The following is a 217,368-nucleotide window of genomic DNA, read 5'->3' as shown; positions in this document are numbered from 1 at the left end:
GTCAAAAAACAGACGGTAAAACCGTCAAAACTTCCCGCCGAAACTCGCGTCCCGACCAATCAGCATCCGCCAATCAAGGAAACCTTAAAACGAAGGACATCGTCGCCAGCAGCGCCGCCGCCCTCGTTCAGTGATCGGGCTTATAGACCCCACTCACCGAACACGTCAACAGGCATTCGCAAAAAATCGACAAGATCGAACAACACATTGAAAATACAAACGAATTGGAAGCGAGAGTTATCAACAGCCCGCTCCGCATCACCAGACCAGCAAAACCAAAACCAGAATCATTGGCCAATCGGTCAAAAAGCGTTGCCAAGAGCCAGGGAACCGCGGAAGGGATCTGGCCGGCAGCCGATTATGGCCGCAGCGCCAGACCACCTGGCACCACCGCCAACACTCGCTCGCGGCTGAAACACCCCCGGTTCTCCCGCACGATCTGCGTCAGAAACTCGCGCACCGCCCTCACCCGCGGCACGGCAATCAAGTCGCGGTGGCAGATCATCCAATAGGTCCGCTTCAACTCGATCTCGTCGGGCAGCACGATCTCAATGTCCTTTTCGTCGCGCGCCATAAAATGCGGCAGCACACAGAGGCCAAGCCCTTGGCGTACGGCCTTCAGCTGCGTGAGGATGCTGGAACTCTGAAAATGCGCCCTGAGGCCCGGCTGGATCTCGCCGAGATAATCGAGCCCGGGCGCGAAGATCATGTCTTCGATGTAACCCACGAAACGATGGGCAGCGAGATCGTTGCGGCTCCTGATCGGCGGATGACTGGCGAGATAGCTGCGGGAACCATAGACATGCAGCGTATAGGGTGTCAGCACCTCTGAATGGTAAGGGCCGGCCTTTGGCGCCGTCAGCGCCACCGACAGATCCGCCTCCTTGCGCGACAGCGACATGATCTGCTGGATCGCCACCAGCTCCAGCGAAATGTTGGGGTAGGTCGCGGCGAAGCTCGAAAGCCTGTCCGACAGGAAGAAGTTACCGAAACCTTCGAGTGTGCTCAGCTTGACGACGCCGCGCTGCGCCGTCAGGCCGTCGCTGATATCGAGCTGCAGCTGCTCGGTCTCGCGCTCGATGCGCTCGGCGGTCTCGACGAACCGCTGGCCGATCGCCGTCAGCACGTAGCCGCGCGGATTGCGCTCGAACAGCTTGACCTTGAGCGCAAATTCCAGCCGGTCGATCCGACGGGAAACCGTCGCGTGGCTGGTGCGCAACCGCCTTGCCGCGGTCGACAATTGCCCGGTGCGGGCGACCGCCAGAAAGAACTGCAGGTCGTCCCAGGTGAAGTTCGGATTCATCTCGCTGCCCCCATCTGTTCGAAAATGAACAGACCCTGTTTGCAATTTACGGGCAGCAGCGCTTGCGTCCAAGCGAATTTTTCCGGATTGTATCGTCGGAGCCGACATCTGAGGAGCATGTCTGGCCAAATTTGAACAGAACGGGACCGATGGTCCGGCAACGCCATGCGCTTGCCGGAGCCGAGCGGGATTTCGCATGGTTTGTGCCGGACTGATGACCCTTGGAGGAGGACACGATGACGAAGAAACTGCTTACCGCATTTGCCATGATGCTTGCCAGCAGCACCGCGGCGCTCGCCGATGCATCCGACGGCAAGGTCAAGATCGGCATCTTGAACGACCAGTCCGGCGTCTATGCCGATTTCGGCGGCAAATCCTCCTACGAGGCAGCGCTGATGGCGGTCGAGGATTTCGGCGGCAAGGTTCTGGGTGTGCCGGTGGAAGTGATTACCGCCGACCACCAGAACAAGGCCGACATCGCCTCCAACATCGCCCGGCAATGGTACGACACCGAGCAGGTCGACAGCATCATGGAGCTGACGAGTTCTTCGGTCGGCCTCGCCGTCCAGGCACTGTCGAAGGAAAAGAAGAAGATCACCATCAATACCGGCGCTGCCACCACAGAGCTTACCGGCAAGCAATGCTCGCCCTATGGTTTCCACTGGGCCTATGACACCCATGCGCTTGCGGTCGGCACCGGTGGCGCGCTGGTCAAGCAGGGCGGCGACAGCTGGTTCTTCCTGACCGCCGACTACGCCTTCGGTTACTCGCTCGAGGAAAACACCGGCAACTACGTCAAGGAAAACGGCGGCACCGTCGTCGGCTCGGTTCGCCATCCGCTGGCGACCACCGACTTCTCATCCTTCCTGTTGCAGGCGCAGTCTTCCGGCGCCAAGGTCATCGGCCTCGCCAATGCCGGCCTCGATACCTCCAACGCCATCAAGCAGGCCGCCGAATTCGGCATCGTCCAGGGCGGCCAGCGCCTGGCGGCCTTGCTCTTCACGCTCGCGGAAGTCCATGGCCTCGGCCTTGAAGCGGCACAGGGGTTGACGCTGACCGAAGGCTTCTACTGGAACCGCAACGAGGAAACGGCAAAATTCGGCAAGCGCTTCATGGAGCGCACCGGCAAGATGCCGAACATGGTCCATGCCGGCACCTATTCCGCCGTGCTTTCCTATCTGAAGGCGATCGAAAAGGCCGGCAGCGATGACGGCGATGCCGTTTCGAAGGAACTGCGTGCGCTGCCCGTCAACGACGTCTTTGCCGAAAACGGCAAGGTCGCCGAGAACGGCCGCATGATCCACGACATGTATCTCTTGGAAGTGAAAAAGCCGGACGAAAGCAAGGAGCCCTGGGACTATTTCAAAGTGCTCGCCACCATCCCCGGTTCCGACGCCTTCATCGATCCGGCCAAGAGCGGCTGCGACCTCGTGAAGTCGTGAGCGGTCGGATCGCGATGACCGCTGTCTTGCCAGAACAGAATGGAGCGCCGCGGGTGGTTTTGTCCGCCCGCGGTCTCCGTCGCGATTTCGGCGGTTTCACCGCCGTCAACAACGTCAACCTCGACGTCCACGATGCACGGGTCCACGCACTGATCGGTCCGAACGGCGCCGGCAAGACGACCGTCTTCAACCTTCTGACCAAGTTCCTGCAGCCGACCGACGGCACGATCACGCTGCTCGGCGAAGACATCACCCGCATGGCGCCGGACAAGGTGGCGCGCATGGGGCTGGTGCGCTCGTTCCAGATCTCGGCGGTGTTTCCGCATATGAGCGTGCTCGAAAATGTGCGGGTGGCGCTGCAGCGGCCGAACGGACTTGCCACCCAGTTCTGGAAGCCGATGTCGGCGCTCGACGGGCTGACGGCAAAGGCCGATCATCTCATCCGCTCCGTTGGTCTCGATAAGGAAAGAAACGCGGTTGCCGCCGATCTTTCCTATGGCCGCAAGCGGGTGCTGGAGATCGCCACCACGCTGGCGCTCGACCCGAAGGTTCTCTTGCTCGACGAGCCGATGGCCGGCATGGGCCACGAGGATGTCGGCATGGTGGCCGAGATCATCCGCGAGGTGGCGCGCGAACGCGCCGTGCTGATGGTCGAGCACAATCTTTCCGTCGTCTCGACCCTTTGCCACCACGTCACCGTGCTGCAGCGGGGAGAAATCCTCGCCGAGGGCGACTATGCAGAAGTGTCGGCCGACCCGCGGGTGCGCACCGCCTACATGGGCACCGAGGAGGCTTGAGATGAAACCGCTGCTGAAAGTCTCCGGCCTCAACGCCTGGTACGGCGAAAGCCACATCCTGCACGGCGTCGACATGACGGTCGGCGAAGGCGAGATGGTCACCCTGCTCGGGCGCAACGGCGTCGGCAAGACCACCACCCTGCGCTCGATCATGGGAATCGTGCGCAATCGCAAGGGCGCGATCGATTTTTCTGGCGAGGACCTGATCAAGGTTCCGCTGCACCGGGTCGCCCATCGCGGCCTCGGCTTCATCCCCGAGGAGCGCGGCATCTTCTCGACGCTCTCGGTCTATGAAAACCTGCTGCTGCCGCCGGCCGTGGCCAAGGGCGGCATGACGGTCGACGAAATCTTCGAGCTTTTTCCCAATCTGCACGAGCGCCGCAACAGCCCGGGCACCAAGCTTTCCGGCGGCGAACAGCAGATGCTGGCGATTGCCCGGATCTTGAGAACCGGCGTGCGCATGATGCTGCTCGACGAACCGACCGAGGGACTCGCCCCGGTCATCGTCCAGCGCATCGGCGACGTGCTCAAGACATTGAAGGAGCGCGGCATGACCGTTCTTCTGGTCGAACAGAACTTCCGCTTCGCCAGCAAGGTTGCCGACCGTTTCTACCTGATGGATCATGGCCGCATGGTCGGCGAGTTTCCGGTCTCGGAGCTCTCCGATCGCATGGGCATGCTGCATGACGTGCTGGGGGTCTGAGCCATGACCATGATCTTTGGAATTCCACTGCAAGCCTTCCTCGGCCAACTGCTGATCGGCCTGATCAACGGCTCGTTCTATGCACTCCTGAGCCTCGGCCTTGCGATCATCTTCGGCCTCTTGCGCGTCATCAACTTCGCTCACGGCGCGCAATACATGCTCGGCGCCTTCTTCGCCTGGATGCTGCTTTCCTATTTCGGCATCGGCTACTGGCCGGCGCTGATCGTGGCACCGCTTGCCGTCGGGCTTGTCGGCGCCGTCATCGAGCGCACGATGCTGAGAAGGCTCTACACGCTCGATCCGCTTTATGGCCTGCTCTTCACCTTCGGCCTGGCGCTGACGATCGAAGGCACCTTTCGCTATCTCTATGGCGCTTCGGGCCAGCCCTATGCCACGCCGGCAGCCCTTGCCGGCGGCACCAATCTCGGCTTCATGTTCCTGCCCGTCTATCGCGGCTGGGTGATCGCCTTCTCGCTCGTCGTCTGCATCGGCACCTGGCTGGTGATCGAAAAGACCAAGCTCGGCTCCTATCTGCGGGCGGCGACAGAAAACCCTATTCTCGTCCAGTCCTTCGGCATCAACGTGCCGTTCCTGTTGACGCTCACCTACGCGCTGGGGGCTGCACTTGCCGCCCTTGCCGGGGTGCTTGCGGCGCCGATCTACCAGGTCTCGCCGTTGATGGGATCGAACATCATTATCGTCGTCTTCGCCGTGGTGGTGGTCGGCGGTATGGGCTCGATCATGGGAGCAATCATCACCGGCTATCTGCTTGGCGTTGCCGAGGGGTTGACCAAGGTGTTCTACCCCGAAGCCTCCAACATCGTGATCTTCGTGATCATGGCCATCGTTCTCCTGATACGGCCGGCAGGCCTCTTCGGCCGGGATGTTTGATATGACACTGACACTCGATATCGATAAGCCCAGGGAAAAGAAGCCGGTCGTCGCACAAACGATCTTCCTGGCGGCGGGTCTTGCGCTGCTGGTGCTCGCCCCTCTGTTCTTCTATCCCGTATTCCTGATGAAGCTGCTGTGCTTCGCGCTCTTTGCCTGCGCCTTCAACCTGCTGCTCGGTTACACCGGCCTCTTGTCCTTCGGACACGCGGCCTTCTTCGGCGGCGCCGCCTATTTCACCGCCCATGCGGTGAAGGAATGGGGGCTGCCGCCGGAACTCGGCATTCTCGTCGGTGTCGCAGGAGCCGCGTTTCTTGGCGCGATCATCGGTTTCCTCGCTATCCGCAGGCAGGGCATCTACTTCGCCATGATCACGCTGGCGCTGGCGCAGATGTTCTATTTCTTCTGCCTGCAGGCCGAGTTTACCAAGGGCGAGGACGGCATCCAGTCCGTGCCGCGCGGCCATCTCTTCGGCTTCATCGATCTCAGCCAGTCGGCGAACATGTATTACTTCGTGCTCGGAGTCTTCATCATCGGCGTGGCGATCATCTGGCGGATCATTCACTCGCCCTTCGGCATGATCCTGAAATCGATCAGGGAGAACGAGACGCGCGCCGTGTCGCTCGGCTACTCCGTGCGCAACTACAAGCTTGCGGCCTTCGTCATGTCGGCGGCACTCACCGGCCTTGCCGGCGGCGTGAAGGCGCTGGTCTTCCAGTTCGCGACGCTGACCGACGTCAGCTGGCAGATGTCCGGTGAGGTCATCCTCATGACGCTGCTCGGCGGTATCGGCACGCTGATCGGACCGCTGTTCGGCGCCGGCCTGGTCGTGACCTTGCAGAACTATCTCGCGACCTCCGAATTCCCGGTCACCATCATTACCGGCCTGGTCTTCATGGTCTGCGTGCTGCTCTTCCGGCGCGGTATCGTCGGCGAGTTCTATAATTCGAGGCTCGGCCGCAAGCTCGGCTTTGAACATCGACACTGAGCATTTCCAGGAAAAGTGCGAAGCGGTTTTCCGTCAGGAAATGCGTAAAAACAGAGAGCTAGAGCGTTTCCGCGACGCCGTTTAACCGGAAACGCTCTCTAGACAGGTCGGAGACATTGGCTCACGGCCGGACCGGGCATCGACAAGAGAGTGATGAGCCCATGGACACGTTCGACTATATCGTCGTCGGAGCGGGTAGCGCCGGTTGCGTTCTGGCCAACCGCCTTTCCGAAAACCCGGATCGCCGCGTCCTGCTGCTCGAGGCCGGCGGCAGCGACAACTATCACTGGATCCACATTCCGGTCGGCTATCTCTATTGCATCAACAACCCCCGCACCGACTGGTGTTTCACCACAGCTGCAGAGGAAGGGTTGAACGGTCGTGCTCTCGGCTACCCGCGTGGCAAGGCGCTCGGCGGCTGCTCGTCGATCAACGGCATGATCTACATGCGTGGCCAGGCGCGCGACTACGATCACTGGCGCCAGCTCCGGTGCACCGGTTGGGGCTGGGATGACGTCCTTCCGCACTTCCGCAAATCGGAAGACCACTATCGCGGCGCCGACGAAATGCATGGCGCCGGCGGCGAGTGGCGGGTAGAGAAGGCGCGCGTTCGCTGGGCCGTGCTTGACGCTTTCCAGAAGGCAGCGACCGAGGCCGGCATCCCGGAAACGCCCGATTTCAACCGCGGCAATAATGAAGGCTCCGGCTATTTCGACGTCAACCAGCGTTCCGGCATCCGCTGGAACACGGCAAAGGCGTTTCTGCGGCCCGCACGCGGCCGGAGCAATCTCACCATTCTGACCAAGGCGCATGTCCGGCGGCTGGTGATCGAGGAAGGTCGCATCGCCGGCGTCGAATTCCAGCACGATGGTTTGGTCAAGCGTGTTCGTTGTCGCCGCGAAACCGTTCTTTCGGCGGGCGCCATCGGCTCGCCGCAGATCTTGGAGCTTTCCGGTGTTGGCCGGGGCAATGTCCTGAGGGATAATGGGATCGAGGTCCGGCACGAGTTGGCCGGCGTCGGCGAAAACCTGCAGGATCATCTGCAACTGCGCCTCGCCTACAAGGTGACCGGGGTGCCGACCCTGAACGAGAAGGCAAGCACGTTTCTCGGCAAGGCGGCGATCGGCCTCGAATATCTCGCCAGGCGCTCAGGCCCGATGGCCATGGCACCGAGCCAGCTCGGCATCTTCACCCGTTCCGGCCCCGAGAAGGAAACGCCGGACCTGCAATATCACGTCCAGCCGGTGACGCTCGAAAAGTTCGGCGAGCCGGTTCATCCCTTTCCGGCGATTACCGCCAGCGTCTGCAATCTTCGCCCCGAAAGCCGGGGGTCGGTGCATCTCAAAGGGCCCGATTTCGCCGCAGCACCCGACATTCGCCCGCGCTATCTGACGGCAGAGGCCGACCGCGATGTCGCGGTCCGTTCCATTCGCCTGACGCGTCGCATCGTCAGCCAGCCATCCTTCGCCCGTTTCAACCCGACCGAGTTCAAGCCGGGACCTTCCTATGAGAGCGACGAGGATCTGCGGCGTGCTGCCGGCGATATCGGCACGACGATCTTCCACCCGGTCGGCACCTGCCGGATGGGCGCGGATCCGGAAAGCGTCGTCGACCCGGAATTGCGGCTGCGTGGCCTGCAAGGCCTGCGGATTGCCGATGCCTCGATCATGCCGACAATCACCTCGGGCAACACCAATTCGCCGACGATCATGATCGCCGAAAAAGCGGCGACGATGATCCTGGAAGCCAACCGCTGAGGGCTTTTCCGGGCCGATTTCACCGTCGGGATTACGGTAAACCAGGCCAAAAGCGACTCGAAAACCTTAAATTCCGGGACCGGAACCTCTATATGAGCCCGTGAAGGCCTCATGGGCCCAAGCACAATACAAGGGGTTTGAATGGCAATGCAGCGTTTTGGACGAGCTCTGGCGATGATGGCGATCGGTCTCACTGTCGCGCTCACGGTTGTGGATGTCGCCGAGGCCCGGCGCTCGGGCGGCGGCTTCGGCAGCCGTGGCACGCGCACCTTTTCGCAGCCGCCAGCCACCCGCACCGCGCCGACAAACGCGGCACCGATCGACCGCACGATGACGCCGCGCCAGGACGCCGGCCCAACGACGACCAATCCCGGGGCAGCTCAGACGCGCCCCGCCGGCGCCAACACGCCCAACGCACGGCCCGGCTTCTTCAGCGGCTTCGGTGGTTCGCTCCTCGGTGGCCTCATGGTCGGCGGCCTGATCGGCATGCTGACGGGCGGCGGCTTCGGCGGTGCTGCCGGCTTCCTCGGCCTGATCGTGCAGATGCTGTTGATCGGTGGCGTGATCATGCTCGCTATGCGCTTCTTCGGCCGCAACCGCCAGCCGGCCTATGCCGGTCCGTCCGAGCGTTCGTCGGCCCACTCGCCTTCGACTGGCGTACCGTCGTTCAAGATCCCGAGCATCGGCGGTGGCCAGGCAGGCGGCCAATCGAATGCACGCCCGACCGTCGTACCGACACCAGCCCCCGTCACCGACGGCCCGGCCGATGAAATCGGTGTCGGCCAGTCCGATCTCGAACAGTTCGAGAAGATGCTGAAGGACGTTCAAGCAGCCTATGCGGCAGAGGACTACGGCACCCTGCGTCGTTTGACGACGCCGGAAGCCATGTCCTACCTGGCCGAAGAACTCAGCGACAACGCCACCAGCGGCGTCAAGAACGACGTCACCGAAGTCCATCTCGTCCAGGGCGATGTCGCCGAGGCCTGGTCGGAAAACGGCACCGACTTCGCGACCGTCGCCATGCGCTACGAGAGCATCGACGTCATGCGCGACCGTACGACCGGCAAGGTGATCAGCGGCGATCCGGACAACCTGACCGAAGCCGTCGAGCTTTGGACCTTCGTACGCAAGCCCGAAGGCGAATGGCAGGTGTCGGCGATCCAGGGCGTCGGGCACGCCTGATAGCGCCAACAATCCAAAACCTTTGAGACCCGGCCGGCCCATCCGACCGGGTCTTTTTTTGCGCTTGCGACACCGCCCGACTCTAGCGCGCGACGGGGTGAAGCGCAGGCCCACCTGGTTCGTGCAAGGACGCAGACGAGTGATAACTCCGCATCAGCCCGCAACCGGCTCCTCATCGCCGAGAAGGCGCTCGATCAGCGTCCGCAACCAGCGATGCCCCAGATCGCCGTCGCGACGACGATGCCAGATCTGCTCGAAGTCGAACAGCGGAATGGCAAAGGGCGGCTCGAAGACGACCAGCCCGTGACCGTCCCCCTGTGGAAGGATGCGGCGCGCCACGGTCAGGACAAGATCCGTGCCGCGCACCAAGCCCGGTGCGACGCTCCAATGCGGAACCGCAAGACAGATGCGGCGCGTCTTGCCGGTCGCCGCGAGCGCAAGATCGATCTCGTTGCCGGCGTCGCCACGCAATGACACCAGCACATGCGGTCGGGCGAGATAGTCACCAAGATCGATGGCCAGCGATCCGCCAAGCTGTGACGCGTCGGCAAGGCAGGCAAAGCTTTCCCGAAAGAGCAACGATGATCGGATGCCTCCGCCGTGCGTCGGGAACACGCCCAGCGCCAGATCGATCTCGCCGTCCACCACCTGCGACGCCATGACCTCGCGGCTCGCCTGGCTGACGATCAGATCGATATATGGTGCCTCGGCCCGCAGGGTCGCCATCAGCTTCGGCAGCAGAACGGCAGCCCCGTAATCCGACATTGCCAATCGGAACACATGCCGCTCCGTTGCGGGATCAAAACCTGCGGGCGCAAGCAACGACCGCACGCGACCCATGGCCTCCACGAGCCGTGGCGCGAGCTCAAGCGCCCGTATGGTCGGCTCCAGCCGCCCGCCGTGGCGCACCAGCAGGGGATCATCGAAGAGTTCGCGCAAGCGCGCCAGCGCATGGCTGACCGCAGGCTGGCTCTTGTTCAGACGGACTGCCGCACGCGAGACATGGCGCTCAGTCAGCAACGCATCGAGCACGACCAGCAGGTTCAGATCGATTCCAGTCAGATTATTCATTCAACGAATATAGATCGTGCGAACTGCGAATTTCCATTCTTCATTTGGATGATGAACCATCGGGCGGTCAAACAGATCGGAATATTGTCATGCCAAATGCCGGATCACTCCTCCTCATCCTCGCCGCTGTCTTCGCCGGAGCCGTCGTGCCGTTCCAGCCCGGCGCCAACGCCATGCTTGGCCGGTTAATCGGTCATCCCCTCTGGGCGACGGTCGTTTCGCTCGGCGCCAGCCTCGCCCTCATCATTCCCATCATGATCGCCGTTCGCGTACCGATGCCAACGCTCGGTGAGACACTGAAGGGTCCCTGGTGGATCTGGATCGGCGGCCGTCATCTACATCACTGCCGCACTGCTGCTCGCCCCAAAACTCGGCGCCGCCAGTTTCATTGTCGCGGTGATCGCCGGACAGATGGCGGTCTCTGTCGTCATCGATCATTTCGGCCTGATGGGCTTTCCGGAAAAGCCGGTCAGCCTCGCCCGCCTCGTCGGCGTTGCGCTGATCATCGGCGGTATGGTCATCACGCAAATTGCAAGCACCATGCCCGCGCTGGCAAGCCAGGCCCGGTGAGCATGCACGCCTCCAACCACAATTCTTGTCGCTGACCCCGCAAGCATGTTAACACACGGTCATGTCGACCGAACCACACCTGATGGCGTGACGAGCCCCGCAAGGCGGGGCTTGCAGCAGCGAGCCCAAAGTCGCCCGTGTCTCACGGGCTGGTCTTCGTTGATTCGATTGATCTCCTTCTCCTAGATCGACGGCACGGCCCAACGACAGGTCGCCACGATGATCGGGAGCGCGAGGCAATCGACTGCCATTCGGGCTCGTTATGACATCGCCATCCCCCTGGAAATCGGCCGACTTCCGGCGCGTCGGGTTCGCTCTCGCCTTTTATTCCTTCTGCTCGTGGATGCTGGTCGCAGCACTGCCACTTCTCGTCGCCCAACGGTTCGGCACCGGCACAGACCTTGTCGGCAGCCTTGCGCTGCGGCTCGCACCGCGCATCCTGTTTGCCCCGGCTGCCGCCAGCCTGATCCGCCGCGCGGGCTCTCGGCTGCCCGTTGGTGCGGGGCTGATCGTCACTGCATTGTGCCTCTTCGCCCTTGCCGGCGTCGAACACGCAGGCACGCTTCAGATGGTGGTTCTGACAATCGGCTTTGCAGACACGATTGTCGTTCCAGGCCTGCTGGCGTTGCGCGCCGCCGCCGTGCCTTCCGGCCGCAATATGGAAGCCAACACGACGTTTCAGACGATCGATCGTCTCGCCAAAATCTTTGGCCCGCCGACGGCAGGTCTCATGCTGACGGTTATATCCCCTGCCCTCACCTTCCTTGCGCTTGCAGCCGGCCACCTCGTGGCCGCGTTCGCCCTTTGCCGGGGCGTTGCAACACCGGAGCAGATGCGGGTCAAACGGGAGCCAGCCGCTCGATCCGGTCTTTTCCGAGAGGCCGCGGCGACCATGCGCGAGAACCCGGTTCTTTGGGTACTCGTCCTGCCTGCTCTCGGCTACATGATTTCTCTCGGCGCGCTGCAGCCCTTCCTGTTCTGGCTCAATCACGACCAGTTCGGGCTTGGCGCCGCCACGTGGACCGTGCTGCTTGCAGCGCAAGGGACGGGTGCCGTCATCGGCGCGCTGGTCTCAAACCGCCTGGCGCGAACGCTGATCGATACACACTCGCTGCTGATGGCCTATCTCGTCGCAAGCCTTCTCGAAGGCGTGACGACGCTTGCGCTGGTCTTCGCCCCGACCCATGCGTTGGCGACGGTGGTGCTGATCATCGGCGGCATACCGGAGATGGTGGCTTTTGCCGCCTATTTCACGCTGCTCCAGCAGCGGCTGAACCTTGAGCGCCAGGCCGTCTTCTATGCGCTGAGCCTGCCGTTGATGGATCTGTTCATGGTGGCGGGCGTCCTCGCCGGCACCTTGCACAGCGGCGGCTGGATGACGCTTCGGCAGTTCTGGTTCGTCGCCAGTGCCGGCGCTATCCTTCCCGTTCTTCCGTTTCTTGCCTTCAGACCTTGCCGAAGATCGTAAGGGCCTGAACCGAAAGCGACATGGCCCAGAAAAAGTATGGCCGGCGGCTGGCGCGATCGCCACCGTGCGGGTCATACTCTCCCGGGCTGAAATGAGGGCACGGGCATGCGAGACAAACTATTCATTGACGGAAAATGGGAGAAACCCCGCCGCGGCGGTATGCTCGACGTGATCGATCCGGCAACGGAGGAGGTCATCCACCGCGTGCCGGCCGCCACCTACGACGATATCGACCGCGCCGTCAAAGCTGCCCGCATCGCCTTCGACAGCGGCCCATGGCCGAAGCTTACCGGCACGGAGCGGGCCGTCTATCTCCGCGCGATTGCCGAGAAGATCGAGGAAAGACGCCATGCGCTGGCGCATCTCGAAGTCACCGATAACGGCAAGCCGCTGCCGGAAGCACTGTGGGATATCGACGATGCCGCCGGGTGCTTCCGCTACTATGCCGGGCTTGCCGAGGAACTCGACGCCAACCCGGAGGAAACGATCGCCGTCGGCGACACCAGGTTCAGAGCCCGTGCCATCCGCGAACCCCTCGGCATCGTCGGCGCGATCACGCCCTGGAACTATCCGTTGCTGATGGTTTCCTGGAAGGTGGCGCCGGCGCTTGCCGCCGGCTGCACCATGGTGCTGAAACCGTCCGAGCTGACGCCGCTGACGGCTCTGGAACTGGGCGCAATCGCCGAGGAGGTCGAGCTTCCGCCCGGCGTGCTCAACATCGTCACCGGCACCGGCCAGGATGCCGGCCAGCCGCTGACCGAGCACCCGCTGGTCGACAAACTCGCCTTTACCGGCTCGGTACCGACAGGGCGAAAGGTGATGATGGCCGGCGCCCAGGACATCAAGAACATCAGCCTCGAGCTTGGCGGCAAATCGCCCTTCGTGGTCTTTGCCGACAGCGATATCGAAAAGGCCGTCGAATGGATCATGTTCGGCATCTTTTGGAACCAGGGGCAGGTCTGCTCGGCAACCTCGCGCGTGCTCATCGAGGAACCGATCTACGATACCGTCGTCAAAAGGCTCTGCGAAGAGGCGGGCAAGATCACCATCGGCAACGGCCTCGACGAGGGCACATTGCTCGGGCCAATCGTTTCCAAGGGACAATATGACAAGATCCTGACCGCGATCGACCGCGCCCGCCAGGACGGCGCCACCATCGCGGCGGGCGGCGGCAGGCCCGCCGGTTTCAACAGCGGTTACTTCATCGAGCCGACCGTTTTGACCGACATGAGCGAAGACAGCTATGTCTGGCGCGAGGAGATCTTCGGGCCTGTCGTCTGCGTCAAGCCGTTCGCGGACGAGGCCGATGCGGTGCGCATGGCCAACGACAGCCGCTTCGGCCTTGCCGCGGCGGTCATGTCCGAGGACAAGGAGCGCTGCGAACGCGTCGCCCGGGCGCTACGCGCTGGCATCATCTGGATCAACTGCTCGCAACCGACCTTCCCCGAGGCGCCCTGGGGCGGCTACAAGCAATCGGGTATCGGTCGCGAACTCGGTCGCTGGGGCCTTTCCAACTATCTGGAGACCAAGCAGATCACCAGCTTCGATACCGACGAGCCGTGGGGCTGGTACATCAAGGCGTAGAGCGCCCCGCAGCACGGCGTCGGCCGCCAAGGACAGCGTCAAATTCCCTTCATGCGGCTATGGAATAAGCCAGATGACGGCAGCATCATGCCGCGGGGCTGCCGCATTGCGCGATTTGCGCGCTGGAGGGATGCGATGAACAGATCAACTGGCGACTTCGAAGGACAGGATTGGCTCGAGGCGGAACTCGCCGATACGCTCGATGAAGACTATGAACTCGAGCTTTCCGAGCCGGCGCTTTCGGAAGAGATCCGCAAGATCTACCGCAAGAGCCACCCGCCGTCGCTGCCACGCATCGACTATTTCCGCGCTCTGATCGCGCTGCAGTCCGAGCTGATCAAGCTGCAGGACTGGGTCGTGCACCACAAGGAAAAGGTCGTGGTGATCTTCGAGGGGCGCGATTCCGCCGGCAAGGGCGGCGTGATCAAGCGCATCACCCAGCGGCTCAATCCGCGTGTCGTCAGGGTCGCGGCCTTGCCCGCCCCATCGGACCGCGAAAAGACCCAGTGGTATTTCCAGCGCTACGTGCCGCATCTACCGGCCGGCGGCGAGATCGTGCTGTTCGACCGCTCCTGGTACAATCGCTCCGGCGTCGAGCGCGTCATGGGCTTTGCCAGCGAAGACCAGGTCGAGCAGTTCTTCAACGACGTGCCGGAGTTCGAGCGCATGCTGGTGCGCTCCGGCATCCGGCTGGTCAAATACTGGTTCTCGATCACCGACGAGGAGCAGCAGATGCGCTTCCTGGTGCGCATCCACGACCCGCTGAAGCAGTGGAAGCTGTCACCGATGGATCTGCAATCGCGCGTGCGCTGGGAGGCCTATACCAAGGCCAAGGAAGAGACCTTCGCCAGAACGAACATCCCCGAGGCGCCGTGGCACATCGTCGAAGGCAACGACAAGAAGCGGGCGCGGCTGAACTGTATGGACCACCTGCTGCAGCAGATCCCCTATGAGGATGTGCCGCACGAGGAGATCACCCTGCCGGAGCGGGTGTTCAACCCGGACTACGAACGCAAGGTGCTGCCGCCTGAACTCTACGTGCCGTCAAAATACTAAGGCGACGTCAACGCGAAATGGCGCAGGCCTGGCTTTCCGGGCCTGCGCACTTGCAAACACCCCGTGGAAATCGGACAGTCCGTGAAACGACAGTTTCATGGAATTGGCAATGAGTCCCAAAGAGCGATCCTTCCTCACTCGCGTTCGTCAGGTCCTGCCGGAACTCCATCCGGCAGAGCGACGCCTTGGAGACTTTCTCTGCGACTTTCCCGGCGAGGTCGCCAGCTATTCCGCCCAGGAGCTGGCGGCACTGGCGCATGTGTCGAAGGCCACCGTATCGCGTTTCATCCAGCGGCTCGGCTATGAAAACTACGAAGAGGCGCGCCGCCATGCGCGCGCCGACAAGCAGACGGGATCACGGCTCTTCCTGGCAACAAGCGCCGATACGGCCGGCGAGCAATCCGTTACCGCCCATGTGGCCCAAGGGGTCGCCAATATCGAGGCGACCTTCCTTGCGATATCGGAAACACAGATCAACGCTGCGTCGGCAGCGCTGTTGAAGGCACGCAAGGTCTGGGTCATCGGCTTTCGTGCCAGCCACTCCTTCGCCACCTATCTGCAATGGCAGCTGACGCAGGTGATCGAGAACATCTCGGCCATTCCCGGAGGCGGCCAGACGCTGGGCGAACATCTCGTCAGCTTCACGCCCGACGACGTCGTCATCGTCTTCGGCCTGCGCCGCCGCATCGCCCTGATGGATGCGCTCATCAACCAGGTGGAAAAATCCGGTGCCCGCCTGCTTTATATCACCGACGAGGGCGTGCCCTTCCTCAGCCAGGCCGAGTGGCATTTCCGCTGCCAGACGCTGGCACCCGGGCCGCTCTTCAACCACGTCTCGGTCATGGCGCTCTGCCATCTGCTGACGACGCGTTGCATCGAAACGGCAGGCATCAGCGGCCGCAACCGTCTGCGCGGCATCGAAGCGTTAAACGACGCGCTCGAAGAGCTGTGATCGTTGTTTGGGCATCTGCCTGAAACAGCAGTGCATTATTCGATCACAAGAAACCACAGTTTCAAGTCGTAGATACCGACCAACGGCGCTCCATATCTTTGATTGAAAAGGAGAAACTGTAGTTTCTAACCTTTTGGCATGAAACCTGCATTCCTCAATGGCGTTGTTTCGAAGGTGAATTGTGCTGTCCGGCAAGAGCGCCCGTCAGGCGCGAAACGTCCGGCTCATCCGTTTCGGAGCAAGATTCTTGTATGAAACTGTGATTTCTTGATATAGCATCATGAAACTAAGTTTTCACGCCAGTTAAGCCATAAAGGGGAACAAACCATGGCAGCGGAAAATATGGTGCCGTCCGGCAAGTCTTCGCCGGTCATTCGACAATTGGAATCAGCCTTCACCAAGATCGGCGTCACCGGCGCCCACAAACAGATCATCGCCCTGGTTCTGATCGGCTGCCTGTTCGACAGTTTCGAGCAGAACACCATCGGCGTCGCCGGCCCGATCCTCAAGGAACATTGGGGCCTGACCGGCACGGATATCGGCTTCCTCAACACCATCACCTTCGGCAGCGCCGCTCTCGGCCGGTTGCTGTCGGGCATTCTCGGCGATCGCTACGGCCGCCGCGTGATGCTGACGATCAACCTTCTGCTCTTCACCATCGGCTCGGCCGCCTGCGCACTCGCGCCGAATTTCGCAGCGCTGTGCTTTGCCCGCGCCATTGTCGGCTTCGGCGTCGGCGGCGAAATCTCGACCGCGGTGACGATGCTGTCGGAATTCTGCTCGCCGAAATTCCGCGGGACGGCGGCCGGCCTCGTCAATGTTGGCGCCGGCGGCTTCGGCAACTTCCTTGCCCCCGCCTTCGGCCTGTTGATCTTCACGCTCTTTCCCGGTGAAAACAGCTGGCGCTGGCTTTTCGCCTCGCTGGCATTGCCCGCGCTGCTCGTGGTCTTCTATCGCCGGTTTGTGCCGGAGACACCGCGCTTCCTTGCTTCGCAGGGAAAGATCGACGAGGCCAACAAGGTGCTGTCGATTCTGGCCTCCGGATCACTGCGGCCCCGCAATCTGAAGGTTCAGGAATACCTGACCAAGGATCATCTCCAGGACGAAGCACCTGCCAAGAGCGACTGGAAGGAGCTTTTCCGGGCACCGTTCATCGGCAGAACCATTCCCGTCGCAATCGCCATCCTGATGAGCTACGGCGCCCAGCTATCGGTGCTCACATTGATGCCGATCATCTTCGTGTCGATGGGCTACACCCTGCAGGGCAGCCTGCTCTACAGCATGATCATCCAGAGCGGCAGCGTGCTCGGCGCCATCGCCGCCTCGATGTTCGGCTATTATTTCCCGCGCAAGAAAGTGCTGACGTTCGGTGCGGTCTTCGCGTGCCTGGCGGCCATTTCGATCGCCTATCTCGGAACCAACATCTACCTCGTCCTGATGTTTGGAGCGATCTTCCAGTTCTTCGTGCTTTTGCTCAACACCTCGATCTGGATCTACGCGCCGGAGCTCTTCCCGACACGCATTCGCGCCTTCGGCGTAGCACTTATCCTGGCGACAGGGTCGGCCGCGGGCTCCTTCGTGCCAACGATCTCCGGCATGCTGTTCGACACCTATGGCATGGTCGGGGTGTTCGGGCTGGCAGCCGGCATGTACGCAGTCTTCGCATTCTGCATCCAGCTCGGTCCCGAGACCTATGGCATGTCGATGGAAGATCTGGACCAGCCGGCGGACGCCGACCTCGCCAAGGCTGAGCCCAAACAGGTCAATGTCGGCATGGAAGTCAGAACGTGACCGCACATATCCTGTTGATCAACCCGAACAGCTCGCAGGCAACAAGCAGCATGATGCTCGCCATCGCTGAGCGGGCTGTAACCGGACGCACGGCCGTGGCAGTCGCCACGGCCGTGCGGAACCCGCAGATGATCGTCACGCCGCAGCAGCTGACCGCTGCGGCCGGCGAGGTCATCGAGATCGGCGCGGCCCATGGCGCCGGTTGCCTCGGCATCATCGTCAGTGCCTTCGGCGATCCCGGCCTTGCTACCCTCAGGGACCGTGTCGACATCCCCGTCGTCGGCATCTGCGAGGCATCGATGATCGAAGCCGCGCTGAGCGGCCGCAAGTTCGGCGTCGCAACCACGACGCCGGACCTGATCGAGGCCATCGACGACCGCGCCCGCGACCTCGGCCTTGCCGGCCAATATACCGGCATCCGCTGTACGCCCGGCGATCCGCTCGCGCTTGCCGGCGACGAAAAGCTGCTGCGGGAAGCACTCGACGAGGCGGTGCGGCAATGCATCGAGCTTGATGGCGCCGAGGCCGTCATCATCGGCGGCGGCCCGCTCGGCCAGGCGGCCGAACAGTTGCAGCCGCATTTCACCACGCCGATCATCGCCCCCATCCCTTGTGCGGTGGAGCGCGTGCTCGATCTGATGCGGGTCAACGCCTGACCCGCATCAGATCGATATATCGACCGTCAGAACTGGAAAACCGCTTCGCGCTTTTCCTGGTAGTGCTCTAAGCAAACGCCTCGCCCCCCGATCCTTGCCGGGCGATTGACCTTGTTGACGGCAAGGACTCTGTGATATTTTCGAACATTCTTACATGCAAAACCGAAGCTGGGGCGGAGGTGGCGCTATGAACTATGTTTGTGCTTCGGTCGCCGGGCTAGCGTTTTTCACCTCGGCGGCTTTTGCGGGTCCCTTGCATGACGCGGCAAGAGACGGCGACGTCAAGCGCGTCACGCTGTTGCTGGATCAGGGTACCGACATCACCGAGCCGGATACGGCCGGCGAGCCGGCATTGCTGGTCGCGTCCCTTGCCGGACGGCCGGATGTCGTCGCCCTGCTGCTCGATCGCGGCTGCGACATCGAGATCCGCAACAAGGGCGGGCTGACCGCCCTGCACGCCGCGGCCTATGGCGGCAATCTCGACACCGTCAAGCTGCTGCTCGCCAAGGGCGCCGACGTCAACGACACCAAGAACTTCTACAAGATGTCGCCGCTTCATGCCGCAGCCGAGGAGGGTCACGCCGATGTCGTGGCTGTGCTGCTTACCCAAAAGGCCGAGGTCGAGGCGAAGGAACGCAACGGCTACACGCCACTGACACAGGCCGGCTGGCGCTCGCACTGGGACGCCGCCGAGCTTCTGCTGAAAGCGGGCGCCACCTGCCAGAAGGCCGACCTCGTCGGCGACTGGCTTTATACCGAATGCACGAAGCGGAAGTGACGCCAGAGCGTGCGCCAGCCGCATCCGGAATCGGAGAAGAGGAATGTTTTACAATCGATACGCATGCGCCGTCGGCCTCGCTGCGACGGCGTTTCTGGCACTGTCCGGGCCGATAATGGCGGAAGACCTCGTCAACACCGGCTACTTCGGCGATGTCGCCATCAAGGGCTACGACCCGGTCGCCTATTTCACCGAGAGCAAGGCGCTCGAAGGCTCGCCGCAATTTTCCTACCGCTGGCTCGGAGCGAACTGGCAGTTTGCCAGCGCCGAGAACCGTGAGCTTTTCATCCGCGAACCCACCCGCTACGCCCCGCAATATGGCGGCTACTGCGCCGACGGTGTGTCGTTTGGCACGGTGACCACCAATATCGATCCGAAGGCCTGGCGCATCATCGAGGGCAAGCTGTTCCTGAGCTACGATCCGGGTGCGGCAGAAGGCTTCGAGAAGAACCCGAACAAGCTGGTCGATTCGAAGAAGCACTGGTCTGAAGTGGAGAACACGCTCATTTCGGAAAAGCTCGGCACGACCTGGCAGGCGGCGCGCTGACCGGATAGCGATCACTGCTCGATCGAGAAGAATTTTAGCGCCTGCGGCGTCACGTGGATGAAGTCTGCGCCGCGCTCGCCCTTGGCCGTGTTGCGATAGACATAGCCGCAGACCATGCGGTCGAGGAAATATCCGTCGAATTTCTCGCAGAGCTGGTTGCCCTTCACCTCGGCGCGCCCGGTGATGTTTGTGTTGGCGCTGCGATAGGCGGTGTTGCCGGCCTTATCGAAGAATTGCACGAAGCTCGTGCCATTCTTGTGCTGCCCGGCCCAGGTCTTGTCTTGGGTCAGCGTGCCAAGTTCCGCCGGCCCGAGCCTGTCCGCCGCCGCCCCGACGAAGCCGAAGGGCCACTCCGGAATGCCGGCAGTGCGCAGTCCGTAGAGGTGGCGATTGAGGTCCTCTTCGCGCCAGTAATCATAGAGGTAGCTGTAATAGGTGAGGTTGGTGTCGGGAAAGAGCTGAAGCAGCTTTGCGCCCTCTGCCACCGCGCGCGCCCGATCGCCGCGCTGGGCATAGGCCGAGGCCAGATACTCCCGTGCAGCCTCCGCATTCGGTAGGGCCTCGCCGGCTGCTTCGATCAGCGGGATCGCCCGGTCGGTGTCGCGTGCGGTGTAGTAGACGATGCCCGCCAGCAGCCGGAAACTCGGAGACGGTGACGGATCGAGCCTCAATGCCCGTTCCAGATCGGCGATTGCCTGTTCGTGTTCGCCGGTTTGCGCCAGGATCAGCGCCAGGTTGGCAAAGGCCTCTGGATCGCTCGGCTGCGCCGTGACCGCCCTGGCGGCAGATTCCCGCGCCTCCGTTTCGCGACCGTCGACGAGCTGCAGCAATGCCAGCACTGTGTGCGCGCGCGCATTGTTGGCGTCGAGCTTCAGGGCCTGGCCGGCAGCGTCATAAGCGATCTTGCGGGCAACGGCCGCCGACCAGAGATAATTGTAGTCATTGCGCCAGACGTCGACGGCGACCCGCGCGATCCCCGCATGGGCATCGGCGAAACGCGGATCGAGATCGATCGCCTTCTGATAGAAGGCCAGCGTCTGGCGATAGGTATCGACATCGCTATAGATGAGCCCCTGCTGCTCGGCCCGCATGTAGTAGTCGTAGGCTTCGAGATTGTCGGTCGGGATGCGCGCCAGCTGGTCGCGTTCGCCTTCGCTGAGTTTGACCTCCAGCGCCGCGATGATCTTGCCGATGACGTCGTCCTGGACCGCGAAGAGATCGGCATATTGCCGGTCATAGCGCTCCGCCCAGAGCGATAGACCGCTCATCGCATCGATCAGCTTGACGTTGATGCGCAGCCGCTGGTCGGCCCGTTGCAACGTGCCCTCCAGAATGTAGTGAACGCCAAGCTCCGCTGCCACGTCCTGGATCTTCGAAGCGTTGTCCTTCATCGCGAACACCGAATGGCGAGCGATTACGAACAGGCCGGACACCTTCGAAAGCTCGGTGATCAGGTCGTCGGTCAACCCTTCGGCCAGATGGTCATGATCCCGGTCGCCGCTGACATTGATGAACGGCAGGACTGCGACGGATGGCTGGTCCGGCAGGGGATAGGCAAAGCGCTCGGTCGGCGTCTCCGGCAGGATGAGCGTCCACGGCTGCCACCAGGCGGCGACAAATGCGAGGAGCAACATGAGGGCGCCGGCAATGAGCATGCTCCTTCGCGCAAAATGCTGCTGCGTATCCTTGACGATGGTCTTGCCAGCGTCATCAGGGTCGAGAAGCACGTGATAGACGCGGATCGGTTCGGCCATCCCCCGGACCGTCTGCTCGCCGAGCGAGGCGTAGCCGACACTAAGCTTCAATCGAACCTGGTCGTAGGCCGTACCCGATATCGCGATGCCACCGGGCTCGGCCAGCCCCTGCACCCGATCGGCGGTGTTGACGCCATCGCCGTGAATGTCGTCGCCTTCAACGATGATGTCGCCGAGATTGATGCCGATGCGGAAATCGAGCCGCCGGTCAGTTGTGACCTTGTCGGCCTGTTCGGCCTTGCGCTGTTGGATCTCCACCGCGCAGCGGAGTGCATCGACGACGCTGCGGAATTCCACCAGCAGCCCGTCACCCATGGTCTTGACCAGCCGGCCGTGATGTTCGGCAAACTGCGGCTCCAGAATGTCATGCAGGTCGCTCTGGAAATTGGCGCGCGTTCCCTCCTCGTCGAGCCGGCTCAGGCGACTGTATCCGGCGACGTCGGCGATCAGGACGGCTGCGAGGCGGCGCTCCATCGACGGTCTCTTCACGTGCGATGTATTCCAGCGACGATGTTACCGCAGGTCGTCAGGCGCCGCCATCGCGTCGGCAGCGAACGGCACCAGCACCGTAGTAACTGTTACGTACTTGCGGTTTTCCGCCCATCGCGCACCATCGAAGCATTGCTGGCCCCGCACGGCTTTGCGCATGCCGTCGGATTGTCCTTCGGTTATCTGCTTTGCGCGCTCATCCGGAGGATTTTGCCATGATTAAACGACGGACCATTCTGATGTACGGCGCGCTTGCTACCGCGCTTCCCCATGTGACAGCCTTGCCGTCCTTCGCCGCAGATGCGGCCCTCACGCCTGATGACGCGCGGGCGATCGCCAAGGAGGCAACGATCTACGGATTTCCGCTGGTCGACAATTACCGCGTGCAACATTCCTATTTCGTCGACGCCGGCGGGCCGGAGTTCAAGGCGCCGTGGAACACGCTGTTCAACAATGCCCGGGTCTATACGCCGGACGACAAGGCGATCCAGACGCCGAATTCAGACACGCCCTACTCCTATGTCGGCGCGGATCTCAGGGCCGAACCGTTGGTGTTCACCGTGCCGGCAATCGAGAAGGAACGGTACTACTCGCTTCAGTTCATCGAACAGTACACCTTCAACTTCGCCTATGTCGGCAGCCGCGCGACAGGCAACGATGCCGGCAGCTACCTGCTTGCCGGGCCGAACTGGAAGGGCGAAACCCCTCCCGGCATCAAGGACGTCATCCGCTCGGAAACGGAGTTTGCCTTCGTGCTCTACCGCACGCAGCTCTTCAATCCTGGCGATATCGAGAACGTCAAGAAGATCCAGGCCGGCTACAAGGTCGAGCCCTTGTCGGCATTTCTCGGAAAGCCGGCGCCTGCGCCCGCCCCCGCCGTCGACTTCTTCACGCCGCTCAGTGCGGAGGAGGAAAAGACGTCGCCCGAGGTCTTCAGCGAACTCAACTTCATTCTGCAGTTCTGCCCGACCGATCCTTCGGAAAAGGAGCTGATGGCACGCTTTTCCGAGCTCAACATCGGTGCTGGCAAGACATTCGACTTCACGGCCTTCCCGCCGGATATCCAGAAGGCGATCACCGACGGCATGGCCGACGGCTGGGCGGCCTTTAAGGAACACAAGGAAACCATGATCGATACCGGCAAGCTCTCGAGCGCCGACTGCTTCGGAACCCGAGCCTTCCTGAAGAACGACTACATGCAGCGCATGTCCGGTGCTGTGCTCGGCATCTACGGCAACTCCAAGGAAGAGGCGATCTATCCTGCCTATTTCATCGACGATCAGAAGCAACCGCTCTCCGGCGCGAGCAAATATGCGTTGCGCTTCGAACACGGCCAACTGCCCCCCGTCAATGCCTTCTGGTCGCTGACGCTCTACGAACTGCCGGCAAGCCTGCTCTACGCCAATCCGCTCAACCGTTATCTCATCAATTCGCCGATGCTCCCGAGCCTGAAGCAGGATGCCGACGGCGGCCTGACGCTTCATGTCCAGAACGAGAGCCCAGGCGCAGATCGGGAGAGCAATTGGCTACCGGCTCCCAAGGGCCCGTTCTTCGTGGTGATGCGCCTCTACTGGCCAAAACCCGATGCCCTCGACGGCAAATGGAAAGCCCCGCCACTGAAATCTGCGACATGAGCAGAGAGGATGACCAGCATGAATACATTTCGAACCACTGTTGCTCTCGCGGCGACCCTTGCCTTGATCGGCATCCTGCCGGCCACCGCCGCAGATCCTGTAATCGTCGGAGTCGACAATTTCATCCGCGCCGAGAGCGACATGTATGCCGCGGCCATGGTCAAGGACGGGGCGCTGGGCAAGTTCCTGCACCGCCGCGAGCCCGCCTCGATCGACAACCAGACGGTCATACGCCTCAACCGCGACACGCTCTATTCCTCGGCGGTGTTCGACCTTGATGCCGGTCCTGTCACCATCACGCTGCCCGATGCAGGAAAGCGCTTCATGTCGATGCAGGTGATCAACGAGGATCACTACGTGCCCGAGGTCGTCTACGATGCCGGAGAGCACACGCTGACGAAGGAGGGTGTCGGCACGCGCTATGTCGTCGTGGCAATTCGCACGCTCGTCGACCCGGCCGACGCCAAGGATATCGAAGCGGTCCATGCCTTGCAGGACGCGATCAAGGCCAGTCAGGCGAAGAGCGGCAGCTTCGAGGTCCCCGCCTGGGATCCGGCGAGCCAGAAGACGGTGCGCGAGGCATTGCTCGTGCTCGGCGCGACGATGCCCGACTTCAAGAAAGCCTTCGGGACCAAGGAGCAAGTCGATCCCGTTCGCCATCTGATCGGCACGGCGTCGGGCTGGGGCGGGAATCCGGATAAGGATGCGGTTTATCTCAACATCACGCCGACCAAAAATGACGGCGCGACTGTGTACAAGCTCGATGTGAAAGACGTGCCCGTCGACGCATTCTGGTCGGTGAGCGTCTACAATGCTGCCGGGTATTTCGAGAAGAACAAGTATGATGCCTACACGGTCAACGATATCACCGCGAAGAAGGGCGATGATGGCACGGTGGCGATCCAGTTCGGCGGTTGCGACGGCAAGATCGCCAACTGCCTGCCGACAACCAAGGGCTGGAACTACGCGGTGCGTCTCTATCGGCCGCGGCAGGAAATACTGGATGGAAAGTGGCAGTTTCCTGAGCCGAGCGCGGTCAACTAGCCCGGCGTTGGAACCAACTGCACAAACATTGCCTAGCCGCGCGTCGAGTGGGATGCGCGGCGGGCGGACGATCTATCAAGGAGGTTATGTCGGGCTTGGTTGGCAGAACATTGCCGGGCAATGGCTGCGCCCGGCCGATGAGCGCAATCAGGCGCTCGTGCGCTTGCGTGCCGGCTGGCGCTTGGGCGCCGGGGCCACGGGTTCGGCGTCAGCCTCCTGCAACAACCGCTGAGCCTTGAGCTTTTCGGTCTTCTTCTCGCGCGCCAGCTTTTCCGCCGCAACGATACCGCGGGCCGTATGGTCGGTCGCCGCAGCCTTGTCGGCTGCCGACAAACGCTCAGGCTTGAAAAGATCTTTCTTCGTCGACGTCATGCGTACCTCCTCGCTCGGGCGTGGACCGATGCCGAAATCGGCATCGGTACCTCAGATTTAGCGGGTGCGGACAGCCTTCTTCGGTGCCGGCAGCAGGCCTTCGCGCTGAAGCTTCTTGCGCGCGAGCTTGCGCTGGCGACGAACGGCTTCGGCCTTTTCGCGAACGCGCTTTTCCGACGGCTTTTCATAGGCGCTGCGCGCCTTGAATTCGCGGAACAGTCCCTCGCGCTGCATTTTCTTCTTCAGAATGCGGAGTGCCTGGTCGACGTTGTTGTCTCTGACGAGTACCTGCAAGATGTATCCTTCCCTTTGGTTGGGGCCGCACATCGGCGGACCGAGATTGCTGTAGCTATCTTCCGATCCGGATGCGCGACGGTTTCAGCCAGGGTTCACCCTTGGCAATGATGCGCGACGGTCCCTCTTCGATGGGAGAGGCCGCCTCAGTGGTCTCGACGTCGCTTGCAACGATGCGACGTTCGAAGTTCTCGCCGTCGAAACGGACGCGATATTGGGTCTCGCCGTGGTCGGCGGGCAGAACACCGATGATCCGGCACGTCCTGACGGCGGGTGCCAGCTTGGTGAAATCGGCCCTTACGGTCACCGTGTCGCCAACGGCACAAATTCTGCGGGTCATGATAGTTTCCTTCCCCGGAATGTGCAGGGTCCGGACGCAAAAAGGCCGGGCTTCACCCGACCTCTTCCCGTCAATCAAACGTCCCCAGCCAGTACATCCGTGGTCGGGGGAGGCAGATGACGATTCATTCCGCCCGGAGATTGTCGGCAGAGTTCTTGCCGGTCTTGCGGTCGCGGACGATGTCGTAGGTGACCTTCTGGCCTTCCGCCAGCGAGCCCATGCCTGCACGCTCTACAGCGGAAACATGAACAAACACGTCGGTCGTACCGTCATCCGGCTGGATGAAGCCAAAACCCTTGGTGCCATTGAACCACTTTACAGTGCCTGAATTCATAACGATCTCCTTTCAATCGTTGATTTCGCTCGACGGGTATTCGCCGAGCCGTGTCGATGTTGAGAGGAAATCTGACAACGCTTTTCAGCGCTTTGACAAAGGTCGCAAGCAATATTCGATTGCACCCATATAATTCTTTTTTCGGGATTTTCAATGTTTCATTTGGAATACGGCCCGAAATGCAGCGGCACTGCCGAAAAACAACGTTGAATCACGTTCGTTTCGATTGGAATCCTTTCGGAATTTCCATCCCATTATTTTTGGGCGCCTCAAGAAATATATTGGCGCTACCGACCATAAACGACGAATACAGAGCAATAGCCCAGTTCAGGAAAGCATAGAGGCTTCAAGAAATCGGCAAGTGCCGGCATCGCCAAGCGCTCGGCGCAGTTTCATCTTGGATTGAGGCAAGTGGGAAAGACGGTTTCGCCGCATGGCCGGCCTTGCAGACCGCCTCGCTTCAAGCGCGAGACTGACGGGCATGATTGCCCGCCAGCACTATTGTTGGATTCCCGAGATTACTCGGCTGCCTCTGCTTCGGGCATCGGCACGTAGTTGAGGATCGGGGACAGCCAGCGTTCGACCTCGCGCACCGGCATACGCTTGCGCCCCGCATAATCCTCCACCTGATCCCGCTCGACCTTGGCGACACCGAAATAATAGGCCTCGGGATGGCCGACATAGAGACCGGAGACGGACGAACCGGGCCACATCGCAAAGCTCTCGGTCAAGGTCACGCCGATCGCCTTTTCGGCGTCGAGCAACCGGAACAGCGTTTCCTTTTCCGTATGGTCGGGCTGAGCCGGATAGCCAGGTGCCGGGCGAATACCGGCATAGGGCTCACCGACCAGGTCCTGCGGCGAGAATGTCTCGTCCGCAGCATAACCCCAGAGTTCCTTGCGCACGTATTCATGCATGCGCTCGGCAAAGGCTTCGGCGAACCGGTCGGCCAGTGCTTTGACCATGATCGACGAATAGTCGTCGTTGGCGCGCTCGAAGCGCTCGGCGATCGCCACTTCCTCGATACCGGCCGTGACGACGAAGCCGCCGAGATAATCTCTGCTGCCGCTGTCGACAGGTGCGACGAAATCCGACAGCGCCACGTTCGGTCGCCCGTCGCGCTTGCTCAGCTGCTGACGCAGCGTGAAGAAGGTGCCGAGCGTCTCGCCGCGCGTTTCCTCGGTAAACAGCCGGATGTCGTCGCCGACGGTTCCGGCCGGCCAGAAGCCGACGACCGCCTTCGGGGCAAACCATTTCTCGGCGATGATCTTGGCAAGCATGGCCTGCGCATCCTCGAACAGCTGACGTGCGGCCTGCCCTTGCTTCTCGTCATCGAGGATTTTGGGATAGACGCCCTTCAGTTCCCAGGTCTGGAAGAACGGCGTCCAGTCGATGTAGCGCGCCAGCTCGTCCAGCTCCCACCCCTGAAACACCCGCGTACCGAGAAACGAGGGAGCCTTGGCCTGATAGCCGCTCCAGTCGATCTTGTGAGCATTGGCGCGCGCCTGCGATAGCGGCAGGCGGCGCTTTTCCGCCTCGTTGCGAGCATGGGCGTCGGCAACCTTGCGATATTCAGCGCGGATCGTCTCGACGTAAGAGCCCTTGGCTTCCGACGACAACAGGCTGGAGACGACCCCGACCGCACGGCTCGCATCGGTGACGTAGACCGTCTGGCCGCGGTCGTAGCGCGGATTGATCTTGACCGCCGTATGCACCCGGCTCGTCGTCGCGCCGCCGATCAACAGCGGGATATCAAAACCTTCGCGCTCGAGCTCCGAGGCAACATGCACCATCTCGTCGAGCGATGGCGTGATCAGGCCGGAAAGGCCGATGATGTCGACCTTCTGCGCCTTGGCCACCTCGAGGATCTTGGCGGATGGCACCATGACGCCGAGATCGATGATCTCGTAATTGTTGCAGGCAAGCACGACGCCGACGATGTTCTTGCCGATGTCGTGCACGTCGCCCTTGACCGTCGCCATCAGGATCTTGCCGGCGCTCTGGCGCTCGCCTTCGCCACCGGCGGCCAGCCGCTCGGCTTCCATGTGCGGAAGCAGAACGGCAACCGCCTGCTTCATCACGCGCGCCGATTTCACCACCTGCGGCAGGAACATCTTGCCCGAGCCGAAAAGATCGCCGACGACATTCATGCCGGCCATCAACGGACCTTCGATGACATGCAGCGGCCGGGCGCTCGAAAGCCGCGCCTCGTCGGTATCGGCCTCGATATATTCGGTGATGCCGTTGACCAGCGCGTGCTCGAGTCGCTTTTCGACCGGCCATTCACGCCAGGAAAGATCTTTCTCCTTGGCCTGGGCGCCGCCCTGTCCGCGATAGCGCTCGGCAATCTCCAGCATGCGTTCGGTCGAATCGGCGCGGCGGTTCAGGACCACGTCTTCGCAGGCCTCGCGCAGCTCGGCATCGATGCCGTCATAGACGGCAAGCTGGCCGGCATTGACGATGCCCATGTCCATGCCCGCCTGGATGGCATGGTAGAGGAACACGGCGTGCATCGCCTCGCGCACCGGTTCGTTGCCGCGGAAGGAGAACGACAGGTTGGAGACCCCGCCGGAGATGTGCACATGCGGCAGCGTCGCAATGATTTCGCGCGTTGCTTCGATGAAGTCGACGCCGTAGTTGTTGTGTTCCTCGATGCCGGTCGCGACGGCAAAGATGTTCGGGTCGAAGATGATGTCTTCGGGCGGGAAGCCGGCTTCTTCGGTCAGCAGTTTGTAGGCGCGGGTGCAGATCTCGACCTTGCGCGCCTTGGTATCTGCCTGCCCAACCTCGTCGAAGGCCATGATGACGACGGCAGCGCCATAGGCGCGGCAAAGCCTGGCGTGATGCAGAAACGCCTCTTCGCCTTCCTTCATCGAGATCGAGTTGACCAGCGGCTTGCCCTGGACACATTTCAATCCGGCCTCGATCACCTCCCACTTCGACGAATCGATCATGACGGGCACGCGGGCGATATCAGGTTCGGAAGCGATAAGGTTGAGGAACTCGACCATCGCCTGCTTCGAATCGATCAGGCCCTCGTCCATGTTGATGTCGATGATCTGCGCGCCGTTGGCGACCTGATCGCGGGCGACATCGAGCGCTGCGGAATAGTCGCCGGCGGTGATCAGCTTGCGGAACTTGGCCGAGCCGGTGACGTTGGTGCGCTCGCCGACATTGACGAAGGGAATGTCTGAGGTGAGCGTGAAGGGCTCGAGGCCCGAGAGCCGCATCAGCGGCGCGACATCGGGGATCAGGCGTGGCGGGTGTTTGGCAACCGCCTTGGCGATCGCGCTGATATGGGCGGGCGTCGAGCCGCAGCAGCCGCCGACGATGTTGAGGAGACCGTCGCGGGCAAAGGCTTCGACCTGGGCTGCCATCTGGTCCGGGGTCTCGTCATATCGCCCGAATTCGTTTGGCAGGCCGGCGTTCGGATAGGCGCAGACGAAGGTGTCGGCGACACTCGAAAGTTCGTCGATGTGCGCGCGCATGGCATTGGCGCCGAGCGCACAGTTGAGCCCGATGGTGAAAGGCTCGGCATGGCGCACGGAATGCCAGAACGCCGTCGGCGTCTGGCCCGACAGCGTACGGCCGGAAAGATCGGTGATCGTGCCGGAGATCATCACCGGCAGTTCGATACCCTTCTCTGCGAACACTTCCTTGGTGGCGAAGATCGCCGCCTTGGCGTTGAGCGTATCGAAGATCGTCTCGATCAGGATGATATCGGCGCCGCCGTCGATCAGGCCGCGGATCTGTTCGGCATAGGCGATCCTGAGATCGTCGAAGGTCACCGCCCGGTAGCCCGGATTGTTGACGTCAGGCGAAATCGACGCGGTCCTATTCGTCGGGCCGAGCGCTCCGGCGACGAACCGGCGACGGCCGTCATGCGCTTCGGCGCGCCTTGCCGCCCGGCGCGCCAGGCGGGCGCCGTCACGATTGAGGTCGTAGACCATGTCTTCCATGCCGTAGTCGGCCTGGGCAATGCGGGTCGAGGAGAACGTGTTCGTTTCCAGGATGTCGGCGCCGGCGATGGCGTAGGAATAGTGGATGTCCTCGATCGCCTTCGGCTGCGTCAGGGTCAACAGGTCGTTGTTGCCCTGCTGATGGCAGGCACAACCGCCGAAGCGATCGCCACGGAAGTGATCCTCGACGAAACCCAGCTGCTGGATTTCCGTGCCCATTGCACCATCCATGATCAGGATGCGCTCGCTGGCCGCCTGCTTCAGCGCCCGCATGACTTCGGAGCCATCCGGCTTGGAGGAAAGGTCGCCGAAAAGGGCGTCGATGGCGGACATGGGAAATCTCCCGTTCTGAAAACGACAAGCAATAGTCAAGTCAATCACATAAAGACATCTTTATGTCAACATATGAACGGATTTAATTTGCCGCAATGACGTTGGCTTGGTAGCCTTGGCGCATGCGGTTTCAGTCTGCGCACAGGAGCGACAGAAAGGCGATTCCGCCTTTTGGGTGAACGCCACGGCAAAGAAAATGGCCCGCCGCGACCGCAGCGAGCCATGCGAATGCCATCAGAAGACAAACTCAGAGCGTTTCTGGCTTAAATTGAGCCGCGGAAACGCTCTGTCGCTTCGTTTTTCCGCATTTCCTGACGGAAAACCGCTTCGCACTTTTCCTGGAAATGCTCTAAAGACGGCCGAGGCAATCCTGCGTTTCATAGATGGCGCAGAGAATATGGTAGAAACTGCTCGCCGGCACCGGTTCGTCGACGAAACTGCCATCTGGTTTCTGCTTGTCGCGCCACAGCCCGGCCACCGGTGTCTCCAGGAACAGGTTGAGTGCCGAAGCCGCCCGCGCCGCCGAGGCGAGATAGCGCTCACGCTCCGCGCCTTCTGTGAGGGCTGCAAAACGAACCGAAGCCTTCAGCCATTCCGTCTGCGGCCAAAGCCGTGCGATCGGGTCGGCGACCGAGAAATCGTCGAAGAGCGTCATGACCGCGACATTGCGGGTCGGGCAGATGCCGTGCGCCTCGCCGATCGCAAACAGCCGCCGCGCCTTGACGATCGCCTCGGCATTGCCGCGCCGCTCGGCCCAGCGCAGCAACAGCCACGCCCATTCGAACAGATGGCCGGGCTCGACGATACGCCCCTTGTCACCCGGGAACGGCGCCCAGTCGTGGTCGAAGAACTCCCGCAACGCGCCGGTACCGCCGTCGATGAAATGATCCATCGCCAGATGCGCGATCTCGTCTGCAAGGTTGAACCAGGCGACGCGATCAAAGCCGACGACCTCCTCGCTCGCCAGGCACGCTTCGAACAGATGCATGTGCGGATTGGAGCAGAGCGGCAGCCGCGACGGATCGTCCTCTTCAAAGCCGATGAGCGGGTGCTTGCAGTGGGCCTCGATGCGTTGGCGCAAACCGTTGCTGCGCTCGATCATTTCCGGCCTGCGCTCGGGGAAGACCTCGGCCAGATAGGCAAAGGCCAGCAACGCGAAAGCCTGATTGTAGAGGTCGAAGGCGGCATCGATGAGGTTGCCGTCGGCATCCGCAAGCGCGCCGTAAAAGCCCGTCGGCTGCAGATAGACCCGATCGAAATAGGCAAGCCCGCCCTCGGCGGCACTCTTCCAGTCGCCCGCCCAGCCGCGCCTGCCGGCCTCGGCGAAACAGTAGACCTGACGCGGCTGCACCCGCGCCCGGCGATTGGCCCGCGTTGGCTCGCCGGCCATGTCGATGGTTTCGGCGAAACCGCCGCCCGTGGCATCGACGCCCTTTTCGCGCCAGAGCGGCAGGGCCCTTTCGGCCAGCCACGCCGACAAGATAGCGGATTGCGAGAAAATATCCTGCGGCAACGGTTCAGCCCTCGAGCTTCAGTTCATCATGGTTCTTGCCGAGCAGCTCGGCCAGCGCCTCGACCACCATGTTGTGGTCCTCGCGCTGCGGCAGGCCGGACACGGTCACCGCACCGATGCAGCCCGTGCCCTTGACGACGATCGGGAAACTGCCGCCATGGGCCGCATATTCGGCATCCGGAAGCCCGAGCTTCGCCTGCAGATTGGTCTGCTGCTTCAACAGCCCGAGGCCGGTCGAGTAGCTGCTCTTGAAAAGGCGAAAAACGGTGTTGCGCTTGCGGCGCACCCAGTTCGGATTGTCAGGCGTCGCGCCCTCAAGCGCGGTATAAAACACCTGCATCGAAAACAGCGTGACATCGATGACGACGCCGAGCTTGCGTTCGGCGGCCATGCGGCGCAACGTCGTGCCCAGTTGCCATGCCATTTCCAGGTCGAAACTGTCGAATTGCAGCTCGCGCTCCTGTTGGCCGATGCGCTTGAGATCATTGTCGATATTCATGAAGCCTCCGCTCAATCCTTCCAGAGCCAAGCCGCGCCGCGCACGCCGGAACTGTCCCCGTGCATCGCCTTGCGAACAGGCGTTTCGAAACTGTCGCCAAAGAGGTAGTTGACCACCCGCGGCGGCACATCCTCATAGATCTCGTCGACATTCGACATGCCCCCGCCGAGCACGAAGACATCCGGGTCGACGATGTTGGTCAAAAGCGCAAGGCTGCGCGCCAGCCGGTCGACGAAACGATTGTAGACGCCTGTTGACGCCGGATCGCCGGCCCGCTTCGCCTCGATGATATCGCGACCACGCTTTTCGACGCCGGTGGTCAGGCGATAGTCGAGCTCGACCCCGGTGCCGCAGGCGTACATGTCGAGGCAGCCGTGTTTGCCGCACCAGCATTTGTGGCCGGGATACTCGTCCTTGGTCATCCATGGCAGCGGATAGTGGCCGATTTCGGCGGCGACGCCCTGGTAGCCGGCATGCACCTTCTTGCCGATCGCCAGCCCGCCGCCATGGCCGGTGCCGACAATCACGCCGAACACTGTCTGCGCGTCCTTGCCGGCACCGTCGACTGCCTCCGACACCGCCAGGCAATTGGCGTCGTTGGCGAGCCGCACCTTGCGGCCGAGCGCCTGTTCGAGGTCGCGCCCGAGCGGCTTGCCGTTGATCAGCACAGCGTTGGAGTTGCGCACGATACCGGTGCGCGGATTGGGACTGCCGGGAATGCCGATGCCGATCGATCCTTGTTCGCCCGCCGTCTTTTCGGCGGCGGCAACAAGGCCGTGAACGGCCAGAATGCAGTCGTCATAGCCGCTGGTCGGGGTCGCGACGCGGTGGCGGGCGCGCGTTTCACCATCGCGATCAAGCGCGATGACTTCCATTTTCGTGCCGCCCCAATCAATTCCGATGAACATGTCTGGATCAGGTCTCTGGGTGAAGGTCGCATGAAGGAGCGCCAGCCTCCTCAAGCCGGCGCTGATCACTGCTTAGCATCCGAAAGACGGGAAACACCAGCCCCCGATTTCGGCACGCCTCGGTAGAGGAGGAAACCGGATTGGACAGGCGCCTTCCGCAATCCCCTGCATTCCCGGCACCGCACGCCATGCCCTATTTCGCGAAGGCACCGCGCAAAAACACTTGGCGAAGAGGCCTTGCTTTTGTATGGGTGCTATCCGAGTGGTCCCGTAGCTCAGCAGGATAGAGCACCAGATTCCTAATCTGGGGGTCGCGCGTTCGAATCGCGCCGGGATCACCATCCTTCTCGTCAGCAGGACAAATCACAGGCGCGACGCTCCGCCGAGCCGGCTCTTGCGATGCCGATGCACCCGATGCCGATGTAAGCGATCATGGTTCAGCTGCTTGTGACCTACATGGAAATGCGCACTCGGCCGACTGGCGAGCCTTTGCTGCCGCCTGTCGAGGGCACGGCGTTTGCGCCTGAGCGCTTGGCAGCAGAGGAATTCCTCTCGCTCTACCGCGCAGTCGCCGAACCTTTGCGCTGGGATCAGCGACTGCGCATGCCTGCCGATGAGCTCGATGCCTTTTTGCGCAGCCCGTCGACCGCGCTCTATATCCTGCGGGTGGAAGGCAGTGCCGTCGGGCTCTGCGAATTCGAGCGCGCTGACACTTCCGATGTCGAACTCACCCATTTCGGCCTGATCCCGCAAGCGCAGGGAAGAAGGCTGGGGCCGTTTCTTCTCGATGGCTCACTGCGTGCCATCTGGGATCGGGCACCGGATCGCGTCTGGCTGCACACGGATACCTGGGATCACGCCAAGGCACAGGACACCTATCGCCGCGCCGGCTTCGGCATTTTCATGCAGAGGCTCGAAGAGTTCAGCGTCTAGCCAACCGATTGCCGCGCATTCACGAAGCCGTGAGTTTCTGCCCGTTCTCCGGCACAAAACATGCCCTCATCCATTTCCCCAATGAAAGGAAATGGTGAAGCCAATGAAAAAGCTGGCAATTGTTGCGCTTTCGCTGGCAACGGCCTTCTCCAGCGCAGCCCCGGTACAGGCATTCCCGTCGGTAACACCCATGAAGGCAGGCATCTCCGACGTCGAGACCGTGCAGTACTATCACCGCCGCTGGTATCGCGGATACGATGGCTACCGATGGCGGGGCGATCGGCGCTATTACCGTCACCGCCACTGGGATGACGACGACGACGATGACAATGTAGGCGCGATCATCGGCGGCCTTGCCGCCGGCGCCATCATCGGCGGGCTGATGGCCCAGCCGAGACGGTACTATGGCGGCAACGCCCATACGAGCTGGTGCTACAGTCGATACAGCTCCTACCGGGCATGGGACAATACCTTCCAGCCCTATTATGGCGCCCGCCGCGCCTGCTACTCGCCTTATCGGTAAACCTGCGATGAAGGCCCTGCCGCCCGTCTGGGCGGCGGGTGAAAGCATAACCTGATGTAAGGCAAGCACTTTCCTGAGCGCAGGACAGCCGATTTCGTCGTGTTCAAGCGTCGAGCAGCGCGCTCCGCTTGATCAATGCGTGCCCGCCCAAAGCGAAAAGTGCTCCCTCATCGATCCCTCCCCTGACTGATCAGCGTCGCCGGCCCCGCTGCCATGATGACCGTCGGTTTTGGCTGCGGCTTGACATTTCCGTAAGGCTGACCTTATCATTCCAATATAAAGTATCTTAGTACATAACTATGATATAACTATAAGAGAGGAACATAAGATGAAATCAGCAAGGATTGCACTGCTTCTGGGAACGGCACTCATCGCCTCCTCGTCCTTCGCCTTCGCGCAGGAAAAGGGCGGCGTCATCAACGTCGCCACGGTCGGCGAGCCGCCGACGCTCGACCCTATGGCTTCGACGGCCGACCTGGTCGGCATCGTCTCGCAGCATATGTTCGAGACGCTCTACACCTTCGACAAGGATTGGAAGCCGACGCCGCTTCTGGCTGTGGCCATGCCGGAAATCAGCGCCGACGGCAAAACCTACACGATCAAGCTGCGCTCCGGCGTCAAGTTCCATGACGGCACCGACATGGATGCGACCGACGTCGTCGCCTCGCTCGAGCGCTGGACGAAGACCGCCTCGCGCGGCAAGCAGACGGCAACGACGATCGCCGGCATCGAGGCCGTCGACCCGACCACGGTCAAGATCTCGCTCAACACCCCCTATGCGCCGCTGGTCTCGCTGCTCGCCTTCAACAATTCCGCGGCAATCGTACTGCCTTCGGAAAAGCAGGCTGAGCCGATGGTCGATTTCGTCGGCACCGGCCCCTACAAGCTCAAGGAGCGCAAGGCCGACCAGTACATCCAGCTTGAGCGTTACGACGGCTATGTCTCGCCCGAGGGCGAAAGCAACGGTTATGGCGGCGCGCGTCACCAGTATGCCGACGAGATCCGCTTCGTGCCGGTTCCCGACCCGAACACCCGTGTCGAGGCCGCCGTCTCCGGTCAGTACGACTACGTCGATTCGCTGCCGGTCGAATCCTTCGAACGGGTGAAAGGCTCGAGCGCTTCCGAACCTGTGATGCTGCAGCCTTTCGGCTGGCCTGTCTTTGTCCTCAACTCAGGCAACGGCATGACCAAGAATCTGGAACTGCGCAAGGCGATCCGCGCCGCACTCAGCATGGAAGACATGATGGCGGCCGCCTTCGGCAGCACCGACTTCTACGCGCTCGATGCCGCCCTCTACCCGGCGCAGTATGTCTGGCGCACCGAAGCCGGCACGGAAGGCGGCTACAATGTCGCCGATCCGGAAAAGGCAGGCGAACTCTTGAAGGCTACCGGCTACAAGGGTGAGCCGCTGCGCATCCTGACCAGCCGCCAGTACGAGTTCCACTACAAAATGGCACAGGTCGCCGCCGAGTATCTGAAGCTCGCGGGCTTCACCGTCGATCTGCAGGTGGTCGACTGGGCAACGCTCACCCAGCGCCGCGCCGACCCGACACTCTGGGATATCTATATCACCCACAGCCCGTTCCTGCCGGAACCGGCGCTGATCGGCATGATGTCGACCAAGGCGCCCGGAAACTGGGATACGCCGGCCCGCGCCAAGGCCGTCGATGCCTTCAACGCCGAATCGGATGCTGGCAAGCGCGTCACACTCTGGGCCGACGTCCAGAAGGTGATCTACGAGGAAGTGCCGTTCATCAAGATCGGCGACTTCAACGCCCTGTCGGCAAAGACCAAGACGCTTGACGGCGTCTCCCCCGCGCCGTGGCCCTACTTCTGGAACGCTTCGATCAAGAAGTAAGCTTTCATCCACTTGAAGCCTTCGGCGGGCGGTCTTTCCCTTCACGGATTGCTGCCCGCCGGATAGCCCGGCGCTGCCTTGCCAGTGCCCGTGCGGAAGAAGTTCGAGGCACCCATGATACGCTATATTCTCCAGCGCCTGTTCGGCATGATCGTAGTCATGGCGCTCGTCGTCACCATTGTCTTCGTCATCGTCCGCGTGACACCCGGCGATCCCGCCGCCGTCATGCTCGGACCGGAAGCGACGCAGCAAGACATCGCCGAATTGCGCACCAAGCTTGGTCTCGACCAGTCGCTCGGCCTGCAATATGTCTACTATATCGGGCAGCTGCTGCAGGGCGATCTCGGCCAGTCGATCTTCCTCAACCAGCCGGTCACTTCGGCGCTTGCCGAGCGTGCCGAGCCGACCTTCTTCCTGACCCTGTTCTCGATTCTGATCGCCAGCGGCATTGCGCTGCCGATCGGCATCTACGCCGCCTACCGCCGCGGCTCCTTCGTCGACCAGGCGGCCACCACGCTGGCGATGCTTGCCGCCAGCATTCCGAGCTTCTGGCTCGGCCTGATCCTCATCCAGTTCCTCGCGGTCCGCCTCGGCTGGTTCCCGGTTTCGGGTTACGGCGGGCCGGGTTCATCCTTCGCAGAGCGCATGTACCATCTGACCTTGCCGGCCATTGCGCTCGGGGTCGTCTCCTCGGCGCTGATCCTGCGCTTTACCCGCGCCTCGATGCTCGATGTGCTCGGCGACGACTTCATCCGCACCGCCCGCGCCAAGGGTCTCGGCGAACGCAAGGTGGTAATGAAACACGCGCTGAAGAATGCCCTCATCCCGATCCTGACCATCATCGGTCTCACCGCCGCGGTTCTGATCTCCGGCGCCGTCGTCACAGAAACCGTCTTCGGCCTTCCGGGCGTCGGCAATCTCGTCGTCTCCGCCGTGCTCAGGCGCGACTACCCTGTGATCCAGGGCGCGCTGCTCGTCATCGCCGCTCTTTACGTGCTGATCAATTTCGCGATCGACATGCTCTATCTCCTCGTTGATCCAAGGGTTCGCTACTGATGACCGCCACCGTATCAACCCCTGTCGCAAGCGAGCGTGCCAAGTTCCTGCGCCGCCTGCTCAAGCGCAAGACCGTTGCCTTCGGTCTCTTCGTTCTCGTCGTCTTCGTGCTCCTGGCCGTCTTCGCGCCGCTGATCGCGCCCTATGCGCCCGGCAAGCTGTCGATCGTCAACCGCCTGTCGCCGCCGAGCCTGCAATGGTTCTTCGGCACTGACGAATTCGGGCGCGACGTGTTTTCGCGCACGCTCTATGCCGGCCGGCTTTCGCTGCTCGTCGGCGCCGCCGTCGTCACGCTCGCAACGATCGTCGGTGTCGTCATGGGCCTCGTCGCCGGCTTCTTTCCGAAGCTCGACGCGCCGATCGCCCGCCTGATCGACGCGATGATGGCCTTTCCCGATATCCTGCTGGCGATCGCGCTCGTCGCCGCCCTCGGCCCGTCGCTGACGACGGTGATCGTCGCGCTCAGCGTCGTCTACGCGCCGCGGCTGGCGCGGGTGGTGCGCGCCTCGACGCTGGTGATCCGCGAGCTGCCCTATGTCGAGGCGGCTCGCGCGCTCGGCATCTCGACGCCGCACATCATGACGCGGCATGTGCTGCGCAACCTGCTCTCGCCGATCCTGGTGCAGGGCACGTTCCTGTTTGCCCATGCCATGCTGGCCGAAGCCGGGCTTTCCTTCCTCGGCGTCGGCGTCAGTCCTGAGATCCCGACCTGGGGCACGATGATCGCCTCGGGCCGGCAATATATCGGACAGGCCGATTGGGTGACGCTGTTTCCCGGCATCGCCATCGTGCTTTCGGTTCTGTCCCTGCAGATGGTTGGCGATGGTTTGCGCGACATGCTCGACCCCCGCCTCAGAAAGGACCTGTGATCCATGCCCACCGCAACCCGTAGCACCAGCCCCGTGCTGATCAGCAACGTGAAGCCCGTCGCCTTCGGCATGGCGGCACCGAGCGAAACCGTCGACATCCTGATCGGTGGCGACGGCACCATTGCCCGCATCGGCAGCCAGTTGTCGGCGCCTGAAGGCACCCAGCGCATCGACGGCAAGGGTGCCTGGATTTCGCCCGGCTGGATCGATCTGCACGCCCATGTCTGGCATGGCGGCACCGACATTTCGGTCCGGCCGCAACTCTGCGGCATGGAGCGCGGCGTCACCACCATCGTCGACGCCGGTTCGGCCGGCGAAGCCAACTTCCATGGTTTTCGCGAATACATCATCGAGCCGGCGCGCGAGCGCATCAAGGCCTTCCTCAATCTCGGCTCGATCGGCCTCGTCGCCTGCAACCGCGTCAGCGAGCTCAGCGACATCCGCTCGATTGACATCGACCGCATCATCGCCTGCTACCAGGAAAACCGCGAGCATATCGTCGGCCTGAAAGTGCGCGCCAGCCACGTGATCACCGGCTCCTGGGGCGTAACCCCGGTCAAGCTCGGCAAGAAGATCGCCAAGATCCTCAAGATCCCGATGATGGTGCATGTTGGCGAACCGCCGGCGCTCTATGACGAAGTGCTTGAAATCCTCGGCCCCGGCGACATCGTCACCCATTGCTTCAACGGCAAGGCCGGCAGTAGCATCATCGAGGACGAAGACCTGTTCGAGCTTGCCGAGCGCTGCGCCGGCGAAGGCATCCGGCTCGACATCGGCCATGGCGGCGCGTCGTTTTCGTTCCGCGTCGCGGAAGTCGCCATTGCCCGCGGCCTGCTGCCCTTCTCGATCTCCACCGATGTGCACCTGCGCAGCATGAACCAGTCAGTCTGGGACCTCGGCACCACCATGTCGAAGCTCTTGAGCGTCGGCATGCAGTTCGAAAAGGTCGTCGAGGCCGTGACGCAGGCTCCGGCCTCGGTCATTCGCCTGCCGATGGACGGGCTTCTGACCGTCGGCGCGCGCGCCGAGTTCACCCTCTTCGATCTCGTCGATTCCGAACTGCGCGTCTTCGATTCACTTGGAGCCGAAGCGCATCTCAACCGCCTCTTCGAGCCGCGATATGCGCTCATGGGCACGGACGTCGTGGCGGCAAACAGATACCAGCCGCAGCATGTCGAATGCCCCGACCACAGCCACGGCTTCAGCTACCGTTGAACCATCACAGAACACAGAAACTGGCAGGATATCGCGTGAACAGTTTGGACCATAAGACCAAGGGCCGTGTGCCGGCTTCGCCCTACCAGAGGCTTGCAGCCCTCGGCATCGACCTGCCCCCGGCACCGCCGCCGATCGCCAACTTCGTCACCCATGTTCAGGAGGGCAACATTCTCTACCTCTCCGGACAGGGCCCGCGCGAGGTCGACGGCCACCTGCATGCCGGCAAGGTCGGCGCCGACGTCGACGTTGAAAGCGCCTATGAGCACGCGCGGCTGACGGGCATCAATCTGCTGGCGGTGATGCATGATGCGCTCGGCGATCTCGGCCGCGTCAAGCGCATCGTCAAGCTCCTCGGCATGGTCAACGCCGTACCGGACTTCGCCGATCATCCGCAGGTGATCAATGGTTGCTCCGACCTGCTGATCGACGTCTTCGGCGAAGCGGGGCAGCATGCCCGCTCGGCCGTCGGTTTCGGATCGCTTCCCGGCAACATCACCGTCGAGATCGAAGCGATCGTCTCGCTTCACGAGTGACGGTTTAAGGGAGGTCGGATCAATGGCTGCGCCAGCCCATCATCTTCTCGATCCGCTCGGCGGAAACCCTGACGTGATCGGCGTAGAAGTTGCGATCGTCGACGATCTTCTGTTCGGGCAGAACGATGGAGATGGTCGCGACGCAACTGCCCTTGTCGTCGAGGATCGGGGCGGCGACGCAGGCGACCGCATAGTCGGATTCACCGGCCTGGATCGAAAGCTTGGCGGCAAGCGCCGTCTCGGCCTGGCTCGACAGTGCGGCCGGATCTACATCGGCCCGGCCCGTCGGCGATGTGCGGGCGCAACGGCGGAACAGCTCCAACCTCTCGTCGGAGGGCAGATGGCCGACCAGCAATCGTCCGGAGGCCGTCCAGTTAAGCGGCACCCGGGTGCCGACCCTGGATGTCACCTGGAAATGGCCGGGGCCGTCCGCCATGGCGAGCACCTGCATGTAGTCGCCGTCGCGACCGCAGAGCTGGATGGTTTCGGCAACCTCGCGACCGAGATCATGCATCTCCCGCGTCGCCACGCCGAGGAAATCGAGCGAGCGCGCATAGGCGAGACCGTAATGGTAGAGCCTGTCACCGAGCCAGACCTGGCCGTCGGCATCGCGGCTGAGCAGGTTCTTTTCCACCATGTCGTCGACGATGACATAGGCCGTCGACAGCGGCGCGCCGACCGCTTTGGCAATCGCGTAGACGCCGCTCGGAGAACCGGTCTCGTAGAGGAAGTCGAGCACCTGCAATGCCCGATCCATGCCGCTTACGCGCGAACGGCGGGTCTTGCCGGTCGGCTCCATGTCGTCGCCGGCTTCGGCGGCAATCGTCGTCTTGTCCAAGGGTCTACTCCCATGCAATTCGAAATTCGCATCAGATGGGCGGTCAGCAACGGCTTTCCGTCTCACCCGCGACAACGGCCGGTTCGGCGATCCGAAACGGCCCGTTCATATCTCATTACTATGGTAGATATTCCGCGAAAACGGAATAGCTTAACCTGTTCCGACTGCCAGAAAATCATATGGAGACCACCATGCCTGACCGCGACATCCGCGAAGCTCTCGGACTTCGGCCCGTTATCAACGTATCCGGCACGATGACCAGCCTCGGCGCATCGATCGTGGTTCCGGAAGCGATCGCCGCGATGACAGGCATACTGCCGCAATTCGTCGAGATCAACGACCTGCAGCGCAAGATCAGCCCGGTGATTGCCCGGCTGACGGGCGCCGAGGCCGGCTTCATCACCGCCTCCTGCTCCGCCGGCATCAGCCTTGCAGTCGCCGGCACCATGACCGGCAACGACCTCGCCGCGATCGAGCGCCTGCCCGATGCCACGGGCTTGAAGAACGAAGTCATCATCCAGATGGGCCATGTCGTCAGCTATGGTGCGCCGGTCGACCAGGCGATCCGCATTGCCGGCGGCAAGCCGGTGCTCGTCGGCCAGGCGACGTCGGCCTATCGCTATCACATCGAAGGCGCCATCAACGAGCGCACGGCGGCTGCCATCTATGTCGTCTCCCACCATGTGGTTCAGTACGGCCTTATCGGGCTCAAGGAATTCGCCGAGGCCTGCCATGCCAAGGGCGTGCCGGTCATCGTCGATGCCGCATCCGAATATGATCTGAAGATCTTCCTCGAACAGGGCGCGGACATCGTCCTCTATTCCGGTCACAAATTCCTGGGCGGCCCGACCTCCGGCATCGTCGCCGGCGAAAAGACGCTGGTGCGCAACGCCTTCCTGCAGAACCTCGGCATCGGCCGCGGCATGAAGGTCGGCAAGGAAAGCATGCTCGGCGTGATGGCAGCCCTCATCGCCTGGGAAACGCGCGACCACCAGGGGATCCGCGACCGCGAGGCCGGCTATCTCCATCTCTGGCGCGACACGCTCGACGGCCGCCCGGGCGTCAAGCACGTGATCGAAGCTGACCCGACCGGCAATCCGCTCGACCGCCTGCGCGTCACCATCGATCCGCAGGAAGCCCACATCACCGCCTGGGATCTCGCCGATGCGCTGGCGCGCGGTCAGCCGCCGATCATCGTGCGCGACCACGATGTCGAGCACAATTACTTCTATCTCGACCCCTGCAACCTGCACCCCGGCCAGGAAACCATCGTGGCAGACCGCCTTTCCGAGGAGCTGACAAAGGCGCGCAGCTCCAACGAGATCATCGCCACGCCGCTTCATGAGCGCAATGCCCGCCGCTTCGCCGGCCTGTTGCGCTGGCCCGACTGAGACCGATCCGCCCACCCCGTGCAGAACGACAAGGAATGTGAGACATGACCCGCACCGACGCTGCCACCGATCCGTCGAAAGCTGTGCTTTCGGTCGAGAACCTGACAACCTCGTTTCTGGTCGACGGCGCCTGGAAGCCTGTGGTGCGGGACATCTCGTTCTCGGTCATGCCGGGAGAGACGGTGGCGATCGTCGGTGAATCCGGCTCGGGCAAGAGCGTGACGTCCCTTTCGATCATGCGCCTGCTGCAGAAGGACATGAGCCGAACCGAAGGGCGAGTCATGCTCGGCGGCTGCAACATCCTCGATCTGCCGGAAAGCGACATGCGTCGCGTGCGCGGCAACGAAGTGGCGATGATCTTCCAGGAGCCGATGACCAGCCTGAACCCGCTGTTCACCATCGGCGACCAGATTTCCGAAGCGCTGCTCTGCCATCGACCGATGAGCAAGGCGGAAGCGAAGGCCGAGACCATTCGCCTGCTCGACAAGGTCAGGATCCCGTCGGCCGCTTCCCGTTTCGACGAATACCCGCACCGCTTCTCCGGCGGCATGCGCCAGCGCGTCATGATCGCCATGGCGCTTGCCAGCCGTCCGAAGCTCCTGATCGCCGACGAGCCGACGACCGCCCTCGACGTGACGATCCAGGGACAGATCCTCGACCTCATCAAGGTGCTGCAGGAGGAGGAAGGAACGTCCGTCCTGTTCATCACCCACGACATGGGCGTGGTTGCGGAGATCGCCGACCGCACCGTGGTGATGTTCCGCGGCGAAGCGGTGGAAACCGGCCGGACGGACGACATCTTCCTGCGCGCCAAACATCCCTATACCCGCGCACTTCTCTCGGCCGTACCGATGCTCGGCTCGATGAAGGGCAAGCCGCAGCCGCTGCGTTTTCCTGTTATCGACAGCGTCACTGGCCTGCCGGATACGCCGGCCGAGGGAACGAGCACGGTCGCTCAGACCCGCCCGATCCTTGAGGTGAAAAACCTCGTCAAGCGCTTCGACATTCATGCCGGGCTGCTCGGCAAGCTGCAGGGCCGCGTGCACGCCATCGAAAACGTCTCCTTCAGCCTGCAGCCGGGCGAAACGCTGTCGCTCGTCGGCGAATCCGGCTGCGGCAAGTCGACCACCGGTCGCGCCATCATGCGGCTGATCGAACCGCAGAGCGGGTCGGTCGTTCTCAACGGCCAGGACGTGCTGGCCATGGATCGCAAACGCTTGCGCGAAATGCGCCGGACCATGCAGATGATCTTCCAGGATCCCTTCGCCAGCCTCAATCCTCGCATGACCGTGGGGGCTGCGATCGCCGAACCCTATCTCGAGCACAAGCTCGGCACCGCGAGCCAGGCCCGCGACAAGGTCGCCGACCTGCTGGAGCGCGTCGGCCTGCAGGCCGACATGGCCGCGCGCTACCCGCATGAATTCTCCGGCGGACAGCGCCAGCGTGTCTGCATTGCGCGGGCGCTGGCGCTCGATCCGAAGGTCATCGTTGCCGACGAATCGGTCTCGGCCCTCGACGTCTCGATCAAGGCGCAGGTCATCAACCTTCTGCTCGACCTGCAGGCGAGCCTCGGCCTTGCCTATCTCTTCATCTCGCACGACATGGCCGTCGTCGAACGCGTCAGCCACCGTGTCGCGGTAATGTATCTCGGCGAGATCGTCGAGATCGGCCCGCGCACCGATATCTTCGAAAACCCGCAGCACCCCTACACCCGCAAGCTGATGGCAGCCGTGCCGATCGCCGATCCGACCCGGCGGCACACCAGGCGCAATGTCGCCAGCGACGAGATCAAGAGCCCGATGCGCGCGCCCGACTATGTCGTGGGCGAGCGGCAGTACCGCCAGATTTCGGCGGAGCACTTCGTGCAAGTGTAGAAAGCGGGCGCTTAAAACCGCGCCGTCACTTGTCTGGCGTGCAGACGCGCAGGCGATGGCCATCGGGATCGAGCGCGACAAAGGTGCGGCCGAAGACGGCGGTCATCAGGTCCTGCTCGATCGGGATCCCAGCCTTGCGCCATTCCGCGTAAAGCCGCTCGACCTCGGCGTCGTCCTTGACCATGAAGGCGATCTCCATCCGGTGGCCCGAACCGGAGGAGACGAAGTTCGCGGCCTTGGTGGACCAGAGGCTGAAGTTCAGGCCGTTATCGAGGGCATAGGCGACGTAGGCCGGAAAGGCCGCAACCGGCCCACGGCCAAGCAGCCGTGTGTAGAAGGCGGCGCTCTGTTCAGGATCTTCCACGTAAAGCAGGATGAGGTTCGGGGTCAGCATCGTCGATCATCTCCGTTGTTCGATGGTCGCAAGCTAACGCGTGCCACTGTCAGCTTTTGTCAGCATCGAAATCATGCCCGGCGCAAAAAAGCCGCCGCTCCGAGGATGGAGCCGGCGGCCTTGTCGGACCATGCTAACCACTGAGGTCGGCGTCTGCGTCAGAAGACGGCCAGATATTTCAACAGCGAGATGATACCGATAACGAGCACGATAGCCTGCACGATCTGTTTCGCCCGGCCGTCCAGCGGCAGGCGCTGAACCAGATAAAGCACGAGCACGATGACGAGGAACGTGATCAGAATGCTGATAAGAAGCCCCATAGACAAACTCCCTTTTCAAGGCGACGCGAAGTCGTCTGAGTTGTAACTATGAGGCGAGCCGAAAAGTTCCAATACTGGCAAATACTTATTTAGATAAGGCTGGGTTCCGGCCTCCGTCCCTGCCGACTGGCAGCAGTTCCGCGCACACGAAATCAGAGCTCGCGGCGATCATGCCGCGCACGACTGGCTCATCAGCGTTGATTGCATGGAAGATCGGGAGAAGGGTGTCAGCCGGCCGCCTTGCAGGCGATCCCGGCATCATTCTCGCCCTTCGTCGCATCGTAGAGCGTTGCCTCGTCACCTTTCGTCCACCAGATATACTGGCCGCCGGCATACTTGGCACCCGATGCGGAAATCACGTTAGAGGCGACGGTGAAGTTGCCGTCGAGGGTGAAGGTCACCAATGAGGCCGGGCCGGCATTGATGTATTCGGCTTCGACCGTCTTGCCGCCGCAGTCATAGCGCGCCGACTGGCGATCGACGGTCTCTGCCCCCGGAACCGAAATCGTGACATCGACACTGCCCGATCCGCCCGCTGCCATCGACGCCAGCGTCAGCGCCGGCGCGCCGGCCGACTTGCCGAGGATCAGTTTCGACCCTTCGACATCCCAGGAAAGCTCGGTGCGCAGTGCCGCCAGGAATTTCTGTTCCTGATCCATCACCGCCGGCACGCACATCTTGCGGGTCGAGGCCGCCGGGCCGAAGGTGATCTTCGCACCGGAAAGGCTGAAAGTACCGGTAAAGTGGTTGCAGCCGGCCATGCCGCCATAGGTTCCATCGTCGCGGATCTCCAGCGTCGACTGAAGATTGTCGATCACCCCGCGGCCGGCGATATCTTCGGCAAGCCAGATGCCGACAAGCTGTTGCGGCACGTTTTCGGCAGCGACCGTCTGCATTGAGGCCATTTCGATCAGCACGCAGGCGCAGGAAAGGGCGGTGGCGACTTTCAGCATCGGGAACTCCTTCGCGCTTCGACTCGTCGTCCGATTCTTAGCCCGATCACACGCCGGATTGAAGACCGCGCCCTTGTTGCACGTCGATTTCGCCTGTAGAGCCTAGCGCATACAATGAAGATCGGCATCGGTTTTCGGCAAAACCAAAACGCGGCTTCCCTCTGTCGGAGCGAGCGTTAGGCGCTCGGCCGGGCGCTTGCGCCCCCGCCCCGCTGTAAGGCTGGAAGAACGAACAAGAACATGGGAATTGGCATGGCATCCCGCGAAAACGCGAAGCGCCGACTGACGATCCTGGGCTCGACCGGCTCCATCGGCACCAATACGCTCGATGTCGTCGAGCGGCTGGGCGGTCGCGACAGTTTCGAGATCGTCGCTCTGACCGGAAACGGCAACATTCCGCTGCTGGCGCAGCAGGCGATTGTCCACGGCGCAGAGCTTGCCGTTACCGCCGACGACAGCCATTACGCCAGCCTGAAGACAGCGCTCTCCGGCACCGGCATTGAGGTTGCGTCAGGCAGGAGCGGCCTGATCGAGGCGGCGGAGCGCGACGCCGGCTGGGTGATGGCGGCAATCGTCGGCAATGCCGGACTTGCCCCGACGCTGGCCGCCGCAAGCCGCGGCGCCGACATCGCGCTTGCCAACAAGGAATGCCTGGTTTCCGCCGGCAGCCTGTTCATCGAAGCGGTCAGGAAGGGCGGCGGCCGCCTCTTGCCGGTCGATAGCGAACACAACGCCATCTTCCAGGTGCTGGAAGAGCACCAGCGCCATGCCGTCGAGCGCATCATCCTCACAGCCTCCGGCGGCCCCTTCCGCACCAAGACACTCGAAGAGATGCGCCACGTGACGGCCGACGTCGCCCGCGCCCATCCGAACTGGTCGATGGGTCTGAAGATCTCGATCGACAGCGCCTCGATGTTCAACAAGGCGCTGGAGATGATCGAAGCCAAGCACCTGTTCGGCCTCAGGCCGGAGCAGATCGAGGTGATCGTGCATCCGCAGTCGGTCATCCACTCGATGGTCGGCTACACCGATGGCTCGGTGCTGGCGCAGCTCGGCTGCCCCGACATGCGCACCGCCATCGGCTATGCGCTCTCCTATCCCAGCCGCTGCGACCTGCCGATCGAACGGCTCGACTTCGCCAAGCTGTCGCGCCTCGATTTCGAAGCGCCCGATGAAATCAGGTTTCCGGCAATCCGCCTGGCGCGCCGCGCCATGGAACAGGGCGGCGTGCAGGGGGCCGTGCTGAACGGCGCCAAGGAGACGGCGCTGGAAGCCTTCATCGCCGGTCGGGCCGGGTTCCTGGACATGGCCGAAATTGTCGAGCAGGTAATGGACAAGCTCTCGGACCTGCCTGCGGCCGTCACCATGGACGATGTCTTTGCCGCCGACGAAAAAGCCCGACAACTGGCTGCCGGGCTGATCCGATAGTTTGCTGATCGGGCGTTCCCGCCCCTCATCCGGCTGCCGCCACTTTCTCCCCGCACGCGGAGAGAAGGTTAGGGGCAGATTTCTCGAAAGATAAGTGAAGCCTTACGCGACGGCCCGTGCCAGCGCGCAGCGCGACCACAGCGAATGCAGCGCGCCGACCAGATGGTCGATATCGGCATCCGAATGCAGCGGCGTCGGAGTGATGCGCAGGCGCTCGGTCTTCGTCGGCACCGTCGGGTAGTTGATCGGCTGCACATAGACGCCAAAATGGTCGAGCAGCAGGTCGGAGATCCACTTGCACTTGGCGGCGTCGCCGACCATGACCGGCACGATATGGCTCGGGTTCGGCATATGCGGAATGCCGCGCTGGTCGAGCAGCGAGCGCAGCCGGCGCACGCGCTCCTGATGGGCGAAGCGTTCGATCTGGCTTTCCTTCAGATGACGGATGGAGGCAAGCGCACCGGCCGCAAGCGTCGGTGGCAGCGCCGTCGTGAAGATGAAGCCCGAAGCAAAGGAGCGGATGAAATCGCAAAGCGCCGTCGAGCCGGTGATGTAGCCGCCCATGACGCCGAAGGCCTTGCCGAGCGTGCCTTCGATGACGGTGAGGCGATGCATCAGGCCTTCGCGCTCGGCGATACCGCCGCCACGCGGGCCGTATATGCCGACGGCGTGCACTTCGTCGAGATAGGTCATCGCGCCGTATTTGTCGGCGAGATCGCAGAGCTCCTTGATCGGGGCAATGTCGCCATCCATCGAATAGACGGATTCAAAGGCAATGATCTTCGGCGCGCGCGGATCGGCTGCGGCAAGCTTGGCTTCGAGGTCGGCCACCGAGTTGTGCTTGAAGATGACGCGTTCGCACTTGGAATGACGAATCCCCTCGATCATCGAAGCGTGGTTCCCGGCGTCTGAGAAGACGATGACACCGGGAATCTTCGAACAGAGCGTTCCAAGGGCGGCCCAGTTGGACACGTAACCCGAGGTGAACAGAAGCGCCGATTCCTTGCCATGCAGATCTGCGAGCTCGCGCTCGAGCAGCACATGGTAGTGGTTGGTTCCGGAAATGTTGCGGGTGCCGCCGGCACCGGCGCCGCATTCGTCGATGGCGCGTTTCATCGCCTCGGTGACGATGGTGTGCTGGCCCATGCCGAGATAGTCGTTGGAACACCAGACGGTGACTTCCTGAATGCCTTCAGCCGTGTGGCGCGCGGCCTTCGGAAAGTTGCCGCGATGGCGAGCGATATCGGCGAAAACCCGGTAGCGACCTTCCTGATGCAGCCCGTCCAGCTCGGTTTTAAAGAAATTCTCGAAATCCATCATCTTCTCCAGTGCCCTGCCGCTTTTTTTGATTCAAAGCGACCGGGGGTCAACCCCGCAATGCGACGCGGCCGCCGCCTGCGGCAAAAGGCCTCTAGTTTTGAACCGTTCCAAAGAAAGCCTTAGCGCATGTAAATCCCTCCAAGCTTGATCGAAGTCAAGCTTGGACGAAAAAAGGGCGGCCGAAACCGCCCTTTTTGACGCATCAAGACAGGCCCGCATTGCTCATGCTGCAGCCACCGCGCGTTTTGCCATCACCTTGACCAGATTGGCGCGATAGGCGGCATCCGCGTGGATGTCGGAAAGCAGGTCGGAAGCGTCGACCGGCACATTGGCAAGCGCATCCGGCGACCACTGCGACGAAAGCGCCGCCTCCATGTCCTTGTGCCGGAAGACGCCACTCGATCCGGCCCCCGTCACCGCGACGCGAACATCGCCATTGTCCCGGCGCACGACGAAGACGCCGGTCATGGCGTAGCGCGAGGCCGGGTTGGCGAACTTCTGGTAGGCTGCCTTTGCCGGAGCCTCGAAGGCGATCGCGGTCACCAGTTCGCCGTCTTCGAGCGCGGTCTCGAAAAGACCGGTGAAGAAATCGCCGGCGGCAATTTCCCGCCTATCGGTGACAATGGTCGCATCGAGCGCCAGCATCGCCGAAGGGTAGTCGGCAGCCGGATCGTTGTTGGCGATGGAGCCGCCGATCGTGCCCATGTGGCGCACATGCGGGTCGCCGATATGGCTGGCAAGCCCTGAGATCGCCGGGCACACGGCCGCCAGCTCGGCGGAGGACGCCACGTCGAAATGGGTGGCCGCAGCACCGATCCTCACGGTTCGCCCCGTCACCTTGATGCCCTTCATTTCCGCGACATGCCTGAGATCGATGAGGTCGGTCGGTGCGGCAAGCCGCTGCTTCATCGTCGGGATCAGCGTCATCCCGCCGGAGAGATATTTGCCCTCGCCTGCGGCCTGCTTGAGTTTGACGGCATCCTGGATAGAGGACGCCCGGTGATAATGGGTCTCGTACATGACACGTCCTCCCGCTCAGTTTGCGGCATGGGCGGCAGCCCACACCTTTTGCGGCGTCGCCGGCATCGTCAGCCGGTTGTTGCCGATGGCGTCGGTGATGGCGTTGATCAGCGCCGGCGGCGAGCCGATGGCGCCGGCCTCGCCGCAGCCCTTGATCCCGAGCGGATTGTTCGGGCAGGGCGTGTTCGAGGTCGAGACCGTGAATGACGGCAGGTCGTCGGCCCGCGGCATGGCATAATCCATGTAGCTTGCCGTCAAGAGCTGGCCGTTTGCCGGATCGTAGTGAACGCCCTCGAGCAGCGCCTGGCCGATGCCCTGCGCCAGGCCGCCATGCACCTGCCCCTCGACGATCATCGGGTTGATGATGTTGCCGAAATCGTCGGCGGCGACGAACTGGATGATCTTGGTCTGCCCCGTATCGGGATCGACCTCCACTTCGCAGATGTAGCAGCCGGCGGGGAAGGTGAAGTTGGCCGGATCGTAGAACGCGCCCTCTTTCAGCCCCGGCTCCATGCCCGGCGGCAGGTTGTGGGCGGTATAGGCGGCAAGCGCCATCTGGAACCACGGTACCGTCTTGTCGGTGCCGGCGACCTTGAGTTCGCCGTTCTCGATGACGATGTCGCTTTCATCCGCCTCCATCAGGTGGGCGGCGATCTTCTTCGCCTTGGCTTCAACCTTGTCGAGCGCCTTGACGACGGCCGACATGCCGACCGCCCCCGAGCGCGAGCCGTAGGTGCCCATGCCCATCTGCACCTTGTCGGTGTCGCCGTGGACGATGTTGACGCTGTCGATCGGCACGCCGAAGCGATCGGCGACCAGTTGGGCGAAGGTGGTTTCATGCCCCTGCCCGTGGCTGTGCGACCCGGTCAGAACCTCGATGGTGCCGACGGCATTGACTCGGACCTCGGCCGATTCCCAGAGACCGACGCCGGCACCGAGCGAGCCGACCGCCGCCGACGGCGCGATGCCGCAGGCCTCGATATAGCAGCTCATGCCAATGCCGCGCTTCATCCCGCGTTTAGCGGCTTCCGCCTTGCGGGCAGCAAACCCGTTCCAGTCGGAGGCCTGCATCGCGGCATTGAGCGAGGTTTCGTAATCGCCGGCATCGTAATTCATGATGACGGGCGTCTGGTGCGGGAAGGTGCGGATGAAGTTGATCCGCCGGAGTTCCGCCGGCGAAACTCCAAGCTCTCGCGCCGCCGTCTCCATGGTGCGCTCCAGGAGATAGGTCGCTTCCGGGCGGCCAGCGCCGCGATAGGCATCGACCGGGGCAGTGTTGGTGTAGACGGTGCGCACATTGGCGTGGATCGCCGGTATGTCGTACTGGCCCGACAGGAGCGTCGCATAGAGATAGGTCGGCACCGACGAGGAGAACAACGACATGTAGGCGCCGAGATTGGCAACCGTATCGACCTTCAGCCCGATGATCCGGTTGTTGGCATCGAACGCCATCTTCACCTTCGAGTGGTGGTCGCGGCCATGCGCATCGGTCAGGAAGGCTTCCGTGCGGTCGGAGGTCCATTTCACCGGCACGCCGGTACACTTGGAGGCCCAGAGACAGACGACCTCTTCCGGATAGATAAAGATCTTCGAGCCGAAGCCGCCGCCGACATCCGGCGCGATGACACGCAGCTTGTTTTCGGGCGCGACATTATAGAACGCGCTCATCACCAGCCGCGCCACATGCGGGTTCTGGCTGGTGGTGTAGCAGGTGTAGTGATCGTCGCCGCCATCATAGATCCCGAGCGTGGCGCGCGGCTCCATCGCGTTCGGCGACAGGCGGTTGTTGTGGATAGTGATCTCGGTCACATGCGCAGCCGAGGCGATCGCCTTGTCGGTGGCGGCGGCATCGCCGATCTGCCAGTCGAAGATCAAGTTGTTGGGTGCTTCCGGGTGAAGCTGCGGCTGCCCCTGCTCCAGCGCCTTGGTCGCATCGGTGACGACGGGCAGTTCCTGGTAATCGACGACGACGGCTTCGGCGGCATCCTTCGCTTCCGCAATGCTGTCGGCAACGACGATGGCGACGGCGTCACCGACGTAACGCACCGTCTCGTGCGCGAGCGGCCGCCAGGCGCCCATCTTCATCGGCGATCCGTCCTTGGAATGGATCATCCAGCCGCAGATGAGATTGCCGATACCGTCGGCGAGCAGTTGCTCGCCGTCGAGCACGCCGATCACGCCGGGCATGGCCTTGGCCGCCGCCGCGTCGATCGACTTGATCTTCGCATGCGCATAGGGACTGCGCACGAAGATCGCATATTTCATGCCCGGCACCGACATGTCGTCCGTATAGCGCCCCTTGCCGGTCAGGAACCGTTTGTCTTCCTTGCGCGCCACCCGCGCGCCAATACCTTCAACGCCCATTGCCGATCTCCTCCCGAGATATCCAGCGAAAGTCCTGCGGTGAAATGTGATCGCGGCGAAACGTCATCGCCGCGGGCCGGACTTCATTCGGCAGCGACGCGGGCGCCGCCCATCTCGGCTGCCGCCGCAAGGATCGCCTTGACGATGTTGTGGTAGCCGGTGCAACGACAGATATTGCCGTCGAGTTCGGCGCGCACGGTCGCCTCATCGAGCTGCCCGCCATGCCGGCGGATCATGTCGACCGCTGTCATCACCATGCCGGGTGTGCAGAAACCGCATTGCAGGCCATGATTGGCCTTGAAGGCGGCCTGCACCGGGTGCAGCTCGCCATTGGCGGCCAGTCCTTCGATGGTGGTGACCTGTGAGCCCGCCGCCTGCGCAGCGAGGGTGGAACAGCTCTTGACCGACATTCCGTCCATATGAACGACGCACGCGCCGCATTGCGACGTGTCGCAGCCGACATGGGTGCCGGACAGCCCAAGGTTCTCACGAATGAAATGCACCAGCAACGTCCGGTCATCACATTGACCGCTCACCTGACGGCCGTTGACCGTCATTGTAATTTTCGCCATTTCGCTCCTCCGGGTGGGTCAATGCCAACACGAGCGCGAACGGTAAGCCGGGTGATGATCTGTTCACGCGACCAGGTACGCGCCAACTGCTATCGATGCCCTTCGCCTCGATATCCCTCCTCCGGGTTCCCGCGGCTTGTTTGTATCATTGTCTTTTTTTGGAATGTCGCAACCGCCCAAGGGTCAGGCGCGATAAAAATTTTGCGTGATGGTTGTGTTAGCTGAAATCGGGCCTTCATGTCCCGTTCAGGAACGATATCATTATGTTGGCGGCGAAGAGAATCCGCCAGACCTCCTGTAGACTTTCACAGCGGCCGGTTTATTTTCTGAATTTGCAAGTTCAAGTGGAGAAAGACATCTCGTCTTTGCGCCAATCACTCAGGGACGGACGAGGCGACAGGCTGAAATCCGTAGAGATCGGAGAGAACAATAATGAAGAAAGCCATCGCACTTGTGCTGGTTGCGTTGTCGGTTGCGAGCTGCACCCAGACTGAAAAGGGTGCCGGCATCGGCGCCGTCTCGGGCGCGATCATCGGCGGCGCGATCACCGGTGACGTTCGTGGCGCAGCTGTGGGCGCTGCGATCGGCGGCGTTTCGGGCGCGGTCATCGGCCATGTCACCGAACAGCCGGGCCAGTGCTACTACCGCGACCGCTACGGCCGCCGCTACATCGACTCCTGCCCGCGCTAAGCCGCAAGGACGGTCGACAACATCGACACGACGTCCACCTGTCAAATGACGGACCGGACGAAACATCGCCCCTCATGGCCACCTGCCGTGAGGGGTTTTCGTTTTCCTGACTGTCTCGGCAATCTGCCGATCAGCCATCAGATCCCGGCAGCCGTATCGAGCGCGCAGGAATCGGGTGGCCCGCGACAACACAATCCTGTCAGCTGCCTCGAAATAGCTTGATCGAGGCCCACTCCATGCTGAAACCGCCTGCAACTACCTTGCCGCCAGCTTTCAAACACATCGCCTGGTCCAACCTGTTTGCGCAATTCTCCGAGCAAATCGCCTTGGCCGCAGCACCGCTTGCGGCAGTCCTTCTGCTTTCGGCTGGCCCCGCGGAATCGGGCTGGCTGCAGATGGCCCAGACGCTGCCGTTTCTGCTGCTCTCCATTCCGGCCGGCCTGCTCGTCGACCGCGCCTCGCGGCGAATGCTAATGGTCTTCTCGGAAATGCTGCGTGCCCTCTCCCTGGTCGCCACTCTGCTTTTGATTGCGAGCGGTATGCTCACCCTGCCGCTTCTGGCGATCATGGGTTTTGTCGGCGCAATCGGAACGGTCTGCTACAGTGTCGCCGCCCCGGCATTGATCCCGGCCATCGTTCCGCGCACGCAGCTCGCCGACGCCAATCGCTGGCTGGAGCTTGCCCGCAGCCTCGCCTATTCCGGTGGTCCGGCAATCGGCGGAGCAATCATCGCCTGGACCGGTGCCTCGCTCGCCTATGTTGCGGCCACCACGCTCTCCCTTCTCGCCGTCGTGCTGCTCGCCGGCCTTCGCGAACAGGAGCAAGCGGCCGGGCCGCAACGCAATCTGCTTGATGACCTGATCGAAGGCGCACGCTTCCTTGCCGGCCATGCACTCCTGCGGCCGATACTTGTCACCGCGGTCGTGTTCAACACATCCTGGTTCGTGCTGCAGGCGGTCTATGTCGCCTATGCTGTCCGCACACTCGGACTGACGGCAACGGGCGTCGGTGTCACGCTCGGCATCTATGGAGCCGGAATGATGATCGGAGCCTATGCCGCCCCGACACTTGCGCGCCGTATCCCCTTCGGCGTCATGATCGCGCTCGGTCCGCTCGGTGGTCTGCTCGCCGCCGTCGTCATGCTGCTGACGGTCTGGTTCCCCCTCGGCGCGCTTGCGGGAGTGAGCTTCTTTCTCTTCGGTGCGGGGCCGATTCTCTGGTCGATCGCCACCCTCACGCTCAGGCAGGCCATCACCCCAAACGCGATGCTGGGGCGGGTTTCAGCCTTCATTACCACGGCGACATTCGGCGCAAGGCCGATCGGCGCGGCGCTCGGCGCTCTCGTCGCCACCCACTTCGGCGTCAAGGCTTGCCTCGTGGTCGCGGCGACCGGGTTCCTCATCCAGTTCCTGGTGATCATCGCCTCCCAGGTTCCCCGTTTGCAGGGCCTGCCCGAACCGGCTTGACCCCATTCAACCGCATCAGCGCGACCATCTGACACCCCGCAAACGGCAATCCCGAGCACGGAGCCACCGCCGACGTTGTGGCGGCGGCGCCCGGTTTTTGTGCTGCGTTGACAACATTCCGGCTCTTTTTCAGGGAAATCGACCCGGAATCTGGGCCTCAGGGGTGGATGCGGCCGGCCGTCATCGTTAACAGATGGAAAACCTTAGGCATGCAATAGTGACCCCGCCGCATGAAGGCAGTTTGTATTGGGTCGCCTTAAGACGGGATGCGGAAGCGAATGTCCCCACCACGGTCGAGTATTGCGTACTGGAAGGCAGCGACTGCGCTCGCCGTTGCCGCCTCGTGCGCGCTCGGCCCGATGTCCGTCACCAAGGCCTATGCGTTCAAGATCTTCGGCATGAAGTTTTTCGAGGGTGACGAGGACGCGGCCCAGGTCATCGACCCCGTCAACTACACCCTCACCTTCGACGCCGGTACCGACGACAAGGAATTGAAAGAGGCGCTTGAGAACAGCTCGCAGCTGGTCCAGGGCCAGGAAAAACCGGTTTCAGGCAACCTTGGCCTTGCGATCCGCGCCCGCGACGACCGCGACCGCCTGCTGGCGGCACTCTATGAGAAGGCCCGATACGGCGGCACCGTCGCAATCCAGATCAATGGTCAGGACATCGACAGCCTGCCACCCGATCCATCTTTCCCTGACGGCAAGGCCATACCCGTCACCGTCAGGGTGACGCCGGGCCCGGTGTTTTCGCTAGGCTCGGTCAAGTTCGAAGGCGACGCCGCCGGCCTCAATCCCGCCGACTACGATCTCGCGCTCGGAACCCGGGCGGATTCGACGCGGATCATCAAGGCCGGCGAAAAGGTCGTCAACGATCTGCGCGAGCAGGGACGGCCGCTTGCCAAGCTGACCGAGCGCAGCGTCGTTGCCGATCATGCAGATTCGACCGTCGACGTGGTGATATCAGCCGAAAGCGGGCCGGTGGCGCCCGTTGGCGAAGTCAGCGTTTCCGGAACCAAGACCGTCGATCCGGGGTTTGTTCGCGATTATTCGCGGCTCAACGAGGGCCGCCCCTATTCGCCCGAGGACATCCGCAAGGCGTCCGAGCGGCTGCGTCAACTCGGCGTGTTCTCGAGCGTGACCATCAAGGAAGCCAACACGCTTTCGCCCGACGGCTCGATCCCGATGAAGATCGAGGTGTCCGAGGGCAAGCACAAGTATTTCGGCTTCGGCGCCCAGGTCTCGACCACGGACGGTCTCGGGCTTTCCGGCTACTGGGGACACCGCAATCTGTTCGGCCGTGCGGAATCGCTGCGTGTCGAGGGCTCGATCGACCGTATCGGCGAGACCCAGGAACTCGATAAGCTCGACTATTCCGCGGGCATCCTCTTTGCCAAGCCCGGCGCCTTCGGTCCGGCCTCGACCTTCACCGCAAGCCTCAAGGCCAACATCCAGGATCCCGATGCCTATCGCGCCAAGATCCTGACCGGTGCGGCCGGCGCCACATTCGAACTGTCGCCGACCGACACCTTTTCCGGTGGCGGCGAGCTGAGCTGGGCGAATATCGACGACGCCTTCGGCTCCAATTCCTACCTGACAGCTGCCATTCCGCTCGAATATGTGCGCGACACCCGCGATGACAAGCTGAACGCGACCGAGGGCTACCGGGCGTTGGTCAACGCCAAACCAAGCTACGAGATCAAGGGCCAGACCTTCTTCTCGTCCTTCGAAGCAGCGGCATCGGGTTACCAAGCGCTCGGCGACGAGAAGCGTTTCGTTCTTGCCGGCAGGATCGGTGCGGGCGTTCTGGTCGGCGGCGACGGCCTTGCCGACATACCGGCAAACCGCCGCTTCTATCTTGGCGGAGGCGGCTCGGTGCGCGGTTATTCCTACCAGGAGATCAGCCCGCGCAACAGCAACAACGACGAGACCGGCGGACGCTCCTATGTCAACACTTCGGTCGAGGCGCGCATCGCCATCACCGACACGATCGGCATCGTGCCCTTCATCGACGCCGGCACCGTGTCTGCCAGCACCACGCCCGATTTCTCCGACATTCGCGCCGGCGCCGGCATCGGCCTTCGCTATCAGACGCCGTTCGGACCGATCCGTCTCGATGTGGCGATGCCGCTCAACAAATATCCCGGCGGCACCAGCTACGGCATCTATGCCGGTATCGGCCAATCCTTCTGATCCGCGCCGGTTCCAGCCGATTTCTGCGCCGCAGCCGGCAAATTTCGCACGAGCGCCCGGAGTTTCTGCCTGCAAAGATTCCGCAGCGACACAAGTTGCGTTATGGGTAGATCATGAATCACGTCGTCCGCTTCCTTCGCGCGACGCTGCGCTATTGCCTTTATGTGCTTGGCGCGCTTGCGGTCGCAGCTCTTCTCCTCGTCGCCTTCGTCGGCTTCACGACTCCCGGCGCCCGCCTTGTCGCCTGGGCGATCGAGAAATATGCGGCGACCCCGGACCAGATCGTGCGGATTGCCGACCCGAGCCCGCTTCTGACCGGCCAGTTCACCGCCGGCAGCGTGACGCTGTTCGATGGCGAGGGCATCTATGCGGAGGTTCGCGATCTCTCGCTCAACTGGTCGCCCGCGGCCCTCTTGTCCTTCCGCTTCGACGCCGCGGCGATTTCGGCAGGCTCCATCCGCGTCGAGCGCCTGCCGGTGCCTTCGACCGAAACCAAGGAAGTGCGCTCGACCTTCGCGCTTCCGGTCGACGTCAAGATCGATGCGATCGACCTCAAGGAAATCGTCATCGGCAAGGCAATCGCCGGCGAGGACCAGTTCCTGACGGCGAGCGGCAAGGTAAACGCCACCAACGAGAGCATCGCGCTCGCCATAACGGCGGCCCAGCGCGACCGGCCCGAGGCCCGTGCCGTTGCCGACATCGTCTTCAATCCGGCCGGCAACGAACTGAAACTTGAAGCGACCGTCAATGAGCCCGCCAACGGCGTTCTGGCGAAGCTCCTGCGCCTGCCGAACGAACCCGCCGTCAACATCAAGGTAACCGGCGAAGGACCGCTTTCGGACTGGGCCGGCGCCGGGACGGCTGCGCTTGACGGCACCGAGATCCTCAAGCTAGACGGCCGTCACGTCCAGTCTACCGATGGCATGCATCGGCTGACGCTTTCCGGCGGCGGCGGCTTCGGCTCGCTGATGCCGCCGGCCTTGCGCCCGATGTTCGAGGGCCAGACCAGCATCGATCTTGCTGCTGCCTTCGACGGCAAGGGCATGGTGCGCGTCGACAAGGGGCACGTGGCGACCGGCGCGCTTGCCTTCGCCGCCTTCGGCACCTTCGACAGCAAGGGCGAGAACAATCTGCAGGCAAGGCTCGCCGGTACCAATGGCGCCATCGATTTCCGCTGGCCACTGGAAAAGGGCGAGGCCCGCGTCCTGATCAATACCGTTAATCTGTCGCTGATCGGCGATGCCCAATCGGCAATCCTTGACGCGGCCGCCGACGTCGCCTCTGTCGCACTGCCGGACGTGGCCCTCGGCGCCATCAAGCTGTCGGCTGCGAGCGATGGCTTCAACCTGGCGACACAGTCGGGTCCGATCAAGACGACGGTCGAGGTCGGCCAGGTCGGCTTCGACAATGCCGATCTCGTCCGGCTGGTCCAGGCGCCGATGAAGATCGTCGGCGACATCACTGTTGCCAAGGACAGCATCACCTTTGCGCCGGTGACGCTGGAAAGCCCCGGCGTTGGCGGCACCGTCGAAGGCGCCTTCTCGCGCGAAACCAATACGGTTGCCGCGACCTTCAAGCTCTTCACGGTCCCAGGCGCCCTGCCGCCCGCTGCCGCTGCAAAATTCGACGGCACGATTGCGCTTGCCGGGAGCATCAAGACCGGCGCCAACGGCAGCGTCACCGTCGAAAACATCGATCTCAAATCCGGGACGATCGAGGCTGCCGGCTCCGTGGCGCTCGCTGAAGGCAATCTGACGGCGGATCTTAAAGGTGTCCTGCCGGATCTCGGCAAGCTGCTCGCCGACGCCAAGGGCAAGGCCGACTTCACCGCCGCTGTGACCGGACCGCTCGCCGAACTCGGCATCAAGGCGGAACTGTCCTCGAGCGGCGCGACGCTCGCCGGTCGCACGCTCAGCGACCTGACCATCAAGGCCGACGCCACCGCAAACCAGAGCAGCCCGCAGGCCAAGCTGACGGCAACCGGTGCGCTCGACGGTCAACCGATCGACGTGCGTGCCGACGTCGTCTCGAAGGACGGTCGCACATCGATCCCGGTGCTCGAAGCCACGATCGGCGAGAACACGCTCAACGGCGCCATCAACTTCACCCCCGACTTCAAACCCGACGGCACTGTCGATTTCAATCTTCCGGACCTTGGGCTGCTTGCCGCCATGGCCGGCCAGAAGGCGTCCGGAGATCTCTCTGGATCGGCGGCGATCCGGACGGCCAACGGCATCACCTCCATCGTGCTCAAGGCCGGCGGCAGCGGCATCAAGCGCGATGACCTGACGATCGCCAAGCCGACGGCCGACATCACCATTGCCGACCTTTCGGCACTGGCGATCAAGGGCAGCGTCCGGGCAGAGACAATTGCCCAGGGGGCCAACCGGGTTTCCGGATTGAGCCTCGACTTCACCCAGCAGGCCGGCAAGACAGGCTTTGCCATCGACGGCAAGTATGACGGCGGGCCTTTGACGGCGAGGGGCGACCTGACGAGTTCGAACGGGCGCACGGAAATCCGTCTTTCCTCCTTCGGCGCGACGCCGAAACAGATTGCACTAAAGCTCGCGGCGCCGACCGTGATCGCGATCGAGAAGGGCACCGTGCGCCTGAATGCGCTCACGATCCAGGCATCGAAAGGCACGATCGCGGTCAGCGGCACCGCCGGCCAAAAGCTCGATATTACCGCAAAGCTGAACGCCCTGCCGGCAGCCCTGGTCAATGCCTTCGCACCGGGCCTCGGCGCGGAAGGGGCAATCGGCGGCACCGTCGATGTCGGCGGAACGGCGGCAGCGCCGGTCGTCGCCTATAACCTCAAATGGTCCGGCGCCTCGCTGGCAGCCGCGCGCACCGCCGGCGTCGGTGCCTTCGACATCTCGGCCAATGGCAAGTTTGCCAACAACCGCGTGACGCTCGACACCACGCTCTCCGGCGCCGGCGGCCTCGCATTCAAGGGCGGCGGCAATGTCGATATCGGCGGCAACATGCCGATCGCCATGAAGTTCAACGGCAATGTGCCCTTCGCGCTCGTTGCCAACCTGATGGCCCAGCAGGGCTTCACGCTCACGGGCCAGGCCTCCGTCGACCTTTCGATTTCCGGCTCGGCCAAGGCACCGCAGATTGCCGGCACGATCACCACCTCAGGCGGACGCCTTGTCGACGTCCGGCGCAACCTCGCGCTCAACAACCTGACGGCCAACGTGGCGCTCGACGGCAAGCAGGCGACGATCTCCAAGCTTTCCGCCAACCTCGCGACCGGCGGCTCGGTCGAGGTCACCGGCACGGTCGGCACCGTACCCAGCTCCGGCTTTCCGGCCAACCTGATCATCAGGCTCAACAACGCCACCTATGTCGACGGCACGCTGTTCACTGCGCAGCTTGCCGGCGAGATGACCTTGACAGGTCCGCTGGTCGCCACCCCGACACTCGGCGGCAAGGTGACGATCCGCAAGGCAGCAATTACCATTCCCGAGAAACTGCCGACCTCGCTCTCGGCTATCGACATCAAGCACAAGAATGCGCCGGCCAAGGTCAAGCGGATGGCCAGGGACATCCGCAAGGACGAGAAGCCGGCAGGCGCCAATGCCAGCGGCGTCATCGCCTTCAACCTTGGCGTCACGGCCAATCAGGTCTTCGTGCGCGGCCGCGGCATCGATGCCGAACTCGGCGGCGACCTGACGATCCGCGGCACGGCCGTGCAGCCGACCATTTCGGGCGGTTTCGAGATGCGCCGCGGCCGTTTGGAAATCCTCGGCAAACGCCTGACCTTTACCGATGGCACCATCGGCTTCGGTGGCGACCTGATCCCGACACTCAATCTCAAGGCGACATCGACCGCCGGCGCGACGACCATCACCGTCAGCGTCACAGGCCTTGCCAACAATCCGCAGATCACCTTCTCGTCGTCGCCAGCCCTGCCCCAGGACGAAATTTTGGCGCAGCTGATCTTCAACCGCTCGCTGTCCAACCTCTCGGCCTTCCAGATTGCTCAGCTTGCCTCTGCCGTCAGCCAGCTGGCGGGCGGTGGCTCGACCTCGCTGCTCGACGGTCTGCGCAACAAGCTCGGCGTCGACGATCTCGACGTCACCACCGACGAGAACGGCGGCGCCTCGGTGCGCGCCGGCAAGTATCTTAACGACCGCACCTATATCGAGCTGCAGCAAGGCTCGGATTCAGGCTCCAGCAAGGCCGTGATCAATCTCGATGTCGGCAAGGGCGTCAAGCTGAAGGGTGCGGCCGGCGGTGACGGCTCCGCATCGGGCGGCATCTTCTTCGAAAAGGAATATTGAGGCGGCGCGTCATCAATACCGTTTTGACTGACGGCGTGCCTACCTTCGCCACAAAGAATACGCCCGCGGGTCGCTAACGATCCGCGGGCGTATTCTTTGTCGTCTTCCGTCTTCGGACGGCCGGGACGGATCAGTCGTCCGTCACAGCCCCGGGCGAAAATAGATGCCACTGAGCTTGCCGCCGGGGGCAAGCATCAGCCCGCATTCCAGCGTTCCCTTTTCGAAGCGCACGTCATAGACATCCCAACCTTCTTGCAGCACGCCCTTGAACGCCACGCTCTGCAGTGACCCCAGGCGGTCGAGTTCGGCTTTGGCGAGGGGCGCCTGCTCGCGCGCCACCGCTGCGAGCGGCGGCGTCATGCCTTCGTAGTCGGGCTCGCCGCGCTGGTGCTCGGCGATGACGCGGCGAAGCAATGCCTCACTGTCGGGAAACGGGATCTTATCCTTCACGCGCTTCTCCAGGTCGTCGGCAACGGCACGCGCCTTCGTCTCGTCGATGCGTTTCGCCGCCTGTTCGTAGCCGCCCTGATGCAGCACTACGCCTTCCACCTCACCTTGCTCGTTGCGGGTGAAAGAGAGTTGCGCCTGGACGATGCGATAGAAGAACAGGTCATCCGCTTCGGGATAGATTTCGAGCGCATTCTGCCCGGTCAACTGCGCCATCAGTCCGCCCTCGCGGCGGGTGACGCTGAGCACATCGCCGGCCTCGAACTGGAAGTCGCCCACAACAGAGCCGTGTTTTTCGGGATCGAAACGAACCTCGGTTCGAGGCCGTGCCTGCTCATAACGTCGCCACGCGACGGTATCCGGCGATAGGTCGGTCATCCTGGTCTCCTTGGCAAGAGTGATGAGTTCGCTGATAGAGACGGCCCGACCGCTCGATATTTTCTGCAGCGCCGCGCCGATCAGCGACAGGCTGTGCTCGACCCGATCACGCAGATCGACGAGCGCGGATTGCTGGATCGTCAGTGTCTGGCCGAGATCCGGCGCGGCGCCCGCCAGCAACACGGTGATCCGGGTCAGGCTCAGGCCGAGACGCTTCAATGCGAGGATCTCGGTCAGCCGGGCGATTTCCGCAGCGCCATAGAGCCGCCAGTTCTTTTCCGTCCGGCGCGGTGCGATCAGCCCACGATCCTCGTAGACACGCAGCGCCCGCACGGTCAGGCCGAGACGATCGGCACATTCGGCGGCGGACAAAAGGGGATCATGGTTTCGCTTGTCGCTCATGGGAGCCTCCTGGAACTATCTTCTAAGGTATGACCTTAGGTTCGGCTCAAGCGATATTTGGTGTGGGTAGAATCAAGATTTCGCGGAGGATGCTCGCGCTTGGGTCGGGTCGCCATGGATTTTGCACAATTCCGTCCCTACCTGCCCTCTCGCGCAAATTGCATGTTTCCCTAAATCGTATCCGATTTAAGGCTAAAAACATGCAACGGTTCATAGTGCCACAGCGACCTTTGTACGTCGAAAAAGACGCGCGGCGCTGTAGGCCGCAATTTCGGAACAACCCGTATTTTCAGGTGGTTTTTTGTCTCTCCAGCTTCTCGATATCGATCTTCCGCCCACCCTGGCACCGCTGCTCGCAGGTTATGACTGCCGAAAGGATAGCCTCGGCCAGTCAGACTCCAGCGTCTTCCTGTTCGACGCAAAAGACCGCCCGCCCCTCGTTCTCAAGGTCGAAGAGGCCGGTCCCTTTGACGAGCTTGTCGATGAGGCCGAGCGGCTCGAATGGCTGGGCAAGCAGGGAATGCCCTGTCCGCGCGTCGTCGCCCGCGACGTGTACGCGCAAAAGAACTGGCTGCTGATGGAGGCGGTCGAAGGCATCGACCTCGCCTCAAGCACCCTTGCCGCCTCGGAGCAGGTTGTTCTGCTCGCCGAAGCGCTACGCCGCATGCATGCGCTCGATGTCGATGCCTGCCCGTTCGATCACCGGATTGGTGCGCGTGTCGCGATCGCCAGGCTGCGTGCAGAAGCGGACCTGGTCGATGAGACCGACTTCGACGACGAGCGCCTCGGCAAGACCGCCGACGAACTCTTCGTCGAGCTTCAGGCGCGCATCCCTCAGGAGGGAGAGCCGGTCGTCACCCATGGCGACGCCTGCCTTCCAAACATCATCGTCAGGGATGGCCGCTTCGCCGGTTTCATCGATTGCAGCCGTCTGGGCGTCGCCGACCCCTATCAGGATCTGGCGCTGACCTGCCGCAGCATTGCCTACAATCTCGGGGAGGAATGGGTTCAGCCGTTTCTCGATCTCTACGGCATCCGTCGTGCCGATCCCGAAAAACTCGGCTTCTATTGCCTTCTCGACGAGTTCTTCTGACCTCGGGGAAAGCAAGCGCAGGATGGCCCGCGCCGCCTTATGCGGCGTCGCGGGCCTCGATATTGAGATCGACGATATCGGCATCGCCGAGGTCGATGTCTTCCAGGGCGTTGAACAACGCCCAGATATGGCCGAACGGGTCGATGAAGGCACCGACGCGGTCTCCGGTCGACAGCGTCTCCGCCGGGTTTCTGAGGGCGGCACCCGCCCCGATCGCCCGGCCGATGACCCGGTCGACATCCTTCACATGCAGTTCGAGAATGACCGCCGTCGTGCCGAGCGCATGCGGCGATCTCGGCCCGCCTAGTTTCGGCTCCGCGTCCCGCCGCGGATTGGCACCGGCGATCCGGAAGACGGATTCGCCGATCCTGAGATCGGCGCTGGTTAAAATCCCGCTCGGCCATTCATGCCGTTGCACCAGTTCGGCACCCAGCACATCACGATAAAAGGCAATGGCGCGATCCTCGTCGCCATGCCGGACAAATAGCTTCACACAGATCTGCCGATCGGCCAGCCTGCCGCCATTGATGACCATGACATCCTCCAATCTCGGGTGAGGCGCACATCATATACAAAAACGAGAACAAATCAAGAACGACTGGCGCAAAAACGCAACTTTCGACCCTCGCCCTCCACGCGGAAAGAAGGCACTAAAATGCGCCCGTCAGCTTGCTGGTCTTCAACAGGATGTTCGTCTCCGTCACGGTAATGCCGTCGATCAGCCGGATCCGCCTCAGCGTCTCGTCGAACGACACCAGGTCCCTGTCCTCAAGCTCGGCGATGAAGTCCCAGCGGCCGTTGGTGCTGTGCAGCGCCCTCACCTGTGGCAGACCGCGCAACTGCCCGGCGACCCGGTCGGCCATCTTGCCGTGGACCTCGATCATCACCACGGCCCGCACGCCGGAGGCCGGGATTTCCTGTCCCGTGCGAATGGTAAAGGCGGCGATCGTCCCGTTGGCGACCAGCCGGTCGATGCGTGCTGCAACGGTTGCGCGCGATACGCCGGTCCGCGCCGAAAGGGTCGAAACAGGCAGACGGGCATTTTGGCGCAGGGCACTGATCAGCGCCTGATCAAGGTCGTCCATATCTCTCACTTTGCAAAATCGGACTTAGCAATCTGTCGATCTTACCTTTCCAATCGACAGTTTTCCATCTTTTTGCTGTCACGCGTTTTGAGGATAATCCGCGCCATCCACGGGAATCATGACAGAAGGAACAGGGCGGATATGACGACCATCACGCTGATCGGCGCACCCATCGAGGAAGGTTCTGGACGACGCGGCGCGGCCATGGGCCCCACGGCACTTCGTATCGCCGGTATCGACACCGTTCTGCGCGAACTCGGCCACACGGTTTACGATGAAGGCGACGTCAAGCCGCTGCCGGCACGCGACCTCGCCAACCACCCCGGCGCCAACAACCTGCAGATCGTCGCCGCCTTCGCCCGCGCGCTGCACGATTCGGTCCATGACACCGTTCGCAAGGGCCATTTCCCGATCATTCTGGGCGGCGACCACGCGCTTTCGATGGGCAGCGTTTCCGGCATGGCGCGTTACGCCGCCGAAGTCGGCCGACCGCTGTTCGTGCTCTGGCTCGACGCCCATGCCGACTTCAACTCCCCGGCAACCTCGCCGTCGGGCAACATGCATGGCATGCCGGTCGCCTTCTACTGCGGCAAGGCCGAGTTTGCCCCGATCCTGCCTGCGGACCGGCCTATGGTCGATCCGACCAAGGTCTTCCAGGTCGGCATCCGCTCGGTCGACGACCGCGAACGCGAAGAGATCGCCGAACATGGCGTGCGTGTCTACGACATGCGTGCGGTCGACGAGCTCGGCATGGCGCACATCATGCGTCATATCCTCGATGAAGTGCGCTCGGCCAACGGCCTCCTGCATGTCAGCCTCGACGTCGACTTCATGGATCCCGAGCTGGCACCGGGCGTCGGCACCACCGTTCCGGGCGGCGCCACCTTCCGCGAAGCCCACCTGATCATGGAAATGCTCTGGGAGAGCGATCTCGTGTCCTCGCTCGACGTCGTAGAACTTAATCCGTTCCTCGACGATCGCGGCAAGAGCGCGCGTGTCCTGGTCGAGCTGACCGCGAGCCTTTTCGGCCGCCGTGTCCTTGACCGCCCGACCCGCAGCGCCTGAAATAGAAACAACGGAGGACGACGGATGAACACCACGGCAGACCTGATCGAAACCGAATACCGGCTCGGCGCACACAACTATAAACCGCTCGACGTTGTGCTTTCACGCGGCGAAGGCGTCTATGTCTGGGACATGGAAGGCAACCGCTACCTCGACTGCCTGTCGGCCTATTCCGCCGTCAACCAGGGCCACTGCCACCCGAAGATCTTCCAGGCGATGATGGAGCAGGCGCAGAAGCTGACGCTCACCTCCCGCGCCTTCCGCAACGACCAGCTGGCGCATTTCTATGAAGAGATCGCAGCACTCACCGGTTCGCACAAGGTGCTGCCGATGAACTCGGGCGCAGAAGCCGTCGAGACCGCCGTCAAGGCGGTGCGCAAGTGGGGCTACGAGGTCAAGGGTGTCGCGGAAAACAAAGCGGAGATCATCGTCTGCTCCAACAATTTCCATGGCCGCACGATGGGCATCGTCGGCTTCTCGACCGATCCGGACGCCCGCACCGGCTTCGGCCCGTTTGCGCCGGGCTTCAAGGTCGTCCCCTTCGGCGACATCGACGCCTTCCGCGCCGCGATCAACGAGAACACCGTCGCCTTCCTGGTCGAACCGATCCAGGGCGAAGCAGGTGTTCTGGTTCCCACCTCCGGCTATTTCCCGGCAGTGCGCGAGCTTTGCACCAAACACGGCATCACGCTGATCCTGGACGAGATTCAGACCGGCCTCGGCCGCACCGGCAAGCTGCTGGCTGAAGAACACGAGGGCATCGAAGCCGATGTGACGCTGATCGGCAAGGCGCTTTCGGGTGGTTTCTACCCGGTCTCGGCCGTGCTTTCGAACTCGGAAGTGCTCGGCGTGCTTAAGCCCGGCCAGCACGGCTCGACCTTCGGCGGCAATCCGCTTGCCTGTGCCATCGCCCGCGCGGCGCTGAGGGCCCTGACCGAGGAAGGCATGATCGAGAACTCGGCGCGCATGGGCGACCGCTTCCAGAAGGGCCTGACCGACATCCGTTCGAACATCATCAAGGAAGTTCGCGGCCGCGGACTGATGCTGGCGGTCGAGCTGGTGCCGGAAGCCGGTGGCGCCCGCAAATATTGCGAAGCGCTGAAGCAGCTCGGGATCCTTGCCAAGGACACCCATGGCGACACGATCCGCATCGCGCCGCCGCTGGTGATCACCGCCGAACAGGTCGATTGGGCGGTGGAACAGTTCGCCAAGGTTCTCGCTTCCGCTTGATCCCCTGACATTCTTTGTGTTCCATTGCGCCCCGGCTTCGACCGGGGCGCAATGTCTTACTACCAACCTGCGCCGATACTGGCCTATTGCGCCGGAGCGATTTTGGTTTCCGGCAAGGAGAAAACCGGAACCGGACCCAGCGTCCGGTGAGGATCGACGCAGGCTGGAGGCCAATATCGGCACAGGTTGGTATTAGCACTTGCAAAAGCAAGTCTTAACGAATCCCGGCCTATAGTCCCTTCCCAAAGCGCAAAGCGGTTCCTCCGCGCATGATGCAGCTGCGCCCCGCCGGATGTCGTCGGCGGACTTTTGAAAACTCTCCCCATCGGCTCAATGGCCGCGCCAGCCGCGACCGCACCGCACGGAGATGTAACGAGTTTGGCGGTGTCGCGCGCCTTAAGGCGTCGACCGGAAAGCTGGAAGGACCTTCGATGACAAGCACACTCAGGACGGCTGGTTTCGACGGCGAGACGCTGGAAATCATCGCGTTCCGCCTCCACGATCAGGAATTCTGCGTCAAGACCACCACGATCCGCGAGATCCGCGGCTGGGCCCCCTCGACCCCCATTCCGCATTCGCCACCCGAGGTCATCGGCGTGATGAACCTGCGCGGCACCGTGATCCCGATCATCGACCTTGCCCACAAGCTCGGCATGAAATCGACCACGGCCAATGAGCGCAGCGCCATCGTCGTCGCCGAAGTGCACAACATGGTGATCGGTCTCGTCGTCGACCGTGTCTCCGACATCCTCACGGTCCAGGGCAACCAGGTGCAACCGGTTCCCGAAGTCACCGCATCCTTCGACAAGAGCTTTGCCGAAGGCATCATCGCCAACGAGAACGGCATGATCTGCTTCCTCAACCTCGCTCGCATGTTCAAGGAACGCGAAGTCGAGGAAATGGCCGCCTAAACAACAGATTCTGCGTCGCATCAAGGCCCGCTTTGCCCTGGGCAAGGCGGCCTTTTTGCGTTCGGGCGGCGTGGCCCCGTGGCGCCACCCATGATTCGTAAACGATGAGTTGCTAATTCAACCTAGAAACAGCATACGAGTTTTCACAACTAAAATTTGATGTTTGCTATTTTAACAGCTGCTTAATAAGCCTGCCACTAATCTAGATTGTATAAGCAAGACGTCATGGGCATGAACGCCCACGAGTTCGAACTCCCCCCTCGAAGCACGAAAACGCTGACCCCGTTTGGGCCGGCGACGACGGACCAGACAATTTTCGGCAAGCCGGCATTTGTCCTTGTCCCCGGAGTCTGCGCCGCTCTTGGCCCCGCACGCCCTGTCGACAGCACAAGCAACAATGATCCGGCTTTCCGGTTTGAAACAACAAGAACCAAACCAGAGGGTAATCATGTTCTCTTTCGGGCAGAGTCTGGATTCACGCCAGATCGTCGCCGCGCTTTCAAAGTCGCAGGCCATGATCCAGTTCGATCTCACGGGAAAAATTTTGACGGCCAACGAAAACTTCTGCCAGGCACTTGGCTACAACCTGCAGGAGATCGTCGGCCAGCACCACCGCATGTTCTGCGCGCCGGATTATGTCCAGACCCAGGAATATCGCGACTTCTGGGCGCGGCTCGGACGCGGCGAGTTTGACGCCAATGCCTACAAGCGCGTTGCCAAGGGCGGCCGCGAAATCTGGATCCAGGCGACCTACAATCCGGTGTTTCACAACGGCAAGCCCTACAAGGTCGTAAAATTCGCAAGCGACATCACAGCGGCCAAGATCAAGGCCAACGAGGATGGCGGCAAACTCGATGCCATATCGAGATCGCAGGCGGTGATCGAATTCACCCCCGGGGGCGAAATCCTCATGGCCAACGAGAACTTCTGCAACGCACTCGGTTACAGCCTTCAGGAAATTCAGGGCAGGCATCACAGCATGTTCTGCGAACCCAGCTATGTGCGCGGCACTGAGTATGCCGAATTCTGGAAGAAGCTGGCCGCCGGCGAGTTCATCTCCAACGAGTTTGTCCGTTACGGCAAGGCCGGCAAGGAGATCTGGATCCAGGCGGCCTATAATCCGATCCGCGATCCGAGCGGCAAGGTCTACAAGGTCGTCAAGTTCGCGACCGACGTCAGCGAGCGCATGGGCGCAATCAAGGCGCTCGGCCTCGGCCTGCAGGCGCTTGCCGAGGGCGACCTCACTCACAGCCTGCCGACACCCTTCGTTCCCAGCATGGAAACGGTGCGTACCGATTTCAATGGCGCGATCGATCGGCTTTGTCGGGCGATGCAGACTGTTGGCGACAATGCGAACGCCATCGCTTCCGGCGCCCGCGAGATCCGCTCGGCCGCCGACGATCTTTCCAAACGCACGGAGCAGCAGGCGGCCTCTGTGGAGGAAACCGCAGCCGCCCTCGACGAGATCACCACGACAGTCGTCGATTCCAGCCGTCGCGCCGAAGAAGCGGGCGGACTGGTCGCCAAGACCAAGGCGGGCGCCGAACGCTCCGGCAACGTCGTCAAGAACGCGATCGGAGCGATGGATCAGATCGAGCAATCGTCACGCGAGATCTCCAACATCATCGGCGTCATCGACGACATCGCCTTCCAGACCAACCTCCTGGCGCTCAATGCCGGCGTCGAGGCGGCACGTGCCGGTGAAGCCGGCAAGGGCTTTGCTGTCGTCGCCCAGGAAGTGCGCGAACTCGCCCAGCGCTCGGCCCAGGCCGCCAAGGAGATCAAGGCGCTGATCACCGCCTCCAGCGACCACGTCAAGAACGGCGTATCGCTTGTCGGACAGACGGGGGCGGCGCTCGAGGAAATTCTGGTCCAGGTCCAGGAGATCAATCTCAACGTTTCGGCCATTGTCGAGGCCGCACGCGAGCAGTCGACGGGGTTGAAGGAGATCAACCAGGCGGTCAATTCGATGGATCAGGCAACCCAGCAGAATGCAGCGATGGTCGAGGAAAGCACGGCCGCAAGCCACAACATGTCGCGGGAAGCCGAAGCCCTCCACGCCCTGCTACGCCAGTTCCGCATCGGCCAGGACACGGCGCCGTTCGAGATGCAGCGTCACGCCGAGGAACGACAGCAGGCAACACGACTGAACGCCACCGCCCGCGCCATGCGCGGCGGACAAAGACAAGCGCTCGCCGGCGCACCATTGAACGACGGATGGCAGAATTTCTGAGCGCAATCCCTGCACCCCGCGCTCAGGAATGAGGGAAGGTGGCGACCGGTCGCCGCCTTCCCTAAAAACTCTATGGGATCGCGCCATCGCCGCATGGCGAGTACCGATCGACAGCCGCTCTCCAGTGTTCGACATCGTCAGGCGGTTCCGCAAACAAGCTGACAATCAAGATCCTCAGGCCGCTTCCGGGCGCTTGATCTTCGACGCCGCTTCAAGCACCAACGGGCTCAGACCCTCGCCGCCGCCATCGATATGCCGGAACAGCTGTCGCCGCATGCGCGGCTCCCAGAACTTGTTGATATGCGTCGCAACGCCCTCAGCGGCTTCGTCCTGCGGCTGGCTCTTGAAGAAGGTGGCGATCTGGTTCGCCATGTAGATCAGCTTGGCATTGGTGTCATGCGACATCGGCGACGGCTCCGGACTTGATGCGTTCGGCATGGGTGAAGATTTCGAATTCGTCGCCGCGCACCAGCGCGATCAACGTCATGCCCGCCGCTTGCGCCGTGCGGATCGCCAGCGCCGTCGGCGCCGAGATCGCGATGATGACTGGGCTGCCGACGACAGCGGTCTTCTGCACCATCTCGACAGAAACGCGGCTGGTAACGATGACGGCGCCGTCGCAGCCGCGGAAGCCGGCACGCGCTGCCGCGCCGACGAGCTTGTCCAGCGCATTGTGACGGCCGACGTCCTCGCGCACCGCGATCAATCCCTTGCCCGGCACATAGAATGCGGCGCCGTGCACGGCGCGCGTTTCGAAATGCAGCGGCTGCTGACCGTTGAGCAGCGCGACCGCCTTGACCACGTCTTCCTGCGACAGACGAAGCGTCGATGCCGAAACGTCGGGCGTCGGCCGCACCGCCTGCTCGATCGATTCGATGCCGCAGAGACCGCAGCCGACAGGGCCGGCCATATGGCGGCGGCGCAGGCGCAGCATGTCGTTCTGCTTGTCCTTGAGCGTGATCTGCAGGTCGATGCCGAGGTTGCCGGCAACCTCGTCGGCCATCGCCTCGACCGCTTCGATCTGGCCGGGCTCGGTGATGATACCCTCGGTCAGGCTGAAGCCGACGGCGAAGTCCTCGAGGTTCCCGGGGGTGGCCATCATCACCGCATGGGTCGAACCGCCAAAGGTGAAGGCCACCGGCGTCTCCTCCGGGACCACACGGGACCCGTCCCGCAAGGCCCCATTGCGACGGGCGGCTTCCGGCACGGTCTTCGACATCTGGAATTTCGGCATTGATGGCCCGGACATGGAGGCTACTCCGCAGCCTCCAGCTTGCCGGCGATCCGGCGTGACTGCCGCGCCTGCTCGTCATAATCCTGCTGCCAGTCCGACGGCCCGTTGGACGGCATCACCTGAACCGCCGTCACCTTGTATTCCGGGCAATTGGTCGCCCAGTCGGAGAAGTCGGTGGTGATGACGTTTGCCTGCGTCGTCGGGTGGTGGAAGGTGGTGTAGACGACACCGGGTGCCACCCGATCGGTGATCTGCGAGCGCAAGGTCGTCTCGCCGGCGCGGCTGGCAAGCCTGATCCAGTCGCCATCGTGGATGCCCCGTTGCTCGGCGTCGTGCGGGTGGATTTCCAGCCGGTCCTCCGCATGCCAGACGACATTGTCGGTGCGCCGCGTCTGGGCGCCGACATTATACTGGCTGAGAATGCGGCCGGTGGTCAGAAGCAGCGGGAAGCGCGGACCGGTGCGCTCGTCCGTCGCGACATATTCGGTGCGGATGAATTTGCCCTTGCCGCGTACGAAGCCGTCGACATGCATGATCGGCGAGCCCTCCGGGTGTTTCTCATTGCAGGGCCACTGCACGGAACCCATCTTGTCCAGATAGTCGTAGGAGACGAGCGCAAAGCTCGGCGTCGTCGCGGCGATCTCGTCCATGATTTCGGAGGGGTGGCGATAGCTCCAGTTGAGACCCATGGCCTGCGCCAGCTTCTGCGTCACTTCCCAGTCGGCATAGCCGTTCTTCGGCGTCATCACCTTGCGCACGCGGTTGATGCGGCGCTCGGCATTGGTGAAGGTGCCGTCCTTCTCGAGGAAGGTCGAGCCCGGCAGGAACACATGAGCGTAGTTGGCCGTCTCGTTGAGGAAGAGGTCGTGCACGACGACGCACTCCATCGCCGCAAGGCCGGCGGCCACATGCTTGGTATCCGGGTCGGACTGCAGGATGTCCTCGCCCTGGATGTAGATGCCCTTGAAGGTGCCGTCGACCGCGGCGTCGAGCATGTTCGGGATGCGCAGACCCGGCTCGTTGGAAATCTCGACACCCCAGAGCTTCTCGAAGGTCTCGCGCGTTGCATCGTCGGAGACGTGGCGGTAACCCGGCAGCTCGTGCGGGAACGAGCCCATGTCGCAGGAGCCCTGTACATTGTTCTGGCCGCGCAGCGGGTTAACGCCGACGCCCGGCCGGCCGATATTGCCGGTGACCATCGCGAGGTTGGCGATCGCCATGACGGTGGTCGAGCCCTGGCTGTGTTCGGTGACGCCGAGGCCGTAATAGATCGCGCCGTTGCCGCCGGTGGCATAGAGCCGTGCCGCCCCACGCACCAGTTCGGCAGGGACGCCGGTATAGGCCTCGGTCGCTTCCGGGCTGTGATAGGGCTCAGCGACGAAGGCTGCCCAGTCCTCATATTCCGACCAGTCGCAGCGTTCGCGGATGAAGGCCTCGTTGGCGAGGCCCTCCGTAACGATGACATGCGCCAGCGACGTCAGAATGGCAACGTTGGTGCCGGGCTGCAGAGGCAGGTGATAGGATGCTTCGATATGCGGCGAGCGCACGATATCGGTGCGGCGCGGATCGATGACGATCAGCTTTGCGCCCTCACGCAAACGCTTCTTCAGCCGCGAAGCAAAGACTGGATGGCCGTCCGTCGGGTTGGCGCCGATGATCACCGCAACGTCGGTGAACTCGACCGAATCGAAGTTCTGCGTGCCGGCCGAGGTGCCGAAGGCCTGGCCGAGGCCGTAGCCGGTCGGCGAGTGGCAGACGCGGGCGCAGGTGTCGACATTGTTGTTGCCGAAACCGGCGCGCACCAGCTTCTGCACCAGATAGGTCTCTTCGTTGGTGCAGCGCGACGAGGTGATGCCGCCGACCGAATCGCGGCCATACTGATACTGGATGCGCCGGAACTCCGCGGCCACATGCGCATAGGCCTGCTCCCAGGTCACTTCGCGCCAGGGATCGGAGATCTTTTCGCGGATCATCGGGTTGAGGATGCGATCCCCATGGTTCGAGTAGCCATAGGCAAACCGGCCCTTGACGCAGGAATGGCCGCGGTTCGCCTGGCCGTCCTTCCACGGCACCATGCGCACCAGTTCCTCGCCGCGCATCTCCGCCTTGAACGAGCAGCCGACGCCGCAATAGGCGCAGGTGGTGACGACGGAATGCTCCGGCTGGCCGATCTCAATCACCGACTTTTCCGTCAGCGTCGCCGTCGGGCAGGCCTGGACGCAGGCGCCGCAGGAGACGCATTCCGACGACATGAAGTCTTCGGCCATGCCTGCGGAAACGCGGCTGTCGAAACCACGGCCGCCGATCGTCAGCGCGAACGTGCCCTGCACTTCCTCGCAGGCGCGCACGCAGCGCGAGCAGACGATGCATTTCGCCGGATCAAAGGTGAAGTAGGGGTTGGATTCGTCCTTCGGCTGCCATTTGGCGTTGATGCCGCCGTTGTTGCGCGCCTTGACGTGATTGTCACCCTCATAGCCGTAGCGAACATCGCGAAGGCCGACTGCGCCGGCCATGTCCTGCAGCTCGCAGTCGCCATTGGCGGCACAGGTCAGACAGTCGAGCGGATGGTCGGAAATATAGAGTTCCATCACCCCGCGGCGAACGTCCTTCAGCCGCGGCGTCTGGGTCGACACTTCGAGCCCCGGCGCCACTGGCGTGGTGCAGGAGGCGGGCATGCCGGCCCGGCCCTTGATCTCGACGAGACAGAGCCGGCACGACCCGAAGGCGTCCATCATGTCGGAGGCGCAGAGCTTCGGCACCTCGATGCCGGCATCCATCGCCGCCCGCATGATCGACGTGCCCTCGGGCACCGTCACCTCACGGCCGTCGATAGTCAGCGTCACCATGGTTTCGGAGCGGGAGGCCGGCGTTCCATAGTCGATTTCATGAATGAGAGACATGGTCTTCCTCCTCACTCCGCCGCTTCGACAAGCGGAGCCGGTTTAAAATCATCCGGAAAATGCGTCATGGCGCTGACGACGGGATAGGGCGTGAACCCGCCGAGCGCGCAGAGCGAGCCGAACTTCATGGTGTTGCAGAGATCGGAGAGCAATTCGCGGTTCTTCTCCGGCTCGATGCCGGCGGCGATCTTGTCGGCCACCTCGACGCCGCGGGTCGAGCCGATGCGACAGGGCGTGCACTTCCCGCAGCTCTCGATGGCGCAGAATTCCATGGCGAAACGCGCCTGTTTCAGCATGTCGGCGGTATCGTCGAAGACGACGATGCCGGCATGGCCGATCAAACCGTCCCTTGCGGCAAAGGCTTCATAGTCGAACGGCGTGTCGAACAGCGCGCGCGGGAAATAGGCGCCGAGCGGGCCGCCCACCTGCACCGCCTTGACCCGACGGCCGCTCGCCGTGCCGCCGCCGATATGATCGATGATCTCGCCGAGCGCCAGGCCGAAGGCGGTTTCGAATAGGCCGGGATGCTTGACGTTGCCAGCGATCTGGATCGGGATCGTGCCGCGCGAACGGCCCATGCCGAAGTCGCGGTAGAAGACAGCACCCTTGTCCATGATGACAGGAACGGAGGCGAGCGAGATGACGTTGTTGATGACGGTCGGACAGTCGAACAGGCCCTTGTGTGCCGGCAACGGCGGCTTGGCGCGCACGATGCCGCGCTTGCCCTCGAGGCTGTTCAGGAGCGCCGTTTCCTCGCCGCAGACATAGGCGCCGGCGCCGGTGCGCACCTCCATGTCGAACGCCCGGCCGGAGCCGAGCACCGATGGCCCGAGCACGCCAGCGGCACGCGCGATCTCGATCGCCTTAGCCATCGTCGCGATCGCATGCGGATATTCGGACCTCGTGTAGATGAAGCCCTTGGTCGCACCGGTCGCGAGCCCTGATATCGCCATGCCTTCGATCAGCACGAAGGGATCGCCCTCCATGATCATCCGGTCGGCAAAGGTGCCGCTGTCGCCCTCGTCGGCGTTGCAGACGATGTATTTGCGTGCGCCAGCGGCTTCGAGCACGGTCTTCCACTTGATCCCGGTCGGAAAGCCGGCGCCGCCGCGACCGCGAAGACCACTGTCGGTCACCTGGGCAACGATTGCCATCGGCTCCATGGCGATGGCGTTCTCAAGTCCGCGAAGACCGCCATGCGAGCGGTAATCGTCGAGCGACAGCGGATCGATGACGCCACAGCGCGCAAACGTCAGCCGTGTCTGCTGCTTCAGGAACGGAATATCCTCGGTCTTCCCGAGACAGAGCGCGTGATCGCCGCCGGCAACAAGCCCGGCATCAAGCAGAGAGACAACATCACGGGCCTTCACCGGCCCATAGGCGACGCGCCCCTCCGAGGTTTCCACCTCGACCAGCGGCTCCAGCCAGTGCAGTCCGCGCGAACCGTTGCGCACAATGGCAACGTCGAGGCCGCGCGCGGCGACCGCGTCCTCCATCGCCTTTGCAACCTTGTCGGCGCCCAGCGCCAATGCTGCGGCATCACGGGGAATGTAGATCTTTGTTGTCATCGGCGCGCCTCCGCGACGAGAGCTTCGAGATCGTCGGCATCGACCCGGGCATGCACCTCTCCGTCGAGCATCGCGGAGGGTGCGCAGGAACAGAGCCCGAGACAGTAGACCGGCTCGAGCGTCACCGCGCCGTCGGGTGTCGTCTCGTGGAAGTCGATGCCGAGCAGGTGCTTGGCGCGTTCCGCAAGCGCATCGCCGCCCATCGACTGGCAGGCTTCGGCGCGACAGAGCTTCAACACATGACGACCGGCCGGGTGCTCGCGAAAATCGTGATAGAAGGAAAAGACGCCGTAGACTTCGGCGCGCGACAGGTTGAGCTCCCGCGCGATGACAGGCAGACAGTCCTGCGGCACATATCCGAACTCGTGCTGGATCTCATGCAGGATCGGCAGCAGCGGCCCTTCGAGCCCCTTCAGTTCCTCGACGATCGCAAGCGTGCGTCCGGGCACATCGCCACGCGGCTGGTGAATATTCACTCAGGAGCCCTCCCGGCTCGCGGCTGCAGCGCCCCTTGTACGGACCTCGCCCAGCTCGAATTGGCATCTTCTGGGAAGGCCGTTTCCTCCACGCCCTTGCCCAAGAGTGAAAAGCTTCGCCCTTCTGGCCGGAAGGGTCAATAAGGCTGTTTCGTTGATTGATAGAAAAAATCTATTGAACCTGATTTCGTTCGCCGAGAATGCGCGCTTCGTGCAAAAGCGCCGATACCAGCGGCGTGAATGGTTCACGATGGGTCGCAACCAGGCCAACGGTGTGGCGGGCATCCGGTTCGACGATCGGAATCATCTTGATATCATCGTGAAAGCCGAATGATTTCGCGACGTTAAACGGCATGATGCTCGCCCAGCGACCGGTGCGCACATGGGAGAAAAGCACGATCATCGAGTTTGATTCGAGCGTCGGCTCAGCGACGACGCCGGCCTCGGAAAGATGCTGGTTGACGATGCGGCGGTTCTGCATATCGGCGGTCAATAGACAAAGCCGAACGTTGCTAACCTCCTTCCACGTCACGGTTTCGCGATCGGAAAGCGGCGTTCCGGTGGCCGTCACGAGGTGATATCGCTCGATCTGCAGCGGAACGCTGGTCACGCGCCCGAGCGGCTCGTTCTCCAGATAGGTCAGTCCGGCATCGATCTCGAGGTTTTCGAGCAGCGCCAGGATCTGCAACGAGGTGGTCGACAGCACCGAGAACGTCACATCCGGATGCTTCTCCTGAAACGGCGCGGTGATCATCGGCACCATGGCAAGCGTCGTCGGGATCGCCGCCAGCCTGATATGCCCGGAGAGCCCCTTGCGCGCCGCGCGCATTTCCTCGCGCATCGTGCGGGCATCGCCGACGATGCGCCGCGCCCATTCCAGCACCCGCTGCCCCTCCGGGGTCAGCCCCTGAAAACGCGAACCGCGGCTGACGAGCATGACGCCGAGCTGTTCTTCCAGCTGGCGGATTGCCGCCGACAACGTCGGTTGCGTCACGCCGCATTCAAGCGCCGCCCGGCCGAAGTGCCTTTCGCGAGCGAGCACCAGGAACATTTCCAGCTTGTCGATCATCACACGTGTCTCAAGCGATCAACTGGCCGCCGTTGACCTCCAGCACTTGGCCCGTGATGTAGCCGGCAAGCGCATGGGAGGCGAGGAAGAGATAGGCCGGCGCGCAGTCTTCGGCGGTTCCGAGCCTGCCGATCGGGATTGTCTTGCGCGTTGCCTCCAGTTTCTCCGGCGACGAGTAACGCTCGTGAAACTCTGTCGTGATGGTGCCGGGCGAAACGCAATTGACCCTTATGCCTTCCGGGGCCAGTTCGCGCGCCAGCGCCTTGGAATAGGTGGAGACGAACGCCTTGGTTGCCGAATAGATCGAGGAGCCGGCGCTGCCGCCGGTCAGCGCCGAAATCGACACGGTGTTGACGATCGCCGGATGCGTGCCTTTGCGAAGAAGCGGCAACATGGCGCGTGTCATCTCGACCACCGAGGTCTGGTTGAGCTGAACGACGGTGCGATACTGTTCGTCCGTCAGTTCCGCCGCCGGAAAGCGGCCAACCATCGTGCCGGCATTGTTGACAAGGATATCGACGCTGTCGAATCGGCTGCGGATCGCCTCCGCCAAAGCCTCGACGCCGCCATCCGCCAGGAAGTCGGCTGCAGCCACATGCGCCCGGCCCTCGGTCGCTGCCGTCTCCAGAAAATCCGGCAGTTCCCCGACCGATCGCCCGGCATGCACGAAGACACGCGCGCCGCAATCGAGGAACTGGCGCGCCACCTCAAGGCCGATGCCGCGTCCGCCACCGGTCACCACCACATTCATGCCCTTGAACAAGGCCGGATGAAACATGTCTTTTCCCTCTTCCCGTCATTGCCAAAGTCGCCTATCGCCGAGGCGATTGCAACGCGCGCAATCGACATAGCCGACGACGAAAGCAGATTCGCGACAAACGCCGATTTCTGAAATTGCACAGCTTTCGTTTTTGCATATTATGAAAAAAAACGAAAACGGGAGGTTTCGGAATGTATCTGACGGGGCGGCAGGCGGAAATCCTGGAACTGGCGAAGAACGAAGGACGCGTGCTCGTCGAGGAGCTGGCGCAGCGCTTTTCGGTGACGCCGCAAACCATCCGCAAGGACCTGAACGACCTCTGCGACGCCAAGATCCTGAACCGGATTCACGGCGGCGCGATCTTCCCGAGCGGCAAGGAAAACGTCAAATACGATGCCCGCCGCCAGATCGCCGCACCGGAGAAGCAGGCGATCGGCAGGGCGGCCGCCGCCCTCATCCCCGACAACGCCTCGCTGTTCATCAACATCGGCACGACGACGGAAGCGGTCGGCGAAGCACTTCTCGACCACAAGGAATTGATGGTCATCACCAACAATATCAACGTCGCCAACCACTTGCGCGTCTTTCCCTCGATCGAGGTGGTTATCACCGGCGGCGTCGTTCGCGGCTCCGACGGCGGTATCGTCGGCGAGGCTGCGGTCGATTTCATCAAGCAGTTCAAGGTCGACTTCGCCGTCATCGGCGCCTCGGCCATCGACCATGACGGCGCGCTGCTCGATTTCGATTTTCGCGAAGTGAAAGTCGCCCAGGCGATCATCGCCAATGCCCGCCATGTCATCCTCGTTTCCGACTCGACAAAATTCGAAAGAACGGCCCCGGTCCGCATCGGCCATATCTCCCAGGTTCAGACCTTCATCACCGATCGCTGTCTCATTGATAACGTGCGGAAAATCTGCGCAGAGCAGGACGTTCGCCTGATCGAAACCGAGGCTTGAAGATCGTTTTTTAGACTGTCCTGAGATTCGAACAACATTCGTTTGACATTCGATATCTTTTCGCTTTAACTGATTTCGCTTTCGCGACTGCATCAATTTGTGCATTGCGAAACGTGGGAGGGGAAAAGCAGTGGCAGAGCAGGCAATCTTCGACGTCTTCATTATCGGCGGCGGCATCAACGGATGCGGCATTGCGCGTGATGCGGTCGGTCGGGGATACTTCGTCGCGCTCGCTGAAATGAACGACTTTGCCTCCGGCACGTCGTCCGGCTCGACCAAGCTCATCCACGGCGGCCTGCGCTATCTCGAACATTATGAGTTCCGCCTGGTGCGCGAGGCGCTGATGGAGCGCGAAGTGCTCTGGGCAATGGCACCGCACGTCATCTGGCCGATGCGCTTCGTCCTTCCCTATCATAAGGGCGGCCCGCGCCCGGCCTGGCTCATCCGCCTCGGCCTGTTTCTTTACGACCATATTGGCGGCCGCAAGCTGCTGCCGGCAACGGCCACGCTCGACATGACGCGCGATCCGGCCGGAAAGCCGCTGAAGCGGCTCTTTACCAAGGCTTTCGAATATTCCGACGGTTGGGTCAACGATGCCCGACTGGTCGTGCTCAATGCCCGCGATGCCGCCGACCGCGGCGCCCGGATCATGGCGCGCACCCGGGTGATCTCGGCAAAGCGCGACAACGGCAACTGGGTGGTCGACACGGAAAATGCCGCGACCGGCGAACGTCGGCAGATCCGAGCGCGCATGCTGGTCAATGCCGCAGGCCCTTGGGTCGATGCGGTACTATCAGGCGCGCTCGGCAAGAACGACGTTCACAATGTGCGCCTGGTCCAGGGCAGCCACATCGTCGTCCGCAAGAAGTTCAACGACCCCCGCGCCTATTTCTTCCAGAATCCGGATGGCCGGATCATGTTCGCCATCCCCTATGAGGACGATTTCACGCTGATCGGCACCACCGATCGCGACTATACCGGCAACCCGGCCGACGTCCGCATCAGCGACGCCGAGGTCGACTACCTCTGCAAGGCCGCGAGCGAGTATTTCCTCGAGCCGATAGAAAAGGACGACATCGTCTGGACCTATTCCGCCGTTCGCCCGCTGTTCGACGACGGCGCCAGCAAGGCGCAGGAAGCAACCCGCGACTACGTTCTTCGCGTCGAAGGCGACAGGGCCGCGGCCCCGCTCCTCAACGTTTTCGGCGGCAAGCTGACGACCTATCGCCGCCTGAGCGAATCCGCGCTCGAGAAGATCGGCGATGCCATCGGCGTCAAGGGTGCCAAGTGGACCGCCGGCTCAAGCCTGCCGGGCGGGGACTTCCCGGCCAAGGGCTACGCCGACGAAGTCGCAAAACTTCACAAGAAGTATCCCTTCCTTGCCGCCGGCCATGTGCGTCGGCTGGTACGCCTCTACGGCACGCGCGCGTCCGCGCTCATTGGAGCGGCAGCGAATGAAGCAGCCCTTGGCCATCATTTCGGCGCCGACCTCTATGAGGCGGAAGTGAAGTGGCTGATCGAGCAGGAATGGGCCCGGCACGCCGAGGACGTGCTGTGGCGGCGCACCAAACTGGGATTGAAGCTGACGTCCGGCGAGGCGACGGCGCTGGAGGAATACATGCGGGGCGCGGCGCACGCCGCCGCCTGAGGGCCCCGCATTCAAGACTGCCGATGGCTGGGTGGAACACCGGAGAATTCAATGCTTGAAATGAAGAAGATATCCAAGGTCGTGGGTGGGGAGACGCATATCCTCCCGACCGATCTTGTGCTGGAAAGGGGGTCGCTCAATGTGCTGCTCGGCCCGACCCTTTCCGGCAAGACGTCGCTGATGCGGCTGATGGCCGGCCTCGACAAGCCTGCCTCCGGCTCGCTGATCTTCGACGGCACCGACGTCACCGGCCTGCCGGTGCAGAAGCGCTCCGTAGCGATGGTCTACCAGCAGTTCATCAACTACCCGTCGATGACCGTCTATGACAACATCGCCTCGCCGATGCGCATCAAGGGTTCGGACGCAGCCACGATCGACCGCGAAGTGCGCAAGGCCGCCGAACTGCTCAAGCTCACGCCCTATCTCGACCGGACGCCGCTCAGCCTTTCCGGCGGCCAGCAGCAGCGGACGGCGCTGGCGCGCGCCATCGTCAAGAATGCCGATCTCGTGCTGCTCGACGAACCGCTCGCCAACCTCGACTACAAGCTGCGCGAAGAACTGCGCGAGGAACTGCCGAAGCTCTTCGCAGCCTCCGGCGCGATCTTCGTCTATGCGACCACCGAACCTTCCGAAGCTCTGCTTCTCGGCGGCAACACCGCTACGCTTAGCCAGGGCCGGATCACCCAGTTCGGCAAGACCATCAACGTCTTCCGTCGCCCGGTGGACCTGGTGACGGCACGCACCTTCGCCGATCCGCCGCTGAACACGATCGAGCTCATCAAATCAGGCTCGATCTTCACCTTTGACGGCAAACACGTGCTGTCGGTTCCCGCCCATCTGTCGGCGTTGCCGGACGGCCCCTGCACGGTCGCCTTCCAGCCGCACCATCTGTCGTTCGACCGTCCCTTCGACGGCGCGACGCCGCTGACGGTAAAGACGGCAATCTCGGAAATCGCAGGTTCCGAAAGCTTCATCCACGTCGGATTTTCCGGCGCGCGCTGGGTCATGCTGGCGCCGGGCATTCACGACATCGAACCGGACGCAACCCTCGAGGTTTTCGTCGATATCCGCCACCTGATGGTCTTCGGGCCGGATGGGCGCGCGATCGGCGGAACCGCCTGAGGAGGCGCTGGGAGGAAACGAAAATGGCACGCATCGATCTCGAACATATCCGCCACGCCTATGGCGCCAAGCCGAAGTCGGAAAACGACTACGCGCTCAAGGAAGTGCACCACAAATGGAACGATGGCGGCGCCTACGCGCTGCTCGGTCCGTCCGGTTGCGGCAAGACCACGCTGCTCAACATCATCTCGGGCCTGATCAATCCGTCCGAGGGACGCATCCTCTTCGACGGCAAGGACGTGACGCACCTGTCCACGCAGGACCGCAACATCGCCCAGGTGTTCCAGTTCCCGGTCATCTACGACACGATGACCGTCTACGACAATCTCGCCTTTCCCCTGCGCAACCGGCATGTGCCGGAGACCGAGGTCGATCGCCGCGTCAAGGAGATCATCGAGATGATCGGCCTTGGCGGCTGGGCGGGCAAAAAGGCGCAAGGGCTGACGGCCGACCAGAAGCAGAAGATCTCGCTTGGCCGCGGCCTGGTGCGCTCCGACGTCAGCGCCATCCTGTTCGACGAGCCGCTGACCGTCATCGACCCGGAAATGAAATGGGTGCTGCGCTCGCAGATCAAGCGCCTGCACAAGCAGTTCGGCTTCACCATGGTCTATGTCACCCACGACCAGACCGAGGCGCTCACCTTCGCCGACAAGGTCGTCGTCATGTATGACGGCCAGATCGTGCAGATCGGCACGCCGGCCGAGCTTTTCGAGCGGCCGCGCCATACCTTCGTCGGCTACTTCATCGGTTCGCCGGGCATGAACGTGCTGCCGGCCAGGATCGACGGCAGCACCGCGACGATCGGCAGCGAGACCATCGCTCTCAACTTCCGGCCCGAGATCAAGGCCGGCGCCAAGACCGAACTCGGCATTCGCCCGGAATTCGTGTCGATCGGTCGCGAGGGCATGCCGGTTGCGATCACCAAGGTCGAGGATATCGGCCGCCACAAGATCGTGCGCGCCCGCTTCGCCGACCAGCCGATCTCGATCATCCTCGACGAGGACGGCGCCATTCCGGCCGAGCCGCGCATCGCCTTCGACCAGAAGGCCATCAACATCTACGCCGATTCCTGGCGCGTCGGCGGGGAGGCCTGATCATGGAAAAGACCTGGAACAACAAAGCCTGGTTCATGGTTCTGCCGGTGCTGGTGCTCGTCGCCTTCTCGGCGGTGATCCCGCTGATGACCGTGGTCAACTACTCGGTTCAGGACACCTTCGGCAACAACGAGTTCTTCTGGGCCGGCACCGACTGGTATGTCGACGTGCTGACCTCAGACCGGTTCTGGGACGCGCTCACCCGCAACCTGATCTTCTCGGCGATCATCCTCGCCATCGAAATTCCGCTCGGCATCATCATTGCGCTCAACATGCCCAAGAAGGGCCTCGGCGTTCCGGTCTGCCTCGTCCTGATGGCACTGCCGCTTTTGATCCCGTGGAACGTCGTCGGCACCATCTGGCAGGTCTTCGGCCGCGTCGACATCGGCCTGCTCGGCCACACGCTGGAAGCGTTGGGCATCAACTACAACTATGTACAAAACCCCATGGACGCCTGGGTGACGCTGATCGTCATGGACGTCTGGCACTGGACGAGCCTCGTCGTACTTCTGTGCTATGCCGGTCTCGTCTCGATCCCCGACGCCTACTACCAGGCCGCCAAGATCGACGGCGCATCGCGCTGGTCCGTCTTCCGCTACATCCAGTTGCCGAAGATGAAGCGCGTGCTCCTGATCGCCTTCCTGCTGCGTTTCATGGACTCATTCATGATCTATACCGAGCCCTTCGTCGTCACCGGCGGCGGCCCCGGCAACTCGACCACCTTCCTGTCGATCGACCTCGTCAAGATGGCCATCGGCCAGTTCGACCTCGGTCCGGCGGCAGCCCTGTCGATCATCTACTTCCTCATCGTCCTGCTGCTCTCGTGGATCTTCTACACCGTGATGACCACAAGCGACGCGCAGAGCTGAGCCGGAAGGGAGGAAAAACCATGACCGCTACAACACAACCCCTGTCGCAACGCCTCTCCTGGCTGATCCCGACGGTCTATATCCTGTTTCTGCTGCTGCCGATCTACTGGCTCGTCAACATGAGCTTCAAGGAGACGAGCGAGATCCTCAGCACGTTTTCGCTGTGGCCGCAGAACCCGACCCTGCGGAACTATACGGTGATCTTCACCGATCCGTCCTGGTACAAGGGCTATATCAACTCGATCATCTATGTCGTCATGAACACGGTGATCTCGGTGGCAGCCGCCCTGCCTGCAGCCTACGCCTTCTCTCGTTATCGCTTCCTTGGCGACAAGCACCTGTTCTTCTGGCTCTTGACCAACCGCATGGCGCCGCCGGCCGTTTTCGCCCTGCCGTTCTTCCAGCTCTATTCGGCCTTCGGCCTGATCGATACGCACATTGCCGTGGCGCTTGCCCACTGCCTGTTCAACGTGCCGCTGGCGGTCTGGATCCTGGAAGGCTTCATGTCGGGCGTGCCGAAGGAGATCGACGAAACCGCCTATATCGACGGCTATTCGTTCCCGCGCTTCTTCGTGAAGATCTTCACGCCGCTGATTGCCTCCGGCATCGGTGTCGCGGCCTTCTTCTGCTTCATGTTCTCCTGGGTCGAGCTGCTGCTGGCCCGCACGCTGACGACAACCGCGGCAAAGCCGATCGCCGCCATCATGACCCGGACCGTGTCCGCCTCCGGCCTCGACTGGGGCGTTCTGGCCGCGGCCGGCGTGCTGACCATCATCCCCGGCGCGCTCGTCATCTATTTCGTGCGCAACTACATCGCCAAGGGCTTTGCCCTGGGCCGCGTCTAAAGGAGCTTCGTGATGAATTTCTCATGGATGGCATGGACGCTGCCGACGGCGTTGTTCTTCATCACCATCGCGCTGCTGCTCATCGGCATGGGCGTGTGGGAATATGTCTCGCCGGGCGGCAACCCGCGCGTCGGCATCCTGCGCTTCGAAACGACCCGAGGTGACCGGCTCTTCGTCTCGCTGCTCGGCAGCGCCTTCATTCACCTCGCATGGCTCGGCTTCGGCGGCGGACAGGACCTCTGGTGGGCGCTGGCGCTCTCCGTCGTCTATGCCGTCGGCGTCTTTCGCCACGTCTGAGGCGATCGAAATGGCAGGTCCGGGAGGGCCTTCCGACACTGCAATGAACGCAATCGCAAAACCCAAAGGGAGGAAATTATGCGACGGCACCTTTTCACGACGACAGCGGCAGTGCTGCTGGCTCTTACCGGCACGGCATTCGCCGGCATGGACGAGGCAAAACAGTTCCTCGACAAGGAAGTCGGCGATCTCTCCACGCTCGACCGCGCCGGCCAGGAAGCGGAAATGCAATGGTTCATCGATGCCGCCAAGCCGTTTGCCGGCATGGACATCAAGGTCGTTTCCGAAACGCTGACCACGCATGAATACGAATCCAAGGTGCTGGCTTCCGCCTTCACCGCGATCACCGGCATCAAGATCACCCACGACCTGATCGGTGAAGGCGACGTCGTCGAAAAGCTGCAGACGCAGATGCAGTCCGGCGAGAACATCTACGACGCCTATGTCAACGACAGCGACCTGATCGGCACCCATTGGCGCTACCAGCAGGTGCGCAACCTCACCGACTGGATGGCCAACGAAGGCAAGGACGTCACCAATCCCGGCCTCGACATCGCCGACTTCATCGGCACGTCGTTCACCACCGCTCCGGACAAGAAGCTCTACCAGCTTCCCGACCAGCAGTTCGCCAACCTCTACTGGTTCCGCTACGACTGGTTCAACGACGAGAAGAACAAGGCGGACTTCAAGGCGAAGTACGGCTACGACCTCGGCGTTCCCGTCAACTGGTCTGCCTATGAGGACATCGCCGAATTCTTCACCGGCCGTGAGATCGACGGCAAGAAAGTCTATGGCCACATGGACTACGGCAAGAAGGACCCGTCGCTCGGCTGGCGCTTCACCGACGCGTGGCTGTCGATGGCCGGCAACGGCGACAAGGGCATCCCGAACGGCCTGCCGGTCGACGAATGGGGCATCAAAGTCAACGAGAAATCCCAGCCGGTCGGCTCGTGCGTCGCCCGTGGCGGCGACACCAACGGCCCGGCCGCGGTCTACTCGATCGCCAAATACCTCGATTGGCTGAAGGCCTATGCGCCGCCGGAAGCCCAGGGCATGACCTTCTCCGAATCGGGCCCGGTCCCCGCCCAGGGTGCCGTCGCTCAGCAGATCTTCTGGTACACGGCGTTCACCGCCGATGCCGTCAAGAAGGGCCTGCCTGTTGTCAACGAGGATGGCACGCCGAAGTGGCGCATGGCCCCCTCGCCGCATGGCGTCTACTGGAAGGACGGCATGAAGCTCGGCTACCAGGACGTGGGTTCCTGGACGCTGATGAAGTCGACCCCGGAAGACCGCGCCAAGGCCGCATGGCTCTATGCGCAGTTCGTGACGTCGAAGACTGTGGACGTGAAGAAGAGCCATGTCGGCCTGACGCTCACCCGCGAATCCTCGATCCAGCACGAGAGCTTCACCAAACGTGCGCCGGAACTCGGCGGTCTGATCGAGTTCTATCGTTCGCCGGCCCGCGTGCAGTGGTCGCCGACGGGCACCAACGTTCCTGATTATCCGAAGCTGGCTCAGCTCTGGTGGCAGGCCATCGGTGACGCCTCCTCTGGCGCCAAGACACCGCAGGAAGCGATGGACTCGCTGTGCGCCGAGCAGGAGAAGGTGCTTCAGCGCCTCGAACGCGCCGGTATCCAGGGCGAGATCGGTCCGAAGCTCGCCGAGGAACACGACCTCGAATACTGGAACGCTGAAGCCGTCAAGGCCGGCAACCTCGCTCCGCAGCTGAAGATCGAGAACGAAAAAGAAAAGCCGATGACCGTCAATTACGACGAACTGGTCAAAAGCTGGCAGCAGTAACAAGCCCAAGACGACGGCCGCCCGTGCAAACGGGCGGCCGAAGATCAGGAGATGCGGCACCGGGGTCGGCAACGGCCCCGGTTTTTTCATGCCTGTCAGCCGGAGCGGGACGGAAATCCATGCCGGCTAGCCCATGCCACGGCCGGGGCCTGCAGCAGGATCGCCAGCAGGACCGCTGGAAAGATCGCTGCGCCGACACTGTCGAGCAGCACGCCGCCGGCCAAGCCGCCGCCGGCCATCGCCGCGTTCCAGGCCGTGACGATCATCGACTGCGCCGCATCCGCTTCCGTCCCGGCCGCCTTTGCGGAGGCGGTCTGAAACAGCGTCGCTGCACCGCCGAAGGCGAGACCCCAGGCGACAACGCCGATATAGATCGCGGCCGACTGCTCGCCCCAGACGGCAAGCAGCAGTGACGCTGCCGCAAAGAGCATCATGCTCGCCAGCACCAGCAAACGCAGATGCCTATCGACAAGGGCGCCGATGATCGGAATGACAACGAGCGAGGCGATGCCAAAGACAAGAAGTACCGTGTCAGCCCGCGCATCAAGCCCTGACGGTTCCAGGAACGGCACGATGTAGGTGTAGAGGATGTTATGGGCGAAAACGACGGCAAACATCACGAACAGAATGGGTCGGATCCCGGGCAGCCGGAACACCGACGAAAGCGCCAGGCGTCGTTCGGCGCGCTGCCCCGGAGAGTTGGGAAGCGACCATAAAACCCAGCCGACGAGCAGGGCCGCCATGATGCTCAGGAGGCCGAAGGTCAGGCGCCAGCCGGCCATAGCGCCAAGCAGGGTGCCGGCGGGAATGCCTATCGAAAGCGCCACCGGAGCACCGAGCATGGCAACGGTGATCGCCCGCCCCTGCTGCTGCGGCGGTACCATGCGGCTGGCGTAGCCGGCGGCCAGTGCCCACAACAGCCCGGCAAAGACGCCGGCAAGGAAACGCGCCGCCATCGTCACGACATAGTCGGTCGAGAGCGCTGTGACCGTGTTGACGACGGCAAATCCCGAGATCGCCGTGATCAGCAGCGGCCGCCGACGCCAGGTCTTCGTCAGCGCCACGAGCGGGATGGCCGCGACCAGCGAGCCGATCGCATAGATCGTCACCATCTGCCCGGCCAGGGACTGAGAGACGTCGAGATCGGCGCTGATCTGCAGCAACAGGCCGGCCGGCGACGCCTCCGTGAGGATGGTGATGAAGCCGGCGGTCGCAAGCGCAAGCAGCGCCGCAAGCGGCAGCCCGGCCCCGGCGACAACGACGGGCGTGGATGCTGCTTCCTGCGGAGCCGGAAGCGCGCAGTCGGTGGATTGCATGGATAGTGTCTTTCAGGATGATCGCCAGTGACGTCTCTCTTGACGGCAATAGCGGAATGGAAGCGCGTGCCAGGTGTTCGCCGCCGGCCGAAGCGGGCGGCGATCTCGTTTGTGCCTAAGCTGCGGTTACGGCGCGCTTGGGCAGCACGATGTCATCGACGCGATAGGTGTGAAACTCGCAGGTTGAGACCGAATTCAGCGCCCTGAACTTTTCCAGGAAGACCGCGTCGGTGAAGAACTCCTCGACGTTTCCTTCGCCGGCTATCGCTTCGATATTGACCACCGTCTGGCCGTCGGTGCTCTTGGAGAGGTTGCTCCAGAGAAAGCCCTCCTTGCGCTCGGCCACATAGTTCACGACGTCCTGGATCAGCCGGAACGCTTCCTCCTGCTTGCCCGGGTGGGCGTGGATGACATTGACGATGAAGACGGTCGGTTCCGGATCCCTATGGAAACCCGCCACAAGTGCCTGCTGCATGTTTTCTCCTTCTGTCGCCGACGATGTTTTCGCACGTCACGAACGCGCGTTTGTCGGACGGGCGGACTATGACGAGCTTCCAATCAGAGAAAAATACGCTACAGCTCCGAAGATATCGGACAAAAATATCCACAATTCCCGAAACGGATGAGGACGGCGGATGGACAGCCTTGGTGCACTCAATGCTTTCGTGCAGGCGGCGGACTTCCGCAGCTTTACGGAGGCCGCAACCCAGCTCGGCGTTTCACCCTCCGCCGTCGGCAAGGCGATTGCCCGGCTGGAGGAGCGGTTGAGCGTTCGCCTCTTTCATCGCAGCACCCGCAGCGTCACGTTGACCCCGGAAGGCACGCTGTTTCTCGAACGCTGCCGGCGGATTTTTTGCGAAATCGAAGCGGCCGAGGCCGAACTGGTTCAGAGCCAGGAGGCTCCGCGCGGCAAGCTGCGCGTCAGCCTGCCCATGGCCGGCATGCTGCTGATGCCGACGCTGACGGCCTTCATGCGCGCCTATCCGGAGGTCGAGATCGATCTCGATTTCTCCGACCGCATGGTCGACGTTATCGAGGAGGGGTTCGACGCGGTCGTGCGCAGCGGGGAAATCGGCGACTCCAGGCTGATGACGCGTCAGCTTGGCACGTTTCACCCCTATCTCGTCGCATCACCCGACTACTTCGAAAGACATGGGAAGCCGGAGGCGCCTGCGGATCTCGAACAACACCACTGCCTGCACCATCGCTTTCCCTCGACGGGCAAGCTCGAGCCCTGGCCGCTGGTGCAGGACGGCGCCGAAGCCAACGTCGATGTGCCGGTAACGGCCGTCTCCAATGCCCTGGAGCCGCTGATCCATATGGCCGAGGAAGGGCTCGGTATCGCCTGCCTTCCCAACTTCACGATCAGACGGCAGATGCGCGAGGGAACACTCGTATCGGTTCTCGATAACCAGCTGCGCCGCTACGGCACCTACCGGATCCTGTGGCCGTCCAGCCGGCATCTCGCGCCGAAACTGCGCGTCTTCGTCGACTTCATGGCTGCCAATCTCTTCCCGACCAGTGGTGCGTCATCGGGCTCGGCTTGACCGATAGCGGCCGCACTACGATTTCGCCATCACGCGGCGCGCGGTTTTGCCCGGCCGATCCTTGTCGAAAATCGCTCTGATTGCCTGTTTCGTGCCATCGTCCATCAGCACGATCATGTCGAGGTAGAGCTGCTTGTCGACGATGACGAAGCGGACATCGAACGGCTTGCCACCATAGTGGCCGCTGACGTTCTCGCTCCATCGGCCGATGCCGGCCGCAGTCGTGGAGCCCGTCTTCAGGTCCGCATGGGCAAAGGCAAACCAGCCGTTGTTGGAAGACACCTTCAGGATAGGCCCGTGCTGCTTGATCGCCAGCCAGCAGGTTCCGCAGGTGCCGGCGTTCGACACCATCTGTCGCCACTGCCCCGGAAAATCTTCGGTTTCGGCGTTGGCGGCAAACGGCCACAGAACAATGGCGACGGCAATCAATGCGCCGACCAAACGGCGAAACGTGCCAGCAGGCGACGAAAATCTCATATGCTGCAATCCCATGGACACCGGCGGAGGCGAGCCTTCGCCTCGACGCCAGTGCACACTGCCTGCGCTGCATTGCGGCAACGTTGCATCCGTTGGCGTCTTTTTCCGCGGTGCCTTCGGTGCAGCATTCCCTTTGCCCACTCCCCCCGGATTCCCGAAAGTGTTTACTCCACGGTTGCACTTGCGGCACTCTGTCTCGGCACCAAAGATACCCTTTACCCTGTTGGAGGATGGGGCCCCCTGTTGGAGGACGGGGGAAGCGGACTGGTCGACGTGATGGGAGGAGTAACCATGAGCGACGCATCCAGCATACACCCGGTGGACGAGAGCCAATCGGCAAGCTCGCGACCCTCGGGATTCAGCATGTCCTTGTCATGTACGGTGGCGCCGTCGCGGTTCCGCTGATTGTTGGCCGGGCCCTGCAGCTCAGCCCTCAGGACGTCGCTTTCCTGATTTCCGCCGATCTTTTCGTCTGTGGCCTCGTCACCATCATCCAGTCTCTCGGCATTACCCGGAGCGTCGGCATCCGTCTTCCCGTGATGATGGGCGTGACCTTCGCTTCCGTCGGCCCGATGGTGTCGATGGCAACGATGACGCCCGGACAGGAGGGCGCCCGACTGATCTTCGGCGCCATTATCGGCGCCGGGTTGGTCGCGCTGCTGCTCGCCCCGATCATGGGGCGGCTGTTGCGTTTCTTCCCGCCGATCGTCACCGGCACCATCATTCTGGTGATCGGCGTGACCTTGATGCGCGTCGGCGTCAACTGGATCTTCGGCAATCCCTTCGGACCGACGGCACCGAAGCTGGTCGATCCGACCCACGCCGAATGGCTGGCCGAGCTGAAGAAGCTCGCCACGACAGGCGGCCCGGCCGTTCCCGACGGCGTCGTGCTTGGCGCAACGGTGCCGAACCCTGCTTATGCCGAACTGAGCCATGTGGTACTTGCCGCCTTCGTGCTCATCTCCATCCTCGTGGTCGCGCGCTACGGCCGCGGGCTGATCAGCAACATTGCGGTTCTGACCGGCATCGTCATCGGCTGCGTCTTTGCAGCGAGCCTTGGCATGATGCATTTCGACCGGGTTGCGGATGCCGGCTGGTTCGCGGTCGTCACGCCGTTGCGTTTCGGCATGCCGATTTTCGATCCGGTGCTGATCGCCACCATGTCGCTGGTGATGATCGTCGTCATGATCGAATCGACAGGCATGTTCCTGGCGCTGGGCGAAATAACCAACAAGGAAGTCTCGCAGCAGCAGCTGACGGCCGGCCTTCGCGTCGACGGCATCGGCACGATGATCGGCGGCCTGTTCAATACCTTCCCCTACACCAGCTTCTCGCAGAATGTCGGTCTCGTCGGCGTCACCGGCGTGAAGAGCCGTTATGTCTGCGTCATGGGCGGCGTGATCATGATCGTGCTCGGCCTGATCCCGAAGATGGGCGCGCTGGTCGAGGCGGTTCCAACCTTCGTGCTCGGCGGCGCCGGCCTGGTGATGTTCGGCATGGTGGCAGCCACCGGCGTGCGCATCCTGTCGACCGTCGACTTCAAGTCATCGCGCAACAACCTGTTCGTCGTTGCCGTCTCGGTCGGTTTCGGCCTGATCCCGCTGATCGCGCCGAACTTCCTGATGTGGATGCCGCATGCGATCCACCCGATCATCGAATCGGGCATCGTGCTCGCCTCGATCTCGGCAGTGGTGCTCAACGCCTTCTTCAACGGATTGAGCGTCGAACGCTCTGCCCGGCAGGCCGTTCCAAAAAGCCCCGACACTTCGATCGCCAACGAAGCATCGACAGGTGTCGGCACGGTAGAAAGAGGACAACGAAAACGCCCCGAAGGATTCGACGACGATGGCCAAGACCAACCTCACCCTCGAGCTTCTGCTGCTCGCTCTTCTCGCAACGCTTTGGGGCGCATCCTATACCTTCATCAAGATCGGCGTCGAAACCATTCCCCCGGTGACGCTGATTGCCGCCCGCACGCTGATCGCCGGCACCATCCTGCTCGCCGTCCTCCGCTTTCGCGGCATCAAGCTGCCGCGCGACGCAGCCACATGGAAGCGCTTCCTGTTCCAGGCCTGCCTCAACAGCGTCTTCCCGTTTACCCTGATCGCCTGGGCAGAGCAGACGATCGACGCCGGCGTCGCCTCGATCCTCAACGCCGCCACCCCCATCTTCGCCTTCCTGCTGACGGCGCTGATCACCCGCCACGAGCCGGCATCGACAAGAAAGCTGATCGGCGTCGTGGCCGGCATGGCCGGCATCAGCCTGATCATCGGCGTTGAAGCCTTCGGCGGCCTGGGTGACCAGCTGCTGGCCCAGCTTGCCGTGGTCTTCGCAACCGTCTGCTACGCCGGCGCCGCCATCTTCGGAAAGAGCTTCAGGGGCCTCGACCCGATGGTTCCGGCCGCAGGCTCGCTCCTTGCAGGTGCCGTGCTTCTCATCCCCGCAAGCCTTGTCATCGACCAGCCATGGACGCTTGCCCCTTCCGCTCAGTCGGTGATCGCGCTCGTCTGCTTGGCGGTGTTCTCGACGGCGCTGGCCTTCGCCATCTATTTCCGGCTGATCCAGACGCTCGGTTCGGTCGGCGCTACCGCGCAAGCCTACCTGCGCGTTCCCGTCGGGGTCACCATCGGCGTTCTCTTTCTCGGAGAAAGATTGTCGGACACGATCTGGATCGGCCTTGCCTGCGTCGTCATCGGCGTCGCAGCCATGACCATCCCGGCGCGCCGGGCCGGGCCGGCCCTTGCCGATCGCGGCTAGTCTCAAGGCCAAAACGGAAAAGGCGCAGCGATTGCCCCGCTGCGCCTTTCGTCAGTCACGGCGCTATGTCGATCAGTCCTTGCGCTTGCGGCAATAGAGCTCGAGCCGGTGACGAACCAGGTCGTAACCGAGTTCGGCGGCGATCTCCGCCTGCAGCTGCTCGATCTTGTCGGAGCGAAACTCGATCACAGCGCCGGTGTCGATGTCGATCAGGTGGTCATGGTGCGGAGCGTCGGCCGTCTCGAAACGGGCGGTGGCACTTTCAAAGGCGTGGCGATGGACGACGCCCTGGTGCTCCAGCGCCGACAGTGTCCTGTAGACCGTCGACAGCGAAACGGTGGCATCGATTTCCTTGGCGCGGCGGTGCAATTCGCTCGCATCCGGGTGGTCTTCGGCGGTCGCGAGAATCTTCAGGATTGCCGCACGCTGCCGCGTCACGCGCACACCACCATCTCTCAGGACGCCTTCCAGCTCTTCGATGCGATTTTTGTTCTGTTTCATGGTCGTACACTAGCCAAGGCCGATAAGTTTGAAAATAGCTAGTTGCGAATGCTTCTCATGTGCATTGACTTATGCAAATCATTCGCCTAGTCCTGTGAACGACAACATCGGGGAGTATGGAATGATCGATCACATGAGACGCGCGATCCTGGTTGCCGCCACGGCATTGGCAGGTTTCGCGCTCGTTCCGGGTGCCGCTTGCGCGCAGGAAAAGTTCAAGGCCGTCACCACCTTCACGGTGATCGCCGACATGGCCAAGAACGTCGCCGGCGACGCGGCAATCGTCGAATCGATCACCAAGCCCGGCGCCGAGATCCACAACTATCAGCCGACGCCGCGCGACATCCTGAAGGCGCACGATGCAAAGCTGATCCTCTGGAACGGCCTCAATCTCGAACTCTGGTTCGAAAAGTTCTTCCAGAACTTCGACGAGGTGCCCGGCGTCGTGGTTTCTCAAGGGATCGAGCCAATGGGCATCGCGGAAGGCCCCTATAGCGGCAAGCCGAACCCACATGCCTGGATGTCGCCTTCGGCGGCGCTGATCTATGTCGACAACATCCGCGACGCTTTCGTCAAATACGATCCCGGCAACGCCGAGACCTACAAGGCCAATGCCGAAGCCTACAAGCAGAAGATCGAGGCGGCGATCGCCCCTATCCGCGCCGAGATCGGCAAGATCCCGGAAGACAAGCGCTGGCTGGTGTCGAGCGAGGGCGCCTTCAGCTACCTCACCCGCGACTTCGGCATGAAGGAACTCTATCTCTGGCCGATCAATGCCGATCAGCAGGGCACGCCGCAGCAGGTTCGCAAAGTCATCGACGCGGTGCGCGCCAACAATATACCGGTCGTCTTCTCCGAAAGCACGATTTCGCCCGACCCGGCACAGCAGGTGGCGCGGGAAACCGGCGCAAAATACGGCGGCGTGCTCTATGTTGATTCCCTGAGCGAAGCGGACGGTCCGGTACCGACCTATATCGACCTCTTGCGCGTCACGTCCGAAACCATCGCGAAAGGCCTTTCGCAATGAACCTTCAGGTAAAACCTCGCTCCGGCCCGGAAGCCGCCTCCGGGGATGCAGGCGGTGGCATCCGCGTCTCCGGCGCGACCGTGACCTATCGCAACGGCCACCGCGCGCTTCTCGATGCCTCCTTCGAGATCCCGACCGGCACGATCACAGCACTGGTCGGCGTCAACGGCAGCGGCAAGTCGACCCTCTTCAAGGCGATCATGGGCTTTGCCCGGCTGGCGCGCGGAGAAATCTCCATTCTCGGCCTTTCGGTCCAGGAGGCGCTGAAGAAGAACCTTGTCGCCTATGTTCCGCAAGCCGAAGAGGTCGACTGGAATTTTCCGGTTCTGGTCGAGGACGTGGTGATGATGGGCCGCTACGGCCATATGAACATGCTGCGCATCCCGAAGAAGGCCGACCATGAGGCGGTGGGGGCCGCGCTTGCCCGTGTCGGCATGAGCGACTTCCGCAAGCGCCAGATCGGTGAGCTCTCCGGCGGCCAGAAGAAGCGCGTGTTCCTGGCGCGCGCCCTTGCCCAGGACGGCCGCGTGATCCTGCTCGACGAGCCCTTCACCGGGGTCGACGTCAAGACCGAAGATGCCATCATCCGCCTGTTGATCGGCCTGCGCGACGAGGGCCGCGTCATGCTGGTCTCGACCCACAACCTCGGCAGCGTGCCGGAATTCTGCGACCGGACCGTTCTCCTGAAGAACACGGTGCTGGCCTATGGCCCGACGGAAACCACCTTCACCCGCGAAAACCTCGAACTCGCCTTCGGCGGCGTCCTCAGGCATTTCGTGCTCGGTGGCGACAGCCTGCATGACGACGCGGATCCGCGGCAACTGTCCGTCATCACCGACGACGAGCGTCCGCTGGTGATGTATGGCGCCAAGGGGCAGATGGTGTCGCAACCGGCCAAGCCTGAGAGCGACCCGGAGGCAGCAGGCAAATGATCGCCACGCTCTTCGAGCCCTTCACCTACAACTACATGGTCAACGCCATGTGGGTCAGCGCGCTGGTTGGCGCCGTCTGCGCCTTCCTGTCGTCCTATCTGATGCTGAAAGGCTGGTCGCTGATCGGCGACGCGCTCTCGCACTCGATCGTTCCGGGCGTTGCCGGCGCCTATATGCTCGGCCTGCCCTTCTCGCTCGGCGCCTTCTTCTCCGGCGGGCTTGCGGCCGGCGCGATGCTGTTTCTCAACCAGCGCACCCGGTTGAAGGAAGACACCATCATCGGGCTGATCTTCACCTCGTTCTTCGGCCTCGGCCTGTTCATGGTGTCGCTGTCGCCAACCTCAGTAAACATCCAGACGATCGTTCTCGGCAACATCCTCGCCATCACGCCTGCCGACACGTTGCAGCTTGCGCTGATCGGCGTCATCTCGCTGATCATCCTGACGGCCAAGTGGAAGGATCTGATGGTCACCTTCTTCGATGAGAGCCACGCACGCTCGATCGGTATCCCGACGACCTTCCTGAAGGTGCTGTTCTTCACGCTGCTGTCCGCCTGTACGGTCGCCGCGCTGCAGACGGTCGGCGCCTTTCTCGTCATCGCCATGGTGGTGACACCGGGCGCCACCGCCTATCTGCTCACCGACCGCTTTCCGCGGCTGATCGTCATCAGCGTCGCGATCGGCGCGCTCACCAGCTTCTTCGGCGCCTATTTCAGCTACTTCCTCGATGGCGCTACCGGCGGCATCATCATTGTGCTGCAGACGCTGATCTTCCTCTTTGCCTTCGTCTTCGCGCCCAAGCACGGATTGCTGGCTGCCCGCAGGCGCAGCGCCGAAGCCCTGGAGGTCACGCAATGATCTCGCTCGACCTTTTGCTTGCCGTCTTCGAATTCGAGTTCATGCGCAATGCGCTGCTGATCTCGGTCCTGGTGGCGATCCCGACGGCCCTGCTCTCCTGCTTCCTCGTGCTCAAGGGCTGGTCGCTGATGGGCGACGCCATCTCGCATGCGGTCTTTCCCGGCGTCGTCATCTCCTACATCGTCGGCCTGCCGCTCGCCGTCGGCGCCTTTGCCGCCGGCATGTCCTGCGCGCTTTTGACCGGCTACCTCAAGGAAAACAGCCGCATCAAGCAGGACACTGTCATGGGCGTGGTGTTCTCCGGCATGTTCGGCTTCGGCCTGGTGCTCTACACCAAGATCCAGAGCGACGTGCATCTCGACCATATCCTCTTCGGCGACATGCTCGGCATCGGCTGGCCCGACATCATCGAAACCGGTCTGATCGCCCTGGTGGCAACCGGGATCCTGGCGGTAAAATGGCGCGACTTTCTGCTGCACGCCTTCGACCCCGCACAGGCCAAGGCCGTCGGCCTGCGCGTCAACTGGCTGCATTACGGGCTCTTGGCGATCCTGTCGCTCACGATCGTCGGCGCGCTGAAGGCCGTCGGCCTGATCCTTGCCATCGCCATGCTGATCGCGCCCGGCGCCATCGCGTTTCTGATCACCCGCACCATGGGCAGCATGCTCATCGTTGCGGTGCTGGTGGCAACCGTCGCCTCGTTCTCAGGCGTCTATCTCTCGTTCTTCATCGACAGCGCCCCGGCACCGACCATCGTGTTGTTGATGACCGTGATCTTCCTCGCAGCTTTCCTCTGGTCGTCCTGGCGGACGGCCCGCATCGAGGCCCAGCGAACGACGGTCGAATGAGGGCGGGGCTCCCCTCCCCCCGGGAAGGGAGCCTCTCCACTGCAACCTCAATGGCTCGGATGCAGCGCGTCGTTGAGATACATGCAGGTCAGCATGGTGAAGATATAGGCCTGGATGACCGACATCAGCAGTTCCAGACCCGTCAGCGCCACGGTCATCATCAGCGGCATGACCGCGCCGAGCGTACCGAGCGCGCCGAAGCCACTGAGGCTGACGACGAAGCCGGCGAACACCTTGAGCGTGATGTGACCGGCGAGCATGACGGCGAAAAGACGAACCGAATGGCTGACCGGGCGCGACAGGAAACGACCTCGATCGGGATGATGATCGGCGCCAGCACCAAAGGCACGCCCGACGGCATGAACAGCCTGAGAAAGCCGAAACCGTGTTTAATCAAGCCGTAGAGCGTCACGGTCAGGAACACGAGCAGCGCCAGCGCAAAGGTCACCGCAATGTGGCTCGTCACGGTGAAGGCATAGGGAAACATGCCGATTAGGTTGGCGACCAGGATGAACATGAACAGCGAGAACACCAGCGGGAAGAAACGCATGCCGTGCTCTCCGGCATTCTCGCGCAACGTCTTCGATACGAACTCGTAGAGGATCTCGGCCGCCGACTGGGCAAGGTTCGGCACCAGGCCGCGCCTGCGCGTCGAAAGGATCAGGAAAAGGCTGGCGATCGCCACGGTCACGGCCATGTAGACGGCCGAATTGGTAAAGCTGATGTCGTGTCCGCCGACCTCGGCGATGTGGAAGAGCGACTTGATCTCGAATTGTTCGATGGGTCCGGCCATCATGAACCTCGTGCGTTGGCAACGGAGCAACCACGGCGCGGCGGCCGCGGGCGCATCAATGTGTGTGGGAAGCGGGTGAAAGCCGATCGCGAGACGGGGCGCGATGGCGCCCGAAGCAAACGTTCAGCTCTGTCAGGAAGGAAAAGCTCACGCGGGCGTGCCGCAGGCCAGGATGCTGCATGATGCGATCGACTCCATTATCTCAAGCGGTCGAGATAGTGGGGCCGTCCCCAGGCGAAGCATCGACGCGGGTCGTCCCGCGTGCGCCTGACCTAGAGACAATTTTTGATGAGGTCAAGCCGAGACGATACCTGCCGATAGGCCTGCGGCATCGGGGCCGGCATCAATCTGCCCGCCGAGGCTCAGCCAAATTGCCGATGGTCGGCAAGCACCTGCTCGATCACCGCCAAGCTCTTTTCCGCTTCGGCGGAGTTGGTACCGGGAAGACCAGCATAGACGATCAGCGCCTTCCACAGGGTCCAGCCGCGACCGCGCGCCCAGGTGCCGGCGTCGAGCGCCACGCCGGCGCGAAACGCCTCCCGGCTTTGCCCGTGGAACAGCGTCCAGGCAATGGCAAGGTCGCAGGCGGGATCACCGATACCCGAGGTGCCGAAATCGATGACTGCGCTCAGGCGACCGTCTTCGACCAGCAGATTGCCCCAACTGATATCGCCGTGGAACCAGACCGGCGCGCTCTGCCAGCTTGCCGCCAATGCGGCCTCCCAGACATCGCGCGCCGCTTCCGTGTCGATGCGTCCCTCGAGCGCGACGAGCGCGCGGCGGGTTTCCTCGTCATAATGGGCAGGTGGCCCGCCGCGAAGGAAATTGTGCGGGCCAGGCAACGGCCCGCCGCGCGCATCGACCTGCCGCAAGGCGACAAGAAAGCGCGCCAGATCCTGCGCAAAGACCTTGAGGTCGCCGATCCGATCATCCGTCGCCGTCTCACCCGGCCGCCAGCGATAGACCGACCACGGCCATGGATAGCCCTCGCCTGGCACGCCCCTTGCCAAGGGCACCGGGATAGGCAGCGGCAGGTGCGGCGCCAGCTTCGGCAGCCAGAACTGCTCCTTTTCCACCTGCAGCGCATAGGACTCAGCACTCGGCAGACGCACGGCCATGTCTCGCCCGAGATGGAAGGTCCTGTTGTCCCACCCGCCGGGCAGCACCGGCCTGATGTCGAGTGCGGCCCACTGCGGAAACTGTGCAGCGATCAGGCGCCGGACGAGCAGCGCGTCGATGGTGGGAGTGATCGTCGATTGATCGGACATAACGGGACAAATGCCTCACGCCAGAAACTCGGACGCCTGTTTTAGCCGATCGTCGCCTGTTCGCAACTTTTCCGCTCGGGGATGGCGAACGGACAACCCGATCCAGCCGAAACGCGTCGCCTTCAACCTGCCTTCGTCGAGCACCACACCGGGCCGGACGCGTCACCGTCCCGATGGTCGCATGGATATTGTCTGCCAGGCGGATTCCGGGAATGATGGAAGTGGAAAAGGACAGGCCGTCTTCCGGTCGCCGTGGGATGATCGCTTTACCCCGCATCACAATCTGATATTTTCAACTCCACCGAATTTTCGGCCTTTTTGATAACCTGAGATCATGGAACACCGGCTGCTCGACCGCATATCGCTGGAGGCTTTTCGCGTTTTCGACGCGGCCAGCCGGCATATGAATTTTTCTGGCGCCGGTCGCGAGATCAACATCACTCATGCCGCCGTCAGCTGCCGCGGCAAGGACCTGGAATTGACGCTGCTGGGCGAGCGGCTGTTTCAGCACGTACGGGCGATCATCCCCGCTGGCACCTGTCGCCGCTGATGGCAGAGGAGCTCTCGTCGGTCACATCATCAGACTATCTCGCTTCGCGCGCCCTCGACGCGGAAAGGCTGGCCTCTCTCGGCCTGCCCCGCAACCGGCCATCGAGGGACGAGGCGCTGCGCCTGCACGCCGCACTCGGAAGATCGACATGAGCGGCGGACGCGGAAAGGCGACGACACCGCCAAAACAGCCGAGCCGCACCGGCATCGCCTTCTTTCTCGTTGCCTTTGCATTGATCGCAACAGTGATCCTGGCGACCGCTCTGCTCGCCAACGGACAGAGGAACCTGAGACAGTTGCTGAAGGCACTCGATCTTCCGACGACGTTTCTCGATCCGGAGAAGCCGGTGGCGCAGGCCCCGGAGGTCCACGTCAAGCGACAGCCGCCGCGCATCGCCCTGCCGGTCTGGACGTTTCAGGATCTGCAGACGCCGGAACAGCAGTTCCTGCGGGTGCTCCGCAGCGATCCCCGCGCTCTCTGCGATGAGCTGCGCGAGGCCGGATTCCGCGAACTCGAATGGAAATCGAGCGCCGGCGAGCGTGGCCAGTGGGAATGCTCCTCACTCGTATCCTTTCCGCGCCCTGGGGTCGACAAGATCTCGTCGATCTTCATTTTCATCAAGGGCAACGGCGAAGAAGAGATCACCTCGTTTCGCGTCAAGCTCAACATCGAGCGCCCGGAGGACGCGCAGGTGGTGACAACAAGCGCCGCGCGCGCCGCGTCGGTCTTCCTCGACCATGTCCGCTGGGCCGATGGCGGCAGCATTGCGCTGCAGATCCAGGCGTTGAAGGAATTTGACGTAAAGCGCTTCGGCAGCCGCGTGCAGTTCAAGCGCGAAACGGACGAGACCACGGCACGCTACAATTTCCTCGCCAACCAACCGGCCCGCGCCCGCCCGAAGAGCATTGCCGAACTCCATTTCGACCGTGAAAAATGGCTCGCCTATGGCAACGCCGATGCGCGTAGCTTCGTTCTCGGCCCGACGGCGTGGAATGGCCCGGCGAAGATACCCGAAGGCGGCGACGCCGTAGCAGACCCGGCATCACCAGAGGGTGCCGGCACTGCGAAGGCAAACACTGACGCAAGACCCTGACTTGAAGCGCGTCGCGGTCTCTACAGCGGCGCGCGTCTTATTGGACGCTGCGCTTTAAGCTCGTGTTTCGCGCATGTCGTTATCGCAAAGCCGCTACGCACTTTTGCGCGACATGCTTGAGGTCAGCGATCGATCCGGGTCGAAAGGATGATCGACGACAGCGTGCGGTCGACACCGTCGATTTCACCGATACGATCGATCAGCAGGTCGAGTTCGCTGATCGATGCTGCCGCAACGACGGCGATAAGGTCGAAGCTACCGCTGACGGAATGAAGGGTGCGGATCTCGCGGATGGCAGCAAGTTCCGGGGTGACGCGGCTGAGTGCCCTTGGCGCGATGGTGATCAGCACATGCGCCTTGACCAGACCCTTCTCATAGCTCTCCGACAAGCGGACGCCATAACCGGCGATCACGCCCTCGCGCTCCAGCCGCTCGATCCGGGCCTGCACGGTCGTCCGCGACAGGCCGAGCCTGCGGGCAATCGTTGCTGTCGGCATGCGGGCGTTTTCGCTGAGCACGGCGAGGAGCTCGCGATCCTTGTCGGTAATCTGCATTTCGTCGGTCCATATAGGCATTCTGCCGAATATCTATAGGCGATTTAGTCATATTACAGCTTCAAATCAACAGCTCTCGGTCGGACAATAGGGTCTGAAACGCATTTCATACCCTGGGGGAAAGTCATGAAGGACATCGTCGTCATCGGAGCAGGCAAGATCGGCTCCACCATTGCTCGCATGCTCGCGCACACCGGCGATTACAGCGTCTGCGTTGCCGACCGTAGCGCCGAGCAGCTGGGCCAGATCGAGAAGCATGCCGCCATCACGACGGCAGCCGTCGATATCGGCGACAAGAAGGCGCTCGTTGCCCTTCTCTCCGGCAAGTTCGCCGTTCTCAGCGCCGCCCCGTTCCACCTGACGGTTGCCATTGCGGAAGCCGCTGCCGAAGCCGGCATCCACTACCTCGACCTGACCGAAGACGTCGAATCCACCCGCCAGGTCAAGGCGATCGCCGCCAAGGCCAGCACCGCCTTCATTCCGCAGTGCGGCCTCGCACCGGGCTTCATCTCCATCGTCGCCAATGACCTTGCCAGCCGCTTCGAGACGCTCGAAAGCGTGCGCATGCGCGTCGGCGCGCTGCCGCAGTACCCGTCGAATGCGCTCAACTACAACCTGACCTGGAGCACCGACGGCGTCATCAACGAGTATATCGAGCCCTGCGAAGCGATCGTCGAAGGCAGCCTGATCGAAGTTCCCGCCATGGAAGAGCGCGAAGAATTCTCGCTCGACGGCGTGACCTACGAAGCCTTCAACACCTCGGGCGGCCTCGGCACGCTCTGCGAATCGCTGAAGGGCAAGGTCCGCACCCTGAACTACAAGACGATCCGCTATCCCGGCCATGCCGCCATCATGAAGGCGCTGCTGAACGACCTTGGTCTGCGTCATCGCCGCGAAGTCCTCAAGGACATCTTCGAAAACGCGCTGCCGACCACCACCCAGGACGTCGTCGTGATCTTCGTGACGGTTTCGGGCTTCCGCGAAGGTCGCCTGATCCAGGAAACCTACGCCAACAAGGTCTATAGCGGCGTCGTCGCCGGCCGCATGCAGAGCGGCATCCAGATCACCACCGCCGGCAGCATCTGCGCCGTGCTCGATCTGCTCGCCAACGGCAAGATCGCATCCAACGGCTTCGTTCGCCAGGAAGACATCGCTCTCGATACCTTCCTCGCAAACCGCTTCGGTCACTACTACGCCCAGAAGGGCGAGACAGAACGCGTCGCCGGCTGAGGCCACTCGGCTCGTCTGCGCTGACTATAATGCCCGGGTCCTGCCCGGGCATTTTTTATGTGTCGAACTGAACGTCGCCGCTTCGATTACCGCGGTTTCGACCCGAAACGTGTTGGATGGCCGTATTATGTCCGGCCGAACTCATCCTCGATGCGGATGATGTCGTCCTCGCCGAGATAGGACCCGGTCTGAACCTCGATCAGCTCCAGCGGGATCTTGCCTGGATTGTGCAGTCGGTGGACGGTCCCCTGCGGGATATAGACGGACTCGTTTTCATGCAGCAGACGGGTTTCGCCGGCCATGGTGATCTCCGCCGTGCCACGCACGACAATCCAGTGCTCGGCCCGATGATGATGCTTCTGCAGCGAGATCTTCTTGCCGGGGCTGACCTTCAGTCGCTTGACCTCGTAGCGCTCGCCGCTGGAGACCGAAGAGACCGCGCCCCAGGGCCTGTAGGACGTCGGGTGCTCCTGTGTAAGCCCTAAGGTTGCCTGCGACCGTGCGAGCACCTTGACGATGTTTCCAACGCTCTGGCTGTCTTCCAGGCGCCCGACATAGACGGCGTCTTCGCTGGCGATCACGGCGATATCGTCAAGCCCCTGCACAGCAAGGTGGATGTCGCGGGAGAGCACTAATGAGTTGCGCGTGTTCGCTACCGTCGCCTTGTCGGTAACGACATTGCCGTCACCGTCCTTGCGACCGATCTTCCACACGGCATCCCAGCTGCCCAGATCCGACCAGGCGAATGAGGATGGAACGACGGCAGCGCGAACGGTCTTTTCGAAGACCGCGTAGTCGACGGAAATATCCGGCGCCTTGGAGAAGGCCTTCGCTTCCAGCCGGCTGAAATCGAGATCCTTGCTGGCGCCCTCGACGGCCGCCTTTGTCGAGGCATAGACGTCAGGCGCATAGAGCTGCATCTCGTCGAGGAACACCTTAACCGGCAGCATGAACATGCCGGAGTTCCAGAGATAGCGCTCGGTCGCCAGCATCGCCTCTGCCTTGGCGCGATCCGGCTTCTCGACGAAACGGGCAACCCTGTTGGCGCCGGCCGGCAACGCTTCCCCAAGTTCGATATAGCCGTAGCCGGTCGCGGGCTCCGTCGGAGTGATGCCGAACGTCACCAGTTCACCGGCCTCGGCTGCCAGCTGCGCCCGCAGCATGCAATCGATGTAGACCGCTCCGGCATCGATCTCGTGATCGGAGGCGAGCACCTGCATGATCGCCGCCTCCCCGAACTTGGCGAGCACGACGAAGGCGGCCGCCGCCAGTGCCGGCGCCGTGTTGCGTGCCACCGGCTCGAGCAGAATATCGCTGAGCGGCGCATCGACGGCGCGCGCCTGTTCGGCGACGATGAAGCGGAAATCGCTGTTGGTGACGATGATCGCCGGCTCATATAGCCTGCTATCGCTCACCCGTTCCAGCGTCTGCTGGAACAGCGATCGATCGGACAGGATCTGCAGAAACTGTTTCGGCGCGCCCGAGCGCGACAGCGGCCACAGGCGCGTACCTTTTCCACCCGCCATGATCACGGGAACGATCTTAGACGTCATGCCAAGCCTCTGCGCGCATCGAACGAGAGTCCATCCATACAGGACCGATGCTAAAGAATGCCTGAAGCCGGCCGTGCAAACAAACCGCACCAAAGGTGAGGCATGCCCCTCACTTCGGATAGGACGCCAGCTTGCCCATCGTCTTACGCCGTACCAATTCGCATCGGCACAACGATGAGGCGGCTCTGTCGCGGCCATCGCGGGCAACAAAAAACCCCGCTCGAAGGCGGGGCTTTTTCATTGGTTTATCCCGTCGGGATGTCCCTTTCAGGCCGGGATCACGATTTCCCCGAGCTTCGTCAGTTCGGCGATGAACTGCTCGGCGCGCGTCTTCTTCTCGTCGCCGGCACCGTCCAGCTCGGCACGGACCGCCTCGATGCGCTTTTCAAGCGCGGTGCGGTCGAGTTCGTCGACGTGCACGGCGGATTCGGCAAGCAGAGTGCAGCCGGTCGGCAGGATATCGGCAAAGCCGCCGAAGACGGCGAACCGCTCGGTCTTGCCGTCAGCCGTTTTCACGGTAACGACGCCGGGCTTCACCGTCGTCATTGTCGGGGCATGATTGGCCATCACGGTCATCTCGCCCTCGGTCGCCGGAATGACGACTTCCGTCACCTTCTCGGAGAGGAGCAGGCGCTCGGGGGAAACAAGCTCAAAATTGAAACTGTCGGCCATGACCATTCACTTCTCGTGGGCGCGCCACCTGAGGTGGCAGGCTGTGCATGTCTTCCCTGCTCCGCAATATGGCGGAACGCAGGATGAAAGCCTCGGCGCATCGCTGCGCCGAGGCTCACGATGCTATCAAGCGGCTTCTGCAGCCAGCTTCTTGGCCTTTTCGACCGCTTCTTCGATCGAGCCGACCATGTAGAACGCGGCTTCCGGAAGATGGTCGTAGTCGCCGTTGACGAGGCCCTTGAAGCCCTTGATCGTGTCTTCGAGAGCGACGAGCTTGCCCGGAGAACCGGTGAAGACTTCGGCCACGAAGAACGGCTGCGACAGGAAGCGTTCGATCTTACGAGCGCGGGCGACGGCCAGCTTGTCCTCTTCCGACAGTTCGTCCATGCCCAGGATGGCGATGATGTCCTGGAGAGACTTGTAACGCTGCAGGGTCGTCTGGACCTTACGCGAAATCTCGTAGTGCTCTTCGCCGACGATCATCGGGTCCAGCATGCGCGACGTGGAGTCGAGCGGGTCAACGGCCGGGTAGATGCCCTTTTCAGCGATCGAGCGCGACAGAACCGTCGTTGCGTCCAGGTGGGCGAACGAGGTTGCCGGCGCCGGGTCGGTCAAGTCGTCGGCCGGAACGTAAATGGCCTGAACCGAGGTGATCGAACCCTTGGTCGTCGTGGTGATGCGTTCCTGCATCTGACCCATGTCGGTCGCCAGCGTCGGCTGGTAACCCACGGCCGATGGAATACGGCCGAGCAGAGCCGAAACTTCGGAGCCTGCCTGGGTGAAGCGGAAGATGTTGTCGACGAAGAACAGAACGTCCTGGCCCTTGTCGCGGAAGTCTTCAGCGATCGTCAGACCGGTCAGAGCGACGCGAGCGCGGGCGCCCGGCGGTTCGTTCATCTGGCCGTAAACGAGGGCTGCCTTCGAGCCTTCGCCGCCGCCGAGCTTGTTAACGCCGGACTCGATCATTTCGTGGTAGAGGTCGTTGCCTTCGCGGGTACGTTCACCCACGCCAGCAAATACCGAGTAACCACCGTGCGCCTTGGCGACGTTGTTGATCAGTTCCATGATGAGAACGGTCTTGCCGACGCCTGCGCCACCGAAGAGGCCGATCTTGCCGCCCTTTGCGTAAGGAGCGAGAAGGTCGACGACCTTGATGCCGGTGACGAGGATCTGCGCTTCCGTCGACTGCTCGACGTAGGACGGCGCGTCCTGGTGGATGGCGCGCTTGCCCGACGTGATCAGCGGACCAGCTTCGTCGACCGGCTCGCCGATGACGTTCATGATGCGGCCGAGCGTTTCATCGCCAACCGGAACCGTGATCGGTGCCCCGGTGTCGGTGACCGGCTGACCGCGGACGAGACCTTCGGTCGAGTCCATGGCGATCGTGCGGACGGCGTTTTCGCCGAGGTGCTGCGCGACTTCGAGAACGAGGCGGTTACCGTGGTTCTCGGTTTCCAGTGCGTTCAGGATCTGCGGAAGCTGGCCTTCGTCGAACACAACGTCGACGACGGCGCCGATGACCTGCGTTACGCGACCGACAGCGCCGGCTGCCGCAACTGCGGTCTTGGCGGAAGCTGCCTTCCTCGGTGCAGCCGGCTTCTTCGCCGCTGCGGTTTCTTTCGGGGTAGCTGCCTTAGCCATAATCCTTACCCTCTTCTCGTAACCTTAGAGCGCTTCCGCGCCCGAGATGATTTCAATGAGTTCCTTGGTGATCTGAGCCTGGCGCTGACGGTTGTAGTTCAGCGTCAGCTTATTGATCATGTCACCAGCATTGCGCGTCGCATTGTCCATCGCGCTCATCTTTGCGCCCATTTCGCCGGCGACGTTCTCGAGCAGGGCCCGGAAGATCTGCACCGAAATGTTGCGCGGAATGAGGTCGCTCAGGATCGCGCCCGCGTCCGGCTCATATTCGTAGACGGCCGAAGCATCCGATGCTTCCACTGCGACCGGGCCGGCCGAAGCGGGGATCAGTTGCTGTGCCGTCGGAATCTGGGCGATAACGGACTTGAACTCAGAATAGAACAGCGTGCAGACATCGAACTCGCCCTTTTCAAAGAGCGCGATGACCTTGTGGCCGATCTGGTCGGCATTCTGGAAGCCGATCTTCTTGACCTCACGCAGGTCGATACGATCGATGATCAGCGACGCGTATTCGCGACGCAGAATATCGAAGCCCTTCTTGCCGACGCAGATGATCTTCACCGTCTTGCCGGCGGCAAGCAGCTTGCGAAGGTGGTCGCGAGCGTGGCGGGCGATCTGCGAGTTGAAGCCGCCGCAAAGACCGCGTTCCGCCGTGCAGACGACCAGAAGATGCGTATCGTCCTTGCCGGTGCCGGTCATCAGCTGCGGCGCATCGTCGTCCGCGCCAACCGCCTGGGCGATGTTGGCGAGAACGGCAGCCATGCGCTGCGAGTAAGGCCGGGCGGCCTCGGCCGCCTCCTGCGCACGCCGAAGCTTCGCCGCGGCGACCATTTTCATCGCCTTGGTGATCTTCTGCGTCGCCTTGACGGAGGCGATCCGGTTCTTCAGATCCTTAAGTGAAGGCATCCGTTATCCGTCCTAAATGAAATCCGCTCAGGCGAAAGACTTGGCGAAGCTGTCGATTGCAGCCTTCAGCTTGCCCTTGACGTCGTCGGAGATCGCCTTGTCCTTGCGGATGGTTTCCAGGATGTCCTTACCTTCCGAACGCATGTACGAAAGCAGGCCCTGCTCGAACTTGCCGACCTGATTGACCGGCAGCTTGTCGAGGTAACCGTTGACGCCTGCGAAGATGACAGCAACCTGCTCTTCCGTCTTCAGCGGCGAGAACTGCGGCTGCTTCAGGAGTTCGGTCAGGCGTGCACCGCGGTTCAACAGACGCTGCGTAGCAGCATCGAGGTCCGAACCGAACTGCGCAAAGGCCGCCATTTCGCGGTACTGAGCGAGTTCGCCCTTGATCGAGCCGGCAACCTGCTTCATCGCCTTGATCTGCGCGGCGGAACCGACGCGCGAAACCGACAGACCGACGTTAACGGCCGGACGGATGCCCTGGTAGAACAGGTCGGTTTCAAGGAAGATCTGGCCGTCGGTGATCGAGATCACGTTGGTCGGAATGAACGCGGAAACGTCGTTGCCCTGCGTTTCAATGACCGGCAGAGCCGTCAGCGAACCGCCACCATTGTCGTCCGAGAGCTTTGCAGCGCGCTCGAGCAGGCGGGAGTGCAGGTAGAAAACGTCGCCCGGGTAAGCTTCGCGGCCCGGCGGGCGGCGCAGCAGGAGCGACATCTGACGGTAGGAAACGGCCTGCTTCGACAGGTCGTCGTAGCCGATCAGGGCATGCTTGCCGTTGTCGCGGAAGTATTCGCCCATCGCGCAACCTGCAAACGGTGCGAGGTACTGCATCGGAGCCGGGTCGGATGCGGTCGCAGCAACGATGATCGAGTACTGAAGAGCGCCACGCTCTTCCAGAACCTTCACGAACTGGGCAACCGTCGAACGCTTCTGGCCGATTGCGACGTAGACGCAATACAGCTTGTCGCCTTCCGGACCATTGTCGTGAATGGCCTTCTGGTTGAGGATCGTGTCGAGGATGATCGCGGTCTTGCCGGTCTGGCGGTCGCCGATGACGAGCTCGCGCTGGCCACGGCCAACCGGGATGAGGGCGTCAATGGCCTTGAGGCCGGTCGACATCGGCTCATGCACCGACTTGCGCGGAATGATACCAGGAGCCTTGACGTCAACGCGCGAGCGCTGCTTGGCGTTGATCGGGCCCTTGCCGTCGATCGGGTTGCCGAGCGCGTCGACGACGCGGCCGAGCAGTTCCGGACCAACCGGAACGTCCACGATGGCGCCGGTCCGCTTAACGGTGTCGCCTTCCTTGATGTCACGGTCCGAACCGAAAATAACGACGCCGACGTTGTCGGCTTCGAGGTTCAGCGCCATGCCGCGAATTCCACCCGGGAATTCGACCATCTCGCCTGCCTGAACATTGTCGAGGCCGTAGACGCGGGCGATACCGTCACCGACGGAAAGCACCTGGCCGACTTCGGAGACTTCTGCTTCCTGGCCGAAATTTTTGATCTGATCTTTAAGAATTGCGGAAATTTCCGCGGCGCGGATATCCATCAGCCGACCTCTTTCAGTGCAAGCTTAAGGGTAGAGAGTTTGGTGCGAAGGGAGGTGTCAATCTGGCGGGACCCGACCTTGACGATCAGACCTCCAAGAATAGACGGGTCGACGGTGACGTTAACAGTCACGTCTTTGCCGGTGACGCTCTTGAGCGTCGCCTTCAATTCAGTTTCCTGCGCTGCAGTGAGCGCATGGGCCGACATTACGTCGGCGGAGATTTCACCCCGGTGGCGCGCGGCGATCAGGCGAAACGCCTTGATCATGCCCGGCAGCGTGAAGAGGCGGCGATTGCGTGCAACAACCTTGAGGAAGTTACCGACGAGACCAGAAATACCGGCCTTGGCGGAGATCGCCGAAATGGCCTTGAACTGGTCGTCGGCAGAAAAGACGGGGCTTACGATCAGCCGCTTCAGGTCATCGCTGCCGTCGATCAGGGCCTGGACGCGGGTAAGATCCGCACCGACCGCCTCGACGGAACCCGCTTCGAGAGCGAGGTCAAAAAGCGAGGACGCATACCTTTCTGCAACACCGGAAATAAGCTGGGATGTGTCTGCCACGGGCACAAGCTTCTCTCAATTTCATCCAAGAACGGTGGTGGCGGCGAGCCGTCAACTTAACGTTTTGAATTTGCTGCAATAATTTGCAGGATATCGAGGCCTGGCGACCCACTTCCCCCGCAATTCGCGGTTCGTCTAGCATAGGATGTTTGGACTCGCAACACGCGAACGGCAGGAATGCGGCATAAGTCGACCCGGATTGGCCGAATTTTGCCGTAAATTGGTTTCTGAGGATGTGAATCGCGAAAACGCGAGGGCGGCGGTCAGATCATTCCGAAGACATAAGCGAGCGGAAGTATGGCAAGTGCGGCCTGCACCAGGAGCGCCACCCAGTTGTAGAGCGTGCCGCCGTTGTCGCTCATCATGGAGAGAATGCGGCCGAAGGCGGCGAGCGCAAAAGCGGCGCCGACAGCGAGGTAGACCATCGGCTGCGCCAGCAGGATGGCGGCAAGGCCAAGGCCGGCATGCATGCCGCCCATGGTCGAGCGCGCCTCGGCCAGACCGCCGCGACGGCCTTCGGCAATGCCGATGCCGGCGGCGCGAAAGGTAAGCCGCGGCGCAAACAGCATGACGACACCGATCAGCGCCGCCACCGCCGCCGCACAGAAGGCGAGGAACTCGCCGGTTTCCGTCGGAATATAGAACTCCATGCCCCGTTCCCGCAGATGAGCGCCGATCTTGATCACGTCGCCACGGGACCAGTCCCCGTGAGCGAAGCGTCCCAGACCTCTAGCGCATGTTGCAGCCATTGTGAATCGCCCACGGGCCATTCACGGCCGCGATCACAGGAAACTCTGGGGATCGATGTCGAGCTGAACGCTGATCGAGCCGCGCTCCTTCGGGCCGGCGGCAATCATTGCCTTGACGAAGGCCTGCATGTCGCTGTTGCGGCGCCCGTGCACCAAAAGCCGGAACCGATGGCGGCCGCGGATCAGCGCCAGCGGCGCCTCGGCCGGACCGAGGATCGAAATGCCATCGGTGCGCGGCGCTGCACTTCGAAGTCCGCGGGCGTGGGTCTCGGCATCCTGGCGCGTATCGGCCGATACGATCAGCGACGCCAGCCGGCCGAACGGCGGCAGCAGCGCCTTTTCGCGCTCGGCGATCTCGCGGTCGTAAAAGGCATCCGCATCGCCCGAGACGATCGCCTGCATCACCGGGTGCTGCGGCTGGTAGGTCTGCAGCAGGCCGAGGCTCTTCAAACCCGTTCGGCCGGCGCGCCCGGTCACCTGCGACAAGAGCTGGAACGTGCGCTCCGCCGCTCGCGGATCGCCATTGGCAAGCCCGAGATCGGCATCGATGATGCCGACCAGCGTCATCAGCGGAAAATTGTGGCCCTTAGCGACAAGCTGCGTGCCGATGACGATATCCGCTTCGCCACGCGCAATCGCCTCCAGTTCCAGCCGTAGGCGCTTCACGCCCATCAGATCGGAGGAGAGCACGATCGTGCGCGCCTCTGGAAAATGGCGCTCGACCTCTTCGGCGATGCGCTCCACACCCGGACCGCAGGCAACCAAGTGATCGAAGGTGCCGCATTCCGGGCAGGCCTCGGGTGTCTTTTCCGCATAGCCGCAATGGTGGCACTGGATCTGGCCGCGGAAGCGATGCTCGACCAGCCAGCTCGAACAATCAGGGCACTGGAAGCGATGGCCGCAGACGCGGCAAAGGGTCAGCGGCGCATAACCGCGCCGATTGAGAAACAGCAGCGCCTGCTCGCCACGCTCGACGGCCTTGCCGATCTGGTTGATGAGAACCGGCGACAGGAACCCGCCGCGCGCTGGCGGATGCTGGCGCATGTCGACGACGCCGAGCCGCGGCAGCGCCGCATCGCCGAAGCGGGTCGGCAGATGGATCGGTTTATAGCGACCAACCTCGCCATTGACCCGGCTTTCGACCGATGGCGTTGCCGAAACAAGCACCACCGGAAAACCGGTGATGCGCCCGCGCACCACGGCCATGTCGCGGGCATTGTAGAACACCCGGTCCTCCTGCTTGTAGGCGGGGTCGTGTTCTTCATCGACGATGATCAGGCCCAGTTCCTCGAACGGCAGGAACAGCGCCGAGCGGGCACCCGCGACCACGCGCACCGTGCCGGTCGTCACCTGCCGCCAGACTTTTTCGCGCGTCCGCGGCGCGAGATCCGAGTGCCACTCGGCCGGCTTGCTGCCGAAGCGATCCTGGAAGCGTTCGAGGAAGCTTGCGGTCAGGGCGATTTCGGGCAGCAGGATCAGCACCTGCTTGCCGGCCCTGAGCGTCGCGGCAATCGCTTCGAAATAAACTTCGGTCTTGCCCGAGCCGGTGATGCCGTCGATCAGCGACACCGAAAACCCGCCCTGCTCGACAGCGGCCAAAAGGTCGGCAGCCGCATCCTTCTGCGGTCCTTCGAGCCGGTGGGCGGCGAATTCCGGGTCGGGAGCCGCTACTACAGGCGGCGGCGCCATGAAGACGGTCTCGAAGACGCCCTGCTGGGCAAGGCCGTCGATGACGCTCGATGACGCACCGGCCGCATGGGCAAGGCCCGAACGGGTCCAGGCAAAGCCGTCGCCGGCCGCTGCGATGACACGCTCGCGGGCCGTCGTCATGCGCTCCGGGCGCATGTCGGTCAGCCGCAGCGCCTCTACCATCGGTTCCGGATCGAAGGCCGCCGGCGCGCGCAGCGCCATGCGCGCCACCAGACCTGGCGGCGTCACGGTATAGGTCGCCACCCAGTCGAGAAAGCTGCGCATGTCGGGCGTCAACGGTGGGCAGTCGAAGACCTTTTCGATCGACTTCAGCTTCTTCGGATCGACGCTGCCATCATCATCGCCATCCCAGACGACGCCCACGACCAGACGGGGGCCGAGCGGCACCTGGACGATCGAGCCTGGCTCGACCGCCATGCCATCAGGCACCGCGTAGGAATAGGCCTTCGAGGCCGGCATCGGCACCAGAACTGGCACGACGCGACGGCCGGAAACAGGCCCGAATAAATCGGTTGAATCGCGAGTCATTTTGCCGTGACCTTGCCACGTGTTTCGGTTAAAGAAAACTGCGCTGCGAACCGCAGCCTTGCCGGCGCAGGGTTTCTCACGGTTCCACCAGAGTTTCAACGCGCGCGTTCTCTGCCAAAGGAATTCCTCCCGGTAGATATGCGCCCGAACGGCAATCGTGCCCCAAGGGAGTGACCCCATGAAATTTTTCGTTGATACCGCCGACGTCAAGGAAATCCGTGAGCTGAACGATCTCGGCCTCCTTGATGGCGTGACCACCAACCCTTCGCTGATCCTCAAGTCGGGCCGTGACATCACCGAAGTCACCAAGGAAATCTGCGGCATCGTCGAGGGCCCGGTTTCGGCCGAAGTGACCGCCACCGAATACGCCGAGATGATGAAGGAAGCGGCCGTTCTTTCGAAGATCGCCGACAACATCTGCATCAAGCTGCCGCTGACGCTTGACGGCCTCAAGGCCTGCAAGGCCCTGACGTCTGACGGTCATCAGACCAACGTGACGCTGTGCTTCTCGGCCAACCAGGCGCTGCTTGCCGCCAAGGCCGGCGCGACCTTCGTTTCGCCCTTCGTCGGCCGCCTCGACGACATCGCGTTCGACGGCATGGACCTGATCCGCGAAATCCGCCACATCTTCGACAACTACGGCTACGAGACCGAAATTCTCGCCGCCTCGATCCGCACCGTGAACCACGTCAAGGAAGCTGCCCTCATCGGCGCCGATGTCGTCACCGCACCGCCGGCAACACTGAAGGCACTGGTCAAGCACCCGCTGACCGACAAGGGTCTCGAAACCTTCCTCGCCGATTGGGCGAAGACCGGCCAGAAGATCGCCTGATCTTTTCGCGATAAAGATTCGAAGGCTCCGCAGCGATGCGGGGCCTTTTTTATGCGTCATCGTCGTCCATCAGGCCGGTGAGCCGCATGCCGTCGATCCAGGTGGCGCTGTCCTTGCGGATCACCCGGCGGGCGCGAACGCCGCAACGCTCGCGGATGGCATCGGCCAGACGCTCCGAATGGGTGACGATCCAGATCTGGCTGTCGCGCGAAGCACTGGCGATCATGTCGGCGAGCGCCGGCAGCATATCCGGATGCAGGCTGGTTTCCGGCTCGTTGAGCGCGATGAAGGGCGGACGGCGATAGGAAAGCAACGCTGCCGCAAGCGCCAGAAACCGCATCTGCCCGTCAGACAGCTCACGCGTCGAAAACGGCCGCTGCGGGAAATCGGGAAAGACCAGCGAGAATTCAGCAAACTGACCCGGATGCGGCACGTCCAGATAGGCGCCGCCGAAGGCATCGGCGATGGCGCGGTCGAGATCGACGGTGTCCTCGCGGGTATGGCGCAGTGTCGCAAAGACCGCCGCCATGTTGGTACCGTCCTCGTCCAGCATCGGCGCGGTGACCGCAAGGCACGGCAGGCGCAGGGGTGAATCGCGATCGGTGCGGAAGCCGTGGAAGAACCGCCACTGATCGACGGCCCGGCGGAAGGTGCCGATCTCGGGATAGTGCCCGGCATCGCCCAACAGCGCGATGGCCGTCTCCGATTGCAGCGCCTGCTCGGGATAGTCCTCCATCCGCCCGCGGTCGCCGCGCACGAAGATGCCGGGACCGGCGCGCTTCATCATCGTCACCGGACGTCGTCCGGTCTCGACGCTCAGCTCTTCTTCCTTGACCTGCGGTTCATAGGCAAATCCTGCCGCCGCCTTTGGCGGACGCAAGCCGGCTTCGATCCTGTAGCGGAAGGTGATGGCCCGCTCCTCGTCCATCAACTCCGTCTCGAGCCGGATGCGCGCCGGTTTGTCGGCCCGTCGCCGACCGCTCCAAAGTGCGGACGACATGCCGCCCTCCTTGGCGATCTCATGGGCAAGGTTGCCGCGCACAGCCGCCTGCACCAGTTGCAGCGCGCGATAGAGATTGGATTTGCCGACGCCGTTCTCGCCGATAAACAAATTGACACCGGTCAGATCCATGCGGATCGACTTCAGGGAACGGTAATTTTCGGCGAACATCGAACGAAGCAGCATAGCTCTGCTTTAGCGCATTCCCGCCATCACATGAAGGGATCAGCAGGCAACGGAAGCGCGCACCATCGGCCGAAACACCGCATCGGCGTCGCGCGCCAGTTCGGACACCGTGTGACGTTCCAGTGCCTTCGTCACGTCGACAGCGTCCCCGTCCAGCGCCTCTGGCGCAATGAGGTTGCCGATGCGGAAATCGAAGAGGTCACCCTTCTTGTTGAGCAACTCGTGGAACACCGTCATGTCGCGCAGTTCGGTCGACCACTTGGCAAACCAGTAGAACAGGCCGGAGTTGCGCGCGCTCATATGAACCGGCAGGATCGGCAGGCCGTATTTGCGCGCAAAGCCGACCGCCGACGTCTTCCACGGCCGCTCGTTGAGACGGCCATCGGCCCAGTAGGCGATGCGGCCGGAGGGAAACAGCACCGTCGCCTTGCCCTCGCCGATCGCTCGGTTGGTCACCTGCAGCGTTTCACGGGCCTTGAGCTTGCTCTTGTGCTCTTCGCGCCATTCGACCGGAATGACCATCTCAACGAAACGCGGGTTGACGCGGATCGCGTCGCGGTTGGCGAAGAACATCATGTCCGGCCGCCGCGTCTTCAGGAGATCGAAGACGGCGATGCCGTCGGCAATCCCGGTCGGATGATTGCTGACCAGCAGGAACCCGCCCTTGGCAGGAATGCGCTCGGCCCTATCGACACGCACGTCGAGTGAGAGAAGCGAACTCAGATGCTCGAAGGCATGGAAGCCCGGCACGTTGGCCACGGCGTCGGCGAATTCCAGCGCCTTTCGGTAGTTCAGAAGCGTGTAGAGAAAGGGCCGGATAACGGGCCACATCGGGCTCCTGACGATCCTCTGGCCGCGTTCGGCAATGAGTGTATCGACGATGTGGCCGGGCTGCCCTTGCGAGACCAGGGCGATCACTTCAGCAAAATGCGCGAATCCGTTCACCGAATCCCGTCCCGCCATGGTTTCATCCGATTCTTTGCGGCTGAACATCGCAACTCAATATGATCGAAGGATGACAAAATCCAAGGCTACGTTAGCAAAAACATAAGAGGCTTCAGGGCATTGTCGATGACCGACCACCTTGGAAAGCGACAATGAACGAGCTGCTCGTCATCGGCCATCCAGACCTGCTTGCAGAGCGCCAGAGATGGCTGCAAGGGCTCTTGCAGGAGCGCCGCCTGTCCGACAATACCGTCGACGCCTATGAGCGCGACACGCGACAATTCCTCACATTCCTCACCGGCCATCTCGCCGGCCCGCCCCGTCTTTCAGACATCAGCACATTGCGGCCGGCCGACCTTCGCGGCTTTCTCGCCCAGCGTCGCAAGGGCGGTGCGGGCGCGCGCACGCTCGGCCGGGGCCTAGCCGGCCTGCGCTCCTTTCTGCGCTATCTCGAACGCATCGGACTTGCCAATGCCGCCGGTGCCGCGGCCGTCCGTTCGCCGAAGCAGCCGAAATCGCTGCCTAAGCCGCTGACGGACCGCGAGGCACTCAATGTCGTCACGACGGACGCGCAGCTTGCCGAAGAGCCGTGGGTGGCCGCGCGCAACGCCGCCGTGCTGACGCTGCTCTACGGCTGCGGCTTGCGCATTTCCGAGGCGCTCGATCTGACGCCGGGCGATTTCGCCGGCACGCCATCCTCGCTGCGCGTCACCGGCAAGGGCGGCAAGACCCGCATCGTGCCGCTCATGGCTGTGGCGCGCGACGCGGTCGCGACCTATCTCAAGCTCTGCCCCTACCATGCCGGCGCCGGCGAGCCGATGTTCCGCGGCACGCGCGGGGCGAAACTTCAGCCGGCCATCATCCAGCGCGAGATGCAGAAGCTGCGCGGCGCCCTCGGCCTGCCCGACACGGCCACGCCGCATGCGCTGCGCCACTCCTTCGCCACGCATCTGCTGGCCGGCGGCGGCGATCTCAGAACCATCCAGGAACTGCTGGGCCACGCCAGCCTGTCAACGACACAGGTCTATACCGGCGTCGACTCGACGCGGCTGCTGGAGATCTACGACCGGGCTCATCCGCGCGCCTGAATTTGGGCGGAGGGGCAGGTTAACCATACCTATTAAGGAAGCCGTGACCAACGAAGCGTAGGGTCCGCTAGACTCGGCAGAACATTAGGAAGTGATCATGTATTCGATCGCCAAGCCCGCCCGTAACCTCGCGGCCAGGGCCGCCGATATGGCCCTCTGGCTGATCGCGCTTATCCATCTGCTGCTCGCGGCCAGCCTCATTGCGATGGTCGCCTCGATCTCGCAGGCGCACGCCGCGACCGAAGCCATCTGCGGCGGTACGAACATCATCACCGGTCTCGAAAAAACCGACCCCGCAAAACTCGCCAGGCTGAAAGCCGAAGCCGACGCCATCCCGAACGGCAAGGGCATATTCTGGAAGATCGAGAAGGATGGCATCGCCCCCTCCTGGCTGCTCGGCACCATGCATGTCACCGATCCGCGCGTACTGGCGATGCCAACGGGTGCCGCCGATGCCTTCGCCACGGCATCGACCGTCATCATCGAATCGGACGAGATCATCGACGAGAAAAAGTCGGCCGCCGCCATCCTGATGCGGCCCGACCTCACCATGTTTGCCGATAACAAGACCATCAACGATTTTCTCAACCCTGAAGACCGCGAGCGGCTCGAACGCGGCCTCAAGGAGCGCGGCATACCGCTGACGCTGGTTGCCAAGATGAAGCCCTGGATGATTGCGAGCTTCGTCGCGCTGCCCGCCTGCGAGATGACCCGCAAGGCCGCCGGCGCATCCTTCCTCGACAAGAAGCTTGCCGAAGACGCCGTCAGCCACGGCAAGACGCTGAAGGGGCTTGAAACCCTCATCGAGCAGTTGGCCGCAATGGATTCGCTGCCGACCGAACTGCACCTGCGCGCCCTCATCGAGACGCTCGCCCTTGGCAAGACGATCGACGACGTGCTCGCCACCACCACCGACCTCTACCTCTCCGGCGACACCGGCATGATCATGCCGATGATGAAGGCCGTTTCTGAAGATGTGGCAAGCGAAGACGCCAGCTACGCCGACTTCGAACAGCGCATCATTATCGATCGCAACAAGACGATGGCGACGCGCGCCGAACCGATCCTCGGCAACGGCAACGCCTTCATGGCGGTCGGTGCCCTGCATCTTGCCGGCGACGAGGGCCTGGTCGAACTGCTTAAGCGCCAGGGCTTCTCCGTCACCCGCGCCAACTGACGGACCGGCCGGCAGGGATGCCGGCCACGGGCGCGTTCCGTCTTCAAGCTCCTGAATGTTTCCTTAAATCCTATTCGATTTAAGGAAACATGCAGAAATTCAAAGTGCTACAGCGACCTTTGCGCGTCTAATAAGACGCGCGGCGCTGTGGTGTTGACACAAGAGCCGGTCCCCAAGTCTGCCGCCGCGGCATGATCGGTCTCTATCCTCGACAGGCGCGGCGGTGTTGCCGCTCAGCCAGGCGGGCTCGCTGCGCCTGCCAGCAGCGTCGGCACGATGACCTTGTGAAACGGCATGACGGCCGCCAGGTAGACGCGCCCGAGCGTGTTGTGACGCCGGATCAGTGTCGTCATGCCGATGATCTGGTTGACGGCCGATCCCGCCCTGACGTCAACGACGATGCGAAAATCGAGATGGGCATCGTTGAAGCCGAGCACGACCTCATCGTCGCTTCGAGACAGAACCGGAAACGGGCCGATAAGGCCAAACTTGCCCGGTGAAGGCGCCTCCGACTTGAGGCCGACCACCGATACCACCCGGTTGCGAAGCTTAAGCAGGGTGCGGACCCAGGCGGGCGAATTGCCGAGCGAGCGCTCGGCCACCTCGATCGCCGTCAGCCCCTTTCCGTTCAGGGCAAGCTCGAAACGATCAGCCCAATCGGCATCCGGCAGATGCGGGCTCGGCAAAAGAACGGTGGCGGGTCTAGGTTTCATGATCCCTCGTGGCGGCAGCCAGAGCAATTCCAGGAAACGTGTGAAACGGTTTTCCCGGGAATTGCGCAATTGCCAAGAGCGACGGCTTTCCGTCGCAAGCGCATGGGGTCGATGATCGCGCCTAATGTCGGCGCAAGACAGGGGGCCGCTTGTCGCAGCCCCCTGCCAAATCGTCACATATGGATCGGCTTGAAGAAGGTCGACAGCGCCGCTTCCTTGACCGCTTCCGACATGGTCGGATGCGCATGGCAGGTGCGGCCGAGATCTTCCGACGAGCCACCGAATTCCATCAGAACGGCAATCTCGTGGATCATCTCGCCGGCGCCGAAGCCGACGATGTGGCCGCCGAGAACCCGGTCGGTTTCCTTGTCGGCGAGGATCTTGACGAAACCATCGGTCGCCTGCATCGCCCGCGCACGGCCATTTGCCGTGAACGGGAACTTGCCGACCTTGTAGGCGACGCCCGCTGCCTTCAGTTCTTCCTCGGTCTTGCCCACGGAAGCGACTTCCGGCTGGGTGTAGACGACGCTGGGGATGACGTCGTAGTTCACGTGGCCGGCCTGACCTGCGAGGATCTCGGCAACCGCAACGCCTTCGTCTTCGGCCTTGTGCGCCAGCATCGGGCCGCGCACGACGTCGCCGATGGCGTAGACGCCGACAACGCTCGTCTGGAAATGGTTGTCGATCTCGACGCGGCCGTGCTTGTCCATGACGACACCGGCTTTGGCAAGGCCAAGACCGTCGGTGTAGGGCTTGCGGCCGGTGGCAATCAGAACGACATCGGCATCGAGCGTCACGGCGTCACCGCCCTTGACAGGCTCGTACGTCACCTTGGCGCCCTTGCCGTCCTTGACGACGCCGGTCACCTTGGCACCGAGCTTGAACTCCATGCCCTGCTTCGCGAGCATGCGCTGGAACTGCTTGGAGACTTCGCCGTCCATGCCGCCGAGGATCGCGTCGAGATATTCGACCACGGTCACCTTGGAGCCGAGACGGGCCCAGACCGAGCCGAGCTCGAGGCCGATGACACCGCCGCCGACGACGATCATGTTCGCCGGCACCTTTTCGAGCGCGATGCCGCCGGTCGACGAGATGATCACCTTCTCGTCGATCTCGACCGACACGCCCGGGATGCCAGCAACGTCGGAGCCGGTGGCGATGACGATGTTCTTCGTCTCCAGGACCTGCTCTTCGCCCTTGTCGTTGGTCACCGAGACCTTACCCTGGCCGAGCACCTTGCCGGTGCCCTGGATGCCGTCGATCTTGTTCTTCTTGAACAGGAAGGAAACGCCCTCGACGTTGGACTTAACCGTCGCGTCCTTGTGCGCCATCATCTTTTCGAGGTTGAGCTTCGGCGCGCCGACTTCGACGCCGAGCGTATCCAGGCCGTGGCCGGCCTGGTGGAACATTTCCGAAGCGTGCAGCAGGGCCTTCGACGGAATGCAGCCGATGTTGAGGCAGGTGCCGCCATAGGTGGCGCGCTTTTCAACGACGCCAACCTTCAGGCCGAGCTGTGCCGCCTTGATAGCGCAGACATAGCCGCCCGGGCCGCTGCCGATAACGATGAGATCATAAGCCATTGGATTATCCTTCCTTCAGGGACGGTTACCGTCCGCCGCTGACATTGAGAATGGCTCCCGTCACGTAAGTCGCCTTATCGGACAGGAGGTAAAGAACCGCATCCGCCACTTCCTCGGCCGTGCCGGGTCGCTGGACGGGGATGGTTGACGCGAGATCGCGTGCCCGGTCCGGCAGGCCGCCGGACGCGTGGATTTCGGTGTCGATGATGCCGGGGCGAACCGCGTTGACGCGCACGTTCTCGGTGGCGACTTCGCGCGCAAGACCGATCGTGAACGTGTCGATCGCGCCCTTCGAGGCGGCATAGTCGACATATTGCGCCGGGGAGCCGAGTTCGGCCGCAACCGACGAGATATTGACGATCACGCCGCCCTTGCCGCCGTGACGCGTCGACATGCGGCGAACGGCTTCTGCGGCGCACAGGATCGAACCGGTCACGTTGATGCGGAACATCCGCTCGAGCCGCTCAACCGACATTTCGTCGATGCGCTGGGTCGGGCCGACGATTCCGGCATTGTTGACCAGCCCGTCGAGCCGGCCGAAAGCCTTGTCGACGGCGGCGAACATCGATTTGATGTCCGCATCGGACCCGACGTCGCCCCTGACCGCGACCGCCGAGCCGCCGCCCTTCCGGATCGTGGCCACGACCGCATCTGCCGCCTCGGCGTTCGATGCGTAGTTCACGACGACGGACCAGCCGGCTCTGGCGGCGCCGAGGCAGACAGCTGCCCCGATGCCACGGCTGCCGCCGGTGACGAGAACAACGGGCGCAGCACTCATGCGGCGCACCCCTTGAGAGTGAAGGCGTCCCAGCTGTCTGTTTCGGCCTTGCCCTTGCCCCAGGCGCTCGACGCGCGAAGGGCGGGGCCGAAATCCGGCAGCAGGATCTGGTGTGCAGCCGGCGCGGTTTCGGCCGGAATCGCGTCGATCGCACCCGTCTTGCCGACGGAATAGACAGGCCCCTGCCAGACGGTGCATTTGCGAAGCTCTTCGCCGGTGACGTCACCGGTGGGGCACTTGTGCATGACGATGCCGGTCGCGCGTTCCGGCTCGCCGGAAGGCATGACGACACCGTCGAGCAACAGGCCCGGTTTCAGAACCGCGATCTTGAAAAGATTGCTCGTCACCGCACTTTCCGATCCCACCGGCTCGAAGCGCAGTTCATAGGCGCCGTCGCGGTCGCCATAGATGGCGCGCGCCTGGCTGCATTCCTGGCCAAGCGCCGGCGTGGCGACCACGGCGCCGAGTGCAGCGACGAGCAGAGAGCGGACAATGACCATGATCAGACGGCCTTCTCGGTCGCGAGCTTCAGGCCGAGCGCGATGAACACCAGGCCGCTGGTGCGGTCGATCCACTTGCTGGCGCGGGTGAAGGCGGTGCGCATGCGCGGCGTGGTCATGAACAGGCTGACGCCGACGAACCACAGGATGAGGCAGGTTGCCATCACCAGCCCGTAGCCAAACTTGATCATGATCGGCGTGTGGGCGCCAACGACCGTCGAGAAGATCGACAGGAAGAAGAACACCGCTTTCGGATTGAGCGCATTGGCCGCAAAGCCGAGGCCGAACGCCTTGATCGCGGACTGGCTCCTTGCCGGTTCGCCTGATGGTGCGGCGTCGACCGAAATCTCCGTCTGGCCGGCCCGCAGCGCCTTGATCCCGATATAGATCAGGTAAGCCACACCGCACCATTTGACGATGTTGAACAGATAGATCGACTGCGAAATGATCAGCCCGAGACCGAGGATCGTATAGGTCACGTGGAACATCAGCGAGCTGCCGATACCGAAGGATGTGATGATCGCCTGACGGCGGCCATGGACGATCGACTGGCGCATGACCATCGCCAGATCGGCGCCGGGCGAGACGATGGCGAAGGTGAAGATCGCCATCAGCGATGCGAGTTCGAAAAGATATTGGCTCATGATTGTGCGACCGGTGCGTTGAAGGCCCAGACGTGGCCGAAGGGATCCCTGATGCGCGCATAACGCGCCTGCCAGAACGTATCCTGCGGCTCCAGAACTGTCGATGCCCCGGCCGCCATGGCCCGGACATAGGCCGCATCGACATCGCCCGCTTGAGGCAGGTTGATGCTGATCGCCACGCCGGTGCCGCCGACGGTCAGCGGCGACAGCACGCTGCCGCCGAATTCGGGAAACTCGTCATGCATCATGACCTCGCCGCCGAACAGCGCCAGGTTGGCGTGCATCACGCGCTTGCCGTCTTCGGCCATCTGATGGAACGTGTTCACCGCACCGAATGCCTTCTCGTAGAAGGCGATTGCCGCCAACCCGTCCCTGACGCAGATGTGTGCCTGGATAGGCGGTACGTCGGATCCGAATGCCATGTCGTGCTCCTCCGTCTAGAGCATTTCCAGGAAAAGTACGAAGCGATTCCGTCAGGAAATGCGTAAAAACAAATAGATAGAGCGTTTCCAAGACTCCGTTGAAAAACGGAAACGCTCTAGACGAGAATACCTGCCAGCATCAGTATGAGCCCGGCGGCAGACACCGTCCACACAGCCGAGCGGACAAGCCCGAGACCGCCGATATAGATCGGCAGATAGGCGACCCTTGCCCAGAACCAGATCATCGCGCCCCATTGGCTGAGCGCGTCGCTTCGACCCGAAAACTCGATCACGACGGCAAGCGCAATGAAGACCGGATAGGTTTCATGGAAGTTGCGCAGCGCCCGGGTGGCCCTTCCCGTGAGGACGTTCGGCTCGGGCGCCATATCCCGATTGGTGTCGGCTTCGATGATGCCGTTCTGCAGCCTATAGGTTCCCGCCTGCGCCATTACATAGACGAAGGCGAGGACGGCACTCCAGAGCAGGTAGGTCAGTTCCAGCGACATCAGGGGATCCGGAAAGAACGGGCCGGAGAAGGAAACGGGGGCTGCGATTGCGCCCCCGTCATTGCCTTAGAGATCGAGAACCAGACGTTCCGGATCCTCGAGGCTGTCCTTGACGCGGACGAGGAAGGTAACCGCTTCCTTGCCGTCGACCATGCGGTGGTCATAGGACAGCGCCAGGTACATCATCGGACGGATGACGATCTGACCGCCGACCACGACCGGACGGTCCTGGATCTTGTGCATGCCGAGAATGCCCGACTGCGGCGCATTCAGGATCGGCGAAGACATCAGCGAACCGTAGACGCCGCCATTGGAGATGGTGAAGGTGCCGCCCTGCATGTCGGCCATGGAGAGCTGGCCATCGCGAGCAAGCTTGCCCAGGCGGCCGATGTCCTTCTCGATCTCGGCGATCGACATCTGGTCGGCATCGCGAACGACCGGTACGACAAGACCCTTGTCCGTGCCGACGGCGACGCCGATGTGGCAGAAGTTCTTGTAGATGACGTCGGTGCCGTCGATCTCGGCGTTGACGGCAGGGATTTCCTTCAGCGCATGGGTGACGGCCTTGGTGAAGAAGCCCATGAAGCCGAGCTTCACACCATGCTTCTTCTCGAAGATGTCCTTGTACTTGTTGCGCAGGCTCATGACCGCGCTCATGTCCACCTCGTTATAGGTAGTGAGCATGGCGGCGGTGTTCTGCGCATCCTTGAGGCGACGGGCGATCGTCTGGCGCAGGCGGGTCATCTTGACACGCTCTTCACGAACGACGTCCTCGGTAGTCGACGGCGCGCGGGCCTGGACCTTGACCGGCTCGGAAGCGGCCGGTGCCGAAATGCCCTTGGCGACCGCGGCGAGCACATCACCCTTCAGGACCTGGCCGCGCTTGCCCGAACCATCGACCTGGTCGGCCGAGAGGTTGTTTTCGGCAAGCAGCTTGCCGGCGGACGGAGCCGGCGGCATCGACGATGCAGCCGGTGCGGCAGCGGCAACGGCGGGCTGGGCAGCCGGAGCGGCAGCAGCCGGCTCGGCCTTCTTCTCGGCAGCAGCGACTGGCGCGGCCGCAGCACCGGAACCAGCAGCGATCTGGCCAAGCAGCGCACCGAGACCGACGGTTTCGCCGGCCAGGGCAACGATTTCGGAGAGAACGCCGGCCGAGGGAGCCGGAACTTCGATCGTCACCTTGTCGGTTTCGAGTTCGAGCAGCGGCTCGTCTGCCTTGATGGCATCGCCGACCTTCTTGAACCAGGTGCCGACGGTCGCTTCACTGACGGATTCGCCAAGGGTGGGAACGCGGATTTCTGTTGCCATGATTTTTGTTCCGTTGATCAGATATCTGTTTCTATCGATTGGCTCGGCGCCAAGGGGGCAGGATCAGCCCCCCAGCGCGTCCTCGAGGAAGGCGGCCAGCTGCGCCATGTGCTTCGACATCAGGCCCGTTGCCGGCGATGCCGCAGCCGGACGGCCGGTGTAGCGCACGCGCTGATACTTGGCGTCGATATGAGCCAGCACCCATTCCAGGTACGGGTCGATGAACGACCAGGCGCCCATGTTCTTCGGCTCTTCCTGGCACCAGACCATCTCCGCGTTGCGGAAACGGCTGAGCTCGTTGATCAGCGCCTTGGCCGGGAACGGATAGAGCTGTTCGACGCGCAGCAGGTAGACATCGTCGATGCCGCGCTTCTCGCGCTCTTCGAGCAGATCGTAGTAGACCTTGCCGGAGCAGAGCACGACGCGGCGGATCTTCGAATCCTTCTGCAGCTTGATCGGGCCGTCCTTGATGACCTCGGCGTCATCCCACAGCAGACGGTGGAACGAGCTTTCGCCGGCCATTTCCGACAGGCTCGAAACCGCACGCTTGTGGCGCAGCAGCGACTTCGGCGTCATCAGGATCAGCGGCTTGCGGAAGTCGCGCTTCACCTGGCGGCGCAGGATGTGGAAGTAGTTCGCCGGCGTCGTGACGTTGGCGACCTGCATGTTGTCTTCCGCGCAGAGCTGCAGGAAGCGTTCGAGGCGGGCGGAGGAGTGCTCCGGACCCTGACCTTCATAGCCGTGCGGCAGCAGGCAGACGAGGCCCGACATACGCAGCCACTTGCGTTCGCCCGACGAGACGAACTGGTCGAACACGACCTGTGCGCCGTTGGCGAAGTCGCCGAACTGGGCTTCCCAGAGTGTCAGCGCGTTCGGACGGGCCAGCGAGTAGCCGTATTCGAAACCGAGCACGGCCTCTTCCGAAAGCATCGAGTTGATGACTTCGTAGCGGGCCTGGGTCGGCGTGAGGTTGGCAAGCGGGATGTAACGGTCTTCGGTCTGCTGATCGTAGAGAACCGAGTGACGCTGCGAGAAGGTGCCGCGTTCGCAGTCCTGGCCCGAAAGGCGGATCTTCGTGCCTTCCGTGACGAGCGTACCGAACGCAAGCGCTTCTGCCATCGCCCAGTCGATCCCCTCGCCGGTCGAAACCATGTTGGCGCGGTTTTCCATGAAGCGCTGGATCGTGCGGTGCGCATTGAAGCCGGCCGGGATCTCGGCGATCTTGCGGCCGATTTCCTTGAGCTGCTTCATCGGCACGGAGGTCTTGCCGCGACGCTGTTCGTCCTGGTTGTCGGCCGAACGCAGGCCCGACCAGACACCATCCAGCCAGTCGGCCTTGTTGGGCTTGTAGGACTGGCCAGCCTCGAACTCCTGCTCGAGATGGGCGCGCCAATCGGCCTTCATCTTCTCGACTTCGCCTTCGCTCATCAGGCCTTCGGCGACCAGGCGGTCGGAGTAGAGCTGGACGACGGTCTTGTGGGCGCGGATGACCTTGTACATCTTCGGCTGCGTGAACGCAGGCTCGTCGCCTTCGTTGTGACCGAAGCGGCGGTAGCAGAACATGTCGATGACGACAGGCTTGTGGAACTTCATCCGGAATTCGGTGGCGATCTTGGCAGCGTAGACGACCGCTTCCGGATCGTCGCCGTTGACGTGGAAGATCGGCGCCTCGATCATCTTGGCCACATCCGACGGATAGGGCGACGAACGCGAGAAGGCCGGGTTCGTGGTGAAGCCGATCTGGTTGTTGATGATGAAGTGGACCGTGCCGGCAACGCGGTGACCGCGCAGGCCGGACAGGCCGAGGATTTCGGCAATGACGCCTTGGCCGGCAAACGCCGCATCGCCGTGCAGCAAGAGCGGCATGACCTTTGAGCGTTCGCGCAACGGGATGATGTCGCCTTCGAACACTGTCGCCATCTGGTCCTGCTTGGCGCGGGCCTTGCCCATGACGACAGGGTTGACGATTTCCAGGTGCGACGGGTTCGCCGTCAGCGACAGGTGAACCTTGTTGCCGTCGAATTCGCGGTCGGAGGAAGCGCCGAGGTGGTACTTCACGTCGCCCGAACCTTCGACGTCATCAGGAGCGTAGGAGCCGCCCTTGAATTCGTGGAAAATGGCGCGGTGCGGCTTTGCCATCACCTGGGAAAGCACGTTCAGGCGGCCGCGGTGGGCCATGCCGAGAACGATTTCCTTCAGGCCTTCCTGGCCGCCGCGCTTGATGATCTGCTCGAGCGCCGGAATGAGCGATTCGCCGCCGTCGAGACCGAAGCGCTTGGTGCCCTTGTACTTGACGTCGATGAACTGCTCGAAGCCTTCCGACTCGATCAGCTTCTGCAGGATCGCCTTCTTGCCCTCGGGCGTGAACTCGACGCCCTTGTCCGGACCTTCGATGCGTTCCTGGATCCAGGCTTTCTCTTCCGGGTTTGACATGTGCATGAATTCGACGCCGATCGTCGAGCAATAAGTGCGCTCGAGGATTTCGACCATTTCGCGAATGCTCGCGTATTCGAGGCCGAGCACGTTGTCGATGAAGATCTTGCGGTCGAGATCCTTCTCCTCAAACCCGTAGTTCGAGGGCGAAAGCTCGTTGTAGTCATCGACCGGGGCAGCAAGGCCGAGCGGATCGAGCTTGGCATGCAGGTGGCCACGCGCACGATAGGCGCGGATCATCATGATGGCGCGAACGGAATCGCGCGTCGCCTGATGGATATCTGCCGCGCTCACGGCGGTGCCGGTGACGGCAGCGGCTTCTTCCGCCTTCGCCTTGACCTTCTTCTCGATGACCTTTTCGACCCTACCCCAGTCGCCATCGAGCGCCGAGACGAGTTCGCCATTAGCGACGATCGGCCAGTTGGGCTTCTTCCAGGAGGCGCCCTTGGCGGCCTTCACCACGTCTTCCGGCTTGTCGGCCAGCGCCTTGAAGAAGGCCTGCCATTCAGCCGAGACGGACGACGGATCCGTTTCGTAGCGTGCATAGAGCTGCTCGATATAGGCGGCGTTCGCGCCGTCCAGAAACGATGTGAGCTGGAATTGCTCGTTGGCCTCTTGCCTTGCCATGGGTTCTCGCGGACGTTTTGGTCCGCCTCCTGACTTAAGTTGGGATGCCGGGTTTTCCCGGTCGTTCATCATTGTCAGACGCATCCAGTGCGCCCTGCTTTTGGGTCCTTGCAGCGCCGTGCGTCGATCAGGACGCGCGAAGGGCGCTGTAACACTTTCAACCTGCTGCATGATCTTGTCCTTAAATCGATGCCGACCGAAGGACTTGTGCAGGCAGTGCGGTCATCGGGGCCGGCTTTGATGGCCGGCCCCGATGACGCAATTCTGAGGTCAGCCCTTGAGGACTTCGACCAGCGTCTTGCCGAGGCGAGCCGGCGATGGCGACACGCGGATGCCTGCCGATTCCATCGCAGCGATCTTGGATTCCGCATCGCCCTTGCCGCCGGAAACGACGGCACCGGCGTGACCCATGGTGCGGCCCTTCGGCGCGGTACGGCCCGCGATGAAGCCGGCCATCGGCTTCTTGCGACCCTTGTTGGCCTCGTCGATGAGGAACTGCGCCGCATCCTCTTCGGCCGAGCCGCCGATTTCGCCGATCATGATGATCGAGGTCGTGGCCTCGTCGGCGAGGAACATCTCGAGCACGTCGATGAACTCGGTGCCCTTGACCGGGTCGCCGCCGATGCCGACGGCCGTCGTCTGGCCGAGGCCTTCGTTGGAGGTCTGGAACACGGCTTCATAGGTCAGCGTACCGGAGCGCGAGACGATGCCAACCGAACCCTTGCGGAAGATCGAGCCCGGCATGATGCCGATCTTGCATTCTTCCGGCGTCAGGATACCGGGGCAGTTCGGGCCGAGCAGGCGCGACTTGGAGCGGTCGAGACGAGCCTTGACGCGCACCATGTCGGCAACCGGGATGCCTTCGGTAATGCAGGTGATGAACGGGATTTCCGCATCGATCGCCTCGATGATCGCGTCCGCGGCGCCTGCCGGCGGAACATAGATCACGGATGCGTCCGCACCGGTCTTCTCACGGCCTTCGGCAACCGACGCGAAGATCGGCAGGGTTTCGCCCTTGGAACCGGTCCAGGTTTCGCCACCCTTCTTCGGGTGAATGCCGCCGACCATCTGCGTGCCATAGTAGGCAAGCGCCTGTTCGGTATGGAAGGTGCCGGTCTTGCCGGTCAGGCCCTGAACGAGGACCTTGGTGTTCTTGTTAACGAGAATCGACATGAGGTCTGGTCCTTCAGTTAGCCGTTGATCGCGGCAACGATCTTCTTGGCAGCGTCGTCCAGATCGTCGGCGGCGGTGATCGCCAGGCCGGATTCGTTCAGGATCTTCTTGCCAAGCTCGACATTGGTGCCTTCGAGACGCACGACCAGCGGAACCTTGAGGCCGACTTCCTGCACGGCCGCAACGACACCTTCAGCGATGACATCGCACTTCATGATGCCGCCGAAGATGTTGACGAGGATACCCTCGACCTTCGGGTCGGCCGTGATGATCTTGAAGGCTGCCGCGACCTTCTCCTTGCCGGCGCCGCCGCCGACGTCGCAGAAGTTCGCCGGCTCCTTGCCGTAGAGCTTGATGATGTCCATCGTCGCCATGGCAAGACCCGCGCCGTTGACCATGCAGCCGATGTTGCCGTCGAGCGCCACATAGGCGAGGTCCCACTTGGAGGCCTCGATTTCCTTGGCGTCTTCTTCGGTTTCGTCGCGCAGCGCCTTGATGTCGTCGTGGCGGAACAGGGCGTTGCCGTCGAACGAGACCTTGGCATCGAGAACGCGCACGCGGCCGTTCTTCATGACGATCAGCGGGTTGATCTCAAGCAGGCTCATGTCCTTCTCGACAAAGGCCTTGTAGAGGATCGGGAAGAGCTTTTCGGCGTCGGCCTTGGCTTCGCCTTCGAGCTTCAGGGCCGAGGTGAGCTTGGCGAGATCAGCGGCGGTGACGCCAGCTTCCGGATTGATCGCGACGTTGACGATCTTTTCCGGCGTGTCGTGCGCAACAGCCTCGATGTCCATGCCGCCTTCCGTCGAAACGACGAAGGCAACCTGGCCGACCGAGCGGTCAACGAGCAGCGAAAGATAGAGTTCGCGATCGATGTCGGCGCCGTCCTCGATGTAGAGGCGGTTCACCTGCTTGCCGGCAGGGCCGGTCTGCGCCGTGACGAGCGTATTGCCGAGCATGTCCTTGGCATGAGCCTTGGCTTCATCGATCGAGAAAGCAAGACGAACGCCGCCCTTGGCGTCGGCGGAGAGTTCCTTGAACTTGCCTTTGCCGCGACCGCCGGCATGGATCTGGCTCTTGACGACGTAGAGCGGGCCCGGGAGCTTCTTGGCAGCCGCTTCTGCTTCGTCGGCGGAGAAGATCGCGACACCTTCCGCGACCGGCGCGCCGTAGCTCTTCAGGAGAGCCTTGGCCTGATATTCATGAATGTTCATGGTGTTTTTCCTGTCTGGAGCATTTTGCAGGCGGGGGAAATACCCGCCCGCGAAAATGCGGCAAAAACAAAAGGTCGAGCGAATGCAGGCATCCGCTCAACGGGACGCGATTACTGCTTCAGGCTCGGCGCAATGCCGATGCAGGCTTCGCAAAGGCCGGCGACCGAAGCGACCGACTTGTCGAAAGCTTCCTTCTCGGCCTTGTTGAGGTCGATCTCGATGATGCGCTCGACGCCGCCGGCACCGATGACGGTGGGAACGCCGACATACATGTCCTTGACGCCGTACTGACCGGTCAGGTGTGCCGCGCAAGGCAGAACGCGCTTCTTGTCCTTGAGGTAGGCTTCAGCCATTTCGATCGCGGAGGCGGCCGGTGCGTAGTAGGCAGAGCCGGTCTTGAGCAGGCCGACGATTTCGGCGCCGCCGTCACGGGTGCGCTGGATGATTTCTTCGAGGCGTTCCTTGGTGACCCAGCCCATCTGGATGAGGTCGGTCAAAGGAATGCCGGCAACGGTCGAATAGCGGGCGAGCGGCACCATGGTGTCGCCGTGGCCGCCGAGAACGAAGGCGGTGACGTCCTGAACCGAAACGTTGAATTCCTGGGCGAGGAACAGGCGGAAGCGGGCGCTATCGAGAACGCCGGCCATGCCGACGACCTTGTTCTTCGGCAGGCCGGAGAACTTCTGCAGCGCCCAGACCATGGCGTCGAGCGGGTTGGTGATGCAGATCACGAAGGCGTTCGGGGCGTACTTCTTGATGCCCGCGCCAACCTGTTCCATGACCTTGAGGTTGATGCCGATCAGATCGTCGCGGCTCATGCCCGGCTTGCGGGCGACACCGGCGGTGACGATGCAGACATCGGCGCCTTCGATGGCGGAATAGTCGCTGGCACCCGTCAGGTTCACGTCGAAGCCTTCGACCGGGGAGGACTGGCCGATGTCGAGGCCCTTGCCCTGGGGGATGCCGTCGGCAATGTCGAAGAGGACGATGTCGCCCAGTTCCTTCAGGCCGGCGAGATGCGCCAGCGTGCCACCAATCATCCCTGAACCGATAAGTGCGATCTTGTTGCGCGCCATGAAAGTGCTTCCTTTGTGATCCCAAACTGATCGAGGCCTGAAACGCCGCAAACGCCAAACCTTCGCCGGAAGCCATTAAACGGCAATCGTTAAAATATCAATCGATACTTTTGGATGGAACAATTTCAATCGGTTAGATCATAAAATTCTTACGTAAACGTAAAAATTATCGTCATTCGCGCGTCACGAAACCGCAATATTTTCAGGATGTTCTGCCGCATATTCCGCGCTCTGCATCTCGATCAGCCGCGAAACGGTCCGGTCGAACTCGAAGCCTTCCGTGCCCTTCTTCAGCGTCAAAAGGTTCTGCGGTTCGGCAGCGGCCGAGGCAAAGAGGCGGGCGCCGTTGTCGTAGAGCGTGTCGACCAGCAGGATGAAGCGCTTGGTTTCGTTGCGCACATGCGGCCCGAGATGCGGCACGTGATCGACGAAGAGGGTGGAATAGCGCTCGAGGATCGCAAGATAGTCGGCAGCACCGAGCGGCTGCTGGCAAAGGTCGGTGAAGCTGAAACGGGCCGCCTTTCCGGCTGCTGCCGGCACCGGAATCTTGCGGCCCTTGCGCGGCACCTCGGCGGGCGCGACGGCGGCCCCTGCCGTTTGCCTGTTCCAGGCCTGCGCCATCGCCGCGTCGGCCTCGGGTCCGAGCGGTGAGATCCACACCGGGCTGCCGTCCGTCTTCATCAGGCGGTAGTCGGTATCGGTGTCGAGCGAGATGATCTCGGCATTCGCCTTCAGGAGATCGATGAACGGCAGGAAGAGCCCGCGATTGAGACCGTCGCGGTAGAGATTGTCAGGCGCCACATTGGAGGTTGCGATCAACACGCAGCCCTTGGCGAAGAGTTCGCTGAAAAGCCGGGCGAGGATCATCGCATCGGCAATGTCTGTCACCGTGAATTCGTCGAAGCAGAGGAGCCGCGCCTCGCCGAAGAGGTCGGAGGCAACCGGCGGAATGGGATCGGCCTGCTTCGTCTCGCCGTTCTTCAGCTTCTGGCGGTGCCTGTAGATCCGCTCATGCACGTCGGCCATGAACTCGTGAAAATGCGCCCGGCGCTTGCGCTGGATCGGCACCGCCTCGAAGAACATGTCCATCAGCATGGTCTTGCCGCGACCGACACCGCCATGGATGTAGAGCCCCTTGACCGGGGGATGATCCTTCTTGCGCGAGGCAAAGAGCCAGCCGAGCGCATTGGTCTTGCGCGATGGCCTGCTTGCCAGGAGCTCGGCCGAAAGATGATCGAATCGCCGGGCGATCGCGAACTGGGCCGGATCGCGTTTTCGCTCGCCGCTCTGAACGAGTGTTTCGAGCTTGCGGTAGATGCTGTCGTCAGGATTGAGCACGTCTCACCCGAGGTGGACCGGAAAACAAGAAGCCCGGCGATTAGCCGGGCTGGACCAGGTCATTAGCGGCTGAGGCTGACCGGCTGGCCGCCATTGGTGGAGCCGTCGAAGCGCGCATCGGCCGTCTTGTAAAGGCGAGCGATGGCGTTGCCGGTGCGGTCCTTGAGGACGACCTGCTTGCCGGCCACTTCCCAGGAACCCATAGCCGTCAGCTCGCCGGCGCAACCACGCGTGCCGCCGCGCGAACCGCTGCCGAGGTTGGTCAGCGTCAGGAACATGTCGCAGGAGCTGCCGGCGCTCGAAACGCGCCAGTTGCCGACCATCGATTCCTTGGTCACATCGAGCGCGTTGGTGGCTGCTGCTACCTGGGTACCAGGTTGAGCGGCACCGGCCATTGCCGTTCCCGCCGTCGGTGCAGCCGGGAATTGTGACGTGTTGCCGGTGGGATCAGGGAGTTGGTTCGACGAGACCGACGGTACGGGCTGGGCCTGGAGGGGAGCAGGTGAAGAATCCTGGGAGCTGAAGCCACCCATGGATGTCCGCTGGCATCCGGTCAGCGCAAGCACAACCGCCAGCCCCGCCGCCGCATGAATAACCCGCATATCTTTACTCCCGATGTGTTCCGCGAACCATGATGCAACGCGATAATATAGGCCGAAATACAGCAAATCCACCTGTCAAATCAAGGGACGACGATTCATGTCTACCTGTTGCAGGATTGAAACGTCTGCGCGAACGGGACAATGACGACTTCTGGCCCGGCAGCATGTTGCTTCAGGTGACCGAAATGACTGTCTTGCGCCGGCACAATCAACGATTGCCGGACGGACAAACAAGGCCGTTCGAGGAAGCTCCTTCACCCGGCGAAGAAAAAACGCAAACGGCGGGCACAGGGCCCGCCGCAACATGCGATAGCGCGTCGATTACCTCGGATCAGACCCGACGCTCGACCAGCATCTTCTTGATCTCGCCGATCGCCTTGGCCGGGTTGAGACCCTTCGGACAGGCCTGCGCGCAGTTCATGATCGTGTGGCAGCGATAGAGGCGGAACGGATCCTCGAGATTGTCGAGGCGCTCGCCGGTCGCTTCATCGCGGCTGTCGATCAGCCAGCGATAGGCCTGCAGCAGAACAGCCGGACCGAGGTAACGGTCGCCGTTCCACCAATAGCTCGGACAGGAGGTCGAGCAGCAGGCGCACAGGATACATTCGTAGAGGCCGTCGAGCTTCAGACGGTCCTCATGGCTCTGCTTCCATTCCTTGGCCGGCGTCGGCGTGACCGTCTTCAGCCAGGGCTCGATCGAGCGGTGCTGGGCATAGAAGTGGGTGAGATCCGGCACCAGGTCCTTGACCACGGGCATATGCGGCAGCGGATAGACCTTCACCGTGCCGTTGACCTCATCCATGCCCTTGGTGCAGGCAAGCGTGTTGGTGCCGTCGATGTTCATCGCGCAGGAGCCGCAGATGCCTTCGCGGCAGGAGCGGCGCAGCGTCAGTGTCGGATCGATCTTGTTCTTGATGTAGAGCAGACCGTCGAGCACCATCGGGCCGCAATCGTCGATATCGATATAGAAGGTATCGATGCGCGGATTGGCGCCGTCATCCGGGTTCCAGCGGTAGATGCGGTATTCGCGAACATTGGTCGCGCCTTCCGGCTTCGGCCAGACCTTGCCTTCGGTCATCTGCGAGTTCTTGGGGAGAGCGAGTTCAACCATGTGCCTAATTCCTCAAGATCAGTAGACGCGAGCCTTGGGCTCGATCTTTTTCGGATCGATGCCTTCGGCGATCAGGTCGGTATGAACAGGGCGATAGTCGAGCTTGACGTCGCCGGCCTCGTTGACCCAAGCGAGCGTGTGCTTGCGCCAGTTGACGTCGTCACGGCCGCCAAGCGCCCCGCCGGTATAGTCTTCGCGGGCGTGCGAGCCACGGCTCTCCTTGCGCGCTTCGGCGCCATAGATCGTGGTGATGGCGTTGGCCATCAGGTTCTGCAGTTCCAGCGTCTCGACGAGATCGGAGTTCCAGATCATCGACCGGTCCGTGACCTTGACGTCGGGCAGTTCCTTCCAGATCGCCGAGATGCGCTTGCAGCCCGATTCCAGCGATTCCTGCGTGCGGAACACGGCCGCATCTTCCTGCATGGCGCGCTGCATCTTTTCGCGCAGCACCGCCGTCGGCGTCGAGCCGTTGGCGAAACGCTGGGCGTCGAAGCGGGCCATGATCTTGTCGCAGGCGGCAACGTTGATCGCCGGGATCGCTTCGTTGCGGTCGATGACCTGGCCGGCGCGGATGGCGGCGGCGCGGCCGAAGACCACCAGGTCGATCAGCGAGTTGGAGCCGAGACGGTTGGCACCGTGCACCGAGGCGCAGCCGGCCTCGCCCACGGCCATCAGGCCGGGCGCGGTGCGCTCCGGGTTCTGGCTGTCGGCGTTCAAGACTTCGCCCCAGTAGTTGGTCGGCACGCCGCCCATGTTGTAATGCACGGTCGGCAGGACCGGGATCGGCTCGCGGGTCACATCGACGCCGGCGAAGATCTTTGCCGATTCCGAGATACCGGGCAGGCGTTCGTGCAGCACGGCCGGATCGAGATGGTCGAGATGCAGGAAGATGTGATCCTTGTTCTTGCCGACGCCGCGGCCTTCACGGATTTCCATCGTCATGCAGCGCGAAACGACGTCGCGCGAAGCAAGGTCCTTGGCCGACGGCGCATAGCGCTCCATGAAGCGCTCGCCTTCGGAGTTGACGAGATAGCCGCCTTCGCCGCGCGCACCCTCGGTGATCAGGCAGCCTGCGCCGTAGATGCCGGTCGGGTGGAACTGGACGAATTCCATGTCCTGCAGCGGCAGGCCGGCGCGTGCGATCATGCCGCCGCCGTCACCGGTGCAGGTATGAGCGGAGGTTGCCGAGAAGTAGGCGCGGCCGTAACCACCGGTCGCAAGCACCACCATCTTGGCGGAGAAGCGGTGGATGGTGCCGTCGTCGAGGTTCCAGGCGACGACGCCGGTGCAGCGGCCGTCGTCCGACATGATCAGGTCGAGCGCAAAATACTCGATGAAGAACTCGGCGTTGTTGCGCAGCGCCTGGCCATAGAGCGTGTGCAGGATGGCGTGACCGGTGCGGTCGGCGGCAGCGCAGGTGCGCTGCACCGGCGGGCCTTCGCCATAGTTCTGCATGTGGCCGCCGAACGGCCGCTGGTAGATCTTGCCTTCCTCGTTGCGCGAGAAGGGCACACCGTAGTGCTCGAGCTCATAGACCGCCTTCGGCGCTTCCATGGCGAGATACTGCATGGCGTCGACGTCGCCGAGCCAGTCGGAGCCCTTGACGGTGTCGTAGAGGTGCCACTGCCAGCTGTCCGGCGTCATGTTCTGCAGCGAGGCGGCGATGCCGCCCTGGGCGGCAACCGTGTGCGAGCGTGTCGGGAAGACCTTGGTGATGCAGGCCGTCTTCAGGCCCTGCTCCGCCATGCCCAGCGTGGCGCGCAGGCCGGCGCCGCCGGCGCCAACGACGACGACGTCGAAGGCGTGGTCGACATACTGGTAGGCCTTGCCGTTTGCAGCGGGTGAACTGTTCGATGCCATGACGAAATTACCCTGCAAAAGCGATCTTCAGGATGGCGAAAAGACAGAGCCCGCCAACCACGATCGCGAAAAATGTGTTGAGCATGAGAAGGGCGATCTTCGCGCCTTCACCGTGCACGTAATCCTCGATGATCACCTGCATGCCGAGCTTCATGTGGATCAGTCCCGAAAGCAGGACCAGGCCCATGACCACGGCGACGAAGGGGTTCGAAAGGGCCGAAACGACCTCCGCATGGGGAGCGCCGGCATAACGAACGAGGAAGATGACGAAGAAGATCAAGAGCGGAACGTTGGCGACTGCCGTGACGCGCTGGCGCCAGAAGTGGTCAGTGCCTTCCTTGGCGGAGCCGTAGCCGCGGACCTTGCTGAGAGGTGTGCGCATGTTCATGGTCCTGTCCCCTCAGTACCGCACGAGATAGCCGACCACCCAGATCAGCACGGTAAGCGCTACCGACCCGACGATCGTTGCCTTGGCCAGCTTGGTGGCGAAGTGCTTCTCGTAGCCGTAGCCGAGGTCCCACATGAAGTGGCGCAGGCCGCCGAGCATATGGTGCACCAGCGCCCAAGTGTAGCCGAAGAGCACCAGCTTGCCGAGAAGCGTGCCGAACAGCCAGCTGACCCAGTCGTAGTACGCTTCGCCGGACGCGGCGGCGATCAGCCACCAGGCAACGAGGATGGTGCCGAAGTAGAGCGCGCCGCCGGTAATGCGGTGCACAATGGACATCACCATTGTCGGGATAGGCTTATAGATTTGAAGATGCGGCGACAGCGGCCGGCTTCTTGTGACATCCGTCATCGGAACCTCACGGAAATGCCCGGATTCACGCCCAAAAAGTGGACGATTTTAGTCCGGTATCGCACCTGATTGTGCGCAATTCAGTCCTTCGGACCTTTAATCACCATATTGCTTAACGACAAGTGTGTTTGCAGTGCAAAATCAATTTAATCGATTAGACGAAAAGCGGCATTTTCAGGTCCGACCGAGACGTGGCGCCCAGTTAACGATACGGGCGAAAACCATAACCAAATCCGTGACTTTCCAGCGGAATTGCCCCAGAGTGCGGTTAACGATTTGTTAAGCGTTTTGCGGAGGACGGACAGAATGACTCTGTTGCGGGCATTCCATGCGACCAAAGTTCTAGCACTTGCGGGCCTGCTTGTCGCGACTGCCTGCCTGCCGGTGCGGGCGGGAGACTGGGGCGGGCCACGGGAAGTGCAGACGCGCACCCGACACATCAGGCTGTATTCGCATCGTTCCTTCAGTCGCCACGAGTTCGACCGCATGGGCTACGGCACAACGTACAGCCGCAATCGCCTGCCACGCAACCAGTGGGCCGCCGAGAACGGACCGCCAGAAGTCGAGACCCGGACCCGGCATATCCGCTTTCCCCGGTATCGTCCTTACGACAGGCAATATAGCGAACGCCTGCGCTATCGCGACGGCTGGGGGCGGGACCAGGCAGTGCGTAACATCTGGACATCAGGCGACCGCTATGATCATCGCCCGGATAGCTACGGCGGTGAACGGCTTGATATCTACGGCGGCGATGGCTTCCCGGACACGATCGGTAGCATCGGCACCTATGCCGGCGGCATTTCGGCCTATAGGGATCCCGGCAACGGCATCTACTTCAGCCAGGAGGGCAACTACAGCTACTATGACGACGGCCAGTTTACGCCGCCGCCGCAGGTGAAGCGCGCAAAGATCATCGTGATGTCGCCGAAAACGTTCAATCGCGCCTGCGCCTGGGAGCACGGCGTCTGCGTGATCCGGCGATAGCGGTGACGGCTCCCACCGAGGAGCCACCGGGCCTGCGCGCGGTCACACGCCCATGGCGCCGATGATGGCGCCCATCGCCGACAGCACCAGCAGCCAGTGCACGCCGTCGATCAGCGACAGGCTCCAGCCGAATCCCTGGTAGCGGTGATTGACGACCATGCTGGTTGCGACGAAACCGAGCCACAGGAAGAACGCGGAGACAATGCCGTTAAAAGCGGTGACCTGGGCCGGGCCGAGATGGCCGACGACACCGGCGACCATCGTCGCCATCACTAGTTCTGAGACAAAGGAAATCGCGAAAAGAACCGGCGACATCTGCGCCGTCGCGGGGTCGATGCGCGCCGCCTTCATCCAGGGTTTGCCGAGAACGCCGTAATAGCCGGCGCCAATGACGAAGGCCGCAATGGCGGCAATCAGCACCGCCAGATAGTTCATGCCCGCAAAAGCCATCTTCGTTCCCCTCATCCCCTTATCGTTTTTAGGAAGTTGGAAGCGAATGCGTTGCCGCTGTCAATCGGGCACGGAAGGAGCCGTTGATGCGCCGAACTGCCAGACCGTCGTGCGCTTGACCTCGCTGTCTTCAAGCGCCCTTGTGACCGGCACTTCGTAGGTCGCCAGCGCCGTCATCCTGTCGCGCGGACAATAGGAGCGGCCGGGATCGCCGACGATGACGGTCGCGCCGCCGGAGCTGAGCGCCGTAAACCAGGGCAGCAGGCGCTCGGCAAAGGACTTGTCGTAGAAGACGTCGCCGGCAAGGCAGAGGTCGGCGGCCAGATCGCGGCCGGTAATATCCTCTGCGGTGTAGGCAATATCGACGCCGTTCAGTTCGGCATTGAGCCGCACCGCCGTCTCGGCCCAGGGATCGATATCGGCCGCAAGAACAGAAGCCGCCCCCGCCTTCATCGCGGCGATGGCGACCAGCCCGGAGCCCGAGGCAAAGTCGACGACGCGTCGGCCGCGAACGACCTCCGGATGATCGATGATATAACGCGCGAGCCCCTGCCCGCCGGCCCAGGCAAAGGCCCAGAACGGCGGCGGCAGACCGATTTCCTCCAGCTCCTCCTCGGTTTTCAGCCAGAGCTCATGCGCTTCCGTCGCCAGATGCAGCCGGATTTCTGGCACATGCGGCGGCGACAGAACGTCGGTGTTGGCGCGGATGAAGCTTTCGGGATCGGTCTTCAAGAAACACTCCGAGCGTGATCCGAAATGCGGGAGCCGGTTTTCGGATAAATCACGCGGAAAAACAAAGCTACCGTGGCGGACTGTCGAACCCGGCCATGCGGCAGACCTCGATCCATTCGTCCTCGGTGACCGGCTGGACTGAAAGGCGCATGCTGGTGACCAGCGCCATGTTGGCGAGCTTGGGGTTATCCTTGATCTCCTTCAGCGTCACCGGGCGCGGCACGTCGCGAACAGCGCGAATGTCGACGCAGTCCCAGCGGGCATCGCCCTCGGCGGTCGAATCCGGATGCGAAAGCGCGCAGACCTCGGTGATGCCGACGATTTCAAGCCCTTCGTTCGAGTGGTAGAAGAAGCCCTTGTCGCCGATCTGCATCGCCCGCATGTTGTTGCGTGCGAGGTAGTTGCGCACGCCGGTCCATTCGGTGCCCTTCGCGCCGGCATCCTTCTGCATCTGCCAGGACCACTTGAAGGGCTCGGATTTGTAAAGCCAGAATGCCATCGCGCCTCAAGCCTCCGGGTTGTTGAAGACCCAGTTGAAGGCCTTGATTTCGACGTTGGAGAACAGGCCGGCCTTGGCGTAGGGATCGGCTTCGGCGATGGCGCGCGCATCGTCGATCGTCTCGGTCTTGACGATCACCAGGCTTCCGGTCGGCTTGCCGTCGTCGCCGAGGAAGGGGCCGGCCATCTTCAGAATGCCCTTGGCATTGAGGTCGTTGAGATAGGCGACGTGATCCGGACGCGTGTCCAGCCGAAGCTGCAGCGCGCCTGATTTGTCGGTGCATTGAAGTGCGAAGAGCATGCTTCCTCCTGACGAAGTCATTCCTGGGTGATCGGACGGGACATCAATTGTTCAAGGGCGGTGCGCACATCGAGCTTGCCGTCGATGATGGCGGCGACCGCCTCGGTGATCGGCATCTCGACGCCAAGATCGCGGGCGACGCGGGCGGCGACCGAGGCTGCAAAGGCCCCCTCGACGAGTTCGCCCTGGCGTCCGCTGCCGCGGCCATCCTTGCCGAGCGCAATGCCGAAGCGCAGGTTGCGCGACTGGTGGCTGGTTGCCGTCAGCACGAGATCGCCGAGCCCCGAGAGGCCGCGAACGGTATCGGCATCCCCGCCTTCGGCGACGACGAAGCGGGACATCTCCGCAAGGCCGCGCGAGATCAACGCCGCCCGGGCGCTGTCGCCCAAACCTGCGCCTTCGACGATGCCGCAAGCGATGGCAAGCACATTCTTCAGCGCGCCGCCAAGTTGCACGCCGATGCGGTCTTCTGAAGGGTAGAGACGGAAGGTCGGGCCTGACAGAGCCTCCGCAAGCAGCGTCGCCGTGTCGTTGTCGGCGGCAGCAACCACCATCGCCGTCGGCAGCCCCTTGGCGATGTCAGCTGCAAAGCCGGGGCCGGAGAGCACGCCGATGCCGTGGCCCGGCAATTCTTCCGCCAGCACGTCGGTCAAAAGCCGCCCCGTTGCCTGCTCCATGCCCTTAGCGCAGGTGACGATCGTCGCCGCGGCATTGATCGACGGACCGTATTGCCGCGCCGCATCGCGGTGTGCCTGCGATGGCATGACGAACAGCACGATCTCAGCGTCGCCAAGCACCGCAGCATCCGCGCTGTGCTTGAGCCCTGCCGGCAGGTCGATGCCCGGGAGCGACGGCTCGTTGCGGCCGGTCAGCCGGCATTCATCCGCGGTTTCCTCGCGCCGGGCGAGAAGGGTCACATCGCTGCCGTTAGCGGATGCGGCGACGGCCGCAAGCGCCGTGCCGAAGGCACCCGCTCCGACCACCACGATCTTCGGGTTGGTGTTCATATCCTGTCCATCATGCCCTGGCTGCTTTCCGTCATGCCTTGGCGCCGCGCTTGCCCGAACCAAGCAAGGTCTGCGCCTTTTGGTCGAGCGGCCAGCGCGAGCGCGGCGCGACATCGAGACCATCCGCCGGCAAACCGGCGGCAAACCGTTCGGCACCCGCCCAGGCGATCATCGCGGCATTGTCGGTACAAAGCGCAAGCGGCGGCGCGATGAAATCGAAGCCGTTCTTGTTGCAGAGTTCCTGGAGCGTTGTCCTGAGCACCTGGTTGGCGGCAACGCCGCCGGCAACGACCAGCGCCGGCCTTTCCACGGACGCGTGATCCGTCTTGAACCGCTTCAACCCGCGCCCGATCCGATCCTTGAGCGTGCGCGAGATCGCGCGCTGGAAGGAGGCGCAGATGTCGGCAATATCCTGGTCCGTCACCGGCTCCAGCGACTGCGCCGCCTGGCGCACCGCCGTCTTCAGCCCGGAGAATGAGAAATCGAGCCGGGCATCGCCGACCAACGGGCGCGGAAAATCGAAACGCTCGCCATTGCCATTGCGGGCGGCACGCTCGACGGCCGGCCCCCCGGGATAGGGAAGACCGAGCAGCTTGGCCGTCTTGTCGAAGGCCTCGCCGAGCGCATCGTCGATCGTCGTGCCCCAGCGCTCGTAGTCGCCGACGCCCTTGACCAGGATCAGCTGCGTGTGGCCGCCGGAAACGAGCAGCATCAGATAGGGAAAACTCAGACCATCGGTGAGCCGCGCGGTCAGCGCGTGACCTTCCAGGTGATTGACGGCATAGAGCGGCTTGCCGGTTGCCCGCGCGATCGCCTTGCCCGTCATCAGTCCGACGATGAGGCCGCCAATCAGACCGGGACCACTTGTCGCAGCAATCGCATCGATGTCGTTGAGCGTCACGCCGGCCCGCAGCAGCGCCTCCTCGATCAGGGTGTCGAGCGCTTCGACATGGGCGCGCGCGGCAATCTCCGGAACCACGCCGCCATAGGCGCTATGCTCTTCCAGCTGGCTCAGGACGACGTCGCCGAGGATGCTTCCCCTGCCGTTTTCGTCGCGCAGCACGACGGAAGCCGCGGTTTCGTCGCAGCTTGTTTCTATGCCGAGGATGCGCATGGGCGGAGACATCAGGAACTACTCAAAGATTGCGGTCGCACCGAAAGGTGGGTACACGGAACTCCGGTAACAATGGATAGCCTTTGATGCAAACAAAACCTTTCCGGATCGGCACGCGTGGCAGCCCACTGGCGCTCGCTCAAGCCCATGAAACGCGCGATCGCCTCGCGGCCGTGCATGGTCTGTCGCCGGAAATGTTCGAGGTTGTCATCCTTTCCACCAAGGGCGACCGCATCACCGATCGGTCGCTGGCCGAGATCGGCGGCAAGGGCCTGTTCACCGAGGAAATCGAGCAGCAGCTCCTGTCGGGCGAACTCGATTTCGCCGTGCATTCCTCGAAGGACATGCCGACCAAGCTTCCAGATGGCCTGTTTCTTTCCGCCTTCCTGCCGCGCGAGGACATTCGCGACGCCTTCATCGGCCGCACCGCACCCAGGCTCCTGGAATTGCCCGAAGGCGCGACTGTCGGCTCGTCGTCGCTGCGCCGGCAGGCGCTGATCCGGAGGCTCAGGCCCGACATCAACGTCATCACCTATCGCGGCCAGGTCGAGACGCGGCTGCGCAAGCTCGCCGAAGGCCAGGTCGATGCGACGCTGCTTGCCTATGCCGGCCTGAAGCGGCTCGGCATGGCCGACGTGCCGACAGAACTGCTCGACCCGGAAGAGTTTCCGCCGGCACCGGCGCAGGGCGCGATTTGTATCGAGAGCAGGATCGGCGACAAACGCGTCAACGACCTGCTCGCCGCCATCGACGATAGCAGAACCCATGAGGCGGTCGCCTGCGAACGCGGCTTCCTTGCGACGCTCGACGGCTCCTGTCGAACGCCTATCGCCGGCCTGGCGGTCTCGGACGGCACGCATCTGCGTTTTTCCGGCATGATCCTGACGCCGGATGGCAGCACCCATCACCGCATCACGGTCGAAGGCAAGGCTGCCGATGCCGAAGCCCTCGGGCAAAAGGCCGGCGAAGATATCCGCGCGCAGGCGGGACCGGGCTTCTTCTCGAGCTGGACTTGAGCCATGCGGCTGCTCGTGACCCGGCCGCAGCCCGCCGCCGAGGCTACGGCCCGCCGTCTGGAAGTCATGGGTCATCAGCCGCTGCTGTTGCCGCTGGCGCGGGCGGAACATTTGCCAGAGGCGGCACGGAAAGCACTCGAAAGACCACATGCCGCAGTCGCGCTGACCAGTGCCGAAGCCGTACGGGCGTTGGGCGAACTTGGCGCCGATCTGGAGCCCTATAAAGCGGAACCCTGCTTCTGCGTCGGCGAAGCGACGGCCCGGGCGGCGCGCGATCTCGGCTTTACCTCGCTCCACACGGGAGAGGGAACCGGCAGGAGCCTTGCCGAAACGATCGCCGCCACGCTTTCTGCATCGCGGGCGCCCCTCCTCTATCTCGCAGGTTCCCCCCGCTCCGACGGACTTGAAGCCACGCTACGGCAGCTTCGCATCGAGCATGTCACGGTCGAATGCTACCGGATGCAGCCGATCGCCCATCCGCCCGACATATTGGCGCGCCTGATATCGGCCGGCCGGCCGGACGCGGTGCTGCTCTATTCCCACGACACCGCGCGACGCTTCGCCGCGCTGCTTGTCGAAGCCGGCCTCAAGACCGCCGCTTTCTCTCCGCGCTATCTCTGCCTCAGCGCCGCCGTTGCCGGAGCGCTCCCGGATGGAGCCTCAGTCGAGGTCGCAGCAAGACCAGACGAAGAAAGCCTTTTCAGCCTTCTCTAATGCTATTTCGATCAAAAACGGAAGCAAGGGGGCTTTCCCTCACCGGCCAGCCTGACTAGGTTTGTTGCAAGAACCGACAGGCAACAACGGTAAGAGGTCACCATGGTATCGGAAAACCCGCCGCGCCGCTCGAAAGCCGAGAAAGAGCCGCTGACGATCGACCTTGAAGCGGAAAAGACCGTGACGGAAAATGCCGAAACGACGGCAAACCCCGCGGCAACCGCCGATGAACCGACCGAAATCCCCGAAGCCGATGGCGCAGCGGAAGCCCGCGTCGAAGAGGAAATCGAGGAGCAGCGCGCCGATGCGGCAGCCGCCGCCTTCAACGAGGAGCCGCCGCATTTAAGCCGTGAGCCTGAAGCAAGCCCCGTACAAAAGCCGCCGTCCAATTCCGGTTCACTGGCAGCCGGGATCCTCGGCGGCCTGGTGACGCTGCTCGGCTTCGGCGTGCTGCAATATGCCGGCTATGTGCCGGGGCTCGGCCCCGACCGCGGCACGTCTTCCACAGAGCTGACGCTTTCGAGCGAGATCCAGGCCCTGCGCGATCAGGTGGCCGGCATACAGGCGCCAACCACAACCGTCGACATTGCACCGCTCGAGAACCGCCTCGCCGCATTGGAACAGACGGCAGCACAACCGGGCGCCGGCGGAGTGGCGACCGGCGAGATGACGGCACTCAAGGCCGAAGTGACGAACCTCACCAAGGAGATCGCCGCGCTGAAATCAGGCCTTGCCGAAGCGCAGCAATCGGCAACGACGGCCAGAGCCGAACTGGCAAGCCGCATCGATTCCGCCGAACAGAAACTCAACGAACCCGCCAACGATATCCAGGTTGCCAAGGCCGTCGCCGTCACCGCGCTTAAGACCGCGATCGATCGTGGCGGGCCGTTCCTGGCTGAACTCGATGCGCTTCGCAGCATCGCCCCTGATGAAACGGCCGTCACCGCCCTCGCTCAGGATGCGACGACGGGCGTGGCAACGCGCGCCGACCTTCGCCGGGATTTTGCAACCACATCCAATACCATGCTCGACGCGCTTAATCAGCCGGACCCGAACGAGGGCATCTTCGATCGCCTCGTCTCCAGCGCCATGTCGGGCATTCGCGTGCGTCCCGTCGGCAGCGTCGAAGGCGACACGCCGGAGGCCGTCGTCGCCCGCATCGAGGACAAGCTCAACAACGGCGATCTTAAGGGCGCGGCATTGGAATGGGACGGTCTTCCGGCTGCGGCCAAGACCGCCGGTGAACCGTTCAAGGTCAAGCTTGACCAGCGTCTCCGGGTCGAAGGCATCATCGATGCGGCGGTCGCGGCAACGATGAACAAGTCCACCACCCAGGGCTGAGGAAGACAGACATGATCCGCATTTTGATCTTCATCCTGATCGTTCTGGGTCTCGGCCTCGGCTTCGCGTGGCTCGCGGATCGGCCGGGCGAACTGTCGCTCGTCTGGCAGGGCCAGCTCATCGAAATGAGCCTGATGCGCGCGGCATCGCTGCTGATCTCGCTGGTCGCCGCCGTGCTGATCGCCATCTGGCTGGTGCGCACCATCTGGCTGTCGCCACACACCGTCACCCGCTATTTCCGCGCCCGAAAGCGCGACAGGGGCTACCAGGCACTGTCGACTGGCCTGATCGCCGCCGGCGCCGGCGACGCCAACCAGGCGCGCAAGATGACCGCCCGCACCCGCGGCCTGATCAGCGCCGATCAGGAACCGCTGATCCACCTGCTCGAAGCCCAGACGTTCCTGATCGAAGGCAAATACGACGACGCGCGCAAGAAGTTCGAACTGATGGCCGACGATCCGGAAACGCGCGAACTCGGCCTGCGCGGTCTCTATCTCGAAGCCAAACGCCTCGGCGCACACGAGGCGGCGCGTCAATATGCCGAGCGGGCAGCCGAAAAAGCGCCGCACCTGCCCTGGGCGACACTGGCAACGCTCGACAGCCAGAGCCAGGCCGGACAATGGGATGACGCACTGCGCTTGCTCGACCAGAGCAGGACAGCCCATGTGCTTGAGCGCAAGGAGGCCGACCGCAAGAAGGCCGTGCTTCTGACCGCCCGCGCCATGACGCGCCTCGACGGCGATGCCAAGGCGGCCCGCGACGACGCGCTTGCAGCACTCAAGCTCGACGAAAATCTGGTGCCCGCCGCACAGGTGGCGGCAAAGGCGCTGTTTCGCGAGGACAACCTGCGCAAGGGAGCATCGATCCTCGAAAAGGCCTGGAAACATGAGCCGCATCCCGATGTCGCCCGCCTCTACGTGCGGGCACGCGGCGGCGACACGGCGGTCGACCGGCTGAAGCGGGCGAGAAAACTCGAATCGCTGCGCCCGAACAACGCGGTGGCCATGGCAGCCGTCGCCGAAGCAGCACTCGAGGCGCGCGAGCTTCTGCTTGCCCGCACCAAGGCGGAGGCCGCAGCCCGGCTGGAGCCGACCGAAAGCATCTTTCTGCTGCTTGCAGATATCGAGGAGGCCGACACCGGGGACGAGGGTCGCATCCGCCACTGGATGGCCCAGGCCCTGAAGAGCCCGCGCGATCCGGCCTGGACGGCCGACGGCGTGACTTCCCCGACCTGGCTACCGGTCTCGCCGGTCAGCGGACGGCTCGACGCCTTCGAATGGAAGGCACCGGCCCTGCAACTGGCCGCACAGGTCGAGGATGGCCACCTGAGCGCCGATGAAGCGATCCGCAGCCTGCCCCCTGTCATGGCTGAGCACCATCCCGTAGGCCACGGCACGGCTCCGGCCAAACCGGTCGTCGATACGCCCGTGATCATCGAAGCCGCAGCCGAGACGCCGCGCGAGCGCGCCGAGCCGATCAAGGTGGTGGAAACGAAAAGACCTGCCCCGATCGTCGAGAGGACACGCGAGAAGGACGGCGCCTCCAATGGCGAGCCGGTCGCCGACCCGTTCTTCGGCCGTCCTCCGGATGATCCCGGCGTGCGGGAACCGGCTGTCGGCAAAAAAGTGTCGGAAAAGACCACTTTCCGATTGTTCTGAGTTTTGAGGGGCTGTGGGCGAAAACATGTTTGAACGCTTCCGGACGTTTCTTGAGGGCCTGACCGGCCCGACGACGCGGATCGAGAGGGGTGATCCGCGCGTGGCGGTCATCGCGCTCTGCATTCAGGTGATGGAGGCGGACGGCAAGATCCTCGCCTCCGAGCAGCGCAAGATGCGCGCCATCATCAAGCAGCACTATGAACTCGACGATGCAGCACTCGACGCGCTTGTCGAAGCCGGCAAGTCCGCCGAAAGCGAGGCCATCGACTTCTATCAGTTCACCGCCGAAGTGAAGCGCCACCTCTCCGAAGAGCAGCGCATCGAATTGATCGGCATGCTCTGGGAGGTCGTCTACGCCGATGGCGAGCGCAGCGAGATGGAAGATCACGTGATCTGGCGGATCGCCGATCTACTCGGCGTCTCCGGGCGGGACCGGGTTTTGAAGCGACGGGAGGTCGCGGCCAGGATCGATGCGGCGGAAGAAGGCGAACCGCAACAGGAAAGCTGAAATGCCGATAGCCGCCGAGACCGACAGGAAGCCCATCCTCATCGTCCTGCACCAGGAGCGATCGAGCGCCGGCCGTGTTGGCCAGATCCTCGCGCAGAAGGGTTTTTCCCTCGACATCCGTCGTCCGGCGCTTGGCGACGAGCTGCCACCGACGCTCGAGCACCACGGCGGCACGATCATCTTCGGCGGGCCGATGAGCGCCAATGACGAGGAGGATTTCGTCCGCCGCGAGATCGACTGGCTATCGGTGCCGCTCAAGGAAAACAAGCCCTATCTCGGCATCTGCCTGGGCGCGCAGATGCTGGCGCGCAACCTTGGCGGCAAGGTCGCGCCGCATCATGAAGGCATGACGGAAATCGGCTGGTACCCGCTGGTCGCCACCGACGCCGGGCGGGCACTGATGGACTGGCCTGACATGGTCTATCACTTCCATCGCGAGGGGTTCGATCTGCCTGCAGGTGCCGAGTTGCTGGCAACCGGCGAAACCTATCCGAACCAGGCCTTCCGCTATGGCGAAAACGCCTGGGGCATCCAGTTCCATGGCGAGCTGACGCGCGCGATGATGCATCGATGGGTGGTGCACGGCGCGCACCGCTTCGAACTGCCCGGCGCCCAGATGGGCAAGGCCCATCTCGACGGGCGCATGCAGCACGATGCGCCGTTGCGCACCTGGATGGAAAATTTCCTCGATCTCATTTTCGTGCAGGCGGGCTCCAGGCAGGCGGCCTGACGCCAAGCTTTGCAGCTCGAACCCGCGCATTTCCTGGAAAGGCTCTAACGATGATGCTCCGGCACGTCGAGCGTGTCGATCTTGCGCAACTGCGGGAAGCCGAGCGCCCAGAGCGCTGACACCAGCAACGTGCCTGCGCCGCCGAAAGCGACGGCAAAGATTGCGCCAAAGCCGGATGCCATCATGCCGGCCCGGAACTCGCCGAGCTCGTTGGAGGCGCCGACGAACACCATGTTGACGGCATTGACGCGGCCGCGCAGCTCGTCCGGCGTCCACAGCGTGATCAGGATCTCGCGTACATAGACCGAAATCATGTCGGCAGCGCCCATGACCACCAGTGCAGCGATCGATATCCATGGCGTTGCCGACAGGCCGAAGACGACGGTGCCGAGGCCGAAGAGCGCGACGCCGGTGAACATGTAAAAGCCGGCGCGGTGGCGAATGGGGTGGGCGGCAAGCCACACCGCCATGCCGACGGCGCCAACGCCGGGGGCGGCGCGCAGCAAGCCTAGGCCCCATGGGCCAAGATCAAGGATATCGCGGGCAAAGACCGGCATCAGCGCGACAGCGCCGCCGAGCAGCACCGCGAACAGATCGAGCGAGATCGCACCGAGCACCACCTTCTCCGCCTTGATATAGCGGAAACCGGCTGTGATCGTTTCCCAGCTCTGCACCGGTGCCTTGGAGCGCGCCGCCGGCTTGGGGATGGCAAACACCATCAGCGCCGCGGCGGCGAAGAAGCAGACGCCGACGGCATAGGGCGCAACGGAGCCGAAGCCATAGATCAGGCCGCCTGCAACCGGACCGACGATCATCGCCGTCTGCCACGAGGTCGAATTCCAGGCGATCGCATTGGGTAGATCTTCGGGCGGGACGAGATTGGGTGCCAGCGACTGCGAGGCGGGGGCGAGAAACGCCCGCTCGATGCCGAAGACGACCAGGATCGCATAAACAGGCCAGGGCGAGAAAAGCCCCGTGACCGTCAACGTGAGCAGCGCCACGGCACACAGCGTGCTGACGGCCATGCAGATGCCCATGATCATGCGCCGGTTATAGCGATCGGCAACTGACCCCGTGACCAGAATCAGCACCAGCGACGGCAGGAACTGGAAGAGCCCGATAAGCCCGAGGTCGAACGGATCGCGCGTCAGGTCGTAGATCTGCCAACCGACCGCGACTGAAATGATCTGAATGGCAAAGTAGGCAAGGAAGCGCGAGAAGAAATAGCGGCGATAACCGACATGCCCGAAGGCGGCAAAACGGTGGGTGGTATGAACGGCAGACATAGGGGAAACGCTCCTCGATGGTACCGATCTTTGTCCGATCCGCATTAAACATGATCGCGCACGGTAAATCGGCGTACTTGCTCGTTTAGGTCTCAATGTCTACATGTCTGTCAATAACGATTTGGAGACCGGCATGATTGCTGTCATCGGCACCTTGAACTTTATTATCAACATCGCGTGGTTTCTGATCATCGCGTCAGCCATCTTTTCGTGGCTCTATGCGTTCAACGTCATCAACGTGAACAACCAGGCGATCAACATGATCGGCCGCTCGCTCTACCAGCTGACCGAGCCGCTCTATCGTCCGATCCGCCGGGTCCTGCCCAATATGGGCGGCGTCGACCTTTCGCCGCTGGTCGTGCTGGTGATCCTCTATTTCATCCAGCTTTTCCTGAACACGACGATCGCGCCGGCGCTCCTGCGCTGATCCATTGACGCAGCAAGCGTTCACCGCCCACGGAGATCACGTGCGCGTCACCGTTCGACTGACACCGAACGGCGGACGCGACGGGATCGATGGGGTGGAGAGCGGCGCCGACGGGCAGGACCATCTCAAGGTCCGCGTGCGCGCCATTCCGGAAAAGGGCAAGGCCAACCAGGCCCTGATCGCCGTCCTCGCCAAAGAGATCGGCGTCGCCAAGAACCGCATTTCCTTCATCTCAGGCGAAACGCAGCGCAAAAAAATCCTCCGGATCGACGCCGACCCGGAGGATGTTTTGAAACGGCTTGCCGAACTGGTCGGCAAATAGCCAGATGCTTACTTCTTTTCGCCCTTGGCGCGCTCGACCGCTTCCTTGATCAGTTGCTTGGCGACGGAGGCATCCTTCCAGCCGAAAATCTTGACCCACTTGCCGGGCTCCAGATCTTTGTAGTGCTCGAAGAAGTGCTCGATCTGCTTGAGCGTGATTTCCGGCAGGTCGGTGTATTCATGCACCTTGTCGTAGCGCTGCGTCAGGTGACCCGACGGAACCGCGATGATCTTTTCGTCCTGGCCGGAATTGTCTTCCATCATCATCACGCCGATCGGGCGGACGTTGATGACGCAGCCCGGAACGAGCGGACGGGTGTTGCAGATCAGAACGTCGATCGGATCGCCATCATCGGAAAGCGTGTGCGGCACGAAGCCGTAGTTCCCCGGATAGGTCATCGGCGTGTAGAGGAAACGGTCGACGACGAGCGTGCCGGCTTCCTTGTCCATCTCGTACTTGATCGGATGGCCGCCAACAGGAACTTCAACGATGACGTTGACATCTTCCGGTGGATTCTTTCCGATGGAAATCGCATCGATACGCATGGAATACTCCCAGGGTCGGTTGAGAAATTTGCCCGTCGGATAAAGGGAAACATGCCGCGATGCAACATAACTTTCGTCCGGAGTGCAGATTCACCTTGCCAACCCGCCGTGACCTGAAGTTGATTGCATCAGAGGATTTCTCGTAAGGAGGGATTTTGGATGACCGCAAAGGCCGCATGTTTCCTTGCTGCAGCACTTGCCGCCACGCCGGTTCTGGCCAACGACAGCGTCTATTCGGATGTCAGCCGCGACAAGTGCACTATTGTGGAGGAAGTCGAAGGCATCTTCATGTCGATGACCTGTCCTGGCCCTGACGGCTACCCCGCCCACTTCAAGGAATCCGATATCCGGCAAAGCTTCTTCTTCGGGCATCTGAATGCGCGATACCTGAAGGAAGGTTTCGAAACCTTCGGCCCCTTCAACCACGCCGGCACGATGGTGGAGTGGCGCCTGAACAAGGACAAGGTGCCGGTATCGGCCATCCTGCGCTGGGTGATCGAGAACGGCGATCCGAAAACCGGCGAAGGCAACTCGGCCTATGACGGCCAGGTCCTGGTGATCTCAAAGGTTGCGCAGAAGGAAGACGGGATCGGCTGCGTCGCCGGCTATGTCGATGCACTCGCCAATCCGGATCCGAACACGCTCGCCCGCAAGATCGCCGACGACATTGCCCCGGGGTTCCGGTGCGGTATCGACGAAGCAGCCTACCATGGCAAGCGCGGTGAGAAGGCGAGCGGGTCGCGTCACCAATTGCCTACCGCGCCGCGCGTCAAATAGGAGGCGCAAAGGACGCTGTAGCGCTTTAAATTTGCTGCATAATTTTGTCCTTAAATCGGATCCGATTTAAGGAATTATGCAGGAGGTGACATCGAGGTCAGACGCAAGCAGGCGTCAGTTCCAGGCAAAGCCGATCTTCTTGAGGTGCTTGTCGCCGAAATCTTCCATGCCCTCGGCGATATCGCTGCCGCCAGCCCCCTGGAAGAACTGATAGGCGTTATCGCTGTCTTCGAGGCACCAGACGACCAGTCCCCTGCAGCCGAGCGACCGCAGCAGGCTCTTGGCTTCGCCGAAGAGAACCCGTCCAAGGCCGATGCCCTGATATTCCGGCCGCAGGTAGATCTCGTAGATTTCGCCTTCCTGCGGCAGCGCCTTGGCGCGGCTGAGGCCGAGGGTCGCATAGCCGGCAATCGTTCCGGCCACGTCGACGACCAGCAAGGTCGCCGGACCCCGCGTCGCCTTGCGCCACCAGACCTCGTCTCGACGATTGACCATCTGGACCAGGGGGCGGTGCGGAATGATGCCGCCATAGGCTTGTAGCCACGAAACGCGATGCACGTCGGCAATCGCCGACGCCTCTTGCGGTTCTCCAGGCCTGACCTCGATCGAAACAGTCTTCATGACTCACGACTCTAAACGCACACAGGGCGAACAGGAATCCCACCCGGGGGCCGCGTCGCGTTAACCCACAGGCAACTTTAACGGCATCCCATGGAAGGTTAACGCCTTTTTAACTTTATCCGCAAGCCGCCCCCCGCTGGCACACACAGCAAAAAACCCCGGATTGCTCCGGGGTTTCGCTAATCGCTCGCTTTTGTCGGTGGGCGCTTAAGCGGCGCCAGCCGTACGCGACTTCTCGAAGCGCTTACGGTCGTTCGAGTCGAGGTACATCTTGCGCAGACGGATCGACTTCGGCGTGACTTCGACCAGCTCGTCGTCCTGGATCCAGGACAGCGCGCGCTCGAGCGTCATGCGGATCGGCGGCGTCAGCTTGACGGCTTCGTCCTTGCCGGATGCACGCATGTTGGTGAGCTTCTTGCCCTTCAACACGTTGACTTCCAGGTCGTTGTCGCGCGTGTGGATGCCGATGATCATGCCGGCATAGACCTTCTCGCCGGCTTCGATGATCATCGGGCCGCGGTCTTCCAGGTTGAACATGGCGTAGGCGACCGATTCGCCGGCGTCGTTGGAGAGCAGCACGCCGTTGACGCGGCCGCCGATCTCACCCTTGTACTGCTGGTAGGCGTGGAACAGACGGTTCATGACCGCTGTGCCGCGCGTATCCGTCAGCAGTTCCGACTGGTAGCCGATCAGGCCACGGGTCGGTGCGAAGAACACCAGCCGGACGCGATTGCCGCCGGACGGACGAAGCTCGACCATCTCGGCCTTGCGTTCGGACATCTTCTGAACGACGACGCCGGAATGCTCTTCGTCGACGTCGATGACCACTTCTTCGATCGGCTCGAGCAGCTGGCCGTTCTCATCCTTGTGCATGACGACGCGCGGACGCGAGACGGCGAGTTCGAAACCTTCGCGGCGCATGGTTTCGATCAGAACCGCGAGCTGCAATTCGCCACGACCGGAGACGAAGAACGAATCCTTCTCGGAGGATTCCTCGATCTTCAGCGCGACGTTGCCTTCGGCTTCCTTGAACAGACGGTCGCGGATGACGCGGCTCGTCACCTTGTCGCCTTCGGTGCCGGCAAGCGGGCTGTCGTTGACGATGAAGGACATGGTGACGGTTGGCGGGTCGATCGGCTGTGCGGTCAGCGCTTCGGAGACCGACGGGTCGCAGAAGGTGTCGGCGACGGTGCCCTTGGTCAGGCCGGCGATCGCGACGATGTCGCCTGCATGGGCTTCTTCGATCGGCTGACGCTCGATGCCGCGGAATGCGAGGATCTTCGAGATACGGCCGTTTTCAAGCAGCTTGCCGTCCTGGCCGAGAACCTTGACCGGCTGGTTCGGCTTCAGCGAACCCGAATGGATGCGGCCGGTGATGATACGGCCGAGGAAGGGGTTTGCTTCCAGGATCGTGCCGATCATGCGGAACGGGCCCTCGCCGACCGTCGGCTCGGGAACGTGCTTGAGCACGAGGTCGAGAAGCGGTGCCATGCCCTGGTCCTTCGGGCCTTCAGGCGCGACGTTCATCCAGCCTTCACGACCCGAACCGTAGAGGATCGGGAAGTCGAGCTGCTCGTCGGTGGCGTCGAGGTTCGCAAAGAGGTCGAAGACTTCGTTGATGACTTCTTCGTGGCGTCCATCAGGACGGTCGATCTTGTTGATCGCGACGATCGGCTTCAGGCCGACCTTCAGCGCCTTGCCGACGACGAACTTCGTCTGCGGCATCGGGCCTTCGGAGGCGTCGACGAGAACGATGGCGCCGTCCACCATCGACAGGATGCGTTCGACTTCACCGCCGAAGTCGGCGTGGCCGGGGGTGTCGACGATGTTGATGCGCACACCCTTCCACTCGACCGACGTCGCCTTGGCAAGAATGGTGATGCCGCGCTCTTTTTCGATGTCGTTGGAGTCCATGACGCGTTCGGCAACGCGCTGGTTTTCGCGGAACGAGCCCGACTGCTTCAGAAGCTCGTCGACAAGGGTCGTTTTCCCATGGTCGACGTGCGCGATAATCGCGATGTTACGAATGCTCATTTTTCGTCTCGGAAGGTTTAGGGCACGCCCCAATGGGCCACGCCGCTTTTTCAATGGTCGGGCTCATACAGGTTTTTTTGCGATTGCGAAAGGGGGGCGCGCGCAAGAGCCCGGCTCCGAAGTCCCGACAGGCCATGGGTTTGCAACCGGAAAGGGTCGCGCCAACCGGGTTTGGAAAGGGTTCAACCAAAGCCAAAACGCTCATGCGACGGCGGCCGGGTCGAGCGTCACGCGCCACAATTCCTGGTCCTGCCGATCCATCAGCCGCACGGTCATCTGCTTGGTCTGGCCGTTGATATCGACGATGCCGAAGAACTGCAGCCCGGCTGATGGAGGCAGGTTGCTGTCCACACCTCCACCGGACGCCTTGATGAAGCGCACGTCCGGGCCGAACGTCATGTCCAGCTCCTTCGGACCATAGGTACCGGAATGCAAGGGACCGGAAACGAACTCCCAGAATGGCAGGAAATCCTTGAAGGCCGCCCGCGACGGATCGTAGTGATGCGCGGCCGTATAATGCACATCCGCCGTCAGCCACACGAGGTTGTCGATGGCATTGTCCCTGATGAAGCGGAGCAGCTCGGCAAACTCGGTTTCGCGACCCGTCGGTGGACCATTGTCGCCATTGGCGATTGCATCGGAACCACGCCGGTTGGCATAATCGTCCCAGACGACGAGACCAACAGGCATATCGCAGGCGATCACCTTCCAGACGGCGCGCGACGCGGCAAGCTCCCGCTTCAGCCAGTCCGCCTGGCGCCAGCCGAACAGGCCACCATCACCCTCCCCCTGGTTGGGGCCGCGATAGGACCGAAGGTCGACGAAGAAGACATCGAGCAGCGGACCGTAGGCAATCTTGCGGAAGATGCGGCCGGGCTGCGTCGGCGGCGTGCGGACCGGCGTCATCTCGTTAAAAGCGCGCCCCGCGCGCGCGGCGTAGACCGCAACGTCCTTTTCCGGATAGCGCGGATCGTCGCTGAGGTCTGTCGAGGCCGACCAGTTGTTCAGGACCTCGTGATCGTCCCACTGATAGAAGGTCGGGCAGACGGCGTTGAGTTCACGCACATGGTTGTCGAGCAGATTATACTTCCACTGGCCGCGATATTCCTCGAGCGTGCGCGCCACATCGCGCTTCTCATGCGTCACCACCCGGTTCTTCCAGATGCCGCCGTCGCGCAAGGCTATCTCGTCGGGAATGGGATTGTCGGCGTAGATCGTGTCGCCGGAATGGATGAAGAAGTCCGGCTCGTGCAGGCGCATGGTCGAATAGGTCTTCATGCCGACATCGTCGATGCCCCAACCCTGGCCGGCCGTGTCGCCGGACCAGACGAAGCGGACCGAGCGCTTGCGCAACGGCGCGGTGCGAAACCGCCCGACGACCGGCTCGGACACCCGGTTGATGTCGTAAAGATCGGTCGCGGTGAACCGATAGAAGATGTCCTGGTCCGGAAGCAGATCCTCCAGCGCGCATTTGACCGCACAATCCGTCTGCGGTGTTGCGGTGAGTTCGGCGAGACGAACCGGATTGGAAAAGCTTTCGGTCGTCGAATAGTCGAGCGTCACCCGCGACGGCCTGTCGACCCGCGTCCACACCATGCCGGAACTCGTGTCGACATCGCCCGACTGCACCCCGTGGATGAATTCCGGACGGCCGTAGCCGCGGGCATAGAACGGTGTTGCAAGACCGGAGGACGCAACGAGGCCGGCAGCACCGGCAGACAGAAGGAAGGAACGGCGGGACAGCGTGGTGAGGATTTCGGCCAAACAAGCCTCCGGTTCGAGCCCTGCGAAAGCGGATTTCGCGTGCCGGACCTTTAGCTGTTCGTATGTCAGCGACTTAACAGTGGCGTGAAACTATTTGAACGGTTTCGCGACAATTCGGTGAATACAGGGCCTTCGAAGGTGGCTCGTCTTCGACGGCGACTGGGCCGGGCCGAAGGCAGTCGGACGTTTCTCGACCTGGGCGATCCGCCAGGGATCGAAGGCTGCCGGCTTCGAGACCATCGAACGCGCCTCGCACCAATCGATCGCCGCCGCACAGCGCAAATCTGCAAACCTGCGAAACTGCCTGCGCACTTTCGTCTATCGTCGGTTCATTCTCTGCGCGCATAAACCCTGCTGAATATCCACTTGCATGGAGGCGGTGCGGCGGGTGCAACCTCATGGCATTTGCCGCAAGCCCTGCTATGAAGAATCTCGTCCGCGGCCGCGGCCCCCCTTGCTGCGCTACGGACGAAACGCTTCAGCTCGCCGCCCGGCGACGTCAGATATCGGCAGGTTCCTTATCGTGTCCCATTCGAACACTCCCGTGCGTGATCACCTCGAACAGATCCTGAGCCGGCTCGATGCCCGTCGGGAGAACGAGAAGACCTATGTCAAGCTCTATGCCGACAGCGCCCGCATCGAGGCCGATGCCGCCGACCGCCGCCTTCAGGCCGGCGCCACGCTCGGACCGCTCGACGGCAAGATCGTTTCGATCAAGGATCTTTTCGACGTTGCCGGAGAACCGACGCTCGCCGGCTCGATCATCAAGCGCACGGCAGCCGTGCCGCAACAGGACGCCGTCGTGGTCAGGAGATTGCGCGCCGCCGGCGCCGTGATCGTCGGCAAGACCCATATGACCGAATTCGCCTTCACCGCGGTCGGCCTCAATCCCCATTATCCGGTTCCCGGCAACGCGACCGATGAAAGCCTGATCCCCGGCGGCTCGTCCTCGGGCGCGGCCGTGTCGGCGGCGGAAGGCACCTGCGATATCGCCATCGGCTCCGACACCGGCGGTTCCGTGCGCATCCCGGCGGCGCTGAACGGCCTCGTCGGTTTCAAACCGACCGCCAGCCGCGTGTCCCTCGACGGCGCCTTCCCGCTTGCCCCGAGTCTCGATTCTATCGGGCCGCTCGCCCACACGGTCAGCGACTGCGCAGCTGTCGATGCCGTCATGGCCGGCGAGCCGGTAACAGCGCTTGTTCCCCAGCCGATTGCCGGCCTGCGGATCGGCGTGCCACGCGGCCAGCTCCTGGCCGCGCTCTCAACCGAAATAGCCACACACTTTACGGCATGTCTCGACCGCCTCACTGCTGCGGGCGCCGACCTTGTCGATTGCGGTATCGACGACCTTATCGACCGGTTGAAGAAGGCGACCGCGATCGGCTCGATCGCCGGCCTCGAGGCGAGCCGTCTGCATGCCGACTGGCTTTCGGATCACGACGCACCGGTCGACATCAGGGTTTCATCGACGCTTCGACGTCGTTTGCTGACGCCGCAGGCAGCACTAGATGCGCTGTTGGAAACGAGAGCAGGCCTAGCAAGTGCCATGGACGATCGGCTCTCCGCCTACGATCTCATCGTCTTGCCGACGACGCCGATCGCCGCAGTGCCGATCGCCTCCGTGGAGGCGAATGAGGCAGAATATGATCGCGTCGAGGGCTTGCTCTTGCGCAACTGCCAGGTCGCAAACCAGTTCGATCTCACGGCCATAACCTTGCCGATGCCGGGGCCGACCCGCCCGGCTGGCCTGATGTTGGTGGGCAGGAACGGAACGGACGGGACGCTGCTGGCGGTAGCGGCCTCGGTCGAGGCGCTGTTACGGGAAAGGTGATGCGTCCGGTTCGACCCGAACCAAACCCCGGCACATAATCAGTTGAGGGCGCTCACGCGAGGGCGCCCGTATCGTATATATGAAGCCTGGCCAGCGAACCGAACGGCTTTGCAGTTGGCGGCCAGTTGCAAAGCCCACGCCTGTGCTTGCATAGCGAACTGGGCCTCGCCGTCTCGCCTCAGTGCATCGTTTCGCCGGAAACCTCGTCGCGAAGGATGCGGAACGCATCCTCGAGTGCTGCGACCAGCACATTGGTTAGCTCTTCGCCGTCATTGTTCGTGAGGTAGAGGGCAACGGCCGAATCCTGCGGATCGGTATAATGCTCGATATCGCTTGACATATCATCGTCCTTTGTTCGCCGTGTCACATCCCGGCTCTTGGCGCGATGGTATAAAGCCCGACTTGTGCAAAGCTTGACGGGCAGAGCTTTGCATGACGCTCTGGTCGCGGCTTGGCATCGGGCTCGGCCTCTCGAAACAAGTGGCCCGATATACGCGGCTTGGCGGCATCGCCTTTTTACTCGCCCTCGCCCGCGCGGCGCGCTAGAGGACGCAGGAGATGAACGTCGGAACTGAAAATGTCGAAAAAGCCGAAGCGCGATAACGCCCATTATGAGCAGCGGTTGAAGGCCGAGTTCCCGGACATCCACAGTGATGTGCTCACCGGCAGGATCTCCTCGCTTCGCAAGGCTCTCGTCATCGCCGGCCTGAAGCCGCAGCGGACCCGCCTTGAGAAACTCAAGAATTCGTGGGCAAAGGCCACCCCTGGCGAGCGCGACGGCTTCCTGACCTGGCTGGCGATATCAGGCGTGTTGCCTGTTGCCACTCCAGTTCCGCCCACGGCCGCCGTGCCTTCTCCCATACCCGCAGGTGCCCCCATCGCCAGCGGACGTTACCTGTTTCCCTCCACGATCACCCGGATCAAGGCGATCATGGCAAAGCAACGCCTGAAGCCCGACGACGTCATGCACGAGATGGGTTTTTTGTCCGATGGACAGTCCCTTGCCCGAGCGCTTGCCAAGAACGCAAGCCTGAGGCTCGCGGTGATTGCCGGGCTGGAGGCGTGGCTGCGCACGCATGAAGAGTGACATCGTCATCGCAGCGGTATCCCTGGACTACAGCGCCGCGCGTCTTTATTACACGCGCAAATGTCGCTGTAGCACTCTGAATTACTGCATGTTTCCTTAAATCGAATTCGATTTAAGGAAACATGCAGTAGACACGAGATCACTCCCGGCCGTCGAGGCTCGCTTGAGCAGCGCGTTTCAGTTCCCGGAACGTTCGCACATGCCGTCCATAGGCGGCGGTCATCACGCCTGAATCCGGCACAGAAATGTTCCGGCGCATCGTCCGGGCCGCCCTCTAAGAGAAGGAGAAGACGGACAAACGGGAGAGGCGAGGCAAGGCCCGGGTGGGCGACAAGCGACACAACACGCTTATTTCCGAAGGTTGTTGCGAACTGGCGCAATACACCTACAGGTGCTAGTATTTCTGCGCCTACTGCATGTTTCCTTAAATCGAATTCGATTTAAGGTTAAAAACATGCAGCAATTCAAAGTGTTGCAGCGACCTTTGCGCATCTAACAAGACGCGCGGCGCTGTAGAGTTCCTGGCGAACAAATCTCGCAGTCGATAATCAGTTAAACGCGAATTGCTTGCAGCCAATTGCCGCGCCGTCGAGCCCCGCTCGATGACCAGAGTCGTTGTTCGACGACATCAACGTGGAGGAAAAGCCAATGGCCAGCAATCTTGTTTCCTACATCGCGCAGATGCTTACCCCTGACATGATCGCGCGCATCGCTTCAGTGCTTGGCCTGGATAGCAGCAAGGTGCAGAGCGCCGTCGCCGCTGCCGTACCGGCAATTCTGGCGGGCCTGACCGGCGTCGCCGCGCAGCCGGGCGGCGCGCAAAAGATCGCCGACAGCGCCAAACAACAGAGCGGCTCGCTCGACAATCTCATGGGAATGCTGGCGGGTGGCGACCAGGTTTCGCTTGCCCAAAACGGCTCACAGATCATCTCATCGCTGTTTGGCGCCAAGGACGGCAGTGCGCTGGCAACGGCCATAGGCGGGGTTTCCGGCATGGATCAAAGGGCGAGCGGCTCGCTGCTGGCAACGCTTGCTCCGCTGGTCATGGGCGGCCTCGCCCAGCAGAGCGGAGGCGACCTGAGCGCCAACGGCATCGCCGGTCTGCTCGCCAGCCAGAAGGACAATATCGCCGCCGCATTGCCATCCGGCGTCAGAGACCTGCTCGGCGGCACCGGCCTGCTCGGCTCGCTCGGCGCTCCGGCACAAACCGCTGCAGCCTCTGCCAGCCAAGCGACCCGCAGCGCTGCCGCTTCGGCCTCCGCAGTCGGTGGTGCCGGCCAACGCGCAGCGGCAGCAGCGGCCGCCGCGCCAGCCTCGTCGCGCAACTGGCTTTATTGGGTGATTGCCGCCCTGGTGATTGCCGGCGTGCTTTTCTACCTGTTCGGCAGGCCAAAGGAACCGGTCGCACCCCAGGCCGGCACGCCTGAGCAGAGCTTGACGGTCGGCGGGGTCGATGTCGGCCAGCAGGTCAAGGACGGCATGGCCAGCCTGCAGACAGCGCTGACGGGCGTTACCGATGCGGCCTCCGCCACGGCGGCCTTGCCGAAGCTGGAGGATGTCTCGAGCCAGCTCGACAAGGTCAGCGGTGTGGCCGGGCAACTCTCAGCCGGGCAGAAGGCAGCCCTCACGGCCCTGATCACGCCGATGATGCCCACGCTCAATGGGCTGTTCGACAAGGTTTTGGCCATCCCCGGCGTTTCGGACATTCTGAAACCCACTATCGATGCATTGAAGACGAAGCTGACGGCCCTGTCGACCTGATGTTTCGAGAAACCGTCGGCACTCGGCGCGCCGCGTGGATCGGCAACGACTGTCATGAACACGAAATCGAACGAAGGAGGGTCAGCCATGGCTGACAAATCGGCATTCACCCCGGAGGAATGGACGTTGCTTCTGGAGAGCGTGATGATGGCGGGCATAGCCGTGACCGCGGCGGAGCCGAGCGGCCTGTGGGGCATGCTCAAGGAGGGCCTCGCCAACAGCCGCGCCCTGCTGCAGGCAAAAACGATGCCGCGGCCAATCCGCTCGTCAAAGCGCTCGTCGCCGACTTCGAAACCTCGGTAGGACGAACGACGGCACGCGACGGCCTGCAGGCGAAACTGAAAGGCTCCAAGCCTGAGGACATGAAGGCCAGATGCATCGAAACGTTGCAGCAGGCGCGAACGGTCGTCGAAACCAAGGCTCCGGATGATGCCAGCGCCTTCGCCGCATGGCTGTATCAGATCAGCCAGCGCGTAGCGGAAGCCGCCAAGGAAGGTGGATTCCTGGGTTTCGGCGGTGTCGCCGTCAGCGAAGCGGAGAAAGCGACCCTATCGGAAATATCGGCCGCGCTGAAAATCGCCTGACGCTGCGCCGGCAATGCCCGCTTCGTCGCCTGAAGCTACTCTGGCGAGCTGGGAGGAATTCGGGCTAAAGCAGGATTGAAGTCCCGATGGCGGAGAGGGTGGGATTTGAACCCACGATACCCTTGCAGGTATGCCGCATTTCGAGTGCGGTGCATTCGACCACTCTGCCACCTCTCCGCATAGTCGGTCGGCGCTTGTTCGGCGCGGTCGGGTTCATAGCGGCAGATTCGGGTGCTGGCAAGGGCCTCGGTGAAGATTATCCAATGCGGCGAGTGCCTTCTTCTTGACAGAGGAGCGCGTTTCCCGTAATTCGCGCAATGAAGTGGTGTGGCTTGCCCTCACCGCAGCGGGTGTGATTTGCGCCCATTCACCGGCAGGGCTTCGGGAATGATCCCGGAGTTCTGCTAAAAATGTCGACTGACAAAAAGACGGCCTTGCCCCTGGGGTAAAGAGCCGGCCCGAACATGAAAGGATAAAGAATGTTCGCAGTCATCAAGACCGGCGGTAAGCAGTACCGCGTGGCAGCCAACGACGTCGTAACCATCGAAAAGCTGGAAGGCGTAGCAGGCGACAAGATTGAATTCACCGAGATCCTGATGGTCGGCGTCGGCGCCGATGCAACCATCGGCGCTCCGTTTGTCGAAGGTGCCGTTGTCAGCGCCGAAGTCGTTGAACAGGGCCGCGCCAAGAAGGTCATCGCCTTCAAGAAGCGTCGCCGCCAGAACTCCAAGCGCTCGCGCGGTCACCGCCAGCACCAGACGACCGTCCGCATCCTGGACATCGCTGCTGCCGGTGGCAAGGCAAAGAAGGCTTCCAAGAAGTCTGAAGCCGCCGCTGAAGCTGCAAACTGAGTTTTGGGATCGAAGGTTTAAAGGAGAACACCAATGGCACACAAAAAAGCTGGCGGTTCGTCGCGCAACGGTCGCGATTCCGAGTCCAAGCGCCTTGGCGTGAAGAAGTTCGGCGGCGAGAAGGTCATCGCCGGCAACATTATTCTGCGTCAGCGCGGCACCAAGTGGCATCCGGGCGCCAATGTCGGCCTCGGCAAGGACCATACGATTTTTGCGCTTACGGCAGGTAACGTGGACTTCCGTACGAAGGCCAATGGCCGCGTGTACGTGTCTGTAATGCCGAAAGCGGAAGCAGCGGAATAAGCCGGTAGCGCTCTAAAACAGCCGGCGTCTCATCGACCCGGCTGACGCACCTAACGGTTCCAAGCCAGACCTAAAAAGGGGAGATGGGGCAATACCCAACTCCCCTTTTTTTCGTTTCTGGAGGACGAACCATGCAAACCGAGCTACTGAGGGAAGACCAATCACGGTCTCCCGAACAAAGGCTGAGGCCCCAACGGTCAAGGACCGATTGCCCGATATTGTTGTCACCCCGGCTCGTTCTGCGCGCGCCCCATGAAGACGATATCGACGCCCTTGCCCATCTTGCCAACAATGCCAATGTCGCCACCATGGTCTCGCGCATGCCGCACCCGTATACGACGGCCGATGCCGCCGATTTCGTGCGACGCGCCAAAGCCGGCACGATTGGCAAGTGCGTCTACGCGATTACCAAAGCGGATAATGGCGCATTCCTCGGTTGTTGCGGTATCGAGCCGCACCCCGATGGCAAGACGGCGGAACTCGGCTACTGGCTGGGCGAACCCTATTGGAACCAAGGCTATGCCACAGAGGCTGCCCAGGCGCTCACCGACATGGCCTTTCGCACCCGTGACATCGACCAGATCGATGCGCGCTGCCGGGTCATGAACCTCGCCTCGCGCCGGGTCATCCAGAAGTGCGGCTTCCAGTTCCAGGGCAGCGGCATGGTCGGCAGCCTGGCGCTCGGCGGCTCGATCTCTGTCGAATGGTATCGGCTCGACCGCAAGACCTGGGTTTCGCTCAGAAGCTGGGGAGGCATGCGATGAACGCGCTCACCTCCGAACGCTCGCGCACCGCGATCCGTCCCGGCCCCGGGCCCTGCCCGGTCATCGAAACCAGGCGGCTGGTGCTGAGGCCCCACAGCCGAAGCGATGCCGAGGCGATCGCTCAGTCGCTGGGCGATTTCCAGGTGGCGCGCATGCTCTCGCGTGTGCCTGCACCTTACGACCAGCAGGATGCGCTCGATTGGCTGGCAAGCCAGACCTCGGGACTCACCCCCGACTGGACGCTGGCGATCACCACCGGCGACGACGTGCATATCGGTTGCATCGGCATCGAGCTCAGGCACGGCCAATGGCATGTCGGCTACTGGCTGAACCGGTTCTACTGGGGCAAGGGCCTGGCGAGCGAAGCAGCCTATGCGGCGATCGAGCGCTTCTTCCGGCGCATGCCGGAAACGACCCTGCATTCCGGCGTCTTCGCCGACAATCCGGGGTCGCTCAAGGTCCAGGAAAAGCTCGGCTTCCAGATCACCGGCTGCAGCCAGATCTATGCGCTCGCCCGCAATGCCATGGTCGCCCATATCGAGACCCGGCTGAGCGCGGCAGATCTGCGCCGGCCACACTGAAGAAACAATCCCCGCGAAGCCATGCCTTTGCGGGGATATTCGTCAAGCGAGTTCAAAACCAACAGGAAGATGATCGGACCCCTTGGCGTCGTAATCGGTCCAGGCGTCCTTCAGCTGCGGCACCAGGCCGGTGCTGATGAAGCCATAGTCGAGATGCATGCGCTTTTGAGGATTGTCGGGATGAACCCAGCTATAGCTTTCCGGCGTCAGCCGGTTGAGATGGGCGAGCACGTCGACCGGATTTTCGAGCCGAAGCGAGCGTCCGTAATAAGCGTCGCGCGAGCCGGCCATCGCGCAATATTCCGGCGTCTCCGGCTCCATGTTGAAGTCGCCCATGACGACGAAATCCTCCGGATGCGGCGGCTCAGCAAGACCGAAATCGGCAGCCCCGGTAATGCCGCCGCCCTCAAGCGGATAGCCGAGCAGCCGCTCCTTGAGGAAGCGGATCTGGGCGATGCGCTCGGCGGGAAGCACATGGTCGAGATGCACGGAATAGACGCGCAGCGGCCCGCCCGGCGTGGCGACCAGCGCTTCGGTGGCGCCGCGCTGCAGGTTCATCGGGCTGATGGTCCGGGTGCGCGGCAGCGATATCAACCGGGTCGACAGGATCGGCCAGCGCGACAGGATCATGTTGCCGAACTGGAAGCGCCGGTTGACGGCGCGGCCGCCCTCGATCGAAGAGCCGATATCGATGTCGCAAGGGGCATGAAAGGCTGAGAAATGACCGGGGAAGAGCGCTTCGAAACGGGCAACCAGATCGACGTGGCCGTTGCGGTGAAAACCGCGTGTCACTTCCTGCAGCGCGATGATGTCGGCGCCGCCAAGCGACGCAGCAATGCGCTCGGGTTCAAACTGGCCGTCAAGACCGATGCCGTATTGGATGTTGTAGCTGGCAAAACGCACGATATTCTTTGACCTCCGGATGAACCGCCTATATCGATGGCGGCAAAATACGACCGCGCAAATACACCGAACAGATGGCAGTCCAATGAAATTTCTAGACGAAACGAAAGTCTACATACGCTCCGGCGACGGCGGCGCAGGCGCCGTGTCGTTCCGTCGTGAAAAATTCATCGAATTCGGTGGACCTGATGGCGGCGACGGCGGCCGCGGCGGCGACGTCTGGGTCGAGGCGGTCAACGGCCTCAATACCCTGATCGACTTCCGCTACCAGCAGCACTTCAAGGCCAAGACCGGCACGCACGGCATGGGCCGCAACCGCACGGGCGCCGGCGGCGCCGACGTGACGCTGAAGGTTCCGGTCGGCACCCAGATCTTCGAGGAAGACAGCGAGACGCTGATCGTCGACATGGTCGCCGAAGGCCAGCGCTACCGGCTTGCCGCCGGCGGCAATGGCGGCTTCGGCAATGCCCATTTCAAGTCCGCCACCAACCAGGCGCCAAGCTGGGCCAACCCCGGCCTCGAAGGCGAAGAAAAAACCATCTGGCTGCGGCTGAAGCTGATCGCCGATGCCGGCCTCGTCGGCCTGCCCAATGCCGGCAAATCGACCTTCCTTGCCGCCTGCACCCGGGCGCGGCCGAAGATCGCCAATTACCCCTTCACCACGCTGCACCCGAACCTCGGCGTCGCCACCATCGACGGCAACGAGTTCATCATCGCCGACATTCCCGGCCTGATCGAAGGCGCGCATGAAGGCGTTGGTATCGGGGACCGTTTCCTCGGCCATGTCGAGCGCACGCGCGTGCTGCTTCACCTCGTCTCGGCCCAGGAAGAAGACGTCGCCAAGGCCTACAAGACCGTGAAACACGAACTCGTAGCCTATGGCGGCGGGCTCGAAGACAAACCCGAGATCGTCGCGCTGTCGCAGATCGACGTGCTCGACGAGGACGAATTGAAGGTGAAGGCCAAGGCGCTGGCAAAGGCCTGCGGCGAGCAGCCTCTCCTGCTTTCGGCCGCCACCAGCAAGGGCATGACCGAGGCATTGCGGGCGCTACGCACCGTCATTGTCGCGGCAAAGTCCGGAGAAGAGACCGCCTGACATGACGAAGACCCGCAAGCCGCTTCAGAAGTATCGCCGGGTCGTCATCAAGATCGGGTCGGCCCTGTTGGTCGATCGCGCGACCGGGCTGAAAAAGGCCTGGCTCGACGCCATGTGTGCCGACATCGCCGCCCTCAGGGCCAAGGGCGTCGACGTGCTCGTCGTCTCCTCCGGCGCCATCGCGCTCGGCCGCACCGTACTGAAACTCCCTTCTGGCGCGCTAAAACTCGAGGAAAGCCAGGCGGCCGCGGCCGTCGGCCAGATCGCGCTTGCCCGCGCCTGGTCGGAAAGTCTTTCGACAGACGCGATCGTCGCCGGCCAGGTGCTACTGACGCTCGGCGACACCGAGGAGCGTCGACGCTATTTGAATGCCCGCGCCACGATCAACCAGCTGCTGAAGCTCGGCGCCGTGCCGATCATCAACGAGAACGATACGGTGGCGACCACCGAAATCCGCTATGGCGACAACGACCGCCTGGCCGCCCGCGTCGCCACCATGGTCGGCGCTGACCTCCTGGTGCTGCTTTCCGACATCGACGGCCTCTATACGGCGCCGCCGCATCTCGACCCCGATGCCCGTTTCCTCGACACGATCGCGGAGATCACGCCCGAGATCGAGGCGATGGCAGGGGGGGCTGCCTCCGAGCTGTCGCGCGGCGGCATGCGCACCAAGATTGATGCCGGCAAGATCGCAACCACCGCCGGCTGCTCCATGATCATCGCCTCGGGCAAACCCAACCATCCGCTGGCGGCCATCGAGGAAGGCGCTCGCTCGTCCTGGTTTGCACCATCGGGCTCACCGGTGACCGCACGCAAGACCTGGATTGCCGGGCAGCTGCTGCCGGCCGGCACGCTCGCCATCGATGCCGGCGCCGAGGAGGCGCTGCGCTCCGGCAAGAGCCTGCTGCCTGCCGGCGTGCGCGAAGTGAAGGGCACCTTCAGCCGCGGCGACACCATTGCCATTCTCGGCGCAGCGGGCCGCGAAATCGCCCGTGGTCTTGCCGGCTATGACGCCGACGAGGCTCGCCAGATCGCCGGCAAGAAATCCGCAGAGATCGCGGCGATCCTCGGCTATGCCGGCCGCGCCGCCATGGTGCATCGCGACGATCTGGTGATGACCGGCAAGCGCGCCGACGAGAAGGACGGCCGGAGGGATGAAGTCCATGCTTGATGAAGTCAGGAATAAGGATGACGTCGAAGGCGTCATGCTGGAGATCGGCCGCCAGGCGAAGGCGGCAAGCCGGCCGCTTGCCGTCGCCACCGCCGAACGCAAGCATGCGGCCCTCGTTGCCATGGCCGAGATCATCGTCAATCGCCGCGACGAGATTCTTGCCGCCAACGCGATCGATCTTGAAAACGCCCGCCAGTCCGGCATCGCCGCGTCCTTCATCGACCGCCTGACGCTGACGGAGAGCCGGATCCGCGACATGGCCAACGGCATTCGCGCGATTGCCGACCTCAAGGATCCGGTTGGCGACGTCATTGCCGAGTGGGATCGCCCCAATGGCCTGCACATCGAGCGCGTGCGTACGCCGCTCGGCGTCATCGGCGTGATCTACGAAAGCCGCCCGAACGTGACGGCAGATGCCGGTGCACTGTGCCTGAAGGCGGGCAATGCCGTCATCCTGCGGGGCGGCTCCGACAGCTTCCATTCCTCGCGCGCCATCCATGCCTGCCTCGTCGAAGGCCTGAAGGCTGCTGGCCTGCCCGAGCATGCGATCCAGATGGTGCCGGTTGCCGATCGCGCTGCCGTCGGCGCCATGCTCTCGGGCCTCGGTGGCACGATCGACGTCATCGTTCCGCGCGGCGGAAAAAGCCTCGTCGCACGGGTCCAGAACGAGGCGCGCGTGCCGGTGTTCGCCCACCTCGAAGGCCTCTGCCACATCTATGTCGACGCATCCGCTGATCTCGCCATGGCCGAAAAGATCGTCGTCAATGCCAAGATGCGCCGCACTGGTATCTGCGGTGCCGCCGAGACACTGCTGATCGACAGCAATGCTGCGGACAAGCTGGCAAGGCCGCTACTTCAGGCGCTGCTCGCAGCCGGCTGCGAAGTGCGGGTGTCCGAAGAGCTTGCCGGAACCATCGATGGCTTGCGGCCGGCGACGGACGCGGATTGGTCGACGGAATATCTCGACGCGATCATCTCTGTCCGACTGGTGGACGGGATTTCCGGCGCGATCGAACATATCAACACCTGGTCCTCGGCGCATACCGAGGCGGTAATCGCCGAGGATGCCGATGTCGTCGAGCGCTTCTTCGCCGAAATCGATTCCGCCATCCTGCTGCACAATGCCTCCACCCAGTTTGCCGATGGCGGCGAATTCGGCATGGGCGGCGAGATCGGCATTGCCACCGGCAAGATGCACGCCCGCGGCCCCGTTGGCGTCGAGCAGCTGACATCGTTCAAGTATCGCGTGCGCGGCGCCGGACAGGTCAGGCCCTGACGTGACGTCCAGCGAAGTGAACGGCCGCTATCTGCGCATGCCCCATGTCGAAAGCGGCATGGTTGTCGGCCTGTTCGGCGGCTCGTTCAATCCGCCGCATCAGGGGCATGTGCTGGTCGCCGAAACGGCGATCCAGCGCCTCGGCCTCAACCAGCTCTGGTGGATGGTCACCCCCGGAAACCCGCTGAAGAACCACAATAATCTGGCGCCGCTTGCCGATCGCATCGCGCTCAGCGAGAAGATCGCCCCGAATCCGCGCATCAAGGTGACCGCCTTCGAAAAGGCGCTGGGGCAGAGCTATACCGCTCGCACGCTCGAGATGGTAAAGGCCCGCAACCGCGATATCCGCTTCGTCTGGATCATGGGGGCCGACAACCTGCGCAGCTTTCACCGCTGGCAGAATTGGCAGAAAATCGCCCGCACGGTTCCGATCGCCGTCATCGATCGGCCGGGCTCGACGCTTGCCTATCTCTCCTCGCGCATGGCCAAGACTTTCGACTATGCCCGCATCGACGAAGACGATGCCCGGCGCCTTGCTTTTCACCCGGCACCCGCCTGGACCTTCATACACGGGCCGCGCTCCTCGATGAGTTCGACGGCACTTCGATCCGCCAGAACGGCGTGAAATCGAATGATTCATTTCTCGTGTCTTGAAACCGTTCTGGTTTGATGCCTACATTTACTGACGGTTCGAGCGAAACAGTCGAATCGGAAGTGCCTGTTCTGTTCACCTGGAAAGGAAAAACCCTGACAACAGCACACGCCAAGGGATATGCGGCCTCCGCGTTCCCACGCAGCACGGGATCTAGCGACGAAGCCGCTGTCCGTGCGCTTCAACTGGTCCTCGAAAGCCTAGAGGACTCGAAGGCAGAAGATATCGTTACCATCAACATTGCCGGCAAGTCGGCGCTGGGGGACTTCATGGTCGTTGTCTCCGGGCGATCGAGCAGGCATGTGGCGGCGATTGCCGACCATCTGACCACGGACCTGAAGGACGAGGGCTTCGGCAACGCCCGCGTCGAAGGTCTGGAAACGGGTGACTGGGTGCTGATCGATACCGGCGATGTGATCATTCACATCTTCAGGCCGGAAATCCGGGAGTTCTACAACATCGAGAAGATGTGGGCGACACCGGAGATCGAGGACGGCACGCTGCATTGAGATCGCACGGTTCGTCGGGCGTCTGAGCCGCCGCACGCACCGTATTGCGATCATACATATTGGGAATGTGGCTGTCATCGCCGAAGCGGCGTTCGCAGCCAGGATAATTGTTGCGACTGATCGTAGCTTGCAGCGCCGCGTCTGGCATGACGTGCAAATGTCGCTGTAACGCTTTAGTGCGCTGCATGACCTTCTCCTTGAATCGGCCCCGGTTTCAGGAGGTGTGCAGCAGTGCGGTCCAGCGCAGGCGGAGACGGATTGGGTCATGCGTATCGGACTTTTCGCAGTCGGCCGCCTCAAGGCGGGGCCGGAAAAGGATCTTGCGGCCCGCTATCTCGATCGTTTTGCCAAGGCCGGTCCGGCGATCGGTCTCGAGCTTTCCCGCGTGGTCGAAGTCAACGAAAGCCGCGCCTCCAACTCCGATACGCGCAAGCGGGAGGAGGCAGCCCAGCTTGAAAAAGCGCTCACTGACGGCAGTCTGCTGGTGCTGCTTGACGAACGCGGCAAGGCGCTCGATTCCGAAGGCTTCGCATCGCTGCTCGGCAGTTTTCGCGATAGCGGCAAACGCGACCTGATGATCGCGATCGGCGGCGCCGACGGGCTCGACCCTGGCCTTCATTCGCGCGCCGACGCCGTGCTCAATCTCGGCAAGATGACCTGGCCGCATCAGCTGGTGCGCATTCTGATCGCCGAACAGCTCTATCGCGCCGTGACCATCCTTTCCGGACATCCCTATCACCGTGTCTGAGACGCGCCATGCACCGGCGATAACGAGAATATGTGTTGGTCGCATCCGCCAAATCAGATTAGGCTTTTTGAGGAGAGCGTCACGCACCGGGGAAAGATGCCCGGCGAGCGCTCAGAAACGTTGAAACTGCGCATGACGCTTTCCGAAAATCGGTTCCGGTTGGCGGAAGTAAGCGCGAAGCATTTCCAGTTGGATGCATAGGGACGAATGACGCGCCGAAGCATGATGAGCGCTTTCAGCAAGATCGGTGGCGAAGCATGGCGGCCCGGCCGCAGTGCGGCGCTGCTGGCGCTTGTGCTTGTTGCTGCGCTTCCGGCAGCCGCCCAGGATGCACCGGCGACGCCAGCGGCATCAGCGGCGGACCAGCAGCAGGGGCCGCCCGATCCGGCGGCAAACCTGACGCTTCGTCGAGACAGCACCCGCAGCGAGCTCGATGCGCTGTCGAAAACCATCACGCTGTCGCAGGAGCGCGCCGACGAGCTGGCGGCGACCATCGCCGAGATCGACAAAAACAATGAGGCATTGCGCGCCGCCATTGTCGATTCTGCCAGGAAGCGGCAGGGTCTGGAGCAGCAGATCGTCGATGGAGAGAAGAAGCTGAGCGAGTTGCGCTCCAAGGAAGATACCGTGCGCCGATCGCTGCGCGCCCGGCGTGGGGTGCTTGCCGAAGTGCTCGCCGCACTTCAGCGCATGGGCCGCAACCCGCCGCCGGCGATCCTGGTGACGCCTGAGGATGCGCTCGGCTCCGTTCGCAGCGCCATTCTGCTCGGCGCTGTCGTACCCGGAATTCGCGAGGAAACGGACAACCTCGTCGCCGACCTGAAGGCGCTCGCCGATATCAGAACCGGCATCGGCAAGCAGCGCGAAGAGCTGACGGCAGCGATGACGGCCAATGCCGAGGAAGAGCGTCGCATGTCGATGCTCGTGGCCGAAAAGGAAAAACTGCGCCAGAAAAGTGCGGCCGAACTCGCCGCCGAACAGCGCAAGGCGCAGGAACTCGCCTCGCAGGCGACCAATCTCGAAGGCCTCATCGGTTCGCTCGAAAATGACATCGCTTCGGTGCGCGACGCGGCTGCCGCCGCACGCGCGCAGGAAGAGGAACGCCTGCGCATGAGCGAGGCCGAGCGCGAAGCGGCGCGGGAGCTCGCCCGGAGCGCCGTGCCCGACAAAAACCGCATTGCGCCAGCATACGTGTTCTCGGAGCTGAGGAATAAGCTTGCCTATCCGGCCGCGGGATCGCTTTTGCGAAAGTTCGGTGATGCCGATGGTACAGGGCACTCCCTGCAAGGGATCATGTTGGAAACCAACCCCGGCGCGCTGGTGACTGCGCCGTCAGATGGCTGGATCGTCTATGCAGGCAATTTCCGCAGTTATGGGCAGATGATCATTCTCAATCCGGGCGACGGCTACCATGTTGTGCTGTCGGGCATGGAGAAGGTGAGCGTACAGACCGGACAATTTGTCGTGGCGGGTGAACCGCTTGCGACGATGGGTGCGAAAAGAGTCGCAAGTGCTGCGGCCTTGGCGCTGGAAACCGACCGGCCGACGCTTTACATTGAATTCCGAAAAGACGGAAAACCGGTTGATTCCCGACCATGGTGGACCGCAGCAGAGGTTGGAAAGGCGCGAAATGATACGTAGGGCTTCACTTGTTCTGGTCGGGGCGCTGATGGGTGCGACCGCTATGGGCGTCATTTATTCGGCTGTCGTTCCGGCCGTCGCGGCCAATACCTCGACTTATCGCGAGCTGGCGATTTTTGGTGACGTGTTTGAGCGCGTGCGCGCGCAGTACGTCACCCCTCCGCAGGATGACAAGCTGATCGAGAATGCCATCAATGGCATGCTCTCTTCGCTTGATCCGCACTCGAGCTACATGAACTCGACCGACGCCGAGGACATGCGCACCCAGACCCGCGGCGAATTCGGCGGCCTCGGCATCGAAGTGACGATGGAAGACGACCTCGTCAAGGTCACGAGCCCGATCGACGACACGCCCGCGGCCCGCGCCGGCGTTCTCGCCGGTGACTTCATTTCCAAGATCGACGGCCAGGACGTTCGTGGCCTGAAGCTTGAAGATGCGGTCGAGAAGATGCGTGGCGCCGTCGGCACCCCGATCAAGTTGACGATCCTGCGCAAGGGCGCCGACAAGCCGATCGAACTGTCGATCGTGCGTGACGTGATCGCCGTTCGCGCCGTCAAGTTCCGCACCGAAGGCGACGTCGGCTATCTTCGCGTGATCTCGTTCACCGAGAAGACCTACGACGACCTGAAGAAGGGCATCGAGAAGATCAAGTCCGAAGTACCGGCCGACAAGCTGAAGGGCTATGTCCTTGACCTGCGCCTCAACCCGGGCGGTCTGCTCGACCAGGCGATCAACGTTTCCGACGCCTTCCTGGAGCGTGGCGAGGTCGTTTCGACCCGCGGCCGCAATCCGGACGAGACCCGCCGCTTCAACGCGACGCCTGGCGATCTGACCGACGGCAAGCCGGTGGTCGTTCTCGTCAATGGCGGCTCGGCTTCCGCATCGGAAATCGTTGCCGGCGCCCTGCAGGACCTGAAGCGCGCGACCGTGCTCGGCACGCGCTCCTTCGGCAAGGGCTCGGTACAGACGATCATTCCGCTCGGCGAAGCAGGCGCTCTGCGCCTGACGACGGCGCTCTACTACACGCCGTCGGGCAAATCGATCCAGGGAACGGGCATCACGCCCGACATCAAGGTCGAACAGCCACTGCCGCCGGAACTGCTTGGCAGGGTCGAAGCCCAGGGCGAATCCGATCTGCGTGGCCACATCCAGGGACAGAGCGAAACCGACGAAGGTTCCGGCTCGGTCGCCTATGTACCGCCGGAAACCAAGGACGACCTGCAGCTCAACTACGCGCTTGACCTCTTGCGCGGCAAGAAGACCGATCCGGCCTTCCCGGCAAGCCCGGAGCAGGCAGAGCTCAAGAAGTAAGCCATTGAAGGCGCCGGGCTGGTCAACCCGGCGCCTTTATACTATGTGGGCTGCAGGTGCTGCCGGAAACCGCCGATTCTCTTAAAAACGGCGCATCCCTCACCGGCAACTCTCCTTCAGGTCGACCGAGGCTCCGTTTGGGAACAGATCTCAATGCCCCCCTTGGCCAGAACCGCCGGGAAAAGACCGCGCCAAGACGCGACCGTCGTTGCCTTCTCAGCTATTCCCTTGTCGGCATCTTTGCCCTTTCCATAATCGGCCTTTCCGTCTGGAACGCCGTCGCTCCGGATGGGTTGCGCAGGCAGGCGTCCGAACCGGGTGTGGTTGGGCCGGAACCGGCCGAAACGGCACAAAAGACACCCAATTCCACAAGCGGGCAAGCATCGAACACCAGCGGCGGCACGCTGAAGCCGGGCACCGCCTTCTCCGGCGCTCATGTCGAGGAAACCCTGACAAACGACGGCGCGACCGTCACCAAGTTCACGCCGCGCCAACGCGACGGCAGCGGGCCTGCGCTGATCAATGTCGGCCCGATCCGCGGCCAGGACCCGCGCATGGCCGCCCTTCCGAATGACGACCTGCTGGAAGACAGCGCTGAGGGCCGGCTACCGATCACCGCCGCCGACGGGCTGCGGCCGATGGATCAATATGCCCGACCCTGGTCGGGTGCACGCGGCACCCGTATCGCGCTTGTGATCGGCGGCCTTGGCCTCAGCCAGACCGGCACGCAGAAGGCCATCCGCGACCTGCCGCCCGACGTCACCCTCGCCTTTGCCGCCGCCGGCAACAGCCTGCAGCGCTGGATGCAGGAGGCAAGACGCAGCGGCCATGAGATCCTGCTGCAGATCCCGATGGAGCCTTTCGATTACCCCGACAACGATCCGGGACCGCGCGCGCTCCGCCTCTCGCTTGGTTCGACGAAGAACCTGGCCGAACTGCACAAGAACATGGCGCAGATCACCAACTACACCGGCATCATGAACTATCTCGGTGGGCGCTTTCTCTCCGATGCCGATGCTCTCGAACCGGTGATGCGCGATCTCGGCAAACGCGGCGTGCTTTTCCTCGACGACGGCACGTCGGCGCAATCGCTGTCCGGCAAGCTTGCCGATGCCTTTGACGTTCCGCATGGCTTCGCCGACATGACCGTCGACAGCGAGCTCAGCCGCAGCGCCATCCTGAAAAAACTCGACGAGCTGGAACGCATCGCCCGGCGCAACGGTACAGCCATCGGTGTCGCCTCGGCATTCGACGAGAGCGTGGCCGCCATCGCCCAGTGGGCCGGCGAGGCGGAAGGGCGCGGCATCGAGATCGTCGGCGTTTCAGCACTCGTCAAGGACCCGCAGCAGAGATAGGTCAAGCGTGCCTTGAGCGCCGCGCGTCTTATTGGACGCGCAAAGGTCGCTGTAGCACTTTGAATTGCTGCATGTAGGGCGCCATGTCAGAAGCCCAGCGCCTCAGGCGAGGCGCACGAAATCATTGCGAACCCGAAAGATGGGTGCGATGAGACTTCACAAAGGTTCGAACACTTCAGGGCCATACGCTGCCGTGCGCGAGCAGTGGGTCACGCCTTGAGCCAGGAGAGGACAGCGGATGAGCAAGCATAACGACAAGAACCTACGGGCCGAAGACCTGCCCTATCGCCCCTGTGTCGGCGTCATGGTGCTGAACCGCGCCGGCCGAGTCTGGGCCGGCCACCGGATCGCCGTCGGCAATTCCGAATATGACGGCTCGCCGCAGCAATGGCAGATGCCGCAGGGCGGCATCGACAAGGGCGAGGATCCGCTGAAGGCCGCCTATCGCGAGCTCTATGAAGAGACCGGCATGCGCACGGTTTCGCTGCTCGCCGAGGCACCGGGCTGGATCAACTATGACCTGCCTTCACACCTGATCGGCATCGGCCTCAAGGGCAAATTTCGTGGCCAGACGCAGCGCTGGTATGCCTTCCGCTTCGAGGGCGACGAGAACGAGATCGCCATCAACCCACCGCCGGGCGGCCACGAACCGGAATTCGACGCCTGGGATTGGAAGCCGATGCGCGACCTGCCGGAGATGATCGTACCGTTCAAGCGCAAGGTCTATGAGGAGGTCGTTGCCGCCTTCGCCCACCTGGCGCCGTAACTACGCCTTTCGCAACAGGGGCCGGGTCTGCGCTGACATCGACCTTTCGCGGGGGACCCAGCCGACAACACGCACACCGCAAAGCGATGCCCTGGCATCCGTCGCAGATTGCGAGCTGCCAGCGGACGATAGGCGGCCGCTCGCAGCGCGCGCTTTTGGTCTTGCGATTGCCGCGGCAACCCTCACCGACCGCCTGGTTCCGGTTGAGGTTTTGCCCTGCCCGGCAGCAATGCCACTCTGGGGCCGATCGCCAATATCCGGCAGGTTGGTATCGAGCAGGCGCCGGCCGGCCCGATACCAATTCGGTGCAGGGCGCATCGCCGTTTGAAGACGCATGGAGAAATGCGCTCGAGCCTGAGGGTTCACAGACCCCCACCGGGCTCTTTGAGGGTCTGCATGCGGGCGAACCGTCAGCCCGCGCGCCCATTCTTTAGAGCGTTTCCGATTTAGACGGAACCGCACAAACGCTCTATCTCTTTGTTTTTACGCATTTCCTGACGGAAAACCGCTTCGCACTTTTCCTGGAAATGCTCTAAGCGCGTCAGGCAACGGGGCGCCATAGATCGTCTTGGCCCGAAAACCAGAAAGCCGCCGAGGTGATCGGCGGCTTTCTCGTGTGAATGGTGCGAGACGCTCAGTCGATCTCGGCTTCGTTGGCCGGTGCTGCGTTGAGCTGGCCGTATTTCGCTTCGCCGATGGTTTCGAGCAGTTCGAGTTGGGTCTCGAGGAAGTCGATATGACCTTCCTCATCAGCAAGCAGCTCTTCGAACAGCTTCATGGAGACGTAGTCTCCGGCGTCATGACAGATGTCGCGTGATTTCTTGTAGGCCGTGCGGGCATCGTATTCGCCGGCGAGATCCGCCTTCAGCACTTCCTTGACGTTCTGGCCGATGCGCAGCGGTCCGACCGTCTGCAGGTTCGGATGACCTTCGAGGAAGATGATGCGCGCGACGAGCTTGTCGGCATGATGCATTTCTTCAATCGACTCGGCACGTTCCTTCTTGGCAAGGAGCGTGTAGCCCCAATCTTCGAGAAGGCGGAAATGCAGCCAGTATTGGTTGACGGCGCCGAGTTCGAGATAGAGCGCTTCGTTAAGCTGCTCGATGACCTTTTTGTCGCCTTTCAAAATCCGCCCTCCGGTTGTCTTCATGGAATTGTTTGAGGCGGGCCATGAAATCAAATATCTCGACATCCGTCGAGTCGCGACGGCCGTGATATTGCTCGGTGGTGCGGATGATGATGTCGACGACGTTGGGGAAACAGCCGCAGCAGCGACCGCGTTTTTCCATCGCGTGATAGACTTTCGCCGGCACGATCAGCTGCCAACAGTCTTCATCGAGAAGGCTGACAATCATGTCCTCGATCTCTTTTTCCGTGATGAAATTGCAGCTGCAAACCAGCATGTCGTCTTGCCTGTGAAACGCAACGTCCTGAATTCGCTCATAAAGCAAAAGAGGACATTTATTGTCAACAAAAAACTCCACAAGCGGAACTTGCACGCAGATTAGAACGAATCTAAACATGACAAAAAACATCGTATTTTCAGAATATTAGCGTAGCATTGATGACCTTTCTTTCTGTGGATTTCCCGGCGATTGCCGCAGGATACTGCGACATTTTTACGCAGGAAGACCAAGGTGAGTGGCCGAAATCCGGTACGGCAAGCCCAGCTCCGGAAGGACGGGTCATGAAACGGCTGTGAGGGACCGAGCCTTCGAAGCCAAGCCGAGCCCATCGTGTCTGTTCATCAATGGAAGTTGCGGCCTTTCGGCATGACGTCGGCAATTTCGGTCGCGACGGCCTGATGATCGGCGCCGGCGGCACGGCGGGCAGCCGCAAGGCGCAGTTCCTTCAGCACCTTCTTATCGCGCGCGTCGGCCGTCGGTCGCAGCACCTCGTCGGCACGATCGTTGGCGCCGAAGCGGCGCTCCTCCTTGCGCAACAGCCCGAGCATCGGGGTCATATCCTCGATATACTCCGCCACCACGTGGATGACCTCGCTTTCACGCTGGAGCCGGCCGCGGATCTTGACGAGACGCGCACCCATGATCACCGGCCGGTATTTTTCAAAAACCTTCGGCCAGACGATGGCATTGGCGACGCCGGTCTCGTCCTCGATCGTCATGAAGATCACGCCCTTGGCCGAGCCTGGACGCTGGCGAACGAGCACCAGCCCGGCAACCGTCACTCTTCGGCCGACGGGTGCCGTGGCAAGCGCGCGGTTTTCGACCAGCCCCTGCCCCGAAAACTCCGCCCGGAGGAAAGAAACCGGATGCGCCTTCAGCGAGAAGGAGAGATAGCGGTAATCGTTGATGACCTGCTCGCCCTCCAGCATCACCGGCAGCGAAACTGCCGGCTCCAGCTGGAATTCGTCCTGCGTCGCCTGCTCGAAGAGCGGCAACCGCTCGGCAGCACTTTTCTCATCCAGCGCCTTTACCGCCCAAAGCGCGTTGCGGCGATCGAGCCCGATCGAACGGAACGCATCCGCATCGGCAAGCTTCTCCAGCACGGAGCGCGGCAATCCCGAGCGCAGCCAGAGATCGCGAACCGAGGTATAGCCCCGGCCGCGATGGGCGATAAGCTTGTCCACGATCTCCATCTCTCTCAGCCCCTTGACCTGGTTGAAGCCGAGGCGGATGGCCTTTTCCGTCTTGATCACACCCAGCATGTCCCGATGGCGCGGCTCCACCGCACCACGATCATGCCCGCCCCTCTCGAGGTCCGCATCCCAATTCGAATGGTTGATATCGACAGGCAGCACCCGCACGCCATGTTCGCGCGCGTCCCGCACCAATTGGGCGGGAGCGTAAAAGCCCATCGGCTGTGAGTTCAGAAGTGCTGCGCAGAAGACATCGGGATAATAGGTCTTCAGCCATGAAGAGACATAGACGAGCAGCGCGAAGGACGCAGCATGGCTTTCGGGAAAGCCGTATTCGCCAAAGCCTTCGATCTGCTTGAAGCAACGTACGGCGAAATCTCTGTCGTAGCCATTGTTGACCATGCCCTCGACCATCCTTTGCTCGAAGGTGTGGATGGTGCCGGTTCGCTTGAAGGTCGCCATTGCCCGCCTGAGCTGATCGGCCTGGCCCGGCGTGAAATTTGCCGCGGTAATAGCGATCTGCATCGCCTGTTCCTGGAACAAAGGCACACCAAGGGTCCGCTCCAGAACCACTTCCAGCTCCTTGCTCGGATATTCGATGGGTATGTTGCGATTGCGCTGCTCCCGCCGCTTCAGATAGGGATGCACCATGTTGCCCTGGATCGGTCCGGGCCGCACGATCGCCACCTCGATGACGAGATCATAGAAGACACGAGGCCTGAGCCGCGGCAGCATGCTCATCTGAGCCCGGCTCTCGATCTGGAAGACGCCGATCGTATCGGCCCGGCAGATCATGTCGTAGACGTCATCCTGCTCATCCTTGAACAGCGTGTGCAGGTCTTTCCTCACGCCGTAATGCCGCTCCATCAGCTTGAACGCCCGGGCGATGCAGGTCAGCATGCCGAGCGCCAGCACGTCGATCTTCAGGATCTTCAGCGTATCGAGGTCGTCCTTGTCCCACTCGATCATGTAGCGGTCGGGCATCGCCGTGTTCATGATCGGCACCACCTCGTCGAGCCGATCGCGGGTGATGACGAAACCGCCGACATGCTGAGAGAGATGGCGGGGAAAGCTCATCAGCGCGGTGGCATAGTCGAGCACTCGCACCGTCGTTGGATCCTTGACATCGAGACCGGCGGCCTTGGCCTCCCGTTCCGACAGGTCGGCGGCCGACCAACCCCAGACCGAACCGGCAAGCGCCGATTGCACGTCCTCGGAAAAGCCGAAGGCTTTGGCCGTTTCGCGACCGGCCGACCGCGCCCGGTAGCTGATGACGGCGGCCGTAAGCCCCGCATGCTCCTTGCCGTACGTCCTATAGATATGCTGGATCACCTCTTCCCGCTTCTCGTGCTCGAAATCGACATCGATATCCGGCGGCTCGTCACGCTCCGTCGACAGGAACCGGTCGAAAAGCAGCGTCGTCGAAAGCGGATCGACCTCGGTGATGGCAAGGCAGTAGCAGACCGTCGAATTTGCCGCCGAGCCGCGGCCCTGGCAGAGAATGTCGACGCTTCGCGCATATTCCATGATGTTGCGCACGGTGAGGAAGTAGGGCTCATAGCGCTTGCTGGCGATCAGCTCGAGCTCGTATTCGATCTGGGTCGAGACCTTCGCGGGAATGCCTTCGGGATAACGCACATGGGCGCCTTCCATCGTCAGCCGCCTGAGGGTCTGTGTCGTCGTCTCGCCTGCAAAACTCTCATCGGGATATTGGTATTCGAGTTCCGCCAAAGTGAAATTCAGCCGGCGGAAAAAATGCCCGGTATTGGCGATCGCCTCGGGGTAGTCGCGAAAGATGCGCGCCATTTCCGCCGGTGGTTTCAGATGGCGTTCGGCATTCGCCTGAAGCCGGAACCCCGCCTGCGCCACCGTCACATGCTCGCGTATGGCGGTGACGATATCGGCCAGCGGCCGGCGCGCCGGCGCGTGAAACAGCGGACTGTTGGTGGCGATCAGCCTCGTGCCCACGTTGCGGGCGATGGTCGCCAGCCCGGCAAAGACAAGCTGATCGAAACCGTCATAGCGCGGCACCAGCGCCAGATAGAGCCGGTCGGCAAAATGCGGCTTCAGCCGCTTGAGAAATTCCGCAAGGTTTTTAGCCTCCGACGCCCCGATCACCGGGTCGGGCAGGACGGCAATCAGGATATCCTCGCCCCATTCGACAAGGTCGGTCTCGTAGAGCGTACAGGTGCCTTTCTTCGCCCGCAGGTTTCCAGCACTCAGCATGCGGCAGAGATTGCCCCAGCCCCGACGGTTGCGCGGATAGGCGAGCACATCCGGGATGTCTTCGGCAAAGGAAAGCCGGGCGCCGGGCTGGAAGGAAAACGCCTCCACCTTGGCCTGCGCATGAGCGCGCACCACGCCCGCCACCGTATTGCGATCGGCAACGCCAAGGCCGGAAATACCAAGGCGGCTGGCGGCAACGATCATTTCGCCCGGATGGGAGGCTCCTTCGAGGAAGGAGAAATTCGACCAGGCGCCGATCTCGAAATAGGGCGTGCTCATGCGAAGACCCCATGCATGAACCAGCGCGGCTGTGCGGGCCCGCCATAATGCCCTTCTCGAAACAGCCAGAAGCGCCGGCCTTTTTCATCCTCCACCCGGAAATAATCCCGCTCGGCCGCCTTTTCGCCATCGACCCACCATTCGGCCGCGATCCGTTCAGGACCCTCGGCGCGCGCTATGCGATGAAGGCTCCGCCGCCAGCGAAAGCTTCTGGGCGGGCCCTCCGGCACCTCGGCCACCGCCTCCACCGGCTCCGGACTTTGGAACAGCCGCTGCGGTCGAACGGAAGCCATCCTAAGGCAGGCCGGAACAGTGGAAGCGGCTTCCTCGACCGTCTTCAGCATTTCCACATCCGCAAGCGGCTGAAAGGCGGCGGCACGCTCCGGCACGTGGCTCTGCGACAGGACGGGCAGAAACAGGCTTTCTGCGCCCAGCCGCGCCATGACCCTGTCGGCAAAGGCCGCAAGCGGCTGCTGCCGATCCGGCGTGCCGGAAAAATCCTCCTGCATCACCTCGTATTTTTCGCTTTTGGGAACCGACAGCCGCAGGATCTCGAAACCGAAACCGGCATCGAGATCCTCGTGCACCGCCTGCAGCCGCTCGCGGAAAAGGCCGGCAATGCGGCTCGGTTCAATCAGCGGCGAAGACGTTCCGGCAGCGATGCGAAAGACCCGGCCGTCGACGCGAAACAGCAGCAGTTCGAACAGCCGTCCGCCTTCGCCGCGCTTTTCCAGCTCCGGCTTCAGCCTTGCTGCCAGCTCCTGCGTCAGGCCGAGAATATCGTCCTCACCCTGGACCGGCTCGGAAAGCCGCCGCTCGGCCGAGAGGCTGGCAACGGGGAGCCGCGGCGAGAGCGGCTCGTCCTCCAGCCCCATGGCCTGATCGAGGCGCAGGAGCAGAATGGATCCGAAGCGGCGGGCAAGCGGCGCCCGCGGCGCCTCGATGATATCGCCGACCTGCTTGAGCCCGACCCGGCCGAGCGTTTCGATCATGTCGACTGGAAGCCTGAGGGCAGCCATCGGCAGTGGCGCAAGCACGCGTACGGCCTCCTCCGGAGCGATCACGCTTTGCGAGCCGAAGCGCGCCACCGCCCAGGAAAGCCCTGCCGAAGACGAGATCGCCGCACGCGCCTCGATGCCGAGATGAAAGAGCCGGGCGAGCAGGTCGTCGAGAAGCGATTTCTCGCCGCCGAGAAGATGGGCGCAGCCGGTAATGTCGAGATAAAGGCCGCTTTCGCCGTCGAGCGCCACCAGCGGCGTGTAGCGGCTGCACCAGTCCGCAAGCCCTTCCAGAAGGGCGCGATCCGCCGCCCGGTCGGCGGGCAGCACATCGACCTCGGGACACATGGCCCGCGCCTCGGCAACGCCCTGGCCCAACTGGAATCCTGATTTCTCGGCAAGGCCATCGAGCGCGACGAGGCGCATCGCATTCCTGACCCGGTCGGCAAAGACGACAGGCGGATGATCAGGACGCCCGCGGGAAAGCCAGGAGGTTCCCCAGCGGCTCCGCGCCACCCGGTCGGCCGGAAGATGCGGAAAGTCGAGCGACAGAATGCGCTGGTTGTGGGTCTGCCGCAGCAGCGGCTGGTAGGGGCTCGACGGGGTAAAAGCGGCGGTCATGGGGGTTCCACTCCAGGAAGAGGCCGACGGGAGCAGGAGACCTGCTTTTTTCGGCAATGACGTGAAAGACGGGATGGCCGATGCTGCCGCAAAGCATCGAACCGTCAGGGAGGGCGCGCTCGCGGGCGGGCGCCGGTTCGATATGAAGCCGGAAGAAGGCGCTGCTCGCCTCCTCGTGACCGGACTGACGCAGAAGAAGAAGAGGAATGCGTCCGGCGCGCGCGCGAACATGCAGGCGCCGGCTTTCGCTCAAGGCCAGCGATGCCGGATTGCCGCGAATTTCGAGAATGACGGCACAGAAGGCCGGGACGGAAAGCGCCGTCTCGGCGATCCACAGCGCGTCCTTCACCGTGCGCGGCAGGCTGAGGATCAGGCTTCGAATGTCGAGCCCGTAAGCCTTGAGACCAAGACCGTAGGGCAGGCCGGCCTCGGTCGAGGCCAGCGACTGGCTGACCCACAGAACCGGTGCCCCGGCATCGCCCTTTTGCTGGCGCGCCTGCTGACAAAGGGCGCTGAGCGCGGTTGCAAAACCGGCCGCAGCGCCGGCATCGCGCGTCTCGGAATTGCGGATCTCGGTCATACCCTCGAGCGGCAGGCCGCCCTCGAGGATATCGTCGAGTTCGGGAATGCCGAGCGGCAGGACCTTGCGGCCGGAGGACTGGTGACCTTCTTCCTTGCGCCGAAAGCCTGCGGGATCGGCCGCCTTGACCGCCTTCACGACGCCCGCAAGCCTGCGATTTTCGATCCTGGCTATGGTTTCGCGAAGCGAAAGAACGGTCTCCCGCTGCACGGCGTTCTCGGCCATGACGGTCAACTCCCATTTAAGATGTTCCTGTTATGTTCTTATAGATTCCAGAGCTGACCACATGAGTCAACAGCCAAGTTTAAGAATTTATTCCTCGCCCACCCCAGCCGGAATTCAACACTCGAAAAACAAAGGCAAAATCGCTATATGGAGGGCAACAAGGAGTGCCTATGGCCCGCATTGACCAGACCGATGATTGGCGGGAACGCCACGCACCGACGCTCACGACATTCGAACAACTCGCAGTGGAAGCCTACAGCCACCTGCCGCAGGAGTTCCGCCAACTGACGACCGACCTCATCATCGAGGTTGCCGATTTTCCAAGCGACGACGTCTTCGAGGACATGGCGCTGGAGACGCCGTTCGACCTGCTCGGCCTGTTCGAAGGCCGTGGCATCAGCGAACGTTTCACCATGGAGACAGGTGAGTTTCCGAACCGGATCATCCTTTATCGCCGCCCGATCATCGACTATTGGGCGGAAAACGAGGAAACGCTGGGCGACATCATCACCCATGTGCTGATCCACGAGATCGGCCACCATTTCGGCCTCTCCGACGACGATATGGAACGGATCGAGGCGAGCGTGGAGCACGTGGGCAACTAAGCCCCCATCCGCTCCGAGGCAGAGCCCCCGAAAAACAATCGGAAAACAAAAAAACGCTCCGGCCGGAAAGTCGAAGCGTTCCTGCTTTTTACTGTTCCGACAGCTTGATGTCGGGGTGGTAGTCCTTGCCTTCGACTTCCTTGAATACGGCCTGTCCGCATTGCATGTGCTGCGTATCCGCATTGAAGGCGTAGGTCGGTGAGCCGTGCAGGGACCAACCCTGGTTCAGTGCCGCCGTCACCTTATGGCAGAAGGACGCATCGTCGGGGCCGGTGAGGAAGCGGTAAAGTTTCAAAATCTTGCCTTTCGTTTTTCAATCATCTCCGCCTTGGCGGCGAGCTTCAGGGCCTGATCGAGATGCAGCCGCTCGATCATTCGGCCATGAAGATTGATGACACCTTTTTCCGCGTTCTCCGGCAGCGCGAAGGCGGCGATGATGGCGCGCGCCTCGTCGACGGCCGCCTGCTCGACGCCGAAGCGTTCGTTGGCCGGGCCGATCTGCAGCGGGTGGATCAGCATCTTGCCGTCATAGCCCATGTCGCGCCCCTGCCGGCACTCCTCGTCGAAACCGTCGGCGTCACGGAAATCGTTGAACACCGCATCGATGACGTCGAGACCGCTCCCGCGTGCGGCCAAAAGGATCTGCATCAGCCAGGGGATGAGGTACGGACGGCCGGGCCGGTCGGGAACACCGGTTTCCTTGCGCAGGTCGTTGAGGCCGACGACGAAACAATCGAGCCTGCCGCCGAAGGTGCGGCCGGTCTCGGCGATAACAGGCGCATTGACGACACCGCGCGGCGTTTCGATCATCGCCCAGAGACGCAACGCCTCCGGCGCATCGTTATCGGCCAGCCAGTCGGCGACGATCTGGATATCGGCCGGACTTTCGACCTTGGGCAGCAGGATTGCGTCAGGCTTTGCCGAAACGGCCGCCGCCAGATCCTGCTGGCCGAAGCCCGATCCGAGCGCATTGATGCGGATGATGACCTCACAATCCGGCCTGTTTTCGACGAGGTGGCGAACGAGGCCGTCCCGCGCCTCGGCCTTGCGCTCCGGCGCCACCGCATCCTCAAGGTCGAAGATCGCGGCATCGGCCGCAAGTTCCGCAACCTTGGCCAGTGCGCGGGCATTGTCGGCCGGCACTGAAAGCACCGAACGGCGCAGGCGAACGGGGTGATGTTCGATCGATTTTGTCATGCGGCCAGTTGTGCCCGCCTTTCCTTTTTTCCGCAAGACGAGGCGAACGGCCGCACCCCTCTTGCAAGCGGCGGCGGCAACACCCACATCCCGAGCAGAAAGGTGACGATCATGCAAAGCATACGTTCTGTTCTTTTTACGGCTCTCGCCATCACCATTACGCTGGCAGCCTTCGTCTTCACCGCATCGCTTGCGCTTGCGCTCGCCGGCATCGCCGCCGTTGTCGCGATCGGCAGCGCCATTGCCGCCCGGCTGAACCTGAAGCAGGCTCGAGCAACGGCCCGCCCGACCTCCGGCGCCGCCCCGCGCGAAATGCGCATCTGGAACGACGGTCGCGGCACGATCATCGATCTCTAGGCATCGATCTCCAGAGCGTTTCCGGTTTAGACGACGTCGCGGAAGCGCTCTATCTCCTTGTTTCTACGCACTTCCTGACGGGAACCGCTTCGCATTTTTCCCGAAATGCTTGAGTCTGCCCGACGCGGCAGCCCAATCTCGCTCGATTTTTTTGCGACACCCGTGTCGGCAAGACCCGCTTGCGTTCGTCCTTGGGTCAGGCCAGCAAAGGTCATGGCCACTGCATCATTCCCTCAACAGGAGCATGACATGGACAGCACGACGCAGAAAACAGACGCAAACCAGCTGCCGAAGGCCCTCAACGGCCTGGTGCCTTATCTCCAGGTCGACGGCGCGGCCAAGGCGGCGGAATTCTACAAGCACGCCTTCGGCGCAAAGGAAGCCTATCGGCAACCGGTCGACGACCAGGGCCGGACGATGCATATCCATCTCCACATCAACGGCAGCTCGCTGATGCTCAGTGACGCCTATCCGGAATACGGCCATGCCCTGGAAAAGCCGCAGGCCTTCAGCCTGATGCTGCCGGTCGACGACATCGACGCGTGGTGGAGCCAGGCGGTCGCCGCCGGCGCCGAAGTCGTGATGCCGATCGAATTGATGTTCTGGGGCGATCGCTACGGGCAGCTGCGCGACCCCTTCGGCGTGCTCTGGGCGCTGAACGCCCCAGTAAAAGCAGGCTAGAGTCAAGACAGGCTGAGACCGAAGCCAGACACCGGCCGATTTCGGCAAAACCCTCGGGCAAGGCGCCCAACGGATAAAACAACCGCGACAACACTTGCCGGGCAGGCGATTTCACCCGCCCGGCAAGCATCTTCGGGATAGATTTTCCTTCATTTCGGCGCAAAACTGATCTAAACGCTTACGCAACATTTCGCTGAAATCGAAGGCCTGAAGTTATGGAAAAGTTCGTCAAGCTCACCGGCGTCGCCGCTCCCCTCCCCGTCGTCAACGTCGACACGGACATGATCATTCCGAAGGATTACCTGAAGACGATCAAGCGCACCGGCCTCGGCACCGGACTTTTCGCCGAAGCGCGCTACAACGAGGACGGCTCGGTCAACCCGGATTTCGTGCTCAACAAGCCCGCCTACCAGAACGCCAAGATCCTGGTCGCCGGCGACAACTTCGGCTGCGGCTCCTCGCGCGAGCACGCACCGTGGGCGCTTCTCGACTTCGGCATCCGCTGCGTGATCTCGACCTCGTTCGCCGACATCTTCTACAACAACTGTTTCAAGAACGGCATCCTGCCGATCGTCGTCAGCCCGGAGAACCTGGACAAGCTGATGGACGACGCCTCGCGCGGCTCCAACGCCATCCTCTCGGTCGACCTGGAATCCCAGGAAATTACTGGTCCGGACGGCGGCACGGTCAAGTTCGAGGTCGATGCCTTCAAGCGCCACTGCCTGCTGAACGGCCTCGACGACATCGGCCTGACGCTGGAGAAGGCAACGGCCATCGACAGCTTCGAAAAGTCGACCACCGCCTCGCGCCCCTGGGCGTGAGCGACGGGATGACGCGCAAGCTCATCTCTTCCGGTTCGCCCTTCGAGAAGACGGCAGGCTATTCGCGTGCCGTCGCCAAGGGCGACTGGTGTTTCGTCTCCGGCACCACCGGCTACGACTACGCCACCATGACCATGCCGGAAACGGTGGAAGAGCAGGCGCACAATTGCCTGAAGACGATCGAGGGCGCGCTGAAAGAGGCGGGCTTCTCGCTCTTAGACGTGGTGCGCAATCACTACTACGTCACCGATGCCAGTTTCGCCGACCGGGTTTTTCCGATCTTCGGCGAGATGTTCGGCGAAATCCGCCCTGCCGCCACCATGATCGTCTGCGATCTCATCCGCCCGGAAATGCTGATCGAGATCGAGGTTACCGCCTTCCGCGGCTGACGTCTGACGGGTCGCAGCCAGCGGCAGTGACACCTGCACCGCTTATGCGCTACTGCAGAAGCATGACGACGGCCCTCGCCCGCAGGACCGTTTTCCGCATCACTATGACCGGAAGAAGCCCATGCAATTCGAAGGCACCGCCGACTATATCGCCGACAAGGACCTGATGATCGCCGTCAACGCCGCGATCCGGCTGGAACGGCCACTGCTCGTCAAGGGCGAGCCCGGCACCGGCAAGACCGAGCTTGCGCGGCAGGTTGCAGCTGCTCTGGGACTCGACCTGATCGAATGGAACGTCAAGTCGACGACCAAGGCGCAGCAGGGACTTTACGAATATGACGCCGTCTCGCGCCTGCGCGACAGCCAGCTCGGCGACGAGCGCGTCAACGACGTCAAGAACTACATCCGCAAGGGCAAGCTTTGGCAGGCCTTCGAGGCCGGGAAGCGTGTGGTGCTCTTGATCGACGAAATCGACAAGGCCGACATCGAGTTTCCGAACGACCTGCTGCAGGAACTCGACCGGATGGAGTTCCACGTCTACGAGACCAACGAGACGATCCACGCCCGCCAGCGGCCGATCGTCGTCATCACCTCCAACAACGAGAAGGAACTGCCGGACGCTTTTCTGCGCCGCTGCTTCTTCCACTATATCCGCTTTCCCGACGCAGACACGCTCGCCCGCATCGTCGAGGTGCACTATCCCGGCATCCGCAAGACGCTGCTTTCGGCAGCCCTTGCCGCCTTCTACGATATCCGCCAGGTGCCGGGGCTGAAGAAGAAGCCCTCGACCTCCGAAGCGCTCGACTGGATCCGCCTGCTCGTCGCCGACGAGATCGACCCGGCCGACCTGCGCGCCGATCCAAAGACCATGCTGCCGAAGCTGCACGGCGCGCTTCTCAAGAATGAGCAGGACGTCCACCTTTTCGAGCGCCTGGCCTTCATGGCACGCCGCGACGGATGAGACCGGACGCCAACAAGGTCCTGATCTACGCCACCTGGCGAGGGCATCTGCTCGTCTTCGACGAGCCGGACTTTCCCGATGTAGATCTGCAGGTCCCGGGCGGCACGATAGAACCGGGAGAAAGCCCTGAAGCGGCGGCCTTCCGCGAATTTGTCGAGGAGACCGGGCTGACGCCGCCGCCGGCATTATTGCCATTTAAAACGCAGGACTATCACTTCACGCAGAACGGCCGGAAAATCTGCCATCGCCGGCACTATTTCCATGGGCCGTTAGCCGGCGAACAAAAGGAACCCTGGCTGCACCGCGAAATGACGCCGGAGAGCGGTGGCCCGCCGATCCGCTTTCGCTTCTTCTGGCTCAGTCAGAGCGAGGCCGGCAAGCGGCTGGGATATGGCATGCAGAACGGTCTGGACTTGCTGCACCTAGCAACAGATTGCCCCTCACCCTAACCCTCTCCCCGCAAGCGGGGCGGGGGAACGCGGCGACCGCAACCTCATCACCTGCTGTAAGCCTGAAAGGGAGCCGAACGGCCGCGGCAATGTCCCTTCTCCCCGCCTGCGGGGAGAAGGTGGCGGCAGCCGGATGAGGGGCCAACCCACACGAATCGTTTTTCATTGACCCCCGCGGCCTTGCCGCGCTATCAAACAATCCGTGGTGATTTGGCCGGCCGGCTTGCAGCCACGTTAAACAAATCGCTAAAGGGCCGAGGAAACGTGGATTTTCCGAGGACCGGTCGCGATCAATCGCCGCCGGTTTTTTTGTATTGATCGAGTGGAAGCCCCATGCCCATCAAGATACCCGATACGCTGCCCGCATTCGAGACCCTCGCGACCGAGGGCGTGCGGGTGATGACCGAGACCGTGGCGATCCGTCAGGATATCCGCCCGCTCCAGATCGGGCTGCTGAACCTCATGCCGAACAAGGTCAAGACCGAGATCCAGATGGCGCGCCTCATCGGCGCCTCGCCGCTGCAGGTCGAGCTGTCGCTGATCCGCATCGGCGCGCACCGCGCGAAGAACACCTCCGAGGAACACCTGCTTGCCTTCTACGAGACCTGGGAGGAGGTGAAGGCCCGCAAGTTCGACGGCTTCATCATCACCGGCGCCCCGGTCGAAACGCTGGAATACGAGGACGTCACCTATTGGGACGAACTCAAGCGCATCCTCGACTGGACGACGACCAACGTGCATTCGACGCTGAACGTCTGCTGGGGCGCGATGGCGGCGATCTATCATTTCCATGGCGTGCCGAAATATCCGCTGAAGGAGAAGGCTTTCGGCGTCTACCGCCACCAGAACCTGCAGCCCTCCTCCGTCTATCTCAACGGCTTTTCCGACGATTTCGCCGTGCCGGTGTCGCGCTGGACCGAAGTGCGCCGCGCCGACATCGATGCGGTGCCCGACCTTGAGATCCTGATGGAATCGAAGGAGATGGGTGTGTGCCTCGTGCACGAGAAGAAGGGCAAGCGCCTCTACATGTTCAATCACGTAGAGTATGATTCCACTTCGCTATCGGACGAATATTTCCGGGATGTGGATGCGGGCGTACCGATCAAGATGCCGCATGACTACTTCCCGCACAATGATTCAACCCTGCCGCCGCAGAACCGCTGGCGCAGCCATGCGCATCTTTTCTTCGGCAACTGGATCAACGAGATGTACCAGACGACGCCCTACGAAATGGACCTGATCGGCAGGAACGAAAGCTAGGGCCGGAGCCGCGGATGTTCATCCCCTTCTTCCTCGAATTGAAGGCCGCGAAGATCCCGGTGACGCTCCGGGAATTCCTGTCCTTGATCGAGGGCATGGAGGCGGGCATTGCCACCTTCGATATCGAGGCGTTCTATTTTCTCGCACGCACGGCATTGGTGAAGGATGAGCGCCATATCGACCGCTTCGACGGCGTATTCCGGCATTGTTTTTCCGGCCTTGAGGCCATCAATCCGCCAGACGAGTTCGCGCAGGGTGAAATCCCCGAAGAGTGGTTGCGCAAGCTTGCCGAAAAATATCTGACCGAGGAAGAGAAGCGCCTGGTCGAAAGCCTTGGCGGCTTCGAGACCCTGATGGAGACCTTGCGCCAGCGGCTCAGCGAACAGGAAGGGCGCCACCAGGGCGGCGCCAAATGGATCGGCACCGCCGGCACCTCACCCTTCGGCGCCTATGGCTACAATCCCGAAGGTGTGCGCATCGGCCAGGACGGCTCGCGGCACCGGCGCGCGGTCAAGGTGTGGGACCGGCGCGAATTCAGGGATTACGACGACACGGTCGAACTCGGCACGCGCAACATCAAGGTGGCGCTCAAACGGCTCAGGCGCTGGGTGCGCCAGGGTGCTGCCGACGAACTCGACCTCTCCGGCACGATCCGCGCCACCGCCGAGCACGGCTATCTCGATGTCGTCACCCGGCCGGAACGGCGCAATGCTATCAAGCTCTTGATGTTCTTCGACGTCGGCGGTTCGATGGACGACCATATCCGCATCGTTGAGGAGCTGTTTTCGGCGGCACGCGGCGAATTCCGCCACATGGAGCACTTCTACTTCCACAATTGCGTCTACGAAGGCCTGTGGAAGGACAATCGCCGCCGGCGCGCCGACATCACCCGCACGGCGGAGCTGCTGCGCACCTTCGGCAGCGACTACCGCGCGATCTTCGTCGGCGACGCATCGATGAGCCCCTATGAGATCAGCCACCCCGGCGGTTCGGTCGAGCATTGGAACGACGAGGCCGGCGGGCTCTGGCTCTCGCGTATCGCCGCCCATTTTCCCCGGTCTATCTGGCTCAATCCGGTTGCCGAGCAGCATTGGGGCTACACTCAGTCGATCGGCATGATCAGGAGCCTCGTAGGCGGACGGATGTTTCCCTTGACGCTTGCCGGACTGCAGGACGCGACGAAACAACTATCACGCTGAATCTACCGCAGAAAATCTCGATTTCCGGTTGCCGATCCACCTGAAATGACGCAGGTTGCTTGTCGTGAGGACTGCATGTTTCCGTAAATCGTAGAGCATCCCGCTTTCAAGTGGAATCACTGAAAGCGGATAAGATGCTCTAGAATCAAAGTGCTAGAGCGTCCTTTGTGTGTTCATCTGAACGCACGGCGCTCTAGCCGATTTAAGGATACAACATGCAGCAGTTCTAGAGTGTACAGCGACCTTTGCGCGTCTGCTAAGACGCGCGGCGCTGTGGGGGAGCCAGGCGATGGACAAGCATGCGGATACGGAAATCTTCGGACACCTGCCATCGGGTGAGCCGGTTCATCGTGTCGTGCTCTCCGGTGGTGGCCTTACTGCCTATATCCTCACCTGGGGCAGCGTGATCCAGGATCTGCGGCTGGATGGCCATGAGCCGCCGCTGGTGCTCGGGTTCACCGATCTCGAAAGCTATCTCGACCATTCCCCCTATTTTGGCGCGACGCCCGGCCGCTGCGCCAACCGTATTGGCGACGGTCGCTTCACGCTCGACGGCAAAACCTACCAGCTCGAATGCAATGAAAAAGGTGTGACCCACCTGCATGGCGGCAGCGACAACATCGGCAAGCGCAACTGGACGATCGTCAGCCACACACCGGACAGCGTCACGTTGGCGATCACCGACCCGGACGGCCGCGCCGGCTATCCCGGCAGCTGCCAGATCCGCTGCACCTACCAGCTCAAAGCCGGCGGCGTGCTCAGTGTCGTCTACGAGACGGAGACCGATCGGCCGACACTCGCCAATGTCTGCCAGCACAGCTATTTCAATCTCGATGGCGGCACGGACGCGCTTGGCCACGACATCATGATCGCCGCCGACCATTATCTGCCGACCAACGAGTTCCAGGTCCCGACGGGCGAAATCCGCCCGGTCGAAGGCACCGCCTTCGATCTCAGGGAAATGACCTCGCTCAAGCGCCAGACCGAGGGCGAACGCATCGCCTACGACCACAATTTCTGCCTTTCGCCGGAGCGCATGGCAAAACACTCAGTCGCCTTTGCCCGCAGCCTCAATTCCGGCGTGACGATGGAAGTGCTGACGACCGAGGCTGGCGTCCAGCTCTATACCGGCTTCAAGCTCGACGTGCCGGTGCCCGGCCTCGAAGGACGCCGCTACGGCGCCTTTGCCGGTTTCTGCCTTGAAACCCAGGTGTGGCCGGACGCGGTCAATCACGAGGGCTTTCCGAACGCGGTTCTGCGCCCCGGCGAACTCCGCCGCCAGGAAACCGACTATGTCTTCATGAAGAGCTGACAGGCGAGCGCATCGGCGCTGACAGCAGAGACAAGACGGCTGCTGCGTTTCGCCCGGGGCGAATGCATTGGCCGAAGCCAAAAGCATTTACAAGTAAAATGGTTGGGAAAATTGGAGCGGGTGAGGCGATTCGAACGCCCGACCCCAACCTTGGCAAGGTTGTGCTCTACCCCTGAGCTACACCCGCTCATTACCTCGGTCCGGGGGTAGTCGGTGGACCGTGGGTGCCGCGCTGTCTTGCGGCGACGGGCGCTATATGGCCTAAGCGATTTTGGAATGCAACAGGGAAATGTCGAGAAAGCGAATATTTTTTGGAAGCCTCCCCGGGAAGCCCGCAAATGCCGCGTTTTCGCGCCGCGCCGCCGTCTCTGAGATTGCACGCCGCGGCCGTTCTCCCCTAAAGCAGACTGGAAAAAAACGGAGCGGCAGGAGAATCACCCTCATGAACGAAGCGCAGCCGAAGACCGCGGACGAACTTTTCCGCTTTCTCGACGACCTCGGCATCGAACACAGCACCAAAAAACACGAGCCGGTGTTCACCGTGGCCGAATCGGTGGCATTGCGCGACGAAATCCCCGGCGGTCACACCAAGAACCTGTTCGTGAAGGACAAGAAGGACAACTACTTCCTTTTGACCGTAGAGGAACACGCGACCGTGGATCTGAAGACGGTACACCAGGTCATCGGTGCTGCGAGCAAGGTTTCCTTCGGCAAGCCGGAGAAGCTGATGGAATATCTCGGCGTCATCCCGGGAGCGGTGACCGCACTCGGCGCCATCAACGACACCGGCGGCAACGTCAAGGTGATCATCGACGAGGAATTGATGAAGTTCGATGTGATCAACTGCCACCCGCTTTCCAACGACGCGACGACCTCGATCGGCTCGAACGACCTGTTGCGCTTCATGGAAGCGACGGGACATGAACCGCTTGTCTTGAAAGTGACAGCCTGACATACGATCTTTGGCGCGAATGCAGGAAGCCGGATCACGAGCCGGCGAGGAGAGAAGAATGACGGGCAACGACAATCCCTATGCAGGGTCCTTCGGCAACCAGATGACCGCTTCGGCTTCCTTCGGCGGCCAGCCGGCCGCGGCCGCCGCACCGGGCGGCGACCTGATCAAGGAAACGACGACCGCCAACTTCAGCAAGGACGTGCTGGACGCCTCGCGCCAGCAGCCTGTTCTCGTCGATTTCTGGGCGCCCTGGTGCGGACCATGCAAGCAGCTGACCCCCGTGATCGAAAAGGTCGTGACGGAAGCCGCCGGCCGCGTGAAGCTCGTCAAGATGAACATCGACGACCATCCGTCGATCGCCGGCCAGCTCGGCATCCAGTCGATCCCCGCCGTCATCGCCTTCGTCGGTGGGCGACCGGTCGACGGTTTCATGGGTGCCGTGCCTGAAAGCCAGATCAAGCAATTCATCGAAAAGATCGCCGGCCCCGCCGTCGACGACAGCAAGGCCGAGATCGAGGCAGCACTTGCCGACGCCAAGGGGTTGCTCGAAGCGGGCGATGCCGAGAACGCCGCCGGGCTCTTCGGCGCCGTGCTGCAGGCAGACCCGGAGAATGTGGTGGCTATTGCCGGCATGGTCGATTGCATGATCACGCTTGGCCAGATCGCCGAAGCGCGCGAAGCGCTTACGAGCCTGCCGGAAGATCTTGCCAAGGATGCCGGCATCAGCGCGATCGCCAAGAAGCTTGACCAGATCGAAGAAGCCCGCAAGCTCGGCGATCCGAACGCCCTGGAACAGCGGTTGGCGGCAAACCCTGACGACCATGAGGCGCGCATGATGCTCGCCAAGATCCGCAACGTGGAAGGCGACCGCAATGGCGCGGCCGACCACCTGCTGACGGTCATGAAGCGCGACCGGGCTTTCGACGACGATGGCGCACGGCGCGAGCTCGTCTCGTTCTTCGAAGTCTGGGGCCCGAAAGACCCGGCGACGATCGCCGCCCGCCGCAAGCTGTCGTCGATCCTCTTTTCCTGAGCAGAGCAGCAAGATCGGTGCGTTTTTCCCTTGAGATTTTCGAAGGGCGCACCATTTCTTGATCTGGTTGGCTATGCCTATGGGCGTGGCGGGGCAGAACCGGACATCTGCAAGGTCAATTGGAATGCATGTCGGAAATGCACGTTATCTTGGTCCGCAGGACTTGCCGGAGATCATTCCGGTGTTTCCGCTGACCGGTGCGCTGCTGCTCCCGGGTGCCCAGCTGCCGCTCAACATCTTCGAGCCACGCTACCTGGCGATGCTCGACGACGCTCTTTCCGGCAATCGGCTGGTCGGGATTGTCCAGCCCTCCTTCTGCGAAGGCCGCAACGACATCGGCGTCGGGCCGGTGCCCGCGCTCTGCGAGGTCGGCTGCATCGGCCGCATCACCTCCTTTGCCGAAACCGGCGACGGCCGCTACATCACCTCGCTGACCGGCGTATGCCGCTACCGACTGTTTAACGAGGTGGCCGGCACACGCGGCTATCGCCGCTTCCGTATCGGGCCCTTCACGGCCGATCTCGAAAATCGCGACGATGAAAGCCTTGTCGATCGCTCGGCGCTGCTGGCAGCCTTCAGGGCCTATCTGGAGGCCAACAAGCTGAAGGCCGACTGGGAGAGTGTCGAGCGCGCCAGCAACCGCACGCTGGTCAACTCCATGGCGATGATGTCGCCCTACGGACCGGCAGAAAAACAGGCGCTGCTGGAGGCCCCCGACCTCAAGACCCGCGCCGAGACGCTGATTGCCATTACCGAGATCGTGCTTGCGCGCAATTTCGGCGATGTCGACAACATTCTGCAGTAAGCGAGGGGTCATGGACGTCAACGCCAGCAAGGTCGATCCGAAACTGCTCGAACTGCTCGTCTGCCCGTTGACCAAGGGCCGGCTCAGCTATCGCGCCGAAGCCAATGAGTTGATCTCGGAAAAGGCACGGCTCGCCTATCCCATCCGCGACGGTGTGCCGATCATGCTGATCTCCGAGGCACGCAAGATCGAGGACTGACGCCAGCGGCCGATCCCACATCCTTTGACGATCAGTCAAGGAATAGCCCGTAAGTTGCCTGGACTATCGGTAGCTCGGCGGGACACGATGAACATCTGGCACTACGTCGTCGCGATCGTGACTCTGACCGCGCTTGGCGCGGCGGTCCATGTCTTCCGCTCGTCGTTCAATTTCATTCCCGATCGCTTCAATGCCGCGCCCGGCCAGTTCTGGCGCAATCACGCCATCGACGACATGCTGAGTGCGAACTACGGTTTCTGGGACATGGTCGCCGGGACCGAATACGACGAGGACGGATTTTACGAGTTCTTCAGCCGCAGAAATCTACGCATCTGCTTCACGTGGACGATCGCGATCGGCATGACATTGCTGTTGTCGTACCAGGATCTGCAAGACAAATTCACTGCCGTCGTCGATGTCGCGCCCGGCTGGCTCTGGGCGCTTTTCGTCTACCGGATCGAGAATCTCACCATCTTCTGACCCCTCAGATCGGCTGGCCGGAAAGCAGCCGCGGGTCCGCGTCGCCGGCAACGCCGGCCGCCTGGCGGATGAAGAAGCTTTTGAGGGACGGCAGCCGATCGACAAGACCGAGACCGAAGTCGCGGGCGATCCTGACGGGTGTAATGTCGTTCGAAAACAGTCGGTTGAGCACATCCGTGGTCACCCCCATGCGGAAGGTGTCGAACCGGCGCCAGCTCTGGTAGCGCTCGAGGATAGCAAGCGAACCGATATCGAGCCCGAGACGATCCGCCTCGACGATCGTCTCGGCCAGCGCCGCCACGTCCTTGAAGCCGAGATTGAGGCCCTGGCCGGAGATCGGGTGGATCCCGTGGGCGGCATCGCCCGCAAGCGCAAACCGCGGTTTTACGAAATCGCGCGCAAGGGTCAGGCCGAGCGGAAAGGCGCGACGGCCGCCGACAACCTTGAGATGGCCAAGCCTGTGGCCGAAGCGGCGCTCCAGCTCTTCTTCGAAGAGGAAATCGTCGCCCTTGACCAGGCGCTCCGCGTCCGCAGTGCGCTCGGTCCACACCAGCGACGAGCGATTGTTCTTGAGCGGCAGGGTGGCAAAGGGGCCGGCCGGCAGGAAATGCTCCTCGGCCGTGCCTTCGTGCGGGCGCTCATGCTCGACGGTGGTAACGATGCCCGACTGGCCATAGTCGAATTCGACCGTCTTGATGCCGGCCGCATCGCGCAGCTTCGAGCGCACGCCATCGCAGGCAACCAGCAGACGGGCCTCCAACTGCTCGCCGCCGGTAAGCGTCACCGCAACCGCATGATCGCCGCTCTCGAAGGTTTCGACCATGGTCGACTGCCGCACGGTTACACCAAACTCCTCGCAGGCGGCGCGCAGCGCGCCGACCATGGCCGTGTTCGGCACCATATGGGCAAAGGGCCGCCCCTCCTCCCCCTCGCCGTCGAAGGTGAGGAAAACCGGGCGCACCGGATCGGATGTCTTCGAATCGGTGATGACCATGCGCCGGATCGGCTCGGCCTCCGGCACAATCGCCTGCCACACGCCGAGAACATCGAGCATGCGCTCAGCTGCCGAGGCGACGGCAGAGGCGCGCTCGTCGCGCTTCCAGGCGCCTTCCGGCGCACCGTCTATGACGGAAACTTCGAGATGCGGTGCCGCCTTCTTCAGCGATACCGCGAGCGAAAGGCCGACATAGCCGCCACCGGCAATCAACACATCGATCATCCGCTTTCTCCCGTCGCACTTGAGCATCGTTTCATGCCTATATAGATCAATGCCATCGCCGTTCCTACCATCGGAGACAGCCGAAATGTCGCGCCCCACTGAGACCGCAACGCCCATGGATGCGCTGCTTGCCACACTCGACCTCGAAAAGCTCGAGGAGAACCTGTTCCGTGGCCGCAGTCCCCAGGTCGGCTGGCAGCGCGTGTTCGGCGGCCAGGTGATCGGGCAGGCGCTGGTCGCAGCCCAGCGCACTGTCGACGAAGGCCGCTACGTGCACTCGCTGCACGCCTATTTCATGCGCCCAGGCGATCCGTCCGTGCCGATCATCTACGAGGTGGACCGCATCCGCGACGGCTCGAGCTTCGCCACGCGGCGTGTCGTCGCCATCCAGCACGGCAAGGCGATCTTCTCAATGTCGGCGTCGTTCCAATATGACGAGGACGGCTTCGAACATCAGATCGACATCCCCAACGTGGCGATGCCGGAAACCCTGCCGGGCGAGCAGGAGCTGAAGGACAAGTTCCTGGCGCACGCCCCCGAAGCGATCCGCCGCTACTGGGAGCGGCCACGGCCGATCGAGATCCGGCCGGTCTCGCTCACCCACTATTTCGCCCGCAACGATGGTAAGCCGACCCAGGACGTCTGGGTCAAGGCCGTCGGCCATGTGCCCGACGAGCGCCACCTGCAGGCGGCCGTGCTTGCCTACCTCTCGGACATGACGCTGCTCGACACGTCGCTCTATGCCCATGGCACGTCGGTGTTCGATCGCAACCTGCAGGTTGCAAGCCTCGATCACGCCATGTGGTTCCATCGCCCCTGCAAGATGGACGACTGGCTGCTCTATACCCAGGACAGCCCCAGTGCCCATGGTGCCCGCGGCATGACCCGCGGCAGCCTTTTTGACCGTTCCGGCGTGCTGATTGCCTCGGTGGCGCAGGAAGGCCTGATCCGGAAAAAGGCAGCTGAACAGGAATAGGGCACTTATTCTTTTCTGCCTATTTTTTAATCTTCTAAAGTGACGATTTTTTAGCGCGTCGCGGCACCGTCGCTGTGCGTGATAATTTTCCCATGCCTTTTCATAGGTTTAGCGTGCCACGACGAATCTGGCACGCCCCTTGAATGTAGCTGTCCGGTTGCACGGCGCTTTCAGCGTTCCGCAGCAAGGAGAGATGGCCTCCGACCGGAGGCGAACAAGGATGGGAAACCGATGAAAATTGTGATGGCCATTATCAAGCCGTTCAAGCTCGATGAGGTTCGCGAAGCCCTCACTGCTGTTGGCATCCAGGGCCTGACCGTAACCGAGGTTAAAGGCTACGGCCGCCAGAAGGGACATACTGAAATCTATCGCGGCACCGAATACGCCGTGAGCTTCCTGCCAAAGCTGAAGATCGAGATCGCGGTCGCCTCGGAGGTCGTCGACAAGGCCGTGGAAGCGATCGCCGTTGCCGCCAAGACCGGCCAGATCGGCGACGGCAAGATCTTTGTCTACTCCATTGACCATGCCGTGCGCATCCGCACCGGCGAAACCGATTCAGAAGCGTTGTAAGCCACGCCGTTCAGGGAGCACTACTCGATGTCGTCAAGCAAACTTTCCACCTCTCTGGTCAGGATCGGCGCAGCCTCTGCCGCCCTTCTTGCACCGGTCGTCGCCTTTGCCCAGGAAGCCGCACCGGCAGCCGCCGCTGCCACCACCGCAGCACCCGTTCCCGACAAGGCCGACACGGCCTTCATGTTCATCTCCACGCTGCTCGTCTTCTTCATGCTGATCCCAGGCCTCGCGCTGTTCTACGGCGGCCTCGTTCGCGCCAAGAACATGCTGTCGGTCCTGATGCAGTGCACCGTCATCGGCGCAACGATGATGATCGTCTGGGTCGTCTATGGCTATTCGTTCGCCTTCGGCGGCTCGACCAACCCCTATTTCGGCGGCTTCGCCAAGATGTTCCTCGCAGGCGTCTCGGTTGACAGCACGTCGGCCACCTTCTCCCAAGGCGTGGTCATTCCGGAATACATCTTCATGCTGTTCCAGATGACGTTTGCAGCGCTGACGCCGGCCCTCATCATCGGCGCCTTTGCCGAGCGCATCAAATTCTCGGCGGCCGTGCTCTTCTCCGTCCTCTGGGCAACCTTCGTCTACTTCCCGATCGCCCACATGGTCTGGGACGGCAACGGCCTGCTCTTCGGCATGGGCGCCCTCGACTTCGCCGGCGGCACCGTCGTGCACATCAATGCCGGTGTTGCGGGCCTCATCGGCGCGATCATGGTCGGCAAGCGCACCGGTTTCGGCAAGGACATGATGGCACCGCATTCGATGACGCTGACGCTCGTCGGCGCAGCGATGCTGTGGTTCGGCTGGTTCGGTTTCAACGCCGGCTCCAACCTCGAGGCATCAGGCGGCGCGATGCTCGCAACCGTCAACACCTTCCTCGCGACCGCAGCAGCCATCCTTTCCTGGTCGGTCGTCGAAACCTTCACCCGCGGCAAGGCCTCGATGCTCGGTGCAGCCTCGGGCATGATCGCCGGCCTCGTCGCCATTACGCCTGCCGCCGGCATCGCCGGCCCGATGGGCGCGATCGTCATGGGCCTGATCGTTTCGCCGCTGTGCTACTTCTTCGTCTCGGTGGTGAAGAACAAGTTCGGCTACGACGACACCGCTGACGTCTTCGGCGTTCACGGCGTCGGCGGCTTCTTCGGTGCGCTGGCGACCGGCATCTTCGCATCGTCATCGCTCGGCGGCATCGGCTATGCCGACGGCGTCACCATGGGCGGCCAGTTCATGACCCAGCTCACCGCCGTCGCCATCACCATCATCTGGTGCGGCGTGGTCTCGGCCATCCTCTACAAGGTGGTCGACGCGATCGTCGGGCTCCGGGTCTCGGTCGAAGCCGAACGCGAAGGTCTCGACCTCTCGTCCCACGGCGAAGCCGCCTACCACAGCTAAGCCAATCGCGGCGCCGTCAACAGGCGCCGCTCAACGTCCCGTCGCGGTCCGTCTGATACGGATCGCCTTTGGCCCGGATCGACTGATCCGGGCTTTTTTTCCCTTTCATGCGGATTGCACGCCTCGCCCACCGGTATTTTAGCGGCATACACGCATGGTTAATGTCGCATTAACCGTGCTTCGCTTAGGTTGATTCCATGGCACGCAATGTGTCTTGAAGATCGAGACGGGCAGCAGGCAACATGAGCAGAAGCAATCCGGCAACGCTTGACAGCCGTTCCAACCGGTTCGTGCTAACCACATTCGTATGGCGACAGATCGCGTCGCTGGCGGGCTTTGCGCTGTTTGGCGCACTGGCGCTGGCAATCGCGGCGCTATCGACATGGAACGTTGCCGACCCGAGCTTCTCCTACGCCACCTCCGACGAGCCGACCAACGTGCTCGGTTATGCCGGCGCGGCCTTTGCCGACATCTTCATGCAGTTTTTCGGGCTTGCAAGCGTCGTCGCCCTGCTTCCGGCCGTTGCCTGGGCGCTGGTGCTGATCGGCGGCAAGCGCTTCGACAAGATCTTCAAGCGCCTCGGCCTCTGGTTCGTCGGATCGGTGCTTGCAGGCGCGGCCTTGAGCTGCGTCCCGGCGCCGATCACCTGGCCGCTGCCCAACGGCCTCGGCGGCGTCTTCGGCGACATGATCCTGCGGTTTCCCGCGCTGTTCACCGGCGCCTTCCCGACCGGCACCTTCGCTACCGTGCTTGCCTGCATCTTCGCCGCTCCTGCCGCCTGGTGCCTGATCTACAGCGCCGGCCTGATCGGTGTCGGCGAGGAGGAGGACGAAGACGAGATCGAGGCGCCGACGCCGAGCAAGGCGCGCACCGTGCGCGACGAACTGGACGAAGACGACAGCGAAGGCCCCTTCACCCTGCTGATGGGCTCTTTCGCCCACTTGCGCTACACCGTGCAGGCACGCGTCCGCCGCATCTTCGGCATGAGCGGTACCCGCACGCCGACGAAGCGCCAGTACGATGAGCCCTACGATTTCAACAATGACGAATTCGGCACGCTGAACGAGCCGGTCCGGCCGAAGCCGATGGCCGGCGACCGCATCGAACCTTCGCTCGACCGTTCCGAGCGCCGCATCGTCACGCCACCGCCGATCATGGCTGATGACGATGACGACATGCCCTTCGACATGGACGAGCGCCGCCCCGCCGGCATTCTGTCCGATGACGAGGACGACGATCTTGACGCAGCAGCCGACTGGGCGCCGAAAGCAGCACCGCCGAAGCAGGGTCTGCCGAAGGCCGGCTCGCGTGTTGCCACCCCGCCGCCTCGCCCGAAGACCAGCCAGCGGCTCGAGCGCGAGGCGCAGCGCTCCTTCGTCGAGGACGATGACGGCGATTTCGCGCTGCCGCCAATGCATTTCCTCGCCGAGCCGAAGAACGTCACCCGCGACGCTTCGCTCTCCGCCGACGCGCTGGAGCAGAACGCCCGCATGCTCGAAGGTGTGCTTGAGGACTTCGGCGTCAAGGGTGAGATCATCCACGTCCGCCCGGGCCCGGTCGTTACCCTTTATGAACTGGAGCCGGCGCCGGGCATCAAATCCTCCCGGGTCATCGGCCTTGCCGACGACATCGCCCGCTCGATGAGCGCCATTGCTGCCCGCGTCGCCGTCGTGCCGGGCCGCAACGCCATCGGCATCGAATTGCCCAACCAGCGCCGCGAAACCGTTTATCTGCGCGAACTGATCGGCTCGCGCGACTTCGAGACCAGCAAGGCGCGCCTGGCCATGGCGCTCGGTAAGACCATCGGCGGCGAACCGGTGGTCGCCGATCTCGCCAAGATGCCGCATCTGCTCGTCGCCGGCACCACCGGCTCGGGCAAGTCAGTGGCGATCAACACCATGATCCTGTCGCTGCTCTACCGCCTGCGTCCCGACCAGTGCCGCCTGATCATGATCGACCCGAAGATGCTCGAACTCTCCGTCTATGACGGCATCCCGCACCTGCTTTCGCCCGTCGTGACCGACCCGAAGAAGGCGGTCGTCGCGCTCAAGTGGACGGTGCGCGAGATGGAAGAGCGCTACAAGAAGATGTCGAAGATCGGCGTGCGCAACATCGACGGCTTCAACACCCGCGTCGAGCAGGCGCTGGCCAAGGGCGATGCGATCACCCGCACGGTGCAGACCGGCTTCGACCGCCAGACCGGCGAGGCGATCTACGAGACCGAGGAATTCGATCTGTCGCCGATGCCCTATATCGTCGTCATCATCGACGAAATGGCCGACCTGATGATGGTCGCCGGCAAGGACATCGAAGGCGCGGTGCAGCGGCTGGCGCAGATGGCGCGCGCTGCCGGCATTCATGTGATCATGGCGACGCAGCGCCCGTCGGTCGACGTCATCACCGGTACGATCAAGGCCAACTTCCCGACCCGCATCTCCTTCCAGGTGACGTCGAAGATCGACAGCCGCACCATCCTTGGCGAACAGGGTGCCGAACAGCTGCTCGGCATGGGCGACATGCTCTACATGGCCGGTGGCGGACGCATCCAGCGCGTCCACGGTCCCTTCGTCTCCGACACCGAAGTCGAGGAAGTCGTCGCCTATCTCAAGACCCAGGGCACACCGCAATATCTCGACGCGATCACCGAAGATGACGACGAGGACAATGACGGCGGCGGCCCCGCCGGCACGTCCAATCTTGCCGATTCCGACGACCCCTACGACCAGGCGGTGGCGATCGTTCTGCGCGACGGCAAGGCCTCCACATCCTATGTGCAACGTCGCCTCGGGATAGGCTATAATAGGGCCGCTTCACTGATCGAGCGCATGGAACAGGAAGGCATCATCGGCCCGGCAAACCATGCCGGCAAACGGGAAATCCTCGTGCCGACCGAAGCGGAAATCACTGGCCGGTAAACCCGGCTTTCGTCCCGGGCGATGATCCATGCCCGGTAACGGTCATGTGAGAGCGCGGCCCGCCGAAGGCCATGAAAAACGCCTTGAAGGTGCCGCACTTGCGCTCCAGATGATTCAGGAAATGAAGGAGACTGTGATGACAGAGACGAAAACCACCCTGGGCAGCAATCCGGCGATGTCGCGCCGTGTATTCGTTTGCGGCCTCGCGGCGCTCGCGGGCATGGGTGGCGCCGGTCTTGACGTCACCAAGGCCTTTGCCCAGGCCCCGGCCTCCGCCCAGAAGATCGCCGATCATTTCTCGTCGGTGAAGACCATGTCCGGCGAATTCGTGCAGTTCGGCCCGCGCGGCGAGCAGACCGGTGGCAAGTTCTACATCCGCCGCCCCGGCCGCATCCGCTTCAACTACGAGGCGCCTTCGCCGATGCGCGTGATTTCCGACGGCAAGTCGGTGGTCATCGGCAATATGAAGCTGAAGACCTGGGATATCTACCCGCTCTCCAAGACGCCGCTGAACCTGTTGCTCAGCGAGCGGATCGACCTGACCGGCAAGATGGTGCGCGACGTCAAGGAAGAATCAGACCTCATCACCATCGTGCTCGGGGATCGCTCGATCTTCGGCGATTCGACCATCACCATGATGTTCGATCCGAAGACCTACGACCTGCGCCAGTGGACGATCACCGATGCGCAGAAGAAGGACACGTCGGTGATGATCTTCAACGTCCGGACCGGCATCGCGCTCGACGACAAGGTGTTCAAGATTCCTTACGACGAGGTTCGCAACAAACGGGGCGGCTAAGACCGCCTCAGCATAGGCATTGTGGACATCGGCCGCCCACTGCATGTGTCCTCGGATCCGATCTAAGGATAAAACATGCAGCGCGTCAAAGTGCGCAGCGACCTTTTCATGCATTCCTTGTCCCGACGCGCCAGACCTGCTTAAACCTCCCCGACATCGAAAACATATCCGTCCTGAGCCGGCTTTCCATTCGTCGAACGCCCGGACCTACCCAATCATGGGGAATGAGCAATGGCCCTTTCCGTCGCCACGTGGAATATCAACTCCGTTCGCCTGCGCATGCCGCTGATCGAACATCTGCTGAAGACCTGGCAGCCCGACATTCTCTGCCTGCAGGAAACCAAGTGCCCGAACGACCAGTTTCCGTCAAAGCCACTCAAGGCACTCGGCTACAACCATATCGAGATGCACGGCCAGAAGGGCTATCACGGCGTCGCGACGATCTCGCGTCTGCCCCTGCACGAGCTTAGCGACCGCCGCGACTATTGCGTCGTCGGCGATGCGCGCCACCTTTCGGTGGTGTTCGAGGCGGGCGGCAAGAAGATCCGCCTGCACAATTTCTACGTTCCCGCCGGCGGCGACGAACCGGACAGGTCGATCAACCCGAAGTTCGGCCACAAGCTCGATTTCGTCGATGAGATGAAGCTGCTGCACGCCGAAGCCGAGGCGGGCATCTCCTCCATCCTCGTCGGCGACCTCAACATCGCGCCGCTCGAGGACGACGTCTGGTCGCACAAGCAACTCCTGAAGATCGTCAGCCATACGCCGATCGAAACCGAGGGCCTCAACACGGTGATGAACGGCGGCGCCTGGGTCGACCTGATGCGCCAGCATGCGCCGGCGCCGACCAAGCTCTATACCTGGTGGAGCTACCGCGCGAAGGATTGGGAAGCGGCCGACCGCGGCCGACGCCTCGACCACATCTGGTCGTCGGCCGACCTCGCGCCGAAGCTGACGCAGGTGGATATCCTGCGGGAAGCGCGCGGCTGGGAGCGGCCGTCGGACCATGTGCCGGTGATCGCGCATTTCGATATTTAGAGCGGCAACGCTCTACTGCGTGTTTCCTTAAATCCTATTCGATTTAAGGATAAAAACATGCAGCAATTCAAAGTGCTACAGCGCCGCGCGTCTAATAAGACGCGCGGCGCTGTAGCACGATCAGCTGCATCAAGAAACGATGAGTAAAAATCTCATATTTTTCTTGATCCTGTTTTTCGAAGCGATTATCCCTTTTTGCGAGCGGCGGGGACACCGCCTCCGGCGGCTAAGCAGCCGTCGTTTCCATTGATTTTCGGGTGCTTCGCTCCGGGCCAGTCCGGAGGGCTTTCGTGCGCCCGCAAAAGGGGCCAGATCATGCGCAAGATTTTTCCGAACAGACCCGTTCGCACCTCGCTTCGTTCCCTTTCGGCAACAACGGCACTACTCGCGATCACGATCGGACTGCTATCAAATTCCGCCACCGCGCAGACGGCCACGAGTGAGAAGACGACGCGGCTGCAGAAGATCGAGGTTTCGGCCGCACAGGCGGCCACCAGCATCGCCGAGGACAATGATACCATCGCACCGTCGCGCAATATCACGGCGCTGAAGACCGACACGCCACTGGTCGAGACCCCGCGCTCGGTCTCCGTCGTCACCCGCAAGGAACTGGAGGAGCGTGGCGCCCAGGACATGATCCAGGCAACCCGCTATGCCGCCGGTGTTACCACCGGCGCCTTCGGCTTCGACCCGCGCTTCGACCAGATCTACATTCGCGGCTTCGAGACGACCACAACCGGCGACTTCCGCGACGGCCTGCGCCAGCCCTATATGAACTACGGCACCTTCCCGACCGAGATCTACGGTCTCGACCGCATCGAGATCATCAAGGGACCGGTGTCGGTGCTGTACGGCGCCGCCGGTGTCGGCGGCATCGTCAACCGCATTTCCAAGATGCCGCAGGACGACACGCACCGCGAGGTCGAAGTTCAATACGGCACGATCGGCCGCGCCCAGACGGCCTTCGATTTCGGCGGCCCGGCGACCGCCGAAGGCGACTTTCTCTATCGTATCGTCGGTCTGCTGCGGAACGGCGAAACCAGCTACGACGTTGCCGACGACCGCTACCTGCTGCAGCCCTCCTTCACCTGGAAGCCGGACGAGGCAACGTCGCTGACCGTCTACGGCCTCGGACAGAAGGGCGAGAGCGATGCCAGCCCGCGGGTGTTCGAATATGGCGGCAAGCTGCTGCGCTACAGCGATCCGGAATACGATCACCAGAAGGTGCGGCAGTATCAGGCTGGCTTCAAGCTCGAGCACGAATTCGACAATGGCCTGATCTTCCGTCAGCACGCCCGCGTCAGCGACATGGATTTGGACGCCCGCTATCTCGAGTTCGGCACGGCAACTGGCAATGTCTACGAGCGGTCGCCGGTCGCGATTACCGACAATCAGCGCACCTACCAGATCGACAACCAGTTGCTGGCGACCTTCGATACCGGCGCCATCTCGCACACACTGCTGACCGGCCTCGACTATACCTGGATCACGTCAGACTTCGGGCTCGGCTTTGGCGCCAGCGATCCGGCCTATCGCTTCGACCTCGACAATCCGACCTTCGGCATCACCGGCCCGACGCCCGCGCTCACCAGCTTCAGTGGCCGCGATCTGCGCCAGACCGGCATCTATGCTGAGGACCAGGCGGAATTCGGCAACTGGCGCGCCGTCGCCGGCCTGCGCCACGACTGGGTGGACCAGACGAGCACCAACAAGAACACCGGTGCAGTCGACCGCAAGGACGACGGTGAAGTCACCGGCCAGGTGGGCCTGCTCTACCTCTTCGACAACGATATTGCGCCCTACGCCAGCTACGGCACGTCCTTCGTGCCGAGCACGCAGCTCTCGGCAGATGGTACGGTTCTGGATCCGACGACGGGCGAGCAGATCGAACTGGGCATCAAATACCAGCCGGAAGGCGAGGCCTATTCGCTGAGCGCCGCCGTCTACCGGATCGTCGAAACCGGGGCGCCGCAATATGTCGCGGACGCGTCGCTGCCCGTCGGCTACTACTACAAATCTTCGGGCGAGGTGACCACCAAGGGCTTCGAGGTCGAGGCGCGACGCGAATTCGACAATGGCTTCAGCCTGATCGCCGCCTACACCTACAACGACGCCGAGATCACCGGGAACGTCAATCCCGCACTGATCGGCAACGTGCCCTCGACCAAGCCGCGCAACATCGCATCCCTCTGGGTGAACTACCTCGTGCCAGACGATACGCAGCTCGCCGGTCTCAGCCTTGGCGGCGGTATCCGCGCCACCTCCAAGTCCTTCACCTCCGACGACAATACGGCGGAAAACGGCGGCGCCGTCTACTTCGACGCGTCGATCGCCTATGATTTCGGCGTGAAAAATCCCGATCTGAACGGATTGTCGCTGGCCGTCAGCGCAACCAACATTGGCGACCGGCGCGAAGAAGTCTGCACCGACGGTTACTGCTACTTCGGCCAGGGCCGCACCGTGCTCGGCACGCTCAAGTACAAATGGTAGGTGAAAACGCCTGGCGTGCGACCGTCTATCGGGAGTGCGTCAGGCGAAACGGCCGGCCAGTGCGCCTGCGCGGCGGATCATCGCCTGCAGGTTCTCGCGGATGCGCCCCTCCACGAGGGCGGCAACTTCCGGGTATTCTTCCAGCATGCGCCGGAACAGCGGGCGATTGATGCGGATCACTTCGCTGTCTTCGTCCGCGGTCGCGGTAAACTTGCGTTCCACCATCGAGATCAGCGCCAGTTCCGAGAGAAGCGCGCCGCGGCCGACGGTGGTGACATCCTCCATCGCGCCGTCGGCATTGGCTTTCGAAAGCGAGAGGCTGCCGCTGGCAATGGCAAAGGCGCAATCGGCCGGAGCGCCCTCGCGAAACAGCTCCTGCCCTTTGAACACACGTCGACGTTCGGCGCCAAAGGCAATCAGCCTCAGCTTGTCCTCGCTGATATCGGCAAAAAGCGGCACATTGGACAGAAGAACGATGTCGTCGTTGAGCGCCAAACGGCTAACCTCCCTGAATCACGATGCTCCGGGGTTCGAAACCCAAGAGCATAGCAATCGATGCAAATAGTCCGAAGCAGCTGACGTGCGGAGAAATCATCGGACGTCGCCGCCTCACGGAACGATCTTGTAGCCGCCGTTCTCTGTCACCAAAATCTCGGCATTGGAAGGGTCTCGCTCGATTTTCTGGCGGAGCCGATAGACATGTGTTTCGAGCGTATGCGTCGTCACGCCGGAATTGTAACCCCAGACTTCTTCGAGCAGCACGTCGCGCGTCACCACCTTCTGGTCGGCGCGATAGAGATAGCGGATGATCGCCGCTTCCTTTTCGGTCAGCCGGATCTTCTGGCCGTTTTCGAGCGTCAGCAGCTTCTGGCTCGGCTTGAACGTGTAGGGACCGACACTGAAGGTCGCATCTTCGCTCTGTTCGTGCTGGCGCAGCTGCGCGCGGATACGGGCGAGGAGGACGGCGAAGCGGAACGGCTTGGTGACATAGTCGTTCGCGCCGGCTTCCAGACCGAGGATCGTATCCGAATCCGTGTCATGACCGGTGAGCATGATGATCGGCGCCTTGAAGCCGCCCTTGCGCAAGAGCTTGACCGCCTCGCGCCCGTCCATGTCGGGCAGACCGACATCCATGATCAGCAGATCGACCTGCTGGGCGCGCGCCGCCTGTATCCCCTTGCCGGCAGTCGCTTCCTGAAGAAGATCGAACTCCTCGTACAGCGAAAGCTGTTCGACCAACGTTTCGCGCAGGTCATTGTCGTCGTCGACAAGAAGAATGGTACGGGTCGCCATGGGACAATTCCTGTTTGCTTCCGGTTTCAAACTAGCTCAAATGCCCGTGTTGGCAAGCGAACCGGTTTTGGAACCTCGTTATATATGCAACCGTGCTTATGGTGCCCGCCAAATCACGGACAATTCAAAAATCTGTGAGAGAGATGCGCAAGAAAACGTCGGGAAGAAGGCCAGTCAAATCCGTCATCACCGTCCGGCCTGCCCCGCTTGATCGCAGGCGTGCACTGGTTACCTTCGATGGCCGCACGGAGCAAGCGGCCATCGGCCGCAGCGGCATTACCAGCCGCAAGCGCGAGGGCGACGGTGCCACGCCGCGCGCCGCGATGAAACTCATCGGCGGCTATGTCAGGCGCGACCGCATCCTGCTGCCGCCGACGCCGCTGCCGATGCGGGCCACGCGTAACGGCATGCTCTGGTGCGACGCTCCCAGTCATGCCCGCTACAACCGTCCAGCCAATGCGCCCTTCGCGCCGAGCCACGAGGACATGATGCGCACGGACAGGCTCTACGACATCTGCCTGGTGATGGACTGGAACCTGACCAGCCGGCGCCGTTATGCCGGGTCGGCAATATTCTTTCACCTCATCCGCCCCGGATACGAGCCGACCGAGGGCTGCGTCGCCATAAGCCTTGCCGCCATGCGCCGGCTGATCCCGCATCTGCGTCGCGGCACCGTCGTCAAAGTTGTCTAATGTCGACGCTGCAATATGAGGCATGACCGGCGATCGAAAGAAGAATTCGGAAAGCATAGATCACGCGAGAAACCTCACCGGCCACAACCATCAACACTTCCGCAAGCTCTGGTGTCTATGTAGCCTCAAGCGAGATTTGCAGGACGAGTGCTGCCGATGCTGACCAAGACGGCCAAAGCGATACCGGCGACCGACGGACGGTTCTTCGGGATAAAAGAGGTTCGTGATAGCGCGGACGGCGTCTCGCAAGGTTCCGACATTGCGCAGCTGCTCGACTGGGTCGAATCCTATCTGATGGCCGGCCATTCCGATCTCGGACGAACCGGCGCTGTCTGCCCCTTTACCCGCCAGGCCGCCAAGATCGATACCGTCCGGTTGGCGATTTCTGACGCGCGCGCCGAGGACGAAGACACGGTCTTTGCGCTCATCCGTGGCGCATTCGGCGAACTCGAAGCCATCCCCTGCAAACCCGCGATGAAGCATTTCCGCACGGTGATCGTTGGCTTTCCTGACTGCGCCGATGCGGATGGGATCGCGATGTTGAAGCGCATCCAGCGGCGGCATCGGTTCTATTCACTCGCCCGCGCCCGGATGATCGGCATGATGCATGCAGGCTCCGAGGATCGCGGCCTGTGGAACCCGGACTTCCGACCACTGCGCTCGCCGATGCCGGTTCTCGCGATCCGGCATCTGGTCGAGAACGATGCCCCGTTCGCCGCTCTCCACCCCGCCCTCATGGTTGCCTATCTTGCCCGTTTCCCGATCAGAGGAACGCGGCGGCTCGTCAATCACTTCCGAAGCGGCTGAGCCATGCCCGGCCGAGCGACGTCGCCGATCGCCGACGCAGTTGAGATAACTCCGAGCTCTCAGCTTTTGGGCGACAATCTCCAAATCAGTTGCGTCACAAGTCTCGAAGGCTTCGAGGCCCTGCACAAGGAATGGGACGACCTGTTCGAGCGGACGGCGGAGCCTCAGCAGGTGTTCCAGCGTCATATCTTCCTGCGACACTGGGCGCGGCACTATCTCGATCCAAAGACGCAGCTCTGCATCCTCATCGGTCGTATCGACGGGCGTCTCGTCACCCTCTGGCCACTGGTGCGCCGGCGCAAGCTTGGTTTTGATGTGCTTGGTTTCATGGGAGCGCCGGTGACCCAATTCGGCGACGTGCTCGTCGAGGCCGGCGAGAACAGACACGCCTTGCTCGAAGCCGGCTGGAACGCCGTCGCATCGCTCGGCGCCGATCTCTTCGAAGCACGGCGGGTAAGAGCGGATGCTGCCCTATGCGGATCGGTGATCCCAAGCGGCGCCTCCTTGCCTGGCGACGTGCAGGCGCCTTTCGCAAGCCTGTCACGGCGGGTGACAGCCGATGGCCCCGGCATCGCCTATTCCGCACGCGAGCGCTCGAACTATCGGCGCCGGCTGCGAAGGCTGCGAGAGCACGGCGACATCACCTTTACCGAGCCGGAGCCGGGGTCAACAGCCGCAACGGCCGCAGCCGCTGCCATCACCATCAAGAAGAACTGGCTGCTCGAAAACGCGATCCTGTCGCCGACCGTCATGGACAGCCGCTTCCAAGCGTTCTTCGAGGACCTGGCCGGCGATCCCGGCGCCGGCCTCTGCGCCTCGACGATCGCCTGCGATGGGCGGCCGATCGGCGTCGATCTGTCCTTCGATTGCAAGGGCCACACCTTCGGACACGTGCTGGCAACCGACCCTGGCTATGACCGCGAGGGCCTCGGGCGGCTGCTGATCCACCGGACATTCGCGGCCGCCGCCGATCGCGGCAGCCGTGTCTTCGACCTGCTGGCGCCAGCGGATGGCTACAAGATGCAGCACGCCGACGGGCTGGTTGCCGTCAGCGACTATGCTTTCGCGTTCTCCTGGCGCGGCTGGCTGCTGCGCGAGCTTGTCATGGCGCGGCTGCAACCGGCGGCCAAGGTCTTGGCAAAGCGCCTTCCGTCCGCCCTTGTGCGCAGGCTGGCAAAACACAAGATCTGATCCAATCAGGCAAGCCGGCGCGGCCTCAGGCGAGTTGGCGCGGCGTGACGAAATCGATGAGACGGCACCGGCCCGATGCCAGGTCCTCCCAACTGGAGCCGTCGAACGCGAGTACGGCAAGCGCCGCTGTCGGAAACTTCTCCCGCATGCGCGCGAGCGCCTCCTGCCTGCCCGATCCGGCCAGCAGATGCGCAAGTTCCTCCATGCCCGGATTGTGGCCAACGACAAGCAGGTTACGGATATCAGGGTCAACGGCGCGAATGGTCGCCAGAATGGCGGGTGCCCCAACTTCGTAGATGTCGCGCGTCTCACGGGTGGGGATTGGCGGCGGCAGGTTATCCCGAACCAGCGCCCAGGTTTCCCGCGCACGTCGCGCAGTGGAAACGATCGCGAGCCCCGGGATCAGCCCTTTGCGCTTCATATCTGCGCCGATCAGTGGCGCCGCCTTGCGGCCGCGCTCGCCGAGCGGCCGGTCGTGATCCGGCACGCCGTCCGGCCATGCGGACTTGGCATGGCGCAACAGCATCAGGCGGTATGTTTTCGCCCCGCGATCCCCGGCCATCACGTCCTCCTTCGCAGCGAAGTACGATCTACTCCGTCAGGTCCATTCTGGCATCGCTTCGACGTTTTGTCCCCGTACTGCATAATTCCTTAAATCGGAATCGATTTAAGGAGGAAATTATGCAGCAGGTTTAATGCGCTACAGCGTCCTTTGCGCCTCATATCTGACGCGCAAAGGACGCTGTAGGAGTGAACCACAAAAAAGGCCGCCCCGAAGGGCGGCCATCAACGCCGGAAAGCTCAGGAACCGGCTTATTTCCACTCGCGCCAGCTTACTTCCACTCACGAATGTCGACGAAATGTCCGGCGACCGCTGCGGCCGCCGCCATTGCCGGCGATACCAGATGTGTGCGTCCCTTGAAGCCCTGGCGGCCTTCGAAGTTACGGTTGGAGGTCGAGGCACAGCGCTCGCCCGGCTTCAGCCGGTCGTCGTTCATCGCCAGGCACATCGAGCAGCCCGGCTCGCGCCAGTCGAAGCCCGCTTCCCGGAAGATCTTGTCGAGGCCTTCGGCTTCCGCCTGCTCCTTGACGAGGCCGGAGCCCGGAACAATCATCGCCGAAACGGTCGGCGCAACCTTGCGGCCTTCGACGACAGCGGCAACGGCGCGCAGATCCTCGATGCGGCCGTTGGTGCACGAGCCGATGAAGACGCGGTCGATGGCGATGTCAGTGATCTTGGTGCCGGGCTTCAGGCCCATGTAGTCAAGCGCGCGCCACTTGGAGGTGCGCTTGTTTTCTTCCGGGATCTCGTCCGGGTTCGGGACGATGCCCTGAACCGAGATGACGTCCTCAGGCGACGAACCCCAGGAGACGATCGGCGGCAGATCGGCAGCGTCGAGCACGACGACGCGATCGTAATGCGCGCCTTCGTCGGTGTGCAGCGTCTTCCAATAGTCGAGCGCCATTTCCCAGGCCTTGCCCTTCGGCGCGCGCGGCTTGTCCTTGATGTATTCGAAGGTCGTTTCGTCGGGCGCGATCAGGCCGGCGCGGGCACCGCCTTCGATCGTCATGTTGCAGATGGTCATGCGGCCTTCCATCGACAGCGAGCGGATCGCTTCGCCGGCAAACTCGATGACGTGTCCGGTGCCACCGGCAGTACCGATCTCACCGATGATGGCAAGGATGATGTCCTTGGCGGTCACACCTGGCGGCAGCTGGCCGTCGACGCGCACCAGCATGTTCTTGGCCTTCTGCTGGATCAGCGTCTGGGTCGCAAGCACGTGCTCGACTTCCGACGTGCCGATGCCATGCGCCAGCGCGCCGAAGGCACCATGCGTCGAGGTGTGGCTGTCGCCGCAAACGATGGTCATGCCCGGCAGCGTGAAGCCCTGCTCCGGGCCGACGATGTGCACGATGCCCTGGCGCTTGTCGTTTTCCGAGTAGTATTCGACACCGAACTCGGCTGCGTTCGTGGCGAGCGCCTCGACCTGGATGCGGCTCTCCTCGTTCTTGATGCCGAGATGGCGATCAGGTGAGGTCGGCACGTTGTGGTCGACGACGGCGAGCGTCTTTTCCGGAGCGCGGACCTTGCGGCCAGCCATGCGCAGGCCCTCGAAAGCCTGCGGGCTCGTCACCTCATGAACGAGATGACGATCGATGTAGAGAAGACAGGTGCCATCGTCCTGGCTGTTGACCAGATGGTCGTCCCAGATCTTGTCATAGAGAGTACGCGGTGCGCTCATGGCGATATATCCATCGAATTTTCAGAAGTAAGGGAAAAGCCGGCAGCAAGGCAGCCGGAAACACTGATCAAGGGATCAGGATAGGAGGCTTGTCAGCGCCCCGGATACGCGCGCAAAAAAGCGTGCCGGCAGACGCTTGTGGTCCTGCAGCACGACGATTTTTTGCTCTCGACATCCGAACTTGGATTCCATGAGGCCGTACATATCAATTTTTTGACACTTCGGCAATCGGTGGAAGCAGCCTCAACGCTGCTCGGCGCGCCGCAACCGCCGCTCGATCCCCCGCAAGCCCAGCGACAGGCCAATGGTCAGGACGAGATAGACATAGGCAACGATCGAATAGGTCTCGAAGAAGCGAAAGGAACCGGAGGCGTAGACCTTGCCCATCTGGGTGATGTCGGCGACGCCGAGCACCGAGACCAGCGAGGAGTCCTTGACCATGGCGACGAAGTCGTTGCCGAGCGGCGGCAGGATCACGCGGATCGCCTGCGGGAAGATCACCAGGCGAAACCGCTGGTAGCGCGTCAGGCCCAGCGCCTTGGCTGCCTCGACCTGACCCTTGTCGACCGAGAGGATGCCGGCCCGAAAGACTTCGGCGATGAAGGCGGAATAGCCGATCATCAGCGCCATGATCGCCCGCCACATCAGCGAGATGTCGCGCACCACCACCGGCTCCATCCAGCCGGCCGATATCAGCGGCGCGGTGATGAAGTTGGCGACCGTGACGAGCGTCGGCGCGCCGACGAAGGCGATGTAGAACAACAGGACGAGGATCGGCACGCCGCGGATGACCTCGGTGTAGAAGCGTGCGATCTGGCGAAGTGCCGCGTGCTCCGACAGCGCCATCAGCGCAATGCCGAGACCGAGCGTCGTCGCCAGCACGAAGCCCATCAGGGTCACGAAAATGGTGACGCCAATGCCCTTGAGGACGACGTTGAAGACTTCGGTGTAGATGTCATTGGTGACGATAACAGCGGCGAGCGCCACGGCAATCACCAGAAGGGCGACCAGCCACCAGGGATAGTCGCCCTTTCCGGACTTATCAGTCGATTGTGGGGAGGCCATGGCCTGCGATCAGCCGCCCATCTTGTAGTCGAGGAACCACTTCTTATCCAAGGCGTCGAAGGTTCCATCTTCCTTCAGCGCCTTGATCGCGGCGTTCACCGGGCCGACCAGGTCCGAACCCTTGGGATAGATGAAGCCGAAATCCTCGGTGCCGAGCGGGCCGCCGACGACCTTCAGCTTGCCTTCGGACGAATCGACATACCCCTTGGCGGCAACGCTGTCGGTCAGGACGACGTCGACGTCGCCGGCCTTGAGCGCCTGCACGGTGGCACCGAAGGTTTCGAACAGCTTGATGCGCGGGTTCTGCTCGTTGCCATCGAGCATTTCGTAGACGGCGGTGTAGAACGGCGAGGTGCCCGGCTGTGCGCCGACCAGACCGTCGGCGAAGGCGCCGAAGCTCTTGCCGTCGTTGAAGCGGTTCTCGTCGCCGCGCACCAGCATGAACTGCTGCGAGCGCATGTACGGATCGGAGAAGTCGACCTTCTCCTTGCGGTCGTCCTTGATGGTAATGCCGGTCATGCCGATCTGGTACTGGCCGTCGTGAACAGCCTGGATCATCGCGTCCCAGCTGGTGTTCTGGTACTCGACCTTGAAGTTCAGACGCTTGGCGATCTCGTTCATCGCATCATATTCCCAGCCGATCGCCTCACCGGTCTTCGGATCGACGAACTGCAGCGGCGGGTAGGCATTTTCCGTGACGACGACAACCGTCTTGCCACCGAGATCCGGCAGGTCGCTGGCGAAAGCCGGTGCAGAAAAAGCAAATGGAACGGCAAGTGCGGCTGCGATGCCCGCAAGCACATGGCGACGGATTGTCATTGGAAGAGCTCCCGAAAAGTGTGGCAGCGAAAAATGTCACGGATTGCTAAGAAAAGACAAGCGCATAGTACCAAAAAAGAAAGGCGGCCCGAGGCCGCCTTCCCTACAATCCCAAAGGATTGAAATCTTATTCCGCTGCGGCTTCAGCTGCCTTGGCTTCGGCGGCTTCTGCTGCTGCCTTGGCTTCTGCGGCTTCGGCTGCTGCCTTTTCGGCTGCAAGAGCCTGAGCTGCTGCGATCTTTTCAGCTTCGATCCGTGCCTTTTCCTCGACAACGGCCTGGCGCTCGGCGTCGTTCAGCTTGCGGGCGCGCGTACCGGTGTTTTCAACGATACGAGCCGACTTGCCGCGACGATCGCGCAGGTAGTAGAGCTTGGCGCGACGGACCTTACCGCGGCGAACCACTTCAACGCTCTCGACGAGCGGCGAGTAAACCGGGAATACGCGCTCAACGCCTTCGCCGTAGGAGATCTTGCGAACGGTGAAGCTTTCGTTGATGCCGCCGCCCGAACGAGCGATGCAAACGCCTTCATAGGCCTGAACGCGGGTACGCGTGCCTTCGACAACGCGGACGTTGACGCGCAGCGTGTCGCCTGCGGAGAAATCGGGGAGCGTGCGCTTGGCGGCAATCTTGGCGGCCTGTTCGGCTTCCAGCTGCTGGATGATGTTCATCGGGTTAACCTTTCAAGTTCTTCTGAAACAGCCAGAGCGCTCTCGATCGACCTGTCGGACGTACCTTCAGATGTTGCCGGACCCCGGCAGGAGCGGATTCACCATTCTTTGTTGGTGGTCGACGGGCAAACAACCCGAACCGGGGCGGCACTTACACGAAGAAAACCCGCTTGTCATCCCCGCAAGCCATATTTTCCGGGCCATGGAGGCGTTCGGCGCGAATTCTATCAGAGATTTCGAAATAACGCGCATTGAAATGCATTCAATCGCGGGCTTGCGGCTGCAAAGCCCGCGGGCTATGCCGAGCTGGGGGCGATGGGGGAGACCATGCATTTCTTCGAAGTACTTCTGCTTTTCGTCGCCGGTTTCCTGTCGGGCGTGGTCAATGCGATTGCCGGTGGCGGAACCTTCCTCACCTTCGGCGCCATGACCCTTGGCGGGTTGCCGCCGATTGTCGCCAATGCCACGTCGTCGATCATCCAGCTTCCCGGCTATATCACCTCGACCCTTGCCTATGCCAAGGAGATCCGCGCGGACCGCCGCCAGGCGATCCTTCTTGGCGTCATTTCGGCGGTCGGCGGACTTGCCGGCGCGGTGTTGCTGATCTCCCTGTCGAACGCCTCGTTTCGTGCGCTCGTCCCCTGGCTGCTGATCGCCGCGACGGCGATCTTCGCCGCCGGGCCGCTCCTGAAGCCCAAGGCCCGCATCGACGAGCATGCGATCAGCCCGGCCGGTGTCGTCAGCCAGTTCGCAACCTCGATCTATGGCGGCTTCTTCGGCGCCGGCATGGGCATCATGATGCTGGCGGTGTTGGGACTTGCCACCGGTGGCGGCTATCACCGCCTGAATGCGCTGAAGAACTTCATCTCGATCGTCATCGCCACCATCGCCATCGTGGTCTTCGCCGCCGGCGGGGTCGTGTCGTGGCTGCATGCGGCGATCATGGTTCCCGGTGCCGCCCTCGGCGGTTATCTCGGCGTCTGGGCGGCACGGCGCGTGCCGCAGGCGGTGATCCGCGCCTTGGTCGTCGCGGTCGGCTTGCTGCTCGCCGCCTATTACTTCTTCACGGGTTGAGGAAGCAGGTCCGGCCGACGCGCCTCGGTCAGCCGACGGGCTTCCGCCTCGCGCCACTTGGCGATGGCGCCGTGATTGCCCGAGGTCAGCACGGCCGGGATCTCCCTGCCCTCGAAGACCTGCGGACGGGTATAGTGCGGATGCTCCAGCAACCCGCCTTCGAAGCTTTCGTGAACGCCCGACAGCTCGTTGCCCATCACCCCGGGCAGGATGCGCACGACGGCATCGAGCAGCGTCAGCGCTGCCGGCTCGCCGCCCGAGAGGATATAGTCGCCGATCGACACTTCCTCGAGCGCGCGCCCGTCGATGACGCGCTGGTCGACACCTTCGAACCGCCCGCAGACGATGACCACGCCGGGACCGTCGGCAAGTTCGCGCACGCGCTTCTGCGTCAAGGGCCTACCGCGCGGGCTCATCAGCAGCCGCGGGCGATGATCGTCCTGCGACACCGCGTCGATCGCACGGGCGAGGACGTCGGGCCTCAGCACCATGCCGGCGCCGCCGCCGGCCGGCGTATCGTCGACGGTCCGGTGCTTGTCCTCCGCAAAGTCACGGATCTGCACGGCATCGATCGACCATTGGCCGCGCTCCAGCGCCCGGCCGGAGAGCGAGGCGCCGAGATGGCCGGGAAACATTTCGGGATAGAGCGTGAGAACCGTTGCGCGGAAGGACATTGCCTTGGCGCTCACTTGCGCCTGGCCGAAAACGGGCTGCCGGGCTCGTCCTTGTCGTCGATGAGGCCGGCGGCCAGCGGATCGACCAGCAGCTTGCCGCCTTCCAAATCGATCTCCAGAACGGACCATTCAGTAAAGGGAATGAGCACGGGGCGCTTGCCCGGCCCCTTGAGCTCCAGCAGGTCGCCCGCGCCGAAATCGAACACGCCCGTCACGGTGCCGTAGCTCTTGCCGCTGCCGTCGATGGCCTCGAGGCCCTCGAGGTCGGCATAGAAGAATTCGTCTTCGTCGAGATCGTCGTCGGGCAGATTGTCGCGATCGACGAACAGTTCGAGGCCATTCAGCGCCTCGGCGGCCGTGCGGTCGTTGACGCCGCGAAAGCGGACGACGACCACGTTCTTGGCCTCGCGGATTTCCAGCACCTCGAACACGCTCCCATCGGCGCTATGGAGATGGCCATAATCGCCGAGTGCCGTCGGGTCGTCGGTGAAAGACTTGACCCTGACCTCGCCGCGCAAACCTTGCGCCGCGCCGACAGTCGCCATCAGAACCGGGTTTTCGAGTTTGCTCATCATCCGTATCCGTTTGGGGATTTCAGGGTGCACATAACGGAAAACGGGCGGCATGGAAATGCCGCCCGTCTCCTTCATCCGTTTGCCGGATATTATTCCGCGGCACCTTCGGCAGCGGCAGCAGCGGCGTCTTCGGCCTTCTGCTTGGCTTCAGCAGCGCGCTCCTGAGCCTTCTTGCCCGGCAGACCCTTGTTCGGGTTGCTGCGAGCCGGACGCTGAGCGATACCGGCCTGGTCGAGGAAGCGCATGACGCGGTCGGTCGGCTGGGCGCCCTGGGCGATCCAGTGGCTGATGCGCTCGGCGTTCAGCTCGACGCGCTTTTCGTCGTCCTTGCCGAGCATCGGGTTCCAGGAACCGATCTTCTCGAGGAAGCGGCCGTCACGCGGGCTGCGGGCGTCGGCAACGACGATCTGGTAGTAAGGACGCTTCTTGGAACCGCCACGGGCGAGACGAATTTTCAGTGCCATTTGAGTAACTCCTTGCAGGCTTTCTTG

General features: G+C 62.5%; 206 protein-coding genes, 3 tRNA genes, 3 pseudogenes and 1 riboswitch. Of the genes and pseudogenes, 114 read left to right on the top strand and 98 right to left on the bottom strand.

Annotated features, from left to right (window positions below; all coding sequences use genetic code 11):
• Window positions 1-358: 358 nt before the first annotated feature.
• On the bottom strand, window positions 359-1,303 hold the full coding sequence (locus tag C6558_RS17120; RefSeq protein WP_057218331.1) for a LysR family transcriptional regulator: 945 nt from the start codon (window positions 1,301-1,303) through the stop codon (window positions 359-361).
• A gap of 236 nt (window positions 1,304-1,539) precedes the next feature.
• Between C6558_RS17120 and C6558_RS17115 the strand changes: the two genes are divergently transcribed.
• The 7 genes from C6558_RS17115 (at window position 1,540) to C6558_RS17085 (ending at window position 9,063) form a co-directional block, all read left to right on the top strand.
• Entirely contained in the window at window positions 1,540-2,745 is a 1,206-nt protein-coding gene (locus tag C6558_RS17115; protein ID WP_025424978.1) for an ABC transporter substrate-binding protein, read from the top strand.
• A 14-nt stretch (window positions 2,746-2,759) separates the two neighbouring features.
• Complete coding sequence (locus C6558_RS17110) at window positions 2,760-3,542, top strand: ABC transporter ATP-binding protein (protein WP_025424979.1); 783 nt, start codon at window positions 2,760-2,762, stop codon at window positions 3,540-3,542.
• Window position 3,543: 1 nt separating this feature from the next.
• Entirely contained in the window at window positions 3,544-4,245 is a 702-nt protein-coding gene (locus tag C6558_RS17105) for an ABC transporter ATP-binding protein (RefSeq protein ID WP_025424980.1), read from the top strand.
• Between the two features lie 3 nt (window positions 4,246-4,248).
• Window positions 4,249-5,136, top strand: a complete 888-nt coding sequence (locus tag C6558_RS17100; RefSeq protein ID WP_025424981.1) for a branched-chain amino acid ABC transporter permease — start codon at window positions 4,249-4,251, stop codon at window positions 5,134-5,136.
• Between the two features lies 1 nt (window position 5,137).
• A complete protein-coding gene (locus tag C6558_RS17095; protein ID WP_107027569.1) occupies window positions 5,138-6,124 on the top strand; it encodes a branched-chain amino acid ABC transporter permease in 987 nt (328 codons plus the stop codon).
• A 161-nt stretch (window positions 6,125-6,285) separates the two neighbouring features.
• Entirely contained in the window at window positions 6,286-7,881 is a 1,596-nt protein-coding gene (locus tag C6558_RS17090; RefSeq protein ID WP_057218333.1) for a GMC family oxidoreductase, read from the top strand.
• Window positions 7,882-8,022: 141 nt separating this feature from the next.
• On the top strand, window positions 8,023-9,063 hold the full coding sequence (locus C6558_RS17085; RefSeq protein ID WP_371412273.1) for a Tim44 domain-containing protein: 1,041 nt from the start codon (window positions 8,023-8,025) through the stop codon (window positions 9,061-9,063).
• 153 nt (window positions 9,064-9,216) lie between these two features.
• Here the strand turns inward: C6558_RS17085 and C6558_RS17080 are convergent, their stop codons facing one another.
• Window positions 9,217-10,134 carry a LysR family transcriptional regulator gene (locus C6558_RS17080; protein WP_025424985.1) on the bottom strand — a complete coding sequence of 306 codons (918 nt, stop codon included), beginning with the start codon at window positions 10,132-10,134 and terminating at the stop codon, window positions 9,217-9,219.
• An 89-nt stretch (window positions 10,135-10,223) separates the two neighbouring features.
• Between C6558_RS17080 and C6558_RS41645 the strand changes: the two are divergent.
• The 9 genes and pseudogenes from C6558_RS41645 (at window position 10,224) to C6558_RS17035 (ending at window position 19,536) form a co-directional block, all read left to right on the top strand.
• Window positions 10,224-10,704: pseudogene (locus tag C6558_RS41645) on the top strand (DMT family transporter).
• A gap of 262 nt (window positions 10,705-10,966) precedes the next feature.
• Window positions 10,967-12,172 (top strand): MFS transporter, encoded by a 1,206-nt coding sequence (locus C6558_RS17070; RefSeq protein ID WP_057218335.1) that lies wholly within the window; start codon window positions 10,967-10,969, stop codon window positions 12,170-12,172.
• A gap of 105 nt (window positions 12,173-12,277) precedes the next feature.
• Window positions 12,278-13,756 carry an aldehyde dehydrogenase family protein gene (locus C6558_RS17065; protein WP_025424987.1) on the top strand — a complete coding sequence of 493 codons (1,479 nt, stop codon included), beginning with the start codon at window positions 12,278-12,280 and terminating at the stop codon, window positions 13,754-13,756.
• Between the two features lie 135 nt (window positions 13,757-13,891).
• Window positions 13,892-14,812, top strand: a complete 921-nt coding sequence (ppk2, locus tag C6558_RS17060) for a polyphosphate kinase 2 (protein WP_025424988.1) — start codon at window positions 13,892-13,894, stop codon at window positions 14,810-14,812.
• A gap of 109 nt (window positions 14,813-14,921) precedes the next feature.
• On the top strand, window positions 14,922-15,764 hold the full coding sequence (locus tag C6558_RS17055; protein ID WP_025424989.1) for a MurR/RpiR family transcriptional regulator: 843 nt from the start codon (window positions 14,922-14,924) through the stop codon (window positions 15,762-15,764).
• Between the two features lie 327 nt (window positions 15,765-16,091).
• Complete coding sequence (locus C6558_RS17050) at window positions 16,092-17,555, top strand: MFS transporter (RefSeq protein WP_057210807.1); 1,464 nt, start codon at window positions 16,092-16,094, stop codon at window positions 17,553-17,555.
• Window positions 17,552-18,211: an aspartate/glutamate racemase family protein gene (locus C6558_RS17045; protein WP_057210809.1), complete on the top strand. Its 660-nt coding sequence runs from the start codon at window positions 17,552-17,554 to the stop codon at window positions 18,209-18,211. The genes C6558_RS17050 and C6558_RS17045 overlap by 4 nt, the downstream gene beginning before the upstream one ends.
• A gap of 187 nt (window positions 18,212-18,398) precedes the next feature.
• The gene (locus tag C6558_RS17040; RefSeq protein WP_025424990.1) at window positions 18,399-18,989 is read left to right on the top strand and encodes an ankyrin repeat domain-containing protein; all 591 of its coding nucleotides are present in this window, start codon (window positions 18,399-18,401) and stop codon (window positions 18,987-18,989) included.
• A 115-nt stretch (window positions 18,990-19,104) separates the two neighbouring features.
• On the top strand, window positions 19,105-19,536 hold the full coding sequence (locus C6558_RS17035) for a YHS domain-containing (seleno)protein (RefSeq protein WP_107027573.1): 432 nt from the start codon (window positions 19,105-19,107) through the stop codon (window positions 19,534-19,536).
• A gap of 11 nt (window positions 19,537-19,547) precedes the next feature.
• On the opposite strand, the gene C6558_RS17030 is transcribed toward C6558_RS17035, so the two are convergent.
• Together C6558_RS17030 and C6558_RS41415 are read right to left on the bottom strand one after the other, a co-directional pair.
• Window positions 19,548-21,764, bottom strand: coding sequence for an adenylate/guanylate cyclase domain-containing protein (locus C6558_RS17030; protein WP_025424992.1), 2,217 nt, complete (start codon window positions 21,762-21,764; stop codon window positions 19,548-19,550).
• Between the two features lie 39 nt (window positions 21,765-21,803).
• Window positions 21,804-21,938: a hypothetical protein gene (locus C6558_RS41415; protein ID WP_255569867.1), complete on the bottom strand. Its 135-nt coding sequence runs from the start codon at window positions 21,936-21,938 to the stop codon at window positions 21,804-21,806.
• Between the two features lie 80 nt (window positions 21,939-22,018).
• Here C6558_RS41415 and C6558_RS17025 point away from each other — a divergent pair, with 80 nt between their 5' ends.
• Window positions 22,019-23,413, top strand: a complete 1,395-nt coding sequence (locus C6558_RS17025) for a DUF1254 domain-containing protein (RefSeq protein WP_057210812.1) — start codon at window positions 22,019-22,021, stop codon at window positions 23,411-23,413.
• Window positions 23,414-23,431: 18 nt separating this feature from the next.
• Complete coding sequence (locus C6558_RS17020; RefSeq protein WP_025424994.1) at window positions 23,432-24,457, top strand: DUF1254 domain-containing protein; 1,026 nt, start codon at window positions 23,432-23,434, stop codon at window positions 24,455-24,457.
• Window positions 24,458-24,604: 147 nt separating this feature from the next.
• On the opposite strand, the gene C6558_RS17015 is transcribed toward C6558_RS17020, so the two are convergent.
• The 8 genes from C6558_RS17015 to C6558_RS16980 form a co-directional block, all read right to left on the bottom strand.
• Window positions 24,605-24,829, bottom strand: coding sequence for a hypothetical protein (locus tag C6558_RS17015; RefSeq protein WP_025424995.1), 225 nt, complete (start codon window positions 24,827-24,829; stop codon window positions 24,605-24,607).
• A 57-nt stretch (window positions 24,830-24,886) separates the two neighbouring features.
• Complete coding sequence (gene rpsU, locus C6558_RS17010; protein ID WP_025424996.1) at window positions 24,887-25,123, bottom strand: 30S ribosomal protein S21; 237 nt, start codon at window positions 25,121-25,123, stop codon at window positions 24,887-24,889.
• 55 nt (window positions 25,124-25,178) lie between these two features.
• Window positions 25,179-25,463 carry a hypothetical protein gene (locus C6558_RS17005; protein ID WP_025424997.1) on the bottom strand — a complete coding sequence of 95 codons (285 nt, stop codon included), beginning with the start codon at window positions 25,461-25,463 and terminating at the stop codon, window positions 25,179-25,181.
• A gap of 124 nt (window positions 25,464-25,587) precedes the next feature.
• Complete coding sequence (locus C6558_RS17000; protein ID WP_025424998.1) at window positions 25,588-25,797, bottom strand: cold-shock protein; 210 nt, start codon at window positions 25,795-25,797, stop codon at window positions 25,588-25,590.
• Window positions 25,798-26,315: 518 nt separating this feature from the next.
• Window positions 26,316-30,089 carry a methionine synthase gene (gene metH, locus C6558_RS16995; protein WP_025424999.1) on the bottom strand — a complete coding sequence of 1,258 codons (3,774 nt, stop codon included), beginning with the start codon at window positions 30,087-30,089 and terminating at the stop codon, window positions 26,316-26,318.
• 349 nt (window positions 30,090-30,438) lie between these two features.
• Window positions 30,439-31,602: an AGE family epimerase/isomerase gene (locus C6558_RS16990; RefSeq protein WP_025425000.1), complete on the bottom strand. Its 1,164-nt coding sequence runs from the start codon at window positions 31,600-31,602 to the stop codon at window positions 30,439-30,441.
• Window positions 31,603-31,606: 4 nt separating this feature from the next.
• A complete protein-coding gene (locus tag C6558_RS16985; RefSeq protein ID WP_025425001.1) occupies window positions 31,607-32,101 on the bottom strand; it encodes a heme-degrading domain-containing protein in 495 nt (164 codons plus the stop codon).
• Window positions 32,102-32,112: 11 nt separating this feature from the next.
• Complete coding sequence (locus tag C6558_RS16980) at window positions 32,113-33,009, bottom strand: ROK family protein (RefSeq protein WP_025425002.1); 897 nt, start codon at window positions 33,007-33,009, stop codon at window positions 32,113-32,115.
• Window positions 33,010-33,273: 264 nt separating this feature from the next.
• On the opposite strand from C6558_RS16980, the gene C6558_RS16975 reads away from it, so the two are divergent.
• The 8 genes from C6558_RS16975 (at window position 33,274) to C6558_RS16940 (ending at window position 39,999) form a co-directional block, all read left to right on the top strand.
• Window positions 33,274-33,350 (top strand) — tRNA-Arg (locus C6558_RS16975).
• A gap of 91 nt (window positions 33,351-33,441) precedes the next feature.
• The gene (locus tag C6558_RS16970; RefSeq protein ID WP_025425003.1) at window positions 33,442-33,942 is read left to right on the top strand and encodes a GNAT family N-acetyltransferase; all 501 of its coding nucleotides are present in this window, start codon (window positions 33,442-33,444) and stop codon (window positions 33,940-33,942) included.
• A gap of 103 nt (window positions 33,943-34,045) precedes the next feature.
• Entirely contained in the window at window positions 34,046-34,465 is a 420-nt protein-coding gene (locus tag C6558_RS16965) for a BA14K family protein (RefSeq protein ID WP_038576546.1), read from the top strand.
• 328 nt (window positions 34,466-34,793) lie between these two features.
• Window positions 34,794-36,323, top strand: coding sequence for an ABC transporter substrate-binding protein (locus C6558_RS16960; protein WP_025425005.1), 1,530 nt, complete (start codon window positions 34,794-34,796; stop codon window positions 36,321-36,323).
• A 114-nt stretch (window positions 36,324-36,437) separates the two neighbouring features.
• Window positions 36,438-37,379 (top strand): ABC transporter permease, encoded by a 942-nt coding sequence (locus C6558_RS16955; protein ID WP_025425006.1) that lies wholly within the window; start codon window positions 36,438-36,440, stop codon window positions 37,377-37,379.
• A complete protein-coding gene (locus tag C6558_RS16950) occupies window positions 37,379-38,248 on the top strand; it encodes an ABC transporter permease (RefSeq protein WP_025425007.1) in 870 nt (289 codons plus the stop codon). Before C6558_RS16955 ends, C6558_RS16950 begins: the two co-directional genes overlap by 1 nt.
• A gap of 3 nt (window positions 38,249-38,251) precedes the next feature.
• Entirely contained in the window at window positions 38,252-39,463 is a 1,212-nt protein-coding gene (locus tag C6558_RS16945) for an amidohydrolase/deacetylase family metallohydrolase (RefSeq protein ID WP_025425008.1), read from the top strand.
• Window positions 39,464-39,507: 44 nt separating this feature from the next.
• Window positions 39,508-39,999, top strand: coding sequence for a RidA family protein (locus tag C6558_RS16940; RefSeq protein WP_025425009.1), 492 nt, complete (start codon window positions 39,508-39,510; stop codon window positions 39,997-39,999).
• A gap of 19 nt (window positions 40,000-40,018) precedes the next feature.
• On the opposite strand, the gene C6558_RS16935 is transcribed toward C6558_RS16940, so the two are convergent.
• Entirely contained in the window at window positions 40,019-40,798 is a 780-nt protein-coding gene (locus C6558_RS16935; protein ID WP_051509186.1) for an IclR family transcriptional regulator, read from the bottom strand.
• Between the two features lie 230 nt (window positions 40,799-41,028).
• On the opposite strand from C6558_RS16935, the gene C6558_RS16930 reads away from it, so the two are divergent.
• Both C6558_RS16930 and C6558_RS16925 read left to right on the top strand, forming a co-directional pair.
• On the top strand, window positions 41,029-42,228 hold the full coding sequence (locus C6558_RS16930; protein ID WP_107027571.1) for an aminotransferase class V-fold PLP-dependent enzyme: 1,200 nt from the start codon (window positions 41,029-41,031) through the stop codon (window positions 42,226-42,228).
• Between the two features lie 44 nt (window positions 42,229-42,272).
• Window positions 42,273-44,102: an ABC transporter ATP-binding protein gene (locus C6558_RS16925; RefSeq protein ID WP_025425012.1), complete on the top strand. Its 1,830-nt coding sequence runs from the start codon at window positions 42,273-42,275 to the stop codon at window positions 44,100-44,102.
• Window positions 44,103-44,127: 25 nt separating this feature from the next.
• Here the strand turns inward: C6558_RS16925 and C6558_RS16920 are convergent, their stop codons facing one another.
• The 3 genes from C6558_RS16920 to C6558_RS16910 form a co-directional block, all read right to left on the bottom strand.
• Window positions 44,128-44,496: a VOC family protein gene (locus C6558_RS16920; RefSeq protein WP_025425013.1), complete on the bottom strand. Its 369-nt coding sequence runs from the start codon at window positions 44,494-44,496 to the stop codon at window positions 44,128-44,130.
• A 158-nt stretch (window positions 44,497-44,654) separates the two neighbouring features.
• Complete coding sequence (locus tag C6558_RS16915; protein ID WP_107027568.1) at window positions 44,655-44,816, bottom strand: Thivi_2564 family membrane protein; 162 nt, start codon at window positions 44,814-44,816, stop codon at window positions 44,655-44,657.
• Window positions 44,817-45,043: 227 nt separating this feature from the next.
• A complete protein-coding gene (locus C6558_RS16910) occupies window positions 45,044-45,769 on the bottom strand; it encodes an META domain-containing protein (RefSeq protein WP_025425014.1) in 726 nt (241 codons plus the stop codon).
• Between the two features lie 252 nt (window positions 45,770-46,021).
• Between C6558_RS16910 and dxr the strand changes: the two genes are divergently transcribed.
• Window positions 46,022-47,197: a 1-deoxy-D-xylulose-5-phosphate reductoisomerase gene (gene dxr, locus C6558_RS16905; RefSeq protein WP_025425015.1), complete on the top strand. Its 1,176-nt coding sequence runs from the start codon at window positions 46,022-46,024 to the stop codon at window positions 47,195-47,197.
• Between the two features lie 102 nt (window positions 47,198-47,299).
• Here the strand turns inward: dxr and hemA are convergent, their stop codons facing one another.
• The 4 genes from hemA to C6558_RS16885 all read right to left on the bottom strand — a co-directional run bounded on the left by hemA (window position 47,300) and on the right by C6558_RS16885 (window position 52,473).
• Entirely contained in the window at window positions 47,300-48,514 is a 1,215-nt protein-coding gene (hemA, locus tag C6558_RS16900) for a 5-aminolevulinate synthase (RefSeq protein WP_025425016.1), read from the bottom strand.
• Between the two features lie 225 nt (window positions 48,515-48,739).
• Window positions 48,740-49,537: a xanthine dehydrogenase family protein subunit M gene (locus C6558_RS16895; RefSeq protein ID WP_025425017.1), complete on the bottom strand. Its 798-nt coding sequence runs from the start codon at window positions 49,535-49,537 to the stop codon at window positions 48,740-48,742.
• Between the two features lie 15 nt (window positions 49,538-49,552).
• Window positions 49,553-51,901 (bottom strand): xanthine dehydrogenase family protein molybdopterin-binding subunit, encoded by a 2,349-nt coding sequence (locus C6558_RS16890; protein ID WP_025425018.1) that lies wholly within the window; start codon window positions 51,899-51,901, stop codon window positions 49,553-49,555.
• 83 nt (window positions 51,902-51,984) lie between these two features.
• On the bottom strand, window positions 51,985-52,473 hold the full coding sequence (locus tag C6558_RS16885; RefSeq protein WP_025425019.1) for a (2Fe-2S)-binding protein: 489 nt from the start codon (window positions 52,471-52,473) through the stop codon (window positions 51,985-51,987).
• A gap of 432 nt (window positions 52,474-52,905) precedes the next feature.
• On the opposite strand from C6558_RS16885, the gene C6558_RS16880 reads away from it, so the two are divergent.
• From C6558_RS16880 to C6558_RS16865, 4 genes are all read left to right on the top strand, one after another.
• Complete coding sequence (locus tag C6558_RS16880; RefSeq protein WP_025425020.1) at window positions 52,906-53,163, top strand: glycine zipper domain-containing protein; 258 nt, start codon at window positions 52,906-52,908, stop codon at window positions 53,161-53,163.
• Between the two features lie 236 nt (window positions 53,164-53,399).
• Complete coding sequence (locus C6558_RS16875) at window positions 53,400-54,629, top strand: MFS transporter (protein ID WP_025425021.1); 1,230 nt, start codon at window positions 53,400-53,402, stop codon at window positions 54,627-54,629.
• Between the two features lie 278 nt (window positions 54,630-54,907).
• Complete coding sequence (locus C6558_RS16870; RefSeq protein WP_025425022.1) at window positions 54,908-56,821, top strand: autotransporter assembly complex family protein; 1,914 nt, start codon at window positions 54,908-54,910, stop codon at window positions 56,819-56,821.
• A gap of 113 nt (window positions 56,822-56,934) precedes the next feature.
• Entirely contained in the window at window positions 56,935-61,110 is a 4,176-nt protein-coding gene (locus tag C6558_RS16865) for a translocation/assembly module TamB domain-containing protein (RefSeq protein ID WP_025425023.1), read from the top strand.
• A 141-nt stretch (window positions 61,111-61,251) separates the two neighbouring features.
• Here C6558_RS16865 and C6558_RS16860 read toward each other — a convergent pair whose 3' ends face one another.
• Entirely contained in the window at window positions 61,252-62,337 is a 1,086-nt protein-coding gene (locus tag C6558_RS16860) for a MerR family transcriptional regulator (protein ID WP_025425024.1), read from the bottom strand.
• A 301-nt stretch (window positions 62,338-62,638) separates the two neighbouring features.
• On the opposite strand from C6558_RS16860, the gene C6558_RS16855 reads away from it, so the two are divergent.
• Window positions 62,639-63,430, top strand: a complete 792-nt coding sequence (locus tag C6558_RS16855; protein ID WP_025425025.1) for an APH(3') family aminoglycoside O-phosphotransferase — start codon at window positions 62,639-62,641, stop codon at window positions 63,428-63,430.
• Window positions 63,431-63,467: 37 nt separating this feature from the next.
• Here C6558_RS16855 and C6558_RS16850 read toward each other — a convergent pair whose 3' ends face one another.
• Together C6558_RS16850 and C6558_RS16845 are read right to left on the bottom strand one after the other, a co-directional pair.
• Window positions 63,468-63,965 carry a VOC family protein gene (locus C6558_RS16850; RefSeq protein WP_025425026.1) on the bottom strand — a complete coding sequence of 166 codons (498 nt, stop codon included), beginning with the start codon at window positions 63,963-63,965 and terminating at the stop codon, window positions 63,468-63,470.
• A 115-nt stretch (window positions 63,966-64,080) separates the two neighbouring features.
• Window positions 64,081-64,515, bottom strand: a complete 435-nt coding sequence (locus C6558_RS16845; RefSeq protein ID WP_025425027.1) for an Lrp/AsnC family transcriptional regulator — start codon at window positions 64,513-64,515, stop codon at window positions 64,081-64,083.
• A gap of 141 nt (window positions 64,516-64,656) precedes the next feature.
• On the opposite strand from C6558_RS16845, the gene rocF reads away from it, so the two are divergent.
• The 4 genes from rocF (at window position 64,657) to C6558_RS16825 (ending at window position 69,954) form a co-directional block, all read left to right on the top strand.
• Window positions 64,657-65,580: an arginase gene (gene rocF, locus C6558_RS16840; protein WP_025425028.1), complete on the top strand. Its 924-nt coding sequence runs from the start codon at window positions 64,657-64,659 to the stop codon at window positions 65,578-65,580.
• A 24-nt stretch (window positions 65,581-65,604) separates the two neighbouring features.
• Window positions 65,605-66,810: an ornithine--oxo-acid transaminase gene (gene rocD, locus C6558_RS16835; RefSeq protein WP_025425029.1), complete on the top strand. Its 1,206-nt coding sequence runs from the start codon at window positions 65,605-65,607 to the stop codon at window positions 66,808-66,810.
• A gap of 431 nt (window positions 66,811-67,241) precedes the next feature.
• Entirely contained in the window at window positions 67,242-67,721 is a 480-nt protein-coding gene (locus C6558_RS16830; RefSeq protein WP_025425030.1) for a chemotaxis protein CheW, read from the top strand.
• A 448-nt stretch (window positions 67,722-68,169) separates the two neighbouring features.
• A complete protein-coding gene (locus C6558_RS16825) occupies window positions 68,170-69,954 on the top strand; it encodes a PAS domain-containing methyl-accepting chemotaxis protein (protein ID WP_025425031.1) in 1,785 nt (594 codons plus the stop codon).
• Window positions 69,955-70,128: 174 nt separating this feature from the next.
• Here the strand turns inward: C6558_RS16825 and C6558_RS16820 are convergent, their stop codons facing one another.
• The 7 genes from C6558_RS16820 to C6558_RS16790 all read right to left on the bottom strand — a co-directional run bounded on the left by C6558_RS16820 (window position 70,129) and on the right by C6558_RS16790 (window position 77,979).
• Window positions 70,129-70,359: a formate dehydrogenase subunit delta gene (locus C6558_RS16820; protein ID WP_025425032.1), complete on the bottom strand. Its 231-nt coding sequence runs from the start codon at window positions 70,357-70,359 to the stop codon at window positions 70,129-70,131.
• Window positions 70,349-71,203, bottom strand: coding sequence for a formate dehydrogenase accessory sulfurtransferase FdhD (fdhD, locus tag C6558_RS16815; RefSeq protein WP_025425033.1), 855 nt, complete (start codon window positions 71,201-71,203; stop codon window positions 70,349-70,351). Before fdhD ends, C6558_RS16820 begins: the two co-directional genes overlap by 11 nt.
• A 5-nt stretch (window positions 71,204-71,208) precedes the next feature.
• Entirely contained in the window at window positions 71,209-74,088 is a 2,880-nt protein-coding gene (gene fdhF, locus C6558_RS16810; protein WP_025425034.1) for a formate dehydrogenase subunit alpha, read from the bottom strand.
• Between the two features lie 11 nt (window positions 74,089-74,099).
• On the bottom strand, window positions 74,100-75,656 hold the full coding sequence (locus C6558_RS16805; RefSeq protein ID WP_025425035.1) for an NADH-quinone oxidoreductase subunit NuoF: 1,557 nt from the start codon (window positions 75,654-75,656) through the stop codon (window positions 74,100-74,102).
• A complete protein-coding gene (locus C6558_RS16800) occupies window positions 75,653-76,132 on the bottom strand; it encodes a formate dehydrogenase subunit gamma (RefSeq protein WP_025425036.1) in 480 nt (159 codons plus the stop codon). The genes C6558_RS16805 and C6558_RS16800 overlap by 4 nt, the downstream gene beginning before the upstream one ends.
• A 172-nt stretch (window positions 76,133-76,304) precedes the next feature.
• Window positions 76,305-77,201, bottom strand: coding sequence for a LysR family transcriptional regulator (locus C6558_RS16795; RefSeq protein ID WP_025425037.1), 897 nt, complete (start codon window positions 77,199-77,201; stop codon window positions 76,305-76,307).
• Between the two features lie 10 nt (window positions 77,202-77,211).
• On the bottom strand, window positions 77,212-77,979 hold the full coding sequence (locus C6558_RS16790) for an SDR family NAD(P)-dependent oxidoreductase (RefSeq protein WP_025425038.1): 768 nt from the start codon (window positions 77,977-77,979) through the stop codon (window positions 77,212-77,214).
• Window positions 77,980-78,152: 173 nt separating this feature from the next.
• Here C6558_RS16790 and C6558_RS16785 point away from each other — a divergent pair, with 173 nt between their 5' ends.
• From C6558_RS16785 to C6558_RS16750, 8 genes are all read left to right on the top strand, one after another.
• Window positions 78,153-78,917 (top strand): DeoR/GlpR family DNA-binding transcription regulator, encoded by a 765-nt coding sequence (locus C6558_RS16785; RefSeq protein WP_025425039.1) that lies wholly within the window; start codon window positions 78,153-78,155, stop codon window positions 78,915-78,917.
• Window positions 78,918-79,047: 130 nt separating this feature from the next.
• Window positions 79,048-80,565, top strand: coding sequence for a glycerol-3-phosphate dehydrogenase (gene glpD / locus C6558_RS16780; RefSeq protein ID WP_057218341.1), 1,518 nt, complete (start codon window positions 79,048-79,050; stop codon window positions 80,563-80,565).
• A gap of 51 nt (window positions 80,566-80,616) precedes the next feature.
• Window positions 80,617-81,687: an ABC transporter ATP-binding protein gene (locus C6558_RS16775; protein ID WP_025425041.1), complete on the top strand. Its 1,071-nt coding sequence runs from the start codon at window positions 80,617-80,619 to the stop codon at window positions 81,685-81,687.
• A gap of 23 nt (window positions 81,688-81,710) precedes the next feature.
• The gene (locus tag C6558_RS16770; protein ID WP_025425042.1) at window positions 81,711-82,781 is read left to right on the top strand and encodes an ABC transporter ATP-binding protein; all 1,071 of its coding nucleotides are present in this window, start codon (window positions 81,711-81,713) and stop codon (window positions 82,779-82,781) included.
• A gap of 2 nt (window positions 82,782-82,783) precedes the next feature.
• Window positions 82,784-83,650 (top strand): carbohydrate ABC transporter permease, encoded by an 867-nt coding sequence (locus C6558_RS16765; protein WP_025425043.1) that lies wholly within the window; start codon window positions 82,784-82,786, stop codon window positions 83,648-83,650.
• Between the two features lie 20 nt (window positions 83,651-83,670).
• Entirely contained in the window at window positions 83,671-84,495 is an 825-nt protein-coding gene (locus C6558_RS16760) for a carbohydrate ABC transporter permease (RefSeq protein ID WP_057210833.1), read from the top strand.
• A 12-nt stretch (window positions 84,496-84,507) separates the two neighbouring features.
• Window positions 84,508-84,792: a DUF2160 domain-containing protein gene (locus C6558_RS16755; protein WP_057218344.1), complete on the top strand. Its 285-nt coding sequence runs from the start codon at window positions 84,508-84,510 to the stop codon at window positions 84,790-84,792.
• A 78-nt stretch (window positions 84,793-84,870) separates the two neighbouring features.
• Window positions 84,871-86,592: an ABC transporter substrate-binding protein gene (locus tag C6558_RS16750; RefSeq protein ID WP_025425046.1), complete on the top strand. Its 1,722-nt coding sequence runs from the start codon at window positions 84,871-84,873 to the stop codon at window positions 86,590-86,592.
• A 95-nt stretch (window positions 86,593-86,687) separates the two neighbouring features.
• On the opposite strand, the gene C6558_RS16745 is transcribed toward C6558_RS16750, so the two are convergent.
• Both C6558_RS16745 and C6558_RS16740 read right to left on the bottom strand, forming a co-directional pair.
• Window positions 86,688-87,908 carry an MFS transporter gene (locus tag C6558_RS16745; protein ID WP_025425047.1) on the bottom strand — a complete coding sequence of 407 codons (1,221 nt, stop codon included), beginning with the start codon at window positions 87,906-87,908 and terminating at the stop codon, window positions 86,688-86,690.
• A gap of 115 nt (window positions 87,909-88,023) precedes the next feature.
• A complete protein-coding gene (locus tag C6558_RS16740) occupies window positions 88,024-88,383 on the bottom strand; it encodes an antibiotic biosynthesis monooxygenase (RefSeq protein WP_025425048.1) in 360 nt (119 codons plus the stop codon).
• Between the two features lie 160 nt (window positions 88,384-88,543).
• Between C6558_RS16740 and C6558_RS16735 the strand changes: the two genes are divergently transcribed.
• Window positions 88,544-89,455, top strand: a complete 912-nt coding sequence (locus tag C6558_RS16735; protein WP_025425049.1) for a LysR family transcriptional regulator — start codon at window positions 88,544-88,546, stop codon at window positions 89,453-89,455.
• Between the two features lie 15 nt (window positions 89,456-89,470).
• On the opposite strand, the gene C6558_RS16730 is transcribed toward C6558_RS16735, so the two are convergent.
• Entirely contained in the window at window positions 89,471-89,932 is a 462-nt protein-coding gene (locus C6558_RS16730; RefSeq protein WP_128090430.1) for a hypothetical protein, read from the bottom strand.
• Between the two features lie 291 nt (window positions 89,933-90,223).
• Between C6558_RS16730 and C6558_RS16725 the strand changes: the two are divergent.
• Both C6558_RS16725 and C6558_RS16720 read left to right on the top strand, forming a co-directional pair.
• Window positions 90,224-91,668 (top strand): annotated as a pseudogene (locus C6558_RS16725) (nucleobase:cation symporter-2 family protein); the annotation flags it as partial.
• A gap of 109 nt (window positions 91,669-91,777) precedes the next feature.
• The gene (locus tag C6558_RS16720; RefSeq protein ID WP_025425051.1) at window positions 91,778-92,689 is read left to right on the top strand and encodes a DMT family transporter; all 912 of its coding nucleotides are present in this window, start codon (window positions 91,778-91,780) and stop codon (window positions 92,687-92,689) included.
• 72 nt (window positions 92,690-92,761) lie between these two features.
• On the opposite strand, the gene C6558_RS16715 is transcribed toward C6558_RS16720, so the two are convergent.
• Window positions 92,762-93,190, bottom strand: coding sequence for a Fur family transcriptional regulator (locus tag C6558_RS16715; RefSeq protein WP_025425052.1), 429 nt, complete (start codon window positions 93,188-93,190; stop codon window positions 92,762-92,764).
• Window positions 93,191-93,311: 121 nt separating this feature from the next.
• Between C6558_RS16715 and C6558_RS16710 the strand changes: the two genes are divergently transcribed.
• The 4 genes from C6558_RS16710 to C6558_RS16695 are packed head-to-tail and all read left to right on the top strand — an operon-like array spanning window position 93,312 to window position 96,854.
• On the top strand, window positions 93,312-94,217 hold the full coding sequence (locus C6558_RS16710) for a metal ABC transporter substrate-binding protein (RefSeq protein WP_025425053.1): 906 nt from the start codon (window positions 93,312-93,314) through the stop codon (window positions 94,215-94,217).
• Window positions 94,214-95,149 (top strand): manganese/iron ABC transporter ATP-binding protein, encoded by a 936-nt coding sequence (locus C6558_RS16705; RefSeq protein WP_025425054.1) that lies wholly within the window; start codon window positions 94,214-94,216, stop codon window positions 95,147-95,149. Before C6558_RS16710 ends, C6558_RS16705 begins: the two co-directional genes overlap by 4 nt.
• Entirely contained in the window at window positions 95,146-96,006 is an 861-nt protein-coding gene (locus C6558_RS16700) for a metal ABC transporter permease (RefSeq protein WP_025425055.1), read from the top strand. Before C6558_RS16705 ends, C6558_RS16700 begins: the two co-directional genes overlap by 4 nt.
• The gene (locus C6558_RS16695; protein WP_025425056.1) at window positions 96,003-96,854 is read left to right on the top strand and encodes a metal ABC transporter permease; all 852 of its coding nucleotides are present in this window, start codon (window positions 96,003-96,005) and stop codon (window positions 96,852-96,854) included. Before C6558_RS16700 ends, C6558_RS16695 begins: the two co-directional genes overlap by 4 nt.
• Window positions 96,855-96,901: 47 nt before the next feature.
• Here the strand turns inward: C6558_RS16695 and C6558_RS16690 are convergent.
• Window positions 96,902-97,647: pseudogene (locus C6558_RS16690) on the bottom strand (F0F1 ATP synthase subunit A).
• Window positions 97,648-98,009: 362 nt separating this feature from the next.
• Window positions 98,010-98,915, bottom strand: coding sequence for an aminoglycoside phosphotransferase family protein (locus tag C6558_RS16685; RefSeq protein WP_107027566.1), 906 nt, complete (start codon window positions 98,913-98,915; stop codon window positions 98,010-98,012).
• Between the two features lie 334 nt (window positions 98,916-99,249).
• Between C6558_RS16685 and C6558_RS40820 the strand changes: the two genes are divergently transcribed.
• Both C6558_RS40820 and C6558_RS16675 read left to right on the top strand, forming a co-directional pair.
• Window positions 99,250-99,465 carry a LysR family transcriptional regulator gene (locus C6558_RS40820; RefSeq protein WP_025425058.1) on the top strand — a complete coding sequence of 72 codons (216 nt, stop codon included), beginning with the start codon at window positions 99,250-99,252 and terminating at the stop codon, window positions 99,463-99,465.
• Between the two features lie 148 nt (window positions 99,466-99,613).
• On the top strand, window positions 99,614-100,558 hold the full coding sequence (locus C6558_RS16675) for a DUF6030 family protein (RefSeq protein WP_245449185.1): 945 nt from the start codon (window positions 99,614-99,616) through the stop codon (window positions 100,556-100,558).
• Window positions 100,559-100,680: 122 nt separating this feature from the next.
• On the opposite strand, the gene C6558_RS16670 is transcribed toward C6558_RS16675, so the two are convergent.
• Window positions 100,681-101,112, bottom strand: coding sequence for an Lrp/AsnC family transcriptional regulator (locus C6558_RS16670; RefSeq protein ID WP_038575742.1), 432 nt, complete (start codon window positions 101,110-101,112; stop codon window positions 100,681-100,683).
• 126 nt (window positions 101,113-101,238) lie between these two features.
• Between C6558_RS16670 and C6558_RS16665 the strand changes: the two genes are divergently transcribed.
• Window positions 101,239-102,342: a saccharopine dehydrogenase family protein gene (locus tag C6558_RS16665; protein WP_107027565.1), complete on the top strand. Its 1,104-nt coding sequence runs from the start codon at window positions 101,239-101,241 to the stop codon at window positions 102,340-102,342.
• Between the two features lie 125 nt (window positions 102,343-102,467).
• Here C6558_RS16665 and C6558_RS16660 read toward each other — a convergent pair whose 3' ends face one another.
• From C6558_RS16660 to C6558_RS16625, 8 genes are all read right to left on the bottom strand, one after another.
• Window positions 102,468-103,895: a mannose-1-phosphate guanylyltransferase/mannose-6-phosphate isomerase gene (locus C6558_RS16660; protein ID WP_025425062.1), complete on the bottom strand. Its 1,428-nt coding sequence runs from the start codon at window positions 103,893-103,895 to the stop codon at window positions 102,468-102,470.
• Window positions 103,896-104,162: 267 nt separating this feature from the next.
• Window positions 104,163-104,567 carry a F0F1 ATP synthase subunit epsilon gene (locus tag C6558_RS16655; RefSeq protein WP_025425063.1) on the bottom strand — a complete coding sequence of 135 codons (405 nt, stop codon included), beginning with the start codon at window positions 104,565-104,567 and terminating at the stop codon, window positions 104,163-104,165.
• 126 nt (window positions 104,568-104,693) lie between these two features.
• Window positions 104,694-106,208: a F0F1 ATP synthase subunit beta gene (gene atpD, locus C6558_RS16650; protein WP_025425064.1), complete on the bottom strand. Its 1,515-nt coding sequence runs from the start codon at window positions 106,206-106,208 to the stop codon at window positions 104,694-104,696.
• A gap of 24 nt (window positions 106,209-106,232) precedes the next feature.
• The gene (locus tag C6558_RS16645; RefSeq protein WP_025425065.1) at window positions 106,233-107,114 is read right to left on the bottom strand and encodes a F0F1 ATP synthase subunit gamma; all 882 of its coding nucleotides are present in this window, start codon (window positions 107,112-107,114) and stop codon (window positions 106,233-106,235) included.
• Window positions 107,115-107,141: 27 nt separating this feature from the next.
• Window positions 107,142-108,671: a F0F1 ATP synthase subunit alpha gene (gene atpA / locus C6558_RS16640; protein WP_025425066.1), complete on the bottom strand. Its 1,530-nt coding sequence runs from the start codon at window positions 108,669-108,671 to the stop codon at window positions 107,142-107,144.
• Window positions 108,671-109,237: a F0F1 ATP synthase subunit delta gene (locus C6558_RS16635; RefSeq protein WP_025425067.1), complete on the bottom strand. Its 567-nt coding sequence runs from the start codon at window positions 109,235-109,237 to the stop codon at window positions 108,671-108,673. Before C6558_RS16635 ends, atpA begins: the two co-directional genes overlap by 1 nt.
• Window positions 109,238-109,494: 257 nt before the next feature.
• A complete protein-coding gene (locus C6558_RS16630) occupies window positions 109,495-109,881 on the bottom strand; it encodes a hypothetical protein (protein WP_025425068.1) in 387 nt (128 codons plus the stop codon).
• 132 nt (window positions 109,882-110,013) lie between these two features.
• Window positions 110,014-112,218, bottom strand: coding sequence for a primosomal protein N' (locus C6558_RS16625; RefSeq protein ID WP_025425069.1), 2,205 nt, complete (start codon window positions 112,216-112,218; stop codon window positions 110,014-110,016).
• Between the two features lie 178 nt (window positions 112,219-112,396).
• Between C6558_RS16625 and fsa the strand changes: the two genes are divergently transcribed.
• Window positions 112,397-113,050, top strand: coding sequence for a fructose-6-phosphate aldolase (gene fsa, locus C6558_RS16620; RefSeq protein ID WP_025425070.1), 654 nt, complete (start codon window positions 112,397-112,399; stop codon window positions 113,048-113,050).
• Window positions 113,051-113,099: 49 nt separating this feature from the next.
• Here the strand turns inward: fsa and C6558_RS16615 are convergent, their stop codons facing one another.
• Together C6558_RS16615 and C6558_RS16610 are read right to left on the bottom strand one after the other, a co-directional pair.
• Window positions 113,100-114,236: an AAA family ATPase gene (locus tag C6558_RS16615; RefSeq protein ID WP_025425071.1), complete on the bottom strand. Its 1,137-nt coding sequence runs from the start codon at window positions 114,234-114,236 to the stop codon at window positions 113,100-113,102.
• A 39-nt stretch (window positions 114,237-114,275) separates the two neighbouring features.
• On the bottom strand, window positions 114,276-115,199 hold the full coding sequence (locus tag C6558_RS16610) for a GNAT family N-acetyltransferase (protein WP_025425072.1): 924 nt from the start codon (window positions 115,197-115,199) through the stop codon (window positions 114,276-114,278).
• Between the two features lie 134 nt (window positions 115,200-115,333).
• Between C6558_RS16610 and C6558_RS16605 the strand changes: the two genes are divergently transcribed.
• A complete protein-coding gene (locus tag C6558_RS16605; protein ID WP_025425073.1) occupies window positions 115,334-116,269 on the top strand; it encodes a tyrosine recombinase XerC in 936 nt (311 codons plus the stop codon).
• A gap of 97 nt (window positions 116,270-116,366) precedes the next feature.
• Complete coding sequence (locus C6558_RS16600; protein WP_025425074.1) at window positions 116,367-117,446, top strand: TraB/GumN family protein; 1,080 nt, start codon at window positions 116,367-116,369, stop codon at window positions 117,444-117,446.
• 233 nt (window positions 117,447-117,679) lie between these two features.
• On the opposite strand, the gene C6558_RS16595 is transcribed toward C6558_RS16600, so the two are convergent.
• The 18 genes from C6558_RS16595 to sdhC form a co-directional block, all read right to left on the bottom strand.
• Window positions 117,680-118,159 carry a DUF2867 domain-containing protein gene (locus tag C6558_RS16595; protein WP_025425075.1) on the bottom strand — a complete coding sequence of 160 codons (480 nt, stop codon included), beginning with the start codon at window positions 118,157-118,159 and terminating at the stop codon, window positions 117,680-117,682.
• A gap of 173 nt (window positions 118,160-118,332) precedes the next feature.
• Window positions 118,333-119,739 (bottom strand): dihydrolipoyl dehydrogenase, encoded by a 1,407-nt coding sequence (lpdA, locus tag C6558_RS16590; RefSeq protein WP_025425076.1) that lies wholly within the window; start codon window positions 119,737-119,739, stop codon window positions 118,333-118,335.
• A gap of 25 nt (window positions 119,740-119,764) precedes the next feature.
• Window positions 119,765-120,517, bottom strand: coding sequence for an SDR family oxidoreductase (locus tag C6558_RS16585; RefSeq protein ID WP_025425077.1), 753 nt, complete (start codon window positions 120,515-120,517; stop codon window positions 119,765-119,767).
• Window positions 120,514-121,017 carry a hypothetical protein gene (locus C6558_RS16580; protein WP_025425078.1) on the bottom strand — a complete coding sequence of 168 codons (504 nt, stop codon included), beginning with the start codon at window positions 121,015-121,017 and terminating at the stop codon, window positions 120,514-120,516. Before C6558_RS16580 ends, C6558_RS16585 begins: the two co-directional genes overlap by 4 nt.
• 2 nt (window positions 121,018-121,019) lie before the next feature.
• Window positions 121,020-121,661: a LysE family translocator gene (locus tag C6558_RS16575; RefSeq protein WP_025425079.1), complete on the bottom strand. Its 642-nt coding sequence runs from the start codon at window positions 121,659-121,661 to the stop codon at window positions 121,020-121,022.
• Window positions 121,658-122,083, bottom strand: a complete 426-nt coding sequence (locus tag C6558_RS16570) for a VOC family protein (protein ID WP_025425080.1) — start codon at window positions 122,081-122,083, stop codon at window positions 121,658-121,660. Before C6558_RS16570 ends, C6558_RS16575 begins: the two co-directional genes overlap by 4 nt.
• 116 nt (window positions 122,084-122,199) lie before the next feature.
• Window positions 122,200-122,589, bottom strand: a complete 390-nt coding sequence (locus C6558_RS16565; RefSeq protein ID WP_025425081.1) for an MAPEG family protein — start codon at window positions 122,587-122,589, stop codon at window positions 122,200-122,202.
• Window positions 122,590-122,655: 66 nt separating this feature from the next.
• Window positions 122,656-123,897, bottom strand: coding sequence for a 2-oxoglutarate dehydrogenase complex dihydrolipoyllysine-residue succinyltransferase (gene odhB / locus C6558_RS16560; protein WP_025425082.1), 1,242 nt, complete (start codon window positions 123,895-123,897; stop codon window positions 122,656-122,658).
• A gap of 63 nt (window positions 123,898-123,960) precedes the next feature.
• Complete coding sequence (locus tag C6558_RS16555) at window positions 123,961-126,957, bottom strand: 2-oxoglutarate dehydrogenase E1 component (RefSeq protein WP_025425083.1); 2,997 nt, start codon at window positions 126,955-126,957, stop codon at window positions 123,961-123,963.
• Between the two features lie 270 nt (window positions 126,958-127,227).
• Complete coding sequence (gene sucD, locus C6558_RS16550) at window positions 127,228-128,130, bottom strand: succinate--CoA ligase subunit alpha (protein WP_025425084.1); 903 nt, start codon at window positions 128,128-128,130, stop codon at window positions 127,228-127,230.
• Between the two features lie 17 nt (window positions 128,131-128,147).
• Window positions 128,148-129,341 (bottom strand): ADP-forming succinate--CoA ligase subunit beta, encoded by a 1,194-nt coding sequence (gene sucC, locus C6558_RS16545; protein ID WP_025425085.1) that lies wholly within the window; start codon window positions 129,339-129,341, stop codon window positions 128,148-128,150.
• Window positions 129,342-129,451: 110 nt separating this feature from the next.
• Window positions 129,452-130,417 carry a malate dehydrogenase gene (mdh, locus tag C6558_RS16540; RefSeq protein WP_025425086.1) on the bottom strand — a complete coding sequence of 322 codons (966 nt, stop codon included), beginning with the start codon at window positions 130,415-130,417 and terminating at the stop codon, window positions 129,452-129,454.
• A gap of 183 nt (window positions 130,418-130,600) precedes the next feature.
• A complete protein-coding gene (gene zapE / locus C6558_RS16535; RefSeq protein ID WP_025425087.1) occupies window positions 130,601-131,755 on the bottom strand; it encodes a cell division protein ZapE in 1,155 nt (384 codons plus the stop codon).
• A gap of 62 nt (window positions 131,756-131,817) precedes the next feature.
• Entirely contained in the window at window positions 131,818-132,357 is a 540-nt protein-coding gene (locus tag C6558_RS16530) for a protease inhibitor Inh/omp19 family protein (RefSeq protein WP_025425088.1), read from the bottom strand.
• Between the two features lie 331 nt (window positions 132,358-132,688).
• Window positions 132,689-133,468 carry a succinate dehydrogenase iron-sulfur subunit gene (locus C6558_RS16525; RefSeq protein WP_025425089.1) on the bottom strand — a complete coding sequence of 260 codons (780 nt, stop codon included), beginning with the start codon at window positions 133,466-133,468 and terminating at the stop codon, window positions 132,689-132,691.
• 18 nt (window positions 133,469-133,486) lie between these two features.
• Window positions 133,487-135,328: a succinate dehydrogenase flavoprotein subunit gene (gene sdhA, locus C6558_RS16520; protein ID WP_025425090.1), complete on the bottom strand. Its 1,842-nt coding sequence runs from the start codon at window positions 135,326-135,328 to the stop codon at window positions 133,487-133,489.
• A 7-nt stretch (window positions 135,329-135,335) separates the two neighbouring features.
• A complete protein-coding gene (sdhD, locus tag C6558_RS16515; RefSeq protein WP_025425091.1) occupies window positions 135,336-135,716 on the bottom strand; it encodes a succinate dehydrogenase, hydrophobic membrane anchor protein in 381 nt (126 codons plus the stop codon).
• Window positions 135,717-135,728: 12 nt separating this feature from the next.
• Window positions 135,729-136,124 carry a succinate dehydrogenase, cytochrome b556 subunit gene (sdhC, locus tag C6558_RS16510; RefSeq protein WP_025425092.1) on the bottom strand — a complete coding sequence of 132 codons (396 nt, stop codon included), beginning with the start codon at window positions 136,122-136,124 and terminating at the stop codon, window positions 135,729-135,731.
• Window positions 136,125-136,430: 306 nt separating this feature from the next.
• On the opposite strand from sdhC, the gene C6558_RS16505 reads away from it, so the two are divergent.
• Complete coding sequence (locus C6558_RS16505) at window positions 136,431-137,108, top strand: hypothetical protein (protein ID WP_025425093.1); 678 nt, start codon at window positions 136,431-136,433, stop codon at window positions 137,106-137,108.
• A gap of 42 nt (window positions 137,109-137,150) precedes the next feature.
• On the opposite strand, the gene C6558_RS16500 is transcribed toward C6558_RS16505, so the two are convergent.
• The 6 genes from C6558_RS16500 to tsaD form a co-directional block, all read right to left on the bottom strand.
• Window positions 137,151-137,558 carry a DUF1761 domain-containing protein gene (locus C6558_RS16500; RefSeq protein ID WP_025425094.1) on the bottom strand — a complete coding sequence of 136 codons (408 nt, stop codon included), beginning with the start codon at window positions 137,556-137,558 and terminating at the stop codon, window positions 137,151-137,153.
• A 60-nt stretch (window positions 137,559-137,618) separates the two neighbouring features.
• Entirely contained in the window at window positions 137,619-138,290 is a 672-nt protein-coding gene (locus C6558_RS16495; RefSeq protein ID WP_025425095.1) for a methyltransferase, read from the bottom strand.
• Between the two features lie 67 nt (window positions 138,291-138,357).
• Window positions 138,358-138,789, bottom strand: coding sequence for an EVE domain-containing protein (locus tag C6558_RS16490; RefSeq protein ID WP_025425096.1), 432 nt, complete (start codon window positions 138,787-138,789; stop codon window positions 138,358-138,360).
• 6 nt (window positions 138,790-138,795) lie between these two features.
• The gene (locus C6558_RS16485) at window positions 138,796-139,089 is read right to left on the bottom strand and encodes a YciI-like protein (RefSeq protein WP_025425097.1); all 294 of its coding nucleotides are present in this window, start codon (window positions 139,087-139,089) and stop codon (window positions 138,796-138,798) included.
• Window positions 139,090-139,106: 17 nt separating this feature from the next.
• Window positions 139,107-140,096 carry an NAD(P)H-dependent glycerol-3-phosphate dehydrogenase gene (locus C6558_RS16480; RefSeq protein WP_025425098.1) on the bottom strand — a complete coding sequence of 330 codons (990 nt, stop codon included), beginning with the start codon at window positions 140,094-140,096 and terminating at the stop codon, window positions 139,107-139,109.
• Between the two features lie 31 nt (window positions 140,097-140,127).
• Window positions 140,128-141,222 (bottom strand): tRNA (adenosine(37)-N6)-threonylcarbamoyltransferase complex transferase subunit TsaD, encoded by a 1,095-nt coding sequence (gene tsaD, locus C6558_RS16475; RefSeq protein ID WP_025425099.1) that lies wholly within the window; start codon window positions 141,220-141,222, stop codon window positions 140,128-140,130.
• Between the two features lie 74 nt (window positions 141,223-141,296).
• Between tsaD and hemC the strand changes: the two genes are divergently transcribed.
• From hemC to C6558_RS16445, 6 genes are all read left to right on the top strand, one after another.
• Window positions 141,297-142,226, top strand: a complete 930-nt coding sequence (hemC, locus tag C6558_RS16470; protein ID WP_025425100.1) for a hydroxymethylbilane synthase — start codon at window positions 141,297-141,299, stop codon at window positions 142,224-142,226.
• 3 nt (window positions 142,227-142,229) lie between these two features.
• A complete protein-coding gene (locus C6558_RS16465) occupies window positions 142,230-142,940 on the top strand; it encodes a uroporphyrinogen-III synthase (protein ID WP_025425101.1) in 711 nt (236 codons plus the stop codon).
• 102 nt (window positions 142,941-143,042) lie between these two features.
• A complete protein-coding gene (locus C6558_RS16460; protein WP_025425102.1) occupies window positions 143,043-144,281 on the top strand; it encodes a COG4223 family protein in 1,239 nt (412 codons plus the stop codon).
• A gap of 11 nt (window positions 144,282-144,292) precedes the next feature.
• On the top strand, window positions 144,293-145,939 hold the full coding sequence (locus C6558_RS16455; protein WP_025425103.1) for a heme biosynthesis protein HemY: 1,647 nt from the start codon (window positions 144,293-144,295) through the stop codon (window positions 145,937-145,939).
• 25 nt (window positions 145,940-145,964) lie between these two features.
• Complete coding sequence (locus C6558_RS16450; RefSeq protein WP_025425104.1) at window positions 145,965-146,447, top strand: TerB family tellurite resistance protein; 483 nt, start codon at window positions 145,965-145,967, stop codon at window positions 146,445-146,447.
• A gap of 1 nt (window position 146,448) precedes the next feature.
• Window positions 146,449-147,177, top strand: coding sequence for a glutamine amidotransferase (locus C6558_RS16445; protein ID WP_025425105.1), 729 nt, complete (start codon window positions 146,449-146,451; stop codon window positions 147,175-147,177).
• A gap of 44 nt (window positions 147,178-147,221) precedes the next feature.
• On the opposite strand, the gene C6558_RS16440 is transcribed toward C6558_RS16445, so the two are convergent.
• Entirely contained in the window at window positions 147,222-148,463 is a 1,242-nt protein-coding gene (locus C6558_RS16440; RefSeq protein ID WP_025425106.1) for an MFS transporter, read from the bottom strand.
• Window positions 148,464-148,596: 133 nt separating this feature from the next.
• On the opposite strand from C6558_RS16440, the gene C6558_RS16435 reads away from it, so the two are divergent.
• Together C6558_RS16435 and C6558_RS16430 are read left to right on the top strand one after the other, a co-directional pair.
• Window positions 148,597-148,890: a YggT family protein gene (locus C6558_RS16435; protein WP_025425107.1), complete on the top strand. Its 294-nt coding sequence runs from the start codon at window positions 148,597-148,599 to the stop codon at window positions 148,888-148,890.
• A 4-nt stretch (window positions 148,891-148,894) separates the two neighbouring features.
• A complete protein-coding gene (locus C6558_RS16430) occupies window positions 148,895-149,212 on the top strand; it encodes a DUF167 domain-containing protein (protein ID WP_025425108.1) in 318 nt (105 codons plus the stop codon).
• Window positions 149,213-149,220: 8 nt separating this feature from the next.
• Here the strand turns inward: C6558_RS16430 and ppa are convergent, their stop codons facing one another.
• Complete coding sequence (ppa, locus tag C6558_RS16425) at window positions 149,221-149,757, bottom strand: inorganic diphosphatase (RefSeq protein WP_025425109.1); 537 nt, start codon at window positions 149,755-149,757, stop codon at window positions 149,221-149,223.
• 159 nt (window positions 149,758-149,916) lie between these two features.
• On the opposite strand from ppa, the gene C6558_RS16420 reads away from it, so the two are divergent.
• The gene (locus C6558_RS16420; RefSeq protein WP_025425110.1) at window positions 149,917-150,534 is read left to right on the top strand and encodes a hypothetical protein; all 618 of its coding nucleotides are present in this window, start codon (window positions 149,917-149,919) and stop codon (window positions 150,532-150,534) included.
• A gap of 114 nt (window positions 150,535-150,648) precedes the next feature.
• Here the strand turns inward: C6558_RS16420 and C6558_RS16415 are convergent, their stop codons facing one another.
• The 3 genes from C6558_RS16415 to C6558_RS16405 form a co-directional block, all read right to left on the bottom strand.
• Complete coding sequence (locus C6558_RS16415) at window positions 150,649-151,155, bottom strand: GNAT family N-acetyltransferase (RefSeq protein ID WP_025425111.1); 507 nt, start codon at window positions 151,153-151,155, stop codon at window positions 150,649-150,651.
• A gap of 207 nt (window positions 151,156-151,362) precedes the next feature.
• Window positions 151,363-153,189: a translational GTPase TypA gene (typA, locus tag C6558_RS16410; protein WP_025425112.1), complete on the bottom strand. Its 1,827-nt coding sequence runs from the start codon at window positions 153,187-153,189 to the stop codon at window positions 151,363-151,365.
• 201 nt (window positions 153,190-153,390) lie between these two features.
• Window positions 153,391-154,953 carry an alkaline phosphatase gene (locus C6558_RS16405; protein WP_025425113.1) on the bottom strand — a complete coding sequence of 521 codons (1,563 nt, stop codon included), beginning with the start codon at window positions 154,951-154,953 and terminating at the stop codon, window positions 153,391-153,393.
• Window positions 154,954-155,476: 523 nt separating this feature from the next.
• On the opposite strand from C6558_RS16405, the gene C6558_RS16395 reads away from it, so the two are divergent.
• Window positions 155,477-156,784, top strand: coding sequence for an amidase (locus tag C6558_RS16395; RefSeq protein ID WP_025425115.1), 1,308 nt, complete (start codon window positions 155,477-155,479; stop codon window positions 156,782-156,784).
• 178 nt (window positions 156,785-156,962) lie between these two features.
• Here C6558_RS16395 and C6558_RS40335 read toward each other — a convergent pair whose 3' ends face one another.
• Window positions 156,963-157,124: a hypothetical protein gene (locus C6558_RS40335; RefSeq protein ID WP_164474930.1), complete on the bottom strand. Its 162-nt coding sequence runs from the start codon at window positions 157,122-157,124 to the stop codon at window positions 156,963-156,965.
• A gap of 237 nt (window positions 157,125-157,361) precedes the next feature.
• Here C6558_RS40335 and C6558_RS16390 point away from each other — a divergent pair, with 237 nt between their 5' ends.
• The 4 genes from C6558_RS16390 (at window position 157,362) to C6558_RS40810 (ending at window position 160,216) form a co-directional block, all read left to right on the top strand.
• The gene (locus tag C6558_RS16390; RefSeq protein WP_057218348.1) at window positions 157,362-157,871 is read left to right on the top strand and encodes a hypothetical protein; all 510 of its coding nucleotides are present in this window, start codon (window positions 157,362-157,364) and stop codon (window positions 157,869-157,871) included.
• A gap of 648 nt (window positions 157,872-158,519) precedes the next feature.
• Window positions 158,520-159,632 carry a DUF937 domain-containing protein gene (locus C6558_RS16385; RefSeq protein WP_025425117.1) on the top strand — a complete coding sequence of 371 codons (1,113 nt, stop codon included), beginning with the start codon at window positions 158,520-158,522 and terminating at the stop codon, window positions 159,630-159,632.
• Window positions 159,633-159,719: 87 nt separating this feature from the next.
• Complete coding sequence (locus tag C6558_RS40815; RefSeq protein ID WP_225906506.1) at window positions 159,720-159,935, top strand: hypothetical protein; 216 nt, start codon at window positions 159,720-159,722, stop codon at window positions 159,933-159,935.
• 59 nt (window positions 159,936-159,994) lie between these two features.
• Window positions 159,995-160,216: a hypothetical protein gene (locus tag C6558_RS40810; protein ID WP_225906505.1), complete on the top strand. Its 222-nt coding sequence runs from the start codon at window positions 159,995-159,997 to the stop codon at window positions 160,214-160,216.
• Window positions 160,217-160,303: 87 nt separating this feature from the next.
• On the opposite strand, the gene C6558_RS16375 is transcribed toward C6558_RS40810, so the two are convergent.
• Window positions 160,304-160,393, bottom strand: a tRNA-Ser gene (locus tag C6558_RS16375).
• 302 nt (window positions 160,394-160,695) lie between these two features.
• Here C6558_RS16375 and rplU point away from each other — a divergent pair.
• The 4 genes from rplU (at window position 160,696) to C6558_RS16355 (ending at window position 162,715) form a co-directional block, all read left to right on the top strand.
• Window positions 160,696-161,067, top strand: coding sequence for a 50S ribosomal protein L21 (gene rplU, locus C6558_RS16370; RefSeq protein ID WP_025425118.1), 372 nt, complete (start codon window positions 160,696-160,698; stop codon window positions 161,065-161,067).
• Between the two features lie 33 nt (window positions 161,068-161,100).
• The gene (gene rpmA, locus C6558_RS16365) at window positions 161,101-161,370 is read left to right on the top strand and encodes a 50S ribosomal protein L27 (protein WP_025425119.1); all 270 of its coding nucleotides are present in this window, start codon (window positions 161,101-161,103) and stop codon (window positions 161,368-161,370) included.
• 131 nt (window positions 161,371-161,501) lie between these two features.
• Window positions 161,502-162,134, top strand: coding sequence for a GNAT family N-acetyltransferase (locus tag C6558_RS16360; protein ID WP_025425120.1), 633 nt, complete (start codon window positions 161,502-161,504; stop codon window positions 162,132-162,134).
• A complete protein-coding gene (locus C6558_RS16355; protein WP_025425121.1) occupies window positions 162,131-162,715 on the top strand; it encodes a GNAT family N-acetyltransferase in 585 nt (194 codons plus the stop codon). Before C6558_RS16360 ends, C6558_RS16355 begins: the two co-directional genes overlap by 4 nt.
• A 42-nt stretch (window positions 162,716-162,757) precedes the next feature.
• Here C6558_RS16355 and C6558_RS16350 read toward each other — a convergent pair whose 3' ends face one another.
• Complete coding sequence (locus C6558_RS16350; RefSeq protein ID WP_025425122.1) at window positions 162,758-163,618, bottom strand: endonuclease/exonuclease/phosphatase family protein; 861 nt, start codon at window positions 163,616-163,618, stop codon at window positions 162,758-162,760.
• An 85-nt stretch (window positions 163,619-163,703) separates the two neighbouring features.
• Between C6558_RS16350 and obgE the strand changes: the two genes are divergently transcribed.
• The 10 genes from obgE to C6558_RS16300 all read left to right on the top strand — a co-directional run bounded on the left by obgE (window position 163,704) and on the right by C6558_RS16300 (window position 174,144).
• Window positions 163,704-164,714, top strand: a complete 1,011-nt coding sequence (obgE, locus tag C6558_RS16345; RefSeq protein WP_057210849.1) for a GTPase ObgE — start codon at window positions 163,704-163,706, stop codon at window positions 164,712-164,714.
• A gap of 1 nt (window position 164,715) precedes the next feature.
• Window positions 164,716-165,885 (top strand): glutamate 5-kinase, encoded by a 1,170-nt coding sequence (proB, locus tag C6558_RS16340; RefSeq protein ID WP_025425124.1) that lies wholly within the window; start codon window positions 164,716-164,718, stop codon window positions 165,883-165,885.
• Window positions 165,878-167,161 (top strand): glutamate-5-semialdehyde dehydrogenase, encoded by a 1,284-nt coding sequence (locus C6558_RS16335; protein ID WP_025425125.1) that lies wholly within the window; start codon window positions 165,878-165,880, stop codon window positions 167,159-167,161. Before proB ends, C6558_RS16335 begins: the two co-directional genes overlap by 8 nt.
• 16 nt (window positions 167,162-167,177) lie before the next feature.
• Window positions 167,178-167,786 (top strand): nicotinate-nucleotide adenylyltransferase, encoded by a 609-nt coding sequence (locus C6558_RS16330; protein ID WP_025425126.1) that lies wholly within the window; start codon window positions 167,178-167,180, stop codon window positions 167,784-167,786.
• Window positions 167,787-167,830: 44 nt separating this feature from the next.
• Window positions 167,831-168,322: a ribosome silencing factor gene (rsfS, locus tag C6558_RS16325; RefSeq protein ID WP_025425127.1), complete on the top strand. Its 492-nt coding sequence runs from the start codon at window positions 167,831-167,833 to the stop codon at window positions 168,320-168,322.
• A 265-nt stretch (window positions 168,323-168,587) separates the two neighbouring features.
• Window positions 168,588-169,070 carry a 23S rRNA (pseudouridine(1915)-N(3))-methyltransferase RlmH gene (gene rlmH, locus C6558_RS16320; protein ID WP_025425128.1) on the top strand — a complete coding sequence of 161 codons (483 nt, stop codon included), beginning with the start codon at window positions 168,588-168,590 and terminating at the stop codon, window positions 169,068-169,070.
• 207 nt (window positions 169,071-169,277) lie between these two features.
• Entirely contained in the window at window positions 169,278-170,711 is a 1,434-nt protein-coding gene (locus C6558_RS16315; RefSeq protein ID WP_107027563.1) for a murein hydrolase activator EnvC, read from the top strand.
• Window positions 170,701-172,023 carry a S41 family peptidase gene (locus C6558_RS16310; RefSeq protein WP_025425130.1) on the top strand — a complete coding sequence of 441 codons (1,323 nt, stop codon included), beginning with the start codon at window positions 170,701-170,703 and terminating at the stop codon, window positions 172,021-172,023. The genes C6558_RS16315 and C6558_RS16310 overlap by 11 nt, the downstream gene beginning before the upstream one ends.
• 137 nt (window positions 172,024-172,160) lie before the next feature.
• A complete protein-coding gene (locus C6558_RS16305) occupies window positions 172,161-173,378 on the top strand; it encodes a divergent polysaccharide deacetylase family protein (RefSeq protein ID WP_057218351.1) in 1,218 nt (405 codons plus the stop codon).
• A gap of 238 nt (window positions 173,379-173,616) precedes the next feature.
• Window positions 173,617-174,144, top strand: a complete 528-nt coding sequence (locus C6558_RS16300; protein ID WP_107027562.1) for an RNA pyrophosphohydrolase — start codon at window positions 173,617-173,619, stop codon at window positions 174,142-174,144.
• Window positions 174,145-174,778: 634 nt separating this feature from the next.
• Here the strand turns inward: C6558_RS16300 and bfr are convergent.
• The 5 genes from bfr to C6558_RS40805 form a co-directional block, all read right to left on the bottom strand.
• Window positions 174,779-175,270 carry a bacterioferritin gene (bfr, locus tag C6558_RS16295; protein WP_025425133.1) on the bottom strand — a complete coding sequence of 164 codons (492 nt, stop codon included), beginning with the start codon at window positions 175,268-175,270 and terminating at the stop codon, window positions 174,779-174,781.
• Window positions 175,236-175,649, bottom strand: coding sequence for a (2Fe-2S)-binding protein (locus C6558_RS16290; RefSeq protein ID WP_239637581.1), 414 nt, complete (start codon window positions 175,647-175,649; stop codon window positions 175,236-175,238). The genes bfr and C6558_RS16290 overlap by 35 nt, the downstream gene beginning before the upstream one ends.
• A gap of 242 nt (window positions 175,650-175,891) precedes the next feature.
• Complete coding sequence (locus C6558_RS16285; protein ID WP_038575756.1) at window positions 175,892-179,248, bottom strand: error-prone DNA polymerase; 3,357 nt, start codon at window positions 179,246-179,248, stop codon at window positions 175,892-175,894.
• Window positions 179,245-180,762 (bottom strand): DNA polymerase Y family protein, encoded by a 1,518-nt coding sequence (locus C6558_RS16280; RefSeq protein ID WP_239637582.1) that lies wholly within the window; start codon window positions 180,760-180,762, stop codon window positions 179,245-179,247. The genes C6558_RS16285 and C6558_RS16280 overlap by 4 nt, the downstream gene beginning before the upstream one ends.
• Window positions 180,713-181,672: an ImuA family protein gene (locus C6558_RS40805; protein ID WP_025425136.1), complete on the bottom strand. Its 960-nt coding sequence runs from the start codon at window positions 181,670-181,672 to the stop codon at window positions 180,713-180,715. Before C6558_RS40805 ends, C6558_RS16280 begins: the two co-directional genes overlap by 50 nt.
• Before the next feature lie 170 nt (window positions 181,673-181,842).
• On the opposite strand from C6558_RS40805, the gene C6558_RS16275 reads away from it, so the two are divergent.
• Window positions 181,843-182,277 (top strand): metallopeptidase family protein, encoded by a 435-nt coding sequence (locus C6558_RS16275; protein WP_025425137.1) that lies wholly within the window; start codon window positions 181,843-181,845, stop codon window positions 182,275-182,277.
• An 88-nt stretch (window positions 182,278-182,365) separates the two neighbouring features.
• On the opposite strand, the gene C6558_RS16270 is transcribed toward C6558_RS16275, so the two are convergent.
• Together C6558_RS16270 and C6558_RS16265 are read right to left on the bottom strand one after the other, a co-directional pair.
• Window positions 182,366-182,572, bottom strand: coding sequence for a DUF1737 domain-containing protein (locus C6558_RS16270; protein ID WP_025425138.1), 207 nt, complete (start codon window positions 182,570-182,572; stop codon window positions 182,366-182,368).
• Complete coding sequence (locus C6558_RS16265) at window positions 182,569-183,474, bottom strand: CoA ester lyase (RefSeq protein ID WP_025425139.1); 906 nt, start codon at window positions 183,472-183,474, stop codon at window positions 182,569-182,571. Before C6558_RS16265 ends, C6558_RS16270 begins: the two co-directional genes overlap by 4 nt.
• 111 nt (window positions 183,475-183,585) lie before the next feature.
• On the opposite strand from C6558_RS16265, the gene C6558_RS16260 reads away from it, so the two are divergent.
• The 9 genes from C6558_RS16260 to C6558_RS16220 all read left to right on the top strand — a co-directional run bounded on the left by C6558_RS16260 (window position 183,586) and on the right by C6558_RS16220 (window position 190,903).
• The gene (locus C6558_RS16260; protein ID WP_025425140.1) at window positions 183,586-183,831 is read left to right on the top strand and encodes a hypothetical protein; all 246 of its coding nucleotides are present in this window, start codon (window positions 183,586-183,588) and stop codon (window positions 183,829-183,831) included.
• A gap of 249 nt (window positions 183,832-184,080) precedes the next feature.
• Window positions 184,081-184,512 carry a glyoxalase/bleomycin resistance/extradiol dioxygenase family protein gene (locus C6558_RS16255; RefSeq protein ID WP_025425141.1) on the top strand — a complete coding sequence of 144 codons (432 nt, stop codon included), beginning with the start codon at window positions 184,081-184,083 and terminating at the stop codon, window positions 184,510-184,512.
• A gap of 215 nt (window positions 184,513-184,727) precedes the next feature.
• Window positions 184,728-185,333, top strand: a complete 606-nt coding sequence (leuD, locus tag C6558_RS16250) for a 3-isopropylmalate dehydratase small subunit (RefSeq protein ID WP_025425142.1) — start codon at window positions 184,728-184,730, stop codon at window positions 185,331-185,333.
• Between the two features lie 8 nt (window positions 185,334-185,341).
• Window positions 185,342-185,722: a RidA family protein gene (locus C6558_RS16245; protein ID WP_025425143.1), complete on the top strand. Its 381-nt coding sequence runs from the start codon at window positions 185,342-185,344 to the stop codon at window positions 185,720-185,722.
• Between the two features lie 121 nt (window positions 185,723-185,843).
• Window positions 185,844-186,683, top strand: coding sequence for a MoxR family ATPase (locus C6558_RS16240; RefSeq protein ID WP_025425144.1), 840 nt, complete (start codon window positions 185,844-185,846; stop codon window positions 186,681-186,683).
• Entirely contained in the window at window positions 186,680-187,132 is a 453-nt protein-coding gene (locus tag C6558_RS16235) for an NUDIX domain-containing protein (RefSeq protein ID WP_025425145.1), read from the top strand. The genes C6558_RS16240 and C6558_RS16235 overlap by 4 nt, the downstream gene beginning before the upstream one ends.
• A gap of 192 nt (window positions 187,133-187,324) precedes the next feature.
• Window positions 187,325-187,402, top strand: a riboswitch (SAM riboswitch).
• 63 nt (window positions 187,403-187,465) lie between these two features.
• Entirely contained in the window at window positions 187,466-188,392 is a 927-nt protein-coding gene (gene metA / locus C6558_RS16230) for a homoserine O-succinyltransferase (RefSeq protein ID WP_025425146.1), read from the top strand.
• Window positions 188,393-188,406: 14 nt separating this feature from the next.
• Window positions 188,407-189,591, top strand: a complete 1,185-nt coding sequence (locus tag C6558_RS16225; RefSeq protein ID WP_025425147.1) for a VWA domain-containing protein — start codon at window positions 188,407-188,409, stop codon at window positions 189,589-189,591.
• A gap of 289 nt (window positions 189,592-189,880) precedes the next feature.
• On the top strand, window positions 189,881-190,903 hold the full coding sequence (locus C6558_RS16220; protein WP_025425148.1) for an aldose epimerase family protein: 1,023 nt from the start codon (window positions 189,881-189,883) through the stop codon (window positions 190,901-190,903).
• Window positions 190,904-191,015: 112 nt separating this feature from the next.
• Here C6558_RS16220 and C6558_RS16215 read toward each other — a convergent pair.
• A tRNA-Gly gene (locus tag C6558_RS16215) sits at window positions 191,016-191,090 on the bottom strand.
• A gap of 255 nt (window positions 191,091-191,345) precedes the next feature.
• On the opposite strand from C6558_RS16215, the gene C6558_RS16210 reads away from it, so the two are divergent.
• The 5 genes from C6558_RS16210 (at window position 191,346) to C6558_RS16190 (ending at window position 194,375) form a co-directional block, all read left to right on the top strand.
• Window positions 191,346-191,855 (top strand): prolyl-tRNA synthetase associated domain-containing protein, encoded by a 510-nt coding sequence (locus C6558_RS16210; RefSeq protein ID WP_025425149.1) that lies wholly within the window; start codon window positions 191,346-191,348, stop codon window positions 191,853-191,855.
• A gap of 58 nt (window positions 191,856-191,913) precedes the next feature.
• Window positions 191,914-192,891 carry a thioredoxin gene (gene trxA / locus C6558_RS16205; RefSeq protein WP_025425150.1) on the top strand — a complete coding sequence of 326 codons (978 nt, stop codon included), beginning with the start codon at window positions 191,914-191,916 and terminating at the stop codon, window positions 192,889-192,891.
• A gap of 124 nt (window positions 192,892-193,015) precedes the next feature.
• The gene (locus tag C6558_RS16200; RefSeq protein ID WP_025425151.1) at window positions 193,016-193,696 is read left to right on the top strand and encodes an LON peptidase substrate-binding domain-containing protein; all 681 of its coding nucleotides are present in this window, start codon (window positions 193,016-193,018) and stop codon (window positions 193,694-193,696) included.
• A gap of 10 nt (window positions 193,697-193,706) precedes the next feature.
• Window positions 193,707-193,895, top strand: a complete 189-nt coding sequence (locus C6558_RS16195; protein ID WP_025425152.1) for a Trm112 family protein — start codon at window positions 193,707-193,709, stop codon at window positions 193,893-193,895.
• An 87-nt stretch (window positions 193,896-193,982) separates the two neighbouring features.
• Window positions 193,983-194,375 (top strand): hypothetical protein, encoded by a 393-nt coding sequence (locus tag C6558_RS16190; RefSeq protein ID WP_025425153.1) that lies wholly within the window; start codon window positions 193,983-193,985, stop codon window positions 194,373-194,375.
• Between the two features lie 4 nt (window positions 194,376-194,379).
• Here the strand turns inward: C6558_RS16190 and C6558_RS16185 are convergent, their stop codons facing one another.
• Window positions 194,380-195,594: a ubiquinone biosynthesis hydroxylase gene (locus C6558_RS16185; protein WP_057210855.1), complete on the bottom strand. Its 1,215-nt coding sequence runs from the start codon at window positions 195,592-195,594 to the stop codon at window positions 194,380-194,382.
• Window positions 195,595-195,679: 85 nt separating this feature from the next.
• Here C6558_RS16185 and tesB point away from each other — a divergent pair, with 85 nt between their 5' ends.
• The 7 genes from tesB (at window position 195,680) to C6558_RS16150 (ending at window position 205,774) form a co-directional block, all read left to right on the top strand.
• Window positions 195,680-196,570, top strand: a complete 891-nt coding sequence (tesB, locus tag C6558_RS16180; RefSeq protein ID WP_025425155.1) for an acyl-CoA thioesterase II — start codon at window positions 195,680-195,682, stop codon at window positions 196,568-196,570.
• Window positions 196,571-196,801: 231 nt separating this feature from the next.
• Window positions 196,802-197,140 carry a P-II family nitrogen regulator gene (locus C6558_RS16175; protein WP_025425156.1) on the top strand — a complete coding sequence of 113 codons (339 nt, stop codon included), beginning with the start codon at window positions 196,802-196,804 and terminating at the stop codon, window positions 197,138-197,140.
• 27 nt (window positions 197,141-197,167) lie between these two features.
• Entirely contained in the window at window positions 197,168-198,532 is a 1,365-nt protein-coding gene (locus C6558_RS16170) for an ammonium transporter (RefSeq protein WP_057210857.1), read from the top strand.
• Window positions 198,533-198,774: 242 nt separating this feature from the next.
• Entirely contained in the window at window positions 198,775-201,447 is a 2,673-nt protein-coding gene (locus C6558_RS16165) for a DNA translocase FtsK (RefSeq protein WP_025425157.1), read from the top strand.
• A gap of 136 nt (window positions 201,448-201,583) precedes the next feature.
• A complete protein-coding gene (locus C6558_RS16160) occupies window positions 201,584-202,246 on the top strand; it encodes an outer membrane lipoprotein carrier protein LolA (protein ID WP_025425158.1) in 663 nt (220 codons plus the stop codon).
• Window positions 202,247-202,477: 231 nt separating this feature from the next.
• A complete protein-coding gene (locus C6558_RS16155) occupies window positions 202,478-203,284 on the top strand; it encodes an exodeoxyribonuclease III (RefSeq protein ID WP_107027561.1) in 807 nt (268 codons plus the stop codon).
• Window positions 203,285-203,599: 315 nt separating this feature from the next.
• The gene (locus C6558_RS16150; RefSeq protein ID WP_025425160.1) at window positions 203,600-205,774 is read left to right on the top strand and encodes a TonB-dependent siderophore receptor; all 2,175 of its coding nucleotides are present in this window, start codon (window positions 203,600-203,602) and stop codon (window positions 205,772-205,774) included.
• 39 nt (window positions 205,775-205,813) lie between these two features.
• On the opposite strand, the gene C6558_RS16145 is transcribed toward C6558_RS16150, so the two are convergent.
• Both C6558_RS16145 and C6558_RS16140 read right to left on the bottom strand, forming a co-directional pair.
• Window positions 205,814-206,269 carry a cyclic nucleotide-binding domain-containing protein gene (locus C6558_RS16145; protein ID WP_057218358.1) on the bottom strand — a complete coding sequence of 152 codons (456 nt, stop codon included), beginning with the start codon at window positions 206,267-206,269 and terminating at the stop codon, window positions 205,814-205,816.
• 114 nt (window positions 206,270-206,383) lie between these two features.
• Window positions 206,384-207,067: a response regulator transcription factor gene (locus tag C6558_RS16140; RefSeq protein WP_025425162.1), complete on the bottom strand. Its 684-nt coding sequence runs from the start codon at window positions 207,065-207,067 to the stop codon at window positions 206,384-206,386.
• A 143-nt stretch (window positions 207,068-207,210) separates the two neighbouring features.
• Between C6558_RS16140 and C6558_RS16135 the strand changes: the two genes are divergently transcribed.
• The 3 genes from C6558_RS16135 to C6558_RS16125 all read left to right on the top strand — a co-directional run bounded on the left by C6558_RS16135 (window position 207,211) and on the right by C6558_RS16125 (window position 209,757).
• On the top strand, window positions 207,211-207,759 hold the full coding sequence (locus C6558_RS16135) for a L,D-transpeptidase (protein ID WP_025425163.1): 549 nt from the start codon (window positions 207,211-207,213) through the stop codon (window positions 207,757-207,759).
• Window positions 207,760-207,915: 156 nt separating this feature from the next.
• Window positions 207,916-208,566: a DUF6875 domain-containing protein gene (locus tag C6558_RS16130; protein ID WP_128090482.1), complete on the top strand. Its 651-nt coding sequence runs from the start codon at window positions 207,916-207,918 to the stop codon at window positions 208,564-208,566.
• Window positions 208,567-208,632: 66 nt separating this feature from the next.
• Window positions 208,633-209,757 (top strand): GNAT family N-acetyltransferase, encoded by a 1,125-nt coding sequence (locus tag C6558_RS16125; RefSeq protein ID WP_025425165.1) that lies wholly within the window; start codon window positions 208,633-208,635, stop codon window positions 209,755-209,757.
• A gap of 25 nt (window positions 209,758-209,782) precedes the next feature.
• Here C6558_RS16125 and C6558_RS16120 read toward each other — a convergent pair whose 3' ends face one another.
• From C6558_RS16120 to rplS, 5 genes are all read right to left on the bottom strand, one after another.
• The gene (locus C6558_RS16120; protein ID WP_025425166.1) at window positions 209,783-210,319 is read right to left on the bottom strand and encodes a histidine phosphatase family protein; all 537 of its coding nucleotides are present in this window, start codon (window positions 210,317-210,319) and stop codon (window positions 209,783-209,785) included.
• Window positions 210,320-210,590: 271 nt separating this feature from the next.
• On the bottom strand, window positions 210,591-212,000 hold the full coding sequence (leuC, locus tag C6558_RS16115) for a 3-isopropylmalate dehydratase large subunit (RefSeq protein WP_025425167.1): 1,410 nt from the start codon (window positions 211,998-212,000) through the stop codon (window positions 210,591-210,593).
• Window positions 212,001-212,243: 243 nt separating this feature from the next.
• Window positions 212,244-213,065, bottom strand: coding sequence for an amino acid ABC transporter permease (locus C6558_RS16105; protein ID WP_025425168.1), 822 nt, complete (start codon window positions 213,063-213,065; stop codon window positions 212,244-212,246).
• A gap of 9 nt (window positions 213,066-213,074) precedes the next feature.
• Window positions 213,075-213,884, bottom strand: a complete 810-nt coding sequence (locus tag C6558_RS16100; RefSeq protein ID WP_025425169.1) for a transporter substrate-binding domain-containing protein — start codon at window positions 213,882-213,884, stop codon at window positions 213,075-213,077.
• 127 nt (window positions 213,885-214,011) lie between these two features.
• Window positions 214,012-214,554: a 50S ribosomal protein L19 gene (gene rplS / locus C6558_RS16095; protein ID WP_025425170.1), complete on the bottom strand. Its 543-nt coding sequence runs from the start codon at window positions 214,552-214,554 to the stop codon at window positions 214,012-214,014.
• Between the two features lie 327 nt (window positions 214,555-214,881).
• Between rplS and C6558_RS16090 the strand changes: the two genes are divergently transcribed.
• Entirely contained in the window at window positions 214,882-215,628 is a 747-nt protein-coding gene (locus C6558_RS16090; protein WP_025425171.1) for a sulfite exporter TauE/SafE family protein, read from the top strand.
• Here C6558_RS16090 and trmD read toward each other — a convergent pair.
• The 3 genes from trmD to rpsP form a co-directional block, all read right to left on the bottom strand.
• Window positions 215,610-216,302 (bottom strand): tRNA (guanosine(37)-N1)-methyltransferase TrmD, encoded by a 693-nt coding sequence (gene trmD, locus C6558_RS16085; protein ID WP_025425172.1) that lies wholly within the window; start codon window positions 216,300-216,302, stop codon window positions 215,610-215,612. The two genes, C6558_RS16090 and trmD, sit on opposite strands and share 19 nt — an antisense overlap.
• An 11-nt stretch (window positions 216,303-216,313) precedes the next feature.
• Window positions 216,314-216,874: a ribosome maturation factor RimM gene (gene rimM, locus C6558_RS16080; RefSeq protein WP_057218361.1), complete on the bottom strand. Its 561-nt coding sequence runs from the start codon at window positions 216,872-216,874 to the stop codon at window positions 216,314-216,316.
• A 92-nt stretch (window positions 216,875-216,966) separates the two neighbouring features.
• Complete coding sequence (rpsP, locus tag C6558_RS16075) at window positions 216,967-217,341, bottom strand: 30S ribosomal protein S16 (RefSeq protein ID WP_025425174.1); 375 nt, start codon at window positions 217,339-217,341, stop codon at window positions 216,967-216,969.
• Between the last annotated feature and the right edge of the window lie 27 nt (window positions 217,342-217,368).

The organism is Ensifer sp. NM-2 (assembly GCF_003024455.1).
Lineage (GTDB): Bacteria > Pseudomonadota > Alphaproteobacteria > Rhizobiales > Rhizobiaceae > Ensifer > Ensifer canadensis.
This window is presented reverse-complemented; position numbering and strand designations above follow the sequence as displayed.

Bases quoted from the DNA above. Each gene is read 5' to 3' on its own strand.
- C6558_RS16720 (WP_025425051.1), top strand. From the start codon at position 91,778: ATGGCCAAGACCAACCTCACCCTCGAGCTTCTGCTGCTCGCTCTTCTC.
- sucC (WP_025425085.1), bottom strand. From the start codon at position 129,341: ATGAACATTCATGAATATCAGGCCAAGGCTCTCCTGAAGAGCTACGGC.
- sdhD (WP_025425091.1), bottom strand. From the start codon at position 135,716: ATGAACATGCGCACACCTCTCAGCAAGGTCCGCGGCTACGGCTCCGCC.
- C6558_RS16575 (WP_025425079.1), bottom strand. From the start codon at position 121,661: ATGAGCCAATATCTTTTCGAACTCGCATCGCTGATGGCGATCTTCACC.
- C6558_RS16555 (WP_025425083.1), bottom strand. From the start codon at position 126,957: ATGGCAAGGCAAGAGGCCAACGAGCAATTCCAGCTCACATCGTTTCTG.
- C6558_RS16850 (WP_025425026.1), bottom strand. From the start codon at position 63,965: ATGGTCATCAATGGCGGCAGGCTGGCCGATCGGCAGATCTGTGTGAAG.
- C6558_RS16670 (WP_038575742.1), bottom strand. From the start codon at position 101,112: ATGCAGATTACCGACAAGGATCGCGAGCTCCTCGCCGTGCTCAGCGAA.
- C6558_RS16705 (WP_025425054.1), top strand. From the start codon at position 94,214: ATGAACCTTCAGGTAAAACCTCGCTCCGGCCCGGAAGCCGCCTCCGGG.
- C6558_RS16870 (WP_025425022.1), top strand. From the start codon at position 54,908: ATGTCCCCACCACGGTCGAGTATTGCGTACTGGAAGGCAGCGACTGCG.
- C6558_RS17080 (WP_025424985.1), bottom strand. From the start codon at position 10,134: ATGAATAATCTGACTGGAATCGATCTGAACCTGCTGGTCGTGCTCGAT.
- rpsP (WP_025425174.1), bottom strand. From the start codon at position 217,341: ATGGCACTGAAAATTCGTCTCGCCCGTGGCGGTTCCAAGAAGCGTCCT.
- sdhC (WP_025425092.1), bottom strand. From the start codon at position 136,124: ATGACGGATGTCACAAGAAGCCGGCCGCTGTCGCCGCATCTTCAAATC.
- atpD (WP_025425064.1), bottom strand. From the start codon at position 106,208: ATGGCTAAGGCAGCTACCCCGAAAGAAACCGCAGCGGCGAAGAAGCCG.
- C6558_RS16880 (WP_025425020.1), top strand. From the start codon at position 52,906: ATGAAGAAAGCCATCGCACTTGTGCTGGTTGCGTTGTCGGTTGCGAGC.
- C6558_RS16740 (WP_025425048.1), bottom strand. From the start codon at position 88,383: ATGCAGCAGGCACTTGTGGCGGGTTTCCATAGGGATCCGGAACCGACC.
- C6558_RS16910 (WP_025425014.1), bottom strand. From the start codon at position 45,769: ATGCTGAAAGTCGCCACCGCCCTTTCCTGCGCCTGCGTGCTGATCGAA.
- C6558_RS16100 (WP_025425169.1), bottom strand. From the start codon at position 213,884: ATGACAATCCGTCGCCATGTGCTTGCGGGCATCGCAGCCGCACTTGCC.
- C6558_RS16360 (WP_025425120.1), top strand. From the start codon at position 161,502: ATGCAAACCGAGCTACTGAGGGAAGACCAATCACGGTCTCCCGAACAA.
- C6558_RS41415 (WP_255569867.1), bottom strand. From the start codon at position 21,938: ATGCGCAAAGCCGTGCGGGGCCAGCAATGCTTCGATGGTGCGCGATGG.
- C6558_RS16675 (WP_245449185.1), top strand. From the start codon at position 99,614: ATGAGCGGCGGACGCGGAAAGGCGACGACACCGCCAAAACAGCCGAGC.
- C6558_RS16830 (WP_025425030.1), top strand. From the start codon at position 67,242: ATGACAAGCACACTCAGGACGGCTGGTTTCGACGGCGAGACGCTGGAA.
- C6558_RS16240 (WP_025425144.1), top strand. From the start codon at position 185,844: ATGCAATTCGAAGGCACCGCCGACTATATCGCCGACAAGGACCTGATG.
- C6558_RS40335 (WP_164474930.1), bottom strand. From the start codon at position 157,124: ATGTCAAGCGATATCGAGCATTATACCGATCCGCAGGATTCGGCCGTT.
- C6558_RS16985 (WP_025425001.1), bottom strand. From the start codon at position 32,101: ATGAATATCGACAATGATCTCAAGCGCATCGGCCAACAGGAGCGCGAG.
- metA (WP_025425146.1), top strand. From the start codon at position 187,466: ATGCCCATCAAGATACCCGATACGCTGCCCGCATTCGAGACCCTCGCG.
- C6558_RS16500 (WP_025425094.1), bottom strand. From the start codon at position 137,558: ATGGCTTTTGCGGGCATGAACTATCTGGCGGTGCTGATTGCCGCCATT.
- C6558_RS16625 (WP_025425069.1), bottom strand. From the start codon at position 112,218: ATGACTCGCGATTCAACCGATTTATTCGGGCCTGTTTCCGGCCGTCGC.
- C6558_RS17015 (WP_025424995.1), bottom strand. From the start codon at position 24,829: ATGACGTCGACGAAGAAAGATCTTTTCAAGCCTGAGCGTTTGTCGGCA.
- rocD (WP_025425029.1), top strand. From the start codon at position 65,605: ATGAACACCACGGCAGACCTGATCGAAACCGAATACCGGCTCGGCGCA.
- C6558_RS16390 (WP_057218348.1), top strand. From the start codon at position 157,362: ATGTCGAAAAAGCCGAAGCGCGATAACGCCCATTATGAGCAGCGGTTG.
- C6558_RS16335 (WP_025425125.1), top strand. From the start codon at position 165,878: ATGCTTGATGAAGTCAGGAATAAGGATGACGTCGAAGGCGTCATGCTG.
- C6558_RS16355 (WP_025425121.1), top strand. From the start codon at position 162,131: ATGAACGCGCTCACCTCCGAACGCTCGCGCACCGCGATCCGTCCCGGC.
- C6558_RS16505 (WP_025425093.1), top strand. From the start codon at position 136,431: ATGACTCTGTTGCGGGCATTCCATGCGACCAAAGTTCTAGCACTTGCG.
- C6558_RS16245 (WP_025425143.1), top strand. From the start codon at position 185,342: ATGACGCGCAAGCTCATCTCTTCCGGTTCGCCCTTCGAGAAGACGGCA.
- C6558_RS16265 (WP_025425139.1), bottom strand. From the start codon at position 183,474: ATGACAAAATCGATCGAACATCACCCCGTTCGCCTGCGCCGTTCGGTG.
- C6558_RS16150 (WP_025425160.1), top strand. From the start codon at position 203,600: ATGCGCAAGATTTTTCCGAACAGACCCGTTCGCACCTCGCTTCGTTCC.
- rocF (WP_025425028.1), top strand. From the start codon at position 64,657: ATGACGACCATCACGCTGATCGGCGCACCCATCGAGGAAGGTTCTGGA.
- tesB (WP_025425155.1), top strand. From the start codon at position 195,680: ATGTCGCGCCCCACTGAGACCGCAACGCCCATGGATGCGCTGCTTGCC.
- C6558_RS16930 (WP_107027571.1), top strand. From the start codon at position 41,029: ATGCCTGACCGCGACATCCGCGAAGCTCTCGGACTTCGGCCCGTTATC.
- C6558_RS16450 (WP_025425104.1), top strand. From the start codon at position 145,965: ATGTTTGAACGCTTCCGGACGTTTCTTGAGGGCCTGACCGGCCCGACG.
- C6558_RS16570 (WP_025425080.1), bottom strand. From the start codon at position 122,083: ATGGCATTCGGATCCGACGTACCGCCTATCCAGGCACACATCTGCGTC.
- obgE (WP_057210849.1), top strand. From the start codon at position 163,704: ATGAAATTTCTAGACGAAACGAAAGTCTACATACGCTCCGGCGACGGC.
- C6558_RS16235 (WP_025425145.1), top strand. From the start codon at position 186,680: ATGAGACCGGACGCCAACAAGGTCCTGATCTACGCCACCTGGCGAGGG.
- C6558_RS16760 (WP_057210833.1), top strand. From the start codon at position 83,671: ATGACCGCTACAACACAACCCCTGTCGCAACGCCTCTCCTGGCTGATC.
- C6558_RS16260 (WP_025425140.1), top strand. From the start codon at position 183,586: ATGCAAAGCATACGTTCTGTTCTTTTTACGGCTCTCGCCATCACCATT.
- C6558_RS16090 (WP_025425171.1), top strand. From the start codon at position 214,882: ATGCATTTCTTCGAAGTACTTCTGCTTTTCGTCGCCGGTTTCCTGTCG.
- C6558_RS16875 (WP_025425021.1), top strand. From the start codon at position 53,400: ATGCTGAAACCGCCTGCAACTACCTTGCCGCCAGCTTTCAAACACATC.
- C6558_RS16210 (WP_025425149.1), top strand. From the start codon at position 191,346: ATGAACGAAGCGCAGCCGAAGACCGCGGACGAACTTTTCCGCTTTCTC.
- C6558_RS16895 (WP_025425017.1), bottom strand. From the start codon at position 49,537: ATGTACGAGACCCATTATCACCGGGCGTCCTCTATCCAGGATGCCGTC.
- C6558_RS16765 (WP_025425043.1), top strand. From the start codon at position 82,784: ATGGAAAAGACCTGGAACAACAAAGCCTGGTTCATGGTTCTGCCGGTG.
- C6558_RS17120 (WP_057218331.1), bottom strand. From the start codon at position 1,303: ATGAATCCGAACTTCACCTGGGACGACCTGCAGTTCTTTCTGGCGGTC.
- C6558_RS17005 (WP_025424997.1), bottom strand. From the start codon at position 25,463: ATGACCCGCAGAATTTGTGCCGTTGGCGACACGGTGACCGTAAGGGCC.
- C6558_RS17100 (WP_025424981.1), top strand. From the start codon at position 4,249: ATGACCATGATCTTTGGAATTCCACTGCAAGCCTTCCTCGGCCAACTG.
- C6558_RS16710 (WP_025425053.1), top strand. From the start codon at position 93,312: ATGATCGATCACATGAGACGCGCGATCCTGGTTGCCGCCACGGCATTG.
- C6558_RS16960 (WP_025425005.1), top strand. From the start codon at position 34,794: ATGAAATCAGCAAGGATTGCACTGCTTCTGGGAACGGCACTCATCGCC.
- C6558_RS16165 (WP_025425157.1), top strand. From the start codon at position 198,775: ATGAGCAGAAGCAATCCGGCAACGCTTGACAGCCGTTCCAACCGGTTC.
- C6558_RS17110 (WP_025424979.1), top strand. From the start codon at position 2,760: ATGACCGCTGTCTTGCCAGAACAGAATGGAGCGCCGCGGGTGGTTTTG.
- C6558_RS16170 (WP_057210857.1), top strand. From the start codon at position 197,168: ATGTCGTCAAGCAAACTTTCCACCTCTCTGGTCAGGATCGGCGCAGCC.
- C6558_RS16130 (WP_128090482.1), top strand. From the start codon at position 207,916: ATGCTGACCAAGACGGCCAAAGCGATACCGGCGACCGACGGACGGTTC.
- leuC (WP_025425167.1), bottom strand. From the start codon at position 212,000: ATGAGCGCACCGCGTACTCTCTATGACAAGATCTGGGACGACCATCTG.
- C6558_RS16825 (WP_025425031.1), top strand. From the start codon at position 68,170: ATGTTCTCTTTCGGGCAGAGTCTGGATTCACGCCAGATCGTCGCCGCG.
- C6558_RS16790 (WP_025425038.1), bottom strand. From the start codon at position 77,979: ATGTTTCATCCGGCCTTGTTCAAGGGCATGAATGTGGTGGTGACCGGT.
- sucD (WP_025425084.1), bottom strand. From the start codon at position 128,130: ATGTCGATTCTCGTTAACAAGAACACCAAGGTCCTCGTTCAGGGCCTG.
- C6558_RS16915 (WP_107027568.1), bottom strand. From the start codon at position 44,816: ATGGGGCTTCTTATCAGCATTCTGATCACGTTCCTCGTCATCGTGCTC.
- C6558_RS16685 (WP_107027566.1), bottom strand. From the start codon at position 98,915: ATGTCCGATCAATCGACGATCACTCCCACCATCGACGCGCTGCTCGTC.
- C6558_RS40815 (WP_225906506.1), top strand. From the start codon at position 159,720: ATGGCTGACAAATCGGCATTCACCCCGGAGGAATGGACGTTGCTTCTG.
- C6558_RS16275 (WP_025425137.1), top strand. From the start codon at position 181,843: ATGGCCCGCATTGACCAGACCGATGATTGGCGGGAACGCCACGCACCG.
- C6558_RS17055 (WP_025424989.1), top strand. From the start codon at position 14,922: ATGAGTCCCAAAGAGCGATCCTTCCTCACTCGCGTTCGTCAGGTCCTG.
- rplS (WP_025425170.1), bottom strand. From the start codon at position 214,554: ATGAACATCATCCAGCAGCTGGAAGCCGAACAGGCCGCCAAGATTGCC.
- C6558_RS16465 (WP_025425101.1), top strand. From the start codon at position 142,230: ATGCGGCTGCTCGTGACCCGGCCGCAGCCCGCCGCCGAGGCTACGGCC.
- C6558_RS16770 (WP_025425042.1), top strand. From the start codon at position 81,711: ATGGCACGCATCGATCTCGAACATATCCGCCACGCCTATGGCGCCAAG.
- C6558_RS17040 (WP_025424990.1), top strand. From the start codon at position 18,399: ATGAACTATGTTTGTGCTTCGGTCGCCGGGCTAGCGTTTTTCACCTCG.
- C6558_RS16135 (WP_025425163.1), top strand. From the start codon at position 207,211: ATGCGCAAGAAAACGTCGGGAAGAAGGCCAGTCAAATCCGTCATCACC.
- fdhF (WP_025425034.1), bottom strand. From the start codon at position 74,088: ATGTCTCTCATTCATGAAATCGACTATGGAACGCCGGCCTCCCGCTCC.
- C6558_RS16420 (WP_025425110.1), top strand. From the start codon at position 149,917: ATGACCGCAAAGGCCGCATGTTTCCTTGCTGCAGCACTTGCCGCCACG.
- C6558_RS16315 (WP_107027563.1), top strand. From the start codon at position 169,278: ATGACGCGCCGAAGCATGATGAGCGCTTTCAGCAAGATCGGTGGCGAA.
- C6558_RS16665 (WP_107027565.1), top strand. From the start codon at position 101,239: ATGAAGGACATCGTCGTCATCGGAGCAGGCAAGATCGGCTCCACCATT.
- C6558_RS16775 (WP_025425041.1), top strand. From the start codon at position 80,617: ATGCTTGAAATGAAGAAGATATCCAAGGTCGTGGGTGGGGAGACGCAT.
- C6558_RS17035 (WP_107027573.1), top strand. From the start codon at position 19,105: ATGGCGGAAGACCTCGTCAACACCGGCTACTTCGGCGATGTCGCCATC.
- C6558_RS16755 (WP_057218344.1), top strand. From the start codon at position 84,508: ATGAATTTCTCATGGATGGCATGGACGCTGCCGACGGCGTTGTTCTTC.
- C6558_RS16490 (WP_025425096.1), bottom strand. From the start codon at position 138,789: ATGGCATTCTGGCTTTACAAATCCGAGCCCTTCAAGTGGTCCTGGCAG.
- C6558_RS16845 (WP_025425027.1), bottom strand. From the start codon at position 64,515: ATGGACGACCTTGATCAGGCGCTGATCAGTGCCCTGCGCCAAAATGCC.
- C6558_RS16660 (WP_025425062.1), bottom strand. From the start codon at position 103,895: ATGACGTCTAAGATCGTTCCCGTGATCATGGCGGGTGGAAAAGGTACG.
- C6558_RS16645 (WP_025425065.1), bottom strand. From the start codon at position 107,114: ATGCCTTCACTTAAGGATCTGAAGAACCGGATCGCCTCCGTCAAGGCG.
- C6558_RS16785 (WP_025425039.1), top strand. From the start codon at position 78,153: ATGTATCTGACGGGGCGGCAGGCGGAAATCCTGGAACTGGCGAAGAAC.
- fsa (WP_025425070.1), top strand. From the start codon at position 112,397: ATGAAATTTTTCGTTGATACCGCCGACGTCAAGGAAATCCGTGAGCTG.
- rimM (WP_057218361.1), bottom strand. From the start codon at position 216,874: ATGAGCAAACTCGAAAACCCGGTTCTGATGGCGACTGTCGGCGCGGCG.
- C6558_RS16955 (WP_025425006.1), top strand. From the start codon at position 36,438: ATGATACGCTATATTCTCCAGCGCCTGTTCGGCATGATCGTAGTCATG.
- C6558_RS16155 (WP_107027561.1), top strand. From the start codon at position 202,478: ATGGCCCTTTCCGTCGCCACGTGGAATATCAACTCCGTTCGCCTGCGC.
- C6558_RS16885 (WP_025425019.1), bottom strand. From the start codon at position 52,473: ATGGCGAAAATTACAATGACGGTCAACGGCCGTCAGGTGAGCGGTCAA.
- C6558_RS16700 (WP_025425055.1), top strand. From the start codon at position 95,146: ATGATCGCCACGCTCTTCGAGCCCTTCACCTACAACTACATGGTCAAC.
- C6558_RS16480 (WP_025425098.1), bottom strand. From the start codon at position 140,096: ATGAACACCAACCCGAAGATCGTGGTGGTCGGAGCGGGTGCCTTCGGC.
- lpdA (WP_025425076.1), bottom strand. From the start codon at position 119,739: ATGGCTTATGATCTCATCGTTATCGGCAGCGGCCCGGGCGGCTATGTC.
- C6558_RS16525 (WP_025425089.1), bottom strand. From the start codon at position 133,468: ATGGTTGAACTCGCTCTCCCCAAGAACTCGCAGATGACCGAAGGCAAG.
- C6558_RS16195 (WP_025425152.1), top strand. From the start codon at position 193,707: ATGGACGTCAACGCCAGCAAGGTCGATCCGAAACTGCTCGAACTGCTC.
- C6558_RS16610 (WP_025425072.1), bottom strand. From the start codon at position 115,199: ATGGCGGGACGGGATTCGGTGAACGGATTCGCGCATTTTGCTGAAGTG.
- hemA (WP_025425016.1), bottom strand. From the start codon at position 48,514: ATGGATTTCGAGAATTTCTTTAAAACCGAGCTGGACGGGCTGCATCAG.
- C6558_RS17000 (WP_025424998.1), bottom strand. From the start codon at position 25,797: ATGAATTCAGGCACTGTAAAGTGGTTCAATGGCACCAAGGGTTTTGGC.
- typA (WP_025425112.1), bottom strand. From the start codon at position 153,189: ATGAGCATTCGTAACATCGCGATTATCGCGCACGTCGACCATGGGAAA.
- trxA (WP_025425150.1), top strand. From the start codon at position 191,914: ATGACGGGCAACGACAATCCCTATGCAGGGTCCTTCGGCAACCAGATG.
- C6558_RS40820 (WP_025425058.1), top strand. From the start codon at position 99,250: ATGGAACACCGGCTGCTCGACCGCATATCGCTGGAGGCTTTTCGCGTT.
- C6558_RS17050 (WP_057210807.1), top strand. From the start codon at position 16,092: ATGGCAGCGGAAAATATGGTGCCGTCCGGCAAGTCTTCGCCGGTCATT.
- C6558_RS16745 (WP_025425047.1), bottom strand. From the start codon at position 87,908: ATGCAATCCACCGACTGCGCGCTTCCGGCTCCGCAGGAAGCAGCATCC.
- C6558_RS16580 (WP_025425078.1), bottom strand. From the start codon at position 121,017: ATGGTCATTGTCCGCTCTCTGCTCGTCGCTGCACTCGGCGCCGTGGTC.
- C6558_RS16140 (WP_025425162.1), bottom strand. From the start codon at position 207,067: ATGGCGACCCGTACCATTCTTCTTGTCGACGACGACAATGACCTGCGC.
- C6558_RS17095 (WP_107027569.1), top strand. From the start codon at position 5,138: ATGACACTGACACTCGATATCGATAAGCCCAGGGAAAAGAAGCCGGTC.
- C6558_RS16865 (WP_025425023.1), top strand. From the start codon at position 56,935: ATGAATCACGTCGTCCGCTTCCTTCGCGCGACGCTGCGCTATTGCCTT.
- C6558_RS17085 (WP_371412273.1), top strand. From the start codon at position 8,023: ATGGCAATGCAGCGTTTTGGACGAGCTCTGGCGATGATGGCGATCGGT.
- C6558_RS16385 (WP_025425117.1), top strand. From the start codon at position 158,520: ATGGCCAGCAATCTTGTTTCCTACATCGCGCAGATGCTTACCCCTGAC.
- C6558_RS16750 (WP_025425046.1), top strand. From the start codon at position 84,871: ATGCGACGGCACCTTTTCACGACGACAGCGGCAGTGCTGCTGGCTCTT.
- C6558_RS17115 (WP_025424978.1), top strand. From the start codon at position 1,540: ATGACGAAGAAACTGCTTACCGCATTTGCCATGATGCTTGCCAGCAGC.
- ppa (WP_025425109.1), bottom strand. From the start codon at position 149,757: ATGCGTATCGATGCGATTTCCATCGGAAAGAATCCACCGGAAGATGTC.
- odhB (WP_025425082.1), bottom strand. From the start codon at position 123,897: ATGGCAACAGAAATCCGCGTTCCCACCCTTGGCGAATCCGTCAGTGAA.
- C6558_RS16455 (WP_025425103.1), top strand. From the start codon at position 144,293: ATGATCCGCATTTTGATCTTCATCCTGATCGTTCTGGGTCTCGGCCTC.
- C6558_RS16310 (WP_025425130.1), top strand. From the start codon at position 170,701: ATGATACGTAGGGCTTCACTTGTTCTGGTCGGGGCGCTGATGGGTGCG.
- mdh (WP_025425086.1), bottom strand. From the start codon at position 130,417: ATGGCGCGCAACAAGATCGCACTTATCGGTTCAGGGATGATTGGTGGC.
- C6558_RS16175 (WP_025425156.1), top strand. From the start codon at position 196,802: ATGAAAATTGTGATGGCCATTATCAAGCCGTTCAAGCTCGATGAGGTT.
- rlmH (WP_025425128.1), top strand. From the start codon at position 168,588: ATGCGTATCGGACTTTTCGCAGTCGGCCGCCTCAAGGCGGGGCCGGAA.
- C6558_RS17070 (WP_057218335.1), top strand. From the start codon at position 10,967: ATGACATCGCCATCCCCCTGGAAATCGGCCGACTTCCGGCGCGTCGGG.
- C6558_RS16565 (WP_025425081.1), bottom strand. From the start codon at position 122,589: ATGTCGCTGGAACTGACCTACCTGCTCTGGAGTGCCGTCCTCGCCTTC.
- C6558_RS16730 (WP_128090430.1), bottom strand. From the start codon at position 89,932: ATGAGATTTTCGTCGCCTGCTGGCACGTTTCGCCGTTTGGTCGGCGCA.
- C6558_RS16695 (WP_025425056.1), top strand. From the start codon at position 96,003: ATGATCTCGCTCGACCTTTTGCTTGCCGTCTTCGAATTCGAGTTCATG.
- tsaD (WP_025425099.1), bottom strand. From the start codon at position 141,222: ATGTCTCCGCCCATGCGCATCCTCGGCATAGAAACAAGCTGCGACGAA.
- C6558_RS17020 (WP_025424994.1), top strand. From the start codon at position 23,432: ATGAATACATTTCGAACCACTGTTGCTCTCGCGGCGACCCTTGCCTTG.
- C6558_RS16925 (WP_025425012.1), top strand. From the start codon at position 42,273: ATGACCCGCACCGACGCTGCCACCGATCCGTCGAAAGCTGTGCTTTCG.
- C6558_RS17065 (WP_025424987.1), top strand. From the start codon at position 12,278: ATGCGAGACAAACTATTCATTGACGGAAAATGGGAGAAACCCCGCCGC.
- C6558_RS16585 (WP_025425077.1), bottom strand. From the start codon at position 120,517: ATGAGTGCTGCGCCCGTTGTTCTCGTCACCGGCGGCAGCCGTGGCATC.
- C6558_RS16220 (WP_025425148.1), top strand. From the start codon at position 189,881: ATGGACAAGCATGCGGATACGGAAATCTTCGGACACCTGCCATCGGGT.
- ppk2 (WP_025424988.1), top strand. From the start codon at position 13,892: ATGAACAGATCAACTGGCGACTTCGAAGGACAGGATTGGCTCGAGGCG.
- C6558_RS16255 (WP_025425141.1), top strand. From the start codon at position 184,081: ATGGACAGCACGACGCAGAAAACAGACGCAAACCAGCTGCCGAAGGCC.
- rplU (WP_025425118.1), top strand. From the start codon at position 160,696: ATGTTCGCAGTCATCAAGACCGGCGGTAAGCAGTACCGCGTGGCAGCC.
- C6558_RS16300 (WP_107027562.1), top strand. From the start codon at position 173,617: ATGAGCAAGCATAACGACAAGAACCTACGGGCCGAAGACCTGCCCTAT.
- C6558_RS16965 (WP_038576546.1), top strand. From the start codon at position 34,046: ATGAAAAAGCTGGCAATTGTTGCGCTTTCGCTGGCAACGGCCTTCTCC.
- C6558_RS16200 (WP_025425151.1), top strand. From the start codon at position 193,016: ATGCATGTCGGAAATGCACGTTATCTTGGTCCGCAGGACTTGCCGGAG.
- C6558_RS16950 (WP_025425007.1), top strand. From the start codon at position 37,379: ATGACCGCCACCGTATCAACCCCTGTCGCAAGCGAGCGTGCCAAGTTC.
- C6558_RS16970 (WP_025425003.1), top strand. From the start codon at position 33,442: ATGGTTCAGCTGCTTGTGACCTACATGGAAATGCGCACTCGGCCGACT.
- atpA (WP_025425066.1), bottom strand. From the start codon at position 108,671: ATGGATATCCGCGCCGCGGAAATTTCCGCAATTCTTAAAGATCAGATC.
- C6558_RS16820 (WP_025425032.1), bottom strand. From the start codon at position 70,359: ATGTCGCATGACACCAATGCCAAGCTGATCTACATGGCGAACCAGATC.
- C6558_RS16605 (WP_025425073.1), top strand. From the start codon at position 115,334: ATGAACGAGCTGCTCGTCATCGGCCATCCAGACCTGCTTGCAGAGCGC.
- C6558_RS16795 (WP_025425037.1), bottom strand. From the start codon at position 77,201: ATGATCGACAAGCTGGAAATGTTCCTGGTGCTCGCTCGCGAAAGGCAC.
- C6558_RS16485 (WP_025425097.1), bottom strand. From the start codon at position 139,089: ATGCTCTTCGCACTTCAATGCACCGACAAATCAGGCGCGCTGCAGCTT.
- rsfS (WP_025425127.1), top strand. From the start codon at position 167,831: ATGCCTACATTTACTGACGGTTCGAGCGAAACAGTCGAATCGGAAGTG.
- sdhA (WP_025425090.1), bottom strand. From the start codon at position 135,328: ATGGCATCGAACAGTTCACCCGCTGCAAACGGCAAGGCCTACCAGTAT.
- C6558_RS40805 (WP_025425136.1), bottom strand. From the start codon at position 181,672: ATGGCCGAGAACGCCGTGCAGCGGGAGACCGTTCTTTCGCTTCGCGAA.
- C6558_RS16920 (WP_025425013.1), bottom strand. From the start codon at position 44,496: ATGCTGACCCCGAACCTCATCCTGCTTTACGTGGAAGATCCTGAACAG.
- C6558_RS16460 (WP_025425102.1), top strand. From the start codon at position 143,043: ATGGTATCGGAAAACCCGCCGCGCCGCTCGAAAGCCGAGAAAGAGCCG.
- C6558_RS40810 (WP_225906505.1), top strand. From the start codon at position 159,995: ATGAAGGCCAGATGCATCGAAACGTTGCAGCAGGCGCGAACGGTCGTC.
- C6558_RS16715 (WP_025425052.1), bottom strand. From the start codon at position 93,190: ATGAAACAGAACAAAAATCGCATCGAAGAGCTGGAAGGCGTCCTGAGA.
- trmD (WP_025425172.1), bottom strand. From the start codon at position 216,302: ATGTCCTTCCGCGCAACGGTTCTCACGCTCTATCCCGAAATGTTTCCC.
- leuD (WP_025425142.1), top strand. From the start codon at position 184,728: ATGGAAAAGTTCGTCAAGCTCACCGGCGTCGCCGCTCCCCTCCCCGTC.
- C6558_RS17105 (WP_025424980.1), top strand. From the start codon at position 3,544: ATGAAACCGCTGCTGAAAGTCTCCGGCCTCAACGCCTGGTACGGCGAA.
- C6558_RS17030 (WP_025424992.1), bottom strand. From the start codon at position 21,764: ATGGAGCGCCGCCTCGCAGCCGTCCTGATCGCCGACGTCGCCGGATAC.
- C6558_RS16630 (WP_025425068.1), bottom strand. From the start codon at position 109,881: ATGGAGTTCTATATTCCGACGGAAACCGGCGAGTTCCTCGCCTTCTGT.
- C6558_RS17025 (WP_057210812.1), top strand. From the start codon at position 22,019: ATGTACGGCGCGCTTGCTACCGCGCTTCCCCATGTGACAGCCTTGCCG.
- C6558_RS16805 (WP_025425035.1), bottom strand. From the start codon at position 75,656: ATGACAACAAAGATCTACATTCCCCGTGATGCCGCAGCATTGGCGCTG.
- C6558_RS16185 (WP_057210855.1), bottom strand. From the start codon at position 195,594: ATGATCGATGTGTTGATTGCCGGTGGCGGCTATGTCGGCCTTTCGCTC.
- C6558_RS16860 (WP_025425024.1), bottom strand. From the start codon at position 62,337: ATGAGCGACAAGCGAAACCATGATCCCCTTTTGTCCGCCGCCGAATGT.
- C6558_RS16445 (WP_025425105.1), top strand. From the start codon at position 146,449: ATGCCGATAGCCGCCGAGACCGACAGGAAGCCCATCCTCATCGTCCTG.
- C6558_RS16945 (WP_025425008.1), top strand. From the start codon at position 38,252: ATGCCCACCGCAACCCGTAGCACCAGCCCCGTGCTGATCAGCAACGTG.
- C6558_RS16415 (WP_025425111.1), bottom strand. From the start codon at position 151,155: ATGAAGACTGTTTCGATCGAGGTCAGGCCTGGAGAACCGCAAGAGGCG.
- C6558_RS16600 (WP_025425074.1), top strand. From the start codon at position 116,367: ATGTATTCGATCGCCAAGCCCGCCCGTAACCTCGCGGCCAGGGCCGCC.
- C6558_RS16160 (WP_025425158.1), top strand. From the start codon at position 201,584: ATGACAGAGACGAAAACCACCCTGGGCAGCAATCCGGCGATGTCGCGC.
- C6558_RS16595 (WP_025425075.1), bottom strand. From the start codon at position 118,159: ATGAAACCTAGACCCGCCACCGTTCTTTTGCCGAGCCCGCATCTGCCG.
- proB (WP_025425124.1), top strand. From the start codon at position 164,716: ATGACGAAGACCCGCAAGCCGCTTCAGAAGTATCGCCGGGTCGTCATC.
- C6558_RS16530 (WP_025425088.1), bottom strand. From the start codon at position 132,357: ATGCGGGTTATTCATGCGGCGGCGGGGCTGGCGGTTGTGCTTGCGCTG.
- C6558_RS16285 (WP_038575756.1), bottom strand. From the start codon at position 179,248: ATGAGCACGCCCTATTTCGAGATCGGCGCCTGGTCGAATTTCTCCTTC.
- C6558_RS16225 (WP_025425147.1), top strand. From the start codon at position 188,407: ATGTTCATCCCCTTCTTCCTCGAATTGAAGGCCGCGAAGATCCCGGTG.
- C6558_RS16190 (WP_025425153.1), top strand. From the start codon at position 193,983: ATGAACATCTGGCACTACGTCGTCGCGATCGTGACTCTGACCGCGCTT.
- C6558_RS16615 (WP_025425071.1), bottom strand. From the start codon at position 114,236: ATGCTGCTTCGTTCGATGTTCGCCGAAAATTACCGTTCCCTGAAGTCG.
- C6558_RS16440 (WP_025425106.1), bottom strand. From the start codon at position 148,463: ATGTCTGCCGTTCATACCACCCACCGTTTTGCCGCCTTCGGGCATGTC.
- dxr (WP_025425015.1), top strand. From the start codon at position 46,022: ATGGCATCCCGCGAAAACGCGAAGCGCCGACTGACGATCCTGGGCTCG.
- C6558_RS16105 (WP_025425168.1), bottom strand. From the start codon at position 213,065: ATGGCCTCCCCACAATCGACTGATAAGTCCGGAAAGGGCGACTATCCC.
- metH (WP_025424999.1), bottom strand. From the start codon at position 30,089: ATGTCCGCCATCGACGCCCTTTTCGGCGACCTTTCCTCCAAGCCGGAT.
- C6558_RS16120 (WP_025425166.1), bottom strand. From the start codon at position 210,319: ATGGCCGGGGATCGCGGGGCGAAAACATACCGCCTGATGCTGTTGCGC.
- rpmA (WP_025425119.1), top strand. From the start codon at position 161,101: ATGGCACACAAAAAAGCTGGCGGTTCGTCGCGCAACGGTCGCGATTCC.
- C6558_RS16735 (WP_025425049.1), top strand. From the start codon at position 88,544: ATGGACAGCCTTGGTGCACTCAATGCTTTCGTGCAGGCGGCGGACTTC.
- C6558_RS16655 (WP_025425063.1), bottom strand. From the start codon at position 104,567: ATGGCCGACAGTTTCAATTTTGAGCTTGTTTCCCCCGAGCGCCTGCTC.
- C6558_RS16980 (WP_025425002.1), bottom strand. From the start codon at position 33,009: ATGTTCATCGGAATTGATTGGGGCGGCACGAAAATGGAAGTCATCGCG.
- C6558_RS17090 (WP_057218333.1), top strand. From the start codon at position 6,286: ATGGACACGTTCGACTATATCGTCGTCGGAGCGGGTAGCGCCGGTTGC.
- C6558_RS16435 (WP_025425107.1), top strand. From the start codon at position 148,597: ATGATTGCTGTCATCGGCACCTTGAACTTTATTATCAACATCGCGTGG.
- hemC (WP_025425100.1), top strand. From the start codon at position 141,297: ATGCAAACAAAACCTTTCCGGATCGGCACGCGTGGCAGCCCACTGGCG.
- C6558_RS16890 (WP_025425018.1), bottom strand. From the start codon at position 51,901: ATGGGCGTTGAAGGTATTGGCGCGCGGGTGGCGCGCAAGGAAGACAAA.
- C6558_RS16935 (WP_051509186.1), bottom strand. From the start codon at position 40,798: ATGGAGCCGACCGGCAAGACCCGCCGTTCGCGCGTAAGCGGCATGGAT.
- fdhD (WP_025425033.1), bottom strand. From the start codon at position 71,203: ATGTCCGGGCCATCAATGCCGAAATTCCAGATGTCGAAGACCGTGCCG.